Here is a 230,686-nt window from a genome sequence, read left to right on the forward strand (position 1 = left end):
CGGTGACCAGCTCGACCCGGGTGGCGTGCTCGGCGGCGCCCAGCTCACCGGCCTGGGCGAGCGGGCCGAGCAGGTCGAGCATGCCTCGGTAGTGCTGGGCGGCGAGCACCTCGGTCGGGGCGAGCAGCGCGGCCTGCCCGCCCGCGTCGACCACCTGGAGCATGGCGCGCAGCGCCACCACGGTCTTGCCGGAGCCGACCTCGCCCTGCAACAGCCGGTGCATCGGATGGCCGCGGGCCAGGTCGGCGGCGATCTCCGCACCCACGTCGCGCTGACCACCGGTCAGCTCGTACGGCAGCCGGGCGTCGAAGGCGTCGAGCAGGCCACCCGCACGAGCCGGCCGGGCCCTCGCGGGTGAGGCGGCGGCCTGGTGCTTACGCCGGACCAGGGTCAGCTGCACGGCGAACGCCTCGTCCCACTTCAACCGTCGACGGGCCCGGTACAGCTCCTCGCGGCTGGACGGCCGGTGGATCTCCCGCAGCGCGCCACCCAGCCCGACCAGGTTCCGGCTGGCCCGTACGCCCGCGGGCAGCGGGTCCTCCGGCGGTGCCACGGTGTCCAGCACCACCCGGACGCAGCGGGCGATCACCCAGGTCGGTACGGCAGCGGCAGCCGGGTAGACCGGGATGAGTGCCCCGGCGAACTCCTCGATCTGTTCGGTGGCCGCCGCCTCGCCGTCGGTCTGGTCGCCGAGCAGGACGTACTCCGGCCCGTTGAGCTGCCGTTTGCCCCGGAAGTCGGTGACCTTGCCGGCGAACAGTCCCCACCGGCCGGGCCGCAGTTCCCGCTCGCGCCACGCCTGGTTGCCGAAGAAGGTGAGGGTGAGGGTGCCACCCGAGCCGTCACCGACGGTGACCTCCAGCAGGTTGCCCCGGCGCTGCCGCATCGGGCGTACGGCGGTGCGCTGCACCTGAGCCAGCACGGTGACCTGCTCGCCGACGTCGAGCGCCCGGATGTCGGTGTGCTCGCCCCGCTCGTCGTAGCGGCGCGGGAAGTGGTAGATCAGGTCACCGGCGGTGTGCAGGTCGAGGTGGCCGGCGAGGGCCTTGGCGGTCTTCTCGCCGACCAGCTTCTTCAGCGGCGTGTCCAGGGTCGACGCCTCTGCGGTCATTCGACACCCACCAGCAACGGATAGCGTGGCTGCCCACCCGGATACGTCTGCACCTCGACGAACGGCCAGCGTCGCGTGATGTGCGTGCACACCGCGTCGGTCAGCCCGTCCGGCGCGTCCGCGCCGACGAGCAGGGTGACCATTTCACCGCCGCCACCCAGCATCCCGTCGACCAGGGCGACGCAGGTGTCGATCAGGTCGGTGCCGATCAGGTGCACCTCCCCCTCGACCAGGGCGAGCACGTCGCCGGTGCGGCAGGGGCCGGCGACCGTGAGCGCGTCCCGCCCGGCGTGACAGACCTCGGCGTACCGGCAGGCCCCGGCGGCCTCGGCCATCGCGATCACGTCGTCCTCGAAGTGGCGGCGTGGATCGCGTACGGCGAGGGCGGCCAACGCCTGCACCGGTGACCGGGTGGGCACCACGCTGACCTTGACGCCCGCCCGGTGCGCCTCCTCGGCGACCTGGTTCGCCACCGCCTGCGCGTCCGGATCGTTGGGCAGCACCACCACCTGGGCCGCCCCGGTGCCGAGCACCGCCTCCAGCAGTTCCCTCGTGGAGGGGTTGCCGGGCACCACGACCGCGCCCTCCCCGGCGAGCAGCTCGGCGATCCCGGCACCGGCGGCGACCACCACGGCGGCCCGGCCGTCGGACACCGGTGCGGGGGCGGGCGGGCGCTGGTCGGCGAAGCGGGTCACCGAGATCTGGTACGGGCGGCCGGCCACCACGCCCGCCTCGATCGCCGCCCCGACGTCGTTGACGTGCACGTGCACCTGCCAGGTGTCCTCGTCGCCGACCACCACCAGGGAGTCACCGAGGGCGTCAAGCGTGTCGCGCATCCGGCTGACCGCCTCGGGCTCGGCGTCGAGCAGGAACTGCACCTCGTAGGCGTACTCCGGGGAACCGGTCTCCCGGGCGGCGGTGGCCGGCGGCGGCGCGTTGCGGGCGGCGGTGGGCGCCGGCGCGGGTCGCTCCGGACTCTCCCCGGTGATCACCTCGACCAGGGCGTCCAGCAGCAGGCACAGCCCTCGCCCACCGGCGTCGACCACGCCGGCGCGGGCCAGCGCCGGCAACTGCTCGGGCGTACGGGCCAGCGCCTGCGCCGCGGCTCCGGCCGCCTCCCGGGCGACGACCCGCAACTGCTCGCTGTCGGCCTGCTCGGCCGCGCCGGCGGCGGCGGAGACCACGGTCAGCACGGTGCCCTCCACCGGGCGGGCCACCGCCGCGTAGGCCGCGCCGGTCGCGGCACGCAGCGCGGCGGCCAGCTCCGGGCCCCCGACCGTCGGGGTGGTGGCCAGCGCGTCGGCGAAGCCGCGCAGGATCTGCGACAGGATGACGCCGGAGTTGCCCCGGGCGCCGAGCAAGGCACCCCGGGCCATCAGCCGCAGCGCGTGCCCGTGCGGGGTGGCGGCGCCGTCGGCGACGGTGTCGAGGTCCATCGCCAGCGCCTGCTGCGCCGAGGTGAGGGTCAGCACCAGGTTGGTGCCGGTGTCGCCGTCGGGCACCGGATAGACGTTGAGCTCGTCGATCTCCCCCTGGTGCCGCTGCAACGCGGCCAGCCCGCTGGCGCACCAGCGGCGCACGGCGGCGGCATCGAGGGTGTCCAGCACGCTGGGAAGCCTACTGGCGTACGCTGACAGTCGCTGCAAGGCCGGGCGTGTCCGGCAGGCGCCGGGCATCGTCCGTTTTCTCGCCCCTGCCCGGTGGCGGTGACCCCCGCGGCGGGGCGTGACCGCTGATGCCGAGCCCGGTTGGGCGGGGCCTTCCACCATCGGGTAACCTGGCCAGGTTGCCCGGGCTGCGCCTGGCGGCGACCTCATGAACGTTTCAATCCCAGGAGTATCCCGTGGCTAGCGTGTGCGACGTCTGTGGCAAGGGACCGGGCTTCGGCCACAACGTGTCCCACTCGCACCGGCGGACCAACCGCCGCTGGAACCCGAACATCCAGTCGGTGCGTACCCCGGCCGGTGGCGGCACGACCAAGAAGCTCAAGGTCTGCACGTCCTGCATCAAGGCGGGCAAGGTCACCCGCGCCTGACGCGGTAACACCCACGATCTGTGATGCCGGCGGGCCCTCGGTGGCCCGCCGGCATCGTCGTGTCCGCATGTCCGCCGCCGCCCGCCGGAGCGGCTGTTAACAAGGGGCCCTTCCTCTACCGCAGGCGTTAAGAAGGTGCCCTTCCTTTCACCTCAGAGGGTGCGGCCGAAGGAGAGGCAGCCGGGCTCGTCGGCGTAGTAGCCGAAGTTGGGGATGCGCTCGTAGCCGGCCGAGGTGTACATCGCGATCGCCTCGGGCTGCCGGTCGCCGCACTCCAGGATGAGCCGCTTGCGGCCCTGCTCGCGGGCGGAGCGTTCGACGGCCGCGAGCACCGTGCGGGCCACGCCGCGGCCACGGGCCTGCGGTGCGGTGTACATCCGCTTCAACTCGGCGGTCTCGCCGTCGGTGCCGTGGCTGCGCCAGCCACCGCAGCCGACCGGCTGCCCGTCGAGGTGGGCGACGAGGAAGGTGCCGTGCGGCGGGGTGAACTCACGCGCGTCGACAGGCGTCTCGTCGCCGTCACCGCCGTACCGGGCGCCGAGGTCGGCAAGCGCGGAGGTGATCAGCCGCTGTGCCACCGGAGAGTCGAACGGCACCACGTGGATCTCGATTTCGTGCACCAGTGAAGCGTACGACCGCAGCGACCCGTCACCGCCGCCGACCTGGGCCGACAGCCTGCGGCAGTGACCGACCACTCACTCAGCCCGCTCACTCAGCGGAAATGGTCCCAGCCGGTCGGGCCGTCGAACGGCGCGCCGTCCACCGTCACGCCCCGGCCCTCGGCGACCCGGCCGACCTCGCGCCACCCGTCAGGCAGCACCGTCTGAGACGGGAAGGTCGCGACCAGCGCATGGTCGTCGCCACCGGCCAGCAGCCAGGCGTACGGGTCGACGCCGAGCGCCTGCGCCGCGTCGCGCATCTGCGGTGGCACCTCGAAGGCGTCCCGCCGCAGGTCGATGGCGACCCCGCTGGCCTTCGCCACGTGCCCCAGGTCGGCGAGCAACCCGTCCGAGACATCGATCATGGCGGTGGCGCCGAGCCGGGCGGCCGCCGGACCGGCGGCGTAGGGCACCTCCGGCCGCCGGTACGCCTCGACCAGCAGGCGGGGCGTCCGGAAGCCGCGGGACAGCACGGTGAACCCGGCCGCCGCGTAACCGGTGCGCCCGGCCAAGGCCACCAGGTCGCCCGGTCGGGCACCGGCCCGGGTGACCGGCGACCGGCCGGCCAGGTCGCCCAGCGCGGTGACCGCGATGGTCAAGGTGGGGCTGGCCGACATGTCGCCGCCGACCACGCTGGCGCCCACGCTCGCCGCCTCGGCACCGAGCCCGTCGGCGAGCTGCTCGACCCAGCCGGTCTCCACGTCAGCCGGCACGCAGAGCGCCACCAGCAGGGCCGTCGGCTCGGCACCCATGGCCACCACGTCGGCGAGGTTCGCCGCCGCCGCCCGACGGCCGATGTCGTGCGCCCCGGCCCAGTCCCGGCGGAAGTGCCGCCCGTCCACCAGCACGTCGGTCGAGGCGACCACCCGGGCGTCCGGCGCGGTGACCACCGCCGCGTCGTCGCCGGGGCCGAGCAGCACCGTCGATCCGTACGACAACCGGGCGGTGACCCGGTCGATCAGGCCGAACTCCCCGACCTGTGCGACGCCCACACCGCCGCTGTCGCCCCGCTCGCTCACCGCTTCTCCTTGACCACCGATAGGGATCACACCTGGTCCGTAAGGTACTTTCTCCCTTCAGGCCGTCTGGCAGGCGGCGACGGAGGGAGGTCGAGTCGTGGTACAGGCGTACATCCTCATCCAGACAGAGGTCGGCCGGGCGCGTGACGTGGCCGGTCTCATCGCGGATCTCCCCGGCGTGGTCCGGGTCGACGCGGTGACCGGGCCGTACGACGTGGTCGTGCTCACCGAGGCGAACACCGTCGACGAGCTCGGCAAACTCATCGTCAGCAACGTGCAGATGGTGCCCGGCATCACCCGCACCCTCACGTGTTCGGTGGTGCGGTTGTAAGTGTCCAGGATTTCCGAATCCCCCGGCGAGACCCGGCGTGCGAAGGACGCCGCACCGGCAGCCGACCGGACCAACCGCACCGCCGCGCTGGTCGCCACGGCCGTGGCGCTGCCGGTGGCTCTCCTGGTAGGCACCCTGGCCTTCGTCAACCTCGCCCCGGACAGCTCGACCGCCACCCCGGATCCCTCGCCGAGCGCGGCCCGACCGCAGTCCACCGCGCCGGTCGAGATGGCCGCCCCGGCACTGGCCGAGCGGCCGGCGACCGTCTGCCGCGCCCTGCTGTCGCAGCTGCCCGCCTCGATCCGCGACCTGCCGCAGCGGCCGGTAAGCGCCGGGCCGGAGCAGAACGCCGCGTACGGCGATCCGGCCCTGACGGTGGCCTGCGGCGGGACCGAGCCCGAGGTGGCGCCCACCGACCACATCTACCTGGTCAACGCGGTGTGCTGGCACGGGGTGGAGGAAGCGGACGCCACGGTGCTGACCACGCTCGACCGGGAAACCGCGGTGACCGTACGCGTGCCGCACTTCTACGGCGAGGCGTTGCAGTGGGCCGCCCCGATCGCCAGCACGGTCGTCGCCTCGGTCCCCTCGGCGGGCCCGGTCCCGTCCGGCTGCACCTCCTGACCCGGCCGCCCGCAGTCGGCGTCGGCCGGGCCAGGCCGGTCAGTAGTGGCCGGTGCCCCGGGTCAGGGCGGTACGGATGAGCCGGTCGACAAGCTTCGGGTACTCCAGCCCTGAGGCCGCCCACATCCGGGGGAACATCGACGTCGGGGTGAAGCCCGGCATCGTGTTGATCTCGTTGAGGTAGATGTCCAGTTCCGGGGTGACGAAGAAGTCGGCCCGGGCCAGTCCGGCGCAGTCCAGCGCGGTGAAGGCCCGTACGGCGTAGTCGCGCACCTGCCGGGCGACCCGCTCGGGCAGGTCGGCCGGGACGTCGTACTCGCAGGCCGACTCCGCGTCGATGTACTTGGCCTCGAAGTCGTAGAAGTCGTAGTCGCCGACCACCCGCACCTCGGCCAGCACGGACGCCTCGGGCGTGCCGCCGGCCTCGCCCTCCAGCACGCCGCACTCGATTTCCCGGCCGACGATCGCGCCCTCGACCAGCACCTTGCTGTCGATCTCCCGGGCGATGGCGATCGCGGCCTCCAGGTCGGCCCAGTCGCTGACCTTGCTGACGCCGAACGACGATCCGGCCCGCGAGGGCTTGACGAAGACCGGCAGGCCGAGGCGCTGCTTGTCCTCCTCGCTCAACGTCATGCCACTACGCAGCACGGCGTACGGGCCGATCGGGATGCCCTCGGCGGCGCAGATCTTCTTGGTGAATTCCTTGTCCATCGCGGCGGCCGAGGCGAACACCTTCGCCCCCACGTACGGGATGCCCGCCATCTCCAGCATGCCCTGGATGGTGCCGTCCTCGCCGTAGGCGCCGTGCAGCACCGGGAAGACCACGTCCACATTGGCCAGTGCCCGAGGCCCTTCGGTGGGGTCGAGCACCAGCAGGCCGCTGCCGGTCGGGTCGGCTCGCAGCACGATGTCGGCCCCCGACTCGGCGGTGATCTCCGGCAGCCGGCGCGAGTTGATCGCCAACTCGGTCGGGTCGCCGCTGGTCAGCACCCACTGACCCGCCCGGGTGATGCCGACCGGCACCACCTCGAACTCGTCGGGGTCGAGCGCGCCGAGCACGCTGCCGGCGCTCACACAGGAGATGCCATGTTCCGGGCTGCGGCCGCCGAAGACGATCGCCACGCGGGTCTTGCCTGGGGTGGTCACTGCGGTCACCTTTCCGGGACGCACTGCTGGCGCTCTCCCGGATGACCTTACTGTGCGTGGCGAGATCGGGAAGTCGATACCCCACGAGACCGCAAGGCAGGCGCAATCGGTCAAGGAGCCCTATACCGTACGTGACCAGACGGGTGCGTCAGCCGGCCAGTTCCCGCTCGCCGAAGGCGTGCCGCCGGCCGATCGCGATCACCTTGACGCGCTGCCGACCGGCTCGCACCATGCCCAGGGCCATGAACGCGCCCGCGATCCGCTCGGCCGCCTCACGGCTGCTCGCGCCGACCACCTGGCGGCGACGTTCCGGGGCGAGGCGCTCGTTGCGAGCACCGCCCTCGCAGGGGCGCACGTCGGTCAGCACCACCAGGAATCGGGTCATCGCCGCGCGCCGCCCACCGCCGGTCGGGCCCGTCGTAGCGGCCGCGAGATTGCCGGACAGTATCTGCGCACGTCGCTCTCCCTCCGGTGCCGCCTCAAAGGCTCGTGGCGCGGCACGCGGCGGCCGGGTACGGGGGAATAACCCGACCGCCGCGCGCCCCATCCCCTCCGGTCGCTCACCGCCACCGTCGCCACGACAACCGGCGGTGAGGACGTGATGACAGCCTGACACCTTCACCGCCGTGAATGCAACTCCCACTTACGTTTTCTCATGTACACGATCCCGAATACATGCGACCATCGATGCATGGCACCGAAGACCGCCCGCGCCCGACGACTCGGCATCGCCCTGCGCCAGCACCGTGAGGCCGCCGGCCTCACCCTGGAGGCCGCAGCCGACGAGATCAACAGCACCCGCAGCACGCTGTCCCGCTACGAGAACGCGCAGACGCTCGTCAGCCCGGCGACCGTACGCGCGCTGCTCACCCTCTACGGGGTCGGGGCGGACGACGTCGCGGCGGCTGTCGCGTTGGCCAAGGACGCACGCAAGCCCGGCTGGTGGGTGTCCTATTCGTACCTGCTCGACCGGCGCACCATCGACTTCATCGCGTTGGAGGCCGAGGCCACCGGCATCGCCAACTTCGAACCGTCGGTGGTGCCGGGGCTGTTGCAGACCGCCGACTACATCCGGGGCGTGATGCGGGGCGGCCCGCACACGCTCAGCGACAACGACGTCGAGGAGCGGGTCCACCTGCGACTGGACCGCCAGCAACGACTCACCGGTGACGATCCACCGATCTTCGACGCGATCCTCGACGAGGCCGCGCTCCTGCGCCCGGTCGGTGACGAGGCCGCGATGCAGGGCCAACTGCGGCACCTGCTCAAGATGAGCGAGCTGCCGAACATCACCGTGCAGCTGATCCCGTTGGCCGCCGGTTACCACCGGGGCACGCGGGGCTCGCTGCACATCCTCGAGTTCGCCGACCCGGAGGACCCGATCATCGCCTCGGTGGAGACGGTCGCCGGGCAGATGGTCCTCGACCGGCCCGGTGACCTGCGAACCTGCACCAAGATCATGGAACACCTGCGGACCGTCGCGCTCAGCCCGTCGGCCAGCCGCGACGCATTGATCAAGATCCTGAAGGGACGGTAGACGATGACACCGACGACCAACGCCACCCCGGCGGTGGCCGGATGGCGCAAGAGCAGCCACAGCGGCGACGAGGGCGCCTGCGTGGAGGTGGCGGTCGTACCCGGCACGGTGGCGGTACGCGATTCCAAGGACCCGGACGGCCCGCTGCTGTTCTTCGCGCCGTCGGCCTGGACCGCCTTCGCCGAGACACCGCCGCAGCGCTGATCCACGGGTGAACCCATAGCCGCTGACCGGGCCGGTAAGGGCACCGCCGGCCCGGTCAGCCCACCCGAGCGATCAGTGGCCGACCAGCGGCGGCGGCACCGGCAGTTCACGGGCCGCCGCCAGGGCGGCGAGGGCGGCTCCCCGAGCGCCGGCCATGTCCCGCTCCGGCACCAGCGCGAAGGTGGCCGACGCGGCCTGCTCGTCCCGCAGCACGGTGTGCTCGCGTACGGTCGCCAGGAACCAGTCACGGAACTCGGGGGCGGTTTCCACCACCCCACCGCCCACGAAGTAGGCGTGCGGATCGGTGAAGTTGGCCGCGATGGTGAACAACGCCCCGAGCGCCCTGGCCTGCTGGGCGAAGATTTCCCGGGCCATCTCGTCGCCCCGCTCGCCGTAACCGCGCACCAGCTTCGCCGCCAGGGCCGGCGGCTCACCGGCCAGCGGATGGTCCGGAAACCGGGTGAGCCAATACGGCAGCAGGTTGCGCTCGATCGCGGTCAGCGAGGCGATGGACTCCACGTCCCCGGCGAAGCCGCAGGCGCAGACCGGCACCGGCTGACCCGGTGCGAGCACATCGGTCAGCGGGACGTGCACGTGCCCCAGCTCGCCGGCCATCCCCGCCGCGCCGGCGATCACCCGTCCGTACTCGACCAGACCACCGCCCAGCCCGGTGCCGACGATCGCCGACACCGACGACCGGTGCATCGCGTCGACTCCGAAGTGGACGTGGTGGGCGTAGAGCGCGGCGGCGTTGCCGTCGTTGTGATAGATCACCGGCAGCCCGAGCCGGCGTTCCAGGGCACCCCGGATGTCGTGGCCGCGCCAGGCCGGTTGGGAGAAGTTCGTCGACCCCTTCGACGAGATCACCCCGGTGGCGCTGGCCGGACCGGGCGTGTCCAGCCCGACGGCGCGCACCTGGTCGCGGGACAGCCCGGTCAGGGCCAGCACACCGTCGAAGGAGCGGGCCATCGCCTCGACGGCGGCCTGCGGGCCGGCGCGTACCTCGCTGGGGGTCTCCACGAGCTGATCGACCAGGAAGCGTCCATCGAGCGTGAGCACCGTGGCGTTGTTGCTCGTACCGCCGTTGTCGATGCCCACGACCACAGTTGTGTCAGCCACCGGTCAACCGCCTCCCACCCGATTCGATCTGACGTGAGGCTAGTTCTCGCTCCCCTGCCCCGCCATGCCGACCGGCCGTCGGGCCGTCATCGCGGTGGCCGCCAGGGACTCGTCGCGGAACGTCGACGGCAGCAGCCCCGCCTCCGCCAGCACCGTCGCGAGCAGGTCGACCTGCGACTGGCCGACCTCCACCACCAGGTGCCCGCCGGGAGCGAGCCACCTCGTCGCGTCGGCGGCGAGCCGGCGCAGCACCGCCAACCCGTCCGGGCCGCCGTCGAGCGCCACCAACGCCTCGTACTGGCGCGACTCGGCCGGCAGCAGGTCCAACGCCGCCGTCGGCACGTACGGCGCGTTCGCCACCACCAGGTCCAGGGTGCCGCGCCAGGTCGCCGGCAGCGCGTCGAACAGGTCACCGGCGTAGACCGGCACGGCCAACTCGGCGAGATTGCCTCGGGCACAGGCCACCGCGGCCGGGTCCACGTCCACCGCGGCCAGCAGCCGTGGGGCGTGGAGTCGACGCGCCAGCGCCCGGGTGAGCGCACCCGAGCCGCAACACAGCTCGACCACCCTCGCCGCCGGCCCGGTCACCGCCTCGGCCGCCGCGACGAGCGCCGCGGTCCGCGCCCTCGGCACGAAGACACCGGGTACGACGGTGATCCGCTCGCCGCAGAACTCCGCCCAGCCGAGCAGGTACTCCAGCGGCTCCCCGGCCACCCGCCGGTCGACCAGGACCGCGAGCGACCGCGGGTCGTCGGCCGCCTCCACGAGCAGCCGCGCCTCGTCCTCGGCCCAGACACAACCGGCCCGGCGTAACCGGTGGACCGTGGCGGCCCGTACCGCCGAGGAGACGGCGATCATCTAGGCGCTGGCATCCAACGCGGCCGACACGTCGGCGATCAGGTCCACCGTGTCCTCCACGCCGCAGGAGAGCCGCACGAAGCCCGCCGTGGTGTCGTCACCCCACTGGGCCCGCCGGTCGGCGGTGGTGTGCAGGCCGCCGAAGGAGGTGGCCGCCGAGACCAGCCGGGTCGCGTCGAGGAACCGGGCGACCCGTTCGGCGTCGCCCAGATCGAAGGAGAGCACCCCCGGCATCCGGCGCAGCTGACGCGAGGCGACCGGGTACGCCGGATCGTCCGGCAGGCCCGGCCAGCGCAGCCCGGTCACGTCGGCACGGTCGGCCAGCAGCCGGGCGATGGCCTCGGCGTTGGCGCTCTGCCGAGCCAGGCGCAGGTCGAGGGTGGCCAGCGAGCGGTGCGCCAGCCAGGCGTCGAACGCCCCGGGCACCGCCCCGGTGTTCGTCCGCCAGGCGGTGAACCGCTCCACCAGCTCCGATGACCGGGTGGCCAGGTATCCCAGCAGCAGGTCGGAGTGCCCGGTCAGGGCCTTGGTGCCGGAGGCGACCACCAGATCCGCGCCAAGGTCCAACGGGCGCTGCCCGAGCGGGGTCGCGGTGGTGTTGTCGACCGCCAGCAGGGCACCGGCGGCGTGCACCCGCTCGGCCAGCGCCGGCAGGTCCACCACGTCGAGGCCCGGGTTGGCCGGCGTCTCCACAAGCACCAGGCGTACCCCGTCGAAGGACGGGTACGGCCCGGCGGTCGGCGCGAGCAGCACCCGTACCCCGTTGCCGGTGAGCGTGTCGGTGGCGAACGCCCGGACCGGGAAGTACCCGTCGGCGGGCAGCACCACCGCGTCACCGGCGCGCAGCAGCCCCAGCAGCAGCCCGGTGATGGCCGCCTGGCCGCTGGCGAAGACCCGGCACTCGCCGCCCTCCAGCTCGCCGATCGCCGCCTCCAGCAGTCGCCGGGTGGGGTTGTCCGGGCGTCCGTACCCGTTCGGCGCCGCCTCCGGACCGTGTCGGGGATCGAGATGGTACGGCGCGGCGAAGACCGGCCCCGGCAGGAAGGGCTGTCCCGGTTGCGGTGCGGGCAGGCCGGCGCGCACGCACCGGGTGCCGTCACCGTCGGCCGGAAGTCGCTGGGGTACCTCGTTCTCGCTCATCGGCTCATTCCGGTTTCGTGGTACGGCTCATCAGGGCGCGTACCGCGACCCGCGGGTCGACGCCCTCGTGACAGACCAGCTCGACCTGCTCGGTGATCGGCATCTCCACGCCGTGCGCGCGGGCCAGGTCGCGGATGGCCAGGGCACTCTTGACCCCCTCGGCGGTCTGCCGGGTGGCCACCCGCGCCTCCTCCAGGGTGGCGCCCCGGCCCAGGTGCTCACCGAAGGTGCGGTTGCGCGCCGACGGCGACGAACAGGAGGCGACCAGGTCACCCATGCCGGCCAGGCCGGCGAAGGTGAGCGGGTCCGCGCCGAGGGCCACCCCGAGCCGGGCGGTCTCGGCCAGCCCCCGGGTGACAAGCATGGCCCGGGTGTTGTGACCGAAGCCCATCGCGGTGGCGATGCCGTACGCGAGGGCGATCACGTTCTTCACGGCGCCGCCCAGCTCACAGCCGATCACGTCGTCGTTGGTGTACGGCCGGAAGTACGGCGTGGTGATGGAGCGCTGCACCAGGGTGGCCCGGTCGACGTCGGTGCAGGCGACCACCGTGGCGGCCGGCTGCTCGGCGGCGATCTCCGGCGCCAGGTTGGGGCCGGAGACGACCACCACCCGGTCCGCGGCCACCTGCGCCGTCTCGACGATCACCTCGCTCATCCGCTTGGTGGTGCCGAGCTCGATGCCCTTCATCAGTGAGACCAGCGTGGCGTCGGCGTGCAGGTGCGAGACCCACTCGGCGAGGTTGCCCCGCAGCGTCTGCGACGGCACCGCCAGCACCACCATCTCCGCGCCCTTGATCGCCTCGGCGGCGTCGCCGGTGCCGGTGACCCGATCCGGCAGCACCACGTCGGGCAGGTACTCCGGGTTGCGCCGTTCGGTGCGGATGACGTCGGCGATCGGCTGCCGCCGGGCCCAGATGGTGACGTCCCGCCCGGCGTCGGCGAGGATCTTCGCGAACGCCGTACCCCAGGAACCGGCGCCCAGCACCGCGACGTGCCCACTCACGCCGTCGCCTCCGGGCGCCGCTGCTCGATGTTGGTCCGACCGCCGCGCTGCCACAGCGGTGGTGGTGTGCCGCCCCGGATCTCGGCGAGCATGTCCCGCAGCCGCAGCATGATCACGTCGGTCATCTCCTCCAGCACCGCGCGGCTCGGGGCGGCACCGGCCCACTGGCTCAGGTCGATCGGTGGCCCGGCCACCACGGTCACCGGGATCCGGGGCCGCGGGTTGAGCCGGGAGCGGTGCGGGTCGAAGATGCGCTCCGGCCCCCACATCACCACCGGCACCACCGGGGCGCCGGTCGCCAACGCCAGTCGAGCCGCCCCGGTCTTGCCCTTCATCGGCCACAGGTCCGGTTCCCGGGTGATGGTGCCCTCCGGGTAGATGATCACGGCATCACCCTCGCCGAGCGCCTTGATCAGGGCGTCCAGCGACTTGGCCGCGTCGACCGTCCCCCGCTCGACCGGGATCTGCTTGCACCGGTGCAGGATCCAGCCGATCACCGGGACCTTGAACACGCTCGCCTTGCCCAGGAACTGCGGCCACCGGCCGGAGTCGTAGATGAAATGGGCGGCGACCAGCGGGTCGGCGTGCGACATGTGGTTCGCCACGATGATCATCGGGCCCTCGGTGCCGAGGTGCTCCATCCCCCGCCAGGTGCGCCGGGTCCAGATCGTCATCACCGGCTTGACCAGCACCACGGCCAACCATTGCCAGAACCCCAGCCTGCGCCGACCCACCGTGCCTCCTCGTGCCCGCCCCGTCCACCGGAGGAACCGGTGACACCCGCAGCCGAAATCATGCCTGCTCGCCCCTGGTACGGCCAGTGAGGGTACCGACGCGCGGCTGGCAGGATGACAGTGTGAGTCAGCCATGGACCGTGGTGGTACCGGTCAAGCGTCTGACCGCCGCGAAGACCCGGCTGCGCGGCGGGCTGCCCGGCGTGCCGCACGAGGAGTTGGCGCTGGCGCTGGCCGCCGACACGTTGGCCGCGGTGGGTGCCTGTTCGCCGCTGGTGCAGATCCGGGTGGTCACCGACGATCCCCGGGTGAGCGCGCTGGCCCGGCTGGCCGGCGCCCAGGTGCTGCCGGACGCCCCGGACGCCGGCCTCAACGCCGCGTTCCGGCACGGTGCGACCGGTGCCGCCGGGTGGGTGGCCGGGCTCACCGCCGATCTGCCCGCGCTGCGCCCGGCCGAACTGGCCGCCGCGCTGGCCGAGGCCCGCAGGACCCCGGCAGGCGTACGGTCCTTCGTCAGCGACGCCCCCGGCAGCGGCACGGTGCTGCTGGCGGCACCTCCCGGCGTACCCCTGGATCCCCGGTTCGGGCCCGACTCGGCCACGGCACACGCGGCCAGCGGTGCCCGCGCGTTGGCCGGTGACTGGCCCAGCCTGCGTCGGGATGTCGACACCGCCGACGACCTGCTGGCCGCGGCCCGGATCGGGCTCGGCCCGCGCACCGCGGCGCTGGCCGCCGGCTGCCCGACCGGCTGAACCCCGGCTGGACCGCCCGCTCGGCCGGTGGAGACCCGGCCGAGCCGCGTCCCGTGTACGGTGCTGGGCATGCAGGGCACGGTGGCGACCTTCGACGCGGCGACCCGCAGCGGCCTGCTGCTGCTCGACGACGGCACCGAGTTGCCCTTCCCCGCCCGTGCCTTCGACGCCTCCGGGCTGCGGCTGCTCCGGCTGGGGCAGCGGGTCCGGGTGGAGACCGACACCGGCGGTGACGTCGTTCGGGTGACGTTGCCGACGATGCCCTGACATCCCAGCTCAAGTTCAATTTGTGTTAACCCGCATCGGGTGATTATGGGCGGGTGAGCACCCCTCGCGAACGCCCGGACCACTCCGTCGGCACCGACCCGGCCGCCTCCTCCGCCGGGCTGGAGGAGGTGCTGGACCCGGTCTCCGGGGCTGGCCTGCCGGAACCCGCCGACCAGGAGACCTCGTTCGATCGGCCGCTGCCGGAGGACCGGTTCCTCAACCGGGAGCTGTCCTGGCTCGACTTCAACGCCCGGGTCCTGGCGCTGGCCGAGGACCACCGCACGCCGCTGCTGGAGCGGGCCAAGTTCCTCGCCATCTTCGCCAGCAACCTCGACGAGTTCTACATGGTGCGGGTCGCCGGGCTGAAACGACGGCTCACCGCGGGCCTGCCGGTGCGCGGCGGCGACGGGCTGCCCCTGCGTACCCAACTCGAACTGGTCGCCGCGAAGGCGGCCGACCTGGTCGCGCGGCACGCCGCCTGCTTCATCGACGACGTGTCGCCGAAGCTGGCGGCGGAGGGCATCCGGGTGCTGCGCTGGTCCGACCTCGGCGACAGCGAACGGGACCGGCTGCGCAGCTACTTCCGCGAGCAGATCTTCCCGGTGCTCACCCCACTGGCGGTCGACCCGGCCCACCCCTTTCCGTACATCTCGGGCCGGTCGCTGAACCTGGCCGTGTCGGTACGCGACCCGGACGGTGGGGCCGAACTGTTCGCCCGGGTCAAGGTGCCCAACAACGTGCCCCGGTTCGTCCGGGTCGACCGGGACCAGCCCGGCGTACGGATGCTGCCGGTGGAGGACCTCATCGCGGTCCACCTCGGTCAACTCTTCTCCGGCATGCAGGTGGTCGAGTGCCACCTGTTCCGGGTCACCCGCAACGCCGAGGTGGAGGTCGACGAGGACCGCGACGAGGACCTGCTCCAGGCCCTGGAACGGGAACTGGCCCGGCGACGGTTCGGTCCTCCGGTCCGGCTGGAGGTCGCCGCGTCGATCTCCGATCACATGCTGGAGTTGCTGGTCCGCGAACTGGACATGGACGCCCAGGACGTGCTGCGGGTCCGAGGACTGCTCGACCTGTCCGCGCTGTGGCAGCTCTACGGCGAGGCGGACCGGCCCGACCTGAAGGATCCGCCCTTCGTGCCGGCCACCCATCCCCGACTCGCCGAGGGCGAGGTGCCGCGCAGCGTCTTCGCCACCCTGCGCGACGGGGACGTCCTGGTGCACCACCCGTACCACTCGTTCGCCACAAGCGTGCAACGCTTCATCGAGCAGGCCGCCGCCGACCCGCACGTGCTGGCCATCAAGCAGACGCTGTACCGCACCAGCGGCGACTCCCCGATCGTGGACGCGCTGGTCGAGGCCGCCGCGGCCGGTAAGCAGGTGGTGGTGCTCGTCGAGCTGAAGGCCCGTTTCGACGAGGTGGCCAACATCGGCTGGGCCCGCACGCTGGAACGCGCCGGGTGCCACGTGGTCTACGGGCTGGTCGGTCTCAAGACCCACTGCAAGACCGCCCTGGTGGTACGCCAGGAGGGCAACCAGATCCGCCGCTACTGCCACATCGGCACCGGCAACTACCACCCCAAGACCGCCCGACTCTACGAGGACTTCGGCGTGCTCACCGCCGACCCGGAGATCGGCGCCGACCTGACCGACCTGTTCAACGTGCTCACCGGTTACAGCCGGCAGACCGCGTACCGGCGACTGCTGGTGGCGCCGCAGGGCATCCGGGGCGGCCTGATCGAGCGGATCGAACGGGAGATCACCCAGGTCCGGCTCGGCATGCCCGGCCTGGTGCAGTTCAAGGTCAACTCGCTGGTCGACGAGGCCGTCACCGACGCCCTGTACCGGGCCTCCCAGGCGGGCGTACACGTCGACCTGATCATCCGGGGGATGTGCACGCTGCGTCCCGGCGTACCCGGGCTCTCGGACAACATCCGGGTCCGTTCCATCCTCGGCCGCTTCCTGGAACACTCCCGGATCTTCCGCTTCGGCAACAACGGCGACGCCGAGTTCTGGATCGGGTCGGCCGACATGATGCACCGCAACCTGGACCGACGGGTCGAGGCACTGGTCCAGGTCAGCGACCCGGTGGCCCGCGCCGAACTGGACCACGTGCTCCAGGCCGCGATGAGCCCGGACGTCGACGCGTTCGAGTTGAGCGCCGACGGCAGTTGGACGCGGCGCAGCGGCACGCCGACGACACCGCTGGTCCACCTGCAGGATCTGCTGCTGCGTCGGGTCGGCAGCACCGCCGGGTGAGCGGTGCGGGCATAGGCTGAGCAGATGGTCAACGAGGAGGACCTGGCGGTCGCCGGCCGCCGGCAGGACCCGCACACCGGATCCGGCGTGGCCGTGATCCGGGCGGCCGGCGGGGTGGTGTGGCGGCCGGCGCCGGACGGCAGCGTCCAGGTGTGCCTGGTGCACCGCCCCCGGTACGGGGACTGGACGTTGCCGAAGGGCAAACTGGAGCCGGGCGAGCATCCGCTGCTCGCCGCCGCCCGGGAGGTCGCCGAGGAGGCCGACGCCCAGGCCGTACCGCAGGTGCGCCTGCCCAGCGTGCAGTACCGCAGCGAGGGCCTGCTCAAGACGGTCGACTACTGGTCGATGCGGGCGGTGGGCACCGGCGGTTTCCAGCCCGGCACCGAGGTCGACGACATGCGCTGGCTGGATGTGGACGATGCGGTGGCGCTGGTCAGCTACCCGCATGACGCCCAGGTGCTGGCCGCGTTCGCCGCGCTGCCCCAGGCCACCGCGGCGATCCTGTTGGTCCGGCACGGCCACGCCGGTGAGCGACTGGGCTGGTCCGGCCCGGACACCGGCCGCCCGTTGGACGCCCGAGGCTGGTCCCAGGCACACGCGTTGGCCCCACTGATCGCGCTGATCCGCCCGACCCGCCTGATCTCCGCCTCGCCCCGCCGGTGCGTACAGACCCTCGACCCGGCCGCCGCGTTGCTCGACCTGCCGATCGAGATCAGCGGTGACCTGGACGAGCCACGCGCCGGACAGCAGACCGACGAGTGCGCGCTGGCCGCCGCGGCAGCCCTCACCGCGCTGGCGGCACAGGGCGCGCCGGTGGCCGCCTGCAGCCAGGGCAAGGTCATCCCCGGTGCGCTGGAACGGCTCGTCGGCCAGCCCGGCGACTACGCCACCGGAAAGGGCGGCGGCTGGCTGCTCGCCTTCACCGGCGACCGACTACTCGCCGCCGACCGCCTCTGAGCAACCCCGCACCCCCGCCAGCGCCGCGCAGCCTCACTCCCCGCGCTGACTCTGAGCGCCCCCGCACCGAAGACGGAGATGTGTCCGGGGTCGTGCGACGACCGCCTGCCGTCACTGCGGTGTGCCGGGTGGCAGCTTGAGGGTCACCGCGACCGGCAGGTGGTCGCTGGCGGTGCTGGCGATCGCGACCGGATCGGTGGTCGGCAGGTCCGGGGAGACGAAGATGTGGTCGATCTGCGTGCGCGGATCGTCGGCCGGGCTGGTGGGCAGTGGGCGTACGGCCGCGAAGGCGTCGACCAGCCCGGCGTCGGTGAGCGCCGTGAACGCCGGATCGCCCGGCTCGGTGTTGAAGTCACCGGCCACCACCAGCGGCCTGCCGTCGGCGTACGCGGTGGCGAACTCGGCGACCGCTCGGGCCTGCACCACCGGATCCGTACCGGGTGGGGGTTGCAGGTGGGTGCTCACCACCGCCAGCCGCACACCGTCGCTGAAGTCGACGGTGACGCCGAGAGCCTGTGCACCGGTGGGTGCGCCCACCGCGGGTAGCGCGCGGGTCTGCGCCTGCCGGACCGGCCAGCGGCTCAGCACCGCATCGCCCCAGAGCGCCCCGGCGGCCGGCGCGAAGACGTACGGCATCTCCAGGCGGGTTGCCAGCAGGTGCAGGGTGTCGTGGCCGCCGTTGAGCAACCAGCCGCGGTCGACCTCGCTGAGCAGCACCACGTCGGCCCGCCCGATCGCCCGGTCGAGAGCGGCCAGGTCGAGGCGCCCGTCCAGACCGAAGCCCATCCGGATGTTGTACGCCACCAGCCGTATTTGCGTCGGCGGTCCGGGCCGGTTCGTCGCCGTCAACCACGGCCCGTGCATCACCGCGGCGACGAGGGCGACCAGGGCGGCCAGCAGGGCCGCCAGCAACGCCCGTACCGGCCGGGCAGCAGTCACCGGCCGCGTCAGCTCGGTGGTGGCGTCGACCGGAGCCACAGCGGCATCTGACGCCGATTGCCGCCCACCGTGCGCGACGGCACCCACCACCACCGCCACCACGACGGGCAGCCATCCGTTGGGGTAGCCGATGTCGTAGGCGGCGTAGAAGAGCACCGTCGCGACGGCGAAGACCAGCATGCCGCCGATCGCCGCGTACCCGCGCCGGGCGACGGTCGACGGACCCCGCTGGGCGGTCGTGAGGGCCAGGCAGCCACCGAGACCCGCTGCGGCGAGCAGCATCGCGACGCCGAGGGCCGAGGGTGGCCCGTACCCGAACAGTAGCGTTCCGGCCAGCAGCAGCACCGGGAACAGCGGACGCAGGCGGCCCTGCGGCGGCGGGTACAGCGCGCAGAACACGAACAGCGCCACCGCGCCGGTCAGCGGTGCCAGGGCGAACAGGGGCGGTTCGGCGGTGCCGGCGTGGCCGAACCAGAACGAATTCGCGGTGCCGGCGACCGCCGGTGACAGCGCGAGCATGCCGCCCAGCAGCAACGACGGCCCGGCGAGCAGCCAGCTTCGGGCCGGCGGCATTGTCGCCGCGTCGGCGTCCCGCTCGTCGACGTCTGGTCGCCGGGCGGACGCGACCGCCGCGACCAGCACCAGCGCCACCACGGCGACACTGGGCAGCCACGCCTGCCACCGCCCCCACCACACCGGGTCGTGGGTGGCGAACATCGCGTGGCCGAGTGCCCCGACGGTCAGCCCGTAGACCAGTCCGGGCACCGGATGCGTGACCTGACTCGCGGTCGCTGCCAGCCACACCAGCCCGGCCAGCAGGCCGGCGGTGGCCAGCCAGAGCTGCGTACGGCCGCCAGGAACCGCGGTGAGGGCCAGTCGGGCGGCGCCCAGTACGACCAGGGCCACCAGACCGACAGGACGGGCACCGACCCGCACGACGAGGGCCGGTGCGGCGAGGGCGAGCACGAACCAGCCGAGCGCGAACGCGCCGAGCAGCTCGGCGGGGGTCGACGCGGCCTGCCCGAAGATGGTGATGACCGACGGCAGGAAGACGCGGAGCACGTCGGTGAGGACGACGAGGCCCAGCGCCAGGGTGACGGTGGCGAGGTGACGGTGGCGCAGCACGGTTCTCATTTCGCCGAGGATGTGCGGCGATTCTGGTGCCGTACGGCGCGTCGGTCAACGCCTGCAAGGCGATCGGACCCGGACACGACGAAGGGCGCCCACCGGTGTGGTGGGCGCCCTCGTCGTACGACCGGCTCAGCGTCGGGTTGCCGCCTTCTTGGCCGGTGCCTTCTTCGCCGGAGCCTTCTTGGCGGCCGTGGTCTTGCTGGCCGCCGTGGTGCTCTTGGTCGCGGTCTTCTTCGCCGGAGTGGCCTTCTTGGTGGTGGTCTTCTTGGCCGCGGTGGTCTTCTTGGCCGCCGTGGTCTTGGCCGCGGTCGTCTTCTTGGCCGCTGCGGTCGTCTTCGTCGCGGTGGTCTTCTTGGCCGCCGTGGTCTTGGTGGCGGTGGCGGTCTTCTTCGCCCCGGTCGCCTTCGCCCCGGTCGCCTTCGCCCCGGCGGCCTTTGCGCCGGCCGCCTTCGCGCCGGTGGTCTTGGCGGTGGCTGCGGCTACCTTCTTCGCCGCCGCCGTGGCCTTCGGCACCTTGCCGCTGGCCACCATCTCCTTGAACCCAGCGCCGGGGCGGAAGGTCGGCACGGAGGTCTTCTTGACCTTCACCGCCTCGCCGGTACGCGGGTTGCGCGCTGTTCGAGCGCCCCGAACGCGCTTCTCGAACGCTCCGAATCCGGTGATCGCCACCTTCTCGCCCTTGGTGACCGCCGCCTGGACCTCAGCGAGGACCGCGTCTAGCGCGGCCGTCGCCGTTTTCCGGTCCCCCAGGCGAACGGCGAGCGCCTCGATGAGCTCGGCCTTGTTCACGACTTCCTCCTGATTGTGCAACTGACTCGACGCGAGCCATTCTGCGCGCACGGTATGCCCTGTGCTGCCGGGACACAAACATTCGGTGGAAAAAAGCCCTTGTGTCGTAACGGATTCGCCCCCACCGGTGGCACCGGTGGGGGCGAAATCGGCGATGGAACGCGGCGAACGGCTATGCGACCCGGGGCAGGAAGGACGGCCGGGTGGCCTCGAAGGTACTGATCTGCGCCTCGTGCCGGAGGGTGAGTCCAATGTCGTCCAAGCCCTCCATCAGCCGCCAGCGGCTGAAATCGTCGAGCGGGAACGACCACGTGGCGGCACCGGCCTGGACCTGGCGGGTGGCCAGATCCACGGTGATCGCGGTGGCGGGGTCGGACTCGACCAGACCCCAGATCTCCTCGACAGCTTTCAATTCCAGCTCTACCGGAAGCAACCCTTCCTTGAGCGCGTTGCCGCGGAAGATGTCACCGAAGCCGGGTGCGATCACGACCCGGAACCCGTAGTCGCGCAGCGCCCAGACGGCGTGCTCGCGCGAGGATCCGGTGCCGAACTCCGGGCCGGCGACGAGAATCGATGCTCCGGAATAAGATTGATCGTTGAGTACGAATCCCGGGTCCTCGCGCCACGCGCTGAACAACCCGTCCGCGAAACCGGTACGGGTCACCCGCTTCAGGTAGACGGCCGGGATGATCTGATCCGTGTCCACGTCGGAACGGCGCAGCGGCACCGCGGTGCCGGTGTGCACGGTGAACTTCTCCATCTGTCGCAAGCCCTTCTACAGATCGGCGGGAGCAGCCAGTCGGCCGGCCACTGCGGTCGCGGCGGCGACCGGCGGACTCACCAGGTGGGTACGCCCACCCCGACCCTGGCGACCCTCGAAGTTCCGGTTGGAGGTCGAGGCGGAGCGCTGCCCCGGGGAGAGCGTGTCCGGGTTCATGCCCAGGCACATCGAGCAGCCGGCGAAACGCCACTCGGCACCGGCGTCGGTGAAGACCTTGTCCAGCCCTTCGGCCTCGGCAGCCTCCCGCACGGCGGCGGAGCCGGGCACCACCAGCATGCGTACGCCCTCGGCGACCCGCTGACCGCGCAGCACGTCCGCGGCGGCCCGCAGGTCCTCCAGCCGGCCGTTGGTGCAGGAGCCGACGAAGACCACGTCGACGGCGAGGTCCCGCAGCGGCGTGCCGGGCCGCAGGTCCATGTACTCCAGCGCCCGACGGGCGGCGGCCCGCTCCGCGTCGGTGCCGAACTCCTCCGGGTCCGGCACGACCGCGCCCAGCGGGGCACCCTGCCCGGGGTTGGTGCCCCAGGTCACGAACGGGGTGATCTCGGCGGCGTCCAGGACCACCTCGGCGTCGAAGGTTGCGCCCTCGTCGGTGGGCAGCGTCCGCCAGTAGGCCAGCGCCGCGTCCCAGTCGGCGCCGGTAGGCGCGTTGGGCCGCCCCTTGAGGTACGCGAAGGTGGTCTCGTCCGGCGCGATCATGCCGGCCTTGGCACCCCACTCGATCGACATGTTGGCGATGGTCATCCGGCCTTCCATGGACAGCGCCCGGATGGCCTCGCCCCGGTACTCGACGATGTGCCCGCGCCCGCCACCGGTGCCGACCTTCGCGATCAGCGCGAGGACCAGGTCCTTCGCGGTGACGCCGGGGCCGAGCTGACCGTTGACGGTGACCGCCATGGTCTTCGGCCGGGCCTGCGGCAGCGTCTGGGTGGCCAGCACGTGCTCGACCTCACTGGTGCCGATGCCGAAGGCCAGTGCCCCGAAGGCGCCGTGGGTGGCGGTGTGCGAGTCGCCACAGACGATGGTCATGCCGGGCTGGGTGAGCCCGAGCTGCGGGCCGATGACGTGCACGATGCCCTGGTTCTCGTCGCCCAGCGGGTGCAGCTTGACGCCGAACTCGGCGCAGTTGCGGCGCAGCGTCTCGATCTGCGTGCGCGAGGTGGGGTCGGCGATGGTGAGCAGGTCACCACGGCGCTGCTGGAACGAGGGATCGGCGTACCCGGTCGGGGTGTTGTGGTCCTCGGTCGCGAGGGTGAGGTCGGTACGGCGCACCGGGCGCCCGGCGAGCCGCAGCCCGTCGAACGCCTGCGGGCTGGTCACCTCGTGCAGCAGGTGCAGGTCGATGAAGAGCAGATCGGGCTCTCCCGCGACAGACCGGACGACATGCGCGTCCCAGACCTTCTCGGCCAAGGTTCTCGGCTGAGTCGTGGCTCCCACCATCTGGACATCCTAAATTCTGGGAGGTAAATTTCGGCTTGTGGGACACAGTATGAGCGGTGTCGGCGTTCTCGACAAGGCGGTGGTCATCCTGGCCGCCTGTGTCGACGGCGCCAGCCTGGCCGAACTCGTTGAACGCACCAAGCTGCCCCGAGCCACCGCACATCGGCTGGCCCAGGCGCTGGAGATCCATCGGATGCTCGTCCGGGACACCCAGGGGCGGTGGCGCCCTGGCCCCCGCCTGGGTGAGCTGGCCAACGCCGCGCCGGACGTCCTGCTGACCGCGGCCGAGCCACTGCTGGCCGCATTGCGGGACGCCACCGGCGAAAGCGCCCAGCTCTACCTTCGCAGAGCGGACGAACGGATCTGCGTGGCCGCCGCCGAGCGAGCCAGCGGCCTACGGGACACCGTCCCGGTCGGCTCGGTGCTGCCGATGACCGCCGGGTCGGCGGCCCAGATCCTGCTCGCCTGGGAGCCGCCCGAGGCGGTGATGCCGCTGCTGCCCCGGTCCAAGTTCACCGGCCGCACCCTGGCCGAGGTACGCCGCCGCGGCTGGGCGCAGAGCGTCGCCGAACGCGAGCCGGGTGTGGCCAGTGTCTCAGCCCCGATCCGCGACCGTACCGGCCGGGTGATCGCCGCCATCAGCATCTCCGGCCCCATCGAACGCCTCGGCCGCCGCCCCGGCGAACGCCACGCCATGGCCGTGGTCCGAGCCGGCCAACGCCTCTCCGGCCTCTAACCCCGGCCTCCCCCTCCCCCACCCACCCTCGCCCCGTTGATCAAGAGGTTTGCGGCTACGAACAGCCGGTTCGAGACGCAAACCTCTTGATCAACTCAGCCAGGGAGGGGTGCCCGCGAGCGGGAGGGGGTGGGGGTATGGGAAAGCCCGCCTCGCCGGGGGCGAGACGGGCTTGATGTGGTAGCCCCGACCGGATTCGAACCGGCGCTACCGCCTTGAGAGGGCGGCGTCCTGGGCCGCTAGACGACGGGGCCAGAACTTTCCTGGTTCACCGCCGTCTCCGGCGGTGCGGCAGTAGTCTAGCGGCGTTTCCGCCCGCTGTATCAGCGGGGTGGGGTGGGATCGGCGTGCCGGCCGCGCGCTGGACCGGAGGCAGGCGTGAGCTGGTCTTCTACCTCCGTGCGGGGTCGGGACCGACTCGGGGGCGAGCACAGCGGGGCGCGGTCCGACGCTGGCGGGGACCTGGGCAGGGAGCACTGGAGAGGCGGAAAGCGAAACGGCTCGTCCCTAGGTGGGACGAGCCGTGACTTTCTACCTGTAGCCCCGACCGGATTCGAACCGGCGCTACCGCCTTGAGAGGGCGGCGTCCTGGGCCGCTAGACGACGGGGCCAGAACATAATGCGACACCACCCTAGCGGTGGTGCCGCCGAACTCTACCAGACCTCCCGGCCGAATCCCTTGCGGATCTTCGGCCGGATTCCTACCAGAATCCAGCGTCCTCGGTTCTTACGAACCTCGGCTGCGCTGGGGTACCAGGACTCGAACCTAGACTAACTGAACCAGAATCAGTCGGGCTGCCAATTACCCCATACCCCATCGGCCCCTTGCGGTGCCGGGATCAAACTTTACCCTCCCGGCACCGGCAGGCCAAATCGACTTCCCCAAACCGCACCTGACCTGCTGAAACGCCCCGGTCAGGTCGCGGATACCACCGGATTGGTCAGGTCGCCGATCCCCTCGATCCGGACGGTCACCGTATCCCCGTCCACGAGCGGGCTAACCCCCGCCGGGGTGCCGGTCAGCACGACGTCGCCCGGCAGCAGGGTCATCACGTGCGAGATGTACGACACCAGGGCGGGCACGTCGAAGACCATGTCCCGGGTACGGCCCAGCTGACGGACCTCCATCTCCTCCGGTTCGCGCCCCACCTCACACCGGATCTCCAGGTCGCGCACGTCGAGGCCGGTGGTGATCCAGGGCCCGATCGGGCAGAACGAGTCGAATCCCTTGGCGCGGGTCCACTGGCTGTCGGTGCGTTGCAGATCCCGGGCGGTGACGTCATTGGCGCAGGTGTAGCCGAAGATGGCCCGCTCGGCGGCGGCCCGATCGGCGCGGCGGGCACCGGGTGCGCCGATCACCACCGCCAGTTCCGCCTCGTGCTCGACCTGCTTGCTGAACTCGGGCAGCCGGATGGCGTCGCGGGGACCGATGACGGAGGTGGACGGTTTGAGGAACAGCAGCGGCTCACTCGGCACCTCGCTGCCGTGCTCGGCGGCGTGCTCGGCGTAGTTGCGGCCGACGCAGACCACCTTGCTGGGCAGGATCGGTGAGAGCAGGCGGACGTCGGACAGCGCCCACCGGGGGCCGCTGAACGTTATCTGGCCGAACGGGTGCCCGGAGATCTCGGCGATGGTGAGCCCTTCCGGACCCGCCCCCGGCTCCCCCTCGACGACCCCGAACGACATTCCCTTGGCATGAGCGAAACGAGCGATACGCACCCCGCCAATCTAGCCCCGCCCCCGGACCAGCTGCGGCAGCTTACCCCCGACGATCACCCTCGGTGCCGGATTCACCGCTTCGTACCCGCCCGACGACACCGCCCACCTAGCGTCGGCGGCGGAGGTTCGTTCGTATGCCTGCATCGACACGACACCACAGGGCCCTCGCGGCGATCGTGCACTGCGTGGGGTTTCTCACCGCCGCCGTACCGGCGTTGCCGGCGCTCACCACCGCGGACGCCGCGGCGGCGGGGCGTCCGCACCCGGCAGCGGCGACGGCGGAACCCACGATGCCCTCGGCGCCGCCGGCCGTACCCACTCCGACAAGGGTCGCCTCGCCAGTTCCGAAGCCGAAGGTCAGCGTGATGGTCGCACCGGCGAGCACCCCGCAACCCGGCTACCGGATCGAGGTGCGCAACGCCGGCAACGCCCCGGTGGACACCACCGTGCGCCAGGAATTACCCCAGGGGGTGTCGGCAACCGCGATCAGCGACGGCGGTCGGCAGGTACGCCCCGGCGGGTCGACGGCGACCGAGGTGACCTGGCGGGTGAAGTTGCCGCCGCGCAGCACCACCACGCTGGACACCACGCTGACCGGTACCGCGGCCCAACAACCGGTGACCGCCCCGGCGTGCGCCTTCGCCGTCGACGGTCGTCAGCCGTACGACTGTGCGACCGCCACCTGGACGGCACCCGGCGCTACCGCGGCGGCCCCCTCGACGCAGACCTCGGGGTGGCGCGGTCAGGTCCCCGCGCTGCTGGCCGGCGCGGCCGTGCTGCTGGCCCTCGCCGTGGTGGGGTTCGTCACCTGGCGGCGTCGGCGGCCCCCGGTCGCGGCCGCGCTGGCCTCGGACGGGCCGGGGCGGATCTATCCGCGACCGGCCGCGCCCCGACCCGCCACACGTCGGCGTACCCCACCGGTCTGGTTGATCGTGCCGGTGGCCGCGACGGTGCTGGCGGCCACGCTCGGCACCGCCGCGTGGACCGCCACCCGTCGGGTCGCCGCGATCGACACCGACAGCCAGCCGACCAACGGGGCGTGGAAGGGCAGCGGGGTCAGCGGTGGACTGGGCGTACCGCTGCGCGAGGACGCGTTCGAGTTCACCGTCTACCGGATGACCTGCGATCCGGGTCAGGGCGCCCGGCAGTGCCAGGCCACGGTCGGGGTCCGGAACCTGGCCCCGGAGCACCACAGCTGGCACGGCAAGCTGCAACGGGCGTACCTGGCGAACGGCAACTGGGTCACCACCGACGAGCAGGCCACCCGGCGGGCCAACCAGGGGCGGGACGTCTTCGCCGAGCCGATGGCGGCGGGCAGCCGGCTGGTGCTGCCGCTGGTCTTCACCGTCAACGGCGACGAGGCGCCACAGCGACTGGAGCTGCGCAGCGGGGTCTTCTCCGCCGGAGTGCGGGTGGACGTGCCCTGATCAGCGGTCCGGCGGCGGTCGTACCCTGGGACGGTGACCGCCGCCTGCGCCCCCGCCGGCTCCGACCGCCTGCCGGCCGCCGTCTGGCTGCCTCGCGCATGGGCGCACGAGGAGCGTGCCGACGCCCTCACCGCCGGGCACCGCCGGCGTCGGGCCGCGCGGCAACGCCACGCGATCGACGACTTCCTGTACGAGTACTACGGCACCAGGCCATCGGTGCTGCGGCGCTGGCATCCCGGGGTGGGTGTACGGCTGGAGCCGGGACCGGACGGCCCGGCACCGAACGGGCAGTGGCGGTGGTACGTCACCGACTCCGACGGCCTGGTGGGTTTCGACGCGGCGGCGTTCCTCGCCGACCGCGCCGAATCGGTACGCTTCATCAGCCGCCTGCTCTCCGCGATCGCCACCCGCCCGGCCTTCACCGGCTGCTTCGGGTTGCACGAGTGGGCGATGGTCTACCGCCAACGCGAGCACCGGCACCCGCTCCCGCTGCGACTCGGCCAGGACGGCACCGACGCGGTGGTCGAGGCGCACCAGATCAGGTGCTCACACTTCGACGCGTTCCGGTTCTTCACCCCCGAGGCCGTCGGCCTCAACCGGCTGCGGCCCACCCGCGCCAGCCAGGTCGACCTCGACCAGCCGGGTTGCCTGCACGCCGCGATGGACTGTCACAAGTGGGCGACCAAGCTCGGCCCCGCCGTCCCCGGCGAGCTGGCGTTGGACTGCTTCGAGCTGGCTCGGGACATCCGGCTGCTGGACATGCAGGCGTCGCCGTACGACCTGTCGTCCTACGGGGAACCGGCGGTGGCCATCGAGACACCGGAGGGCAAGGCCGAGTACGTGGCGCGGCAACGCGAGTTCGCGGAGCGCGCCGGTCGACTCCGGGCTCGGCTGATCGAGGTCTGCGCGACGCTGTTGGAGACAGTCGAGCAACCGGCACCGGCCTGACGCCCACGCCGAGCCGGACCGGGGATGGGGGCCAAGCCGAGCCGGACCACCGCTGCGGGGCTACCTGGTCGGTAGCCCCGCAGCGGTGGTCATGACCGGGAGCAGTGGGCCGTCGGCGTGGTGTTGGTGCTGCCGGCGGAGGCCAGGAAGCCGAAGGTGGTCTGCGCACCGGGCGACAGGGTGCCGTTCCAGGCGGCGTTGCGCGCGGTGACCACTGCGCCGGTCTGGGTCACCTCGGCGCTCCACGCCTGGTTGATCCGCTGACCGTCGGTGTAGTCGAGCCGTACCACCCAACCGGTGAGCGGGGTCGCACCGTTGTTGCTGACCGTCACCTCCGCCTGGAATCCGCCCTGCCACTGGCCGACGAGACGGTAACTCGCCACGCAACCGCCCGGCGGCGGGGTCGCCGGCCCCGTCGGCGTGACCGTGGGAGTGGGCGTGACCGTCGGCGTCGGCGTGGGAGTCGGCGTCGGGATGCCGGTCAGGGCCGACACCAGGGCCGGATACCAACGGTCGGACATCTTCTGGTCGCCGGCGGCATTGGGATGCACCCCGTCGTAGGTGTCGGTGGCCGTGTTGAAACCGGTCCACTGGTCCACCACGACGATCGGCGACTGCGTGGTGGTCTTGCCCGCCGCCCAGCCGTCGATGGCGTTGTTGAGGGCCACCGCCCGCTGGCCGCACTCGGGGCAGCTGCTCGGCGCCATCGGGATGATCTTCGCGACCAGGATGCGCATGGTGGGGTTGCTGGCGCGCATCTGATCCACCAGCCTGCTGTAGGCGGCGAGGATCGTGGTCGGGGCGATGTTGCTCCACACGTCGTTGGTGCCGAAGTGCATGAGCACGATGTCCGGGCGGGTGGCCGACAGCCAACCCGGCAGCAGGTTCTGGTTGGCCACGGTGGTGGCCAGGTAACCGCCGTGGCCCTCGTTGTCCCCGTCGTACGGCTGACCGCAGCCCTGCGGGCCGAGGGTGCCGACGAAGTCGATGGCGGTGTGCCCGGTGGACTGGAGGCGGTTCCAGAGCAGTGCACGCCAGCAGCCTGGTGAGCCGGTGATGGAGTCGCCGAGCGGCATGATCCGTACCGGATCGGCGAGCGCTGCCGTCGCGGCGACCGGCGAGGCGTACTGGCTGGGGAGGGTGGTCGAGGAGGGTGGCGCGGACCAGGCGGTGACGGTGAGGACGACGGCCGCGAAGCCGGCGGCGGCGTTGCGCAGAGACCTACGGAGCATGGTGGTGGAACTCCTGTCACGTGTCGTTGGTGGTGTGACAGCCCGGTCGCTCCCGCGCGCATTCAATCAACAAAAACGAAAATCATCAATGTTTGCGCTGCCATGTCACCACGTGACTAGTCGCCGTCCACCCGGCGGTCGCGCTTGCGCTGGGAACGGCGCTTCTTGTCGGCCAGCCGCCGCTCCTTGGCCCCCCGCGACGGCCTGGTCGGCCGACGCGGCGGTGGTGGTGGCGCGACCGCCTCACGCAGCAGCGCCACCAACCGCTCCCGGGCCGCCTCTCGGTTGGCCAACTGGGCCCGGTGCTCGCTGGCGGCGATGGTCAGCACGCCGTTGACCAACCGCCCGGCGAGCCGGTCCAGCGCCCGGGCCCGCAGCGACTCCGGCAGGCTGGGCGAGCCGGCCAGGTCGAAGCTCAACTCCACCCGGGAGTCGGCGGTGTTGACGCCCTGCCCGCCCGGCCCGGATGACCGGGAGAAGCGCTCCCGCAACTCGGTGGCGGGCACGACCCACCGATCGGTCACCCGCAGTCCGTCGTCCACGCCCTGAGGCTAGCGCCCCGGCCGCTCGTCGGGAGTACTGCTCGGGTTCGGTGGCGCAGGCTCCGACCCGTCCTCGCCACCGGCCGCGGCATAGGCGACCGCCCCGATCAACAGCAACAGGATCACCCCGATCTTCGTGGTGACCACTTTGATCAGCAACCAGGCGGCACGGCGAGCGCCGGGCACGGTCTTCTTGGCGGCCTGGTAGTCGTTCCACCCCCGCCGGGCGCGGGCGTACGACGAACCCACGCCAGTTCCGATGATGAGGCCCACCAGCAGGAGGACCGCGATGAGAGGACGCTCCACCCACGCCAGTATCCATACTCAGCGTAATATTTCCATTCTCCGATCATCGATCGCCGGAATCCGACAGTTCGCCCGATCACCCCGTAATCGGACAGTCGCTCTCCGTGATTTCAGCCGCCCTTGCCGATGATCGTGTCGGCGGTCTGCTGCACCTGTTCGATGGGGATGGCGAAGCCGATGCCGATCGAACCGTTGCCGTCGATGGTGGCGATGGCGGTGTTCACCCCGACCACCTCGCCTCGGGCGTTGACCAGCGGGCCACCGGAGTTTCCCGGGTTGATCGACGCATCGGTCTGCACCGCCCGGTGCCGGTTGTCCCCGAGGCGCACCTGACGGTCGAGCGCGCTGACGATCCCGGCGGTGACCGTGCCGGACAGCCCGAGCGGCGACCCGACGGCCAGCACCGGCTCACCGACCCGGGTCGAGCCCGGCTTGGCCAGCGGCAGCGACGCCAGCCCGGCGGACGCCGGCACCTTCAACACCGCGAGATCGCTGCCCGGCTCCCGGCCGACCACCTCGGCGCCGAACCGGCGGCCGTCCGGCAACTCCACCGTCACCGGACCACCGCGCCCCTTGGCCAGGATGTGGTCGTTGGTGATGATGTGCTGCTCGGAGTCGACAGCGAAGCCGGAACCGGTGGCCCCACCCACCAGCACCGACACCACCCCGGGCACGGTCTTCTCGGCGGCGGTGACCAGTTCGGCCGGCACCGGCGCGGCCGACGCCGCAGCCGGTTCGGGAATTCCCCGACTGGCCACCCAACCGCCGGCCACCGCCCCCGAGCCGGTCGACAGGGCCAGCACCGCCAGCCCGGCCATCAGCCGACGACGCCAACCCCACGCCGCCCCGTCGCGCGTCCCGGCGGCCTGCCCCGTCCCGTCCCCGCCGTACGGGTCGAATTCCGGCGAAACGAACCACGGCCCCCGGGGCTCGCCCAGTCCGGTCTGCACTGCCATACCTACGCTCCTCACGTCTGCGGCCGCTGCCGCCCCGGGCCGACACCGGTCCCGCCGACCGATGCCGGTCGAGCCGGGTCAGGGCAGGCGGGAAAACCAGCGCATCGAGCCGAACGCCGCGCCCATCGCGAACACCAACCCGAGCCCGATGAAGCGGGCCGAGATGTCCTGCCGTTCCTTGCGCCAACCCACCGAACTGCCGATGTCGTCGTAGACGGCATGCAACTCGTCGCTCGTGTCGGCCTGGTGGAAGGCGCCCCCGGTCTGCTCGGCCACGGCCTGCAACGTCTCCCCGTCCACCGGCACCTGGATCGGCCGCCCGCCCCGGTCCACGAAGCCACCCGGCGTACCGAACGAGATGGTGTGCACCGGCACCTCGAAGGCGACCGCCTCGGCGGCGGCCTCCATCGGATCCATGCCGGAGGTGTTCGCGCCGTCGGAGAGCACGATGATCCGGGCCGGCGGTGGTTGCGTGGTGGCCTGCTCGTCCAGCGCCTTGACCGCGCCCAGCGAGGTGCTGATCGCCTCCCCGATCGCCGTGCCCTGCACCCCGGTGATGCCTTCGGCGAGGCGTCGGATCCCGTCGTGCAGCGCCTCCCGGTCGGTGCTCGGCGGGACCAGCACGGCGGCGCTGCCGGCGAAGGCCACCAGCCCGACGTTGAACTCCCTGGGCAGCCCGTCGACGAAGTCCCGGGCGGCGCTCTTGGCCGCGCTGAGCCGATCCGGGTCGACGTCGGTGGCGAGCATCGAGGTGGAGACGTCCACGGCGACCATCACGGTGGCGCGTTCCCGGGGCACCCGTACCTCGGCCGTCGGCCGGGCGAAGCCGACCACGAGCAACGCCAGCATGGCCAGGAAGAGGCCGGCCGGCAGGTGACGACGCCAGGTCGGGCGCTGGGGCGCCACCCGGTCGAGCAGGCGCAGGTTGGTGAAGCGGACGGCGTACCGGCTGCGGCGGCGCTGCGCCACCAGGTACGCCACGGCCAGGGCGGCCACCCCGAGCAGCAGCCAGAGCCGGATGGGCGACTCCCAGATCATGCCGCGCCTCCCCGCCTCGGAGCGGCCGGTGCCAGGGCCAGCCGGCGCTGGGTGTGCACGTGCCGCACGATGTCCGCCGCCCAGTCCCGGTCGGTACGCAACGCGAGGTGGGTCGCCCCGGCCCGGCGCAGTGCCTGCCGGAGTTGGTCCCGCTGCGCGGCGGCGGCTGCCGCGTACCGTTCGCGCAGCCCCGGGTCGCCGGTCCAGACCTCGCGTCGCCGGCCGGTCTCGGGGTCGGCGAGCGTGATCAGCCCGACGTCCGGCAGCTCCAGTTCGCGGGGATCGACGACCTCCACCGCGAGCACCTGATGCCGGACGGACAACCGACGCAGCGGACGTTCCCAGCTGGCCGGTGAGCGTGGATCGTCGGGCAGCCCGTCCAGGAAGTCCGAGATCACCACCACCAGACCGCGCCGGTGGGCCGTCCGGTGCACCGCCGCCAACGCCGCGGACAGGTCGATCTCGTCGGCCGTCCGGTGGCCGTCCGGCTCGCCGGTCTGCCGGGGCGCGGCCAGCAGCCCGCGCAGCAGCCCGATCAGGTGGCTGCGCCCGCCCCGGGCCGGCACCCGGTGCAGCCCGTACGGGGTGAGCACCTGTGCGCCGAGCCGGTTTCCCGCCCCGGCGGTCAGGAAGCCGATGGCGGCGACCGCTGCCACGGCCAGTTCCCGCTTGTCCAGTTCGGCGGTGCCGTACTCCATGCTGGGGCTGGCGTCGACCAGCAGCCAGGTGGTCAGCTCCCGGTCGGCGTCGACCTCCCGCACGTGCGGGACGGTGGTCCGGGCGGTCACCGACCAGTCCATCCGGCGTACCTCGTCCTCACCGGGCCGGTACTCGCGGCTGCCGGCGGGTTCACTGCCCGGTCCGGGCAACAGCCCGCGACGCTCGCCGTGCAGCAGGCCGTCGAGGCGGCGGGTGACGGTGAGTTCGAGCCGACGCAGCCGCTGGTTCGGGGTGAGGTCGGTGAGCGTCGGGTCCGCCGCTACGGGCACCGGGAAGCGCCCGCGTCTCATCACGCGGCCGCCAGATCGGCGACGTACTCCGGCTGGCCGTTGGCCACCCTCGGCAGCGGCACCACGTCGACCAGTCGGTGCACCACCGACTCGGCGCTGATCCCGTCGGCGACCGCGTCGAAGGAGAGCACCAGCCGGTGGGCCAGCACGTCCACGGCCAGGTCCCGGACGTCGTCCGGCAGCACGTACTCCCGACCGCGGAGCAGGGCCTGAGCCCGCGCGGCGGCAACCAGGCCGAGGGTGGCGCGCGGGCTGGCACCGTACGCGAGCAGGGGGGCGATCTCCGGCATGCCGTACCGGGCCGGGTCGCGGGTGGCCAGGATGAGCCGGACGATGTACTCGGCGATGGCGTGGTGCACGAAGACCTGCCGGGCGCGCAGCTGGAGTTCCCGCAACCGGTCCGGCCGCAGCACCTGGTGCGGCCGGGGACGGTCGGCGCTCATCCGGTAGAGGATGGCCAACTCGTCGGCGCCGTCCGGATAGTCGACGACGATCTTCATGAGGAAGCGGTCCCGCTGCGCCTCGGGCAGCTGGTAGACCCCCTCCGACTCGATCGGGTTCTGGGTGGCCAGCACGAGGAAGGGCTCCGGCACCGGGTAGCTGCGCCCGCCGATCGAGACCTGACGTTCGGCCATCGCCTCCAGCAGCGCCGACTGCACCTTCGCCGGAGCTCGGTTGATCTCGTCGGCCAGCACCAGGTTGGCCATGATCGGTCCGAGCTCGACGTCGAAGCTCTCCTTCGAGGCCCGGTAGATGCGGGTGCCGACGATGTCCGAGGGCACCAGGTCGGGGGTGAACTGGATCCGGGAGAAGGTGCCGCCGACGACCGTCGCGAGGGTCTGCGCGGCAAGTGTCTTGGCCACCCCGGGAACGCCTTCCAGCAGGCAGTGCCCGTCGGCGAGCAGGGCGATGAGCAGGCGTTCGACGAGCTGATCCTGCCCGACGATCACCCGTCTGACCTCGTTGAGCGTCTGCTCCAGGTCGGCCGCGGTCGCGTCCGGATCGGCCGGGCTGGGCAGGCTGGCCATGGTGTCCGAGATGTCCGTCACGGTGCTTGCTTCCCGAGCCGACCGTCGGACAAACGTCGGAATTTCCGGCCTTCGCCCACCCAGACCGCGCGGCAACGCCGTTACGACCTGGACCGGTCGGGAGCACGCAGACCCGGCCGGGCGGCACCGTCGAGGAGCTAACCGGGCACGGCACGCACCGTCGCCGGCCCCCACGAGAGGGACCGGCGACGGTACGGGTACGACCTGCGGATCAGCGGTGCACGAGGAGGTGGAACGGCAGGTCGGCGGGGCTGCCGGTGGAGTTGCGGGTCTGGATGAAGACGCCGTTGGGGGTTTGCAGGCGAGCGGCCACCACGGCCTCCCCACCCGCCGGGATGCAGCACGCGTCCGGTCGGCCGATCGTGGCGACGTAGACGCCGCGGGTGACATTGGAGCCGAACTGCACCTCGTACTGCCCGACACCGTACTTGATGACCACGCCGTCACCGCGCGCCTTGGTGCCGTTGCCGTTGACCACCGTGGCGTAGAAGCCGACCGCCTGGGTGCCGATCGAGTCGCCCTTGGCCAACGTGGCCTTGGCGCTCTTCAGCGACGCTGCGGTGACCGCCGGCTGCTGGCCACCACGAGCGGCCGTCTCGACTGCACCGGTCGTGGGCTTCGCCGCAGCGATCCCGCCACCGGCCAGGGCCAGCGCCAGGGCTGCGATCGCCACCGCAGCCGCCTTACGTCGGAAAAAACCGGTCATGACAAATCTCCTTGTGACCGTGGGGATGCGGCCGACCCGCCAGGTGGGGATCGGATATTGCCTGACTCCAGGCGGGCGACAATGAGCGGAAACCCCGGCGGGATCACGCCTTCAGAGGACCGACCAAATAGTGGCTAACATGGGGCCTGACCTGGGGTTTCCACCCTCGGCATACCGCCCGACCAGCAGAAACGTAACACCGGAAAACACCAATGGTCAACGTTCGATCATGGACAGAATCAACCGGAAGCAATCCCCGCGGCAATAGTGAAAAGCGAAGCATCGCTCATTCATGAAATTGCTTTGATCGTGTACGACCGCCTGCTGCCGTTCTTTCGTCGGTGCCATGCGCGGCACCGACCCAGTAGCCTCTCGCTGTGAAGATCACCGACGCGGGACGCCGACGGATCGGCACCGCGATCTGCTGGTTCGCCGTGGCGCCGGGCGCCGGCTGGGCCCTCGCCCGAGTGGCGGGCCTGGACCGCGGACCACTTGTGCAGTTGCTGGCGTTCACGCCGTACGCGCTGCTCGGGACTCTGGTGCCGCTGTTGCTCGCGCTCGCCCTGCGGCGCCGCTGGCCGGCGGTGGTCGCGGCGGTGGTCACCACGACGCTTGTCGCGGTGGTGGCGCCCCGGGCGCTGCCGTCGACGCAGCCGGCGGTCACCGGTCCGACGGTACGGCTGCTCACCGCCAACCTGCTGGCCGGCGCCGCCGACCCGGCCACGGTGGTCGACCTGGTCCGCACCGAGCGGGTCGACGTGCTGGTCGTGCAGGAGTTCACCCCATCGGCGCAGGCCGAACTGGACCGGCTCGGCCTCGACCGGCTGCTGCCGTACCGGCACCTCAACCCGGTGGTGGGCACGCCCGGATCGGGTCTGTACGCCCGGCACCCGATCAGCGGCGGCGGCATCCGCACGCTGCGCGGTGGCTGGGGTTTCACCCAGGCGTACGCGACGGTCGCCGTCCCGGGCGCACCCGAGGTACGCGTCGAGTCGGCGCACCCGGCGGCACCGTACGCGCTGGACCAGACCGGTCACTGGCGCACCGACCTGGCCGCCCAACCACCGGCCACCCCGCAGGGGGCGCTGAGCGTCCTCGCCGGAGACTTCAACGCCACCCTCGACCACGGGCCGCTACGTGCGCTGCTGCGTACCGGCTACGTCGACGCCGCCGCGGCGGTCGGAGCGGGGCTCGTCGGGACCTGGGGGCCGTACGACGGCGACCGCATCCCGCCCGTCACGATCGACCACGTGCTTGTCGACCGGCGCATCGCGGTACGCGACGTGAGCGTCCGCCCGCTGCCCGGCAGCGACCACCGCATGATCCTGGCCGAACTGGCCCTTCCTCACGCCCTGCCGAGGCCGTAGGTGAGGGCGTCGACAAGCGCGTGCCAGCTCGCCTCGACCACGTTGGGGTGCACGCCTACCGTGGTCCAGCCGCCGCCACGGCCGTTCGCCGTCTCGACAAGCACCCGGGTCACCGCGCCGGTGCCGTGGCTGCCCTCCAGGATGCGCACCTTGTAGTCGGCCAGCTCGAAGTCCCGCAACTCCGGGTAGTGGCGGCCCAGGCCGACCCGCAGCGCCTCGTCGAGGGCGTTGACCGGGCCGTTGCCCTCCGCCGTGGCGATCACCCGCTCACCGCGTACCCGGATCTTCACCGTCGCCTCGGAGACCACCGCGCCGTCCTCGCGGTGCTCGACCAGCACCCGGTACGACTCCAGCGCGAACGGCCGTACCGGCGCGGCGTCCGGCAGTTCGGAGCGGACCAGCAGCTCGAACGAGGCGTCCGCCGCCTCGAACGACCAGCCGCCGGCCTCCAGCTCCTTGACCCGGTTGGTGACCCGGGACAGCGCCTCCGGATGGCCGGCCAGATCCAGCCCGAGCTCGCGACTCTTGAGCTCGATGCTGGCCCGGCCGGCCATCTCGGTGACCAGGATCCGCATGTCGTTGCCCACCACCTCGGGTTCGACGTGGTTGTAGAGCAGCGGATCCACCTTGATCGCACTCGCGTGCAGTCCCGCCTTGTGAGCGAAGGCTGCGGCCCCGGCGTACGCCTGGTGGGTGTCGGGGGCGATGTTGGCGATCTCAGCGATGGCGTGGGAGACCCGCACCATCTGCTCCAGGCAGCCCTCCGGTAGGACCGGCAGCCCGAGCTTGAGTTGAAGGTTCGCGACGACCGCGAAGATGTCGGCGTTGCCCGGCCGCTCGCCGTACCCGTTGGCGGTGCCCTGCACGTGGCGTACGCCCGCCTCGACGGCGGCGATGGTGTTGGCCACCGCGCACGCGGTGTCGTTCTGGGCGTGCATGCCGAGCAGTTCGGGGGCCACCCCGATGCGGTCGGTCAGGTCGGTGATGGCCGCCGTGACCTGCGAGGGCAGCATTCCGCCGTTGGTGTCGCAGAGCACGAACCGCTCGGCGCCCGCGGCAAGGGCGGTCTCCACCACCGACGCCGTGTACGCCGGGTCGTGGCGGTAGCCGTCGTAGAAGTGCTCCCCGTCGACGAAGACCCGACGGCCCTCGGCGACCAGGTGGGTGACCGTGTCGTGGATCATCGCCAGGTTCTCCTTGGCGGTGGTCCGCAGCGCCCGCTCGACGTGTCGCAGGTCGGCCTTGGCGACCAGCGCGATCGCCGGGGTCTGCGCGTCCAGCAGGCCACGCACCTGGGGATCGTCGGCGGCGACCGTGTTGGCCCGGCGGGTCGCACCGAAGGCGACAAGCACCGCGTGCCGCAGCTCCAGCTCGGTGCGCGCCCGGCGGAAGAACTCGGTGTCCTTGGGCACCGCGCCCGGCCAACCACCCTCGATGAACCCGACGCCGAACTCGTCGAGCAGTCGCGCCACGGCGAGCTTGTCGACCACCGAGTAGCTGACCCCCTCGCGCTGGGCACCGTCGCGCAGGGTCGTGTCGTAGACCTGGAACGTCATGGGGATCCCTTCATCTGGCACCGGCCGGCGCAACAAAAAGACCCCCCGCGGGTGCGGGAGGTCTGCGCGCTCGGCGGAGGGAAGGCCGGCGCGCTAGTTGCCAATAATGCGGGCGGTGCTGTTCACGCTCTGCACTCTGCCACCCGGAAGCGGATCTGGGAGGCAGAATCCACATCTCGGGACGATGAGTTGGGTCTCATTCTGGGTCACGGGTGTAGGCCGAGTCGTACGGGGTAGGAGTTTTCGGGACAACGGAACACGTACCTCCGAGACGACTGATCAAGTCGAGGCAGGAGAGATCCCATGGACAGGCTCGACCCGAACACCACGAACGCCACGCCGGACCCCGCTCTGCGCGCCGTTGACCGGGACGTGGTCACCACCGGCGGCGCCACCAACGCCTTCGACCCGTGGAGCTACCGCGACGAGGCCGGGGTCGCCGGCACCAACCTGATCGGCTACAAGGTCGAGGCCACGGACGGCTCGATCGGCAAGATCGACAGCGACAGCAGCGAGGTCAACGCCAGCTACCTGGTGGTCGACACCGGGCCGTGGATCTTCGGCAAGAAGGTCATGCTGCCGGCCGGGACGGTCAACCACGTCGACCACGACGAGCAGAAGGTCTACGTCGACCGCAGCAAGGACCAGATCAAGGCCGCGCCGGAGTACGACGACACGATCAACGACCCGTCGTACCGGGACAAGCTCGGCGGGTACTACAACGACACCTACGCCGCGACCCCGCCCGGCGGGCTTCGCTGAGCCACCCTGACGCACTGAATCGGTGTAACGGCCGGTGGGAATGGTTCTCACCGGCCGTTACCGTGTCCGGATGGACGCGATCGAAGACAGACGCAGAATCCCCTTCACCGCGATGTTCAACTTCCGCGACGTGGGCGGCCATCGCGGCCTGGACGGGCGCACGGTGCCCTTCGGCCGGCTGTACCGCTCCGACTCGCTGCACCGGATGGACGGTGCGGACCGGGACGCGTTCAGCGCCCTCGGCGTACGCACGGTCGTCGACCTGCGTCGCCCGCAGGAGGTCGAACGCGACGGGCGGGTCCCCGACCTCGACGGTCTGACCTACCGCCACATCCACCCCGAGCACGCGGACTGGTCCACGCAGCCGTACCAGCCGGAGCAGGACCTCGCCCGCTACCTCGCCGACCGGTACGCCGACCTGGCCCGTACCGGCACCGCCGGGCTCGCCCAGGCGATCGGCCTGATCGCCGACAGCGCCAACGCGCCGGTGGTGGTGCACTGCGTCGCGGGCAAGGACCGCACCGGCATCGTCTGCGGTCTCACCCTCTCGGCGCTCGGTGTCGACGACGCCGAGATCGCTGCGGACTACGCGCTGAGCAGCGAGGCGTCGCAGCGCTTCGCCGCCTGGATCGCCACCGCCTACCCCAACCTGTCCCGGCTGCCCGCCGCCTACCTGGCCTCACCGGCCGAGACGATGCTGCTGTTCCTGGCCGAGATCCGCCAAGGGTACGGGTCGGTCGACGACTACCTGCGCCACGCCGGGGTCACCGACGAGCAACTCGCCGCGCTCCGCACCCACCTGCTCAGTTGAGCCGACGCTCGGCGTCCACGCCAGGTCCTGTTAAGAAGGGGCCCCTGCACTACCTCAGGCGTTAACAAGGGGCCCTTCCTTACCGCTCAGACCGGCTAGAAGACGCGGTGCACCCAGTTGTGGGGGTCGGCGGCCTTGCCCCGCTGGAGGTCGACCAGTTGCTGACGCAGCGCCATGGTGACCGTGCCGGGCTCGCCACCGCCCATGGTGAACTCCCCGTCCGGGAAACGGACCCGACCGATGGGCGTGATGACCGCGGCGGTGCCGCAGGCGAAGACCTCGCGCAGCCGACCGCTTGCCGCGTCCGCCTGCCAGTCGGCGAAGCTCACCGGCCGCTCCTGCACGGTGTGTCCGGCCGCCGAGGCCAGGGTGAGCACCGACTCCCGGGTGATGCCGGGCAGGATCGTGCCGGTCAGCGGTGGCGTCACCACCGAGCCGTCGTCGTAGACGAAGAAGACGTTCATGCCACCCAGCTCGTCGACGTACCGGCGCTCCACCGCGTCGAGGAAGACCACCTGCTCACAGCCGTGCTCGGCGGCCTCGGCCTGGGCGGCCAGCGAGGCCGCGTAGTTGCCGCCGCACTTCGCCGCGCCGGTGCCGCCGGGGGCGGCGCGGGTGTAGTCGGGCGACACCCAGACCGTCACCGGCTTGACCCCGCCGGAGAAGTACGCGCCCACCGGCGAGGCGATCACCGCGTAGAGGTACTCGTTGGCCGGGCGGACGCCGAGGAAGACCTCGCTGGCGAACATGAACGGCCGCAGGTAGAGGCTGCCGTCCTCGCCCTCCGGAATCCACTCGCGGTCGATCTCGATCAGCCGGTGCAGCGAGTCGACGAAGGTCTGCTCGGGCAGCGTCGGCATGGCCATCCGGGTGGCCGAGGTGTTGAACCGGGCCGCGTTGGCGTACGGCCGGAACATCGTCACCCCGCCGTCGGCCGTGCGGTACGCCTTCATCCCCTCGAAGATCTCCTGCGCGTAGTGCAGCACCGCGCTGGCGGGATCCATCGGGATCGGCCCTCGCGCCTCGACCCGGGCGTCGTACCAGCCCTTGCCGTCGGCGTAGCGGATGGTGACCATGTGGTCGGTGAAGACCCGGCCGAACCCGGGGTTGGCCAGCAGCGCGTCCCGGTCGGCGGCGGATACCGGCGCGGGATTCGGACGGATCTCGAAGTCGAGCTTGTCACCACCGCTCATCGCGCTGACCTCCCTGGGGGATGACGGCATGCGCCGACCGCACGCCGCAAAGATATGTGCCAGAAACTTACCCCGAACGGTCGTTCAGCGGGTAGGCGCACCGGTCGGTGGCACCGTCGGGTTCCCGCTTCGAGGCGACCGTTCGACAGGTCGCGATCCACTACCGCCGGTTACGACGGTCGGTCGGAGTCAGGCCGCTACCTGGGCGGCGATCCGATCGCCCACCTCGGCGGTGCGTACCGCCTCGCCCGGGGTACGGGCGGCCAGTTCCGCGCCGACCGCGGCGGTGATCCGGGCCGCGGCGTCGGCGTGCCCGAGCTGGTCGAGCAGCAACGCGGCGGAGAGTACGGCGGCGACCGGGTCGGCCAGCCCACGCCCGGCGATGTCCGGCGCGGAGCCGTGCACCGGCTCGAACATCGACGGGTAGCTGCCGTCGGGGTTGATACTGCCGCTGGCGGCCAGGCCGATCCCGCCGGTGACCGCGGCGGCGATGTCGGTGAGGATGTCACCGAAGAGGTTGTCGGTGACCACCACGTCGTAGCGCTGGGGCTGGGTCACCAGGAACATCGCGGCGGCGTCGACGTGCTGGTACTCGGTGCTCACGTCCGGGTACTCGGCGGCGACCGCCTCGAAGGCACGAGCCCACAGCGAGCCGGCGTGGGTGAGCACGTTGGTCTTGTGCACCAGGGTCACCTTGCGCCGTTCGCGGCGGCTGGCCCGGGCGAAGGCGTCGCGGACCACCCGCTCCACCCCGTGTCGGGTGTTCAGGCTCTCCTCGGTGGCCACCTCGGCCGGGGTGTCGCGGTGCAGCGTGCCACCGGCACCGGCGTACAGCCCCTCGGTGCCCTCGCGGACGACCACCAGGTCGACCTCGCCGGGCTTGACCGTGGCCAGCGGGCTGGTCACGCCGGGCCAGAGCCGCGACGGCCGGAGGTTTACGTACTGGTCGAAGGAGAAGCGCAGCTTGAGCAGCAGGCCCCGCTCCAGCACGCCGGGCGGGACGGTGGGGTCGCCGACCGCGCCGAGCAGGATGGCGTCGTGCCCGGCCAGCTCGGTCAACACCGAGTCCGGCAGCACCTCGCCGGTGCGGTGGTAACGTGCCGCACCGAGGTCGTACTCGGTTGCCTCGACCCCGGGCAGGGCCGCATCGATGACCTTGCGGGCCTCCGCGACCACCTCGGGTCCGATCCCGTCCCCGGCCACCACCGCGATGCGTGCCACGTCCGTCAGCTCCTTCGCTCGTATCGGCTAGACGGTACGCCGCCGTCCCGCCCCCCGGTACGAGTGTTCCACTTTTCGGGATACGAGACACACACAGCAGCTTCTCAGCGTTCGCTCACGCTGCCGTCATCTGCGGTCCCTAACGTGAGCCCGACGGGCTGGGCAGGCCCGGACGACCACCACGAGGGGGTGGCCGGTCGTCGAGGAAGGGGCGGACGCGATGTGGACCGACGAGCAGCCACGTACCCGCTGGGTCGACCCGGCGGCGTTTCGGTACCGCCGGCCCGACCTGCGCCTGGGCGCCCGCGAACCGCGTCCTGACCGCGCCGGCCCGGCCGTCGACGACCGACTCACCGTGCGTCACACGGTTCGCACCTCGACCGCCGACTACACCCTGCTGCTCAACGCACCGGCCTGGCTCGGTCGCCGCGGCGTCGGCGACGCGCTCCGCGACGCGGTGGCCGAACTACGGGCGATCGACCTCACCTACGGTCCGAACCGTCCGGAGAGTCTGGTGTCCCGACTGCGCCGGGGCGAGATCAGCCCCGAGTCCTACCCGCCGTTGGCGGACCTGGTGGACCGGTGCAGCGCCATGCGGGCCGCCACCGACGGCTGGTTCGACGCCTGGGCGGTGCCCGGCGGGTTCGACCCCGGTGGCCTGCTCGGCGGGTGGGCGGTCGAGCGGGCCGCGGCCCGGCTCCGCGCCGCCGGCGTCCAGGACTACGCCGTGCTGACCGGTGCCGACCTGGTGGTACGCGGTCACGCCGGGCACGGCGGCCCGTGGCGGGTGGCCGTGCACCATCCGACCGACCGCCGCCGGCCGCCACTGATGCTGGAGATGACGGCGGGCGCGATCGGCACATCCGGGGTCACCGGCCGGCGCGGGCACGTGGTGGACCCGCACACCGGCGAACCGGCCGACCAGATGGTGGCCGCCACCGTGGTCGGCCCGAATCTCGCGGTCGCCGATGCCTACGCCACCGCGCTGTACGCCGCCGGCCCGAGCGGGTTGAACTGGTTCCGCTCCGGATCGGACTACCGCGCCCTGATCGCCAACCACCACTGAGCTCTTACCGGTGCCGCCGGTCCCCCCGGCGTCGTCGCTGGGGCGTCCATCGTGGAGAGCAGCGATCGGCCTCCACGGCCGCGGCAACGGCTGTGGAGGCCGGTCGACGACGAATGCGCATGGCTCACGCAATCGAGGGGTGCGGGCTGGCCGGCCGGGACATCGACCTCGCCACCCGAAGACGGGCCGCGTCGCGAGCTGCCAGAAACCGCATCGGTACGCTAGCGAATCCGCGCGTTTCCCGGCAAGGGTTCCACAGGGGACCATCCACCCAGTCCGGTCGACTCGCCGGACGCCTTGTGGTAGGGGCGTTTTCGACAAGGTGAATCGCGGATGGCACGCTGTCGGCCGTGAGTTTCGATCTGAGCGTGTGGGCCCTGGCCGACGGGGCGACGCCTGAGGACGTGCGAGCGGCGGTGCAGCGGTGCCGGGAGGGCCAGCACGGCCAGCGCCAACCGGATCCACGGGTGGTCGCCTTCTACCGGGCGATCACCGCCAGCTATCCGGACCGGCCGGCGGTGCCGGGTAGCCCCTGGGCGGTGGCACCACTGCACGCGGCAGCCGACCATGTCGAGTTGAATCTCGACCCGGCCTGCGCGGACCAGGTGCTGCTCGACATCGAACGGCTGGCCGGAGAGCACCGGCTGATGCTGTTCGACGCCCAGGACGGCTCGGTCTATCCGCCGCCGGCCGCCCGGCTGCCCGGCTGACCAGCCCGCCCCGCACAACTGAGACGGATACGACCAGGGGCCCGGCCGAAACCGGGCCCCTGGTCGCCATGTGCGTGAAACGGCTACTCGTCGCGCAGGTCCGCCGCGCTGGCCGAGGCCGCACCGATCGAGTCGGCCGCCGAGGTGAGCAGGTCGGCGCCGAGCGCCTGGTCGACGGTGAGGGTCATCAGCGTCTCGCCGCCGGCCTCCCGACGGGCCACCTGCATCGCCGCGATGTTGATGCCGGCCTCGCCGAGCAGCGTGCCGACGGTGCCGACCACGCCCGGACGGTCGGCGTAGCGGAGGAAGAGCAGGATGCCCTCCGCCCCGATCTCCACGTCGAAGCCGTCCACCTCGGTCAGCTTGATGATGTCCCGGGTGCCGGCGTGGGTCACCGTGCCGGAGACGCTGACCGTACGACCGTCGGGCAGGGCGCCGCGCACGGTGACCAGGACCGGGTGCTCCACGGTCTCGGCCTGGGTGGTCAGCGCCACCTCCACGCCACGCTGGGCGGCCAGGTGCGGCGCGTTGACGTAGGTCACCTGCTCCTCCACCACGGAGCTGAACAGGCCCTTGGTGGCGGCGAGCTTGAGCACCGACACGTCGTGGTTGACGATCTCGCCGCGTACCTCGACGGTGACGCTGGCGGCGACGCCGCCGGCGACCGCGGTGAAGGCCCGGCCGAGCTTCTCGGCCAGCGGCAGCAGCGGACGTACGTCCTCGGCGACCACGCCACCGGCCTGCACGTTCACCGCGTCCGGCACGAACTCGCCCTGCAACGCCAGCTTCACGCTCTTGGCCACGGCCAGACCGGCCTTGTCCTGCGCCTCGGCGGTGGAGGCGCCCAGGTGCGGGGTGGCCACCACGTTGTCGAAGGCGAACAGCGGCGACGAGGTGCACGGCTCCTTGGCGTAGACGTCCACCCCGGCACCGGCGACCCGGCCCTCGGCCAGCGCGTCGGCGAGCGCCTGCTCGTCGACCAGCCCACCGCGGGCGGCGTTGATGATCCGTACGCCCGGCTTGACGATCGACAGCTCCTTCTCACCGATCAGGCCCACGGTCTCCGGGGTCTTCGGCAGGTGGATGGAGATGAAGTCGCTCTCCCGCAGCAACTCCTCCAGGCCGACCAGGCGTACGCCGAGCTGCGCGGCCCGGGCGGGCTGGATGTACGGGTCGTACGCGATCAGCCGGGTGCCGAACGCGGCGATGCGGGACGCGAAGAGCACGCCGATGCGGCCCAGGCCGACGACGCCCACGGTCTTGCCCTGCAACTCCACGCCTGTGTACTTCGACCGCTTCCACTCCCCCGCCTTGAGGGCGGCGCTGGCGGAGGCGGTGTTGCGGGCGACCGCGAGCAGCAGCGCGACGGCCTGCTCGGCCGCGGAGACGATGTTGGAGGTGGGGGCGTTGACGACCATGACGCCCCGCGCGGTGGCGGCCGGCACCTCGACGTTGTCCAGACCCACGCCGGCCCGGGCCACGACCTTCAGCCGGGGTGCGGCGGCGATCGCCTCGGCGTCAATCTGGGTGGCGCTGCGGACGATGACGGCGTCGGCCTCGGCGAGTGCGGAGAGCAGAGCCGGACGGTCGGTGCCGTCGACGTGCCGGACGTCGAAGTCGTGGGCGAGCACCTCGATTGCGGCAGGAGCGAGTTCTTCGGCGATCAGTACGACAGGAGTCATTGGTCCTCGTAGATGTCGTCAGAGCGGTCGGCCAGCGCTGGACGCTGCGCTGCGCCCGGCGTGGGCTGGGCCATGGCCGTCAGGTGCAGCGGCCTGGAACACCTACCCGCGATCGTAGGGGCCCGGCCGCCCCACATACCCCGCAGTACGGGGTGAGTGCCCTCACAAACCGGACGTGACGTGCGTGTTAACGACCGTTGTCCGGCCGCTCACAGCACGGCACCCGCACCCGGCGTCGGGGAGAACGCCGGGTGCGGGTGCCGTTGGGGTGAGACTGCTCTCAGTGCGCCGACGAGACCTCAGGCGGTCTCGGTGATCGGACGGTCCACCCAGCTCATCATGCCGCGCAGCTTGGCGCCGGTCTCCTCGATCGGGTGAGCCGCGCCCTCGGCCTGCCACTTGCTGAAGTTCGGTCGGCCGGCCTCGTCCTCGGCCACCCACTCGCGAGCGAACTCGCCGTTCTGGATCTCACCGAGGATCTTGCGCATCTCGTCCTTGACCCGGCTGTCGATGACCCGCGGGCCCCGGGACAGGTCGCCGTACTCGGCGGTGTCGGAGACGCTGTACCGCATCCGGGCGATGCCGCCCTCGTACATCAGGTCCACGATCAGCTTCAGCTCGTGCAGGCACTCGAAGTAGGCCACCTCGGGGGCGTAGCCGGCCTCGGTGAGCACCTCGAAGCCGGTCTGCACCAGCGCCGCCGCACCACCGCAGAGCACCGCCTGCTCGCCGAAGAGGTCGGTCTCGGTCTCCTCGGTGAAGGTGGTCTTGATGGCGCCCGCCCGGGTGCCGCCGATGCCCTTGGCGTACGACAGGGCCAGCGCGAGGGCGGTGCCGCTGGCGTCCTGCTCGACGGCGACCAGGCAGGGCACGCCCTTGCCGTCGACGTACTGCCGGCGGACCAGGTGGCCGGGGCCCTTCGGGGCGACCATCGCCACGTCCACGTCGGCCGGCGGCTTGATCAGGCCGTAGCGGATGTTGAACCCGTGCCCGAAGAACAGCGCCTTGCCCGCGCTGAGGTTAGGCGCGATCGACTCGGCGTAGATGTGGCGCTGCGCGGTGTCCGGGGCGAGGATCATGATCACGTCGGCCTCGGCCGCCGCGTCGGCCGGGGTGAGCACCCGCAGGCCCTGCTCCTCGGCCTTCGGCCGGCTCTTCGAACCCTCGGGCAGACCGATCACCACGTCGACACCCGAGTCGCGCAGCGACAGCGCGTGGGCGTGGCCCTGGCTGCCGTACCCGATCACGGCGACCTTCTTCGCCTGGATCAGGCCCAGGTCGGCGTCGTCGTCGTAGTACACCTCAACGCTCATGACTTCCCTTTCGTACGGCGGCCGATGCGGCCCGTCGTGGCTGTGGTTACGCCCGGCCCGCAGGCCGACCGGTGGTGATCAGGCGGCCCGCAGGGCCGGGCCGGCGGTGATCGCACGCGGACCGCGCCCGATCGCGACCAGGCCCGACTGGACCATTTCCTTGATGCCGAACGGCTCAAGGTCGCGCAGCAGCGCGTCGAGTTTGTCGGGGGTGCCGGTCGCCTCGATGGTGAGCGTGTCCGCGGCCACGTCGACCACCCGGGCACGGAACAGGCTTACCGTCTCCAGGACCTGCCCCCGGGCGTTACGGTCGGCACGCACCTTCACCAGCAGCAACTCACGGGCAACCGAGGTCGACGGGTCCAGCTCGACGATCTTGAGTACGTTGACCAGCTTGTTGAGCTGCTTGGTGACCTGCTCCAGCGGCGAGGAGTCGGCGTTGACCACGATGGTGATCCGCGAGACGTCCGGGTTCTCGGTCTCGCCGACCGCGAGACTGTCGATGTTGAAGCCGCGCCGGGAGAACAGCCCGGAGACCCGGGCCAGCACACCCGGCTTGTTCTCCACCAACACAGAGAGCGTGTGCATCGTCATTAGATATCGTCCTCGTCGAAGGTCGGGCGGACGCCGCGGGCGAACATGATCTCGTCGTTGCTGGTACCGGCGGCGACCATCGGCCAGACCATCGCGTCCTTGCCGACCACGAAGTCGATGACCACCGGTGCGTCGTTGATGGACATCGCCGCCTCGATCGTCTTGTCGACGTCCTCGGCGGTCTCGCACCGCAGTCCGACGCAGCCGAGCGCCTCGGCCAGCTTGACGAAGTCCGGAATGCGGTGCTTGTGGGTGCCCAGGTCGGTGTTGGAGTAGCGCTCACCGTAGAACAGGGTCTGCCACTGGCGGACCATGCCGAGGTTGCCGTTGTTGATCACGGCGATCTTGACCGGGATGCCCTCCAGCGCGCAGGTGGCCAGCTCCTGGTTGGTCATCTGGAAGCAGCCGTCACCGTCGATGCCCCAGACCACCGTGTCGGGCCTGCCGACCTTGGCGCCCATCGCCGCCGGCACCGCGTACCCCATGGTGCCGAGGCCGCCGGAGTTCAGCCAGGTCTGCGGCTTCTCGTACGAGATGAACTGGGAGGCCCACATCTGGTGCTGGCCGACCCCGGCGACGTAGATCGCGTCCGGGCCGGCGATCTCGCCCAGCCGCTTGATCACGTACTGCGGGGAGAGGGTGCCGTCGGAGGGCTCCTCGTAGCCCAGCGGGTAACGCGCGCGCAGGTCGTCCAGCTGCGTCCACCAGTCGCCGAGCTCGGCGACCCGTCCGGCCGCCCGCTCGGCGGTGACCGCCGCGAGCAGCTCGTCGATGACGTACCGGGCGTCACCGACGATCGGCACGTCGGCGTGCCGGTTCTTGCCGATCTCGGCCGGGTCGATGTCGGCGTGGACCACCGTGGCGTCCGGCGCGAACGAGTCCAGCTTGCCGGTGACCCGGTCGTCGAACCGGGCGCCGAGCGCCACGATCAGGTCGGCCTTCTGCAGTCCGTAGACCGCGGCGACCGTGCCGTGCATGCCGGGCATGCCCAGGTGCTGCCGGTGGGAGTCGGGGAACGCGCCGAGCGCCATCAGGGTGGTCACCACCGGGATGCCGGTCAGCTCGGCCAGCCGGCGCAGCCCCTCGGTGGCCCCGGCCTTGAGCACGCCACCGCCGACGTAGAGCACCGGGCGGCGGGCGGTGGTCATCAGCCGGGCCGCCTCGCGGATCTGCTTGCCGTGCGGGTGCATGGTCGGCCGGTAGCCGGGCAGATCCAGGGTGGGCGGCCAGGCGAAGGTGGTCTCCGCCTGCAGGACGTCCTTGGGGATGTCCACCAGGACCGGGCCGGGTCGACCGGTCGAGGCCAGGTGGAACGCCTCGGCCAGGATGCGGGGGATCTCACTCGCGTTCTGCACCAGGAAGTTGTGCTTGGTGATCGGCAGCGTGATGCCCTGGATGTCCGCCTCCTGGAAGGCGTCCGTGCCGATGGCGGGCCGGGCCACCTGGCCGGTGATCGCCACCAGCGGCACCGAGTCCATGTACGCGTCGGCGATCGGGGTGACCAGGTTGGTCGCGCCCGGGCCGGAGGTCGCGATGCAGACACCGACCCGGCCGGTGGCCTGCGCGTAGCCGGTCGCCGCGTGGCCGGCGCCCTGCTCGTGCCGGACCAGGATGTGCCGGACGGTCGAGTCGTACAGCGGGTCGTACGCCGGCAGGATCGCGCCGCCGGGGATACCGAAGACGACGTCGACGCCGAGCGCCTCCAGGGAGCGCACCAGCGAGCCGGCTCCGGAGACCTGAGCGGGGCGTACCGCCGGGGCCGTGGCGGCGGCGCGGGTGTGGTCGTTGTCACCCGTGGTCTCGGCGGAGCCACGGGCGCGCCGGACGGAGTGGGCGAGCGTCTCTGGTGTGGGTCTCGTCATGGCGATTGCCTTCGGCTGGAGTTGGTTGGGCTGCTCACACTGTGCTCGCGGGCGGGCCGCGGGCGATGGGTCGACGGCAACAAAAAAGCCCTCGTGCCAGATGCACGGGGCCAGCGCACTCTCAGACAGGGAGAGTGCGCTCAGATAAGTACTCGCAGCGACCGGTACGACATGGCTCAAGACTGACGCATCTCATGCGATGAGTCAACTGATCCCACATTTTGGTTCACGGACTTGGCGTGCCACCCCCCGACAGGCCCCCTGCACCCGGCTTGACGTGCTCTGATGTGCCGTTTCCGACCCTCGGCGCCGGCGTCGGCCCGGATGCCGGATTCCCCGGCCGTGCCGGTCGGGCCCCCGGCGAGGTGGCCGCCTCCAGCATCGCCTCCAGGTGCTCGGCCGGTACGCCCCAACCGAACAACGCGCCCTGCCCGAAGCGGCAGCCGGCGGCCACCACGGCGGCCAGCTCGGTGGGCGTGGTGACCCCCTCGGCGATGACCTCCAGGCCGAACTGGTGACCCAGCCGCATGACGATGTCGACCATGGGCGCGAAGGCCGGGCCGTCGCGCCCGACCGGCCGGACCGGCTCGTGCTCGGCCACCAACCCGTGGTCGATCTTGAGAATGTCGATCGGGAGTCGGCGCAGCTGCCCCAGCGAGGAGTAGCCGGCACCGAAGTCGTCCAGGGCGATCCGCACACCGGTGCGCCGCAGCGCCGTCAGCCGACGGATCAGCTCGTCCAGATCGGTGGCGACCGCGTGCTCGGTGACCTCCAGCACCAGCCGCTGCGGCGGGACGTGGTGGGTACGCAGCGCCTCGGTCACCTGGGCCACGTAGGCGGGGGCGTGCAGTTCGCGCGGTGAGACGTTCACCGACACCCAGACGTCGTGTCCCTCGGCGAGCCACCGGGACAGTTGACGACAGGCCTCGTGCAGCACCCAGGCACCGAGTTCGGCGATGATCCCGGACTCCTCGGCCAGCGGGATGAACTCGTCCGGCCGGACGTTGCCGAGTTCCGGGTGGTGCCAACGCAGCAGCGCCTCCGCGCCGACCGGGCGCACCGACGGCAGGGAGGCCACCGGCTGGAAGACCAGCCGCAGCTCGTTGCGGCCGATCGCGCCGCGCAACTCGTGCTCCAGCGTGGTCCGCCGACGCAGCAGCCGGTCGTACGCGCCGTCGTAGCGCTCGATCCGGTTCTTGCCCCGCTGCTTGGCGTAGCGCAGCGCCAGATCGGCGTGCCGCAGCAGCAGTTCGACGTCCGGCGTGTCCGCCCAGGTCGCCAGACCGATGCTGACCGAGCAGAAGACCGGCCCCTCGGGCTGCGGGTAGGCCCCGCCGAGCACCTTCAGCAGCCGCTCGGCGACCGCCCCCGCCTCGGCCGGCCCACCGTGCATCAGCACCGCGAACTCGTCCCCGCCGAGGCGGGCGGCGAGGTCGCCGGGGCGCAGGTTTGCCCGCAGCCGCTGGCCGACCTCGACCAGCACCGCGTCACCGACGTCGTGGCCGCGCATGTCGTTGACGTTCTTGAAGCCGTCCAGGTCCAGGCTGAGCAGCATGCAGGGGGTGTCCGCCGCCGCGCACCCGTGCAGCGCCCGCAGCAGCCCGCGCCGGTTGGCCAACCCGGTCAACGCATCGGTGTGCGCGAGCTGCCGGAAGTGCGCCTCCCGCTCGGCGAGCCGCCGGGCGTACGCCCGGACCTGGTGCAGCGTGAGGTGTTGCCGGGCGACCAGGGCGAAACCCTCCACGCTGCCGGCGACGATGCCCAGTGCGTCGAACCGGCCGTCCTGGAGGAGGTGGTACATCGCCGAGCCGGCCATCGCGGCCATCGGGACGAAGGCGTACTCGCCGTCGTGGCGGATCACGTCGGTGGTGAGCTGCCCGGCCGGGTCGATGCGGCTCATCGCCACCGCGGCGGTCAGCAGGCCCACGGCGAGCACCACCAGGCTCATCGAGGTCATCGCGGGACCGACCTGACAGAGCCCGGTCGCCACGCCGAGGCCACCGCTGGTCGCCACGGAGATGCCGGCGCCCAGCACGGCGAGGCCACGGCGCGGCGGTCGGGCCCGCAGCACCAGGATGATGGCGAGGCCACTGCACAGCGCCGCGCTGATCGAGGCGAGCAGGATCGCCGGGCAGGCCATCGGGGTGGCGTCGCCGAGGACTCTGGTCGGCTCGGAGAGCAGCACCCAGCCGACGAACCACAGCGCGGCGCCCACCACGACGCTGTCCAGCGCGAGTCGGGCGGCCGCGCCGACCGAACCGGCCACCCCGGGCATCCGGAGCAGGCCGGCACAGAACAGCAGGCCGCTCACCGCGGTGCCCACGGCGACCGCACTCGCCCAACTGGTGCGTTGCGGCTGCTCGTGCGCCCAGTGTTCACTCGCGCTCAGCGCACCCGCGGTGGCCAGCAGCAGGGTGACCAGGGACACCGCCGCCGCGCCGGTGAACAGCACGTACGCCTGCCGATGGGGGCCACTACGACGCCGGGCGGCGGCGGCCAGCAACACACCGGCCACGATGGCGACCAACGCGCTCAGCACCGCGGCGCCGATCATGCCCGGGGGTGTGTGCACGGTCTCAACTTTGCCGGATCACCGCCGTCCGTGGGGATCTGGTGTGCATCTGTTGGGACACAGTGCGCTCGCCTGTCCGTTGCCGGTTCGCCGGTGTCAGACTGGTACACATGCCTGAGCTGCGGTCGAAGACCTCCACGCACGGTCGGACGATGGCCGGTGCCCGGGCCCTGTGGCGGGCCACCGGGATGACCGACGACGATTTCGGCAAGCCGATCGTCGCCATCGCGAACAGTTTCACCCAGTTCGTCCCGGGTCACGTACACCTCAAGGACATGGGCGGCCTGGTGGCCGACGCGGTGGCCGAGGCCGGCGGGGTGGGTCGGGAGTTCAACACGATCGCGGTCGACGACGGCATCGCCATGGGCCACGGCGGCATGCTCTACTCCCTGCCCAGCCGGGAGTTGATCGCCGACGCGGTGGAGTACATGGTCAACGCGCACTGCGCCGACGCCCTGGTCTGCATCTCCAACTGCGACAAGATCACCCCCGGCATGCTGCTGGCCGCGCTGCGGCTCAACATTCCGACCGTCTTCGTCTCCGGCGGCCCGATGGAGGCCGGCAAGACGGTGGCCATCGAGGGCATCGTCCACTCCAAGATCGACCTGATCGACGCAATGATCGCCTCCTCCAACGAGGCGGTCACCGACGACCAGCTCGGCGAGATCGAGCGTTCCGCCTGCCCGACCTGCGGCTCCTGCTCGGGCATGTTCACCGCGAACTCGATGAACTGCCTCACCGAGGCGATCGGGCTGGCGCTGCCCGGCAACGGCTCGACGCTGGCCACCCACGCCGCGCGGCGGTCGCTGTTCGTCGAGGCCGGCCGCACCGTCGTGGACATCGCCAAGCGGTGGTACGACCACGACGACGACTCGGTGCTGCCCCGGGTGGTGGCCTCCCGGGCCGCGTTCGAGAACGCCGTCGCCCTGGACGTGGCGATGGGCGGCTCGACAAACACGATCCTGCACCTGCTGGCCGCCGCCCGCGAGGCCGAACTGGACTTCACCGTCGCCGACATCGACGCGATCTCCCGCCGGGTGCCCTGCCTGGCCAAGGTCGCCCCGAACTCCCCGCAGTACCACATGGAGGACGTGCACCGGGCCGGTGGCATCCCGGCCATCCTCGGCGAGCTGAACCGCGCCGGCCTGCTGCGCCGGGACGTGCACGCGGTGCACTCCCCCACTCTGGAGCGCTGGCTGGCCGACTGGGACGTGCGCGGCGGCTCGGCCACCCCCGAGGCGATCGAACTGTTCCACGCCGCGCCGGGCGGGGTGCGCACCACCGAGCCGTTCTCCACCACCAACCGCTGGTCCACCCTGGACACCGACGCCGCCGAGGGCTGCATCCGGGACCTGGAGCACGCGTACAGCGCCGACGGCGGGTTGGCCATCCTCTACGGCAACCTGGCACCGGACGGCTGCGTGGTGAAGACCGCCGGGGTGCCCGAGGAGTGCCTGACCTTCCGCGGCCCGGCGAAGGTGTACGAGTCGCAGGACGACGCGGTGACCGCCATCCTGGCCAAGGAGATCGTCGCCGGGGACGTGGTGGTGATCCGCTACGAGGGCCCCAAGGGCGGCCCCGGCATGCAGGAGATGCTCTACCCCACCTCGTTCCTCAAGGGCCGAGGGCTGGGCCGGGCCTGCGCGCTGCTCACCGACGGCCGGTTCTCCGGTGGCACCTCGGGCCTGTCCATCGGCCACGCCTCCCCCGAGGCCGCCGCAGGTGGGCTGATCGCGCTCGTGGAGCCGGGCGACGAGATCGTCATCGACATCCCGAACCGGTCGATCGAGCTGAACGTGCCGGCCGACGTGCTGGACGCCCGACGGGTCGCCCAGGAGAAGCGGGATCGCCCGTACACCCCGGTCGACAGGCAACGCCCGGTCTCCGCGGCGCTGCGCGCGTACGCCTCGATGGCCACCTCGGCCAGCGACGGCGCGTACCGGCGCGTCCCCGAGTGAGCTGGACACCAGGGATGGGCGCACCGACGTTCATCCCTGGTCTGTCTCTCACGGGCGACACCCACCACGACTGAGGACCCGCGCGGTCACCGACGCGCTGTACGGACCGCGCGCACGCTGAGCCCGGCAGCACGATCGTCGATCACGGTTCACCCTGCCGCCATGCCGTTTTCGGTAGCGTGGCGATCGTGAATCGTGAATGGGGAGGTACCTCGATGGGTGCGAGGCGGAGGGTCGGTGCCGGTGTCACGGCGACGCTTATCGCGGTGACGGCGACGCTCACGGTGCCGGCACCGGCGGGTGCCGGTGGACGGCACCCCGCACCGGTACGGGTGGCCACGTTCAACGCCTCGCTGAACCGGGACACCGCCGGTGGGCTGGTCGCCGACCTGTCCCGCCGGGACAACGCCCAGGCCGCCAACGTCGCCGAGGTGATCCAGCGGGTACGCCCCGACGTACTGCTGATCAACGAGTTCGACCACGACCCGGTCGGCCGGGCGTTGGCGCTGTTCCAGGACAACTACCTCTCCGTGCCCCGCAACGGCAGCCGGGCCATCCGCTACCCGTATCGGTACGCCGCCCCGTCGAACACCGGCGTCCCCTCCGGCCACGACCTCAACAACGACGGCACCGTCGGCGGGCCCGACGACGCGTACGGCTTCGGTCTCTTCCCCGGCCAGTACGGCATGGCGGTCTACTCGGCGTACCCGATCGACGTGGCGAAGGTCCGTACGTTCCAGACGTTCCGCTGGCGGGACATGCCCGGCGCCCTGCTGCCCGACGACCCGTCCACCCCCGAGCCGGCCGACTGGTACTCCCCGGCGGAACTGGCCGACCTGCGGCTGTCCTCGAAGAGCCACTGGGACCTGCCGATCCGGTTGCCGGGCCGTACCGTGCACGTGCTGGCCAGCCACCCGACGCCGCCGGTCTTCGACGGGCCGGAGGACCGCAACGGCCGCCGCAACCACGACGAGATCCGCTTCTGGGCCGACTACGTCTCCCCCGGTCGGGGCGGCTACATCTACGACGACGCCGGGCGGCGCGGCGGGCTGCGGCCCGGCGCGGCCTTCGTGATCGCCGGGGACCTCAACGCCGACCCGTACGACGGGGACAGCGTGCCGGGCGCGGCGCAGCAACTGCTCGACCACCCCCGCGTCGACGATCGGGTCGTGCCGGCCAGCGCGGGTGGCCCGGCCGCCGCCCAGCGGCAGGGTGGCGCGAACCTAGACCACCGCGGCGACCCGCGCTTCGACACCGGCGACTTCGCCGACACCAGCCCCGGCAACCTGCGGGTCGACTACCTGCTGCCGAGCCGGGGTCTGCCGGTCCGTGCCGCCGGGGTCTTCTGGCCGGTGCCGGGTGACCCGCTGTTCCGGCTGGTCGGCGACTACTCCCCCGCCCTGCCGGGCGGCTTCCCCACCTCCGACCACCGACTGGTCTGGCTCGACCTGCGCTGAGGTGAGGCTGCCCGCGGAACGGCGTCCGGTCCTCGTTCGCTGGTCAGGCGGGGGCGGGCAGGGCGAGGACGCGGGCGTACGCGATGGCCGCCGGGGTGTCGGGGAAGATCAGGTTGTCGCGACGGAGTTGGTCGGCCACGCCGAGGGTGTCCAACACCTGGTCGTGACCGGGATCGATGCCGGAGAGCAGCACGGTGATGCCGCGCCCCTGAAGCCGGCGGATGGCGTCGCCCAGCACCTGGGCACCTGTGGCGTCGATGGTGGTGACCCGGGCCATCCGGAGGATGACCACCCGGACGTCGGCCACGTCGGAGAGCTGGAGCAGGAAGTTGTGTGCGGCGGCAAAGAAGAGCGGCCCGTCGAGCCGGTAGGCCACGATGTGCTCGGCGAGCAGGGCCTGCTCCTCGGCGGTGTGGTCGTCGGCGTCCAGGGGGACCTGTTCCATCTTGGCGCTGCGGGCCACGGCACGCAGCGCCACCACGATGGCGACGGCGACGCCGACCGCCACGGCGGTGACCAGGTCCCAGATGACGGTGACGGCGAAGGTGAGCACGAGCACCAGCGCGTCGCCCCGGGTGGCGCGGGCCAGCGCCCACAGCGAGGCGGCTTCCACCATCCGTACCGTGGTGGCCAGCAGGACCCCGGCGAGCGCCGCGAGGGGGATCCGACCGACAAGCGGCGCGGCGGCCAGCACGATGCCGGCCAGGGCGACGGCGTGGGTGAGCGCGGCGAGCCTGGACACCGCGCCGGCCCGGACGTTCACCGCGGTACGTGCGATCGCCGCGGTGGCCGGGATGCCGCCGAACAGCGGAGACGCCAGGTTGGCCAGCCCCTGCCCGAACAGTTCCCGATCCGGGTCGTGCCGCTGGTCGACAGTCATGCCGTCGGCGACGGTGGCCGAGAGCAGGCTCTCCAACGCGGCAAGCGCCGCCACCGCGAATGCGGCGGGCAGCAGGACCCCCACCGCGCCGAGGTCGAGGAAGTCCAGCGACGGCGCGGGCAACGTCTGCGGCAGGGCGCCGATGCGGATCAGGTCGACCGGTACGAGTTCCGCGATGATCGTGGCGGCAGCCACGGCCAGCAGCGAGAACGGCACGCCGGGACGCCACCGGGCACCGACAAGCATCACCACCGCGACACCGAGGGCCACCGCGATCGCGGCCGGGTGCGGGTGTACGACGAAACGGGCGACCGCGTCGGCGGCCACCGCCCAGACCCGCTCGCCCTGCGCATCGGTGACGCCGAGCGCGGCCGGCACCTGCTGCAGGGCGATGACCACGGCGATGCCGGCGGTGAAGCCCTCGATCACCGGAACGGGAAGATACCTGACAAATCGCCCGAAGCGCGCGAAAGCCAGGACCAACAGGATCACCCCGGCCATCGCGCCGACCAGCAGCACGCCGTTCGCGCCGAACTGCGCCACGATCGGCACCAGCACCACAGTCATCGCGCCGGTGGGCCCGGAGACCTGGAGGTTGGAGCCGCCGAAGACGGCGGCCACGGCACCGGCGACCACGGCGGTGATCAGCCCGGCCTCCGCGCCCAGCCCGGAGGTGACCCCGAAGGCGAGGGCCAGGGGCAGCGCGACGATGGCGACGGTGAGCCCGGCGAGCAGGTCGCGGCGGGGCGCTCGGCGTACCGCCTGAAGGTCGGCCTGGCCGGGCAGCAGGGCACGGACCCGCCCCCACGCGGCGGCCAGGGCAGGACGCGGCGTGGCGGGAGTCGCCGCCTCGGTGCCGTTCACTGGCTCGCCCCGCCGGCCCGCAACTCGTCGAGCAGGCCGTCCCGGTCGGCGAGCACCGCGCCGAGGATCCGCCGGCCGGCGGCCAGCAGGTCGGCCACGTCGGGGGTGCTCAACGCGTACATCACCAGGGCGCCGTCCCGGTAGGTGGTGACCATGCCGGCGCGGCGCAGCACGGCGAGCTGCTGGGAGAGGTTCGACGCCTCGACGTCGATGGCGGCGAGCAGGTCACGCACCGGCTTGGGGCCGTCCTGCAGCAACTCCAGCACCCGGATGCGGACGGGATGCCCGAGGGTGCGGAACAACTCCGCCTTCGCCTGGTACAGCGGCACCGACACGCCTCAGCCTCCTTCGCCGCACCCGGACGGGCACACTGAAGACTTTAGCACTTGAAGGATTCTTCAAGTCAGTAGGTCGTCCGCTACCGGGCCGGGCGGTCCGGCCTCACCTCAGATGCCGGGCGAAGAACCGGTTCGCGTCGTCTCCCTCGAACTGCGGGACGCCGGTGTGCCCGCCCATGTTGGCGTGCAGTGTCTTCTCCGTTGAGCCGAAGGCGTCGAACAGCTCCAGGGCCTGCTGCCGGTCGTTTCCTTCCTCGTCCCACTGCAGCAGAACCTGTAGCGGAATGCTGACCTTCCGGGCCTCCTCGAACATGGCGCGGGGCACGAAACTACCGGCGAACAGCAGGGCGGCCACGATGCGCGGCTCGACCACCGCCAGCCGGACGCCAATGGCGATGATCCCGCCCGAGTACCCGACCGGGCCGCCGATCTCGGGCAGCGAGAGCAGGGCGTCCAGGGCGGCCCGCCATTCCGGGACCGCCTGGTCGACAAGTGGCAGAACAAGCCGGTCGACGACCTCGTCGCCGACTGGCTCGCCGGCCTGCAGTGCCCGGCGCAGCTCGGTGCGGGCCTCCTCGACGGCGACGAGACGGGGCCGGTTACCGCCACCGGGAAGCTCGATGGTGGCCGCGGCGAAGCCCTCCGCTGCGCAATGCTGGGCCCGGGCCGCCAATCGGGGATACATCGTCGGCAGTCCGCCGGGGTGGCCGATCAGGATCACCGGCGCCGGAGCGGATACGGATGCGGGCGTCCACAGAATGCCGGGAATCTCGCCGAGGGTGAATTCGCGCTCGAGGACGCCGTCGTTGAGGCGCTGTTCGGAAGTGAACTCCATGGTCGTGCCTTTCGGGAGTGCTCGTGAACGGCGCTCCCGGACGACCTATCGCCCGACCGTGACAACTGAGTGGAGCACCCATGTCGACCCATTCACGGATACCACCTCCTCGCTCTCCCCACGGACTCCGCGAAACCTAACAGCGCCCCCCACCCCCCGCCACCGCATTACTACGCACCCACCTCTCCCAGTAAACGTTGATCAAGAGGTTTGCGTCAGATCCGGCCGGATTCCAGACGCAAAACTCCTTGATCAACCAGTGCCAGTGCCAGTGCCGTGCGGTTGGAAGTCGTTGACGCAGCGGAGGGTGGGGTGGGTGGTGAGGGCGGTGGGGTCGAGCGGTGGGGTCGAGTGGACGGTGAAGGTCGTCGACTCGCCGGGAAGCAGGGTGATCAGGGCGTCGTCGACCTGGGCGGACGGGTCGAGTCGGTCGGGGAAGAGGGTGAGGTCGCGCAGGATGGTGCGGGCGGTTACCCGGACCAGTTGGCCGCTGTCGGTCGGCTCGACCGTGGCGTCGTACTCGGCCGGCGGGTAGTCGATCTCGCGGTCCTCGGCGAAGAACCAGAGCGCACGGCCAACGGGATCACCCGCATCGGCGATCAGCAGTTCGCGCCGGGCCTCGTCGGGCCGGGTCAGCTCCGCCGGCAACGCCAGGTTGACCGTGTCGTACGCGGGGACGTCGAGTTCCAACGTGGTCTTCGCCTGTGGGTCCCCGGCGACGGTCAGCCGGCTGATCGTCACCGACGCCCGCCAGGGTTGGCCACCGTCGTTGACCGCGACCAGCACCAGCCCACCGGCGTCGGTTCGGAAGCCGTCGCCGGACCGGCCATCGGTGCCGGACTGACCGCCGTCGCGGGGCTGCACGGTGAGCAGCCGGTCGGCGTACGCCCGGCGCAGCGCGTACCACAGGGGTTTGCGTCGGCCGTCGCCGTCGATGGCCGACCAGGAGGTGACCGGCCAGCAGTCGTTGAGCTGCCAGACGATGGTGCCCATGCACCGCCCCCGGTGGGAGCGGAAGTGCTCCACCCCGAGTTGGATGGCACGGGCCTGGTTGAGCTGGGTGAAGTAGTGCCAGTCGTCGAAGTCGCGCGGCGCGGGCAGGTGGGCGTCCAGCCCTCGGCGCAGTTTCGCGTCGCCGTCGGTGGCCTTCTGGTGGTGCGCCATGCCGGGCGAGTCCGGGGCGAGCGGCTCGTCGGAAAGCGCCCGGCGCAGCGTCGCGTACGCCGGTGGGCCCTGGTAGCCGAACTCCGCGACGAACCGGGGCAGATAGTCGCGGTACTTCACGTAGTCGTCGGTGTTCCACACGTCCCAGATGTGCGTAGTGCCGTACGCCGGGTCGTTGGGGTGAGTCTGCTCGCTGCCCGACCAGGGACTGCCGGGCCAGTACGGGCGCGTCGGGTCCAGCTCGGCGACGATGCGGGGCAGCAGGTCCAGGTAGTAGCCGCGCCCCCAGGTGCGCCCGGCCAACTGCTCCTGCCACCCCCAGTCGTGCCAGCCCCAGATGTTCTCGTTGTTGCCGGTCCACAGCACCAGCGACGGGTACGCCGCCAGCCGGGTCACCTGCTCGGCGGCCTCGGCGGCAACCTCACCGGCGTACGGCTCCTCCTCGGGGTAGGCCGCGCAGGCGAAGAGGAAGTCCTGCTGCACCAGCAGGCCACGTTCGTCGGCCAGGTCGTAGAAGTCGTCCGACTCGTACCGGCCGCCGCCCCAGACCCGCAGCAGGTTGATGTTGGCGTCGACGGCCTGGTCGAAGCGGTGGGCCAGCCGCTCGCGGGTGACCCGGGTCGGGAAGACGTCGTCGGGGATCCAGTTCACCCCCCGGACGAAGACCGGCACCCCGTTGACGTGCAGGGTGAACGGCGCGCCGTGGGCGTCCGGGGTGGTGTCGAGGCGTACCGAGCGGAAGCCGATCCGCCGGTGCCAGGCGTCGAGGGTGGCGCCGTCCGGCCCGTGCAGGGTGACGTCCAGGTCGTGACGGGGCTGGTCGCCGTGACCGCGCGGCCACCACAGGGCGGGCCGCGGCACGTCGAGGGTCAGCGTGGCGCTGCGCTGTCCCGCCGCGACCGTCGTCTCGGCGGTCACCCCGGCCACCTGGGCCCGCACGGTGAGCGGCAGGTCGGCCAGCCGGTCCACCTCGACCTGCACCGCCACCCGCCCGTCGACGCCGTCGAGGGTGACCAGCGGGCGTACGGTGGCCAGCCGGGCGACCGACCAGCCGTGCAGGCCGATCTCCTGCCAGATGCCGGCGGTGACCAGGGTCGGTCCCCAGTCCCAGCCGAAGTTGCAGGCCATCTTGCGGATGAACTGGAACGGCTCCGGGTAGGCGTTGGGCCGGTCACCGAGGCGGTCGCGGTGCGCGTGGGCGTACCGGTAGGCGGAGTCGAAGCGTACGGCCAGGGTGTTGTTCCTGGGTTGCAGCAGCGAGGTGACGTCGAAGCGGTAGCCGCGATGCATGTTCTCGGTGCGGCCGACCTCGACGCCGTTGACGGTGACCGTGGCGACCGTGTCGAGCCCGGCACAGACCAGGTCGAGCCGCTGGTGGCTACCGCTCGGGCGGTCGAAGGTCGTCTCGTACGCCCAGTCGGTGTGCCCGATCCAGGCCAGCGCTGTCTCGTTGTCGTCGAGGTACGGGTCGGGGATCAACCCGGCGGCGAGCAGATCGGTGTGCACGCAGCCGGGCACGGTGGCCGGCACCGTCACACCGTCGACCTCGGGTGGCACCTGCGGGCCGGACATCGCCCGCAGGGTCCAGCCGTCGTGCAGCGCCTGCCGTAGCGGACCGGTCCCCCGCGCGTCGCTCACGATTTCACCGCGCCTTCCATGATTCCGCGGACGATCTGCCGACCGCCGATGACGAGCATGATCAACAGTGGCACCGTTGCCACGAACGCACCGGCCAGCACCCGCCGGTAGATGACGTAGTTGCCGCTGGCCAGGTCGGAGACGGCCACCATCGAGGTGGGGTAGTCGCTGCCGTTGAGGGTGATCAGCGGCCATTGGAAATCGTTCCAGGTGGCGACGAAGGTGAGCAGACCGAGCACCGCGAGGGCGGGACGCACCGCGGGCAGCGCGACGGTCCACCAGATCCGCATGGTGCTGGCGCCGTCGATCCGAGCCGCCTCGATCAGCTCGTCGGGCACCGCGTTGACGATGAACTGTCGCATGTAGAACACCCCGAACGCGGTGACCATGCCGGGCACGATCACCGCCAGCAGGGTGCCGTTCCACCCCAGCTTGCCCATCACGATGTAGAGCGCGACGATGCCGAGTTGGTTGGGCACGGTCAGGGTCAGGATCACGAAGAGCATCAGCGCCCGACTGCCCTTGAAGCGCAGCTTGGCGAAGGCGAAACCGGCAAGCGAACAGAAGAAGAGCACCGAGGCGGTCACCGCGGTGGCGACGATGACGCTGTTCACCAGGGAGGCGGCGAAGTAGACGTCCTGGAGCGAGAAGACCTCGTCCAGGTTCGCCAGGAACCGGTCACCGGGGATCACCACCGGCGGCAGCTGCGAGGTGGCCTCGTCGGTGCTGGTGGCGATGACGAACATCCAGTACAACGGGAACGCCGCGAACAGCGCGGTCACCGCCAGGAACAGGTAGGTGCCGATGCCGGCCGGGGTGTCCTGCGGGGCTCGGCCTCGGGTGGCGGGCCGTTTACGCGGTGCCTGCCGGGGTCGCTCAAGAAGGCTCATCCACGTCCCCCCGAGATGCGACTGGTAAGCGCGGTGTTCAGCGCGGCGACCACCAGGATGACGAGGAAGAGCGTCCAGGACATCGCGGCGGCGTAGCCGAGGTTGAGGTCCTTCCAGCCCACCTTGTAGATCAGCTGGGCGACGGTCTGCCACTCCCCGCCCGCGCCACCCCGGGCGGCCTGGGCGTTGAGGTCGAACAGCATCGGCTCGGTGAACAGTTGCAGGCCGCCGATGGTGGAGAGCGCCACCGTGAAGATGACCACCGGTCGGATCATCGGCACGGTGATCCGCCAGAGCTGCCGCCACGGCCCGGCGCCGTCGAGCGCCGAAGCCTCGTAGACGTCCCGGGGGATGGACTGCATCGCGGCCAGGTAGAGCAGGGCGTTGTAGCCGACCCACTTCCAGTTGACCATCGTGGCGATGGCGATCCAGGAGTGCAGCTTGTCGGCCCGCCAGTCGATCGGATTCTCGGTGCCGATGCCGACCAGCCCGAGCGCCCAGTTCGCCATCCCGAGGTCACGGGCGAAGAAGACGTTGAACACCAGCGTGGAGGCGGTGATCGGGGTGATGTACGGCAGCAGCACGCTGACCCGCCACCAGGTCTGCGCCCGCAGCCGGCGGTTCAGCATCGACGCGATGACCAGCGCCAGCAGCAGTTGCGGAACGGTGGAGAGCAGGAAGATGCCGAAGGTGTTGTAGAGGGCGTTGCCGAAGTCGCCGTCGGTGAACAGTCGACGGAAGTTCTCCGTACCGGCCCAGCCGGTGCGGTCCGGCTCGTCGAGACGCCAGTGGCGCAGCGCCACCACCGCGTTGAAGACCATCGGAAAGAGCCCGAAGACCACGAAGAGCAGGAAGAACGGCGCGATCAACAGGTACGGCACGTACCGCACGTCGAAGCAGTGCAGCCGATCCCGCCAGGTCGTCGACCGGCCGGTGGGCGGTTGCCGGGCGGCCGGTCGACGGGTGGCCGGTTCGGGAGCCGTGGCTCGGCTCACCTGCCGGCCTTCTCGGCTTCCTTGATCGCCTCGGCCCAGGCCGCGTCCGATGCGAGCGTGCCGTTCTGCACCCGGTTGATCACGTTCTCCACCGCCACCCGGGTCGGCCCGTTCTTCCGGCCCAGGTACTGCGGCGTCAGGCCCTCGGCCATCTTCGGGAAGATCTGGCCGACCGGGGCCGAGTTGAAGAACTCGTTCTTGAAGTCGGCGATCGCCGGATCGCGGTAGAGGCCGGGCTGCGAGGGCAGGTTGCCGACCGTCTTGAAGACCTCGATCTGCTGCTCCGGCTGGACCAGCCACTCCAGGAACTTGTACGCCTCGTCGACGTTTCTCCCCTGCTTGGGGATGGTTAGGAAGGAGCCGCCCCAGTTGCCACCGCCACCCGGCACCGCGGCGATGTCCCACTTGCCCGAGGTGGCGGGCGCGGTGTTCTGGATGTGGCCGAGCATCCACGCCGGGCAGGCCAGCACGGCGAACGAGCCGTTGGTGAAGCCCTTGTCCCAGTCGGCCTGGAAGCTGGTCAGGTTGGCCGACAGGCCGGCCTCGACGGCCTTGACCGCGTAGTCGAAGGCGACCTTCGGGCCGCCCTGCATCTGCAGCTGCTCGCTCGGGTCGTAGAAGCCGACCGGCTGCTGGCCGAGGATCGGGTTGAACAGGTTGGTGGCGTTGTCGAGGAACTTCTTGTCCGTCTCGGCGACGTAGCGCTGGCCGACGGAGATGAAGTCGTCCCAGGTCGGCCAGAGCGCGGAGACCTGGTCGCGTTCGGTGGGCAGGCCGGCGGCGGCGAACAGGTCGGTGCGGTAGCACATCGCCAGGCCGCCCACGTCGGTGCCGAGGGCGATCTGGGTCTTGCCGTCGGCCGACAGCGACTGCTTCCACTTCCACGGCAGGTAGTTGCTCTCGTACCGGCCCGCGCCCTTGTCGAGCAGGTTGACGAACTGGTCGGCCTGGCTGCGGAATTGGACCATGAAGCCCTCGTCGATGGCGGCGATGTCGGGCGCACCGGAACCGGCGATCAGTTTCTTCTGCAGGTCCTCGTGCTGGGCGTTGTACTCACCCGAGTTGAGGGCGATCTTGACGTTGGTGTGCTCCGCCTCGTACCTGGTCTTGAGCTCCTGGAGGCCGAAGTCGCCCCAGAAATTGATGGTCAAGGTGACCTGACCGGCACCGCTGCCACCACCGGTGGTGCTGCGTCCACTGCAGGCGACGACGAGTGAACCGACCGCCAGTGCCACGGCTGCGACGCGCAGCCAACGAGGCGAAGACCGTTTCATGACCCATCCTCCAAAGACGAGTGGGGACCGCCCCCATAGATCGAGACACGTCGACTGAACCGGATAAGTGACGCCACCGTACGGGGGCACTTCCCGAGTGTCAACGACGAGTTAACGCCGCGGTCAGAACGTGATCTCCGGAGCGCAAAGCCCTGCACTGATCACCACTTCAGGCCGAACACCTTCTCGTCGAGCAGCCCGAGGCGGACGCCGTTCCTCGGACTGAACCGAACAAGTAGCGCCGTTCAGGCCCACACCTGGTCGATGGCGGTCGACGGGTAGCCTGTCCAGCGGACAACGGACTGGCTCAGGGGGGCGTACGCCGGTGAAGCGGCCCACGATCGCGGATGTCGCCCGCCGGGCGGGGGTTTCCAAGGGCGCGGTGTCGTACGCGCTCAACGGCCAGCCCGGCGTCTCCGAGGCGACCCGACAACGCATCCTCGCCATCGCCGCCGAAATCGGCTTCAGTCCGAGCAGCGCGGCCCGGGCCTTGTCCGGCGCGACCGCCCGGGCGATCGGCCTGATCCTCGCTCGACCCGCCCAGACGCTCGGCATCGAACCGTTCTTCATGGAGTTGATCAGCGGCGTCGAGGCGGAACTGTCCGCCCGGTCGTACGCGCTGACCCTGCAGGTGGTCGCCGACGCCGACGCCGAGATCGCGGTCTACCGCCGGTGGTGGGGTGAGCGGCGGGTCGACGGGGTGCTCGTCTGCGACCTGCGCACCGACGACCAGCGGGTGCCGGTGCTGGAGGAGTTGCGGCTGCCCGCCGTGGTGATCGGCGGGCCGACCGGCACCGGCCGGCTGGCCAGCGTCTGGTCGAACGACGCGGCGGCCCTGGTGGAGACCGTGGAATACCTGTACGCCCTGGGGCATCGCCGGGTGGCCCGCGTCGCCGGCCTGCCCGACCTGCTGCACACCACCATCCGCACGCAGGCCTTCACCGAGGTGTGCCAGCGCCTCGGTCTCGCCGAGGCGGTCGTCGCCTCCACGGATTACACCGGCGAGGAGGGCGCGCGGGCGACCCGGCGGCTGCTCAGCTCCCGGATCCGCCCCACCGCGGTCATCTACGACAACGACGTGATGGCCATCGCCGGCCTGTCGGTGGCCCAGGAGATGGGGCTTGCCGTCCCCACCGATCTGTCCATCGTGGCCTGGGACGACTCGCCGCTGTGTCGGCTGGTGCATCCGCCACTGACCGCAGTGGGACGCGACATCCCCGCCTACGGCGCACATGCGGCCCGGCAGCTCCTGCAGCTGATCGAGGGCGCCCCGGCGACGGACCTGGAGGACGAGCAGGCACACCTGACGCCTCGCGGCAGCACCGGCCCGCCCGGCGTGGGGGCGTGAACCGGTTAAGCATTCACCGCGAGGTGGACGGAAACTCCTCGAAGTACGCCTCGACCCGCTCGGCCGTGGCGGGGCGCGCCAACTCGTACCCCTGGCCGTAGCGGCACCCCGCGCGACAGGCCGCCTCCACCTGATGGGCGGACTCCAGCCCCTCGGCCACCAGTTCCGCGCCCAACCGGTCGGCAATGGTGACCACCACGTCCAGCAGCGGGCGGTCCCGGCTCGCCTCGGTCACCTCGGGACCCACCTTGAGCAGGTCGATCGGCAGTCGCCGGAGCTGGGCGAGGGAGGCCTGCTCGGCCCGGAAGTCGTCAAGCGCGGTGCGGATGCCCATCGACCGCAGCCCGGCCAGCCGCGCCACGACGGTCGGCAGCTCGGTGCAGACCCGCGGCTCGGCCACCTCGATCACCAACTGGTCCGGTGTCACCCCGTGTGCGGCAAGCACCGCCGCCGTCCGGGGTACGAAGTCCGGTGAGATCAGTTCGCGGGTGGTGACGTTGACCGCCATCCACAGCCGCCGCCCGCCCACGGACCACTCCGCCACCTGCCGGCAGGCCCGGTCCAGCACCCAGACGCCCAGTTCACCGACGATGTCGAGATCCTCCGCCACCGGCAGCAGTTCGGCCGGAAACACCGTGCCGAGGACCGGGCTGCGCCAGCGCAGCAGCGCCTCCGTACCGACCGGCAGCCGGTCGGCGAGCCCGATCACCGGTTGGTAGACCAGATCCAGCTCGCCTCGGGCGACCGCGCCGGGCAGTTCCCGCTCCAGATCCAGCCGCCGGACCAGTTGCTCCTCCAGGTACGCGTCGTACCACTCGATTCGGTCCCGACCGAGTTGCACCGCGCGTCGGCGGGCCAGGTCGGCTTGGCGCAACACGTCCTCCGGGCGGCCGTGAGCCAGTTCGGCCAACCCGACGCTGGCCCGCGAGCGCAGCACTGCGCCGGACACCTCGTACGGCCGGTCCAACGCCTCGAGCAGCCGAGCGCCCAACGCGTAGGCCAGCAGCGCTCCGGCACCGGTGACCACCGCGAAACCGCTGCCGGCCAGGTCGATCACCTCGTCGTCGGCGGCCGTCACGGCCCTTGCCCGACGGACGGCCTCGGCGGCCACGTCGTCCCGCGCGGACACCCCGGGCACCTCGGTGAGGTGCAGGTCCACCACCAGCAGGGTGCCGCCCGCCGCCTCCGACCGCGCCGTCAGCGCCCGCAGCAGCGCGGCGCGTCCGACCGGTACAGGTTCCCCGACGACCGCCCCGCTCCCGGCCCCGGCCCTGCTCCGGACCTCGGTCCCGGTCTCGGCGGTCTGAGCCGGCGTGATCTGAGCCGGAGCGGTCTGCGGAGCGACGGTGAGCAGTTCACGGGCCACCAGGGCGGGTACCGCAGCGAGGGCGAGCACGACTGTGGTGTGGTCGGGTAGTTGCCCGGACTGCAACTGGTGCACGATGGCCAGTACCACCCCGACCGCCGGAACCACCACGCGCGGCCAGACCACCGGGGCGGTCGGTGGCGGTTCCCCGGCCGCCTCCACCACGCGCCGCACCCCGGCGGCGGTCAGCAGCACGCCGGTCACCAGCGGCGCGACCGCCAGCAGGGCCGTGCGCCCGGTGCCGGTACCGGTCGGCAGCGCAGCCAGCAGCGTCAACGCGAGCAGGGTCAGTCCCGCGCCGGCTCGGCAGCGGGTGATGCCGGACGCCCGGTCCGGCCCGGTCAGCAGGGCGAGCACGGTGCCGGTCAGCAGACCGGTGGCCATCGCGGCGACCAGGCGCACCGGGGTCGGCACGCCCGCGTACGGCAGCAGCAGCCAGGCGGTGAGCACCAAACAGGCACCGGCCACGGCACCGTCGAGCAGTCGACGCCACCACAGCCGGGCCGGCGTCGCCGCTCGACGCGGCAGGCTGAACAGGCCGCCGCCGAGCAGCGCGGCGGTGCCGGCGAGCCCGGCGACGGCGGCGGTCGAGCGGCCACCGACGGCGACCAGCGGCAGCACCGCCGCGGTCAGACCGGCACTCACCACCGCGGCGTGCAGCAGGGCAGCGGCCCGACGCGGCCGGGCGGCCCGACGGCGGGCGAGCCGCCCACCGGGCGTACCGAGGGTCGGGGCATCGGGGCCGGCGGCGAGCCGGGACAGCCGTACGCCGGCCAGCGTCGAGCCGGCCGCACCGGCGAGCGCCACCACCGCCAGCTCCGGCATCGACCCGGCCGCACCGACGACGACGAGTACGGACACCACCGCGAGTACGCACGTCTCCGGCAGGGCGGAGCGTCGGACGATGGCGCGGAACACGGACGCGACAGGCACGACATTCGCCTTCGTGAGGGGGCACTGGGGCGGTGCGGCGGTGCGAGGGCGGACAATTGGTCGGCTACTCATCCCCGGAAACGAGCAAGCACGCAACCAGTGACGCCCATTGAGCCAGATCACTGTACGCGGTCGGATGACCACACAGAATCAGGCCCCCCGGACAACCCGGTTCGCAGCCCGGTGCCGTCCGGGCCGGTGATGGTGGGATCATCGAGGGGTGAGCCGCACCGATACCACCCGATTCCGACACCACCAGGCCATCCTGGTCGGGGCGATCATCGCCACCATCGGCGCCCTGCCGCTGGCCGACGCCCGCGCGTACCTGCTGCCGGTGCTGCTGGTGCCCCTGGCGGTGGCCGTCTGGGCCTGGCGGGCCGGCACCGACGCGAATCCGCACGGGCTGCGGCTACGGGCGCTGCTCGGCGACCGCCTGATCCGCTGGGACCAGATCGTCGAGCTGGGCGGCGACACCCGCGGCCGGGCGGTCGCCCTCCTCACCGACGGCCGGCGACTCGTCCTGCCCGCGGTACGCCACGTCGACCTGCCGCTGCTGGTGGCGGCGGCCGAGCGCGGCGAGCCGGTGGCCGACCGCGACGACGTCCCGGTGGCTCAGTAGCCGTCCACCACCACGTTGTCGGGCTGCTCTCCGGCGACGAACCGCCGGATCTGCTGGCCCACCAGGCGGTACGCCCGGGGCAACAGGCCCCGTACCGAGCCGGCCACGTGCGGGGTGATCAGCACGTTCGGCAACTCCCAGAGCGGATGATCGGCCGGCAGCGGCTCCGGGTCGGTGACGTCCAGGGCCGCCCGGAGCCGACCACCGGCCACCTCGGCGACCAGCGCCTCGGTGACGACCACCGGTCCTCGGGCGGCGTTGACGAGCAACGCGCCGTCGCGCATGGCGGCCAGGAACGACTTGTCGACCAGGCCCCGGGTCTGCTCGGTCAGCGGCACCAGCAGCACCACGACGTCGACCTGCGGCAGCAGGGTGGGCAGCGCGTCGACCCCGTGCACGCCCTGCTCGGGGCGAGCGGTGCGGGCGACCAGGTCGAACTGCACCTCGAACGGGGCCAGCCGGTCGCGCACGGCGGTACCGATCGAGCCGGCGCCGACGATCAGAATCCGCTTCCCGGCCAGCTCGTCGGTCGGCGCCACCTCGTCGTACACCCACCGCCGCTGCGCCTGGGCGCGGACCATCGCCGGGAAACCGCGCAGCTGGGACAGGATGGCGGTGACCACCCACTCGGCGGTCGACGGGTCGTGCACGCCCCGGGCGTCGCAGAGCACGACTCCCGGCGGAATCCGCCCGACCCAGGTGTCCGCCCCCGCCGAGAGCAACTGGACCACCGCCAGGTCGGGCAGTTCACTCAGCAGGGCGGTGGCCGCCGCCGGGGCGAGGAAGGGTGGCACCCAGAAACGCACGCCGGACGTCGACGACGGCAGCCGGGCCGGATCACTCATCGTCTCGACGACGACCTCCGGCGGCAGCTCACCCAGCAGGTCGTGGCCGGTCTCGTGCGGAATCCATACCTTCACGCCCGCTGACGATAGCCCTCGCGACGGTTACCGCCGCCGAGGGGCCGCGTACGCGCACACCGACGCCCGCGTCCGCAGCGGGCTACCCTGGGCCGGGTGAGCGCCAGTCCCCCAGTCTCCCGCGCCCGTAAGCTCCGTACGCTTCTCGCCGCGTCCGGCGCGACACTCCTGCTGGCTGCCGGTTGCAGCCTCGGCGAACCGGAGCCGGACCCGGCCGGTAAGCCCCCGAACCTGCCCAGCCCCTCGGCCAGCGCGGGCGACGGCGGCCAGGAGGTCGTCGCCACCGTGCTCGCCAAGGGGTTGCGGGTGCCGTGGGGCATCGCCTTCCTGCCCGACGGCGGTGCCCTGGTCACCGAACGCGACACCGGCCGGATCGTCCAGGTCGGCCCCGAGTCGTCCCCGGACGGCCTGCGGGTCACCGAGGTGCAGACCATCGACGACGTGGTCGCCTCGGGCGAGGGTGGCCTGCTGGGCATCGCCGTGTCACCGAAGTTCGCGCAGGACCGGACGGTCTTCGTCTACTACACCGCCGAACAGGACAATCGGATCGCCCGGCTGCGGCTCGGTGAGGAACCCACCCCGATCCTGACCGGCATCCCCAAGGCGGGCATCCACAACGGCGGCGGGCTGGCCTTCGGCCCCGACGGGCAGCTCTACGCCAGCACCGGCGACGCCGGGGACACCGACCAGTCACAGGACGTCAAGCAGCTCGGCGGCAAGATCCTGCGGATCACCCCGGAGGGCAAGCCGGCACCCGGCAACCCCTACCCCGACTCGCCCGTCTGGTCGCTGGGCCACCGCAACGTGCAGGGCATCGCCTGGGACGGCGACCGGATGTACGCGGTGGAATTCGGTCAGAACACCTGGGACGAGATCAACCAGATCACCAAGGGCAAGAACTACGGCTGGCCCGAGGTCGAGGGCAAGGGCGACGACGAGAAGTACGTCGACCCCATCGTGCAGTGGCCGACCGACGAGGCGTCCTGCTCCGGGCTGGCCGCCGTCGAGCGGACGTTGGCCACCGCGTGCCTGCGCGGCCAGCGGCTCTGGCTGGTCGAGCTGACCGACACCGGTACGGTGCTCGGGCAGCCCCAGGCGCTGCTGACCGAGCAGTACGGGCGACTGCGTGCCGTGGCCGCCGCCCCGGACGGCTCGATCTGGGTGAGTACCTCCAACCATGACGGCCGGGGTCGACCCGCCCCCGAGGACGACCGACTGTTGCGACTTGTTTTCGCAGGTGGCGGAGCTGGGCGAAGCTGAGGCACCCTCGAAGCACCACACCTCAGGTTTGTCAAGATCCTTCGGCGGGCAGGTCAGAATCTCACCATGGGCGATCAGGAACACGAGCAGCCGGAGCACGGCCGACAGGCCGAGACGCCGGCCCGCCGTCAGCGCCGGTTTTCGTCACTACGACGGACCGGTGCCGCGCCGCGCCGCCCCGGGCGGCTCACCGGCGTACGCCGGGTCGGGGTCGCCCTGGCCGTGCTGGTCGTCACCCTGGCCGGTGTGCTGCTCGGCACCCTGGCCGGCGGGCAGGTCGGCACGGACATCGGCCCGTTCCGGGCCAAACTGTCCCTTTCGCCGGCCGTCGACGGTGGTACCACCGTCAAGATCCCGCCGCTGGGGGCGCTCCTGCTCAACAGCCACGACGGGCCGACCCAGCTGACCGTCGAGCTGGGCGCGCTGGACCAGAGTCGGGTCGAGGCGCTGTTGGACGACCCGGCGAGCCTGAACCGGGCCACCCAGTCGGCGGTCGACGAGGTCCATGAAGGGGTGCTGCGGCTCGGGCTGCGTACGCTCGGTGCCACCGTGCTGGCCACCGTGCTGCTGGCCCTGCTGGTCTTCCGCAACACCCGCCGGGCCGCCTGGGCCGGCACACTGGCGCTGCTGATCACCGCGGGCAGCCTGGGCACCGCGGCGACGACGATCCGACCACAGGCGATCGAGGAGCCGACGTACGAAGGGCTGCTGGTCAACGCACCCGCGATCGTCGGTGACGTACGCAAGATCGCCAACGACTACACCCGGTACGCCGAGCAGCTCCAGCGCCTCATCGGCAACGTCACCCAGCTCTACACCACCGTGTCGGCGCTGCCCGTGTACGAGCAGGAGCCGGGTACCACCCGCGTGCTGCACATCTCCGACATGCACCTCAACCCGACCGCCTGGCAGCTCATCCGTACCGTGGTGGAGCAGTTCGGCATCGACGTGGTCATCGACACCGGCGACATCACCGACTGGGGCAGCGAACCGGAGGCGTCCTACGTCGGCTCGATCAGCCTGCTCCGCAAGCCGTACGTCTACATCCGGGGCAACCACGACTCGGGGCGTACGTCCGCGGCGGTGGCCCGCCAGCCGAACGCGATCGTGCTGGACAACGCGACCACCACGGTCGCCGGGCTCACCATCGCCGGCATCGGCGACCCCCGCTTCACCCCGGACAAGAGCACCTCACCGGCCGCCGGCGGCCCCATCCCGCCGACCGCCGACGAGCTGACCGCCACGGGTGAGAAACTCGCCGCCACGATCCGCAGCGCGCCCACGCCGGTGAACATCGCCCTGGTGCACGACCCGGTCATCGCCACCCCGCTGTCCGGCACCACCCCGCTCGTGCTCGCCGGCCACATCCACCGCCGGCAGATCGACCAACTGCCGGAGGTCCCCGGCCAGCAGCCCACCACCCTGATGGTGCAGGGCTCCACCGGCGGTGCCGGCCTGCGCGGCCTCGAAGGCGAGGAGCCCACCCCGCTGACCATGACGGTGCTCTACTTCGACCAGGAGAAGCAGCTCCAGGCGTACGACACCATCACCGTCGGCGGCACCGGCCAGGCCCAGGTCAACCTCGAACGCACCGTCATCAACCCCCCACCCACTCCCCTAACCACCCCCACCCCCACCACCCCAACCCCCACCCCCACCCGCTAACCCACCCCCCTCCCCCCCTCCCCGCCCCACCTGCCCCGACCTCCCCGCCCCTGCCTCCGCGATCTTGCACTTTTGGTCGCCGAAATGCCTGGTTCGGCATGATTTGCAGCGACTAGAAGTGCAAGATCGACGCGGTAAGGGTGCGCGACGCAGCGAGGGTGCGCGGTGAGGGCGTGCGACGGGGTGAGGCAGGCGCGGTGAGGGGCGCGGGTGGAGGTGTGGCGTGGGGTGGGTGGCTAGTGGAGGGAGAGGGCGGCCAGGGCGGCGTTGACGATGCTGCCGGGGAGTAGGTCGTGCAGGTCGTAGAGCTCCTCGACGCTGCCGGACTGGCCGAACTCGTCCACCCCGAGTGGCACCGCCGGGGCGGCGAGGGCCGAGCCGAGCCAGGCCATCGCGTGCGAGGCGGCGTCGTGCACGGTGACCACCGGCACCCGGTCGGCGAAGGCCGACCGCAGGGCGCCGGGCACGCTGGGCACGGTCGCCGTGCGTACGCCCTGGCGTAGGGTGCGCTGCCAGGCCCGGTAGAGCCGGTCGAGGCTGGTGACGTCCACGACGTGAGCGGCGACGCCCTCCTCGGCCAGTTCCGCCGCGGCGGTCAGCACCTCGGGCAGTACCGCACCCGAGGCGGCCAGCTGCACCGTCGGGGCCCCGGCCAGGTGCGGGTACGCCTGGTGGGCGTCGACCAGCCGGTACGCCCCGGCGAGCACCTGCCGCCGCAGCACCGCGTCGCCGAGCCGGGCTCGGGCCGTCTCGAAGGGCGCCTGGTCCACCGGCCGGGTGCTCAGCCGGAAGTAGTACGCCCCGTCCTCGGCCGGTGCCGCGGTCGCCGCAGGCTGGTCCGGGCCGGCGATCTGCCCGAGCGCGTCGCAGAGCAACCAGTCCAGGCTTGTCGCGTACGCCGGTTCGATGAAGGTCACCCCGGGCAGTTCCAGGCCGACGCTCGCGGTGATCGTGGACTGGTGGGCGCCGCCCTCGGGAGCGAGGGTGATGCCCGACGGGGTGCCGGCGACGACGAACCGGGAGCCGGAGTAGGTGCCGTAGAGGAAGGCGTCCAGACCACGCAGCACGAACGGGTCGTACACGGTGCCGACCGGCAGCAGCGGCTGCCCGGACAGGTCCCACGCCAGGCCGAGCTGTCCGAGCAGCAGGAACAGGTTCATCTCGGAGATGCCCAGTTCGATGTGCTGCCCGTCGGGGCTCTCCGTCCAACGCAGCATCCGGTCTTCCGACCAGGACCGCTGGGCGGTCGGCGCGAACACCCCGGTCTTGTTGATGAACCCGGCCAGGTTCGTCGACGTCGCCACGTCCGGCGCGGTGGTGACCAGATACCTGCCCACCTGCGGATCCCGGGCCAGGTCGACAAGCACCCGCCCGAAGACCTCCTGGGTGGAGATCGGCTTCGTGGCGCGTACCTTCGTGGCCTGTGGGACGGTGACCCCCAGCGCCCGCTCGCGGGGCGCGCGGGACAGCGACTCCCGACGCTGCCCGGCCCGGATGCCCGCGGGCGAGGCCGGGTCGAGACGGTCCCACTCGGTGTCCGGGGTCAGGCCGAGCGCCGCCCGCAGGGCGTCGACCTGCTCGCCGGAGAGCAGCGCGGAATGGTTGCGCGGATTGCCGGCGATCGGCAGACCCCAACCCTTGACCGTGTACGCGAACACCACGCTCGGCCGGTCGGTCACCGCGTCGCACTGGGCGTACGCGTCGAGCAGCGCCGCCAGGTCGTGCCCGCCCAGGTCGGTGACGAGCGGGCCCAACCGGTCGTCGGGGATGTCCGCGACGAACGTGGCCACCGCGTCCGGCGCGCCGTCGAGGAACTGCTTGCGCAGCGCCGGCCCGGTCAGCCCGAACAGCGACTGGTACTGCTCGTTGGGCATCGCGTCGATCCAGTCGCGCAGCGCCTCGCCACCGGGCTGGGCGTACGCCTCGGCCAGCTTGCGGCCGTACTTGACCTCGACCACGTGCCAGCCGGCCGCTTCGAACTGCCCGCGCCACTGGTCGATGCGTACGCCCGGCACCACCCGGTCCAGCGACTGCCGGTTGAAGTCGACCACCCACATCACGTTGCCGAGCCCGGTGGTGGCCGGGTCGGCGACCGCCTCCCAGATGTTGCCCTCGTCCAGTTCGGCGTCACCGATCAACGCCACGAACCGCGAGTGGGGGCGGGTGCCGAAGTGCGCGTCGACGTACCGACGGGTCACCGCGGCGAACAGCGGCGCGGCGGCACCCAGGCCGACCGACCCGGTGGAGAAGTCCACCCCGTCCGGGTCCTTCGTCCGCGACGGGTACGACTGCAGGCCACCCCGGGCCCGCAGCCGGGTCAGGTAGGACCGGTCCAGGTTGCCCAGCAGGTACTGGATGGCGTGGAACACCGGCGAGGCGTGCGGCTTCACCGCGACCCGGTCCTCGGCGTCCAGATGCGCGAACCACAACGCCGTCATCGCACTGACCAGCGACGCACTGGACGCCTGGTGCCCGCCGACCTTCACCCCGTCTCCGGTCATCCGCTCCCGGTTGGCGGCATCCACGATCCGGGTGGCCAGCCACAGCACCCGCCGCTGGATTTCGTCGAGGACATCGATGTCGTGCTGGTTCACGGTGGGCTCCAGGGGCATCGCCGTTGACGCCCGGTCGGGGACAGGGGTGGTGGTGCCGTGACGTGCCGACGTCAGGGTCTGTGACGCGCCGCCAGAGCGCCGAGGTTGGTCGCCGGCTCGGCTATCGAGTCGAATGTTAAGAAGGGGCCCCTCCTCTACGCCAGGCGTTAAGAAGGGGCCCTTCCTTACACCTCAGACGCCGAGGCGGGAGAGGATCAGCTCGCGGACGGTCTTCGCGTCTGCCTGGCCACGGGTGGTCTTCATGACCGCACCGACCAGGGCGCCGGCGGCGGCCACCTTGCCGCTGCGGATCTTGTCGGCGATGTCCGGGTTGGCGGCGATCGCCTCGTCCACGGCAGCGGTGAGCGCGCCCGTGTCGGAGACGACCTCCAGACCCCGGGCAGTCATGATCTCGGTGGGCGAACCCTCGCCGGCGACCACACCCTCCAGCACCGTACGGGCCAGCTTGTCGTTGAGCTTGCCGGCGTCGACCAGGCTCTGCAGCTCGGCGACCTGCGCCGGGGTGGCCCCGATGTCGGCCAGCTCCACACCCGTCTCGTTGGCCCGCCGGGACAGCTCGCCCAGCCACCACTTGCGGGCGGCGGCCGGCGAGGCACCGGCGGCGACCGTCTGCTCGATCAGCTCGACGGCACCGGCGTTGAGCACCGACTGCATGTCCGCATCCGACAGACCCCACGCCTCCTGGAGGCGACGGCGGTGCAGCCGGGGCAGCTCCGGCAGGGCGGCCTTCAGCTCGGCCACCCAGGCCGGGTCGGGCGCGATGGGCACCAGATCCGGCTCCGGGAAGTAGCGGTAGTCGGTGGCGGTCTCCTTGGACCGGCCCGGGGTGGTGTCCCCGGTGTCCTCGTGGAAGTGCCGGGTCTCCTGGGTGATCCGACCGCCGGCCTCCAGTACGGACGCCTGGCGCAGCATCTCCGAGCGGACGGCCCGCTCGACCGAACGGAGCGAGTTGACGTTCTTGGTCTCGGTGCGGGTGCCCCACTCCTCGCCGGGCCGGTTCAGCGACGTGTTGACGTCACACCGCAGCGAACCTTCCTCCATGCGGACGTCGGAGACGCCCAGCGAGCGGATCACGTCACGCAGCTCGGTGACGTACGCGCGGGCCACCTCGGGGGCGAGCGCACCGGTGCCGGGGATCGGCTTGGTGACGATCTCGACAAGCGGAATGCCGGCCCGGTTGTAGTCGACGAGCGACTCGGTGGCGCCGTGGATGCGACCGGTGGCGCCGCCGACGTGCAGCGTCTTGCCGGTGTCCTCCTCCAGGTGCACCCGCTCGATGCCGATGCGCACCAGCTCCCCGTTGACCTCGACGTCCAGGTAGCCGTCGAAGCAGAGCGGCTCGTCGTACTGGCTGATCTGGAAGTTCTTCGGCATGTCCGGGTAGAAGTAGTTCTTCCGGGCGAACCGGCACCACTCGGCGATAGAGCAGTTCAGCGCCAGGCCGATCCGGATGGTCGCCTCGATGGCGGCCTTGTTCGCCACCGGCAGCGAGCCGGGCAGACCGAGGCAGACCGGGCAGACCCGGGTGTTCGGCTCGCCGCCGAAGTCGGTCGGGCAGCCGCACCACATCTTGGTGTTCGTGCCCAGCTCGACGTGGGTCTCCAGGCCGATCACCGGCTCGAATCGCGCGACGACCTCGTCGTACGCGGGCAGCGTCGTGGTCATGAGAACTCCAGCTTTGCAGGCGGTAGCCGGCCCACGGCGGCATCCGGACACAACGCCGCCAAGCCTAACCGCTCGACCCGGCCCGCCTCGGCGGGGCGTCACCCAGGTGTCGGACCGCGTGTCACTCGGGGGCGCGGAAGCGCCGATGACGGTTGACGGTCAGCACGAGCAGGATCCCGCCGATGGAGAACGCCAGGACGCTCAGCAACAGCAGCACAAGTGTCGAGTTCGAGCCGGTGACCGGCAGCCACGCCCCGCTCGTCTTCGACGGCGACGGGACCGGCGCGGCAGGGCTCTCCGACGGCGTCGGGGTCGGCTCGACCGCTGTCGGCGTGGCCGTGGGCGCGGTCGGTGTGGCGCTCGGAGCGGTCGGGGTCGACGTGGGGGTCGACGTCGCGGTGGCGGCGACGACCAACTCCACCTCGGCGGTGGCGCTGGTCTTGGCACCTGCCGCCCGGACCATGAAGTCGAACGTGCCGGCGCTGCTCGGGGTGCCGCTGAGTCGGCCGTCCGTGGCGAGGGTGAGCCCGGTCGGCAGAGTTCCGGCGGCCAGGGCGAAGGTGATGTCGTCGTCACCGGTGGCGGTGAACCGGAACGAGTACGGCTGCCCGACCCTGCCGGAAGGCGGGTTGCCCGAGGTGAAGGCGGTCGCGGCCTCGGCGACCACGATGGTGATCTCCTGCTCGCCGAAGAAGTCGTTCTTGTCGGTCATCCGCAGCGTGGCGGGGTAGGTGCCGGCCGTGGTCGGCGAACCACCGAGCGAGTTACCGACCACCAGCATGCCCGGCGGCAGGCTCCCCGTACTCACCGACAACCGGTACGGCTCGGTGCCACCGGTCGCCTCGACCGTGTGGATCGCGTACACCTGACCCAGGTACATCGGCGTGCGGGGCGCGCCCGAGGCGATCTCGATCGTGGGTTCGCGCACCTCGATCGTGGCTGTCTGCTCGGCGAACTGGTCGGCCGCGTCGGTCATCCGCAGGGTGAAGGTGTAGGTGCCCGCCGTGGTCGGCGAACCACCGAGCGAATTGCCGACCACCAGCATGCCCGGCGGCAGGCTCCCCGCACTCACCGACAACCGGTACGGCTCGGTGCCACCCGTCGCCTCGACCGTGTGGATCGCGTACACCTGACCCAGGTACATCGGCGACCGGGGCGCGCCCGAGGTGATGGTGACGGCCGCCGCTGCGGCCGGGGGTGCGATGCCCAGCAGCAACGCGAGCACCATCGTCAGGGCCATGACCGGGCGCAGTGTCTTCATCGCACATCCAGGTCTGATCAGAACGGCTCGCGTTCGCCAGCGACCAGCCGGTCCAGCCGACTCGCAGTCATCCAATCAGGAAGCTTGATGACGGACAATTACCCGAACGGTGACCAGCGTGTCGCGGTGGCGGTGCGGGCCGGGCCGATGGCCGCGCACGGCGACCGCGCCGACGCCCCTCGGGTGACCGCAGCGGGCGCGCGACGGTGCCGTGCGCAGGCGGCGGTCGGCCGCCTGCGCACGATCGATCACAGCGTCGGTGGGGTGAGCGTGCCGACGGCGCTCTCCAGGGCGGCGGCGACGCGGTACATCCGGTCGTCGGCCATGGTCGGGGCCATCACCTGCAGGCCGACCGGCAGCCCGTCGGCCAGACCGCACGGCACCGAGATGCCCGGACCGCCGTACAGGTTGGTCGGGATGGTGAACAGGTCGGCCAGGTACATCTGGTACGGGTCGGAGGTGCGCGCCCCGAGCGGGAACGCCACGAACGGGGTGGTCGGCGAGATCAGCGCGTCGACCTGCTCGAACGCGGCGGTGAAGTCGCGGGTGATCAGCGTACGGACCTTCTGGGCCTGCCCGTAGTAGGCGTCGTAGTAGCCCGAGGAGAGCGCGTACGTGCCGATCATGATGCGTCGCTTGACCTCGGGGCCGAAGCCGGCCTCCCGGGTCAGCGACATGACCTCCTCCAGCGACCGGTTGCCGTCGTCGCCGACCCGCAGCCCGAACCGGACCCCGTCGAAGCGGGCCAGGTTGGAGGAGCATTCGCTCGGCGCGATCAGGTAGTACGCCGGCAGCGCGTACTTGAAGTGCGGGCAGGAGACCTCGACGATCTCCGCGCCCAGCTTGGTCAGCGTGTCGACGGCCTCGTGGAAGGCGGCCATCACACCCGGCTCGGCCCCCTCACCGGCGAACTCGGTGACGATGCCCAGCCGCACCCCGCTCAGGTCGCCGGTGGCGCCGAGTTTCGCCGCCGCCACCACGTCCGGCACCGGCGCGGCGATCGAGGTCGAGTCGCGCGGGTCGTGCCCGCCGATGGCCTCGTGCAGCAGCGCGGCGTCGAGCACCGTACGCGCGCAGGGGCCGGGGGTGTCCAGCGAGGAGGAGAACGCCACCAGGCCGTAGCGGGAGGTGCCGCCGTAGGTCGGCTTGGCACCGACGGTGCCGGTGACCGCGCCCGGCTGACGGATCGAGCCACCGGTGTCCGAGCCGATCGCCAGCGGCGCCTCGTACGCGGCCAGCGCGGCGGCGCTACCACCACCGGAGCCACCCGGGATGCGGTCGGTGTCCCACGGGTTGCGGGTCGGCCCGTACGCGGAGTACTCCGTGGAGGAGCCCATCGCGAACTCGTCCATGTTCGTCTTGCCGAGCATCACCGTGCCGGCGGCCTGCAGCCGCTGCACGATCGTCGAGTCGTACGGCGGACGCCAACCCTCCAGGATCTTCGACCCGACGGTGGTCGGCACACCCTTGGTGGTCAGCACGTCCTTGACCGCGACCGGCACCCCGGCCAGCGGGCCCAGCTGCGCACCGGCGGCCCGCTGGGCGTCCACCTCACGGGCGGCGGCCAGCGCGCCCTCGCTGTCGACGTGCAGGAAGGCGTTGATCTGCCCGTCGACGGCGGCGATCCGATCGAGGTGCGCCTGGGTCACCTCGACGGCGGAGGTCTGCCCCGAGGCGACCAGGCCGGCGATCTCGACGGCGCTCAACTTCGTCAGGTCACTCATGCCGCCACTCCGCTTCGCCCCGTGCCGTCACCGAGCACGATGATCCGCTCGCTCACGATGCCACATCCTCGTCCAGGATCCGCGGTACGCGGAACCGCTGCTCCTCCGCGTCGGGTGCACCCGACAGCGCCTCCTGCGGGGTCAGGCACGGCGTCACGACGTCCTCGCGGAACACGTTGGTCAGCGGCACCGAGTGCGAGGTCGGTGGGATGTCGGCGGCGGCGACCTCACCGACCTGGGCTACCGCCTGGAGGATGACGTCGAGCTGGCCGGCGAAGGTGTCGAGTTCCTCCTCCGTGACGGCGAGCCGCGACAGTCGCGCCAGGTGCGCGACCTCCTCGCGGGAGATGGCGGCCATCGGTGCCCCCTTCATGGCTGTCCTGCGTCTGCCTGCGCCCACCGGAGTCGCTACGACCCGTGGTGACGCCCAGCGAGTCTATTGTTCCGTGCCCGACCGGGCGCTGGCGGCTCCCCGGACGCCGATCCGCACCCCCGGATCGGCTCCCGCGGATCAACGGCGCTGTCTGCGGGTCAGCGAGGGTGTCGGCGGGGCAGTTCCGCTTCGTCGGAGGTGGCGAGCGGGCGCACCGGGCGGTAGCGGGCCAGCCAGGCGACCAGTTCCTCGGCCGGCATCGGCCGGGCGTAGAACCAGCCCTGGGCGGCGTCACAGCCCGCCGCGTGCAGCATCCGCCAGGTCCGCTCGTCCTCCACCCCCTCGGCCACCACCCGCAGCCCCAGCGCCTTGGCCAGCTCGATGGTCGACCGTACGATCGCCGCGTCGTCGCTGTCGTCGACCATGCCGAGGACGAAGGACCTGTCGACCTTCACCTCCGACAGCGGCAGCCGACGCAGATGTTGCAGGGACGAGTAGCCGGTGCCGAAGTCGTCCAACGCGATGCCCACGCCGATGCGGTGCAGCTGGGTGATGGTGGCCAGCACCCGACGCGGATCGGCCATCAAGGCGCCTTCGGTGATCTCCAGCTGCAGCCGCTCGGGGGCCACGCCGTAACGGGTCAGCCGGTCGGCGATCTGCTCGGCGATCTCGCCGGTGTGCAGGTCCCGCACGCTGACGTTGAGGGCCGCCCGCAGGCTGACGCCGGCCGCCGACCACTTCGCGAGCTGCTCCACCACGTCGTCGACGACCCGGCGGGTGAGCAGCCGCATCACCGCGCTCTGCTCGGCGACCCGGATCAGCTCCTCCGGGTCGACCATCCCCCGACGGGGATGACGCCAGCGCAGCAACGCCTCCACGCCGACCACCTCGCCGGTGGCGATCTCGACCTGCGGCTGGTAGTAGAGCATGATCTCGCCCGCGTCCGGGGCCGACTCGGCGGAGTCGTCGGGATCCGTGGGTCGGGCCCACACCTCGCCGTCGTGAGGTGCCGGCGGGGTGGGCTGGATGCTGCGGCGCAGGATCGGGTCCGCGGCGGTCACGATCTGGTTGATCAGCTCGTCGTCGTGCACCCCGGTCGGCAGCCGGCGGCGACGTCGACTCCACCAGCTCTGGCCGGTACGCCCGTCCACCGGTGCGGCAACGGTCATGCTCGCGCCGTCCCCGCCGCGTACCGGGGGCGTGGCCTCCGCTGCGTGCGGCTGGCCCGTCGGTCCCCCCTCCAGCACCCGACGCAGGTCGGCCAGCAGGCCGAGTCGCTCGGCGGAGTTGTGGTCGGACTCGGCCGTGTAGACGGCGACGGTGTCGTTGCGGTGCTTCGCGTCGTACATCGCCACGTCGGCGTGGCGCATCAGGGTGGCGAAGTCCTCGCCGTGATCGGGATAGAGGGCGATCCCGATGGAGCCGCCGACATCAAGCGGCAGCCCGTCCAGCGGCACCGGCTCGGCCAGCACCCGCACCACCTGATCGGCGAAGGCGCGGGCCTGCCCGACCTCGGTCAGGCCGGTCATCACGATGGCGAACTCGTCGCCGCCGAGCCGGGCGACCAGGTCCGGCGGTTCGACCACGCCGGTCAGCCGGGCGCTCACCTCGACCAGCAGCCGATCGCCCACCGCGTGCCCCAGGGCGTCGTTGACGTTCTTGAACCGGTCCAGGTCGATCAGGAGCAGAGCCAGGTGGGCGTCCGGCTCACCCCGTGCGGCGCGCTCGGCGTGCCGGTGCACCTGCTCGTTCACCTCGGCCAGCAGCGCCTTGCGGTTGGGCAGACCGGTGAGCGGGTCGAGCGCGGCGAGTTGACGCTGCTCGACGGTGAGCCGCGCCATCCGGTACACCGCGAACAGCGGCACCAGCACCAGCGGGACCAGGGCCGCGCTGGCCCGGGCAGCGGTCATCAGGATCGGGGCGAGCAGCAGCAGGGAGCCGGTGGAGAGCAACTCGAACGGCAGGCCCCGCCAGGCGTTCGGCCACCACCGCTCGCCGAACCGCAGCCGTACGGCGGCGGTGACCAGGCCGTAGTTGACCAGGAACCAGGCGACCCCGGCACCACCGATCGCCGCGACGTCCGCCCAGCTCAGTGGCCCGCCGTCGAACGCGGCACCGGGCCCGAGCCGACTGACCGCGTACGCGGCGCCCAGGGAACAGGCGTACTGGGCCGCGTTGAAGGCGGTACGCCACGGCGCGTGGCCCATCCGGACCCCGGACACCAGCACGGCCACCGCCTGCACGGCGACGGCGGGGCCGAGCCCCCAACCGAGCAGGATCGCGAAGGTGAAGCAGCTCGACGGGTAGACCGCCGAGGTCTGTCGCTGGCCGGGTGCCACGAACGGGCGCGCGTCGCAGGCCACCGCGAGCACCGCCATCGTCCAGAACGCCACCGGCAGCGCGTCCAGCGTCGTGGCCAGGGACGCCAGCGCGCCGGCCGAGACCAGCACGGCCACCGCGAGCACACCGGCCACGAAGGCGGTGAACTGCGCCGCCCGTCCGGGCGGGACCAGGTTGCGCGGGTCGGGCGGCTCCATCACACCTCCCGGTACGGGACTCGGCACGTGCTTTCACGTGCCGTGACCCAATGAAACGCCCCTGGCAGGGGTTTTCCCTCCGCGACAGTCACGAATCGGTCGTAGTCGTGACTAAGTTGGTATCCGCCGCGGGTGCGATGAGGGCCTACTCGTCGACGCGGGCCACCTCGCGGGCCGCCTCGACCCCCGCGTCGAGCAACACCTGGAACCCTTCCTCGTCGAGGATGGGCACCTTCAGGGTGGCGGCCTTGTCCGCCTTGGACCCCGGGTTGTCACCGACCACCACGAAGCCGGTCTTCTTCGACACCGAGCCGGAGACCTTGCCGCCGCGCGACTGGATCGCCTCGGCGGCCTGGTCGCGGGAGTATCCACTGAGGGTGCCGGTGACCACCACGGTGAGGCCTTCCAGCGGGCGCGGGCCCTCGGCCACCGCCTCCTCGGCCATCCGTACGCCCGCCTCGGCCCACTTGCGGACCACCTCGCGGTGCCAGTCGACGGCGAACCACTCGCGGATGCTGGCGGCGATGGTCGGGCCGACTCCGTCGACGGACGACAGCTCCTCCTCGGAGGCGTTGTCGATCGCTTCGATCGAGCGGAAGTGCCGGGCCAGGGCCTGCGCGGCGGTCGGCCCGACGTGCCGGATGGAGAGCGCCACCAGCACCCGCCACAGGTCACGTTCCCTGGCCACGGCGAGGTTGTCGAGCAGCTTGGTCGCGTTGCTGCCGAGGCTGCCGTCCTTGTTGACGAAGAACGGCGACCGGGCCAACTGCTCGGCGTCGAGCGAGAACAGGTCGCCCTCGTCGGTGATGATCTGCGCGTCGAGCAGGGCGGCGCCACTCTTGTAGCCGAGCGCCTCGATGTCGAACGCGCCGCGCCCGGCCAGGTGGAACACCCGCTCGCGCAACTGCGCGGGGCAGCTGCGCGAATTCGGGCAGCGGATGTCGACGTCGCCCTCCTTGGCCGGGGCCAGCGGGGTGCCGCAGGCCGGGCAGGTGGTGGGCATGACGAACGGTCGGGCGTCCGGCGGGCGCAGATCGACCACCGGGCCGAGCACCTCGGGAATGACGTCGCCGGCCTTGCGGATCACCACCGTGTCGCCGATCAGCACCCCCTTGCGCTCCACCTCGCGGGCGTTGTGCAGGGTCGCGTACGCCACCGTGGAGCCGGCCACCTTCACCGGTTCGAGCAGGGCGCGGGGGGTGACCCGACCGGTGCGGCCGACCTCGACCTCGATGTCGAGGAGCTTGGTGTTGACCTCTTCCGGGGGGTACTTGAAGGCGATCGCCCAACGGGGTGCCCGGCTGGTCGAGCCGAGTCGTCCCTGGATCGGCACCGGGTCGACCTTGACAACCACACCGTCGATCTCGTGCTCGACGTCGTGCCGGTGCGCGGCGTAGTGGGCGATGTAGTCGCGGACGCCGGTCAGATCCGGCAGCACCCGCCAGCGGTCGCTTGTCGGCAGACCCCACGCCTTCAGCGCCGAGTACGACTCGGACTGGGTGCTCGGCTGGAAGCCCTTGCGGGCCCCGATGCCGTGCACCACCAGGCGCAACGGTCGGGACGCGGTGATCCGGGGATCCTTCTGCCGCAGGCTGCCCGCGGCCGCGTTACGCGGATTCGCGAACGGCGCCTTGCCCTGCTCGACCAGACCGGCGTTGAGGTCGGCGAACGCCTCGACCGGGAAGTAGATCTCGCCGCGCACCTCGATGAACTCGGGGACCGGGCCGTACTCGGCCGAGTCGGTCAGCCGGCTGGGCACATCCCGGATGCTGCGCACGTTGGCCGTGACGTCCTCGCCGGTGCGCCCGTCACCTCGGGTCGCCGCCCGGATCAGCCGCCCGCCCTGGTAGGTCAGGTTGATCGCCAGCCCGTCGACCTTCAGCTCGCACAGGTAGGGCACCGGCCCACCGGCGTCCCGCTCGACCCGTTCCGCCCAGGCCGCCAACTCCTCGTCGGCGAAGGCATTGTCCAGCGACATCATCCGTTCGGCGTGCGCGACCGGGGTGAAGTCGGTGGAGAAGGTGCCGCCGACGCGTTGGGTAGGTGAGTCCGGCGTCCGCAGGGCGGGGAACTCCTCCTCCAGCGCGGTCAGCTCGCGCAGCTGCCTGTCGAACTCGGCGTCGGAGACGGTCGGCGCGTCGAGCACGTAGTAGCGGTACTGATGCTCGGTCAGCTCCTGACTGAGGGTGGCGTGGCGTTCCCGCGCCTGCGGGGTCGGCTCGGCGCCCGCCGCCGCCTCCTGCTCCGCGCTGAGCGGCTGACCGCTCGCCTCTTCGGACACGCTGCCGCCTCCGGCCACCGGACCTCCCGTGATCGTGCTACCCCCGCACGGTAGCGCCCGGGTGGGACAACCCGGCCGACCAGGGCAGCAACGAGCCGCTGCCGAGGCCGTGCCGGTCAGTCTCGCCCCGCCGACAGGGCGGTGAGTTGGTCGGCGTACTCGATCCGCTCGGCCCACCCGGCCGGCCAGGCGACCATGCCCTGGGCCGCACCGACGAACGCGCCGGCGAGCGCGGCGATGGAGTCGGAGTCACCGCAGGTGCGGGCACCCCGGACGAGGGCGCCGACCGGGTCGTCGGCGTGCCGCACGGCGCAGTAGAGGGCGGTGGCCAGGGCCTCCTCGGCGATCCAGCTCTCGCCGGTGAGGCGGCACGGGTCGCCGCCGTCGTCAGGTGCGGACAGCGCCGCGTCGAGCCGACGCAGCGCCGCAGCGCACTCGTCCCAACCGGCGGCGATGAACGCCTCGGGCGTAGCGGCGTTCGCGCGCCGCCACAGGTCACCGAGCCAGTCGGCCCGGTAGACGGTCCGTTGCGCGGCCACCCGTTCGCCGAGCAGGCCGGGCAGCTCGGCCAGGCCGACGCCGGTCCGCAGCAACCAGACGGCGTACGCGGTCAGCTCGCTGGCGGCCAGACCGGTCGGGTGACCGTGGGTGAGGCCGGCCTGAAGGTGGGCCAGCCCGGCGAGGGTGTCCAGGTCGACGTCGAGCAACCCGACCGGGGTGACCCGCATGTTGGCCCCGCAGCCCTTCGAGTCGATCACCGTGGCCTGCTGCCACGGCAGGCCCCGGGACAGCTCGGCGCAGGCACGTAGACAGGTCATCCCCGGTGCCCGGTTGTTGTCCGGGCTGGCTGCCCAGGCCAGGAAGCGTTGCCTCAGCAAGGGCTCCACCGCCTCGGGCGTGAGTTGCGGGGCGTCGTGCAGCGCCCAGGCCACCGCCAGCGCCATCTGGGTGTCGTCGGTGACCAGCACCGGGTCGCCGACCAGGTCCCGAGGGCCGGCCGGCCCGTACTGCTCGTCGATCTCGGCGACGCTGAGGAACTCGGTGGGCTTGCCCAGGGCGTCACCGAAGGCGAGCCCGAAGATCGAACCGGCGACTCGACCCGGCGCAGGAGTGGTCATGGAGGCGATCATGCCGTTCACCGGCAAGCCCGGGCCACCACCCCCAGGTGGCCCGGGCTTGCATGGTCGTCGAGCCGGGTCGCCGGGTGCGTCAGTCCCAGCAGAGGCAGAACGGGTGACCCACCGGGTCGGCGTAGACCCGGAAGCCGTCGCCCTCGCCGGGCAGTCGCCGCGCGCCCAGCGCCAGCACCGCCCGCTCCGCCGCCTCGACATCGTCGACCGTCACGTCGAGGTGCAACTGTTGCGGCCGTTCCGGATCGGGCCAGTCGGGAGGACGCAGGTCCGGTGCCCGCTGGAAGGCCAACCGGGGCTGATGGCCGGGTGGGCCCCCGAGCACCACCCACCCGTTGCCCTCGGAGTCCTCCTCCATCAGCGGCAGGCCGAGCAGCTCGGCGTAGAAGCCCGCCAGGGCCCGGGGGTCAGGACAGTCGATGACAGTGGAACGGAGTCGTCCAATCATGTCCGTCATCCTGCCCACCGGGTACGACGGGAAACGTCACACCTCGGCGAGCCGACGACCCGCGTCCCGGCAGGCGGCCAGGACGGCCCGGGCGTACGCCGGAGTTGCCCCGGCCAGCCCGCAGGCAGGAGTGACCACCACCTGCTCGGCGAGTTGGGCGCGGGGGAAGCCCAGCCGGTCCCAGAGCCCGCGTACCCGATCGGCGACCTGCGCCGACGTCGGCGCGCCACCGGCCGGCGGTGCTGTTCCCGGGCGGCCGCGAGGCGTCGGCTGGCCACCAGGCGTCGGTTCGCCGCCGGGTGGTGGTGACGTCGGCACGGCACCGGCCAGCAGGCCCAGGCCGGCGTCCAGCGCCTCGCCCAACGGATCCAGCTCGGTCACCCGGCTCAGGTCGAGCGCCACCCCGACCGCACCGGCCGACCGGATCAGCTCCAGCGGCACGTCCGAGGCGCAGCAGTGCACCACGGTCGGTACGCCCGCCGCCTCGATCACCCCGCGCAGCAGCGCCCGGGCCGTTTCCGATTCCACGGCCCGGTACGTGCCGAGGCCGCTCTCGGTCGGCACCCGACCGGCCAGCACCGTCGGCAGCGAAGGCTCGTCCAACTGGAGCAGCACACTGGCCCGGGGCAGCCGGCGGGCCACCGCCTCGACGTGGCCGCGCAGCCCTTCGGCGAGGGAGCCGGCCAGGTCGCGTACGGCGCCGGGATCGCGCAGCATCCGGCCGCCGATCGGCAACTCCAGCGAGGCGGCCAGGGTGAGCGGGCCACCCGCCTGGATCTTGATGGTGCCGGCGTACTCCTCGGCCTGCTCGGCGAGCTGGTCGAGGTCGCGTTCCATCAGGTCACGTGCGCGACGCAGATCCTTGCCGGGCCGCGGCGCGACCCGCCAGCGCGCGGCGTACAACTCCACCGGCAACTCGACGAGCAGGCCGGCGGTACGCCCGATCAGGTCCGCGCCCGGCCCCCGGGCCGGCAACTCGGGCACATGTGGCAGGGCGGGAAGTTCGCCGAGCACGATCCGCTGTGCCTCGGCGATGTCGCTGCCGGGCAGCGACCCGATCCCGGTCGCCGCGCCCACCGGCCAAGGCCAATCCCGATCACTCACGGCAGCACCCTACCGCTGCCGTGACCCACCCGGCCGCCACCACCGGCAGACCGGCCACCCGGCACCGTTGGCACGACCGGCACCACCAGCACCGCCGCCAGCCGGGGTGGGAAGAGGCGGGGACGGTCAGTCGGTGATGGTGGCGGAGCCGAGGACGATGTCGCCGGCCGGGTCGGGGCGGTAGGCCACGATCGCCTGGCCGGCCGCCACCCCGCGAACCGGCCGACGCAGGTCGGCGTGCAGCCGGTCACCGTCGACGGTGACGACGGCGGGCACGACGACACCGTGCGCCCGCAGCTGCACCTCGCACTCGATCGGCTGCTCGGGGCGCGCGCCGCCGGTCCAGACCGGACGGGTGGCGGAGACGGTGGACACCTCCAACGCCTCGGCCGGGCCGACGGTCACCGTGTTGGTCTTGGGCGTGATGGACAGCACGTACCGGGGTCGCCCGTCCGGGGCGGGCCGGTCCAGGTGCAGGCCACGTCGCTGCCCGATGGTGTACGCGTACGCCCCGGCGTGCTGGCCCACCACGGCGCCGGTGGTCGCGTCGACCACGTCGCCGGGCGACTCGCCGAGCCGCTGGGCGAGGAAACCTCGGGTGTCGCCGTCGGCGATGAAGCAGATGTCGTGCGAGTCAGGCTTGTCGGCCACGGCCAGGCCACGCTCGGCGGCCTCCTGCCGCACCTGGGCCTTTGTCGAGTCGCCGAGCGGGAACATCGACCGGTCCAACTGCTCGCGGGTGAGCACGGCCAGCACGTACGACTGGTCCTTGGCCTCGTCGACGCTGCGGCGCAGCAGGCCGTCCGGGCCCAGCCGGGCGTGATGGCCGGTGACCACCGCGTCGAAGCCGAGAGCCACCGCCCGGTCCAGCACCGCGGCAAACTTGATCTTCTCGTTGCAGCGCAGGCACGGGTTGGGGGTACGCCCGGCCGCGTACTCGGCGACGAAGTCGTCGACCACGTCGGCGTGGAACCGGTCGGCCATGTCCCAGACGTAGAAGGGGATGCCGAGCACGTCGGCCGCGCGCCGCGCGTCGCGGGAGTCCTCAAGCGTGCAGCAGCCCCGCGCGCCGGTGCGATAGGTCTGCGGGTTGCGCGCCAGAGCCAGGTGTACGCCTGTGACGTCGTGACCGGCCTGCACCGCCCGCGCCGCCGCCACGGCGGAATCCACGCCGCCGGACATCGCCGCCAACACCCTCACCCGGACCACTCTCCCTTCCCGTCGAGCCTATCCCCCGCGCCGGCACTTGCCGGTGACCGGTACGGCCGGTGTTAACAAGGGCCCCCTGCTCTACCGGAGGCGTTAACAGGGGGCCCTTCCTTCGCTGTCAGCGAGGGCTGCGTTGGGCGGCGCGACGGGCTCGTTCGACCGCCCCCGGGAGGGCCGCGATCAGGGCGTCGACGTCGGCGGAGGTGCTGGTGTGGCCGAGGGAGAACCGCAGCGACGAGCGGGCCCGGTCGTCATCGGCACCCATCGCGAGCAGCACGTGCGAGGGCTGCGCCACCCCCGCCGAGCAGGCCGAACCGGTCGAGCAGTAGATGCCCTGGGCGTCCAGCAACAGCAACAGGGCGTCGCCCTCGCAGCCGGGGAAGGAGAAGTGCGCGTTACCGGGCAGCCGGTCGTCGGGGTCGCCGTTGTAGACGACCTCCGGTACCGCCTGCCGTACCCGCTGGACGAGGTCGTCGCGGAGCGCGGCCACCCGGGCCGCGTACTCCTGCTGGCCTTTCACGGCGGTCTCGACGGCGACGGCGAAGGCGACGATGCCGGCGGCGTCCAGGGTGCCGGAGCGCACGTCGCGTTCCTGCCCGCCGCCGTGCAGCAGTGGGACGGCGGCCACGTCCCGGGCCAGCACCAGCGCACCCACCCCGACCGGGCCACCGAGCTTGTGCCCGGTCACGGTCAGGGCGGCGACGCCGCTGGCGGCGAAGTCGACAGGTACCTGGCCGACCGCCTGGATGGCGTCGGTGTGGAACGGCACGCCGTACTCCACCGCGACGGCGGCCAGATCGGCGATCCGCTGCACGGTGCCGACCTCGTTGTTCGCCCACATCGCGGTGATCAACGCCACCTGATCGCCGTGCTCGGCGAGTTCGGCGCGCAGCGCGTCGGGGTGCAGCCGGCCGACCTCGTCGACCGGCAGCCAGCCCACCTCGGCGTTCTCGTGCCGCTCCAACCAGTCCACCGCGTCGAGTACGGCGTGGTGCTCGATGGCGCTGGAGACCACCCGGCGACGTCGGGAATCGGCGTCCCGGCGGGCCCAGAAGATGCCCTTGACCGCGAGGTTGTCGCTCTCCGTACCGCCACCCGTGAAGATCACTTCGGAGGGCCGGGCACCGAGGGCGGCGGCCACCCGTTCCCGTGACTCCTCCACCCGCCGACGGGCACGTCGACCGGACGCGTGCAGGGAAGACGCGTTGCCGACCTCGCGGGCGGCCACGACGTACGCCTCGAGTGCCTCGTCGAGCACCGGGGTCGTCGCAGCATGATCCAGGTAAGCCATCACGACTCAGCCTAACGACCGCTAGCGCCCCGACCGCAGGCTGGATAACCCGACGTCGACATCAGAGCGGCACCGCGGTCACCACGATGTTGTCGCGGTACCGGCGGGCCTCGGCGTCGAAGGGCCCGCCGCAGGTGATCAGAGTGAGTCGCGGCCGGCCGTCACGGGCGAAGTAGCGCGCCAACGGGATCTTCGTCTTGTCGTACTCCTCGCGCGCCACCACCCGGTAGGTCCGCTCGATCCCGTCGTCACCGGTGGCCGTCAGCGTGTCGCCCGGCGCGAGGTCCCGCAGCCGGTAGAAGGCGCCCCGGCCCTGCTCGGCGCTGTCGACGTGGCCGGCGATCACCACCGAGCCGGTCTCGGCGGCGAGGCCGGGGCCGTAGCGGTACCAGCCGACCTGGTCGACGCTGGGCGGTACGTCGAACTCGCCGGTGCGCCTGTCCACGCCGACCGGGTCGACCCGGGCGGTGACGTCGATCGCGGGGATCCGGAGCCGGACCGGCGGCACTGTTCCGGTGTCGCCGGGCAGCGCCCCCGGGGCGACCGGCACCGGGGTTGACCCCGCCGACGACGCACCGAGCGACGACGCACCGGCCGACGGACTCGGTTCGGCGAGCGCGGCGGCCTGGTCGGCGCCGACGCTCCCGTCCGGCCGGGACACCACGGCCAGCACGGCCGCCACGGCGAGCGCGGTGGCGCCGGCGGCGACCGCCGCCAGCGCCCCACGGTTGACCTTGCTCACCGGCGGCCCGACCGGACGACTACCGCCCGCGCCCCACCGGCGACCAGCAGCAGGACTCCGGTGCCCGCCAGCGCGTACCACCAGAGACCCAGGCCGGTGTCGGCCTGGCCACCGGTGCCGCTCGGCACTCCGGAGGGCGCCGAGTGCAGGCCGTCGATGGTCTGCGCCACCACGGTCAGGTTCTCCGCCTCGGCGGAGCCGGTGGCGTAGACGATCGTGGCGGTGCCCTCGCGCAGGTTCAGGTCGGCCGGCCCGATCACCACCGTGTCGGTGCCCGCGAGCACCACGTCCGCCGAGACGCTGCCCGCGTCCACGTCGGCCTTTGCCTCGTTCGGGTTGGTCAAGCCTTCGAAGACCGGGCTGCCGCCGGCCCGTACGTCCACCGCCGGCGCGGCGGCGGTGTGCCGGACGATCAGCCGGGCCTTGCCGGCGTCGACCTTGGCGGTGTCGTTGACGAACGGGGTGATCGTCGGCTCACCCTCGGCGTCGAGGTGGGCGGCGATGCTGATGTTCGCCCCGCCCGGCACCTCGGCGTCGTCCGCGGTCAGGATCGCCTGTCCGATGGGCTCGCCGGGCTTGGTCAGGGCGATGTCGTACGACCCCTCCGGCAGGTCCAGCGGGCCGGCCACGTCGCCGGGCTTGAAGTTCTCCAGCGTCTTCTCCCCGTTGACGTAGACGTCGACGGGGGTGTCCGGAATGCCGTGGACGACGGAGACCTTCGAGGTGGCGGCGTACGCCGGGGTGGCCGTCGCGATGCCGGCACCGACGAAGGTCAGCGCGGCGACCGCGCCACCTGCGGCGGCCCGGCGAAGGTACGCGAACTGCATGTCTGCCTCCTGCTGTTTCGTGCTGGTTCGTCAGGCTTGCTGTGCACCCCGAGTTACGCCGGCACCTCGCCGCCCGGATGCGGTTGGAGGCGACTTTCTTTTTTCGTCCGAGAGCGCATCCAACGGGCACCCGGCGGACGAAAAGCAGTGGAGGAGCCATCGGGCTGACGGACGGGTCGCGGAGCCACGCCGGGCGACAGAGGGGACGGCACTGGTGCGAGCTACAGTCGGGCATGCCTCCAACCAGGCGAGCCGTCTCGTGACAGAGATCCGGCAGCAGCCGGACACTCCCGAGGACGAGTTGGCCCGACGCTTCCGCGCCGGTGACGAACGGGCGCTGCGCGAGGCGTACGAGCGTTACGGGCGGGCCGTCCTGCACCTGGCCACCAGCACACTTGTCAACCGCAGCGACGCGGAGGACGCGACCCAGGCCACCTTCGTCGCCGCCTGGCTCGGTCGGGACACCTTCGATCCGACGAAGGGCTCGCTGGTCGGCTGGCTGCTCGGAATCGGCCGGCGCAAGGTCATCGACCGCCTGCGCTCCTCCGCGCGGGAGAGCCGGGTGGTCGAGACCGTACGCCAACTGCCCGAGCCGGTGCCTCCCGGCAACGACCCGGACACCGTGGTCGACCGGTTGGTGGTGGCCGACGAGTTGGCACGGCTGCCGGACGAGCAGCGACGCATGTTGGAATTGGCGTTCTTCGACGATCTGACCCACCAGCAGATCGCGGCGGTCACCGGGGTGCCGCTGGGCACGGTGAAGAGTCACATCCGGCGGGGCATGGCGAGCCTCAAGCGCAGATGGGAGGTGGACGGTGCAGCATCTGGAGCACGACCGGCTGATATTTCTGGCGCTCGGTGAGGGTAAGGCGGACAACGCCGACCGCACCCATCTCGACGCCTGCTCGCACTGCCGCGCCGAGTTGGCGGGTCTGCGTGAGGTCGCCGGTCTCGGTCGGTCCACCCAGTCCCTGCGTGACCTGCCCGACCCGCCGGAGCACCTCTGGCAGGGCATCACCGCCGAGATCAGGACGGCTGAGCAACTGCCCACGCTGACCACCGCTCGGCCGCAGCCGGCCGATCAGCGGGACGGTCCGGTCGCGCCGCGGTCGCGCCGACCTCGACGGTGGGTCCGGTACGCGGTCACCGCGGTCGCCGCCGCCGCGGTCGGCATCGCCGGCACCGCCGCCGTGCTGCGCGAGGGCACGCCACCGCCACCGCCGGTGACGGCCAGTGCCCAACTGGCCGCGTACGGTTCGACCCCGCCACAGGCCCGGGGCGACGCCCGCGTGCTCGGCACCGGAGAACTGCACCTGCACGTGGCGAATCTCCCGCCCGTGTCGGGGTATTACGAGGTGTGGCTGATCAACCCGCAGAACATGGAGATGTTCTCGATCGGCGTTCTCGGTGGCGGCTCTGACGTACTCTTACCGCTGCCGCCGAACGTGGATCTCGGGCAATATTCTGTCGTCGACGTCTCCGCCGAGCAGTTCGACAACAACACCGCCCACTCCGGCGACAGCCTGTTGAGGGGCTCCCTGACGGGCTGATCGGCGGGCCGGTTCAGCTCCCCGGCCCGCCGATCAGCTCCCATACGGCGCGGCCGCCGCCCGGTTGAACCGGACGGCGGCCGCGACTGTCTCGGGCGGATGCCCTACTTGCGCTTGCGGATCTCCTCGGCGGCCTGCGGGACCACCTTGAACAGGTCACCGACCACGCCGAAGTCGGCCAGCTCGAAGATCGGCGCCTCACCGTCCTTGTTGACCGCGACGATGGTCTTCGAGGTCTGCATGCCGGCCCGGTGCTGGATCGCGCCGGAGATGCCGAGCGCGACGTACAGCTGCGGGGAGACGGTCTTACCGGTCTGCCCGACCTGGAACTGGTGCGGGTAGAAGCCGGAGTCGACCGCCGCGCGGGACGCGCCGACGGCGCCGCCGAGCAGGTCGGCCAGCTCCTCGACCAGCTTGAAGTTGTCCGCGTTGCCGACCCCACGGCCGCCGGCGACGACTACACCGGCCTCGGTGAGCTCGGGGCGGGAGCCCTTCTGCTCGGCCACCCGGTCGACGACCCTGGCCAGCTTGTCGGTGTCGCTGACGGTCACGGTGAGCTGCTCGACCGCCGGGGTGGCGGCGGCCGGGGCCGGGGTGACCGAGTTCGGCCGGACGGTGACCAGCGGCAGGCCCCGGGTCACCTTGGAGGTGACGATGGTCGAGCCGGCGAAGGCCACCTGGGTGGCGGTGCCGTCGGCGGCCAGGGCAACCACGTCGGTCAGGATGCCGTTGTCCAGCTTGACCGCCAGCCGGGCGGCGATCTCCTTGCCCTCCTGCGAGGAGGCGAGCAGGACGGCGGCCGGCTGCACCCGCTTGACCAGGTCGGCGACCACGGTGGCCTTCGGCGCGACCAGGTAGCCGTCGATCTGCTCACCCTCGGCGGCGTAGATCTTCTCCGCGCCGTACTCACCCAGTTTGGCCGACAACGCGTCGGCGGCACCGGCCCCGCCGAGCACCACGGCCGACGGGGTGCCCAGCTCACGGGCCAGGGTGAGCATCTCAAGAGTGACCTTCTTGACGCCGAACTCGCGAGTGGCCTCGACGACGACGAGAACCTCAGACATGTCCCACACCCCTCACACGAACTTCTCGGTGGCGAGGAACTCGACAAGCTGCACGCCGCCGGAACCCTCGTCGGTGACCTTCGCGCCACCGGAGCGCGGTGGACGCTTGCTGTGCTCCACGACCGCGCTTGTCGCCCCGGCGAAGCCGACCTCGTCCGCGGCCACGCCCAGGTCGGCCAGGGACAGCGTCTGCACGGGCTTCTTCTTGGCGGCCATGATGCCCTTGAAGGACGGGTACCGGGGCTCGTTGATGGTGTCCCACACCGAGACGATGGCCGGCGTGGTGGCGGTGACCACCTCGTAGCCCTCCTCGGTCTGCCGCTCCACGGTCAACGTGCTGCCGTCGACGGTGAGTTTGCGGGCACCGGTCAGCGCCGCGACACCGAGCCGCTCGGCGAGCATGTGCGGCATCACCTGCACCCGGCCGTCGGTCGACTCCGACCCGCAGAGCACCAGGTCGGCGTTGAGCTGCCCGAGGGCGGCGGCGAGCACCTTGGAGGTGGCCACCGCGCACGAGCCGTGCAGGGCGTCGTCCACCACGTGCACCGCCTTGTCCGGACCCATCGACAGCGCCTTGCGGATCGACTCGGTCGCCCGGTCCGGACCCATGGTCAGGATGGTCACCTCGCCGCCGTGCGCTTCCTTGATCTTCAACGCCTCTTCGATGGCGTATTCGTCCATCTCGTTGATGACGTTGTTCGCCGAACCGCGGTCGACTGTGTTGTCGTCACTGCGCAGGTTGCGGTCCGCGCCCGAATCGGGCACCTGCTTGACGAGTACGACGATATTCATCGCGCTTCGACGACCCTCCTGCTGTGGTGGTGTGATCACTTGCCCGGGTATCGGGCGCAGCCTCGCTCCTTAATGACCGTTAGGTCAACCGGAAGCCGCTGTGCGGTTGCCCACGACGCAATGTTACCTGTCAGTAGCTTTGCCTTCCGGGCACACCCCGAGTGACTCAGCTCACCGACATTCTGCCGTCCCTGGGCACCGTCGCCGAACCGGCACGCGCCGACCGCCTCGGGCCGCCGGCCCGCTTCAGGCCGCCGGATCGCCCAACGCCGCCGCGATCCGCTCGATGACCTGCGCCTCTGCCGCACTGATCCCGTTGTGGGCCCGCGCCGTACGATCGGCGGCGGCCAGCACCACCGAGCGGTAGATCGCGACGTCCTCCGGCGCCTTCTCGGTCAGGGTCCTGACCGCCTGCCGCAGCGCGGGCAGCACCACCGACTCGACCTGCGACTGCGAATCACGCGGCAGCTTCGGCAGCGGGCCACTGCTCAGCGCCGCCTTGACCACACCACTGGCGTCGGCGATCGCGCCGGCGGCGGCGAAGCTCTCGCGGAACATGGCCAGCACCCCCGGGTCGGCGTTCGACACCAGGAACACGGCGCCGAAAGCCCCCGTCTTGAGGATCAGCATCTCCTCGTCCGTCAGCGACTGCGCCATGATCACGGAGTGTAGACGTAGGGCGTGGTGCTGGTGACCGGGACGAGCCCGAGCCGCCCCAGCAGTGGACGACTCTCGTCGGCGGCGTCCACCTGCAACAGGGTCCGGTCGCGCTGGCCGGCGAGCCGCGCCCGGTAGGTGACGAGCGCCCGGTAGACGCCCTGCCGACGCCACTGCGGATGCGTCGACCCGCCCCAGAGGGTGGCGAAGGTGGTGTCCGGCGGGTAGCGGACCCAGCCGGCGCTGATGACCGTCTCCCCCGCCTCGGCCACCACGACCGTGATCGCCTGCGGATCGGCGGCGATCTCCCGTTGCAGCCCGTCGGCGAGGCCGGACACATCGTGTCCCCACAGCTCGGTCTCCAGCGCCGCGATCCGGTCCAGGTCCGCGCGGGTGGTGACCTCCCGCAGGCGTACGCCCTCGGGCACCACCGGCAGCGCGGAGGCCAGCGGGGCGACCGGGCCGACCATGACGGTCTCCTGGGCCTGCGGCACGAAGCCGGCCGCGCGCAGCCGCTGCGGCAGGTCCGCCGGCTCGTCGTGGCCGTGCAACTTCCACTCGACCGGCTCGCCCCGCTCCCGGGCCACCGCCGTCTGGCGGGCGATCAACGCGTCGAGTTCGGCGTCGACCGCCCCGCCGAGGTCCCGGTAGGTCACCAGGCCGACGTCATCGAGGCCGAACACCCGGAACAACGGTCCGTCCTGCTCCACCCGTGCGCCCTGCGGTACCGGGTCAGGCAGGCCCGGCCGAAGCTGGGCGTCGTACGCCGCACGCAAAGTGGTCACATCAAGATCCGTCATGTTTCCAGGCTATGCCCAGTTCGCACCGGATAATCACCACCGTGTGGCAAAGGATCAGGAATTGGTTCGACCCTGATGAGCTTCGGTCGGTGGGCACCACCCCCGACTACCGCTTCTCGCTGGCCAACGAGCGGACCTTCCTGGCCTGGCTGCGTACCGGGCTGGCCCTGGTGGGTGGTGGACTCGCGGCCGCGCAGTTCCTCCCGGCCCTGCCGCTGCGGCACCTGCGCGAGGCGATCTCCATCGCGTTGCTGCTGCTCGGCGGCGCGGTCGCGGTCCGCGCCATCGACCACTGGGCACGCGTCGAACGGGCCATCCGGCTCGACCAGCAACTGCCCGCGTCCCGCTTCCCGGCCGTACTCGCCGTGGTGGTGGGGCTCGGCGCGCTGCTGCTGGTGGTGGCGGTTCTGGCCGGGGCGCTGGGCGGATGACCGCTGTACGCGACCCCGGTCTCCAGCCCGAACGGACCCGGCTGGCCTGGCGTCGCACCATGCTGGCGGTGACCGTGGTGACGATCCTCGCCGTCCGGCTCGGGCTCACCGGCGGCCGGGTCGGTGCGCTGCTGACCGCGCTCGCCATCCTCGGCTGGGGAGCCACGATCACGCTCTGCTGGCGACGGGCGGTCGGCAGCGGCGTACCCGACACCAGCGTCCGTACGCTCTCCGCCGTGGGCCTCTGCGTCGCCGGTCTCGCCCTGATCGGCGTCGTACTGGTCGTGTGCGGGGTGTGAGCATCGACGGGGAGTAGGACATGATGGGTACATGGCCCGGCTCTACATCCTCTTTTTCCTGGTGCAGGTCGTCCTCGCCGTCTGCGCTCTGATCAGTTGCCTCTCGGCCGAGGAGGAGGACGTTCGTCACCTGCCCCGGATCGCCTGGGTGCTGATGATCCTGTTCTTCCCGGTGATCGGCTCGATCGCCTGGTTCCTCGCCGGCCGCAAGCGCAACCCCGCCGGTGGTGGGGTGTTCTCCGGCGGAGCTCAGCCCGCCGTACGCCGGCCGGCCCGGCCGCTCGCGCCGGACGACGACCCCGAGTTCCTGCGCTCGATCGAGGAGCGCTCGCGCCAGGAGGACCAGGAACTCTTCCGCCGCTGGGAGGAGGACCTGCGCAAGCGCGAGGACGACCTGCGCCGCCGCGAGGGCGACCCGCCCCGCGAGGAGCCCCGCCCCGAGGTGTGACCACCCGGGGCAGGTCGCCCCTTGCTCAGGCCAGGTTGGACGAGCGCGGGTAGGCGTCGGCCGGGTCGGTGATGACGTTGACCAGGTAGGGCACCCCGGCATCGAAGGCCCGCTGCAGGGCCGGGCCCAGGTCGGCCGCCTTGGCGACCGTCTCCCCCGCCCCGCCCAGGGCGGTGACCACCTGGTCGTAGCGCAGCTCGGGCTGCAGGTCGGCGGCGACGTCGTAGCCGTACATGGCCCGCATCGGGTGCTTCTCCAGACCCCAGATGCCGTTGTTGCCGACCACCATGACCACCGGCAGCTTCTGCCGGACCAGGGACTCCACGTCCATCAGCGAGAAACCGGCCGCGCCGTCGCCCATCAGCACACAGATCTGCCGGTCCGGGTGGGTGACCCGGGCGCCCATCGCGTAGCCCATGCCGGTGCCGAGGCAGCCGTACGGGCCCGGGTCGAGCCAGGTGCCCGGCTGGGCCGGCTCCAGGTAGCGACCGGCGTACGAGACGAAGTCCCCGCCGTCGCCGATGGTGATCGCGTCGCGGGCGAGGACCTTGCGCAGCTCGCCGTAGACGCGGGCCGGGCGGATCGGGTCCGTCTCGGCGGCCATCTCCTCGGCGTCGCGGGCCTTCGCGGCGTCCTCGGCGGTACGCAGCTGCGCCACCCAGTCGGTGTGGTCGGCCCGGTCGCCGGTGTATCCGGCCAGGGTGGTGAGGATGGCACGCAGGTCACCGGCGGGCGCGACGGCCGGCTGCACGTGCGTGGCCCGCTGGCTGGGCGCGTCGACGATGTGCACCACGGTGGCGTCGCCGAAGTCGCCGAAGGAGAGCCGGAAGTCCAGCGGGGTGCCCACCACCACGACCACGTCGGCACCCTTGAGCGCCACCCGCCGGGCCTTGGCGAAGGCCAGCGGGTGCTCCGGCGGCAGCGCGCCGCGGCCCATCCCGTTGGTGAAGACCGGCACGTCGAGGGCCTCTGCGGCGGCGCGCAGGGCCGCCACGGCGTCACCGGCGTAGACGTCGGAGCCGGCAATGACGACCGGCCGCTGCGCCCCGGCGATCAGGCCGGCGGCCTTCGCCACCTCGTCGGGGTCGGCCTCGACCGGGTCGAGGGCCGGCCCGGCCGGCAGGTCGGCGTCGCCGGTGGAGAAGATCGCCTCCAACGGGAAGTCGAGGAAGACCGGGCCCCGGTGCGGGGTGAGCGCGGTGGTCAGCGCCGCGGCGACGGCCCGGGGGATGTCGTCGGCGCTGAACACCGTCTCGGCGTGCTTGGTGACCGGGGCGACAAGCGGCAGGTGGTCCATCTCCTGGAGGCTGCCGGAACCCCACCGGAACTGCGGTGCCCGCCCGCCCATCACCAGCACCGGCGAGGCGTTGAAGTAGGCGCTGGTCAGACCGGAGATGCCGTTTGTCACGCCGGGGCCGGCGGTGAGCACGGCCAGGCCGGGGCGGCGCTGCAACTTCGCCACCGCCTCGGCGGCGAAGACGGCGGACTGCTCGTGCCGCACGTCGTAGAGCGGGAAGCCGGTCTTGTGCGCGGCGTCGTAGAGCGGAAACACGTGCCCGCCGGAGAGGGTGAACATCTCGCGTACCCCGTACGCGCGCAGCGCCGCGAGGGCGAGCTCTCCGCCGTGGCCTTCGATCCGCTCCGTCATCGCCGCTCCCTCTCGTCGCCTGACCGGAGTCACACGCTACTGGCCGGTAGGAGAAATGTGAACCATTCTCAGCGACCGGTGAAGTCCGGTTTGCGCTTCTCCACGAAGGCGACCATCCCCTCGCGCCGGTCCTCGGTGGCGAACAGCGCCGCGAAGAGTTGACTCTCCCAGGCCAGACCCGAGTTCAGGTCCATGTCCAGGCCGCCGTCGACCGCGAGCTTGGCCGCGCGCAGCGCCTGCACCGGCCCGTTGAGGTACGGCTTCACCAGCGCCACCGCCGCGTCGTAGACCTCGGCGGCCGGGACCACCCGGTCGGCCAGGCCGATGCGCAGCGCCTCCTGGGCGTCCACCATCCGGCCCGACATGATCAGATCCTTGGCGCGGGCCGGGCCGATCAGCCGGGCCAGCCGCTGGGTGCCACCGGCACCGGGGATGATGCCCAGCTTGATCTCGGGCTGGCCGAGCTTGGCGTCCTCGGCCACCACCCGCCAGTCGCAGGCCAGCGCCAGCTCGCAGCCGCCACCGAGGGCGTACCCGGTGATCGCGGCGACCACCGGCTTGGGGATCCGGGCGATCGCGCCGAGCGCGCTGGACAGGTCGGCGGCCCGAGCAGCCATGTCCACGTAGGACATGTCGGCCATCTCCTTGATGTCCGCGCCGGCCGCGAAGACCTTCTCGCCGCCGTACACGATGACCGCGCGCACCTGCGGGTCGGCGGTGGCCGCCGTCGCGGCGGCGCGCAACTCCTCCTGGACCTGAGTGTTGAGCGCGTTCATCGGTGGCCGCTCCAGCCGAATGGTGCCGATGCCGTCCCCGGTCTCCAGCCGCACGAACTCGCCCACGCTGAGCCTCACTTCCTCGTCGAAGTCGCCTGCCAACCTTACGACCAGCCGCCGTCGGCACGTAGTCTGGCTGCCAGTCCCGCGCCCCGGAGTTCCCATGGTCACGTACTACGACGACAAGTCGGTCCAGGTCACCTCCACCGCCGTCACGGTCGACGGCGACGCCTACCCGCTGGCCGAGATCACCGAGGTCTGGCACCACCAGGGCAGCCGGTCGTGGCGGGTGCTGATCGGCCGGGGTGCGCTCGGCGCGGCGATGATCGGCCCGCTGGTGGCCGCCGTTCTCGGCATCGCGTTCGCCGTCTGGCTCGACGGCTCGGCCACCGTCACGGTCGCCGTCGTCGGCGTCTCCATCCTGATCGGACTGGCCGCCGGGCCGATCGCCGACCAGCTCTTCGAGTACTTCGACAGGTCGTACGCCCGGGGCAGCCGCCCTCGCGAGGTCTGGATCCGCTGGCGGGGCCACCCGGTACGCCTGCTGTGCACCCCGGACGCGCTGCGCTTCGGGCAGATCTACCGGGCCGTACAACGCGCCATGGAAGCCCAGGTGCAGGGCCGGGCCGCCCGCTAGCCGACGTGTTCAGGACAGCAGGGCCGGCCTCAACTCGCCACCGAGATTGATCGCGCCGACCACCCCGTGACCGGCCGGGTCGTACACGTTCGTGGTGTTGTTGCGGCGCATCAGTTCCCGCACCGGCTGCGGCAGCGGCGGCGGATCCGACAACGCGGCGTTGATCTGCCGAGCCGCCGAGATCAGCCGGAGGACCAGCTCGGCACCGTCGGTGTCCGGCCGCACCCGGCCGTACTCCCAACCGGTGGTGGTGAGGTCGAACAGCTCGAAGACCGCGGACAGCACCGGGGCGGGGTCGGTGGCCTTCACGACCCGGGACGCACGGTCGCCGAGCACCGTGGCCGCCGCGGCCACCTGCACGTACGGATGCAGGCCGCCCGGCGGATCGAACAGCGGCCACCGCAGCGCCGAGGCGGCCTCCCGCCACAGCACCCGATAGTTGCGACGATCGACCACGAGCCGGTAGCCGGTACGTCGGTGCAGGTCGGCGGCTTGCGCCAGCAGATCCGTGTGGGCCGCGTCGGCGACCTCGCGCACGATCCGGGTCGCCACGACCAGACCGTCCTCATCGTCCAGCAGCCGCGTGATCTCCTCGATCTGATCACGGGCACGGACCTGGCTGCGGCTGCCGAAACCGTGCCGGACCTGCTGTAACAGCGCCTCCTGCCGGCCGGGATCGTGCTCGACCTGCCGCCCACCCAGCACACGCTGGAGCCACCCCATAGAGCCTCGTCTCCGCAGTCACCTCAAGACGCGGCGATGTTAGCGTGCCGCCCGCACCGGCGAGCATCGTCGGGGCCGGTGCCGACGATCCGGCGTGGATTTCACAGGTGCCGCCGGGCGCACCGAGGGCAGCCGATCGCCACAGGGTGACGACGCCATCGCCATGGGTTGCCGGAAGATGGTTAGGCTTAGTGATGGCGCTCTATTACCAGGACGACACGGTGCAGGTTTCCTCGGAGTCGATCCGGGCCGGAGGACACGTCATCCCGATCTCCGAGGTCACCTACGTCTGGCATCAGAAGGGACGCACCACCCTCGCGGTGCGGGGGCGGGTGCTCGGCCGGGGCGTACTGGTGCTGCTGCTGTCCCTGCCCCCGCTGGTCGGGCTGGTCTGCGTACTGTCGCTGGTCTGGTCGGCACCGGACCGGGGTTGGGTGCCGGCGCTCGTGGTGCTGGTGGCCTGCCTGGTCATCGCGCTGGCGCTGGTGCCGTTCCTGGAGATCCCGCTCGGCTGGCTGGACCGCTCGTACGAGCGCGGCAACCGGGTCCAGGAGTTGTGGGTGCAGTACCGGGGGCAGGAGGTCATGATGTTGCGCACCCCGGACGCGCTGCGCTTCGGGCAGATCTACCGGGCGGTGCAGCGGGCCGTGGAGCAGCAGGGCGACCACTGGTGAGCGGCCCTCGCCCGCCCGAGGAACACTGGAGCCCATGGTGATCCCCCTTCCCCGGCCGACCGCGGTCGTCGGCCTCACCCGTTCCGCCCTCGACTCGGCCGCGTCCTTCGCCGCGATCCCGGCCCGCGCCTTCGCGGTGCTCGACGGGGTGGAGGCGTTGCTGACCCGGATCAACGGGGTGGTGGATCGGATCGAGCAGACCCTCGACCGGACCGACCAGGTGCTCGCCGACGCCGAGGTCGCCGTCCGGGAGGTCGCGGTGATCAGCGCCGCCGCGACCGTCGCCGTCGACAACGCCGGCACGGTCGCCGCCGCCGCAGCCGACGTGGTGGCGCGGGCGGAGAAGGTGTCCGGCCAAGCCGCCGAGACGGTCGGCGCGGCGGCCGAGGCGACGGCCACCGCCGCCGAACTGCTGGCCGCGTACGAGCCGGCGTTGCGCCGGGCCGCACCGATGGCCACCCACTTCATCGAGCAGCTCAGCCACGAGGAGGTGGCTGCGGCGGTACGGCTGGTCGACGAGTTGCCGAAGCTGCGCCAGCACCTCACCGCCGACGTGATGCCGATCCTGGCCACCCTGGACCGGGTCGGCCCCGACCTGCACGACCTGCTCGACGTCACCCGGGACCTCAAGCTCGCCGTGGCGGGCATCCCCGGCCTGGCGATGCTGCGCCGACGCGGCGAGAAGCTCAACGACGACGGGAGCTGACCGCGGGCGGAGCCGTTGGTCAGCAGTCGCAGCCGACGGCCGCGCGGGGCGCGGTCAGGTCGTCCACCGGTCGACGGATCGACCCGGTCGCGGTGACCACCGGCAGGCCCTCGCGGACCCAGTACTCGTAGCCGCCGCGCATCCGCTTGACCGGGTAGCCGAGCCGGGCGAAGGCCAACGCGGCCCGGGTGGCACCGTCGCAGCCGGGACCCCAGCAGTAGGTGACCACTCGCGTGCCGGCCGGGACCACCCGTGCGGCCTGCTCGGCGATCCGGGCGGTGGGCAGGTGCACCGCGTCGGGCAGGTGACCCTGGGCCCAGGCGGCCTCGCCCCGGGAATCCACCACGACCAGGTCGGGCACCCCGGCGGTGAGGTCGGCGTGCACGTCGGCGACGTCGGTGGTGACGCTCAACTCGGCCAGGAAGTGGGCGATGGCGGTGGCGGGCTCGGCGGCCGGTACGGCGAAAGCGCGGGTCATGGGAACGATCCTGGCCGCCGCCCGGGCACGCGGACGAGTGGCAGGGACGACGTACTGCGCTAACATCCCGCCATGGCTCCGGTCGCCCGCACCGTCGCCGTGCTGGCGTACCCGGGAATGTCGGTCTTCGAGACCGGCATCGTCACCGAGGTCTTCGGACTCCCCCGCCCCGAACTCGGCGTGCCCTGGTACGACCTGCGGCTGTGCGCCGAGCGGCCCGGCCCGGTGCCGGTGATCGGTGGCGCCACCCTGCACAGCCCGTACGGCCTGGACGTGCTGGCCGAGGCCGCAACGGTGATCGTGCCCGGGGTCTGCGACGTGCACGCGACACCGTCTGCGCAACTGGTGGCGGCGCTGCGTCACGCGCACCGGGCCGGCGCCCGGCTCATGTCCATCTGCTCGGGCGCGTTCGCGCTGGCCGCCGCCGGTCTGCTCGACGGTCGCCGGGCCACCACCCACTGGCGGTACGCCGATCTGCTGGCCCGCCGCTATCCGGCGGTGACCGTGGATCCCGACGTGCTCTACGTGGACGACGGTGACGTGCTGACAAGCGCCGGCAGCGCGGCCGGTCTGGACCTGTGCGTGCACGTGGTACGGCGCGACCATGGCGCGGCCGTGGCCAACGCGGTGGCCCGCCGGTTGGTGACCGCGCCGCACCGCGACGGTGGGCAGGCACAGTTCATCGAGGCGCCGGTGCCGGCGGGGGCGGACGACGACCGGGTCGCCGGCAGCATCGCCTGGGCGCTGGCGCACCTCGCCGAGCCGGTGACGGTGGCCCGGCTGGCCCGGCAGGCGCACATGTCACCGCGCACCTACCTGCGGCACTTCGCCCGGGCCACCGGCACCAGCCCGATCCGCTGGCTTGTCGACCAGCGGATCCGGGCCAGCCTGGCGCTGCTGGAGACGACGGATGCGCCGGTCGCGCAGATCGCCGCGGCGGTCGGGTTCGAGACCGCGGTGACGTACCGCCACCACTTCACCCGGGCGATGCGGACCTCACCCTCGGCGTACCGGCGGGCCTTCCGCGCCCATGACGGGGCGGCGACGGCCTCCGTCGACCGGTGAGGCCGGGTCAGGTGGCGGGGAGGTAGAGCTGATCGATCTCGGCGCGGTGCGGCAGCGACACGCTCGCGCCGAGCCGGCGTACGCAGGCCGCGCCGGCCGCCGCCGCCCAGCGGACCGCGTCGACCAGGTCGCGGCCCTCACCCCAGGCCACCGCGAGCGCGCCGGTGAACGCGTCCCCGGCGGCGGTCGAGTCGACGGTGTCCACTGTGGTCGCGGGCACGTGCACGGCGGTGCCGTCCCGGTCGCCGTACCAGGCGCCCTGCGCGCCGAGGGTCAGCACCGCCCGGGGCACCAGGTCGAGCAGAGCCTGGGGCTCCTCCCGCCCCCGACCGGTGTACGCCTGCGCCTCGTTCTCGTTGACCACCAGCAGGTCCACCACGGCCAGCAGCTCGGGCGGGAGCGGCAGCGCCGGTGCGGCGTTGAGCACCACCCGGGTCCCGGCAGCGCGGGCCGCGACCGCCGCCTCGGTCACCGTCTCGACCGGAATCTCCAGCTGCGCGACAAGCACGTCGGCATCGCGTACGGCGGCGAGTTCGCTCTCGGTGAGCGCCCTCAGCGAGTCGTTGGCCCCCGGCGTGACCAGGATGGCGTTCTCACCCTCGGCGTTGACCATGACCAGGGCCACCCCGGAGGCGCCGTAGGTGGTGCGCAGCTGGCTGGTGTCCACCCCGGCGGCGGTGATCCGGGCCCGCAGGGTCACCCCGAACGAGTCGGAGCCGATCGCGCCGAGGAAGGTGCAGGCGGCACCGGCACGGGCGGCGGCGATCGCCTGGTTGGCACCCTTGCCACCGGGCACGGTGACGAAGTCGGTGCCGAGGGTGGTCTCCCCCGGGCGGGGCAGGTTCGGCGCGGTGGCGACCAGGTCCATGTTCGCGCTGCCCACCACGACGACTCGGGTCTGTGGCACCGGAGCCTCCTGCGTCTTGTTAACAGGGGCCCCCTGCTCTACCGGAGACGTTAAGCAGGTGCCCTTCCTTACACCGCCTCAGGCGGCGCGGGCGGTGAAGCGGTCGCCGGTGCGGTCGACGAGCAGCGGCAGGCCGAAGGTCTTGGTGAGGTTGTCGGCGGTGAGGGTCACCTCCAGCGGGCCCTGCGCCATCACCGCGCCGTCGCGCAGCAGCATCGCGTGGGTGAAGCCGGGCGGGATCTCCTCGACGTGGTGGGTGACAAGCACCAGCGCGGGGGCGTCCGGATCCTGTGCCAGCATGGCCAGGCGGGCCACCAGGTCCTCCCGGCCGCCCAGGTCGAGCCCGGCCGCCGGTTCGTCGAGCAGCAGCAGCTCCGGGTCGGTCATCAGGGCCCGGGCGATCTGCACCCGCTTACGCTCCCCGTCGGACAGGGTGCCGTAGTCGCGGTCGGCCAGTGCGCCGGCACCGAGCTGGTCGAGCAGGGCCAGGGCGCGGGCCTCGTCGGCCGGGTCGTACTCCTCCCGCCAACGGCCGACCACCGACCAGGCGGCGGTCATCACCACGTCGCGGACCTTCTCGTCGGCGGGCAGCCGCTCGGCCAGCGCCGCCGTGGTCAACCCGATGCGGGTACGCAGCTCGTTGAGGTCGGTACGGCCGATCCGCTCGCCCAGCACGTGTGCGACGCCCTTGGTCGGGTGCAGCCGGCCGGCGGCGAGGTTGAGCAGGGTGGTCTTGCCGGCGCCGTTGGGGCCCAGCACCACCCAGCGTTCGTCCGCCTCCACCCGCCATTCGACATCGTGCAGCAGGGCGGTGCCGGACCGGCGTACGCCGACGCCGTCGAGGCTGACCACCAGATCCGCGTCCATGGATGCAGGGGCGGGTGTGGCGCCACCGGCGCCAGCGATCAGGTCACCAGTCACCCGCCCATCCAACCACGCATCGCGTGCCGCCCCCACGGGCGGGCGCTGCCACCGTAGGGTGAGCGCCGTGTCGTTGCTCACCTGATCCGGAGGGGCCGTTCATGCCCAGTCGTCGTCGGGGCCCCTCCGCGTGAGCGGGGTCATCGAAATCGAGGGTCTGCGGAAGACTTTCCGCAGCGTACGTAAGGGCCACCGGGTCGCCGTCGCCGGCTTCGACCTGCTGGTCGAGGCCGGTCAGGTGCACGGCTTCCTGGGCCCCAACGGGTCGGGCAAGACGACCACCCTGCGGGCGTTGCTCGGGCTGGTCCGCGCCGATGCGGGACAGATGCGGGTGTTCGGCGCCGACGCACCGCAGTCGCTGCCCCAGGTGGCCCACCGGGTCGGCGCGATCGTGGAGAGCCCGCAGTTCTTCGGCAACTTCACCGGCCACCGCACCCTGCGGCTGCTCGCCCTGGCTGGTGGCGTACCGGTCAGCCGGGTCGACGAGGTGCTGGAGCAGGTCGGCCTGCGCGATCGTGGCCACGATCGGGTAAAGGGTTACTCGCTGGGCATGAAGCAGCGACTGGCCGTGGCCTCGGCCCTGCTCAAAGGGCCTGAACTGCTGATTCTCGACGAACCGGCCAACGGGCTGGATCCGGCGGGCATCCGGGAGATGCGGGACCTGATGCGCACGCTGGCCGGCAATGGGGTGACCGTGCTGGTCTCCAGCCACATCCTGGCCGAGATCCAACTGATCTGCGACCACGTCACGATCATTTCGCGGGGGCGGCGGGTGACGGCCGGCCCGGTGACCGAGGTGCTGGCCGGATTCGACCGCAACGAGTGTCTGGTCCGCGCCGACGACCTGATCCGGGCCGAGCAACTGCTGCAGGCCGCCGGGCTGACCGTCACCGCCCACGCCGACCACCTGGTGGTCGGTGGGGTACCGGACCCGACGCTGATCAGCCGGACGCTGGGCGAGCAGGATGTCTGGGTACGCGAGCTGACCCCGGTACGGCCGGATCTGGAGAGCGTCTTCCTGGAGTTGACCGGTGCCGGGCAGCAGCCGACGCTCCCTCGGCAGACCGACGGTGGATCCGCACCCGGCCCGTCCGGCGCACCGTCGATCGACCTCGACGAGTTCCGGGGGGTGCAGGCGTGAACCTGATCCGCGCCGAGGCGGAGCGGCTGGCCGCCCGCCGATTCGTGCAGCTGATGGTGCTCCTGCTGATGTTGGCGTTCGTGGTGACGGCGGGGACCACCCTGGCCAGCTCACACACACCCACGAGCGCCGAAGTGGCCGCGGCCGAGCAGCAGGCCGCCGCCGAGCGCAGCGTGATGGAGCGGGAGCACGCCCGCTGCCTGGCCCGGGACCGCGGTGAGGCGTGGGCCCACGACGGCAACCACTACCTGCCCGCCGATTGCCGCGAGATCGATCCGGTGGTGCAGGGTTGGTCGCCGACGGCTGCCAACTACCTCACCGACGTGTTCACCTTCACCCAGCAGGCCGAGGCGCTGCTGTACTTCCTGGTGGCCTTCCTGGTGCTGTTCGGCTTCCTGGTCGGTGCCTCCTACATCGGCGCCGACCTGAACTCCGGCGGGGTGGTCAACCTGCTGCTGTGGCGACCCCAGCGGCTGACCGTGCTCGGCACCAAACTGGGCACCCTGCTCGGCGCGGTCCTGGTGTTGTCGGTGCTCGCCTCGGTGGCGTACCTGGTCACCTTCTGGGTCATCGCCCAGGTCGCCGGCTATCCGGGGCCGACCGATGCGACCTTCTGGGCCGACCTGGCCGCCCGGTGGGGCCGGGGCGTCGGGTTGGTGGTGTTCGCCACGGCGATCGGCTTCGCCCTCGCCACCATGGGTCGGCACACCGCGGCGGCGGTCGGCGCGGTGCTTGCCTACCTGGTGGTGTGGGAGATGGGCGGGCGGATCATGATGCAGATCCTGGACGTCTCCCGGCCGGACCAGCTGCTGCTCAGCAACTACGTGGGCGCGTGGCTGGCCGGCGAGCTGCGGTTCTGGGACGCCACGCCCTGCGCCGACGCCTTCACCGGGTACTGCAATGGCACGTACCCGCTGACCTGGCAACTGGCGCTCGTGGTCCTGCTGCTGTGCACCGCCGGGCTCACCACCACCGCGTTCGCCGTGTTCCGCCGCCGCGACCTGATCTGACGCCTGCGTCGGCGCTCAGCCGACCGTGGAGCCGAAGACCTCGTCGCGGACGGCGTCGAGGGCGGTGCGCAGTGCGCCGCGCAGGATCGGCTCCTCGGGCAGGCCGGTGGGCACCACCCGGGGGCGGACCAGCGTGATGGCGGCGACCTCGTGCTGCACCCGCTCGGCCAGCGCGGCCCCGCCGGCCTGGCCGACCTCCCCGGCGAGCACGACCAGCGGCGGGTCCAGCACCACGCAGGTGCTCGCCACACCGAGGGCGAGTCGGCGGGCCACCTCGTCGAGCATCGGTCCGCCGGCCGTACCGGCGGCGATGGCGGCCTTCACCGCCTCGGCGGCGCCACCGTCGGGGTAGCCGTGTTCGCGCGCCAGGGCAAGGATCGCGTCCGCCCCGGCGACCTGCTGGAAGGCCGGCTTGGCGCGGCGGGACACGTCGCGTGGGATCGGTGCGCCGGGCACCGGCAGGTAGCCGATCTCGCCGGCCGCGCCGCTGCTGCCGTGGTGCAGCCGCCCGCCCAGCATGATCGCCAGACCGACGCCGGCACCGATCCAGACCAGCACGAAGTCGGACATGCCCTGGGCCGCGCCGGACTGCGCCTCGGCCACCGCGGCGAGGTTGACGTCGTTCTCGAAGACGACAGGGGTGTCCAGGTCGTCGCGGAGCGCGGCGAGCAGGCCGCGGTGCCAGCGGGGCAGGTTGAACGCGAAGGTGATGTCGCCGGTGCCCGGATCGACCAGGCCGGGGGTGCCGAGCACGATCCGCCGTACGCTCGACAGTTGGGCGCCGGCGCTGCTGGCCGCCTGGACCACGGCGTTGTGCACCACGCCCACCGGATCGTCGGTGTCCTTCGTGGACTGTTCCACCCGGCCGGCGACCGTGCCGGTGATGTCGGCGCAGGCGGCGACCACCCGCTCCGGACCGACGTCCACCCCGACCACGTACGCGCTGCCCGGTCGCACGGCGTAGAGCTGGGCGTTCGGCCCGCGCCCGCCGGCCTGTTCACCGACCCGGGTGACCAGACCGCGTTCCTCCAACCGTTCCACCAGTTGGGACGCGGTGACCTTGGACAGGCCGGTCAGCTCACCGATCCGGGCCCGGGTCAGTGGCCCCTGCTCCAGCAGCAGTTCCAGCGCCGCACGGTCGTTGAGAGCCCGCAACAGCCGTGGGGTGCCGGGGAGCCGGGTCGCACTCATGCCATGTCCTCGAATTTGGTGAGCTTTGCAAACTATGACTTTGCTACGAACGGGTAGCCGTAGCGTATCGGCAGGGTGGAAACGGATCGCTCAGCCGATCCGGCACCACGATCAGCGCCGCCGGCACCGGAAGGAGAAACCGTGCGGCTGGATCCCGGACTTCGCCGGCTCGCCCTGGGCACTCTGCTGGCCGCGTACCCGGGGTCGACCCCACCCGACTGGGCGGTCGAGTTGGTCGCCGACGGACTGGCCGGGCACACCCTGTTCGGCCGCAACATCGACGAACCGGCACGGGTGGCGGCGAGCACTGCCGCGTTGCGCACCGCTCGGGCCGACGTCCTCGTGGGCATCGACGAGGAGGGCGGCGACGTGACCCGGTTGGCGCACGCCACCGGCAGCCCGTATCCGGGCAACGCGGCGCTCGGCGCGATCGACGACGAGGCGTTGACCCGGGACATCCACCGGGCCATCGGCGGGGAGTTGGCGGCGCTCGGCATCACCGTGAACCTGGCGCCCACCGTCGACGTCAACAGCACCGACGACAACCCGGTGATCGGCACCCGGTCGTTCGGCGCCGATCCGGCACGGGTCGCCGCACACTCCGCCGCCGCGGTCGCCGGCCTCCAGGCCGCCGGGGTGGCCGCCTGCGCCAAGCACTTCCCCGGGCACGGCGCGACGGTGACCGACTCCCACCACGAACTGCCCACCGTGGACGTGCCGCCGGAGGTGCTGCGTCGCCGAGACCTGCCGCCGTTCGCCGCGGTGATCGCGGCCGGAACCAGGGCGGTGATGACCGCCCACATCCGGGTACCGGCCCTGACCGGCGCGGCGCCGGCCACGTTCAGCCGGGCCGTCCTGGTCGACCTGCTCCGCCAGGAGTACGGCTTCACCGGGGCGGTGATCACCGACGCGTTGGAGATGAAGGGTGCCGCGCTCGCGGCCGGCGGGATCGCTCCCGGCGCGGTACGCGCCCTGGCCGCCGGCGCGGACCTGCTCTGCATCGGCGCCAAGGTGGACGCCGGCCTGGTCGAACGGGTGGCCACCGAGATCGTCACGGCGGTGGGCGACGGCCGGCTGGCGCGGGACCGGGTCGAGCAGGCCGCCGGACGTGCCGCGGAACTGGCCGCGTGGACCCGCGACACCGGCCCGACCACCGTCGCCGCCGCCGACCTGGGGTACGCGGCGGCCCGCCGTGCCGTCCGGGTGGAGGGCTCACTGGCCGGGTTGGACCATCCGCTGGTGGTACAGGTGCACGCGCGGTCGACGGTCGTGCAGGGGCGGGTGCCGTGGGGTCTCGGCCCGCACCTGCACGGCACCGAGCTGATCGAGGTGGTGGCCACCGAGGCCGACCCGGAGGAGCTTCGGCGGCGGGCCGGCAACCGGCCGATCGTGCTTGTCGGCCGGCGGCTGCACCAGTTGCCCGGCGGGCCGGAGCTGGTCGCCGCGCTGGCCGGTACGCATCCGGTGGCGGTGGTCGAGATGGGCTGGCCGGCCAGGTGGCGGCCGACCGGCACGCGGGCCTTCGTCATCACCTACGGCGCCAGCCACGCCAACGGTCTAGCCGCCGCCGAGGTGCTGGGTCTGGCCGGCTGAGGCGTACGCCACTCTCGACCGTCGCTCTTGAACGTGTTCAAGTTCCACCCTACGCTGGCTCGTGTCGATACTTGAACACGTTCAAATTGGAGCGCGGTGGCATGGACATCAAAGTCTGGATGTACCTGGTCTACCTGGCGGTCAGCATCGGTCTGACCGTCTGGGTGGCCCGGACGCTGGCCCGCAACGGGCTGGTCTTCCTGGAGGAGGTGTTCTCCGACGAGCGGCTCGCCCGCGCCGTGAACAACCTCCTGGTGGTCGGGTTCTACCTGCTCAACCTCGGCTACGTGACGGTGGCGATGCGCCACTCCGAACCGATCGAGTCGACAAGCGAGGCCATGGAGGAACTCTCCTGGAAGATCGGCCTGGTGCTGCTGGTGCTCGGCGCTCTGCACTTCTTCAACGTCTTCACCCTCAACCGCTACCGGAAGAGCCGGCTACGTCAACTGGCCACCGCACCGCCGCTGCCGCCGGCCGGCTTCCTGCCGATGCAGCAGCCCCACCCGGCCGCCGCGCCCGGCCAGCGCCCGGCACACCCGGCCGCATACCCACCGGTGCACCCGGCCGCACGTCCGCCGGCGAACCCTCCGGCGAATCCGCCCACGAACCCGCCGGCGCCGCCCCGATGAGCACCCACGGCCCGGACCGGGCTGGTGGGATGCCGGATGCCACCACGCACGGGGGTGGTGGCATCCGGTACTTCACAGTCCTCTACGACGCGCACTGCCCGATGTGCCGGGCGGCACGTGGCTGGCTGGCGTCGCGGGCGCAACTCGTACCCCTGGAGTTCGTGCCGGCCGGCTCGGCCGAGGCCCGGCAGCGCTTCCCCGGCCTGGACCATGCCGCGACCCTGCGCGACATCACGGTGGTGGCCGACACCGGGGCGGTGTACGTCGGCGACGGCGCCTGGTTCGCCTGCCTGTGGGCGCTTGCCGAGTACCGGGCGACGGCCGAGCGCCTGGCCGCACCGCACCTGCTGCCGTTGGCTCGACGGGTGGTGGCCGCCGCCTCGGCGCTTCGCGAACGTGTCCGCGAAGCGGGGCCGCCGTCGCTCGACGGTCCGGCGGGATACGGTGGCCCGGATGACCGACCAGTCTGTGCCGACGACCGCTGCGGGTGAGGCGACGACCGCCCGGGGCGAGCAGACCCGGCAGTTGATCCTGGAAACCGCGATGCGGCTGTTCCGCGAGCGCGGGTACGCCCGCACCACCATGCGCGCCATCGCCCAGGAGGCCGGGGTGGCGGTCGGCAACGCCTACTACTACTTCGACTCCAAGGAACGCCTGATCCAGGAGTTCTACACCCGGACCGAGGAGGAGCACCGGGCCGCGGCACGACCGGTGTTGGAGCGGGAGACGACCTTCGCCGGCCGACTGGCCGGGGTGCTGCACGCGGCCATCGACGTGTCGACCCCCTCGCACGACTTCGCAGCCAGCGTCTTCAAGGTCGCCGCGGAGCCCACTTCACCACTGAGCCCCTTTTCGCCCGAGTCGAGCGGCCCGCGCCAGGCCTCCATCGCACTGTTCGACGAGGTGTTGAGCGGCTCCACCACCAAGGTCGACCCGGAACTGCGTCCCCACCTGCCCGAACTGCTCTGGCTGGCGTACATGGGGATAGTGCTCTACTGGGTCTACGACCGCTCGCCGGGGCAGGCCCGTACCCGGGCGCTGATCGACGGCGCGGTGCCGTTGATCGACCGGCTGGTCTCGCTCTCCCGGCTGCGGGTGCTGCGGCCAGTCACCCGGCAGATCGTCGAACTGCTTCGCACCCTGCGCCACTGACCCGTTTGCGCTGGTCAAGTCCACTATTGGACAGCAGTGAATCGACGTTGGATGCTTGCCGTGGAAGCAATCGGATACGTAGCGTGATCGGCAGCGAGCCGCACGCGGACCTGGGGGGAGGCTGCGGACCGTGGATCCGGCCCGGGATCCACGGTCCGCGCCCTGCCGTCGCAGGTCAACTGGGGTAGACCCCGTACGACCGCCAGCCCCGGTCCGGGAAGCCGGCCGCCTCGGCGACCCTTGCCGAGGCAGCGTTGGCCCGGTCGTGCAGATAGGTCGGCACGGCACCCTCGTCGAGCACCCGCCGGGCCGCCTGGGCGACCAGCCGCCGTGCCAGTCCGCGCCCGCGGGCTGAGGGCACCGTGCCCACCGCCAGCTCGTGACCGAAGTGGTCGTGCCGCTTGATCCCGACACCGGCCAGGTAGCGGCCCTGATCGTCGCGGACCACCAGCACGGGCCGGTCGAACAGCCGCAGCCAGGACGGCAGGCCGAGGATGGTGGGGGCGACCCACTCGCCGACCTCGGGCAGTGGCGCGGGTGCCATGGTCCAGCGGAACACGTCGTCGTGCACCGCCCAGCCCGGCTCGCCGACCGCCGCCGGCAGGGTGGGCAGCAGCGTGTCGGGCCGGCGGGCCAGGTCGCGTACCGCGGCGACCCGGTCGGTCGGTACGGACAGCACGGTGCTGGCGCCGGCGGTGACCGCGATCGCCGGTCGCAGTCGACCGTCCCAGGCCGGCTGACTGCGTCGCCAGGAACCGACCACGTGCAGTCCCGCGGGTGCCGGCCACCGCCCCAGCCAGGTGGCCAGGTGCAACTGGAGCCGCCGGTCACGCACCGTCCACCTCCTGCGCCGTCGCTGCCGCCCGCCCACCGTACGACGGATCGGGGCTGCGACGCCGACCGTCCGGCCGGAACGCGTCGGCGCGAGACCTCGGCACGAGTGACCTCGGCGTGATCTTCGCTGGGCACCGGAACCCCGGTCAGCGGTCTACCGTCATACCCAATTCCATACATGTACAACTTTCTCTGGAACGGTGGGCTCATGCCGATGCAACCGCACGACCGTCACCAGCAGGACCTCACCCGGATCTGGCCGGACGGCCGCGCCGCGCGACGATTCCCCGACCAACCGCCACACCGCAGCCGCCGTACCGGCCCGCTGTCCTGGGAGGCGCTGAACCGACTTCCGGTGGGCAGTTCGGCCCGCCATCTCAACACGCACTGACCCGGCGGCGACCGCCGTTTTCTCCCCGCCGCAGCCCGAGTGGCCGCGCCGACTCCGACGGCGAGCCAGCACCGCCGTTCGCACACCTGTCGGGTAACGTCTGCTGGTCCTCCGACCGGTTACGACAGGAGCTAGCGCACCCATGGGCAAGAAGACGATCCGCGTCTCCGACTTCAGCGGCACGGTGCTGGGCCCCGACGACGAGGCCGTCCGCGTCGTCGTCCTCGAGCACCCTGACCTGGTGGCCGGGCCCGTGCAGCTGGACGCGACACCGGCGGAGGTGGAGAGCCTCGACGACGCCGCGCTGGACGTGGCGGTGATCGAGATCCATGACCGGCACGGCCACGGCGAGCCGCGCCGGGTGGTGCTGACCGCGAGCGAGTTCGACGCGATGGCCACCGACATGCCGATGGCCCAACTGCTCAAGACCGCCGAGCGGGTACGCCCGCCCAAGGCGCGGCGGGCCACCGAGAAGATCGACTACGGCACCATCGAGCACGCGGGCAAGCCGCACCGGGGGCGGGTCACCGAGGAGGAGGCCCGGCTGGTGCGCGAGCACCTCGACGAGGTGAACAAGCGCCTCGCCGACACCGGCCTGCGCCAGATCGACCCGGCCGACCCGGAGCACGCCGCCCGGTACGGCTTCCCCACCGCCGACTGATCGCCTATTCGAACACCCGGAGCTTGTCCAGGGTCGCCACGATGTTCGCCTCCGTGGCGGCCTTGGTCACCCCGAGCCCGGTCAGCACTCCGTCGCCGTCCTCCTGCTCCAGCAGCGCCAGCAGGATGTGCTCGGTGCCGATGTAGTTGTGCCCGAGCCGCAGCGCCTCCCGGAAGGTCAGCTCCAGCGCCTTCTTGCCCGCCGCGTCGTACGGGATCAGGTCGGGCGCCTCGTCGGCCGCCGGTGGCAGCGCGGCGGTGGCGGCCTCCCGTACCGCCTCGGCCGACACACCGGCGGCGGCCAGCGCCTTCGCCGCCAAGGCCTCCGGCTCGGCGAGCAGCCCGAGCACCAGGTGCGCCGGGGTGGTGTGGGCGCTGCCGGCGGCCTTCGCCTCGTTGTGCGCGGCAGCCACCACGTTGCGGGCGCGCGGGGTGAACCGCTGGAAGCCCTCCTGCGGGTCCATCGTCCCGGCGACGAAGCGCTTCTGCGCGGCCTGCTTGCTCACCCCCATGCTGCGGCCGATCTCGGTCCACGACGCGCCGGAGCGTCGGGCCTGGTCGACGAAGTGGCCGATCAGATGGTCGGCCACTTCGCCGATGTGGTCGGCGACCAGGACCGCGCCGGCGAGTTGGTCGAGGGCGTCGGTGTGGGTCTGCTTGATGGTCTGGATCAGGTCGTCGAGCCGGACCGTGCTGGTCATCTGGACAGGATTCGTCATGCGTCAACCGTAGGTTGACGCATCACTCCCGTCAACCCCAGGTTGACGCCGCGCGCCCGGACAAGATCGTTGTTAACAACCTTGACTATATTCATTCATATCGACAGACTGCGATAAGGAGAGCGCTCTCCCTCCCTCGCCGGGCGTCCGCTCAGTCCGTCCACCTCAAGGAGATCAGCCATGTCCGTCATCTCCCGCAGGCTCCGACGGCCGGCCGCCGTCCTGGTCGCGGCCCTCGTCGCCAGCACCCTCGTCGTACCCGTGAACGCCACCCCGGCCGCCGCCGCCATCGGCGGGCTCACCTGGCAGGACGAGTTCAACGCCCCGGCCGGCACCCCGGTCGACCAGTCCAAGTGGCGCTTCGACATCGGCGGCCACGGCTGGGGCAACAACGAACGGCAGTACTACACCAACAGCACCAGCAACGCTGTGCACGACGGCCAGGGCAACCTGGTCATCACCGCCCGGCGGGAGAACCCGGCCAACTACCAGTGCCACTACGGCCGGTGCGAGTACACCTCGGCGCGGCTGCTGACCGCGGCCACCTTCAACCAGGCGTACGGCCGGTTCGAGGCCCGTATCAAGATCCCCCGGGGGCAGGGCATCTGGCCCGCGTTCTGGATGCTCGGCAGCGACTTCGGCAACGTCGGCTGGCCGGCCTCGGGCGAGATCGACATCATGGAGAACGTCGGCCGGGAACCCAACACCGTGCACGGCACCATCCACGGGCCTGGCTACTCCGGCGGCGGCGGGATCACCGGCAGCCGCACCATCGGGCAGCCGCTGGCCGACGCCTTCCACACCTACCGGGTCGACTGGGAACCGAACATCATCCGCTGGTACCTCGACGGCCAGGAGTTCTTCCGGGTCGACCCGAGCCGCCTCGGCGGCAACCGCTGGGTCTACGACCACCCCTTCTTCATGATCCTCAACGTGGCGGTGGGCGGTAACTGGCCCGGCTACCCGGACGGCAGCACCCAGTTCCCGCAGCAGATGCTCGTCGACTACGTCCGCGTCCACGGCTACGTCCCGGACGGCAACACCGGCACCACCCGCATCCGCGGCCAGCAGAGCGGTCGCTGCATCGACATCCCCAGCGCCAACCCGTACGACGGCGCGCCGCTGCAGATCTGGGACTGCAACACCACCGCCGCGCAGGCGTGGACCTTCGCCGCCGACGGCACCATCCGCGCCATGGGCAAGTGCATGGACCCGGCCTGGGCCGGCACCGCCAACGGCACCGAGGTCAACCTGGTCACCTGCAACGGCAACCCGGCCCAACGCTTCACCCTCAACGCCGCCGGAGACCTGGTCAACCTCAACGCGAACCGCTGCGTCGACGTCCGGGACAACAACCCCGCCAACGGCGGCCGACTGCAACTGTGGGACTGCACCGGTGCCGCCAACCAGAAGTGGTCGCGGGCCTGAGCAGACACCATCGCCGGGGCGCATCGTCGTCGAACGATGGTGCGCCCCGGTACGTAAGCGTCGGTGACGGGCGCGGTGGGTAGTAGCCCGCAACAGTCACCGAGGTGCGGGAGGCGAGATGGACGACGCGCGGACGAGCGGCGGGCGACAGCTCTGGTGGTGGCTCGGCGGCGTGCTGGTGCTCGTGGTGGTGGTGCTGGTCGCCAGCTGGACCTGGGTGACGGTACGCGGCGACGGGCGAGCCGGGCACGTCGTCACCGGCGCCGCCGACGATCTCCAGGAGGCCACCTTCGTCCTGCTCGACGGCGCGGACGTGATCCGGGTGCGCACCGCCGACCTGGGCGAGGACGCCTACCGGGTGTCCACCCCGCGCGACGCCAGCGTCCGGCCGGCCGTCTCGCGCACCGACGACACCCTGATGACCAGCCTGCGCGGCACCGGTAAGGACGGTCCGGCGATCGTCGAGGTGGTGCTGCGCGAGTCGGTACGCTGGCACATCCGGCTCGACGGCGGAGCCAAGGAGCAGCACCTGGACCTGAGCAACGGCCAGGTCAACGGGGTCGAATTCACCGCGGGCGCGAACCGGATCGAGCTGACGCTGCCCGCACCCACCGGCACCCAACGCGTCGTGCTCGGCGGCGGCGCCAGCCAGGTCGTCGTACGCCTCGGCACCGATGCGCCGGTCCAGGTGCGCGCGGGCGGTGGCGCCGGCTCGGTCACCATCGACGGCACCACCCACTCCGGGGTAGCCGGCGGCAGCACGTTCACCGCCCCGCAGTGGGAGACGGCCACCGACCGCTACGACATCGACGCGACCTCCGGGGTATCGCACCTCTCCGTCGAACGCGCCGACGCCGGTCGCTGAGCACCGGCGAAGAGTCGGTCGAGCTGGTAGTCCAGCAGGGCGAGGGCCGCCTCGGGCGTCCGCATCGCCGCCATCACCCCGTCGGCCAGGCCGGTCGCCAGGGCCAGCAGGTTGACCGCCTCCGCCTCGACGTCGCACTCGTCGGAGACCTCGCCGGCTCGTTGCGCCGCGCGGAGCAGGTCGCCGAGCAACGCCTCCAGATCGCGGGAGTACCGGCTGTAGGAGAGCTCGGCCAGCGCCGGGTCGGTCAGTGCGAGCGCGTGGTAGGCGGCGAAGACGGTGTACGCGGCGCGCTGCTCGGCGTCGACGGGGATGATCTGGACCAACCAGGCGCGTACGCCGTCCCGGCCGGCACCGGTCGGCATGCTGCCGGCGACCCGCCGGCCGACCATCTCGGCCTGGTGTCGCAGGCCGGCGAAGAGCAGCTGCTCCTTGCTGTGGAAGTAGTACTGCACGGTGCTGACCGAGACGCCCGCCTCGGCGGCCACCGTCCGCATGCTCGCGGCGTGCAGCCCACGACTGGCCGCGATGCGCAGGAGCGCGGCGAGGATCTGCCCTCGACGCTCGTCGTGGTCGGACAGTTTCGGCACCGTCACCCTCCCTGGTCACCTTTGGTAGTACGAGTGTATAGTACGGCCGTACCACCAAGACGGGGAGGTTCGCATGGCGAAGACCAGGCAGACGAAGGTCGGCCGATTCACCAGCGACGCGACGCGGGAACGCTTCCTGCAGGCGTACGACGTGGCGATGCAGGCCTGGCCGCAGCCCCGGCAGGAGTTCGACGTGCAGACCCGGTTCGGCACGGTCCGCGCCTACCGCCACGGCGCTGGTCAGGGCCAACCCCTCGTGCTGCTGCACGGGGCACAGGGCAACTCCGCCAACTGGTACCGGCACGTCGCCACGCTCGGCGAGCACCACCCCGTCTACGCGCTGGACTCCGTCGACGACCCGGGCCGCAGCGTGCAGTCCGCACCGGTACAGGACAGCGCCGACGACGCCGCCTGGATCGAGGAGACCCTCGCCGGCCTCGGACTTGACGGCGTACACCTGGTCGGCATGTCCTACGGCGGCTACCTGGCCCTGGCTCACGCGGTGCACCAGCCCGCCCGGCTGGCGTCGGTCACCCTGCTCGACCCCGGCGGGCTGCAGAAGGTGCCGGTCAAGTTCTACGCCAACCTGATCGCGGGTGCCCTGGCGACGTTGGCACCCCGCAGCACCCGGGCCTGGTTCGCCGACCGGCTGGCCAACGCCGCGCTCGTGGAGCCCGCCGAGCAACTCGCGCCCGTCATGATCGCCGCCCGGTACTGGCGCTCCGGTCGGGCCGCTGCCGCCCGGCCGTTCACCGACGACGAACTGCGCTCCATCGGCGTACCTGTGCAGTTGGTGGTGGCCGAACGTAGTTCGCTGCTGCATCCCGCGCAGGCGGTGGCCCGGGCGGAGGCGTTGATTGCGTCGGTGCGCGCCGAGATCGTGCCCGGGGCCGGCCACGGCCTGCCGTTGGAACGTCCCGAGTTCGTGAGCCGGCGCATCCTCGACTTCGTCGCCTCGGTGGGTAGGCTCGCCGGCGAGTGAGGGGAGGTCGCCGGAGATGCGGCTGCACGTCGGCTGTGCCATGTGGACACACAAGGCGTGGCAGGGCCGGCTGCTGGCGCATCCGCTGCCGGCCGAGGAACGCCTGCGGCACTACGCCGGCTGGTGCGACGCCGTCGAGGGCAACACCACCTTCTACGCGACCCCGGCGCGGGACACCGTGGCCTCCTGGGCACGACAGACCGACGCGAGCTTCCGATTCGTGCCGAAGCTGCCGAAGGTGGTGACGCACGACCATCGGCTCACCGACGTCACCGAGCCGATGCGGGCCTTCCTGGACGCGATCGAGCCGCTGGGCCCCCGCGCCCACGCGCTCTGGGTGCAACTCCCCCAGTCGTTCGCGCCGACGGACGTACCCACTCTGGCCCGCTTCCTGCGCCGGATGCCGAGCAGTCACCGGTGCGCCGTCGAGGTACGCCATCCCGAGTTCTTCACCGACGCCCGGGCGGCGCGAGAGCTGACGGAGGTGCTCACCCGGGCCGGTGCCGAGTGGGTGCCGTTCGACACCACCGCGTTCTTCGCCAGCCCGCCGACCAGCGACGCCGAGCGGGACGCCTGGGTGAAGAAGCCCCGCACCCCACTGCGTACGGAGGCGCTGACCGACCAGCCGATCGTCCGCTATCTCGGCCGTGACGACCCGGACCGCACGGTCGACGGATGGCAGCGCTGGGTCGACATCACCGTCGGCTGGCTGCGCGAGGGACGTTCACCTACCGTCTTCATCCACACCCCGGACAACGCGCAGGCGCCGACGCTCGCCCGCCGCTTCCACGACGAGGTACGCGCCCGCCTGCCCGAACTGGCGCCCCTACCGAGGCCGATCCCGGTCGAGCCCACAACCCTCTTCTGAACGCTCCGTGCGCCCGGTGACCGCCGGCGGCGGCACCGGCAGCGACCGGCCACCCGGCGAAGCGTCGCCGGAGGGCCGCCCCGGACCGCCACCGGAGCGGCGGGTCACCCGGTAGGCGCGGGCGAGCTGGCCCGGCCAGCCCAGGAAGCGATCGAACATGTCGACGGCGCTGCCGGTGACGCTGGGGCTGAGCCGGTGCAGGTCGTCGATGGCGTCGCACAGGCAGCCGGCCAGGTAGAGGCGCAGGCTGACCGGGTTGCCGGCATAGTCGGCGAGCAGGGCGAGCTTGGCCTGCGTGCACGGCCACGGTTGACCGCACCGGCGACACAACCACAGCGGGCGCATCGGTGGATGTTCCGCGGGTTCGGTGGCCGGCAGCGGCGGGGGCGGCTGCTCGATGTGCTCAGCCACGACCACCCCACCCCCGGAGTTCGTTTCCCGGGGAACGAAACTGACACGTCCACTCCGGGACGTCCACGCGTGACCGACGGCACCTCACACAGTGGGAGACTGCGTGACCGACCCATGGATAACGGAAATCGGGTCAGGCCCAGGGATCCCGTACGACGAACGCGCTGTCGGCCGCGAAGGCCGAGCTGCCGTCGGGAACGTCCAGCCAGAAACCCCCGTCGCGGTGGTGCACCACGTGCGACGGGTAGTTGTACGACCGCAGGGTCACCGATCCGCTGCTTGCTCCCGGCTCAGGGCAGAAGGTCGCGTCCTCGCGGAAGATCGTCGAGTTCTCCTCGGGGCTGAGCTGCACCTGCATCCCCCAGTGCCGCAGGTAGCGACCGTCGGTGGCGAGCAGGGTGACGCAGTTCGGGTCGGCCAGCCCGCGTTGGACGGCGAAGGTGGCTCGCTGCCGGGCCGATTTCGGGCTGGACCCGTCGACCGTGCCGAGGGTGGCGTACTTGCCGTCGTGGCTGAGGTATCGGCCGGCCTTCCTGGCCGACTCCAGTGACCAGACGCCCACACCGATGGTGCCCGGTGCGATGGCCGGCCGGCTCGACGGCGGCGTGGCCGACGACGGCGGTGGCGCGGGTGGCGCCGGTGGTGGTGCGACCGGCGGCGACGGGACCGGGGACCGCCGGGCCAGGGACGGCTGGGCCGGGGAGGTGGTGGGCGACGGCGCGATGCGCCCCGCTGCGGGCGCCACCGAGGTGGGTGCCGCGATGGCCGGTGGGGTCGGCGTCGCCCCGGACTGCACCACGACCGCCACCGCACCGGCGAGCAGGACCGCACCGGCAGCCAGGCCCGCCATCGGGTGGGCACCGACCACCTGGGAGATCTTGCCGAACAGCAGAGCGGGCGTACCTCCGTTGGTGGTCGCCGCGGTGGAGGCCGCCACCAGCGTCGGCGTGGCCACGGTGGTCGTGGTGGTCGTGGTCAGCAGGCCCTTGGCGGCGAGCGCGGCGACGAGCCCGGCCGGCACCGCCAGCGGCGCGATGCCCAGCAGCAACCGCTCGGTCGGCACCTGGCCCCCGGTGCACGTCGAGCAGGTCGAGCAGGCGCGGGTGTGCCGGGCGATCCGCTTGCGCCACACCGGAGTGGGCGCGCCGTCCCAGCCGTCGACGGCGGTGGCCAGCCCGGCGCAGCGCGGCTGCGCGGCGAGTGCCGCGACGATGCCACGGCTCAGTTCGAGTTGTTCGCGCATCCGTTGCAGGCGTACGCCGACGTGCGCGACCCGGGTGTCACAGGCGGCGGCCACCTCCCGGCGGGTCAACTGGCCGGCGCACTCCTGCCACCACAGGGCCAGCATCGGGCGGTGCGCGGGGTCGAGCCAGCGGCTCGCTTCGACGACCTGACGGCGCTGGTCGGTCAGGTGCAGCCGCAGAATCGCCTCGTCCGCGACGTCGCCACCGGCGGCCAGCAGGTCGGCAGGGTCGACGGCGCTGGCCCGGTGGGTGGCGGTGCGCACCCGCTGGCGGTGGCTGGCGATCTGCCGTACCGCGATCGCGACCAGCCAGGACCGGAAGCTCTCCGGGGCACGCAACGCGGGCAGGTCACGGATCACCCGGACCAGGGTCTCCTGCACCACATCGTCGATGTCGGCGTGACCGTGCAGGGCCCGACCGACGATGTTGTAGAGCAGCGGCAGATGCGCGGCGATGAGCTGCTCACGCGCCGACCTGTCGCCCGACCGCGCCGCGGTGACGAGTTCCACGTCATTCGCAGTGATCGTCATCCAGCACCCGCCCCAATGTGGAGTCTTCCGCCGAGCACGACGTCACACCCTAACCAGAACCGCCCCGATGATCGAGTCATCCTCGGCTTTCATTCAGTGAAAGCTGTGGTCCCGATCACGCGTGGGTCACGGGATGATCCGGCTGGTTCGTCTCAGGAGGAGGTCCCCATGGCGTTCGCACGTGACCAGTGGTACGTGGCGGCCTACGGCAGCGAGGTCGGGCGGGAGTTGCTGGCCCGTACGGTGCTGGGTGAGCCGTTGGTGCTGTACCGCACGGGTGCCGGGGAGGCGGTGGCACTTGCCGACCGGTGTGTGCACCGGCGCTACCCGTTGTCGGAGAGCCGGCTCGATGGCGACACCATCGTCTGTGGATACCACGGCTTCACCTACGACCGGACCGGCTCCTGCGTCTTCGTGCCGGGTCAGCAGCGCATTCCGCGTACCGCCCGGGTGGCGGCGTACCCGGTGGTGGAGCAGGACTCGTTCGTCTGGGTGTTCATCGGTGACCGGGACCGGGCCGATCCGGCCACCATCCCCCGCGCTCCCTGGCTGACCGACCCACGCTACGCGGTGGTGCGCGGGATGGCACCGCTGAACGCGCGGTACGGCCTGCTGGTGGACAACCTGATGGACCTGTCCCACGAGACCTATCTGCACGGTGGCTACATCGGCACGCCCGAGGTGGCGAACACCCCGATCACCACGGAGGTGGACGACGAACGCGGCATCGTCTACGTCAGCCGGCACATGGACGACGCCGAGTGCCCGCCCTTCTACGCGCGTTCCACAGGCATCCAGGGCCGGATCACCCGCTGGCAGGACATCGAGTACCACCCGCCGTGCCTGTACCTGCTGCACAGCCGGATCGCGCCGCAGGGCGTCTACCCGCCGGCGCAGGGCGAGGACAACGAGGCGTTCCACGCCGAGATCGTGTACGCCATCACCCCGTCGACCGAGCACACCACGTACGACTTCTGGGCGGTGGCCCGGGACTTCGCCATCGACGACGAGTCGGTGAGTGAGTACCTGCACCAGAGCAACCACACGGTGGTCATGCAGGACGTGACCGCGCTGAACATCCTGGAGCAGGTGATCGCCGCCGAACCGGAGAAGTACCAGGAACTGAGCATCAACATCGACACCGGCGGCCTGGCGGCCCGGCGGCTGCTGGCCCGCCTGGTCGATGCGGGGAGGGTGGAGGCGACCCGGTGAGCGGGCCGACCGGCATGCTCACCGGTGACCGGGTCTACCGGATCCACTGGATGCCGGGCACCGACATCCTGCGCGGAGTCTGCCACTGCGGGGCCGAACGGGTCGCCGAGGAACCGGTGGAGCTGTGGGAGTGGCTGCTCGCCCACCCGCAGGGCCACCGCTCCCCCGCCCCGCCCGCGCCCGAGCTGCCGACCCGGACGGCGGTGCCGGCGTGACCGAGTGGGACCTGGTGGTGACCGCCCGGGAGCAGGTGGCCCGCGACGTCGTCGCACTCACCCTGGGCCGCCCCGACGGGGGTGACCTTCCGCAGTGGACTCCGGGCGCACACCTGGATCTGCTGCTCGGCCCGGACCTGGTTCGCCAGTACTCGCTCTGCGGCGACCCGGCGGACCGGTCCGGGCTGCGGATCGCGGTGCAGCGCGAGCCGGACGGGCGCGGCGGCTCGCGGCAGGTGCACGACCGGCTGACGCCCGGCGCCACCGTCACGGTGCGCGGTCCCCGGAACAACTTCGCGCTGGTCGCGGCAGCGCGATACCTCTTCATCGCCGGGGGCATCGGCATCACCCCGATCGGCCCGATGGTCGCCGCTGCCGACGCCGCCGGTGCCGACTGGCGACTGGTGTACGGCGGACGCAGCCGCGCCACCATGGCCTTCGCCGACGCGCTGCGGGAGAAGTACGGCGACCGGGTGACCCTGTGCCCGCAGGACGAGACCGGCCTGCTCGACCTGCCGGGACTGCTCGGCCGCCCGGAGGCCGGGATGCTGGTCTACTGCTGTGGCCCGGAGGCGCTGATCACGGCGGTGGAGCAGCACTGTCTCGGCTGGCCGCCCGGCTGCCTGCACGTCGAGCGGTTCACCCCGGCATCCGGCGTCGACGGCGTCGACACGACAGTCGAGGTGGAACTCTCCATCTCCGGCCAGACGCTGACGGTGCCGCCCGGTACGCCGATCCTCCAGGCGGTCGAGGAGGCCGGCGTGCAGGTGCTCTCCTCCTGCCGGGAGGGCACCTGCGGCACCTGCGAGACCACCGTGCTGGCCGGGGTGCCGGACCACCGGGACAGCCTGCTCACCGAGGAGGAACGGGCGGCCGGGGACACCATGATGATCTGCGTGTCCCGGGCCCGTACGCCCCGGCTCGTGCTGGAGCTGTGACGCGCCCGGCGCAGGCGGGATGATGGCGGGGTGGACGCGCAGCCCGGCCGATCGGTCACCAGCAAGGTGCTGGCGCTGCTGGACGCGTTCACCCCCGCCACCCCGGCGTTGACCCTGACCGAGCTGGCCCGCCGCGCCGGGCTGCCGCTGCCCACCGCCCACCGCCGCGCGGCGGAACTGGTCGCCTGGGGCGCGCTGGAGCGTGGCGACGACGGGCGGTACCGCATCGGCCTGCGGCTGTGGGAGGTGGGTTCCCTCGCACCCCGGGGTCTGGGGCTGCGGGAGCTGGCCCTACCGATCATGGAAGACCTCTACGAGGTCACCCACGAGAACGTCCAGCTCGCCGTCCGGCAGGGCCTGGAACTCGTCTTCATCGAGCGGATCGCCGGGCGGCACGCGGTGCCGGTGCTCACCCGGGTCGGGGGGCGGTTCGCGCTGCACGCCACCGGGGTCGGGCTGGTCCTGCTCGCCTACGCGCCGGCCGAGGTCCAGGAGCAGGTGCTGGCCGCACCGCTGGAGCGCTACACCGAGCTGACCATCACCGACCCGAGACGGTTGCGTCGGTGCCTGGCCGAGGTACGTCGGGTCGGGTACGCGGTCAGCGACCGCCAGGTCACCATGGACGCGCTCTCGGTCGCCGCGCCCATCCGGGGATCAGACGGTGTGGTGGCCGCCATCTCGCTGGTGGTGGCCCACGACCGCGCGGACCCGTTGGCGCTGGCGCCGCTGGTGCAGGCGGCAGGCCGGGTGCTGTCCCGGGCGCTGGGCACCTCGTACCGCCGGCCGCCCGGTCGGGTGCCGTCGCCGACGCGTTCTGAGACGCAGTAATTTATCCGGATGTCCGACCTCCATCACGCGCTGGAGCCGCCCACGGACGGCGCGGCGGCGGTCGGGCGGGCGCGGGCGCAACGGCTGCTTGTGACGTTGCTCGGGGACTACTGGCGCGCCGGGCACGCGCCGCTGCCCTCCGGCGGCCTGGTCGCGGTGCTTGCCGAATTCGACATCGCGCCGGCCAACGCCCGCGCGACGCTCAGCCGGCTGACCCAGCGCGGGGTGCTGGAGCGGACCAAGGAGGGCCGCCGGACCAGCTACCGGTTGACCGAGTCGGCGGCGCAGATCCTGCGGCGCGGGGGCCGGCGCATCTTCGCCAGCACCGACGAGAGCAGCTGGGACGGCAGGTGGACCCTTATCGCGTTCACCCTGCCGCTTGACGACGCGAACCAGCGTCGGCTGCTGCGGGCCCGGCTGCGCTGGTTGACCTTCTCGCCGTTGTACGACGGCACCTGGGTCACCCCGCACGACCGTTTCGACGAGGTACGCGAGCAGTTGAGCGAGCTCGGCGTCAGTGATGCGGTGGTGTTGCGCGCCACCGACCTGGATCTGCTGCCCGGTGGCCGGGCCCGGCTCGAGGCGGCGTGGCGGATCGACGAGTTGGCTGCCGGCTACCAGTCCTTTCTGGAGCGTTACCGGGATCTGGTCTGGCCGGCCGCCGCGGGCGAGGTGTCACCCGCGCAGGCGCTCGTGCGGCGTACCGAGATGGTCAACGACTGGCGGGCGCTGGTGGGCGAGGATCCCGACCTGCCGGCCATGTTCCTGCCCGCCTCCTTCCCCCGCGCCCAGGCGCGGGCGATGTTCCTGGAGACCTCCGCGGCGTTGGCCCGGCCGGCGCAGCAGCGTTTCGAGGAGCTCGTCCAGACTCCCGACCATGCGGCAGACGGCGCGAAGTCGCGTCTGAAGTAGATACATTGCAGATTCGTTGACGCGCGATCAGAATTCGCATTAGGTTCCCCGTGCACATGTGACCAGGAGGTCCAGCCGCCCGTTCCCGGCTGAAAGGGGCCCTGCTATGCACTCACGTCGATCCCGGGAGAAATCTCCGCAACGAACCTGGAAACTCGCCCTGACCGCGATCGTCGCCAGCACACTTGTCGGCGGCCCAGCGGTGCCCGCCCTGGCCGCACCGCCGCCCCAGGCAGGCGTCGACCGCACCTTCGACGTGGAGGTCGTCTCCACCCGCGCCGACCTGGTCAGCGGCGGGGACGCCCTGGTCCGCATCGGCGTGCCCCGCAACGTTCCGCCGCACCAGGTGAAGGTCCACCTCGACGGCCGCAACCTGACCAGCCAGTTCCGCCCGATCGGCGACGGTCGTACGCTGCTCGGCCTGGTCGACGACCTGGCGCTGGGCGACAACACCCTCCAGATCCGGTCCAACGGCAACGGGCAGGGCCGCCCGACGGCCGACGTGACGCTTGTCAACCACCCCGCGCAGGGCCCGGTCTTCTCCGGCCCGCACATCCCGCTGTTCTGCACCGCCTCCGGCAGCCCCTGGAACCTCGGGCCGGTCGACGAGAACTGCCACGTGGCGGCACCCCGGGTGACGTACCAGTACCGCACCACCGCCGGCAGCTTCACCGCCCTGCCCGACGGCCCGCTGCCCGGCAACGTGGCCACGACCACCACGATCGACGGCCGCACCGTGCCGTACGTCGTACGCATCGAGCGGGGCACCATCAACCGGGCGGTCTACGAGATCGCGCTGCTGCACCAGCCGGGCACCGCCCTGCCCGACCCGTGGACGGCCACCGACGGCTGGAACGAGCGGCTGGTCTACACCTTCGGCGGCGCCTGCGGCATCGGCTACACCCAGGCCACCAGCACCGGCGGGGTGCTGGACCACGGCCTGCTCAGCCGGGGTTACGCGGTGGCCAGTTCCACGTTCAACGTGTTCGCCAACAACTGCAACGACGTGACCTCCGCCGAGACCGCGATGATGGTCAAGGAGCACTTCATCGAGACGTACGGGGTGCCCGCCTTCACCATGGGCTGGGGTGGCTCGGCCGGCACCATGCAGCAGTTGCTGATCTCCAACGCGTACCCCGGCATCATCGACGGCGTGATCGGCCAGATCGGCTACCCGGACGAGCGCTCCACGACCGTCAGTGGTCACGAGTGCCGCTTCATCAGCCAGGCCGCCTCCGCCGCCGGTCTGTCCACCGCGCAGCACACCGCGGTGACCGGCTTCGCCAGCCCGAACACCTGCTTCGGCTACCAGTTCTTCGACGGTGTCGACTGGCCGGCCAACTGCCCGAGCCACGTCCCGGCGGCGCAGCGGTACCACCCGGTCACCAACCCGACCGGCATCCGCTGCGCGATGGCCGACTTCATCTCCAACGTGTACGGCGTCGACCCGGCCACCGGCTTCGGCCGGCCGATCATTCCGGACACGGTCGGCGTGCAGTACGGCCTGCAGACCCTCCAGGCGGGCACGATCAGCCCGGAGCAGTTCGTCCGGCTCAACGAGGGCATCGGCGGCCTCGACGTCCAGGGCAACCGCACCCCGCAGCGCACCTCGGCGGACGTCGACGCGATCAAGGTGGCGTACGAGACCGGCCGGGTCAACCAGTTCGACGGCGGTCTGCGCTGGACGCCGATCATCGAGACCCGGGGCTACACCGACCCGTCCGGCGACTTCCACGACCGGTTCCGGTCCTGGACGATGCGGGAGCGGATCGTCGCGGCCAACGGCAACGCCGACAACCACATCAGCATCACCGCCGCGCCGGGCGCTGCCGCCAACACCGCCTCGACCCTCGCCCTGGAGGGCATGGAGACCTGGCTGACCGCCCGGACCGCGCTGGCCGCGGCGCAGCCGAAGCTGGACGACGTGACGTTGACCCGGCTGTCCCGGCCCGAGGGCCTGGCCGACGGCTGCATCGCGGCCAACGGCGACCGGATCACCGAGGCGCTGACCCTGGACCCGGCGGCCCAGTGCAACCAGCTGTTCCCGTTGCACCGCAACCCGCGTGTGGTCGCCGGCGGACCGACCACCTCCGCCGTGCTCAAGTGCCAGCTCACGCCCCTGAACCGGGAGTCGTACGGGGTGAGCTTCACCGACGAGCAGTGGCAGCGCCTGCAGGCGGTCTTCCCCGGCGGCGTCTGTGACTGGTCGAAGCCCGGCGTGGGTCAGGTGCCGCTTGCCGACACCTGGATCCGCTGGTCTCCCGAGCCCCAGGTGCGACCGGTGCTGCCGGTCACGGTGACCGTGCAGGCCCGGTGCATCGCCGGCCGGGCGTACGTGGCGGTGCAGGTGCGCAACGACCACGTCGCGCCGGTGGAGATCGCGCTGGAGACCGCGTACGGCGAGCGGTCGTTCGCGGGCGTGGCACCGGGCGGCAACGCCTTCCAGCAGTTCGCCACGCGGGTGGCGGCCCTGCCGACCGGCACGGCGACGGTACGTGTCACCGGGTCACTCGACGGTGAGGCGGTGACGACCGCGGTGATCCGCGGACACGCGGCCGTCGACTGCGCCGCGTAGCGGTCGCACGGGTGCAGACCGGGACCGGGCGGTGCCATCGCAGGTGCCGCCCGGTCACGGCGTCAGTCGGGGAAGGCCAGCAGCCGCAGCAGTTGGGCCAGCCGCTCATGGTCCTGCGGCGTGACGGCGGCCAGCAGGCCCAGCTCCACGGCCCGCGCGGATTCCTGGGCCTGAGCGAACAGGGCCCGACCGGCGTCGGTGGCGACGAGGACGTTGGCGCGACGGTCGGCGGGGTCGGTCTGGCGCTCGACGAGCTGGCGTTTCTCCAGCCCGTCGACGAGCGCCACGACCTGACTCGGATCCAGCCGCAGGAACTCGGCAAGTTCCCGCTGGGTGGGACGGACGTCGTCGGCGGCGAGCGCGAGCACCGAGTAGGAGCGGGCCTTGAGCCCGTGTTCGGCCAACGCCGCGTTGGCCGCGGCGAGGGTGAGGGCGTTGGCGCGGGCCAGCAGAAAGCTCAGGTCCCCGGCGAGCACGCTGTCCCGCAGCCGGTCGCGTCCGGTCGGCCGGGTCTTTCCGATAGGGGACATGACGACGATGGTAGCAAGCTTCACAAATAATTGACTTTTTCAACGGTTCGTGCTCAGATCGGCGTGGACGCAAAGGAGCACCTCTATGTCACCACTGGACGGCAAAGTCGCGATCGTCACCGGATCCGGTCGAGGTCTCGGCCTCGCCTACGCCAAGGAGCTGGCCCGCCGGGGGGCGTCCGTCGTGGTCAACGACGTCGATGCCGGTGTCACAGCCGACGCGGTCGCGGCGATCCAGGCGTCCGGTGGGCGGGCCGTCGCGGTGACCGCACCGGTCGGCCCCACCGAGACGGCGAAGCAACTGGTCACCGCCGCGGTCGAGGAGTTCGGGCGACTCGACATCCTGGTCACCAACGCGGGCGTGCTGCGCGACACGGTGCTGTGGAAGATGAGCGACGACGACTTCGACACGGTGATCAACGTGCACCTGCGCGGCACCTTCACCACCGTGCGCGAGGCGGTGCTGCACATGCGGCAGGCCGGCGAGGGCGGCCGGATCATCTGCATCGGCTCGCCCACCGGGCAGCGGGGCACCTTCGGCCAGACCAACTACGCGGCCGCCAAGGCGGGCATCGTGGGCATGGTCCGCACCTGGGCGCTGGAGCTCAAGCGGGCCGGCATCACCGCAAACACCGTCGTACCGGTGGCAGCGACCGCGATGACCGCGACCGTGCCCTACTTCGCCGCCGCCGTGCAGGCCGAGGCGAACGGCGAGCCGATGCCCGCGTTCTTCCGCCACGACCTCGGCTTCGGCACCGCCGACGACGTGGCCGGGCTGATCGCCTTCCTCGGCTCCGACGCGGCGGCCGGGGTGACCGGCCAGGTGATCGGCGTCGGCGGCGACCGCCTGCAGATCTGGACCCACCCGGAGGCGGCGCTGACCGCCTACCACGAGGGCGGCTGGAGCTACGAGGCGCTGGTGCAGGCCTGGCCGACCGAGTTCGCCGCCGCCCTGCAGAGCGTCGGCGAACGCTTCCCCGAGCTCCCCGAGGAGTTCCAGCCCGCGGCCTCCTGACCGCCCCTGACGCCACCCCGCCCGACGAAGGTGCCCCTCATGTACCAGCCCGCGATCGACCTCGACGCCGTCACGGCGATCGACATGCACGTCCACATCGAGGTCGACGACCACGGTCACGCCTCGCTGCCCGAGCCACTGGTGGCGGCGGTGTCGAAGTACTTCCGCACCGACGGGCCGCGACCGGCCGTCGACGCGGTGGCGCAGTACTACCGCGAGCGCAACATGGCCGCCGTCGTCTTCACCGTCGACGCCCGTACGCAGCTCAAGCATCCGCCGTTGTCCAGCGCCGACATCGCCCGCGCCGCGGCCGAGCACGCCGACGTGCTGATCCCCTTCGGCTCGGTCGATCCGCGCACCGGTGAAGCGGCCCTCGAACTCGCCGCCCGCTTGATCTCCGACGAGGGCGTACGCGGCTTCAAGTTCCACCCCACCGTGCAGGGTTTCGACCCGAGCCACGAGAAGTACGCGCCGCTGTGGGCGCTGATCGAGCGCGCGGGCCTGCCCGCCATCTTCCACACCGGACAGACCGGCATCGGCGCGGGCACATCGGGCGGCTACGGGCTGCGGCTGGGGCTGTCCAACCCGATGCTGCTCGACCCGATCGCCGCCGACTTCCCGGACCTGCAGATCATCATGGCCCACCCGTCGGTGCCGTGGCAGGACGAAGCGCTGTCGGTGGCCACCCACAAGCACAACACCTGGATCGACCTGTCCGGCTGGAGCCCGAAGTACTTCCCGGCCGAGTTGGTGCGCTACGCCAACTCGATGCTCAAGCACCGGGTGCTCTTCGGCACCGACTATCCACTGATCACCCCCGACCGCTGGCTGCGCGATGTGGCGGCCACCGACCTCAAGCCCGACGTGCTTCCGGGCATCCTCAAGGACAACGCGGCCCGACTGCTGCGCCTTGCCCGGTGACGACGAGAGGAACCGCCATGACGACCACCATCGCCTACGACCAGCTCGCCGACCTCGCCGGCACCGACCTCGGTTACACCGAGTACCGGACGGTCACCCAGGACCAGGTGAACCTCTTCGCCGACGCCACCGACGACCACCAGTGGATCCACGTCGACCCGGAGCGGGCGAAGACCGGCCCGTTCGGCGCGCCGATCGCGCACGGCTTCCTCACCCTCTCGCTGGCCGTCCCCTTCTGGACCGAGCTGCTGGAGGTCAAGGGGGTGACCACGAAGGTGAACTACGGCCTGGACAAGGTCCGCTTCCCGGCGCCGGTCACTGTCGGTTCCCGGGTGCGCATGCGGGCCACCATCGCCGAGGTCACCGAGGTCCGGGGTGGCTACCAGATCGCCGTCGACCAGACCATCGAGATCGAAGGCGGCGCCAAGCCGGCGGTCGTCGCCCGTGGGCTGTACCGCTTCTACGCCTGAGCCGGCGCTGACAGGCTTCACGCCCGAGCGGGGGGTCAGCCGGGCCGGGTGAGCACACCACCTCCACCACCAGGAGACTGATGATGCACCAGCACGGAATCGGCGTCTGGATGGCCAAGCGTCGACTCAAGTCCCCCGACAAGGTCGCCCTCGTCCACGGCGAGGGCTCGACGTTGACGTACGCCCAACTTGCCGACGCCACCGACCGGGTCGCCGCCGTGCTGCGCGACCAGGGCGTCGGCAAGGGCGACGCGGTCGCGTACCTGGGTGAGAACAGCCCCGAGTTCCTCCAGGTGATGTTCGGCGCGGCGCAGCTGGGGGCCGTCTTCGTCCCGGTCAACACCCGGCTCGCGGCACCGGAGATCGCCCACGTCCTGGACGACTCCGGTGCCCGGGTGCTCATCCACGACCCCGAGTTCGCGTCCCGGGTGGCCGCAGCCGTGCCGGCCGCGCGGACGCCGCACGTGGTGGTCACCGGCGACGGCGACGCGGACCGACCGGGGCTGGCGCGACTGGCCCGCACCGCAGCCACCGATGCCGCAGGTCCCGTCGCCACCGATCACGGGGACCCGGCGGCGATCGTCTACACCTCCGGCACCACCGGTCGTGCCAAGGGCGCGGTGCTGACCCACGGCAACCTGACCTGGGTCGCCATCAACTGCGTGGTCGACTACGACGTCGTCTCGACCGACGTGGCACTGATGATCTCGCCGCTGTTCCACGTCGCCTCGCTGGGCATGGGCGCCCTGCCGGTCATCCTCAAGGGCGCCACGATGGTGCTGGAGAAGGGCTTCGAGCCGGGACGCGCGCTGGCCCAGATCGAACGGCACGGCGTCACCATGCTCAGCGGAGTGCCCACCACGTATCAGCTGATGGCCGACCATCCCGACTGGGCCTCGACCGACCTGTCCACGCTGGCGAAGCTGACCTGCGGGGGTTCGGCGGTGCCGCCGCGCATCCTCAACGCGTACGAGGCACGGGGGTTGTCGTTCTCCCAGGGTTACGGGATGACCGAGGCGTCACCGGGCGCCACCTCGCTGCCGCCGCACATGACCCGCGCCAAGCAGGGCAGCGTCGGGCTGCCGCACTTCTTCACCGAGGTACGGATCACCGACGTGAGCGGGGAGCCGGCGCCCACCGGCAGCGTCGGCGAGATCGAGATCGCCGGGCCGAACGTCTTCCCCGGCTACCACGGGCTGCCCGAGGCGACCGCCGACGCGTTCACCCCGGACGGGTGGTTCCGTTCGGGCGACCTCGGCTACCTGGACTCCGACGGCTACCTGCACATCTCCGGCCGCCTGAAAGACATGATCATCTCCGGTGGGGAGAACATCTACCCCGCCGAGATCGAGCAACTGCTCGGCGAGTTGGAGGGGGTGACCGCGGCGGCGGTCATCGGCGTGCCCGACGAACGGTGGGGCGAGGTGCCGTGGGCGATCGTGACGGTACGCGACGGCGCGGCGGTGGACGTCGAGGCCGTACGGGCGTACCTCGACGGCCGGCTCGCGCGCTACAAGCTGCCGAAGAACGTCATCATCGTGGACGAGTTGCCGCGGACGGCGTCGGGGAAGGTGCGGAAGGCGGACCTGCGCGCCCGTTTCGGCGTCTGACCGAGGTGCGGGCGGCGACGAGTTCGGCGAACTCCGCGGCGGACGCCTCGGCCAGCTTCTCGTGCATCCGGCGGTAGGTCTCCGCCGACCGGGTGGCCGGCCACTGCTCGTCCATGAACTCGGCCGGCAGCCGGGGATCGGCGCGCAGCAGCGCCAGCCAGTCCGCCACCAGCATCGTGCGTACGGTCAGCGCGCTCGGTGCCAGCGCCACGGCGGCCGGGTCGTCCCACACCTCGATGAAGGCCAGATGTTCACGCCGGATCGCCTCGATGTCCCAGGCGGCGCGCACGCTCTCAGCGATCGGAAAGCCGTCCAGCTCCCGGGCGTGGAACGCCATGACGGTGTGCGGTGGCAGATCCTGCCGTAACGGCTCCAACGAGCCGGCGAGGTCGACCTCGCCGGGCGCGAGCCACAGGCCGTCCCGGATCGGCGCGAACCCCTCCCAGGTAAGGGTCGAGCGCAGCCGGTGCCGCAGCATCCGCTGGCCCTCGGGAATGGAGAAGGTGACAAGGGTCCACCCGTTGCCCTGCGGGTCGAACGGCCGAGGGCCACGGACCCGGTCCGTTGCCTCGCGCAGCACTGCCGCACCGTGCTCGGTCAGCGAGAACAGCGTCTCCCGACCGTTCCTGGTGCGGGCGAGGATGCCGCTGCCGACCAGGCGGTCGAGGGTCGCGCGGGTGGCCGGCGCGGCGACGCCGGCCGGTTCCAGCACGCTGATCAGGGCACTGGCCCGGATCGGCCCGGTTGCGGCGTCGACCACATGCTCACCGAAGAAGGCGAGCAGCAGTTGCTTCGGCTGACGGCTACGCACAGCCCTCCCTTTCGGCGAATCCGTCGTGGCGGCCGCAGCGGTCACCGCGCCGGTTGCGCGTCGACAGTCTTGCCACGCTTGGCCCGCTGGATCTGGTCGTAGACGTGGGTCCGCAGCTCGGTGAACCGGGGCAGGGCGCGGGTGGTGATCTGATCACGCGTAGGCGGCAGATCGATCGCGAGGTCCTCTTGAACCCAGGTCGGCGACTTGGACAATACTAGAACCCGTTCTCCCAGGTAAACCGACTCGTCGATGTCGTGGGTGACGAAGAGGATCGACATGTTGCGGCTGGTGTGCAGCTCGCGGACGAGGTCCTCCAGGTCCGCCCGGGTCTGCGCGTCGACCGCCGCGAACGGCTCATCCATGATCATGACTTCGGGCTGGTACGCGATGGCCCGCGCGATCGCCACCCGTTGCTGCATGCCCCCGGAGAGCTGCCACGGATGGCTGCGGGCGGCATGGTCCAGCCCCACCGCGACGAGCGCGTCGGTGACCAACTTCTCCCGCTGGGCGCGGCTGAGCTTCTTGTGCCGCAGCGGCAGCTCGACGTTGCCGCGTACGGTCAGCCACGGGTAGAGACTGCGGCCGTACTCCTGGAACACCACAGCCATGGCCGGGCTCGGCCCGGTCACCGGCGCACCGTCCATCTCGACCACGCCGCTGGTCGGGCGCAGCAGACCGGCCAGGCACTTCAGCAGCGTGGTCTTGCCACAACCGGACGGCCCGACGATGCAGACCAGTTCACCGGCGTTCATCGTGAAGCTGATGTCCCCGATCGCCTCGACGTTGCCGGTGGCCGATTCGTAGACCTTGCGCAGATGCTCCACCCGCAGCAGGGTGCTCCGGTCAGGCACGGTTGACCTCCCTGAGTCCGTGGTACCAGCGCAGCACGCGCCGCTCGACGATTCCGAAGACGACGGCGAGGAAGACGCCGACGAGACCGAGCAGGAGGATTCCGCTCCACATCTCGGCGATGAGGTAGTTGCGCTGGAAGTAGGCGATGCGGTAGCCGAGCCCGGCGGACGAGGCGAACATCTCCGAGATCACCATCAGGATGAGCGCGACCGACAGGCCCTGCCGGACCCCGGCCATGATGCGCGGGCTGGCCGCCGGCAGCACCAGGAACCAGAGCCGCTCCCACCAGGTGACCTGGAACGAGTCGGCGGTCTCGGTCATCACGCTGTCGGTGGCCCGTACGCCCTCGATGGTGTTCAGCAGGATCGGCCAGACCGCGCCGGAGACGATGACCACGACCTTCATGGTGTCGGTGATGCCGAGCAGCAGCATCGCCACCGGGATCAGCACCGGCGGTGGGATGGCCCGGAAGAACTCCAGCAGCGGTTCGAGCAGTTCGCGCAGCCACTGCATCAGGCCGATGATGGTGCCGGCGGCGATGCCGACCACGATCGAGGCGGTGATGCCGAGGCCGAGGCGGTACAGGCTGGGCAGTACGTCCTCGACGAACGCGGGCCCGACCCAGGTGTCCACGAAGGCTTCGAAGATCGTCAGCGGGTCGGGGAAGAACCGGTTCGTCGACCTCGTCGCGAGCAGCCCCCAGACCACCAGCAGCAGCATGGGCAGCCCGAGCGAATAGCCGAGACTCGCCGCGATCCGGGAGCCGACCCCGGGCCGACGCGCGACGTCGGGCCCGGCCGTGCGCTCGGCGACGGCGATCCGGTCAGGGTGCTTGGTCACCGGGCCTGCTCCCCTCGGATCGACTCGTGCCAGGACAACGTGCGCCGCTCGACGAACCGGAAGACCAGGTTGACCGCGAGCCCGAGCAGGCCGGTGACCACCACGAAGGCGTACAGGCCGACGGAGTCCCCGGCGGAGCGGGACAGCTCGATCATCCGCCCGAGGCCGGGGTTGCCGATCACCATCTCCGCGGTGATGGCCAGGATGAGTGCGACCGCCGCGGCGAGCCGCACCCCGGTCATCAGGTACGGCAGGGCGGTCGGCAACACCAGGTGGGTCAACTGTTCGCGGCGGGTCAGCCCGAAGCTGCGGGCGGTGTCCCGGGCGACCGCGTCGACGTCGGCCACGCCGTAGATCACCTGCACGAACACCTGCCAGAACGATGCGTAGATGATGATGACCAGGGCGGCCTGCATCTGGATGCCGAACATCAGCACGGCCAGCGGGATCAACGCCACCGACGGGATCGGCCGCAGGAACTCGATCATCGTGTGCGTGGCGCGTCGGAGGAACGGCACCAGGCCGACGACCGTGCCGAGGACCACGGCGGCGAACGTGGCCACCGTCAGTCCGATCGCCCAGGACTTCATGGTGGACCCCAGCCGCCGCCAGAACGCGAGGTCGACGGATTCCTCGGCCAGCCGCGCGAACACGTCCGTCACGTACGGCAGGTACTGCGAGTTGATCAGGCCCAGCGTCGGGATCAGCTGCCAGACGACGAGGAATCCGGCCAGGCCGGTGAGGCCCAGCAGCGCCTTGCGCAACCCACGCAGGCGTCGGGTGGATGGGACAGCCATGTCACTCCCGTGAACAAGCGGCGGCGACGCCCTCCCCGGTCTCCGGCACCGGGGAGGGCGGGCAATCGCGGGCTACTTCTGCTGGATGAGCCGGTCGAGGTTCGGCTGCTTGTCGAGCACGCGGTACTTCTGGGCGAGTTCCGCGAGCGTCTGCAGGCTCGTCCGGTCAAGGTCCCACCCGAACTCGGGCAGCTTCACCGAATCCGCCACCGGCTCCGGCAGTTGCAGGTTGTCCTTGATGGCCTGCCGGACCGCCGTCTCGTTGGCGGAGTCCTGGGCCCACTGGAGCGTCTCCTTCATCGCCGCCGCGAAGTCGTCGACGAGCTTGGCGTCTTTCTCCGTACGCTCCTTGGTGGTGATCGTGGTCAGCGTGGTCAGACCCGGCACGACCGCCTGGTAGGGCGCCACGATGAAGGTGTCGCCACGGCTGCGCAGCTGCGTGACGAACGGCTCCGGCACCCAGGCCGCGTCGATGTTGCCGGCCTCCAACTGCGCCGGGGCGTCCGGGAAGGCGACCTCGACGAACTTGATGGTGGACGGGTCCCCGCCGTCCTTCTCGACCGCCGCCATGATCGTCACGTCGCCCGCCGCGCCCAGGCTGTTCACCGCGACCCGGCGACCCGCCAGCTCGGCCGGCCGGGTGATGCCGGACTTCGCCGAGGCCACCACGGCGTTGATGTCGTCACCCTCGGCGTACGAGGAGGCGTAGTTGCCGATCATGACCACGCCGAGGTCCTGGAGGTCGGCCCGGAACGGGCCGAAGGGCTGGCCGATCGCGAAGTCGATGTCGCCGTTGAGCAGTGCCGGAATCGCCTGCGCACCACCCTGGGCGGGCAGCACCTCCACGCTGAGGCCGCGCTTGGCGAAGATGCCCGCCTTGATGCCGCCCCACAGCGCGGCGGTCTCGGTGATGGGCAACGCCGCGACCCGGACCTGGCGCAGGTCGCCGTCGGCCGGGTCGGACGGGGAGGACGCATCGGAATCAGTACATGCGGTGAGGGCGATCGCGGTGGCGGCGATCAGCCCGAGTGCGATGACCTTCTTCATTGACGAGGCCCTTCCTGGGCGGGGGTGGTGGGGTGCGTCAGAAATCGGCGGATGCCACGGATCTGCAGGTGACCTACCACTGTGTGAGAGGTCACGTCGCTGTGTTGGCCATGGTCAGTCACCCGGCACCGGAAGTCAAGAAATTCTGACGCCCGTCATGAATAAGTTGAACAACGACGCAACGCCACCCACCGCAGCCCGGCCCTGGTAGCAGATACGGGGAAAGTGCTGTCTCGCCGACTGACGAGGCAGCACTTTCCCCGAAGTTGTCCGGACTTCCCGGTGCATCCCGGCGGGCACCGCGCCGCGCCTCGCGTCAGCGGGTCCTGGGCGGGGGGAGGGTTTCAGAGGTTCACGGTCGGCTGTGTGCCCTTCAGGCTCGCAGGTCGCGCAGGGCCTTGAGTTCCGCCTCGGTCAGCGGGCCACGCGCCTCGGCGGCGAGGCACTCGGCCAACTCGGCGCGGTTCTTCACGCCCAGCACCACGGTCGCCACACCGGGCACGCTGAGGGCGTACCGGTGGGCCAGGGAAGCCGGCGACTCACCGAACTCGGCGGCGAGCGCACGGAACGGCTCGGCTCGGGCGAAGTCGACCGCGACCGGCGAGTCGTCGTCCACGGCCCGGTCGATGCCCTCGGTGAGCGCTCCCGCCGCCACCGCGCGGATCGCGATCACCGAGACGCCGTCGTCGACCGCGGCCTGACGAATCTCGTCGTTGCGAGGTTCGGCCGACGACCCGAGCAGCCACATGTCGCCGCTGAGGTCGAGGGCGTTCACCACCGCCTGGACCGCGTCCGGACGCGGCTGCCGGCGCATCGCCTCGATCACGGTCTGCGGGTGGCCGACCCCGGTCAGCCCCCAGGCCCGGATCTTCCCTTCGGCGCGCAGCCGTTCGAAGGTCGGCACCACCTGGTCGAGGTAGAGGTCCCAGCCCAGCGTCCGGGGGGTGGGGCCGGTCCAACCGTGCGGGTGCAGTTGAGAGTGGAGCAGGAAGAGATCCAGGTGCTCGCGACCGATGCGGTCCAGGGTCGCGTGCAGGCTGCGGATCATCTTCTCCGGAAGGTCACCACCATCCTGCTCGGGAAGCTCGATCTTGCTGGTGACCAGGACGTCGGCGGCCGGCATGGCGCGTAACGCGGCACCGGCGACGTTCTCGGCCGCGTAGCCGTCACCGTAGGTCGGCGCCAGATCGAGCATCGTGACACCACCGTCGATGGCCGCCTGGACGGTCGCCACCGCCTCGGCGTGGTCGGTCGCTCCCCAGACGTTACCGATCCCGCCCCCGCCCAGGGTGAGCGCGCTGACGCTGCCGAGACGACCGAAATCCCTGCTCTGCATGCCTACCTCCGCGACTGATTCCCGCCACACTCCGGACGGGACGATGAATCACATCAATGCGCTGGCCCGTGCACCCTGAGCCCGGAACAGCGTCGCATACCGGTCCAGACAACCCTGGACGCTGAACTCCTCGATGGCCCGCTTCGCACCCTCACGCCGGGTTGCGGCGTCCCAGCCGAGCACGTCCAGCAGCGCCGCGCGCAGCCCGACCGGGTCGCGCGGTTGGACGATCCGGCCCATCCCGGTGGCCAGCACCGGATACCGTCCGCCGGGCAGGTCGGTGGTGACCGACGGGATGCCGCACATCATCGCCTCGGCCTGCGCGATGCCGAAGGACTCCGCGATGGAGGGCAGGGCGAACGCGTCGATCGAGGCGTAGAAGTCGTTGATCTGCTGGCCGCGCAGCAGACCGAGGATCCGGATCCGGGGATCGCGTTGCGCGGCGGCCCGGATCCGGTCGATCACGCTGCCGCCGGCGACGGTCAGGTAGTCGCCACCGAGCAGCAGCCGCGCCTGCGGGTCGGTGATCTCGGCGAACGCGGCCACCAGGTAGTCCAGGCCCTTGTCCGGCACGATCCGGCCGAGGAAGCCGATGTGCGGGCCGTCGGTCTCCCGGAAGGTCGGCTCGCCGCCACGGCGGTCCAGGCAGGGCGCCGGAATCGCCGAGCGCTGGCTGGACCGCAGGATCGGCCAGAGTTCGGAGTACTGCGCCTGGTCGTCGCTGTTGACGACGACGGCGTCCGAGCGGCGCAGGGTGATCCGCGACGACACCCGTACGGCCGCCATCGCCGCCCGGGTCACCAGGGTGGGCGGCAACCAGAGATCGATGTGGTACGTGCTGACCACCGGCACCCCCAGCGGCAGGGCGGTGATCAGCGCCCCCTCCAGCATCGGCAGGTGCAGGTTGACCACCTGCGAACGGCGGGCGATCCGGCGTACCAGGGCAGGGAAGCCCGGGCTGACCGGGCCTCGGCTGATGGAGGCGACCACCGGGCTGCGGTAGACGTCGACGCCGTTGCGGCTCTCCCGCAGCGGCAGCGCCGGGTCGTGCCGGACGGCGACCACCGCCACCCGCCAGCCCCGCTCGACGAGGCCCTCGGCGAGCACCCTGGCCACCTCGGTCAGCCCGCTGACGTACGGCGAGTAGTAGTTGACCGCGACGCAGAGGTCGTATTCACGGGAGTTCTTGCTGCTCACGGGTTTCTCCAGGGTGTCGTTCGGTTACCGGAGCTGCCAGATGCTGGTCAGCATCGCCTGGGCCAGCACCGCAGCCCAGAGACCGACGTTCACCAACATGGCGCGGTCCCGGAAGAGGTCCTCGACCGGATCGCCGCCGGAGCCGCCCATGGCGATCATCTGCAGGTAGCGGTGCACCGCGAAGGCGGCGAACGGGAAGGTCAGCCCGGCGGTGACCGGCCCGTACGGCGGCGTCTGCGCCCAGATGAACGCGACGTAGCCGACCAGCGCCGCCACCAGGTTCACCAGCACGACCTGATCCAGGAACGGGACCGAGTACGCCCGCAGCGCCGGCCGGTGCTCCCCCGCTTCGCCACCGGCGGCGGACAGGGCGGCGAGTTCGTGGCGTCGCTTGCCGAGGGAGAGCGCGAGGCAGGCGCAGTAGACCCCGATCAGCAGCGCCGGTTGGACGGCGATGCCGACGGCGATCGTGCCGGCCAGCACCCGCAGCACGAACCCGACGGAGACGACCGACACGTCGACCAGCGGCTGGTGCTTGAGCGCCAGGCAGTACCAGAGGTTGATGGCCAGATAGCCGGCGACGATGACGCCGACCAGGACGGGCAGCAGCATCAGCAGGGCGGCGGTGCCGGCGAGCAGGACGACCAGCAGCGTCACCGCGGCACCGGCGCTCACCCGCCCGCTCGCCAGGGGACGGTTGCGCTTGACCGGGTGCAGCCGGTCGCGCTCACGGTCGCGCAGGTCGTTGAAGATGTAGACGGCCGAGGAGGCGGCCAGGAAGCTCAGCAGGGTGCCGAGCAGCGGCACGACCTGGGTCACCGCGGTGGCCGGGGAGGCCACGAGCGGCGCCAGCAACACCAGGCTGCCCTTGATCCACTGGCGAGGTCGGAGCAGGATGAACAGCCCGCCGACGCGGGCCAGGGGTCTCAGCGCCTGTACCGCGACCACCGGGTCGACGGAGACCACAGGCAACTCGGGTGACGAGGAGCTCGGCGCTTCCAGGGCGTGCTTCATGGCGGACCTCTCCTTGCTCCGTGGAGTGTCAGAACAGCGCCTTCGCCAGGCTCAGGGCGCCCTGCTTCCAGGGGTCGCGGTGGGTGCGTCCGGCGCTGCGCCGCGTCCCGGCGGCGTTCGCCCGCCACCAGTCGTACGTCTTCAGCAGGGCCTGTTCGTTGCTGAACCGGGGACTGAATCCGAGCTGCTGCACGGCCCGGTCGATCGAGACGTACGAGTCGCGGGTCAGCTTGTGCACGAGTCGCTTGTAGACCGGGGAAAGCCGCGTGGCCGCGAGAACACGTAGCACGGCGACGGCCGGCCCCACCGGCATGGCCAGCACCCGCTTGCCGTGGCCGGCGGCGTCGAGCACCGCCTGGAAGTCCTCCCGCAGAGTGCGGAACTCCCGTGCGCCGATGTTGAACGTGTCGTTCGCCGTGTCGTCGGGTGCCTCGCAGATCAACTGGATCGCCGCGCAGAGATCCTCGACGTCGAGCATCTGGGTGGCGACGTCGCCACCACCGATCAGCGGAAAGTGGCGGCCTTCGTCGGCCCACTCGAAGAGCATGGCGAACAGACCGAGACGCTCCTCGCCGAGGAAGGTCTTGGGCCGCACGATCGGTGCGCAGAGCCCTTGTGCACGATGCCGGAGCACGGCGTTCTCGGCGCCGAGCTTGGCGGCCGAGTACGGGTCGACCGGCTCGCAGGGGTAGTCCTCCGGAGTGGGGCAGTCCCGGGGAAGTCCGTAGACCGCCGTGGAGGAGATGTGCACGAAGCGGTCCACACCTGCCCGTCGGGCCGCCTCCAACGCCGACACGGTGCCGTCCACGTCGACGGATCGGATGTCCGCGGAGCGGTGGCTCGGCAGGGCGGCGGCGGAGTGGATGACCACGTCGGCACGGCGGAAGGCGCGGGTCATGGCGTCGGCGTCGCGCACGTCGGCCTGGATGAAGCCGGCCCGATCCCGCACCCTCGGCGCGAGAGGTCGGATGTCCACTCCGGTCCAGGTCACACCCGGCCAGTCTCTGGCCAACAACGCGGTGCCCAACATGCCCGCGGCCCCGGTCACCACTGCGTGCACTTCCACCTCCCGTGTCGAAAAAATGCCGCTTTCTTGACGGCGACGTCACGTCACAACGACGGCCGTGTTTCCGGCATTCGTCGCTATCAACTATTCACCTGCGGATCATCCACGGCGGGCTTCGCCGACCGATCCGACCGGCCCACCGCATTCCGCGCAATTCGCACACCGACCGGCCGGTAGCGCGTCTTCGACGCCCCACCCGGTGAGCGCCGATAAGCTGCATGTACGCCCATCTCCGCTCCTTCCAGGGTCGACAGAATCCGGTATTGGCACTCGTGACGCTAGCGATCGGCGATTGCCCCCTCCTTGGCATGCGGAACAAGCTTCGAACAAGGTTCCGGTCGATACCTTTTCCGAGGCCGGTACCGGCAGGAACCGGGGTGACGTAAAGGAGTTGCCATGGCGGAAGCGGCGGCAGGGACGACCACAATAATGGACGAAAAGGAACCAGCGCCGTCGCCGGAACCCCGTACCCCTTCGCGTCGCCGACGGTGGGGACTGCGCCTCGCGGCGGTGGCCTGCCTCGGCTGGCTGGCGGTCGTCGCGCTGCACCACCTGCTCAGCGCCCGGACGTACGTGTGGGGGCCGATCGACCTGCTCCCGCCGATCACCTGGGCGGCGGTCCCGGTGCTGCTGCTGCCCGTGGCCTGGCTGGCCCGCTCGATGCGCTGGCAGCTGGTCGGGGCGTCACTGCTGGCCCTGGTGCTCGGGGTCGGCTACAGCGGGATCAACTTCGCGACGATCTTCCACACTCCGCCGCCGGCGCCCGCAGACGCCGTCAAGGTGGTGACCTGGAATACCGAATACTGGGACCAGGATCGGCGTAACGGCGGCGAGCAGCGCACCACCACCGAAGAGTTCTACGACTTCCTGCGGGACATGGACGCCGACGTCTACATGCTGCACGAGTACGCCAACGTCGACGACTCGCTCGTCGACATCTTCGCGCAGGCGTACGAGATCGACCAGACGGCGGAACTACAGGCGGCCTTTCCCGGCTACACCGTGGTCCGCGAGGGCCGGAACATGACGATCACCCGGTTGCCGGTGGTCGGGCATTCCTGGCTGGACTCGACGCCGTACCTGCCGGACGACCTGAAGCCCGTGCCGCCGGCCCTCGTCGACCGGCCGCTCTTCTACACCTCCCAGGCGCTGCGCACCGACATCCAGGTCAACGGCCAGGTCGTCTCGTTCTACAACACGCACATCTTCCAGCCGCCGGTGCGGATCCTGCTGCTGCGCAGCGACGACGACCGGAACATGTTCGAGATCGACCGGTTCAACTTCGAGATCCGCCAGGCCAGCTACCAGGCTGTCGCGGCGGATCTGGCGACCAACCCGAATCGGGCGGTGATGGCCGGCGACCTCAACACCTCACCGTCGATGAACCTTCTCGACATGGTCTCCGACCGGCTGGTCGACCAGACCAAGGTGCTCTCCTCGCTCTACCCGGTCACCTGGCCGGTGGGCGACAAGCCACGGATGTGGCGAATCGACTGGCTCTTCACCACCCCGGACATCACGGTGCACAGCTACGACCTGACCATGCCCCGGGGCCTGTCCGACCACAAGGCACAGCAGTTCGTCATCTCGGCACCCTCATCGAGATGAGGGTCACATTGACGCCGAGCAGGCGAACGGGACCAATCCCGGCCTTTTAACGCCCACCAGCTTGATCAACGAGTGTCTACGGATGTCGGACGTGTACTAGGGTGGTCGACGGATCTTCTCGACGATGAGAAAACCGATGAGCGGACGCGTCGTCCACCTCCCAGCGCAGCCGAAATCCTGCCCGAGGAGCATCAATGAAGCCCGAGAAAACGCCGCTGGTCTCGGTGGTTATACCCTGCCACAACAGCGCGAAGACCATCACTCTGAGCGTGCTCTCCGCATTGCATCAGACCTATCCCTCGGTCGAGGTCATAGTCGTTGACGACGCAAGCACGGACGACACCCCGGAGATTGTCAGAAAACTCGATTGCACCCTCATCGAACTGACCGAGAATGTGGGTGCCGGCCCGGCTCGCAACCGCGGCATAGCGGCAAGTCGGGGCGACATCCTCTTCTTCCTCGACTCCGACGTCGCCCTCGCACCCGAGGCGGTCGCCAACGCCGTGAAGATCTTCGAGGAGAACCCCTCCTACGGCGCCGTCTGGGGGGTGTACGGCGACCGTCCCCTGGTCGACGACGGCGTGGTGGAGTGGGTGCAGGTGCTGTACGGCCACTACCGCGCCACCCGCAAGCTGGGGGCGGCGCGCACCGGCCACTTCGCCAGCGGTGCCATCCCGCGCGCGGTCATCGACAAGATCGGAGCTTTCGACGAGCGGCTGCTGGGCCAGTACGCCAACGAGGACCACGAGTTCAGCCTCCGCATCGCGGAGCACTATCCCGTCATCCGCACCCTGTCCGTGGTCGGGTACCACGACGACGACGATCAACTTTCTTCGATCCTGCGTAAGCTCTACCGGCGGTCCGGTTCGCTGGTCCCGCTCGTACTCAAGCAACGTGAGTTGAAACCCGAGCGGGAGGCCACCCACCGGCCCGCCGAGGTGGCAGCCGCCACCCTGACCACCGCCAGCCTCCCCCTGGTGCTGGTCTCGCCCTACCTGGCGGTCGTACCCCTCCTCTTCCTGGCCTGGTTCATCAGCGTCGATCTGCCGCTCTTCAACTACGTGCGACGCACTGCGGGCTGGCGGATGGTTCCGCCCAGCGTGTTTCTCAGTTTTCTGTACAGTCTCGCGATTTCCGCGGGCGCGTTGAGTGGTGGCCTGCGCTACGTGCTCGACGCGCGCTTTCGACAGAGGTACCGGACGCCGGCCGGAGTCCATTGAGAACTCCGGTCGGGTCCGACGTGATCAGGGGGAGAGCGTGTGAGGATCCGACTACTGGGGCCTGTCGAGGTGGAGTCGGCTGACGGCCCGCTGGACGTGGGACCACGTCAGCGACGGGCGGTCCTGGCGGCCCTGGCCGTGGACGCCGGTACGCCGGTGTCGATCGACACTCTGACCGAGCGAGTGTGGGGCCCGGCGGCTCCGGAGGCGCCCCGTAGCGCTCTCTACGCGCACGTCGCGCGGCTCCGCCGGGCCCTGGCGCAGGTCGACGACGACTCGGGCACGCCGATCAGCCTGAGCCGCCACGGAGACGGATACGTACTCAACGTCGACCGCCAGCAGGTCGACCTGCATCGACTGAACCAGCTCATCGACACCGGCCGCGCGGGGACGCAGACCAGCGACGTCGAGCGGATCGCCGCCCTGCGGGAGGCGATGGAGCTGTGGCGGGGGGACCCACTGGCCACGCTCGCCGGCGACTGGGCCAACCGGGTCCGGCGCAGCGTGGCATCGCAGTTGATCAGCCTGGCCGGCGCCTGGAGCAACGAGGAGCTGCGGCTGGGCAACCCGGAGGCGGTGGCCGATCGACTGGCGCGGATCCTCGGCTCGTACCCGCTCGCCGAGCCGCTGGTGGCGCTGCAGATGCGGGCGCTCTGCTCGATGGGGCGTACCCCCGAGGCGTTGCAGTACTACGTCGACACCCGGGCACAGATCGTCGAGCAGTTCGGCGCCGAGCCCGGGCCCGAGCTACGGAACCTGCACGTGGCCATCCTTCGCGGCGAACTCGACGAGCCGTACGCGGGCAACGTCGGCCCGGTCGCCGCGCCGGTCCGGCACGTACCGCGGCAACTGCCCGCCGACATCGCCCGGTTCTCCGGCCGACACGACGACCTCGCGCCGCTGCTGAAATGGCTGAACCCCGCCGGCACGGCGGACTCGGCCCCGGTCGTGTCGATCTACGGGGCCGCCGGGGTGGGCAAGTCGGCCCTGGCCATCCACGCCGCGCACCGGCTCGCCGGCCGGTACCCGGACGGCCAGTTGTACATCGACCTGCGCGGCACCAGCGTGGACGCCGAGCCGCTGACCCCGGTCGACGCGCTCGCCCGGCTGCTGCGCACGCTCGGCGTCAGCAGCATGAGCTCCGACCCGGAGCAGGTCGACGAGGCCGCCGCCCTGTTCCGGTCGGTCGTCGCCGGGCGGCGGCTGCTGCTGGTGCTGGACAACGCCGTCGACGCCGCCCAGGTGCGACCGCTGCTGCCCAGCGGCGCCGGCTGCGGGACGCTGGTGACCAGCCGACAGCCGCTGGCGGGGCTCGGCGACGTCAGCCAGTTGCGGGTCGGGCCGCTCACCGTCGCCGACGCCATCGCGTTGCTCAGTCACTGGGTCGGCGCCCAACGGGTGGCCGCGGAGCCGGAAGCCGCGACCGCGATCGCCGAGTGGTGCGAATGCCTGCCACTGGCGCTGCGCATCGTCGGTGCCCGGCTCGTGGCCCGTCCCGGGTGGCCGCTGGCCGAGCTGCGCGACCGGCTCGCCGACGAGCGCCGCCGGCTGGACAACCTGGAGTTCGACGGTGTCGGGCTGCGCGCCAGCATGGCCGGTTCCTACGACCGTCTCTCCGGCAGCCCCGATCTCTCCGAGCGGGCCATCGCCGAGGCGTTCAAGCTGCTCGGCACGTCGACGATGACGGAACTCAGTCGGTCGACCGCCGCCCGGCTGCTCGCCCGATCGGAGGCACACACCGAACGCATCCTGGAGCGTCTCGTCGACGTGCAACTGCTGGAAACCTCGACACCGGGCAGTTACCGGATGGGCGAACTCCTGCGACTGTACGCCCGGGAGCGCTTCGCCGGCCTTCCGGAGAAATGACCGGCAGCCGGTCGGACAAGGAAGAAGCAAGCGGTTCACCGTTAGCGTTGGTCACCCAGGTCGAATCCTTTCCATGATCGGAGAAGGTGGCCAGTGTCGACAAAAGAACTGGACGCAGAGCAGGCCTTCCCGGAAATCGCCGAAACAATAACCGCGGCACCTCGGAAGCGGTGGCGGACGGTTGCCCAGAAGGTCGTCATGGGCCTTCTGCTGGCGGTGACCGCGATCTTCATAGTGATCACGCTGCGTGGTCAGGACTGGTCCACGGTCGCTGCCACGTTACGCGGCCAACGGCCCGGTTTCGTCGCGACGATGGTGGTGTTGGCCGTGCTGGCCAACGCCGCCGGGCTGGTCGCGACGATGATCTCGTGGCGGGCGATGCTCGCCGGTGTCGGCGAACGGGTCGCCGCCGTGGACGCGGCACGGATCTTCTACTTCGGCCAGTTCGTCAAGTACGTGCCCGGCAAGGTGATGGGCTTCCTGGTCAGCGTCGAGATGGGCCGGCGCATCGGCGTACCGGCGGCGCGGATGGGTACGGCCTGGCTGCTGGCCCTCGTGGTCAGCCTGCTCACCGGCGCCACCGTGGGGCTGGCGGCCGGCCCGGAGGTCTTCGGCGCGTCCGCCGCCTGGCTTCTGCTGGCCGTCGCGCCGGTGGCGGTGGTCCTGGTCCGCCCCGAACTCGTCGGCCGGGCCGCGACCCTCCTCGCCCGGGTGCGCCGTCGCCCGGAGCCGTCGACGGCGATGTCCGGCACCGGCATCCGGCAGGCGGTCGTCGCGCAGCTGCTGGCCTGGCTGATCGGCGGAGCCCACCTGTGGCTGCTGGCCGTGGCGATGGGCGCGCCGCCGCTGCGCGCGCTGCCGCTGTGTCTCGGCGCCTTCGGGCTCGGCGCGGTGGCGGGCGTGATCGCCGTCTTCGCCCCCGACGGCATCGGCGTACGGGAGGTGGTGGTGACCGCCGCGCTCAGTGTCATCCTGCCGGTGCCGGTGGCTTCGGTGGTGGCGTTGGTGAGCCGAGTAGTCGTCACGGTGAGTGAGCTTGTTACTGCCGGCATCGGCCTGGGTGTCACCGAGGCGATCCTGCGTCGTCGCGCCCGGACGTCGCCTGCCGCAGCGGCGGAGGCGGTGCCCGTGAATGCCGCCTCACCGGCTTCCAAGAAATCGCCAAGCTGCCTGCCGCAGGCAGACCGCTAATGTGCTCAGGGATCAGGGAATTCTGCCGTAGACCTATCTCAGAGAATGCGGTACTGATGCCGGACAGGAATTACGATCTGACGATTGCGTCGCCCTTCTACGAGCCGTACGTCAGTGGCTTGACGCAGACGGCGCGCAGCATCGCCGAGGGCATGGCCAATCGGGGTTGGCGGGTCGCGGTGGTCACCGCCCAGCACGAGGTCGATCTGCCCCTGCGCGATGCCGTCGGCGGCGTGGACGTCTACCGCTCCCCGATGCTGACACGGTCGAGCCGGACCGCCATCGTCCCCCGCTACCCGATGCTGGTCGGGCAGTTGGCGCGCCAGTCGTCGGTGCTGCACCTCAACCTGCCGATGCCGGCAGCGGCGCTGCTGATGCCGCTGGCCCCTCGCGTGCCGGTGGTGAGCATGCTGCACAGTGATCCGCACCTGCCGCCGAGCTGGTTCGGCCGGGCCGTCGCGTACGCCTCGGACGCCGCCGCCCGATCGGCCATCCGCCGTTCCGCCGCCGTCGTGGCGGCCAGCCGCGACCAGGCGTACGCCTCGCGGTTCTGGCCGGTCATCCGGGACCGCACCTTCACCCCGATCGCGCCGCCCTGTCTGGACCGGCGGGGCGGCGAGCCGAGGTACCGGGAAACCCGGGGCCTGCACGTCGGATTCCTCGGCCGGATCGTGGCGGACAAGGGCATCGCCTACCTGGTACGGGCCTTCCACCGGATCGCCGACCCGGACGCCCGGCTGCTGATCGCGGGCAACTACCACACCGTCGCCGGGGGCAGCAATCTCGCCGCCGTCCAGGCGGAGATCGACCGGGACAGCCGGGTCCGGATCCTCGGCGAGCTACGCGGCCGTGAGGTCAACGACTTCTATGCCTCGGTGGACGTGTTCGCGCTACCGGCGGTCGCCGGATCGTTCGGCACTGTGCTGGCCGAGGCGATGATGAGCGGCATTCCGTCGGTGACCACCGATCTGCCCGGCAACCGGTACCCGGTCACCGCGACCGGATTCGGTCGGGTGGTGCCCCCTCGGGATCCACGAGCCCTGGAACAGGCCATCTCCGAGCTCGCGACCGTGCCGCGGGACTGGAGGGAACGCAAGGCCCGGGCGGCCCGGGCGCGCTTCTCCGTGGCCACCTCGTTGGACGCGCACGAGGTTCTCTTCAGCACCCTTCGCGGACGCACCGCGGCACGGCAACACCGATGAAACAAGGGAAAGGTTGGAGTCCGATGAACGAGCAACCGCTGGTCTCAGTGATCATTCCGAACTACAACTACGCCAGCACCATCGGCGAGTGCATCAAGGCGGCGAAGAACCAGACCTACCCGGCCGTCGAGGTCATCGTGGCCGACGACGCGAGCACGGACGACTCGGTGGCGATCGCCCGCGCGCTCGACGTCACGGTCCTGCAGGTGCCGGTCAACAGCGGCGTCTCCACCGCGCGGAACCTGGGTGCCCGGCACGCCAACGGTGAGGTGCTCTTCTTCGTCGACTCCGACGTCGCGCTCGACCCGGACGCGGTCGAGCGGGCGGTCGAATACCTGCGGACCGAGCCGGGACTCGGCGCGATCTGCGGCATGTACCGGGCCGAGCCGATGTTCCCCGACAGCCTGGTCAAGCGCTACCGCGCGATCCAGCAGTACGTCTGGTTCTGCGAGGTCGAGGGCGCCATCCCGGGTCTGCACTCGGCGCTGTTCGCGATGAAGAAGGAGACCTTCCTGGAGATCGGCGAGTTCAACGACCGGCTCCGGTGGACCGAGGAGCAGGACTACGGCTTCCGGCTCAACGCCCGCTACGAGGTCAAGGCCGTCCCGACCATCCGGGGACGCCACGACCACGACGGCACCCTGCGGGTGATGCTGACCAAGGTTTTCAACCGTACCCGGCTCGGCGCACCGAACTGGCTGCGGCTGAACAAGCTGCCCGGCGGTGCCGGTACCGGCTACCGGGCGTTGGGCAGCGCATTCGTCCTCGCCGCGGTCCTCGCACTGATCTCGGCAGTGCTGCTCGGCCCCTGGGCGCTGCTGGCCGCCGCGGTGCTGACCGCGATCGGCGTGCTCCTCGACAAGCGCACCTACGCGTACGCCTACCGTCACCACGGAGTCACCTTTGGACTACAATTCACGGTGCTCCATCTCTTGGTGACGCTCACGTCGGCGGTGGCAGCCAGCATCGGCATCCTGCAGGGCCTGCTGTATCCGAGCATGACCCAGCGGCTCTACCGCGTCGAGACGCCCGCCTGACCTCCCTTCGCGCCAGCAGCAGTGGTGCCCGACCGGAAAGTGGAAAATGACTGTTTCTGACCAGCACGACGACCTGAGCTTCGGTATCGACAGCACCGCGACAGAGGTGCTCGCCGGCATCGACCTCTCCGGCAAGGTCGCCATCGTCACCGGCGGCTATTCGGGCCTGGGTCTGGCAACCACCCGTGCGCTCGCCGCCGGCGGCGCCCGGGTCATCGTCCCGGCCCGGCGTACGGACGTCGCGCGGGAGGCGGTCGCGGGGATCGACGGGGTGGAGGTCGACGAGCTCGACCTGGCCGATCTGGACAGTGTGCGGGCGTTCGCCGAGCGGTTCCTCGCCTCCGGCCGCAGCATCGACATCCTGATCAACAACGCGGGGATCATGGCCACCCCGCTGACCCGGGTCGGTCCGGGCTGGGAGGCCCAGTTCGCCACCAACCACCTGGGGCACTACGCCCTGGTCAACCGGCTCTGGCCGGCCCTGGCCGCCGACGGCGGGGCGCGTGTCGTCGTGCTCTCCTCCGGCGCCGGGGAGAACCCCCGCATCAACTGGGACGATGTGCACTTCGTCGACGGCTACGACAAGTGGGCGGCGTACAGCCAGTCGAAGTCGGCGAACATCCTCTTCGCCGCCGAGCTGGACCGGTTGGGCCGGCCGGCCGGGGTGCGGGCGTTCTCGGTGAACCCCGGCTACATCCTCACGCCGTTGCAGCGCCACCTCTCCAAGGAGGAGATGGTCGGTGCCGGCTGGATCGACGAGGAGGGCAACGCCCTGCTGCCCGAGTTCCGGGCCCCCGAGCAGGGTGCCGCGACCCAGGTCTGGGCCGCCACGTCACCGGCGCTGGTCGGTGACGGCGGCGCCTACCTGCAGGCGTGCAAGGTCGCCAAGACCTTCGACGGCCCCGAGGACCGCGAGGCGGCCGAACGGCTCTGGGCACTCTCGGCCGAGTTGACAGGCGTGGACGCCTTCGGCAAGTCGGAGTGATCTGATCCGGTGCGGCGCACCGGACCGGTTGAGCGAGGGCCCGGGGGCCAGGCGGGATGCCTGGCCCCCGGGTCGGTTTTCAGCTACGTCGACTCCACTGCTGGTTCGTGCCGCCGTTGCACGACCAAAGAATGATCTTCGTGCCGTTGGCGGTGGCGGCACCGTTGGCATCGACACAGAGTCCGGACTGGACGCTGGTGATGGTGCCGTTGGCGTTGACGTTCCACTGCTGGTTGAGCCCGCCATGGCAGTCCCAGATGATGACTGCCGTGCCGTTGGTCGTGCCGTTGCCGAAGGCGTCCAGGCACTTGTTGCCGTACACGGTCAACTGCTTGCCCGCGGTGTAGGTCCACCGCTGGTGGGTGCCGGCGCCGCAGTCCCAGAGTTGCACCTGGGTGCCGTTGGCGGTGGCCGCGCCGGGCACCTCGATGCAACGACCCGACTGACCGCCCACGAGCTGGACGCTCTGCCCGCTGCTGGTGCCCTGCCGCCGCACGATCGACACGGATTCGGCCGACCGGTTGCCCTGGGCGTCGAGGACGAAGAGCCGGTAATCGCCCGAGGTCGTGGGCACCGCGATGCTTGTGGCGTTGCCGTCCGCCCTGGTCATCGTCGGGCCGGCCGCGAAGCTGGTGGTGCCGGAGGGTGCCAGCCAGAGGGTTCTGGCCGGGTCCCCGGTGCTACGGATCGGGATCGAGGTCACGCCGCTGGCGGCGGTCGTGCTGGCCGGCAGGACGTGGTCCTGCATCGACACCCCACGGGCCTGGACGACGTCGCGGTACGAGTCCTCCGGCCCGGAGCTCACCGCGATCTGGTACGCCGCCGCCGGCCACACGTAGTCGGAGGAGACGATGATGTCGTCGATGATGCTGTTGGGCAGGTTCTTCTCGGAGACCTTGTTGATCGGGCCGTACGTCCGGGTGATGGTCAGGTCGTGCTTGCGCCCGAAGTTGTCCGAGTTGATCATCCAGGTGATGTTCTTGTCGACGCTCAGGACGTTGTCCCGGAAGGTCATGTACGCCGAGCCCTCGTCCGGGTGGAGCCCGTACTTGTGGCCGGCGGGAACGCCCTGGAGGTAGTTGTTGCTGACGACGGTGCCCGGCTGGCTGCCCAACGTGTAGATGGGTGCTGTGTCGCTGAGCCGCTGCACGGTGTCGATGATGTGGTTGTGGCTGATGGTGTTGTTCTTCGCCGTCGTGGTGGGCCGGTTGGGCACGATCGATCCCGATGAGCCGTCGAAGTTCCACCACCCCCAGCCCATGGTGATGCCCGCCCAGGGGGCCTTCTCGATGCGGTTGTACTGCACGGTGAGGGCATCGACGAAGTAGGCCGCGACCGCGCCGTGCCCGTTGAACAACACCGCACTGTCATGGATGTAGTTGTTCTTGATCTCGATGTTCCGCGGTGCCCCCTCGACCTGGGGCGAGTACTTCTCCCGGTTGCTCGACGTGTGGTCCCCGATGTAGACGTGCTGCGGATGGCCCACGCTGACCGCGGTCCCCGCGACGTCGTTCGTGTAGTTCCCGATCAACCGGGTGTTGATCACGTCGTTGACCATGTTGATCCCGTCGGCACCGGTGTGCTGGACGCGGTTGCGTTCCAACAGGATCCCGTCGGCGTTCTGCAGGTGGACGATGCCGGGCGTGACGTCGACGTTGCGGTAGTGGTAGACGTGGAAGTTGCCCCGGGCGTACGCGAAGGCGCTGAGGTTGCCCTGCTGCGCCTGCTTGAACACCGAACCGGCGACGTTTACCAGGTTCCAGTCGGAGTGCTCCACGGTGAGCCCGGAGAACGTGATGTTCCGCGCCCGGTTGCTTGTCGACGTGCCGGCGATCCGCAGCACGGTGGCCACGTTGTTCGGCGCGAAGACCGAGGCGGTCGCCATGTTCTCGCTGCTGGCCTTGTAGTAGTAGACCGTCCGGCTGGACTTGTCGAAATAGAACTCCCCCGGCGCGTCCAGGAACTCGTACGCGTTCATGACCTTGTGGCTGCCGTTGATCTGGGCGTTGCCGTTGAAGGCACCCTGGGCGATGGCGGCACCCGGCTGCTGGAACAGGGCCACCCGGTTGGACCCGTCGGTGATCACCTGGCGGACTCCCACGATGGCGGTGGTCCAGGTGGTCGCCGTCTCGATCTCGATGTCCTCCTGGTTTGCGGCCACGGCCGGGAAATCCGCCTGGCTGTATCGCGCGCCCGCGCACTGCGAGCCGGATTCCCAGGCCCAGTCGGCCTGTCCCGCGGTGATGGCGTACGACCCGTGGCAGCCGGCCGAGTTGATGGTCTTGGCCGCCATGAAGGCCCGCTTGCCGTTGACGTAGAGCGACCGCAGCTTGTTGGCCCGGTCGAGCGGGGCCTTCCAGATGTTGCCGCTGTGCTGGGTCCAGCCGGCGACCTGCACACCGCCCTGAAGCACCGGCGTCTCGCCCGGGTAGGCGGCATAGCTGACCCGGTACCCGTTGGTGCCGGAGTCGCTCGCCCCGAACTCGATCGTGCTGCTGACCGGATAGGTTCCGCCGCGCAGGTAGACCTGGATGTCGCCGGTCATGTTCGCATTTATCGCGCGAACGGCGTCCCGGGCGCGCTGCACGGTGCGAAATGGTGCGGCGAGCGTGCCCGCGTTGCTGTCGTTGCCCCCCGGAGCGACGTAGTACGTCGCCTGGGTCGCCGCCGAAGCCGGCGCCTGGTCGGCGACCACGGCAGGCAGTACCGCGGAGACGAGCACTCCCACCGCCAGCAGCAGACCTCTTCCGGCCCGAACGAATGATCCCATTGCTGCCCTTCCCACCTTCGTCGACCGGCCGTCGCCTGAGCGATCCATGCGAACCGGGGGTGTTGGTCAGATGTTTTCTGTCTGCCACTTCTGGTTGTCGCCGCCCCAACAGGCCCAGAGCTGGACCTTCAGGGTGGTGGTGTTCACGTCCAGGCAGAGGCCGGACTGTGCGCTGCGGATCGAGCCGTCGCCGCCGATCGTCCACCGTTGGTTGTCGCCGCCGTTGCACACGTACGTCCCGACGACGGTGCCGTTTGCCGTCCCCCGGTTGTACGCGTCCAGGCACCGCTGGCCGGCGAGCGCCGTCAGTTGTCCGCCGGCCGTCACGGTCCAGCGTTGGGCTGTGCTGGTGTTGCAGGCGTACACCTGGACCTGGATGTTGGCGGTGGTGCCGCCGGGGATGTCCAGGCACTGCCCGGTGCCGACGTTGCGGAGCCGGCTCACCCGGTCTCCGACGCCGCCGTCGGTCAGGCCCCAGGCGTACCGGAGGCGATCGAGGCCGCTGGCGTTGGGGGTGCTCAGGGTGAGGTTGGTGCCGGTGCCGTGCAGCTTCTGCATGGCGTACCAGTCGTCGCCCTGCCCGGCGGTCACCTTGCCGCCCAGGCCCGGCCAGTAGATCGAGCCGATCCGCAGCTCCCGCAGCACGTCGGTGGTGGCGCGGAAGTAGCGCACGAAGTTGTCGCTGCTGGCGGCGTCGTGGTAGTTGATCCCGGTGTCCATGGGCGCGCCGAACTCGTCCATGACGGTACGCCCGGCGCAGGGACCGATCGCGTCCCGCAGGAACGTCACCCACTGGTCATAGTTCTTCGCGCCGCTGAAGAAGGTGTAGTGGTGCAGCGAGACGATCGTCCCGTCGAGCCGGCGGTCGGCACACATCGACTTGATGTCGGTGTTCAGGCCGGCGCCGCTGACGAAGACGCGGTCACGGGGAATCGCCGGGCGGGCGTTGAGCCAGTTGACGACCACGTTGGCCCAGTCCGCGGCGGTGTGCCCGCCCGGCTCGTTCATCGGCTCGAAGTAGACCAGGTCGTTGCCGCCGTACCGGGCGACCACGGTGTTCCACATGGTGTTGAAGGCGCTCGTGTTGACGATCCGGCCGCCGCTGGCAGCGACTCCGTCGTCCCAGTAGGAGAGGACGACCTTGAAACCCTTCGCCGTCGCGGCGTCGATCGCACCGGTGTACGAGTTCCACCAGCTCGTACCGACGGTGTAGGTGTTGATCGGCAGCCGGACCGTGTTGGCGCCCAGGTTGTTCTGGAATCCGGTGTAGACGGCGTTGGCCTTGGCCTGGACCGTGGCGTAGCTGTCGGAGCTGTTCAGCCCGTGCAGGACCAGCGGTCCGCCGTGGAAGTTGTCGCCCAGCCGGGCCCAGTTGACGCCGCGGAACGCGGTGGTGTCCGCGGCGGCAGGCGAGGCGTCGGCGAGCACGGCGGTCGGCACCGCGCCGAGCGCGACCATGGCGCAGGCGAGTACCCGGGTCAGGTAGCGACTCGAACGGGATCTGGCCATTGTCGTTCCCTTCTTCTCGGTGCCGACCGTCGTGCCCACTGGTCAGCTCAGGCCCGCGCCCAGCGCTGGTTGCCGCCGCCGTGGCAGCTCCACACGATCACCGCGCTGCCGTTGGCGGTGGCGGCGCCGTTGACGTCCAGGCACAACCCGGTCTGCGCGCTGCTGATCGTGCCGTTGCTGTTGAAGACCCACTGCTGGTTCGCCGCGCCGCTGCAGTCCCAGATCTGCACCCGGGTCCCGGTGCCGGCGTTGCTCGGCACGTCCAGGCACTTGCCCATCACCTGCAACGCCCGCCCGTTCTGGGTGAACTGCTGGTTGGCGTTGCTGTGGCAGTCCCAGATGATCATTTGTGACCCGTTGGTCGAGCTTGCCCCGTTGACGTCCAGGCATCGACCGGAAGCCTCGTTGCGCAGCCGGTTGCCGGTCGGGTTCGGGTTCGGGTTCGAGCCGCTGTTGAGGGCGTCGAGGACGGCGTTGTACGCGGCCTTCTTGTTGCCCGCGCAGTCGAAGAGCAGGGCGTTGTCGCCGCCACGCCAGGAGTCGCAGTCCCGTACGCCCCAGACGGTGATGCCGGTGCAGCGCGAGATCGCCAGGCAGGCGCGGGTGACGGCGCCGTACATGTTGGCCTGGTTGCCGCCCTGGGTGATGTCCAGTTCGGTGATCTCCACGTCCACGCCCAGGTCGGCGAAGCGCTGGAGGTTGGCCTGGTAGTCACCGGGGAGCGTGGTGCCCAGGTGGGACTGGAAGCCCACGCAGTCGATCGGCACGCCGCGCGACTTGAAGTCGCGCACCATGTTGTAGATGCCCGTGGACTTCGCGTTGATCCCGTCGGTGTTGTAGTCGTTGTAGCAGAGCTTGGCGTTCGGGTCGGCCGCCCGGGCGGCACGGAATGCCGCCTCGATCCAGTCGTTGCCGGTGCGCTGCAGGTTCGAGTCCCGTCGGGCGCCACTGCCACCGTCGGCGAACGCCTCGTTCACCACGTCCCAGGAGTAGATCTGCCCCCGGAAGTGGCTGGCCACCTGGGTGACGTGGTTGATGGCGGCGTTGCGCAGGTCTCCGCCGGACAGGCCCTGGGCCCAACCGGGCTGCTGGGCGTGCCACAACAGGGTGTGCCCGCGTACCTTCATGCCCCGCGACCGGGCGTGGTTGACGATGCGGTCACCGGCGCTGTAGTTGAACACCCCGCGCTGCGGCTCGGTCGCGTCCCACTTCATCTCGTTCTCGGCGACCAGGCTGTTGAACTCGCGGTTCAGCACGGTCATGTACGTGTTGTCGTTGAACTTGTACGTCCCGACCGCCGCGCCGAAGTAGCGGCCCTTCTCTGCCGCCGAGGCGCCAAGTGTGGAGGCCGCGCTGGCGGCCGTGACCGGCGCCAGGACCATGCCGCCCGCCAGTGCGGCGGCAGCCAGCGTGCGTAGCGTCGCGGTGATGAACCGCTTGCGTCGTGGAGAACCACTCTGATGTACGAGATTCATGTGCCAGCACCCTCTCGGAGTCGACTCGTTCCGACGGGTTAGCGCTAACATCACCAGCCGGCTCAGACCGTCAACCGGGGCGACACAGGAGACGAGAGAACGCTAAGCGTCGATGAAGCTGAGATTGCCACAAAGTTTCGGTGCGCTCAAGAAGCCCTGCATAATCGACTCAACTTAATCATGATCATCGACGTCTGCTGAATTTCGTCGACCCCTCGCGACACCCGACGAGCACGGCCGCGCCGGTCCAGGTGAGCGATAACGCAGTGATCCCGATCAACGCCCCGACCAGGCACGCTGCGCATGATCTACAACACTTCCGCGCCGGCCGATGAGATCCCGACCGGACCGGTCGTCGTCCAGGGTGGAACGAGTTCCTGGTGCTGCTCGACGCGCAGTGGCGGGGCACCCCGGTGGCCTGGTGCCCGTTCATCTGGGTGGACGACGACTCGTCGCTGGCCGGGCCCCGGCCGACCTCCGGCCTCGCGGTTGAGGTGCTTTCCGGTACTACCCGGTCTCGGCCGGAGGGTCTGCGGCTGTCGACGCCGCCGCTGCGGACTCGTTGAACTGGATCAGGAAGTCGGGTACGCCGACGAGTTCGGTCACCTCGATGCTGGGCTTGCCCCGGCCGCTGATGACCACGGTCCCGTAGTCCCCCGGCGTGAACGGCCCGCCGGAGTCGAGCGCGGCCCGGACATCCTCGATCTGCTGCTCCGACACCCGCAGATAGCTGTATATCTCCTCACCGGCCATGTTCCGGCCCACGATCAGCATCAGCGCCGCCCTGGACGCTGCGCTGCTCTCGGCCGCGGCTTCCGCCAGGCGTCCCTGCCCCCGCTTCCCGGTCGCTGGCGACGCCACGGATCCGCGACCCGGACCATCGGCAGCCGACGGCACCAGGGCGACCAGCGGCACCTTGGCGCCGGCAGCGGCAGCGGTCACCGCACCGAGTCGCTGGGTCAGCGCGGCCGGCAGCTCGATGTTCTCGGTCTGCTGGAGATAGTCGATCTGGTAGCGGACCGGCTCGTCGATCGGCACCTCGCCGGTGAGCCGCAGCGTGACCGGCTCCCCGTTGACACCCTCGGCCGGAAGCACCACACCGGCGTGGACGGCCTCCGACTCACGCAACCGCCGGTCCGACTCGATCCAGCCGATGGCCTGCCGGCAGGCATCCGCCAAGGTGCCCAGGCTGCTGATCCGGCCGTCGCGTTCGAGCAGGACGTGCCGGGTGGCGTCCGGACGACGGATCGCGCCGGCCACCGCGGCCAACGCCGTCCGCTGCTCGTCCGGCCCGAACACACCCTGCCTTGCGAGCGCGGCGAGCATCTGCACGGCGAAGTAGGCCCGGGCGACGAACGGGTCGGCGGTGGCCCGGACGAGTTCCGCCAGGCCCTGCTCGGTGACCCGGTCCAGCCACCGGAACGACCCCAGCACCCGTTCCCCGACCGCGTCGGTGTCCCAGGCCATGTCCAACAGCGTCCGTAGCGACGGCGCGTCGCCGTCGCCGAGGATGGCCAGCAACGCGCCGGCGACACTACGGGTCGCCCACCCGGGCTCGTGCCCCAGCAACGTCAGCAGCAGGGCGGGCAGATCACGGGGTTCACCGGCGACCGCCTCCCGCAGCGCTGCCGGTTGTTGCACGGCCACGGCGTACAGCACGGACAGGTAGTCGGCACCGGCATCCCAGCGTGACCTGTCGGGCGCCTCGGCCTGCTTCACGAGCTGCGCGACGACCTGATCCAGCAGCAGCGCGAGCAACGGGTTCGGGTCGGTGCCCTCCCCCACCGGGGCACCGTGCAGCACGAAACGCGCGGCCCGCCGCAGATCGGCCAGCCACTGGTCACCGACCACGAACGGGTCCACCGCCCCGACAAGGCCGCGCAGGACGAGGTCCGGCGCGATGGAGACGTCGTCCTCGATGGTCACCCCGGCGCGGGCCAACGCGGTCAGCGCGGCGACCGCGATCGGCTCGTGCGGATCACGGGCGAGCAGCCACAGCTCCGTGACCGCCTCCGCGGCATCCAGCTCCGGCGCCTCCCACCGGGCCCGGTGCAACAGGAACCCGAGGCCGTCACAGGCGGCTTCGGCCAACCCGTCACCGGAAAGCGCCTCGCCGAGCAGCGCGTCGACGGAGAGCCCGGTCACCGGCAGGATCAGCCCGAGCAGGCGCAACGCCTGTGCCGCCGGTCCGTCGCCGCTCTCGTTGACGCACCGTCGGGCCGCGCCGGCCGCCCGACGCAGCCGGGTGGCCTCCATCCCGAAGCGGCTCGGCGTCCAGGCCACAGTCTGCAACGCCCACAGGACCTCCATCTGCTCCTCGTCGGGCAGCCGCGGCAACTCGGCGAGCAGCATGTCCAGGACCGGCAGGCGAAGGTGATGGAGCGCGACGAGGAGCCGCCGCCGGGCAGCCGGTTCCCCGGCGAGCAGGTCCAGCGCCGACCGCAGTACGCCGGGTGCGTCGTGCACGATGTCGGCCAGCGCCCACGACAGGTCGCCGTGCAGGTGCGGGTGACGATCGCGTGCCGCGCAGACCAGCCGTACGAGTTCGACGATCGACTCCGCGCCGAGGGCGCCGGCCCGCAGCCTCGGTGGCCCCTGCCCGCCTCGGGACACCGAGGCGATGGCGGTTCGGGTGCGCAGCCGGATCCGGTCGTCTTCGCTGCGGAGCAGGTCCGCCAGGCGGGCCACGGCAGGTGGATCCAGTTCGCCGGACTCGATCGCCAGCAACGTCGCCACCCCGGCCAGGTCCGCGCGGGGATGCTCGCGCCACCGACGCAGGCGCGACACCGCACTGGTGGCCCGGCCGGCGGCCAACAGCTCCACGGCGTCGTCGACCTGCTCCGCGGCGAGCAGCGCGTCGATGCCGGCCACCGCCTCCTTCTCCAGTCGAAGGGCTGTCACACCGGCTGCTGCCCGCGCACGGAGGGCGGCGAGCGCGGCGGGTCGTCGCTCGAGGTCGGACAGGGCGGACCAGGCGGCGCGTTCCGAGGTGAACCGGCCCGCCGTGTCCCGGAGCAGGTCCAGGCCGCGTCGGCACAGCATCGCCGTGGTGAGCGCGGCCCAGGCCTGCACCGTGTCCGCGTCCCGGTCGAGCCGATCGTGGCTGAGCAGCGCACCCGCCGCGTCGCCGCGGGCGATGCTGCGTTGGCGACGGAAGGTCAACACCGCCTCGCACCGTCGGCGCAGGGCCCGCGTCTCGTCGCTCGTCGGCGGCGGCAGGACCGACAGCACGCGGGCAACCTCGTCGGGCGGCGCATGCCGCAGCGCGACGAGCGCCTCGCGCAGCAGTCCCTCTTCGGTGTCCAGGTCGGTCCACCGGGCGGTCCGGGCCAGGGCACTGGCCCGGGCGGCGGGGTCGTCGACCTGCCGGGCCGCGGCCACCGCCCGCTCCAGAAGCTCGGGGCCCGGTACGACCAGCCGCTCGCCCACCGCGAGTTCGATGGCCCGCAGCCGCTGATGCGCGTCGGTCAGGCCGCCGAGCGCCTCGTCGAGGACACGCACCGTCCATCGGTCGCCGAGCAACGCCGCGAGCCGGATCCGCCCGCGAAGCTCGGCGTACGCGGATCCGGACCGTCCGCTCGACCGGTCGAGGCGGGACAGCGCCACCGGGTCACCCGGTAGCCCACTGCCGGCGAACGGGGCGTCGCCCGGCTGCGCTTCGACGTCACCGGTCTCCTCGTGCTGGTCGCTGTGCTCCGCCGCCCCGCCGGTCGGAGCGCCGGCCGCCGTGCCGAGGCGGTCGAGGGTGCGCCGGGCGCTGGTCGGGTCGGTGACCAGCACCTCCAGTGCCAGGCAGGCCGCCTCGGTGCGGAATCCCTCCGCGATGATCTGCTCGGCGAGCCGGTCCAGGCACCAGCAGCGCAGGAACCCCCAGCGGGGATGCAGACCCGCGAGCACCGTCAACGCCTCCGCGAGGTCACCGGTGGGAGGCGAGAGCGGGTCGAGCCGCCAGTCGTCGGTGCCGGCAGCGGCGACCGACTCGGTCCGCGCCACGTCGGCCAGCGCCGAGGCCAGGCCGCCCGCGACGTTGACCATGTCCCGCCCCTTGACGTCGAGGGTCACGGCGACGGCGTACTCCTTGTCGTCGTTCGCACCGCAGACCGCCAGCGCCAACTCCTCCGACAAGGGCCGGCTCGTCGAGTCGCCGTCGGGCCGAGGCGTGCCGACGCTCCACAGCGCACGGACCACGTCGGTGAAGGCGTCCCGGAACAGGTCGGTCGCGGCGTCACCGGTGAGCCCGGCACCGGCCGCCAGCGGGTTCAGACCGGCGAGCGCGTCGCTGAGCAGCATGTCGGTACGGCCCAGCCGCCACCGGGCCCGCCGCCGGACCGCCTCCACGGTGGCGATGTCTTCCTCGCTCACCAGCTCGACGAACGGCGCCGTGGCGCCGGCCTGAGCCTCACCGGTGTCCAGCACCAGCCAGGCGGCCAGGGCGTCCCCGCGTACCTGCGGATCTGCTCGCCGATCGGTGAGGACGCCGGCGAGCAGATCCGGCAGGTCGTGACCGGGCACGCCCGCCCGCAACCAGGTCAGCAGGTGATCCGTCAGTGGGCTGTCGATCGCGATCTGTTCCGGGCGGAACGCCACCGGACGCGGGCCACGGGCGGCGATCGCCGGTCGGATGAGGGTGTCGAGCAGGACCGCCGCCCGGTAGCGTTCCGCCGGTTCGCTGGTGGGCGCGGCGAACACCGACACCGCCTCGTCCTGGCGACGCAGCCAGTGGATCATGTCAAGGAAGGGGATGCCGCCGTAGAGGCAGAGCAGCACCCGCAGCCAACCGAGGTCACTGCCGACCCGCTCGCGCAGCACCGCTTCGGTCGTCAGGGCCGTCCGCATCTGGTTGCGTACACCGAGCGTGGTGGCGGCACGGATGCCGGCCCGGCGTCGGCCGCTGCCCGCGGCGGTCGTCGGTGGCGCGGCCCTGACCATCGTGTCGACCAGGGCCCGTTGGTCCGCATCCAGCCCGGCCCGGACGGTCTCAGGATCACCGCCACCGATCGCGGTCATCCGCCGATGCAGCACGGTGAGCAGTGCCCGGGTCACCTGCCAGCCGTGGTCCGCGCTGTCGCGGTACTGCGCCTCCAGCAGCGCCTGCACCACCGAGCGGTCGTCGAGGCGCAACGCGTCGATCAGCCGAGCGGCGGCCGCCGCCATCGCCGGGGCCGGGTCACGCAGGTGCTCGCAGAGGGCTTCGCAGAGCAGTCGAGGCGCCGTGTCGCCCTGCACGCTGACGGTCCAGCGCAGCAGCGGCTCCAGCATCCGCGCGCCGTCCGGGTGCAGCGTGACGACGGTGCCGGTCAGCTCGGCCTCGGTCTGCACCGCCACCTGGACCAGGGCCCGCAGGTGCTGCGGGCGCAGCCCGGCGATGTCGGCCAGGCTGTGACTGAGCATCTCGGCAGCCAGCCGTCTGCCGGGCCCGGCGAGCAGCTTGTCGACCACCGCCGCGAAGACGGGTTCGGAGACCCGACTGAGCTGACCGAGGGCGAGCCGGACCGCTTCCAGCCAACGCGGATCGCCGAGGCGGTCGCCGACGGCGGTGACGATCGCGTCCACCGTCCCGGCATCGATCAGCCAACGGCCGGCGAAGTACTCCTGCACGGTCAGGTGCCGAAACCCGTACAGCTCCTGCCCGCGGGCGGTGAGCAGGTCGATGCCGGCGATCACCGGATCCACCTGCTCGGCCGCGACCGGCGGGGCCGGCTCACCGAGCAGTTCCCGCGCCCGCCGGCACAGCTGGGTGAGCGTGGCGCGGTCGACGAGCCCACTTCGCGACACGTCATGCATCTGGTACGCGACCGCAGCCTGAAGCCGGATCAGGGTGTCGACCGGCACGTCGGGAAACCGCAGCCCACCCCGTCGCACCGCATGCTCGACCATCGCGGTGTACAGATCCACCCGCAACCAGCGGTCGCCGCGCACACCGGGACGTCCGGAAAGCCCGGACAACACCACCGAAACCAACGACACCAGCAGGTACGGGTTGGCGGCGAGCTGCCGCACGGCGGCACCCCCGCCGGTGATCAGCTGTTCGATCTCGGTCCGACGCTGCACCTGGGTCAGCTCGGGCACCCGAGCCAGGGCGAAGTAGCCGCTGAGCCAGTAGTCGACGACAGCGGCGGCCCCGTCGCCGTCGAGCGGGCCGATCAGGAACTGCTCGAACCGGTCGCCGAGCGCGGCGGCGTAGTAGCCCGCGATCCGGCTGGTGATGATCGTCTGATTCCCGGGGGCCCGGGCGGGATGGTCCAGCCGGACACCCCCGGAGGCGGCGAAGACGTCCAGCGCGGCGGCGACGGACCGGCGATCGGCCAGCGAGGGCACTTCGTCGAGACCGTCGACGATCAGGACCAGTCGTCGGCTACGCAACGCGACCCGAGCGAGCCTGGCCAGTTCGTCAGGCGGCAACCGGTCGCCGCTGGCCGGGTCGGTCGGGAGCGCACCGGCCCAGCCGAGCTGGATGGCGAGGGCGGCCAGTCCCTCCGCCGACTCCTCGGCACCGGCCAGCCCGACGGCGAGGTCGGCGGCCCGGCAGAGCACCGGCAACCGCCGTACCTCGTCGCGCTCACCGTCGTCGGCGAGCCGCCGGGCGGCGGTGTCGTACGCGAGCCGACGCACCATGCTGCTCTTGCCACTGCCCGGCTCGCCGAGCACGATCGCCCGCCACACGGTGCCGGCCAGTCGGCCCGGGGACAGTTCCGGCAGCCCGGAAAGATCGAGCCGGTCGATCGACCGGGTCGGTGACAGGTACGTCGGCAGCGGCCGGTCGGCGAGCACCGAGAACTCGGCCCCGCTGTCCGGCGTCGTACCGCCGCCCCCGGCCACCTGACGGGCCCGGCTGCGCAGATGGTCGAGTTCGGTGCTCCGGGTCCGGCCGGACGAACCGTCACGGACCAGCGGACCCGGTGGCGGACACTCGGCCAACGGCATCGTCACCGACACCCCGGCGACGACGGTGTCGATGACACTGTGCGTCCGACACACCCACCGCAGGTACGCGTCACGTACCGGCCCGAGCGCGTCCTCGTCGACCACCCGGTCCCGGGTGGCGACCGGCTCGGCACGCGGCGTCAAGCGGATGGCCCGGACCAGCCGGTCGGCGGCGGCGGCCCGGGACGCCGCGGTCACCTCGCCGACCGGCATCGCGACCATCGGCAGGCCGGCGAGCCGATGGTCGATCGCCTCGGGCCGGCTGTCCGGCTGGCCGACCAGCACCACCCCACTGCGGTCCGGATGGTTGTCGAGCCAGTAGGCGACCTGGTCGCGCACCCGACGGTCACGCACCACCGAACCGTCCCGACCCACCACAATGAGCAGCGACGCCTTGTCCATGACGGCGTACACCATCTCCCAGTCATCGGGTTGACTCAGGTGGCCGCCGGAGTAGAAGAGTTGCATCGGCAACGGATCGAGCGCCGCCAACAGCGACTGCTCCACCCAGTCCCGGTCACTCTCCGGGTAACTGACGAAGGCGGTGGTCGATGGTTGCGGAGGTGCGGCCGACAACGCCACCGTGAGACGTTCGATGACACCGCTGTTGGCGATGTTCGTACCGCCCGTGTTGGCCTGCCCGGTAGCGCCGGTGGTGCCGCCGGACAGGTGGCGAAGCACCCCGGCGAGAGCGTCGGCGGGCGGCTGCTGCGGTTGGCTCACGGATGGCACATCATCCTGCGGCGGTGTCACCGCTTCAGAAAACCCGGCGCGCCAAGACCGCACAACCATACGTGGCGCGACCATTACTGGCCGAACGGCTTACCGAACCGGTGAAGTGACAGGCCACGATGGAGACATGTGGGGTAGTCGACGAGCCGCCGGTTGGGTCACGGTCTATGTGCTGGCGGGTGCTGTTCTGCTGGCCATCGGCGTGATCTTCCTGGTCGACGAGGGGCTCGAACGCGCAAGCTGGTGGGCCGGCCTGGGAGCGTTCGTGATCACCGTGGTCAGCGCCGCGATCGCCGTGACGCGTACCCGACAGCAGACACCCGTCGACCCGAAACCAGCACCTCCCGCCGAACCGGATGCGCCTTTGCGCACCGATGAGTCCGATGCGCCACTCCCGCAGACCGGCACGATCGAGCAGCACAACACCGGCGGCATCAACATCGCGAACACCGGCACCATCGGCGAGGTCGACGTCCGAGCGGACGGAGGGTCAGCCCGGTGAGATCCTTCATGATCGACTGCCAGTTCGGGACGGCACGCGCGTCATTTCCCCTCTACGTCGGCGAGCCGGCAGTCGGCACCCACCCGATGGAACAACAATCCGCCTGGCTGCAACGCGTACGCGGCGGATCGGTACCGACAGAGGTGATGGACGCGTTCGCGACGCTGTTCACGATCGCGCTGGAGAACAACGTCTCCTTCGAGGAACTGTGCGCGTACGCGATGGAACAGGCCACCGACAACTCGGAAACGACGGGCGAGAACGACGCCGCCCCGACCGCGACTGGCAACGACTCCGCCGACACCTGAACAGGCGAAGGACGGGGCGCACCAACGCAGTTCTTCTCACTCCTACCCAAGCCCTGCGCCCTGCAGTCAGTCGACGACCTCGGCCCGTCCATCACCATGCGTCCCGACGCGATTTGGCCCCCACGGCCGCCGCTCGTCAGCACCACCGAGGCCGTGATCAGCTTCTCGCAAATCGATCAACAAGATCACCTCTCAGCCCGGCCTGGAACGAGGCCCTGGACTCCTCGCCGGACTGCTCGGACCTTCGCGGCGAGCACCTGCGCCGTCAGCCGACAGCGCATCCTACTCACCAACAAGACAGTGCAAACTGCCCTTTCCGTCGCATCGGGCGGACGAAAGGAGGCCCTAGTTGGCCTCCTTTGCGGCTTCGCGTTTGACGATCCATCGGTAGCATCCGATCATCGCCTTGGATCTCGAACAGTCGCCAGAAGCAGCCTGCCAACTGATCACGGCGCATTTTCCACCCAGCGCAAGAAGTAGGAGTCGCTCCATGGATTTCAATGAACGGGTCGCCGCGCTTGCCACAAAAGTCAGGAATCAGCGGGACGCGATTCAGACGGAGGAGGCCGCCAAGAATGCCTTCGTCATGCCGTTCATCTCAATGATCCTGGGCTACGACGTCTTCGATCCGCTGGAGGTTATACCGGAGTTCACCGCCGACGTCGGGACCAAGAGAGGAGAAAAAGTAGACTACGCGATCATGCGTGGCGGCGAGGTGCAGATTCTGATCGAATGCAAGCAGCCGGGCGACGCCCTCAAGATCGAACACGCGTCCCAGCTCTATCGATACTTCTCCGTCACGAATGCACGGATCGCGGTCCTCACCAATGGGCAGGTGTACCACTTCTACACCGATCTCGACGCCCCCAACAAGATGGACACCAAGCCCTTCCTCGTGCTCGACCTGGAGGATATCGATGAGACCCTCCTGCCCGAGCTTCGCAAGCTCTCGAAGGACGTCTTCGATCTCGAATCAATCATCAGTGCAGCCGAAGAGCTGAAGTACCTCGGCCAGATCAAGCGCTGGATGGCGGCGCAGTTCAAGGAGCCCGAGGACGAGTGGGTCAGGTTCTTCGCGACGAAGGTGTACGAAGGTTCGCTTACCCAGAAGAGGCGCGAACAGTTCAGACTCCTTGTGGCCAAAGCCGCCTCGCAGTTCATCAGAGACCAAGTCAACGATCGCCTGAAGGGCGCTCTCTACACAAATCTTCCCAAGCAGGCCGTCGAAGCTCCCTCCGAAGTGCTCGAAAGTGAGGAGGTCGCCCTCAGCGACGTCGAACGCGGTACGGAGGTGGAGACCACGCTCGAAGAACTCACGGGCTATCAGATTGTCAAGGCGATCGCGTGCAGCGAGGTCAAACCTCAACGTATTGTTGGTCGCGACGCCAAGTCCTACTTCGCAGTCATTCTCGACGACAACAACCGCAAACCCATCGCGCGGCTGCACTTCAACGGAAAATCGCGGAAGTACATTGGAACGTTCGACGCCAACAAGACAGAGACTCGCCACTTGATCGACTCTATCGATGACATCTATCTCCACGCTGAGGCCATACGAAGCGCGGTCAGGACTTTCATGGGCTAGACGGCCACGGGGATTGGTCGACCCTCGGTGCTGAAGTAGCTGCTGGGTAGCTGCGGGCGGGCCAGCCAAGGAATCGGCCGAACAACTCCGGCCCGCTACCTGTCACGCTCGGGTTGAGCAGGTGCAGGTCATCAATGGCGTCGTGCAGACGACTGGCCAGATAGAGGAAGAGGCTCACCGGCATCTCCCGGTACTGGGTCACGAGAGCCAACTTTGCCGCCCCGCACGGCCACGGCTGCCCACATCGGCGACAGAGCCACAGCGGGCGCATCGGCAGATGCCCGACCTCAATTGTAAGGTCGCGCTGCGCCGACCGGCGGTGGGAGTGACCGGTCACCGCCGACCACCGACAAGCGCGTTGCGTGGGACGTACATCGTCATGCTGGCAGATCCTTTGCAGACGGTCGGCGGTGGGCTCGCCGGGGGAATGGCGAGCCCACCGCCGCCGCACGGCGGCTTGGGGTATGCCGCCGATCACCCACCCACGCAGCCCCGATGGCGGTACGCAGATGGGGAGTCATCCGTACGTGAGCGGAAGGGCCAGGTCGTAGCAGCCGACGCTCCAGACCTGCCCTTCCAACCAGTCCTCACGTCGATCTCGCTTCGGACAGGTCACCGCGCGCTCCCCCGGCTGAGTAGGTCGCGCTTGATCGCCCGTCTTCCAGCCAATCGCTGTTCGCCGGCAGATCCCAGTGCAGCAATGGCGCAGAACCGATGCATTCCCATTGCCATGAATGCCGTGAGCTGGATAAATGGATCTGTGATGGGCGATGGCGGAAATGGGCGGCGCGTACCGGGCTCGCGGCGGTATCGACTGGCGCAGCGACGCAAGGTGATCGGCCTCAGCCAGGAACGTCTCGCCGAGGTCCTCGGAGTTGATCGTTCCACTGTTGTGCGGTGGGAGCGGGCAGAAACCGATCCGCAGCCCTGGCACCGTCCACACCTCGCCACGGCACTCAACGTGTCCGTAGAGGAACTGTCCGACCTGTTGGCCGACACCCGTCGGCCGTCCGCCACGCTCGACGGACGCCTCGACCACGCGCTGCGGCAGCCTGGTCGCGTCGACCTGGTCGCCGTTGCACACCTGCGGGAGCGCGTACGACAGCTTGACGAGCGCTACGACCAAACTCCTTCAACCCTCTTGCTCGCCGAAGCGGCACAGTTGCACGGCCAGGCGGTCTTCCTGCGCCAGTACGCTGGGGCCGGCTCAGTTCAGCGCGAGCTGGCTTCAGCGATCGCCGAAGCGGCCACACTGATGGGCCAACTGGTGTGGGACGCCACCCAGCGACACGACCACGCCGCCAGCGCCGCCTACTTCGACCAGGCGATCAAGGCCGCGCGAGAAGCCCGCGACACCGCTGCCGAGGCCAACGCCATACTTCGCAAGAGTTACCTCGCGCTCTACGGCACCAGGCAGCCAACTGCCGCCGTCGCCCTGACCGCGCAGGCCGCTGCGGTGAGCCGCCCCGACAGCCGCGTGCTCGCTGGCCTCGCCCAACTACACCGCGCCGAGGCACACGCGATGCTCGGCCAGGTTCGAGAATGCGCTGAGGCCCTTGGAGCCGCCGAGGATCACTTCGCTGCGGTGAGTCCGCAGGATCCGGCCTCAGCGCTCTACTGTCCCAGCCATCACGCGCGACTCGCGGGCTCCTGCTGGTTGTCGTTGAACAAGCCGACCGAGGCGATCAGAGCGTTGGAGGAGGCTCATCAACTCGTCGCCGCACGCCGCAAGTCGGCCGCCGTCATCCTCGGCAATCTCGCCCTCGCCAACATCCGCCACCGCGACATCGACACCGCCGTCTCCCACCTGCATCTGAGCATCGATGTCATCGAGCGGACCCGCGCCGGCGGTGGCCTCACCCTGGCCTTCGCGGCCGCCCGCCAGCTGCGTCCCTGGGGCGATCAACCGTCGGTTCAAGATGTCAACGACCGACTCCTCACCCTCATGACCCCGTAGGAGCATCAGCGTGACAAGCACCGACGATGCCAAGCAGTCTGTCCGGCGACGTGTCTGGGATCTCCTCGAACGCGAGGGTGCCGCACCACCCGGGGTGCACGGCCACATCCCCGACTTCGTCGGCAAGGAAGATGCAGCAGCTCGGCTCGCAGAACTGGAAGCTTGGAAGCAGGCACGTGTCATCAAGTGCAATCCCGACCGGGCCCAACTGCCGGTCCGGGTGCGCGCCCTTCAGGAGGGCAAGCTGCTTTACATGGCAGTCCCGCGACTCGCCACACCGAAGCCCTTCTACCTACTCGACCCGGCTGTCTTGGAGAGCTCCTTCGAGACTGCGGCCACGAGCAAGGGTGCGCCCGATCACGCCCCCACGGTCGGCCCCGAGGACATGCAACCGGTGGAGATGATCGTGTGCGGCAGCGTCGCGATCAGCCGGCGTAATGGCGTACGGGTCGGCAAGGGAGCCGGCTACTCCGACTTGGAAATCGCGCTCCTGACCGAGGCCGGGCTCGTGACCATGGAGACCGTCATTGCCACCACGATCCACCAGAGCCAACTCCTCGACGAGGAACTACCTGACGCTGATCACGACTTCAGCGTGGACTACGCGATCACTCCCGACGAGGTCGTTGCATGCGCACCTGAGCGGGAGCGCCCGTCCGGCATCCTCAGAAAGCACCTTCGTCCGGATCAGCTCGACAACATCCCAGTTCTGCGCTGATCATCGTTGTGGTGGGAGTCTCGGTGACAGCAACGTCGAATTGTGGAGTGGTGCCGGTGCACGATTCGCTTGCCGTCTATCCCGGTACGTTCGATCCGTTCACCCCGGGACACCTCGATCTACTGGCCCGCGCCCGGGTGATGTTCGACCAGATCATCGTGCTGCTGGCGGTGAACGCCGACAAGCAGCCCACCGCCGAGGCCACGACCAGGGCCGCACAGGTGCGTGAGGCCATGCCGTCAGCGTGGGGCAACGTCGAGGTGGACACCTGGACCGGCCTGACCACCGCCTACTGCCTGCGCCGCGGCGCGACGGTCATCGTCCGCGGCTTACGTACGGCCGCAGACTTCCACCATGAGTACCAGCTCGCAGCGATGAACGAGACACTCGGCGTTCGTACCGTCTGGTTGCCGGCCCGTCCTGAGTTGGCCGCCACGTCGTCCACGACCGCACGCGCATACCGCGCGGCTCTGTCGGACCGTCCTCCTCTGAACGCCGAAGAGTGACCAGAACGGTGCCAACGCCTCCATGGGGAATGCGCTTCCCGGCTGGATCCGCACGGCTTGAGGGGGCACCGAAACGGGTCAGGGCCGGTCTCATCGACCGGCCCTGAGTGTTACTGCTGGTGCGCCGCCAGGGACTCGAACCCCGAACCCGCGGATTAAGAGTCCGCTGCTCTGCCAGTTGAGCTAGCGGCGCTCGTTGGCAACGGGGAGAAACGATAGCAGGCCGCTGGTCGGGCCCGCCGCCAGGAGGCGTAATCCGCTCGGGGACGTTCACGCAGTGATCACGGCGCGCCGTCCGCGCAGCTCGCCCTGCTCGATCATGCGGTGCGCCTCGGCGACCTGGGACAGCGGCAGCGGCACCACTGCGCGCGGAGCGAGCCGCCCGGCGGCGAGCATCCGGTTGACCGCGTCGGCGGCCTCGGCCAGCTCGGCGGTGCTGGCGTGGGAGATGACGAAGCCGATCACGCTGCGGTCGTTCATGTAGAGCGCCCCGGCCGGCAGCACCGGCCGGGACCGGGCGCCGGCGAGCAGCACGATCCGCCCCCGCAGCCGTGAGCTGGTGATGTCGGTGGCGTCGATGACGAGCAGTCGGTCGTTCGGGTGGTACTCGACGTGGGCGCCGAGGAGCCGGGCGAGGTCGACCGCGCGCTAGACGTCGGTGATCGCGGGGACGTTGCGTAGCACCGTCTGACCGCGTCGGGCGAGCAGCGCGGCGCCGATCATGGGCAGGGCGGCGTTCTTCGCGCCTTGGACGACGGCGGTGCCGTTGAGCGGCCCGGCCGGGCGGACACGGTAGCGAACTTCGGTCATGTGACGCTCCTCCAACAGTGATCAGATGGGCCATACCTCTACCTTCCGGCGCACGTAGGACCCACAGGATGTGACCTCTGGCCCGCTGGCTCAACGAAGCATCACGGGTCGGGCTGACGTCTTCACCTCTCGCCCTTCTACGAACGACTCGGCCCGGATCCGACGCCCTGCCGCGAGGAAGTTCCAACCCGCGTACGCGAAAAGGCCCGACCGGTGGTAACCACCAGGTCAGGCCTTGCTCATTGCCCTGGTGATCAGCGATACGCGGCCGCCTGCAGGCTGAAGAACTCGGCGTACATCCCGTTGAGCGCCAGAAGCTCTTCGTGGCTGCCGGACTCTGCGATCCGCCCGTCCGACACGACCAAGATCAAGTCCGCCATCCGGACGGTCGAGAACCGGTGTGACACGAAGACGGTGACGCCGCCGGTACGGATCCCCACGTCACGCGCCGCGTCGGAGTACCGGTCGAACAAGGCGTGCTCGGTCAGCGGGTCCAAGGCGGCGGCGGGCTCGTCGAGCAACAGCAGCAGCGGATCGTCGCGCATCATCGACCGGCTCAACGCGATGCGCTGCCACTGCCCGCCCGACAGTTCAGCGCCGTTGTCGTAGGACTTGCCAAGGTAGGTCTCCAGGCCGATCGGCAGCCGGTCGATCACCTCCTCAGCATCTGCACGCCGGATTGCCCGCTCCACCGTGCCCGGTGCATCGAGTCGCGGCAGGTCACCGAGGCCGATACTGCTTCTGGCCCGCAGTTCCAGCCGGAGGTAGTCCTGGAAGCTGGCGGAGATCCGCTGGCGCCATTCCAGCGGGTCGAGCCGCCGCAGGTCGGCGCCATCGATGGTGATCTCACCCGCGGTGGGCCGGTAGAACTGGCAGAGCAACTTGACCAGGGTGGACTTGCCGGAGCCGTTGTCGCCGACGATGGCGACGATCGTGCCGGAAGGGATGCGCAGGCTGAGGCCTTGCAGCACGTCGGTATCGGTGCCCGGGTAGCGGAACGCGACGTCACGCAGCTCGATGCCGTCGGCGAGGACGGCGGGCGGCGCCTGGTCAGCCGGCGGACCGGGTTCCGACGGCGTGGCGTCGCGGATCCAGCTCAACCAGCCGATGGCGCGGGCGTTGCGTTGCAGCGCCTGGGCGAGCGCGACGGCTCCGGCGGCCTGCGCGTTGGTTTGCACGGCCAGCGTGATGGCGAGGACAACGTCGCCGACGGTGCGCTCGCCGCTGATGGCGGCGCGGACGACCAGGACGATGGAGCCGATGTATCCGAGCGCGAAGATCAGCTGACCGGTGAACCGCAGGGCCGCGCCAGCACATTCAGCCCGGCGCAATCGGCTGTCCACCTCGCGGCGGACCGTCCCATGGCGGCGGCGGAGCTCTCCGCCGAGCCCGAAGAGCCGAATCTCCTTGGCGGCGATCGAGCTGAGGGCCAGATCGAACAGGTGCCAGCTCATGCGGGTCGACTCGGCGGTCACGAGTTCGGCACGTTCCAGCCGCTTCTCGGCCAGCCGCCCGGCGATCAACGGGGGGACACCGAAGATCGGCAACAGGAGCAGCCACGGCTCGATGCGGGCGAGGAGCACGGCGGTCAGGGTGAACTGGGTGACCAGCACCCCGATCGTCAGGACGGTCTGCACGCTCTGACCCAGCGTCCACGACTGCTGTCGGAGCAGCTCGAAGCGATCCGCGGCGTCCCCCCGTTCGTGCAGCGCCAGTCCGACCGGCCCGTGCGCCAGGTCGCCGAGTTGGCGTTCGGTGTCCTGCTTGTGCAGATCACCGAGCTCGAAGAAGAAGATGTGGGCGAAGTGCTCCATCGTCAAGCTGAGCAGGATACTCACGGCGGCGGCCGTCGCCGTCCAGACCGCGACATCGGTCCGCCGGTCGAGGGCCGCATCGACCGCCACACCCAGAAAGAGCGCCAGCAGGGGTCCACTCACCGCGCCGAGCATCATCAACAGGGCGGCGGTGATCAGCCTTCCCGGGCTGAGCCGCCACGCCGACGCCAACGTCGCGCGGACACTGCGCAGGACTCTATGCACAGCCTTCCACCTCTTCCTCGGTGAACCGCGCGGCCTGCAGCCGAAACAGCTCCGCATAGCGGCCGTCGAGGGCGAGCAGCTCTTCGTGGGTGCCCTCCTCGACGACGCGACCGTGTTCCAACACGACGATCCGGTCGGCACGGCGCACCGTGGAGAACCGGTGCGAGATGACCACGCTGGTGACTCCTCGGGTGAGGTCGAGGAACCGCTCGAAGAACGCCACCTCCGACCGCACGTCCAGGTTGGCGGTCGGCTCGTCGAGGACGAGAATGCTCGCGCCACCCTCGACGGCGACCAGAGCACGGGCGATCGCGATGCGCTGCCACTGCCCACCGGACAGTTCGGCGCCGCCGGCGTATCGCCGTGACAGTGGAGTCTCCAGGCCGCGGGGGAGCTGGTTGACGAAATCCGCCGCGCCGGCCTTTTCCAGGGCGGCCCGGACCACCTTGTCGGCACGCTCCGGCTCGGCGAGCAACTCGATCGCGCCGAAAGCGACGTTGTCGCGCACCGGCAGCTCGAAGTGGGTGAAGTCCTGGAAGATGGCGGCAACCCGGCGCTGCCACGCCGTGGCCGGGAAGGTCCGAATGTCGACGCCGTCAGCGGTGATCGTCCCGGCCGTCGGTTCGTAGAGCCGGGCCAGCAGTTTCACCAGGGTCGTCTTGCCTGCGCCGTTAAGGCCGACGATCGCCAGCGACCGGCCCGCCTCGATGGTGAGGTCGAGGTCGTTCAGCACCGGTAGCCCGCCCGGGTAGGCGAAGGACACCTTGTCGAATCGCAACAGCGTCCTGGGCAGTCCCGCCGGATCGCCCCTGCCGTTCTCGGTGGTGCGGGCGTCGGCTTCGCTCATCCTCTCGATCCGCTCCACCGACCGGTAGGCATTGAGGCCCTGCTCGGTCGCCACATCGGACTCGGCGATGAAACCGCCGATCCTCATGGCGGCCAGGGACGCCTGGAATACGAGTATCAACCCGCCCAAGCCGAGCAGTCCGGACGCCGTTGCCTGAGCCGCTCCCGTCAGCAGCGCGCCCAGCAGCACGAAGGCGACAAGAACATAGAGTATGTAGGGGCCGTAGAACAGCCTGCGTCGGGCCCGCCAGACCGGGAGCACGGCGTCCATGGCGGCCGTCGTGTACTCCTGCTTCAACCAAGGTAGAAGGCCGAAGACCCGCAACTCCTTCGCCGCAGCGGGCTGGAGCAGCATGGTGCGGAGATATTCGCTGCGGCGCCGCAGCGGGGCGGTGCTGCGAAAGACCTCGGTGAACACCGACAGGCCGAGCCGGTAGCCGAAGCGGATCGTCAGGGCCGCGAGGAGCAGAGCCGGCCCCGCCCACCACACGAAGGCAACCGACGTGACCCCGGCAGCGAGAACGGTCTGCAGGTACCGCGAGATCAGCGCGATCTGACCGGCACCCGCGGCACCAGGCGACCACATCTCGGTCCGCAGCCGGTCCTTGGCGTCGGCGACGTGATCGAGCAGCTCCGGATCCTCCATCACGGCCACGCCGCCGCTCGCTTGGGAGGCCGCCATCAACCGGTCACGGACGAGATCGTCGAGGCGACGGCGGATCAGGTTGCCGAGCAGTTCCTGTACCGGCAGCAGCAGCTGCACTCCGAAGAACGCGGCCGCCGCGAGGATCAAGTTGGTCCGAAGATCGCTCCAGGCCGCCGACCCGAGCCCGCCGGCTACCGCGTCCGGCACTCGGGCGACCACGGCTGAGGTGGCGAGGATGAACGCGACCGGCAGGATCCCCGCGGCGATCTGGATCATCACGGCGGACGAAACCAGCGACCAGCCGGCGTTGGGCACCAGGTGCAGGATTCTCATTCGCCCGTCGAGGCGCGATCTGTGGCCGCGAACAAGTTCCGCCCACACAGACCTTTCGTGCGTCGTCACCACCAGGCGCCTCCCGTGCGGCCGTGAATGAGGTAGGGAGATATGGGCGTGCCGTCCCCCAACTCTGCCTACGCGGCAGGAACGGAAAATCCGCTTTCCTCAACCTCGGCAGGTGACCCAGGAGAGGCCGTGGGGGTGGACCTTGCGCACATTTCGAACTGCTCGTAGAGAGCGACCCAGTTGGCGCCGACCGCAGGGTTGAATATCGGCGCAAGCATGGCCTGCAGGATCACCTCGGGAGCTCCCTCGTGTAGCGCGATGAATAGGCTCAGGTTCTTCAGCCAGCCCTCGTAGACAGTCTTGTTGGGGCTCAGCGGCGGCCCTTGATGATAGGCGAAGCTATCTTCGTCGAAGACGAGCTGCGTGCCGGAGCGCTCCAGTCTGTACCCCAACTCGGAATCCTCCAGGCCCCATCCCCGGAATTCCTCGTTGAATCCACCGACGCGCGTGAAGTCGACGCGCGGAACAGAGACGTTGCAGGTGAAAAATAGATGCCACGATGTCTTCACATCACCGCCGATATCGCTCAGGCGACTCAGCAGGTCCAGCCTGATGTCGCTCTTGATCACGCCGCCGAGGAATTCCTCGCCGCCGTACTCCATGAAGCGGTCGTCGAACGCCTCCGGAGTCCGCAGATATTTTCTGAAGCCGATGACGGCCTTCTTCGCGGAAATGCCTTGGTAGCGCCGAAGATGCCGTTCGACAAAAGTGGGCGGAACCAGTTGATCACCATCGACGAAGATCAGGATGTCGCCGGTCGCTTCTTCTGCACCGCGATTTCTTGCGGCGCTTCTGGACGACGTTGCAGACCGAGGCAGATGCAGGTAGCGGAACCGGGAGTCCGCCAACACGTGACGCCGCACGGTCTCTGCTGTCGGGTCGGTCGATCCATCATCGACGACGAGCACTTCGAGAGAATCGGAGACAGCCAGATTCTGTGCACGGAACGTGCGAAGGCATCTGTCCAGCAACACGAACGAGTTGAATGTCGGCACAACCACTGATGCCTTCATCGACGGACGGTCTCCGTTCCAGAGCAGAAACCGGGTTCCCGACGTGGGAAGCCCCGCATCACGTTCTTGCAAGTTCGATGTCGAACCGACAGCCGACGACCGACGCCCCACTGTTGGTTAATCTACGGTTCCGCCGCGGTCAGGCGGCCCGGCCGCATCGCCCTCTGAGGCGTGACGGGACTCCGCGCGCCAGGTGCATCCGTCGCCTGCCTGTTCGCACGACACCGTGACGTCCGATTCGACGTAGCGGGCGGCGATGGCCGTGTTGAGTTCCTGACAGTACGGGCATGGTGACGCGTAAGTCAGTTTGACGCCGGCACCGGCGGCCTGTTTGCGGTACCGCAGGATCCCGCACTCCGCGTTGCGCAGGACGGTGCCAGAAGGCTGGGGCTCGCTGGTCACCGCCGAGTCGTAAAGCAGCAGTTGGCGCTGCAGCCGATTCATGAAGTGCACGGTGGCCGACTCTCCGGCGGGTCGCTGCGACTGCAGCAGGTCCGCGGTGATGCGTGAGTTCGCCTGGATCCACGCGGACACGCCCTCATCGCCGTGCACGCCCAGAATGAACTCTTCGGCCGCCGCCTGGGCCTCGAAGAACCGCTGGCGCCAGAGATCGACCTTGACGGCGGGGTCGAGGGCAGCAGGGTCATTGGTCATGGTCGGCGTCCTTGCCGGTGGCGAGCTCGGCGAATACCTCCTGGGCGATGCGCAGCCCGTTGTTGGCGACCGGCCATCCCCCGTAGTAGGCGAGCTGGATGATGATTTCGACGATCTTCTCTTGTGACATCCCCAGGTGCAGGGCGGCGCCGATGTGGCCACGCAGCTCCCAGTCGGTCCGGGCCAGGGTGACCGCGGTCAGCGCGATCAATTCGCGCTCCTCGACGCTCAGGTGCGGGCGGGTCCAGATCTCACCGAACAAGTGGTCGATGGTGAGCTGGAGGAAATCGGGGTAGGAGCCTGGGCGGGGTTCGCGGCCGAAGACGCGCTTGAACATGGCCTCACCCCGCTCATGTCGGGCAAGCGGCTGGTTCATCGATCACTCCTTCGTGTTGCCAGGTGGCCTGCCGGACAGTGGTGAATTCCTACGACGCCACGAAGGCGGCGAGCAGCGGCGCGGGGCAGCCTGAACCAGACCCACCCCTGCACCGGAGCTGTGCGGAGGGCCGTGTCTCGGTCAGATCTCAGAGGATGATGCTGAGCTTTCCGTGTTCGCGAAGACTCTCGTGGTCGAGCACCACGAGACGTCTCCGGACCCGGAACGACTCGCCCTCGACGGCGAGTTCGAGCCGATATTTTCCGACGTATGAGTCAGAGCGCCCGTGTCCGAACCGGTACACGACGACATTCGCCGCCACCTCGATGTGCGTGCCCCGATCAGCCAGGATCTCCACGTTGGTGATCATCCGATTCGTTCGCGACAGGGGATTCTCGCACCACACCTCGCCGTTGAGGAGTTGCTCGATCCGCTGGCGCAGCCGGGCGGCGTTGTCGTCGATCAGCCCGAGCGCGGTGGCCGACTCGCCCCGGACGTCGGTGGCCGGCACCAGGTAGCGGATGTCGTCGGTCAGCATCTCGTCGTACCACTCGCGCAGGCGCCACTCGTCGAGCAGTCGCGCCTCACGGAAGAGGAACTGGCTCACCCGGTGCCACAACCGCAGCTGGGCCGTCTCGTCGACCGCCGGATCGGTGTTTATCGTGTCGGTGGTCATCGCCGTTGCGCCCCTTGCCTCTCGGCCCGCTGAGTGACGTCTTGAGCTTCCTCGTGGTCGTCGTCGCCGTCGTGCATCAGCCGGTCCCACTGCCGCCAGAACTCGCGGGCGGGTAGCTCGTCGGTGGTCTCGGGGACCTCTTTGGCCATTCCGCGTGACAGGTCCGAGAAGCGGAGCGTGCGATTGAGGTAGCCCCGTTGACAGGACTCGACGATCTCGATGTCGTCGGGGGTGGCGAAACCGGCGGGACCGAGGAAGGTTAGGTAGTGACTCTTACGCAGTTCCCGGATGTCCGGATCCTCGTCCTTGGGGGCCAGCGCGACCGAGGTGATGGACATCTGGCCGGCGCTGACCGGGTCGATCTTGCGGATGGTGATCCCGATCGCGTCGATGATCATCAGGTTGGGGAAGATCATCAACGCCCGATTGGCACCGGTGATCCGTTGGGCGCGTTCGGCGCCGAACCGTTCGACGAACCGTGCGGCCGTCGCCTCCATCCGTGACCTGACCTCGGGGGGGAACATCGGCGTCCAGTAGGCGAGCGGTCGGGCTGCCGCCGGTACCAGCTCGTTGGCGCCATGCCCCCGCCCGAGAGCGCGGGCGAAGCCGCCTCGTCGTCGCGGTGCCATTGTGCCGAGCGACTCGATGTAGCTGACGTAACGCTTGTGCAGGGCGCGGAAGTGGTAGATGTCGACGCTGTTCTCCATCATGAGCTTCCAGTTGGCCCGGGCCCCGTGCAATTGCGCACCTTGGATCACCTCCATTCCCACTTCGGACTGGTCGGCGATCAGATCGAGGTACTCCGTCGCGCCCGCCAGATACTCGGTCAAGGTGCGTGGCTGCTCAGGATCGAAGGTCGCGAACACGAAACCCCGGTAACTGTCGCTGCGGTGCCGCGCCAGGCCGAAGTCGGATTTGCGGAAGCCTGGACCGTACCCGTCCGGGAGCGGAACTCCGACCAGGTCACCCTGGTTGGAGAATGTCCAGTCGTGGTACGGGCACCGGAACGATCTGGCCTGCCCGGCTGGCTGCGAGCAGATCAGGGCCCCCCGGTGCGGGCAGCTGTTGGCGAACACTCGAATCACCCCGTCGGAGCCGCGCGCCATGACCACCGGGCGCCCTCCGACGTCTCGTGACACGTAGGAGCCCGGCGCGGGCACCTCCGACTCGTGCCCGACGTACAACCAGCAGCGATCGAAGATCTTGGTCATCTCCTGTGCGGCCACGTCCTCGTCGGTGTAGGCCCGGTGGTCGACCCGGAATGAGAAATTCTCAAGATCATCGAACACGATCCGGTCGCCCACCGGCCGCTGTAGTTCTATCGTCACTGCTCCCCCTTTCGCGGTAGCTTCTCGCCCATGCTGAGAACCAATTCCGCCGTGCGCGCGGCGGAATCGCCGCACTCGGGCTGCGCCGCGCGCAGCCGCGCCCGGTAGTCCCGCCCGGGATCAAGCAGATCGGTGACCGCGTCAGCGACCGCCCGTTCTGTGACGTCGGCCGGCTCAATTGCCGTCCCGAAGCCCGCGGTTTCCACGAAGTACGCCTGGATAGGCTGATCCACCGCCAGCGGGATCACCAGCATCGGTGTCGCCGCCCGGATCGACTCCGCCACCGAGTTGTAGCCGCCATGGGTGATGAACACATCGGCGCGCGCAAGGACCTCACGTTGTGGCACGTACGGGGCGGTGAGCACGTCGGCGGGCAGCGCGAGTTCCTCAGCGAGATCTCCCACCGCGGCGATCACCTGTGCACCGGTCTTCACCGCCCCCATGATCACCGTGCGGAGGAGGTCGGGCCGCCGGAAGAAGATCGTGCCGAAGGAGACGAACACCAGCGGACGACCGGGGTCGATCTCCTCCAGGCCGGGAAAGGCGACCTCGTCGCCGCGCTTTCCGGCCGCTCCCGGCAACCCGACCAGTTGCACACCGTCGTCGGTGACCGCTTCATCCCCGACGAGCGAGGGAATCGTCGGCATCAGATTGAGAATCGGCGAACGCGCCGAATGAGTCCGGGTCGACCACAACACCCCGTGTCTGGTCAGATAGTCGCCAACCTGTTCGTCGTACAGCCAGCGACCTCGCCGACGTTCCTTTGGGCATACTCCGCCTAGGTTTGCCCAGATCATCCCGTACGGCACACCGGACGCCTGCGCCCCGGCCATCGCCGCCGCCAATACCGGCAGCGAATCGAGCAGCGCGAAGTCCGGCGCCGTCGCCCGCAGCGCATCAGCCACCTGGTCCGCCAGCGGTGACGATTCGAGCATCGGACCGATCTTTGCCGGATCGTCGCTCCACGGCGCCATCTGGACCTGCCCGACCATGTGGACCTCCGCCGGACCCAGGGCCTGGCGACGCTGTTCGCCGAGCGCGCCACCGTCCGCTGACAACAACAGCAGCACAACCTCATTGCCGGTGGCTTGGAGCGCATTGACCACCGGAATGTACGGGTTGAGGTGACCATGCTGAGTGGTGGTGAGAAAGGCGATGCGCACTAGGTCTCCGATCCATGGGAAAACGAACAAGCCGACTCAGATCTGGGCCGGGATCGACCGTATTGGGCACGATTACCACACCCGGCCTTCGAAGACGAGTCGGCACCGCGACGTACGAGCGGCATAAATCCGCCCGCAGGCACGCGAGAACCCCGGCAGTGCGACGGAACCATCGACGTCCCAAAACTGTTACGAGGATCTACGCAATCCCCTCCATCATTGAGGGGACGCGGACCCGTCTACGTTTGCTACTCGGAAACAAACTTGCAACAAGGGGTCCAGCGCCTGCACCGAGGCGACTGCGGAAAGTTTGCCGGACAGCGTGATCAATGTCAATGCCTCAACGCTGTCGGCGCACCCGCAACACCGCCACTTTGACCGAACTCCGCCTCGACCCGCAGCAGGCGGGGCAGGTTCCTCGGCAGCGAAGGCGGGAAGGCTGCGGGTTCACAACCCTTCCGGCGGAATCGCCAGATTTCATGCAATGGTGTCAATGAAGTTTGAAATGTCACCCTGGGCGGAGCTGCGAGCCATGGTCACCGGCTATCCGTTCCGACTCACAGACGAGGCCCCTACCCCGGGTCCCCGTTGTTCGACAGGGGGCCTTTCCCTGCCTTATTCCCGATAAGGCGACGCGATCGGCCCGCAGAGCACACGCTCTGCGGGCCGATTTCGGTGCTCCGCCGGACAAAGGAGGCTGACTATGAACACCACTGTCACGCGCAGCGCGGGCCGCCCACGATGTCGAGCCCCGGACGGCGTAGCGTCAGCTGTTGTACCAGCGCCGTTATCGACGGCGGCGAGGATCAGGTCGTGTCGCAGCGGTCGGAGGTCTTCCACCCGACGATCCGCGCTGGTGGGGTCCCATCCGGGCCCCACTCATGATCAAGGCCGCATAGCCAGTTGGCTATGCGGCCTGATCAGAGGTGGTGCGCCGCCAGGGACTCGAACCCCGAACCCGCGGATTAAGAGTCCGCTGCTCTGCCAGTTGAGCTAGCGGCGCTCGTTGGCAACGGGGAGGACATTAGCACGGTCCGCGATCCGGGTTCCAATCCGATACCCGGGTCATCCCTTCGGCCAACCTTGTGCGGACATTCGGCACCAAGCACGCACAAGACTTGGGACGGGCTGATGCCGGATGGCTCTGGTACGGCACGATGTCCGCCAGGTGCGTGAGACAGGGGTGGGGATGGGCAGGTTCGCGCGGACCGGGACGTTACTGGGCGTTCTGGGCCTGGTGGCGTCGCTGGCGTTGTCGGGTTGCAGCAGCGATTCGAGTGGGGCCCAGTTCGTGGAGGGTACGCAGCCGGCGGCGACCGGTTCGTCGGCTCCGGGCACCCCGGAGGCGACAACTGGGCCGCCGTTGACGGTGAGCCCGGCCGACGGTGCGAAGGACCGTCCGGTCAGCGCGGAGATCGGGGCCAAGTTGCCGGACGGGGGCAAGGTCACGCAGGTGACGTTGACCACCGACAACGGCAAGAAGGTCAAGGGCAAGTTGCGGACGGACGGCTCCTCGTGGGTGCCGTCGGCGCCGTTGAAGTGGTCCACCACCTACACCGCCACGGTCACCGCCACCCAGCCGGACGGCTCGGTCAGCGAGGGCACCAGCACCTTCACCACGATGACCAAGCCTGCCTCGGTGATCAATTCCGGGTTGTACCTGTTCGACGACCGGACGTACGGGGTGGCGATGCCGGTGGTGGCGGAGTTCCACCCGGGCATCGCCAAGAAGGACCGGGCGAAGGTGCAGAAGCGGATGTTCGTGCAGACTGATCCGCCGCAGCCGGGTGCCTGGCACTGGGTGGGCAACGGCACCCAGGCGTACTACCGGGCACCCGAGTTCTGGAAGCCGGGCACGAAGATCTCCGTACGCATCGCGCTGGCCGGTATCCCGCTGAGCAACGGCCGGTACGGAAACGTCGACCGGACCGCCACCGCCAAGATCGGCTCCGCCTTCGAGATGAAGGTGACGAACTCCGACAAGCAGATGCGGGTGTACGAGAACGGCAAGCTGATCAAGACGCTGCCGGTGAGCCTCGGCAAGACGAAGACGCCCTCCTCCAGTGGCACCCTGGTGGTGATGGAGAAGAAGGAGGCGACGGTCTTCGACACGATGGACGATCCCGACCCGGAGAACCGGTACGTCACCGACATCCAGTTCGCCCAGCGGTTGACCTGGGGTGGCGAGTACATCCACGCCGCGCCCTGGTCGGAGCACGTGCAGGGGCGGCAGAATGTCTCCCACGGCTGCGTGAACGTCTCCATGGCGAACGCCAGGTGGCTCTTCGAGCGTACGAAGATCGGCGACCCGATCACCATCACCGGCACCGAGCGTAAGTTGGCAGCCGGGAACGGGTGGACGGCGTGGGATCTGAGCTGGGCGGAGTTCGTCAAGGGCAGCGCGCTGCCGGTGCCGGACGGTGGTGCCGGTCCGGCTTTGTGACCGGGCCGAATATGTCACTATCCGGACATCCGATTTCAGGTGTTTCGGTTCACCCTCTGCAACGGGTACGTGAGCTGATGCGTCTGTGATGTGGATGGGCAGCGGACCACGACTGTGAGGACACCATGCGAGTTCGGGACCAGCGCAACCGGCGGCGGGGGGTGCTCGCCGCGGGGATGCTCGCCGTGGCGTTGGCGCTGACCTCCGCCTGCACGGGCAGCGGCGGTAAGGGCGACGGCAATGCGCCGGGCTGGCAGGGCGGTGCCGATCAGCCGGCCGCCAAGGCGTCGGTGACCATCAGCGAGCCTGCTGCGGACGCGAAGAACGTGCCGGCGGCCACGGCCATCACCTTCGCCGCTCAGGAGGCCGAGAAGACCTCGGTCGAGTTGACCGACTCCGCCGGGAAGAAGGTCAAGGGCACCCTGGCCAAGGACGGCAAGAGTTGGCTGCCGGCGAAGGCGTTGTCGTACGGCGAGTCGTACACCGCCACCGTCACCGCGACCGGGGACGACGGCCTTCCGGTGACCGCCACCAGCGCGTTCACCGTGATGAAGCAGCCGAGCAAGCAGGTCCGGATCACCAGCTTCCTCGGTGACGACCAGACCGTCGGGGTGGCCATGCCCCTGATCGTGAAGTTCGGTCGGGCCATTCCGGAGAAGTACCGGCCCGAGGTGCAGCGGCGGATGACGGTGACCTCGTCGCCGGCCCAGGAGGGCATCTGGCACTGGGTCAGCCCCACCGAGGTCCGCTACCGGCCCAAGGAGTTCTGGAAGGCCGGGAGCAAGGTGTCGTACCGGGTGCAGGCCGGTGGGCTGCCGCTGGGCGACGGCTGGTACGGCCGGGCGGACCTGACCGTCGACATCAAGATCGGCCCGAAGCTGGTCATGACCGTGGACAACAGCACCAAGCGGATGGTGGTCACCCGCGACGGCGAGACGATCAAGACGATCCCGGTGAGCCTGGGCAAGAAGAGCACCCCGTCGTCCAGCGGCACCATGGTGGTGATGGAGAAGCTGCGCAAGACGGTCTTCGACACGTACGACGAGTTGGGCCCGGAGGACGGGTACCGCACGAAGATCGACTACGCCCAGCGGCTGACCTGGGGTGGCGAGTTCATCCACGCCGCGCCCTGGTCGGAGGGGCAGCAGGGCACCACGAACGTCTCGCACGGCTGCGTGAACGTCTCGATGGCCAACGGTGCCTGGCTGTTCAACAACACGAAGGTCGGCGACCCGATCGTGGTGAAGGGCACCGAGCGCAAGCTGCAGCTCGGCAACGGCTGGACGGACTGGAACGTCAGCTGGGAGCAGTACGTCAAGGGCAGCGCCCTGCCGTACGAGCCGGCCGAGGACGAAGCCGCAGACGACGAGACCGCCGACGACGGGACGACCGAGGACGAGTCGGCCGACCCGGACGTCTCGGCCAGCGCCGCCCCCTGAGCCTGCCGCGCTGAACCAGCCGCTGCGCCCCATCGAGCCGACGCCCGGGGTACCGGTCAATCACCGGTATTCCGGGCGTCGGGCCGTTTGTCGGAGCAGCATGCTCACCGGGTGGGCTGGGGATCCCCGCCTCGGCTGAGCTTCAGGGTCAGCACGTCGGTGCGTACCGTGAAATGCCCGTGGAAGAGGGCGGCGCCGTTGCTGCCGTACCCGATCTGGGTTGCGGTGATCAACGGATGCCCGAGCGCCACGCCGAGCCGGGCCGTCGACTCCTCGTCGGCGAGGACGGCGGCGAGTTCGATCTCGGCCCGGCACACCGGCATGCCGGTGGCGCTGGCCAGGAACTCGAACATGTCCAGGTCGATGCTGACCAGCCCGGACGGGTCGAGGTCACGGCCGTCGAAGCTCAGCGGCAGGTGGTCACGGATCCAGGCGGCGGGGACGCCGTCCACGGCGAAGAGACGGTCGACCCGCCACACCGGCGCCTCCGGTGCCAACCCCAGGACCTTCGCGCAGTCAGGCGGGCAGGTGGCCCGGCTGACTGCGGCGTCCTGAAGGGTCGGCCGGTGGCCGGAGGCGGTGATCCGGTCCCGCAGCGCGGTGACGTCGCTGATCGACACCGGCACCCGCTCGGCGCCGTCGTGCACGAAGGTGCCGATCCCCCAGGTACGGGTCACCACTCCCTCGGCCGCGAGCTGACCGAGCACCTCGCGTACGGTGGCCCGGCTGACCTCCAGCCGCTCGGCCAGGTCCCGCTCGTTGGGCAGCTTGTCGCCCGAGCGGAACTCACTGCCGATCAGCTCCCGGAGTCGGCCGTGCGCCGCTTGTAGCGCGGTTTCGCGCCGAGCCATCCGCCCTCACCTCATCGTTCCCGCCGTCGACGGCCTAGGGAGTTTAGTTCGTCGGTGCCCCACTGGCCGATCGGCCGGAAGGTCACCAGACCTGCTCAAGCACCCTGATCGTGTTGCCGCCGATCACCTTGGCGATCTCGTCGTCGGAGTAGTCGTGCTTGACCAGCCAGCCGACGATGTTGCCGAATGCCTCGCCCGGGTTCTCCACGCCGGACACGTACTCCACCCGCGGGTGTTCCGGCCGGTTGCCGGCATCGTGGGCGTAGTTACCGGCGTAGGTGTTGTGCACCCCGACGTGGTCACCGAACATCGTGTCCGGACCGAACGTGACGTGGTCGATGCCGACCAGGTCGACGCAGTACGTGAAGTGGTCCATCACCGACTCGATCGAGTGGTGCTTGTGCGCCTCGGAGAGCGTGGTGTGCGGGGCGGCCTCGATGCCGATCACGCCACCGCGCTCGGCGCAGGCCCGGATCACCTCGTCCGGCTTCATCCGGGAGGTGTCCCACACCGCACGGGCACCGGCGTGGGTGATGAACACCGGCACCCGACTGGCCTCGATGACGTCCAGACAGGTCTGGTCGCCGGAGTGCGAGATGTCGATGGCGATACCGAGCTTGTTCATCCGGTCCACCGCGCGCCGCCCGAAGTGGGTCAGCCCGCCGTCGTGCTTCTCGGACAGCCCACCGCCGAGCATGTTCGCCTGGCTGTAGGCGATGCCGAGCTGGCGTACGCCGAAGCCGTACAGGATGTCGATGCGGTCCAGTTCGTTCTCGATCGGGCTGCTGCACTCCAGGCCGGCGACCAGCGCCAGCCGACCGTCCCGCTTGGCCGCGTGGATGTCGGCCAGCGAGGTGGCCAGGAAGACGTGGTCCTGCTTGTAGAGGTCACTCATCCGCATCCCGAGGGCGTAGATGAGGTCGTTCCACTTCCAACCGTTCTCGCTTGTCACGCAGGAGGCGCCGGCCATGAAGTTGTCGAAGACGGCGGTCAGGCCGGAGCGGGCCAGGCCCTCGTAGCCGGTGCGCTGGCGCGCGGTCCGGTTGTAGGCACGCAGCTCACGGACGTCCTCGGGCAGGATCACCGGGTGCTCGTGCAGCGAGATGGCGGTGTGCTCGGTGAGCAGCCGGGTCACCCGCGCACGCTGGGCGTCGGTCAGTCCGAGGTCGTGCTCCGGCACCCGACCGACTTCCTTGGCCAGCGTGAACACCCGGTAGTCCGAGTGCGGCTCCAGGTACGAGTACGACCTGTGGCCCTGGTACCGGGGGGCGGGATCTAGCAGCAAGACACCTTCTCCTTGTCAGGACGGGTAGCCGGCCGTCACGCGGCCAGCGGATAGTGGCAGGCGACCGGATGTGCACCGGCGGCCAGCGGGGGTTCGGTCGTGGCGCAGGTGTCGGTGGCCTGCCAGCAGCGGGTCCGGAACCGGCAACCCGACGGCGGGTTGACCGGGCTGGGCGGGTCACCGGCCAGCAGGATCCGCTGCCGTTGTCGGCGGCCGGCCGGGTCGGGCACCGGCACCGCGGAGAGCAGCGCGCTGGTGTACGGGTGCTTGGGCGACTCGTACAGGTCGATCTCCGGACCGGTCTCCACCAGCTTGCCGAGGTACATCACGGCGACCCGGTCGGAGATGTGCCGCACCACCGACAGGTCGTGGGCGATGAAGACGTACGCCACGCCCAGCTCGTCCTGCAGGCGTTCCAGCAGGTTGACCACCTGGGCCTGGACGGAGACGTCAAGTGCGGAGACCGGCTCGTCGCAGACGATCACGTCGGGGTTCAACGCCAGCGCCCGGGCGATGCCGATGCGTTGCCGCTGCCCGCCGGAGAACTGGTGCGGGTAGCGGTCCAGGTGCAGGCTGGCGTCGAGGCCGACCAGGTCCAGCAGTTCCTTGATCCGCTCGACCCGGCGTCGACGGTCCAGCACGTCCGGGTGGATCTCGAAGGGCTGGAGCAGGATCTCCCGGATCGTCCGGCGCGGGTTCAGCGAGGTGTACGGGTCCTGGAGCACGATCTGGATCCGGCGGCGCAGCGCCCGCAGCTCCCGCCCCTTGGCCTGGTGCACCACCGACTTGCCGAAGCGCACCGCGCCGGAGGTGGGCTGTTCCAACCCGACGAGCATCCGCGCCAGGGTGCTCTTGCCGCAGCCGGACTCCCCCACCACGCCGAGGGTCTCGCCGCGGCGCAGGTCGAAGGAGACCCCGTCGACGGCCTTGACGACCCCGCCGGAGACGAACGGGATGCGTCCCTTGACGGGGAAGTGCTTGACCAGGTTCTCGACCCGTAGCACCACGTCATCGCTGGGTGGCACCGAGCACCTCCTCGTGGTGGTGGCAGGCGCTGGCCCGGTCGGCCGGCAGCGCGTGCAGCGGCGGCAGGGTCACCAGGCATTCGTCGGTGGCCCGGGGGCAGCGCAGGTGGAACGGGCATCCGGTGGGCAGCCGGGCAGGGTTCGGCGGGGCGCCGGGAATCGCGTAGAGCTGCTCGTCGCGCCGGTCCACCCGGGGCATCGAGGCGAGCAACCCTTCGGTGTACGGGTGCGCCGGCCCGGCGAAGATCTGCTCGACCGTGCCGCGCTCGACGATCCGGCCGGCGTACATCACCGCCACCTCGTCGGCGACCTCGGCCACCACGCCCAGGTCGTGAGTGATCAGCAGCAGACCCATGCCGCTGTCCCGCTGGATCTCCGCCAGCAGCTCCATCACCTGGGCCTGCACGGTCACGTCCAGGGCGGTGGTGGGTTCGTCGGCGATCAGCAGGTCCGGTTCCAGGGAGATGGCCAGCGCGATCATGATGCGTTGGCGCATGCCACCGGAGAACTGGTGCGGGTAGTCGCGCAGCCGGTCCCTGGCCGCCGGAATGCGTACCCGGTCGACAAGTTCGATGGCCCGGCGGCGGGCGTCGGCGCGGGACATGCCCCGGCGTACCCGCAGCACCTCCATGATCTGGTGGCCGATGGTGAAGACCGGGTTGAGGGCGGCCATGGCGTCCTGGAACACCATGCCGATCTCCTCGCCGCTGATCCGCTCCCGCTGCTTGCGGGGCAGGTTGAGCAGCTCCCGGCCCTGCAACCGGACCGATCCGCTGACCGTGGCGGGCGGTACGTCGAGGATGCCCATCACCGCCTGCGCGGTGACGCTCTTGCCGGAACCGGATTCGCCGAGGATGGCCAGGGTCCGTCCGGAGTCGACTTCGAGCGACACCCCGTTTACCGCGTTGACCGGCCCGTTCGGGCTGGGAAACGCGACCCGCAGGTCGTCGATCTCCAACAGGCTCATCGCAGCACTCCGGCTCGGTGCAGGAAGTCCCGCACCACCTGCTGGAACAGCTCGGGCTCCTCCAACTGCGGGGAGTGGCCGGAGTTCTCGAAGACCACAAGCTCACCGTGGGGCACCAGGTCGGCGATGACCTGCGAGGCCTCCACCGGCGTACGCCAGTCGTGCCGGCCCACGGTGACCAGGGTCGGGCAAGTGATCGAGGGCAGCTTCGGCTTGAGGTCGTACCGGGGCATGTTCTGCCCGAAGGCGGCGTTGTGGGTCCGGTAGTGGAAGCGGGTGGCGGCCAGCCGCGCCTCGTCCTTGGCCGGATCGTGCTGGTGGTCGTAGAGCGGCAGGATGGCCCGCCAGTACTCGCGCAGCTGCTCGTTGCTCTCGAACCGGCCGGTGCCGATCCGGTCGATGACCCACTCCGGGATCACCGAACGGTCGGTGTTGCGGGCCCGCTCCACCGCCAGGTGGTCGTGCGCGGTGTCCGCTGCGGTGTCCCGCAGCACCAGCGCGGAGACCCGGTCGGGGTGCGCGATGGCGTACTCCATGGCGATGAAACCGCCGTACGAGCCGCCGGCCATGACGATCTTCTCGTAGCCGAAGTGCTCCCGGATCGCGTCCACGTCGGCCACCCACTGTTCGTGGGTGAACGGCTCGTCGTCACTGGACTCGCCGGAGCCCCGCGCGTCGAAGACGATGACCCGCAACCGGTCGGAGAAGGGGCCGAAGGACCGCTTCGGTTCGCTGCGCGAGCCCAGCCCCGGCGCGCCGTGGTGCACGATCATCGCCGGGCCGTCCTCGGGGCCGAACGCCTCGACGACAAGTTCCGCTCCGTTGATTTTCACCGGACCCCCTCGATGATGTTGGACGCCAGGTCGCGCGGGTAGCCGGTGAGCCGGCGCGGACCGTCCTGCTGCACCAGGACCGTGTCGGAGATGCGGTAACCCGCGTGCCCGGGCACGTAGACACCGGGCTCGCTGGAGAGCAGCATCCCGGGGGCGAGCACGGTGTGATCGCCGGCCTCGACCCACGGCGCCTCGTGGTTCTGCAGCCCGATGCCGTGCCCCTGCCGGTGCCGGATGTAGTCCCCCAGCCCCTGGTCCCGCAGCACGTCCAGGCAGGTCTTGTTGACCTCGGCGCAGGTCCGGCCGGCGATCATCGCCTGGGTGCCGACCTCCTGCGCCTGCCGGTCGGCCTCGTAGTAGCGCACCTGTTCGGCGGTGGGCTCGCCGATGATGAATGTCCGTTCGCTCTCCACGAAACGGCTGGCCACCGCCGCGCCGAGGGAGAGGATCAGGGTGTCGCCCGGTCGTACCCGCCGACGGGTCGGCAGGCCGTGCGGCAGCGCCGAGTTCGGCCCGGCGTAGACGAGTCCCCCGGCCAGCTTGGTGGTGTAGACGACCAGGTCGTAGTGGGCGTACATCTGATCGGTGCCGTAACCGATCACGTGCCGGGCGATCTCGTCCTCGCGGGGCAGCGGGCCACCGGAGGCCAGCGCCTCCTCGATCAGCCCGCGCCCGGCGGCGAGCATCTCGTCGCAGATCCGGGCGGCGGCCTCGTGGAACGGGATCTCCTCGGGGAACTTGCACAGCCGCAGCTTCGCCACCGCGTCGGTGGTGACCAGTTCCGCACCGCCGATGGCCCCGGACAACGCCCGGAACGCGGCCACCGACACCCCGGCGCTCACGCCGATGCGGCGTCCCGCCCCACCTGGCCGTGACAGCGCGGCGGCCAGGGTCTCCTCGGCGCTGACCACACCCGGGTACTCGAAGTAGCTGACCATCGGCATGGTGACGCCCTGCTGCGCGGCGTACTCCTCGTCGAGGCGGGGAATGACCAGCAGTGGCTCACCCTCGCGGGGCATCCACAGGTAGACCGGTCGTTCGGTGGCGATGTAGAAGAAGCCGCTGAGGAAGGCGACCTCCGGCGGCGAGGTGGCCAGGTAGCCGTCCAGGCCACGCTCGTCGAGCGCCTCGCTGAGTCGGGTACGGACGCTTGTGTAGAAGCTGTCGGGAAGTCGCACTTGTCAGCCTCCGTTGCGGCGGGGGTCACGGGAGTCGTTGAACCGCATTCCGGCGAGGGTCGCGGCGAGCACCAGCAGCAGGATCGCCAGGGACGGGAAGAGGGTCTGCCACCAGGCGATCGCGATCGTGCCGCTGCGCTGGGCGTTGAGCAGGATCCGCCCCCAGGACCAGGCGTCCGGGTCGCCGAGGCCGAGGAAGCTCAGGCCGGCCTCGGAGATCACCGCCCGGGAGGCGGTGAGCAGCACGCTGACGATCATCAGCGAGACGACGGCGGGCAGGATCTCGCGGGTGACGATCCGCCAGCCGGTGGCGCCGAGCACCCGGGCCCCGTCGATGTAGGGCATCGCGCTGATCACCAGCCCCTGCGAGCGGATCAGCCGGGCCACCTCGGGCCAGGCGAAGAACCCGATGATCAGGGTCAGGGTCACCACGCTTGGGCTGACCACCGCGGCCAGCATGATCATCAGGGGCAGGGTGGGCAGCGCCAGCATCACATCGGTGATCACCGTGGCGACCGCGTCGATCGGCCGGAAGTACGCCGCCGCCAGTCCGATCGTGGTGCCCAGCACGATCGCGATCAGCGAGGCGGCCAGACCGATCACCAGACTGGTCCGGGTGCCCCAGACCACCTGGGCGAAGACGTCCTGCCCGAGGTCGTCGGTGCCGAACCAGTGCGCGCCCGACGGCGACTGCAACACATCCGGGCCGGCGCCGCTGGGCTCGTCGGCGATCAACGGTGCGAAGACCGCCATCAGCACCATCACCAGCAGCACCAGCACCGACAGCGCCACGGTGGGCTGCCGCAGGTAACCCAGCAAGGAGGACCGCTTGGAGGCCGTCGGCGCCGACGGCGGTGCCGGCTCGGTCAGCACAGGGGCACTCACGGCACCCTCCCTTCGTTCACGGTGGTGGGGACGCGCACGGGTCCGCTTTCGTTCGCGACTGCGGGGCTCCGCTGCGCTGCACTCCTCGCGCTCACAGCTGCGGCGCTCACAGGCGGATCCGGGGGTTGAGGACCGCGTAGAGCATGTCGGTCAGGGCGTTGGCGAACACGACGGTGACGGCGAGCATGATGAACGCCCCCTGGATCACCGGGTAGTCCTGCTGACCCACCGCCTCGTAGATCAGGCGGCCGACCCCGGGATAGGCGAAGACCGTCTCGGTCAGCACCGCGCCGCCGACCAGGGTGCCCAGTTGCAGGCCCATCAGGGTCAGTGCCGGCAGGATCGCGTTGCGCAGACCGTGCTTCCAGACTCGCCGGCGGGCCGACAGGCCCCGGGCCTGGGCGGCCCGGATGTAGTCCTCACCGAGGACCTCGATCATGTTGGTCCGCAGCGTCAGCGCGTACGGGCCGAGTTGCACCAGGACCAGGGAGAGCACCGGCAGCACCAGGTGGTGGGCCAGGCTCAGGTAGGCGCCCAGTCCCCGGGTGTCCGGGTCGATCGCCCCACCGATCGGGAACCAGCCGAGCTGGGCACCGAAGAAGACCAGCAGCAGGATCGCGACGCTGGGCACGAAGAGCGCGTTGGCGCTGATGCCGAAGCCCTGCAGCGCCCGGTCGAGCCACTTGCCCCGGTTGACCGCGGCGGTCACGCCGATCGGGATGCCGACCGCGACGGTCAGTACGAACGCGCTGCCGGCCAGCAGCAACGTCCAGGGCAGACGGTCGAGGATGATGTCGGTGACCGGTTGGATCTGCCGGAACGAGATGCCCAGGTTGCCCTGGACCAGCTCGCGCAGGTACGACACGTACTGCTCCCACAACGGACGGTCCAGGCCGTACGTCTTGAGCAGTGCCGCCTGCATCTCCGGCGTCATGTCGCCCTCGACCATGAGGGTCGTGGGGTCCCCCGGCAGCAGCCGGAGCAGGAAGAACGTCGAGGTGATCGCGATCCACACGGTCAGGACGGCCTTCAATGCCCGGCTGAGCACGAAACGCACCACGGGGGACCCCTCCTTTCCCTCTGGTTGGGGGTTACTTGACCGGAGTGACCTGGGCCAGCGAGTACGCGGTGACCATGCCGAGCAGGTCCGACGGCGACGCGACGAAGCCGGTGAACTTGCTGGCGTTGTAGGCGAACTGGAAGTTCTCCACGTACAGCGGGGTCAGGTACGCCTGCTCGTGCACGACCTTGTCAATGTTCTTGATCTTGGTCTTGAACTCTTCGGGGTCGGTGGTGCCGGCCGCGTCGTTGATCAGCGCGTCCATCTCGGCCGACTCGAGCAGGTTGTAGTTGATGCCACCCGGGTTGCTGGACAGGTAGGTGCTGCGCAGCTGGTCCATCGGGTTGTCGAACACGCCCCACTGCGAGGCGTCGATGTCGTACTCACCGTTCTTGGTGCGGGTGAGGAAGGTGTTGCGCTCGACGCACTCGTTCTCCAGCTTGATGCCGGCCTTGGCCGCGCTCTCGCGGAAGAGCTGCACCACCCGGGTGATGTTGGCGTTGGACTGGTCGCAGGCCACGCCGAAGGAGAGCTCATCGAAGAAGCCGTCGTTGTTGGCGTCCTTGTAACCAGCCGCGCTGAGCTTGGCCTTCGCGCCCTCGGGGTCGAACGGGTACGGCTGGAGCTCGGTGTTGTCGTACTCCGAGAAGATCGGCGAGATCGGCCCGGCCATCTGCTGGCCGTCACCCTGGAGCACCGCGGAGATGATCGCCTTGGTGTCCACCGCCATCGACAGCGCCTGCCGGACCTGCTGGTCGGCGAGGTACTTGTTCTTCATGTTGTAGGTCAGGTGGGCGAAGCCGAGCGCGCCGACCTTCTGCAGCTTGATCTTGTCGTCGCCCTCGAAGGTCTTCGCCGCCGAGACCGGCACCGGGGTACCCATCAGGTCGATGTCGCCGTTGCGCAGCGCCAGCATCATCGTGTTCACGTCCGGGTAGACCCGGTACTCGACCTGGCTGACCGCGGCCTTGCCACCCGGCGCGAGCGGGTAGTGCTCGTTGCGCTTCATCACGTAGCGCTGGCCCTTGGTCACGCTGTCCAGGACGAACGGTCCGGCACCGACCCAGTTCGAGTCGTTGGCGAACTTGGAGAGGTCGCCGGCCGGCTCGAAGATGTGCTTCGGCACGACGGCCATCCAGAAGCCGACGCCCTCGGCGAACGGCGCGTACGGCTGGGAGAGCTTGAACTTGACGGTGGTCGCGTCCGGGGCCTCGATCGACTCGACCCAGGTCAGCTTGGCGGCGACGTTGCCGAGCTTGTACTCCATGATCTTCTCGGCGCTGAACTTCACGTCGTCGGCGACCACCGGCTTGCCGTCGGACCACTTGAAGTCGTCGCGCAGCACGAAGACGGCGGTCTTGCCGTCGTCCTCGTAGCGGTACTCCTTGGCCAGCTCCGGGGACTTCTTCGCGTTCTCGTCGATCCGCAGCAGGTGCGGGTACATCGCGTTGAGAATCCACGAGTCGGTCTTGCTGAGCGACTGGAGCGGGTTGAAGTTGCTCACGTCGGTGGTGGTGCCGATCCGCAGCACCGTGTCCGACGACGAGTTGCTGGAGGACGAGTTGTTGTCCTCGTTCAGGCCACAGCCAGACACACCCAGCGTGGCCACCACGCCGAGCGCGACAGCGAGCCGCCAACGACCCTTCACTGCCATTTTCACCAAACCTCCTGAAGAACCCGGATGATGTTGCCGCCGATGACCTTGGCGATCTCGTCGTCGGAGTAACCGTGCGTGACCAACCACCCGACGATGTTGCTGAAGCACTCCGCCGGGTTCTCCATGCCGCTCACGTACGGAACCCGCGGGTGGTCCACCACCCCGTGGGCCTTACCGATCGCCAGGTGCTGGGTAAAGCTGTCGTGCAGCCCGACGTGGTCACCGAAGTTGGTGTCCGGGCCGAACGCGACGTGGTCGATGCCGACCAACTCCACGCAGTACGTGAAGTGGTCCATCACCGACTCGATCGAATGGTGTGGGTGGCCCGCCGAGAGGGTGGTGTGCGGAGCGGCCTCGATGCCGATCACGCCACCACGCTCGGCGCAGGCCCGGATCACCTCGTCCGGCTTCATCCGAGGGGTGTTCCAGACCGAACGGGCACCGGCGTGGGTGATGAACACCGGCACCCGACTGGCCTCGATCACATCCAGCGAGGTCTGGTCGCCGGAGTGCGAGATGTCGATGGCGATACCGAGCTTGTTCATCCGATCCACCGCGCGCCGCCCGAAGTGGGTCAACCCGCCGTCGCGGTCCTCGGAGAGGCCGGATCCGAGCATGTTCGCCTGGCTGTAGGCGATGCCCATCTGGCGTACGCCGAAGCCGTAGAGGATGTCGATCCGGTCCAGCTCGTTCTCGATCATCGTGGCCGCTTCCAGACCCGCCACCAGGGCGATCTGGCCGTTGCGCTTGGCCTCGAAGATCTGTTCCAACGTGGTCGCCACCACCACGTGGTCCTGCTTGGCGATGTCGGCGAAGCGCAGACCGATGTCGTAGATGACGTCGTCCCACTTCCAGGCGTGCTCACTTGTCACGCAGCCGGTGCCGTTCATGAAGTTGTCGAACACCGCGGTCAGACCGGAGCGGGCCAGGCCCTCGAAGCCGAAGGAGTTGCGGCCGGTGCGGTTGTAGTCGCGCAGCTGAGACACGTCGGCCGGCAGGATCTTCGGGTGCTCGTGCAGCGAGATGGCCATGTGCTCCCGGAGCAGCCGGGCCACCCGGGCGTACTGCTCGGCGTTGAGACCCAGATCGTGCTCCGGCACGCGGCCGAGCTGCGGAGCCAGCTCGAAGACCTTGTAGTCCACGTGCGGCGTCAAGTAGTCGAAGGACTGGTATCCGGCGTACCGGGGGGCGGGTTCCTGCACTCGTCAACTCACCTCGTCAGCTAAGAGGCACGAGGAATGAGGTCCGACCTCATGCCTTGCTGCAACCTACCGAGGAAAGTTCAGGTCAGGTAAGACTCCGTGACGCGTTCGTTATCCGCAACCGCCAAAGTTCCCGCAGGTCAGGACGGATATTCGGGCGGCTGATGCGGCGGACACCGAACACCTGAGACCAGCCGACCGAACAGCGGATCACGACCGACCAGATCGCCGATGATTGGTAGGTGGTCAGACCATTAGCACTGGAACAGGCGGAGGACTGGGCGGACCACACTGCTGAGATGGTCTGACCTTGGTACGGCAGCACCGCTCGGCCTGGACACTCGGCCCGCACGTGCTGCACCGGGTCGGCGAGGTGGCACAAAAAGCTCAGGCCCCCTACGAGAGGGGGCCTGAGCTTGTGGATCTGATCCACTGACTGGGTGACTGATGGGAATTGAACCCACGACAACCGGGACCACAACCCGGTGCTCTGCCAACTGAGCTACAGCCACCATGCCGCCACGCCCGGTCTGCGCCCGAGCGGTGCGAAGAAATCATACCCCCACCACTGTCGAGCGCGTCCAGCGGGTTGCGGGGTGGTTCAGAGGCCGGCTGCGATGCCCTTGGCGGTGTCCACGTCCGGCCCGGGCAGCGGCACGAAGATGGTGCGCCGGTAGTACTCCAACTCCCGGATGCTCTCCCGGATGTCGGCCAGGGCCCGGTGCGCCAGGCCCTTCTGCGGCTGACCGAAGTACACCCGCGGATACCAGCGCCGGCACAGCTCCTTGATCGAGGACACGTCGATCATGCGGTAGTGCAGGTGGGCGTCGAGGCGGGGCATGTCCCGGGCGATGAACCCCCGGTCGGTGGCAATGGAGTTGCCGCACAACGGGGCGGTACGGGGATCCTTGACGTGCCGGCTGACGTAGTCGAGCACCATGTCCTCGGCCTCGGCCAGGGTGACCGTGGAGCGGCGTACCTCCTCGGTGAGCCCGGACTTGCCGTGCATCGTCCGGACGATCTCCGGCATGGCGTCCAGCGCCGCGTCGTCCGCATGGATCACCACGTCCACGCCGTCACCGAGCACGTTGAGATCAGGATCGGTGACCAACGCGGCGACTTCGATCAGCTTGTCGCTGCCGAGGTCCAGCCCGGTCATCTCACAGTCGATCCAGACAAGAAGATCAGCCACCGGGACAGCCTACGCGCAGCCCAAGCCTCGTGGCTGCACGCCGCCGGGCCGAGCGACCGCTAGGGTTTTCCCGTGCCCGCCGATCCCGCCACACCCCGCACCGTCGATGTAGCGGACCCTGGTGCCCGCCGGGACCGCCGGATACTCAGCGTGTTGGTTGTCGCAGCGGCACTACCGGCCCTCTACCTGCCCGGCAGGGTGCACAACTTCTTCGATCTGAAGATCTACATGTCGGCGATGGACTGGTGGTCCGCCGGCAATCCGCTCTACGACTACGTGCAGCCCGATCGGGTGCAGGGCGAGTTGTACTTCACCTATCCTCCGTTCGCCGCCCTTCTGCTGCTGCCCTTCGGCCACCTCACACTCGGGGTCACGGTGGCGATCTTCACCGGGTTGACCCTGTTGGGCGTACTGGTCACCACGAAATGGCTGCTCGACCCGGTGATCCGCCGACACCGGCTGCCGTACCTGTTCACCCTGGCGGTGGGGGCGCTGTTCGTCCTGGGGGTGGAGAGCACCCGGGAGACCATCACCTTCGGCCAGATCAACATGCTGCTGGTGGTGCTGATCCTGGCCGACCTGTTGTTCGCCGTACCCCGGGACAGCCGGTGGGCCGGCGTGGGCATCGGGTTGGCGGCGGCGCTCAAGCTGTTCCCCGGCATCTTCGTGGTCTACCTGCTGGCGACCCGGCGGTGGCGGGCCGCGGCCGTGGCAGCCGCGACCGCCGCCGGAGCGACCCTGCTCGCCGCCGCGGTCGCGCCCGGAGACTCGTGGCGCTTCTGGACGCACGAATTGTGGGCCACCGACCGCGTCGGCCGCACCGACTACACCGGCAACCAGTCACTGTTCGGGCTGCTGAGCCGACTCTCCGCCCCGGAAGATCCGAGCCGCCTGATCTGGCTGCCGCTGGTCGCGGCGATCGTCGGGTACGGACTGTGGCGCGCCGTACGCGCCTCGCAGGCCGGTGACGCGCTCACCGGCCTGACCCTGACCGGCCTGGTGGCGGCGTTGATCAGCCCGATCACCTGGACCCACCACATCTACTGGTTCATTCCGGCGGTGGTGATCCTGATCGACGCGACCCTGAGCACCGACCCACGCACCGCCGAGGGAGCACGCCGTCGTCGTCGACTGGCCGCCGTCGCCGTCGGCACCAGCGCCATCATCGTGTACGGGGTGGTCTCCTTCTACGACTGGGGAATCGCCCCGACACCGACCGACACCCCCTGGGAGTTCGTCGGACGCAACGCGTACGTGCTGCTGTGCCTGCTCCTCCTCGCCGTCCTCCCCATCCGCACCCGCACCGGCACCAAGCCCACAAAATCCCCCCACCCCACCACCCACCCCAAAACCCCCATCCCCCGATAACCCACCCTCAACCACCCCACCCCCCACCTACCTACCCCCGCCCCACTCACCCCACTCACCCCGCTCCCGCCCGATCCCAACCCCGCTCGACCAGCCCTCCCCGGACGGAGAGCCCCCTTCGTTGCGCCCCGCTCGTCTCACCCCGTCGATCTTGCACTCCTGGTCGCCGATAAGCGCCTTACGCCCTCTTTGCCCCGACGAAAAGTGCATGATCGCGGAGACAAGGGCGGGCGGAGGCAAGGGCGGCGCCCGCCACGCCCGCGCCCGACTCGCCCCGTCGATCTTGCACTTTCAGTCGCCGAGGCGCGGCTTATGTCGCGTTCGCCCCGACGGAAAGTGCAAGATCGCGGGGGCGAGGGGGTGCTGCGAGGGCTGGGGCGGGCGTCGAGCGGGGCGGGGCATGCCCGGGGAAGGTGTTAGTGGGGTGGGGCTGGTGGGCGTAGGGGGTGGTGGGGGGCGGGGAGGTCGGCGAGGGTCTGGGGGCGGGGTACGGGGGCTATTGCTCGGGTGGCGGGCAGGGTGCTGCCCACCGCGACGAGTTGCCGCTCGGCGAAACGGTTCGGGGGCGGGGTGCCGAGGCCGCTGAGCGAGCTGATTCCGAGGCGGCCGGCGAGGATCGGTACCTGGTCCGGCTCGACCACGATGATCACCTCGCGGGGGCGTACCGGGCGTAGCAGGAGCAGCGCGGCGACAATCACCAGCAGCATGCCGGCGGTCAGCGAGCCCCAGGTGGCCGGGGCCAGCCAGCCGGGTCGCAGCTCGGCTCGCAGTTCCAGGGTCAGGTCGGCGCGACCGTCGGTGCGCATCAACACCAGGCTGAGGCGCTGCCCGGCCAGTTCGTCGGGGGTCCATTCCAGGGTTCCGTTGCCGGCGCGGGTCCAGAAGGTCTGCGCACCGGGTCCGGCCGGTAGGGTCGGACGCTCGTCGGCGGACGGGGTGACCGGTGTCAGGCGGACCGGCAGCGGGCCCCGGGCCAGCGCCATCCGCTCGACGACGGCGTACGGCGCGCCGGCCAGCCAGCGTCGTACCTCGTCGGCGGGGGCCAGGCCGACGAAGGCCGGGCCGTCATGGGTGCGGGCGTCCAGTCGCATCCGGGCCTCACCGACGCCGGCGAGCGGCACCTCCTGGCGTACCAGCTCGTCGAGGTCGGTCACCACCACCGCGTGCCCGGTGGTCTGCACGGTCTCGAAGCGAGCCGCGTAGGTGCCGCCCGGGTCGGCGTGACCGGTCAGCAGGCCGAGCGCGGCGGCACCGACCAGCGCGGTGATGCCGACGGCCAGCAGCAACATTCCGGCCAGCGTCCACACGAAACGCATCCGCCACATCCCTCTCCGTAGTCAACTACCCGGCCGACCTTACCTACGACGAACGGCTGGTCAGTGGATATCGGGCAGGCACGCGGAGAAGACCTGTCGGACCACCAGCCACAGAGCCAGCGGAGACCGCAGGACCGCAGGAGACGGCAGGACGGGGGACGGCAGGAGACGGCGGGACGGCGGGACGGCGGGACGGCGACGACAGCAGGAACGAAGAGGGCGGCGGAGACGGCGAGACCCGCCGGAGGATGCCGGCGGGTCTCGTGGTGGGCGGGGTGGGGGTCAGGAGGCCGCCGTCGCCTCGCCGCCCTGGCCGGGACCGCCGGCCCGTCGGGTACGCGCGAATGCCAGGCCGCCCAGCACCAGCCCGGCGAGCCCGGCCACCAGCCCGGCGACGCCGAGACCGACCGCGAGCCCGTTGCCGTCCTCGTCGTCCTCGGCCGCCTGGGCGGGTGCGCCGGGCGATGCGGTGGGCGCGTCGGTCGGCTCCGCCGTGGAGGTCGCGGCGGTGAGGGTGAGCACCGGCGCCGGGGTGGCCGGCTCCTCGCCACCGGGCTGCGGCTCGTCGATCCAGCGCACCACGCCGCCGTCGGAGTAGGTCTGCAGCGCCTTGAAGACCATCTGGGTTACGTCGGGCAGCGGGCCCATGGAGACCGGGAACTCCTGGAAGGTGCCCGGGGCGATGGCCGCCGCAGCGCCCTCAGCCGTCCAGGTGATCTTGGAGATCACCTCGGAGATCTCGGCGCCGTGCACCTGCACCGGCGGGTCGACCCGGCGCTTCTCCACCGCGACGGTCCAGCCCGGTACCGGCATGGTCGACACCGAGCCGACCGGGGCGTTCTCCGGCAGGAAGATCTCCAGCTTGGTGGTCGAGGCCTCGTCACTCTCGTTCGGCACCCGGAACGCGAAGCGGCCGTAACCGCCCTGTTTCGCCTCGCTCGGGCTGATCGACACGTGCGCCGACGCGGGCGCCGCGAAACCGAACACGGCCGTGGCGACGGTGCCGAGTGTCAGGGCGACGATGGCACCCACGGTACGCCGGTGACGGATCATCGATGGAACCCTCTCTATCGGATGGACACGGTGGCGGTCACCGTGGCCTGGTCGATCTCGGTGGTACGAGCGGTCACCCGCAGTTCCCACTCGCCTGCCGACGGCAGGTTGATCTCGCCGGTGGCGTGGTTGTCGGTCAGCGGCAGCAGCGGTACGTCGATCGCCTCGATACCTGCCGACGGCAGTGCGACGGTGGCCTTCCACTCCTTGATCGGCAGCGGCTGGTTGTCCAGCGTGTAGGCGTAGAAGTGCACCGAGTTGTTGCCCCGCTGGGCGGGTGCCATCTCGATCTGCATCGAGTAGAGGCTGCTCTGCACGGTGGTGGTGAAGTAGCCGCTCTCGGCACCGGCCACGTCGGCGCCGGCGGTACGGGCCGGTGGGGTCTGCACCAGCACCGAGGTCACCGCGAGCACGACCGCGGTGACGGCCAGCTCGATCCAGACCGCCCGGCGCATCGGTGCCGGGCGGCTGGCCGCGATCCGCTTGCGGACCAGGTGCCGTGAGTACGCGGCGACCGCGATCACCAGTGCGAACAGCCCGACCTTGGCCAGCACCAGCCGGCCGTACGTGGTGTTCACCAGGGCTGTCGGGGTGGCCACCTCGATCAGGGCCTGGACGATGCCGGCGAGCAGCAGCGCCGACACCGCCAGGGCGGCCCACCGGGACCAGATCGGCAGGATCGCGCCCAACTCCCGTTCGTCGGCCCGGGGCAGCAGGAACACCACGAGCATCACCAGGCCGCCCAGCCAGACGGCCATGCTGCCCAGGTGCACGGCGTCGACGAGCACCGACACCGCCGGGGCGGGCGAGGCGGCCGGGTGGCCGGCCAGCGGCCAGGTGAGCAGTGCCGCCCCGCCGAGCACCCCGAGGATGATCAGGTCGGTACGGCCCACCGAGCCGGCGAACAGCGGCCGGAGCAGGACCGCCGCAGCGGCCAGCAGACCCAACCGGACCAGGTGGGCGGCACCGAACGTGCTGCCGAGCACCAGGCCCAGGCCGGCACCGGTGATGTCGAACGGGCCGCCACCGTTGGTGTAGGGCACCTGCAACAGGGTCGTCGCGACGGTGGCCAGGGCGACCAGCCCGAGGCCGATCCAGGCCAGCCGGGCCGGCGCGGTCCGGGGCAGCCGACGCGGCCAGAGCAGGGCGAGCACAAGCGTCGCGCCGACCAGCAGGAGCAGTCCGGCGTACCCGACGAACTTGCTGACCTTGACCGCGTTGCTGACCACCGGGTCGGCCCGACTGTCGTTACCGGCGTCCACCGGCGGCTCGGACGGCGCGCCGACGGAGAAGGTGAACGCCCCGGAGACCGGGTGGCTGTCGGCGGAGATGACCCGGTAGGTGACCAGGTAGGTACCGTTGCCGGCGGAGTTGTCGACGGGGATGCTCACCACACTGTCGGCGAAGGTGGGCTCACCCCGGTCGACCCGAGATCCGTCCGGCGCGATCACTCGGATCTTGTCCGGCACCTTGCGGACCGGCTCACTGAAGGTGAGCACCACCTCGGTCGGCGCGTTCGGCACCACGGACGAGGCGGCGGGGCTGCTACTGGAGAGCACGGCGTGCGCCGCGGCCGGGCTCGCCGGAGCAAGCAGCAGGGCCACGACGGTCACCAGCAGACCGGCGGCGGCGGTCAGCCGGGCGAATCGGCGGCGAGGGGCGGCAGTCATGCTGGCCATGCTCGCCGATTCAGGGCCGGGAGTCATGCTCGGGTAGTCGGACGCTGAGGGAAAAAAGTTCCCGGCGTGGCGCATTGCATGGGAAGGGCCGAAGGACCCTGCTGCTCAACGCGCTGCCGCGTAACCTGGGTTGTCGTGATCCCCGCCCCACGCGACAGCGCCGCTGCCGACTCCGACGCGGCCGACCGCCGCGCCCAGGAGTGCCCGGAGACGGCCGACCTCGCCACCGTCGCCGCGCTGGCCGCACGCGACGGCGATCCGGCCGCCCAGGCCGACTTCGTCCGAGCCACCCAGGCCGAGGTGTGGCGCTTCGCGGCGGCCCTGGTCGATCCGGACAGCGCCGACGATCTGACCCAGGAGACGTACCTGCGGGCGTTCCGCGCCCTGCCGGCCTTCGAGGGACGTTCCACGGCCCGTACCTGGCTGCTCGGCATCGCCCGGCGGACCTGCGCCGACCACCTGCGCACGGTGGTCCGCCGACGCCGGCTGGCCCAGCGGCTCACCGCCGACGCGTACACCGATGTGCCGCACCCCGACCCGGCCGGGCAGTTCGGTGCGGCCGACCTGGTCCGGCGGCTGCCGACCGAACGGCGGGGCGCATTCGTGCTCACCCAGCTGCTGGGTCTGTCGTACGCGGAGGCCGCCGCCGTGGAGGGGGTGCCGGTGGGCACGATCCGGTCCCGGGTCGCCCGCGCGCGCAGCGAACTGGTGAACGCCGTCGGTGAGGCGTTGGCCGGGTGAACAGGAAGCTGCTGCCCTGGCTCGGGCTGGTCGTCCGCCTCGGGCTGGCCGCCGTCTGGCTGTACGCGGGCGCGACGAAGGTCGGTGACCTGGCCGCCTCCGGCCGGGCGGTGCACGCCTACCAGGTGCTGCCGTACGACGTGTCGGTGGTGGTCGGGGCGGTGCTGCCCTTCGTCGAGCTGGCGCTCGGCGTACTGCTGCTGCTCGGGCTGGCCACCCGACTGGTCGCCGGGGTCTCCGCGGCGCTGCTGGTGGTCTTCATCGCGGGCATCATCTCGGCCTGGTCGCGCGGGCTGGCGATCGACTGTGGCTGCTTCGGCACCGGCGGCGCGCTGCCGCCCGGGCAGACCCCGAGCTATCTCCCGGAGATCCTCCGGGATCTGGGTTTCCTGGCATTGGCCGGGTTCCTGCTGATCTGGCCCCGCACGGCCGTCTCGGTGGACGGCGCGCTGACGGGCGAACCGGTGGAGGACGAGGATGAGTAGTCGCAAGGGGCGCAAGGACGCGGCCCGCGTGGTCCGGGAGCAGTTGGCCCGGGAACGGCGGCGCAAGCGGACGCTGTGGGTCTCGATCGGGGCGGTTGCGGTGCTGGTGGTCGCCGGCCTGATCGGCTGGAGCGTCTGGTCCAGTCAGAGTTCCGGAACCTTCGTCGCGCCGCCGGGGGCGACCGAGGACGGCACCGGCATCGTGGTCGGCAGCGGACCGGTGACCATCGACGTGTACGAGGACTACCTCTGCCCGGCCTGCAAGCAGTTCGAGCAGACCAGTGGCGCGACCATCGAGCAGCTGGTCAGCGACGGCAAGGCCCGGGTGGTGTACCACCCGGTGGCCTACCTGAACCGCTTCTCCAGCACCCAGTACTCGACCCGCGCGTCGGCCGCGTCCGGTTGTGCCGCCGAGGGCGGCAAGTTCACCGAGTTCAGCAAGGCGCTGTTCGACAAGCAGCCGCCGGAGAACGGCGCGCAGCTCAGCGACAACGAGTTGATCGACATCGGGGCCGAGGTCGGGTTGAACCGCGACAGCTTCGGCAGCTGCGTGCGCGACGGCAAGTACAAGCCGTGGACCTCGCACGTCAGCGAGGAGGCGACCAGGGCCAACGTCACCGGCACCCCGACCGTCCTGGTCAACGGTGAGCAGGTGCGGGAGTGGACGCCGGAGAACATCACCGCCGCGGTGGAGGCGGCCGGGCGGTGAGCCGTGCCCTGCTGACCCGGGCCGGGCTGCTGCTCGCCGGCCTGGTCACCACGCTGATCGCCACCGCCGCTCCGGCGGTGGCGCACGGCGCCGATGCCCCGAACGGGACCGACTACCGGGTCGAGATCGGCGCCGTGGCCCCGGACCGCCCGCACCTTTCGGTACGGGTGATCGAGGCGGGTGCCCGGCTGGAGCTGACAAACACCGGTGACCAGCCGGTGGAGGTGATCGGCTACTCGGGTGAGCCGTACCTGCGGGTGGGACCGGACGGGGTGTACGAGAACCTCCGCTCCCCCGCCACGTACCTGAACCGCACCATCGCCGGGGAGACCGTCCTGCCGCCGGAGGTGGATCCGGCGGCCGCACCGCAGTGGCGTCGGGTCGAGTCGGGTTCGACCGCCCGCTGGCACGACCAGCGGGCACTGTGGCGGGAGGCCGGACCGCCCGCCCAGGTCCGCGCCGCACCCGACCGGGAGCACCGGGTACGCGACTGGGTGGTGCCGCTGCGTGACCCGGACGGGCCGGCCGAGATCCGGGGCAGCCTGCACTGGGTGCCGCCGCCGGACGCGTACCCGTGGTGGGTGGTGGCGGTCGTCGGCGCGCTCGCGGCGGGTGCGCTCGGCCTGCTGCCGGCGGCTTCGGTCCCGGGCCGGCGAGCGCTGGCCGGCCTCGGCGGTCTGCTGGCCGTCGGCGGAGTGGCGGCCGTGCTGCTCGCGGTCGGCCGGGTGCTGGACGCCGGGGCGACCGGGGTCGGCGCGATGCTGCTCGGGTTACTGACCGGGCCGGTGTGGACGCTGCTGTCCGGGCTCGGCGCGCTCGCCGCCGGCGGGTGGGCGGTGCGCCGTCGGACCGGTGCCGACTTTCCGCTGGCGTTGGCCGGGGCCTGCCTGGCGTTGTTCGCCGGGGTGACGAACGCGGCCCTGCTCGCCCGGTCCGTCGTGCCGGTGCCCTGGCCACCGACGCTCGCCCGGGTGCTTGTGGTCCTGGCCGTCGGGGCCGGGGCGGGGGCGCTGGCCGCCGCAGTCCTGCGGCTGCACGCCGCCGGCCACGCGGCCACCAGGTCGGTCCCGGTGCCCGTGGCGACGGTCAGTTCCGAGCGGGACTGAACGGGTACGGCAGTTCGAGGCGGTGCCGGGCGAGCAGGTCGGTGTCGCCCAACAGGTCGGCGGTGGGCCCGTCGGCCACGATCCGGCCGCCGTCGAGGATCACCGACCGGTCGCAGAGTTCGAACGCGTACGGCAGGTCATGGGTGACCATCAACAGGGTCACCGGCAGAGCGCGCAGGATGGTGGCGAGTTCCCGCCGGGCCGCCGGGTCGAGGTTCGACGACGGCTCGTCGAGCACCAGGATCTCCGGATGCATCGCCAGCACGGTGGCCACCGCCACCCGGCGGCGCTGGCCGAAGGACAGATGGTGCGGGGCCCGGTCACGATGCTCGGACATGCCCACCGCGGCCAGCGCCTCGTCCACCCGGGCGGCCAGTTCCGCCCCGCGCAGCCCCAGGTTGGCCGGCCCGAACGCCACGTCCTCGGCGACGGTGGGCAGGAAGAGCTGGTCGTCGGGGTCCTGGAAGACGATGCCGACCCGCCGCCGGATCTCGGCCAGCCGCGCCCGGTCGCCTGTCACCGGCAGCCCACCGACGCTGACGCTGCCCTCGGTGGCGCTCAGGATGCCGTTGAGGTGCAGCACCAGGGTGGTCTTGCCGGCACCGTTGGGCCCGAGCAGAGCCACCCGCTCGCCCCGGGCCACCGTCAGGTCCACGCCGTGCAGGGCGACGTGCCCGTCCGGATAGGCGTACCGGACGCCTCGGACGTCGAGGCTGGGTGCGGTCGATGCCACACCGTGAATCATGTCAGTACGGCGGCGGTGGCGGCGACGGTGCCGGCCAGCAGCGGCACGGTCGCCGCGACCAGCCACTGCCCGGTGGTGGCCGCCCCGGCGCCCTGCCACACCGCCGGCATCCGCCCGGTGTAGCCGCGCGACAGCATGGCCAGGTAGACCCGTTCCCCGCGTTCGAAGGCACGCAGGAACAGCGCGCCGATGCCGGCGGCGAAGCCGCGCAGCTGCCACAGGAAGCGCGGGTCGTCGCCCCGGGAGATCCGCGCGACCCGCATCCGGCGGGCCTCGCCGACCAGCACGTCGAGGTAGCGCAGCATGAAGGTGGCGATCTGGGTGATGATCTGCGGGCAGCGCAGCCGGTCCAGCCCGACGATCAGGTCACGGGTGGTGGTGGTCGCGGCCAGCAGCAGCGACGCCCAGACGCCGAGCGTGCCCTTGGCGAGGATGTTCCACGCGCCGTAGAGGCCCTCGGTGGAGAGGCTGAGGCCGAGCACGTCGATCCGTTCGCCCGCGCCGATGATCGGCAACGCGAACGCGAACAGCACGAACGGCACCTCGATCGCCGACCGGGTGAGCAGCCATCGAGGGCTCACCCGGGCCAGCGCCGCCACCACCGCGACCAGCAGGGCGTACGCGCCGAAGGCCCAGAACGCCGCCCGGGGGGTGGCGACCACGGCGACGGTGAACGCCACCATCGCCGCGATCTTCACCTCCGGTGGCAGCCGGTGCACCGGCGAGTCGGCGTCCCGGTAGAGCACGTGGGCGTGCCCGGCTCCCACCGGCGCTACCCCTGGCTCGACGCGGGTGTGCCCGCGTCGAGCGGTTCCTGAGTCGGGCCGACCGGTTGCGGGGTCGGGTCGGTGCCGCGCCGGCGGACCAGCCAGAACGCGCCGCCGGCCAGTGCGAAGGTCAGCAGGACGCCCAGTACGCCGGACAGCCCGGTGGAGAGGAGCTCGTTGTCGATACCGGCGATGCCGTAGTCGGCGAGCGGCCCACCGATCTCGTGCTCCTTCTCCTGCTGGGCCGGGCAACTGCCGCCAGTGATCTCACCGTCGGCGTCGACGGTGCAGCCCTCGCGCAGCGAGGAGTCCAGCCCGTCCGGGTGCGGCGAGGCGAAGTTGCTGACCACGCCGGCCAGCAGCAGGGCCACCAGCAGCCCGCCTGCGAGGAAACCCCAGAAACGCTTCACCGGACACCTCCGACGGCGGGGACGGACGCCGGTCCGACCGGCTTACGGGCGGCACGCAGCGCGTACACCAGATCGGGTCGGACCTTCGCCACGGTGACCACCGTGGTGGCGGTGATCAGGCCCTCGCCGATGCCGATGAACAGGTGGGACACGGCCATCGTCCCGGCCAGCCCGGCCAGGTTGCCGCCGAGGTCGGCGGTGCCGCCGAGCCAGTACTGAAGGACGAAGCCCATCGCCGCGACCACCACGCTGACCAGCGCGGCGACGAAGGCGGTGACGGCCAACCCGGCAGGGGTACGCGGCAGCACCCGCAGCAGCAGCGCGATCAGCAGGTACGCCACCGCGACCGCGATCACCCCCATGTTGGTGATGCTGAGCCCGAGCATGGCCACTCCGCCGTCGCCGAACACGAGGGCCTGCACCACAAGCACCACGGCGATGCAGAGCGCGCCGACCCAGGGGCCGACAAGCATGGCGGCGAGCGCGCCACCGAGCAGGTGGCCGCTGACCCCGGCGGTGAAGATCGGGAAATTGAGCATCTGCACGGCGAAGATGAAGGCGGCGACCAGGCCCGCCATCGGGGCCAGCCGGTCGTCCAGGTCCTGCCGTCCACGGTGGACGGCGACCGCCATCGCGACCAGGGCGATCACCGCGAAGAGCGCGGCGACAGGACCGTTGATGATGCCGTTCGAGATGTGCATGGCCAGGTTTTCCACGTGACCTCCCACGGGACGGCGGGCCCGCGCTCGCCGGCAGACCGAGCCTATTTCCCACCCGAGCTTGTTGCCAATAGCTTGCAAAAACACAGTTGTGTTAATTCCGGTGGAATGGCGTGCGTCCACCGGAGCCTGCGGTCGGCCCGGTTGAGCCTCGGCCGGACTGTGCCCTCGGCCCGGTCGGCCTGGTCGGCCCGGCGGTCGGCGGGGTCGGCTCGGGCCGGCGGTATGGTCGGGCCATGACCGCACCCGCTCGCCTCTCCCCCGGTGACCCGGCGCCCGAGTTCACCCTCCCCACCGACACCGGCGACCAGGTCACCCTGGCCGACCTGCGCGGCCGCAAAGTCATCCTGTACGCCTACCCGGCGGCGATGACCCCCGGCTGCACCAAGCAGGCCTGCGACTTCCGTGACTCGCTCGCCTCGCTGCAGGCCGCCGGCTACGAGGTGATCGGCATCTCGCCGGACAAGCCGGAGAAGCTCGCCAAGTTCCGCGAGCGCGACGCGATCACCTTCCCGCTGGTCGCCGACACCGACAAGACGGTGCTGACCGCCTACGGGGCGTACGGCGAGAAGCAGTCGTACGGCCGTACCGTCACCGGCGTGATCCGCTCCACGTTCGTGATCGACGAGGACGGCAAGATCGAGCGGGCGCTGTACAACGTCAAGGCCACCGGCCACGTCGCCAAGCTGCGCCGCGACCTCGGTCTGGACTGAGCTGGCGTGATCGACACCGTTACGGCGCAGTGGTGGTATCGGCCCGACCGGGACACTGCCACTTCGCCGCAACGGTGTCGATCACACCCTCGGAGGCCTCGACAGCGGGCCGGTGCGACGCCCTAGACTCTCCAGTGCCGGCGGGAGTGGCGTAACGGCAGCCGCGGTAGGTTTAGGTCCTATTGTCCGAAAGGACGTGGGGGTTCGAATCCCCCCTCCCGCACCAACACCCTCTGCCCTGTCGGGCGCATCACGATCACGGGCGTCGGGCCGGCGACTTGGCGAGGATGTGCGGGTGACCCTGCGTTTCGTCCTCGACCCCGAACTCACCCCGCAACTGCGCGCCGACATCGTCGCGCTCTGGGTGGACGTCACAAACGCGGGCGGCGCGGTCGGCTTCGTGGCACCGGTCACCGCCGACAAGGTGCGGACGATCGCCGACCCGACCCTCGCGGGCATCGCCGACGGCCCGGACCGACTGCTGCTCGGTTACGACGACGACCGACTGGTCGCCATGGCGATCTTCACCGACCCACGGTTCCACCTGAAGCAGCACCTGCGGGTCCTCACCCGGGTGATGGTCCACCCGGACACCCAGGGACGCGGCGTCGGCGACGCGCTGATGCGTAAGGCCGCGCAGGTCGGGCGGGACCTCGGGCTGACGGCACTGCACGTGACGGTGCGCGACGGGCTGGGGCTGGACCGGTTCTACCGGCGACTCGGCTACCGCGAGGTGGGCCGGTGGCCCGGCGCGATCCGGGTCGCCCCCGGCGACGACCGGGACGAGATCCTGATGTGGCTCGGCCTGAGCGAGGACTCCGCCAAGCAGACCACCTCAGGCCCGACCTTCTGACCTGGGCAACCCGCCAGGTCGGTCCTGACCACAAACGGGCACGCCGCCGCAGCTTCGGGCAGTCGACCGCAGATCCAGACGGGCGTCGCCGCGGATACGGGGGCGGTCAGGCGCAACCTCGGGGTCCCGCGTCGGGCTGTGTCGACGCGAGCGCCACCGCCTCCCCGTCCGGAGCACCGACCACCGCCGGTGAGGCAGACACGTCAACCGGGGCCAGAGTGGACGGGGACGGACTCGGGCGTGCCGACGCGCGGGCGGTCGGCTTCGGGCTGGACGAGGGCGTCCTGGGGGCCGCGCTCGCAGTGGGCGCGGGGGTGGACCCGCCCGAGGTGCCGCCGTACATCCGGACCGTGCTGCGCTGGACCTGGCCGGGGGTCATCCGGATGCCGGCGGCGGTGACCCGGTGGCCCCGGGTGTCGGTGACCCGGATCTGGAACGGGCCGGGGCCGGCCCCGGAATCGATCAGCCAGTAGTTGTAGCTCTGCCGGCTGGCCGCCCGCCAGTTGCCCGAACTGCCGTGGCGTACCTCGACGGCACGCAGCGGATTGCCGTGCCCGGCGACCAGGACCGCGAACCACCACTGCGACGCGCCCTCCTTGATTCGGAAGGTGAGCGGGCCGGTCAGCGGCGGGTCGACGACCAGGCGGTAGCTGACGTCGACGACGCCGCGCACCGGGTCGGCGATCCGGGTGAACGCCTCCCTGGACAGGTCGAGGTGTCCGGGTGCGCACTCCGGGCACTGGTCGGCGACCATGACCCGTACGGTGCCCTTGGGCCCGGTGACGTCGAGATATCCGCCGCAGGCCGCGCCGTCGGCGTACTCGTCGGGGCCGAGCGCGACGTAGAGCCGGGCGGCGGGGGCGGTCGGATAGGAGCAGTTGCCGTCCGTACCCGTCGAGTCGTAGAAGGTCGCTTTGCCCTTGCCGACGGTGCCGGCAGCCGGCGGAGCCAGCAAAGCAGCCGGGGCCAGCGGCGCGGCGGCGTGCTGCGGGGGGATCGGCGCGGCGCAGGCGGGTGCGGCACCGGAGCGCAGCGCCAGGGTGAGGCCGAGGAGCGTGGCGACGACGACCACGGCCCCGCCTGCCAGCCAGCGGCCCGTGCGGGGACGGCTGACTGTTGTCCGTGCGGCGGGGCCGTCGGTTCCGTCGGTCACGTGCACCGATGCTGCCCGACGACGGCCATACCGGACAAGCGACCTAAGCGAAAGCTAAGACGGGGTCGCCGACCCTGATCCGGCCGGATTCCAGCGGCACGAGGTTCAGCCCGAACAGCAGCTGACGGTCGATGTTGCGGTGCCGCGCGAGGGTGCGCAGCGGCTCCCGGCCGCGTACCCCCGTCTCCTGGTCGGTGGTGGTGACCAGGCAGCGGGCCGACGGGCCGGCGGCCCGGAACGCGACGTCGCCGATCCGCAGTTCCCGCCCTTCCCAGCCGTCCTCCGTCCAGGCGGGTGCCCCGTCGACGACCAGGTTGGGCCGGAACCGGGCCATCGGGACCGGGTCCGCGCCGGCCTCGGTGAGCCAGTCGCCCAGGGCGGCCAGCGACGCGGTGCTGGTCAGCAGCACCGGATACGCGTCGGCGAAGCTGACCCGGTCGCCCGGGTCGTGCTTCTTTCGGCCCGGTTCGATGTGCCGGGCCGGCTCGGCGAGCCAGACCAGGCGGACCGGCCGGTCGAGCACCTGGCCGAGCCAGGCGTCGGCGGTCGGGCCGGCGGGCAACGCGTCGACCAGCAGCACCCGGCGGCGGAAGGTGCGCACCTGCACCGGCGGGACGCCGACCGGCTCCGGGACCAGCAGGTCCGGGTGACCGGCGGCGCTCAGCCGCAGGCCGCCGGCTTCGGGGTGGGCGTGCACCCGGACCAGCGCGGTGGTGTCCCGCTGGGTCACTCCGACACCGTCGGCGTCGACGAGCATCCACCGCCGGTCGCCGTCGAGCCCCCACGGCCGCACCTCGGACTCGTCGTGGGCCAGGCCGCGACAACCCTTGACCGGGTATGTGTTGATCTCACTGAGCCGCACCCGGTCACCATGCCACGCCGATGCCGTCCCCGGGGTACCAGTGGTTCGCCGGGGTCTCCCGGTAGGCGAGGAACTTCCGGCCGGTGCGCTCGGCGTGCCGGGCCAGCACGTTGGTGTGGGTGACGTTGTCGGTGAGCAGCATCGCCCCGGGGGCCAGTTTCGGCTCGACGGCCTCGAACTCGCGCTTCTCGTACGCCCGGCTGTGGTCGCTGTCGTGCAGGAACAGGTCGACCGGCTGGTCCAACGCGCTTATCGACTCGACCGAGTCACCGATGACCAGGTCGATCACCTCGGACCAGGGCGCGACGCGGGCGAGATAGCCGGCCTCGGGGTTGATGTCGATGGAACTGACCCGACCGGGGTGGCCCTCGGCGGCGTTGCGCAACAGGGCCGCGGCCAGGACGCAACTGCCCAACCCCTTGTCCACACCGGTCTCCACGATGTGCGCGGGTCGGCGGGCGCGCACGATGGCGTACCACCCGATGCGCCGGGCGTACCGGACCTGCTTGTCGGCCAGGCCACGGCGCGCGGCGCTGCCGATGGTGGAGGCGATGTGCTGGCGCAGCGCGTCGTCCGACTCGATCTCGTCCAGGTACCCGCGGACCTGCGCGACCGGCAGGTCACACACCACGCTCACGAACCAGGCCAGGTGACTGCGGCTGAGCTTGGTCAGCTCGTACGTGTAGTTGTGGTGTTCGCGGGAGGCGAGCAGCCATCGGGCCGAGGTGCGCAGCACCTTGGCGTCGTGACGGGCCACCGTGACCAGCCGCTTCGGAAAGGCGGCAACGGGGGCGAGACGGGTCCGGGCGATGGCCCGACGCAGCTTGACAGCATCCACTTGTGGGTTGTACCAGACGGACCGAAACATCGGGGTAACACGATGACCGACGCTCGGCGCTATTCCCGACCCGCCGGGGCAGCCCGCATACGTCAGGTTCAGTAGCATCGCGCCCATGTCGAGTGGAGAGCAGGCCGGGACGGTCGTCCCGGAGCAGACACTGCCGGCGGGGGACACCGACGGGTCGGAGAATGCGGCAGACCCCACGGCGAGGAAGCCGCGCCGACGGTGGCTGCGGATCACGCTGATCAGCGTGCTGGTGTTGGCACTGGTCGGGGTCGGCGCAGTGGTGGCCGCCGGTTTCTATCTCAAGTCGGTCGAGTCGGACATCGAGCGGCTCGACGCGTTCGACGGCATACCCGAGGAGACCCGGCCCGAGGTCGTCGAAGCGGGCGCCTTGAACATGCTGATCCTCGGTAGCGACTCGCGCGATCCGGAGAGCACCGGTGGTTCCCGCGCGGACACCATCATCCTGGCCCACGTGCCGAAGGACCGTTCCGGGGCGCAACTCGTCTCCATTCCCCGGGACACCTGGGTTTCGATCCCGCGCACCAAGGAGGGGCGTGGCGGTCGCGACGCGAAGATCAACGCCGCGTACGCCTGGGGTGGCCTGCCGCTGATGGTGCAGACCGTGGAGCAGTACACAAAGGTTCGGATCGACCATGTGCTGATGGTCGACTTCGCCGGATTCACCGAGATCATCGACGCTCTCGGCGGCATCGAGGTCAACTCGGAGAAGAAGTTCACCTCGATCCACCCACCCTTCCGCACCTTCGAGCAGGGCAGACAGCGAATGGACGGGGCGACCGCGCTGGATTTCTCCCGCCAACGCAAGCAGTTCGCCGACGGTGACTTCACCCGGATCAAGCATCAGCAGCAGGTCATCAAGGCAATTCTGGACAAAGCCGCATCAGGTGGGATTTTGACAAATCCCAGCAATCTCAATTCCTTCGTCCGCGCCACCTCCAGCGCCGTATCCGTCGACAAGGACATGTCCCTTGTCGACATGGCAATGGACCTGCGAGGCCTGCGCGGCAACGATCTGACCTTCATGACCAATCCGACAAAGGGCACCGGACGGGTCGGCAGCGAGAGCGTGGTATTCGACGATTCGGACAAAGCGGCGGACTTCTACGACGCAGTTCGGCGGGACTCGGTCAAAGAAATTCTCAACCTAGGCAAATAGGGCATGAATTGTTCCGGCGGCTCTGGCGGCTGTCGCCGGAGCCGCCGTATCCTGCGTTCGCTCCGGTGGCTTCTCAGGCGTCAACGGATGTCACTCCACGGGGGAGGATCCACACATGTCGAGGCAACCTGTCATGGGTTTCCCGGCCACCATCGCACCCGGTGAGGAGGGGTCACCCCGCCTGGGGCACCGATCGGAGTCGACGGAAACGGACGACGACGGGGACCCTCCGCACGAGGGCACCGCGGCCGATGCGGGATCGACACCGGCGGAGAACGGCGACACCGCGCGCCCCGGCCTGGACGCGACGGCGGTACTTCCCTACCCCGGCTCCCGCACCTCGACCCGCACCCGGGGCCTGCGTGCCTGGATGTTGACCGCACCGGTCGACGTCGCCGCGCTGTTGTCGCCACTGCTGATCGACCAGCAGTACTGGCGCGGCACCCTGGTCATGACCGCCCTGACCGTGGCCATCTTCGCCGCCGGCGGGCTCTACCAGGCCCGCCGGCACGTGAGCATCCTCGATGAGATCCCGAGCCTCTGCGGCCGGTTGCTGGCCGCCGCGGCGATCGTCGTCATCATCGCCGCGCTGCGCCACGACTCCCCGGAATACCTCGTCGAGTTCATCCGCGGCATAGCGGTGGCCGCCGTCCTGGTGCTCGCCGGTCGCCTGCTCACCCGGGAGATCGCCACGCTGGCCCGCCGGCAGCGGTGGGTGGAACACAACGCCATCGTCATCGGCAGCGGCCCGACCGCCGTAGAGCTGGCCCGACTCCTGCGCCGCTATCCCCGGTACGGGCTGCGGTTCGTCGGCCACGTCGACAGCCCCTCGGCGACGGCCACGTCCACCACGCCCCTGATCGGGACGCTCGACCAACTCGAATACCTGGTCCGGCTGACCGAGTGCGACGTGCTGATCATCGCCGATCCGGAGTGCCCCGAACTGGTGCTGATGGAGATCCTCCGCCACCCGAAGGTCGCCACCTGCGACCTGTGGGCGGCACCCCGGCTCTGGGGGTCCCGGTCGCACGGTGACCACATCGGCGCCATCCCGATCGTCAAGGTCGGTGACACGACGCTGTCGGGGCCGCACTGGGCACTCAAACGCACCTCGGACGTGATCTTCGCTGCGACGGCGTTGCTGCTGCTCAGCCCGATTCTGCTGCTCTGCGCGGGGCTGGCGTTCCTCGACGGTGGCCGGGGGATCTTCTTCCGCCAGGAACGCATCGGTCGGCACGGCAAGCCCTTCGACATCATCAAGTTCCGCACCATGCGGCCGCTCAACGAGCACGAATCCCAGACGAACTGGTCGATCGCGCACGACCGGCGGGTCTCGCCCATCGGTCGTTTCCTGCGGCGCACCTCCCTGGACGAGCTGCCGCAGCTGTGGAACATCCTCAAGGGCGACATGAGCGTCGTCGGGCCGCGGCCCGAGCGGCCGTACTTCGTCGAGAAGTTCTCCGCCGAGTACCCGAGCTACGCCATGCGTCACCGGGTGCCGGTCGGGCTCACCGGGTTGGCCCAGGTCAGTGGCTTGCGCGGGGACACCCCGATCTCCGACCGGGCCCGGTTCGACAACTACTACATCGAGAACTGGTCACTGTGGCTGGACGCCAAGGTGCTGCTGCGAACCGTGGCCGAGGTGTTCCGCGGTGGTGGCCGCTGATCGACCGGTCAGCGCCCGGATTCGGGTGGGCGGTAGGCTCCGCTCCGATCGGCTTCGGGACATGCGCATCGACGGTCCTCGCCGTACGCGCCGCCACTCGGCATGGTGGCGCCCAGCCCAATTCTTGGAGAATCCGATGCCGGACGTTTCGGTGGTCATCCCGACGACGGGTCGCCCCAGTCTCGCGGAGGCGGTCGCCACGGCCCGCGCCCAGCAGGGTGTGTCCGTACATCTGGTGGTGGTCTGCGACCTGGCCGAGGTGCCGACCGGCGTGACAGACCTGCGCGACCAGATCGACGAGATCGTCTGCACCGGCGGCGGCCGGCGGGGCTCGTACGCGCGCAACCTCGGGGTCCGGCACGCCGCGCCCGGCAGCCACATCGCCTTCCTGGACGACGACGACGCCTGGCTGCCGCACAAGCTCGCGGCCCAACTGCCGGTGCTGGAACGGCTGGCCGGCGAGGGCTGGCTGCCCGTGGTGTCCTCCCGCACGCTGCAACGCAAGGCGGGGAGCAGCCCGCTACCGACCGCCGTACCGACCACACTGATCGCCGACGGCGCGCTGCCGGAGGACTATCTCTTCCGTCGCCGGCACCTCGGGGTCGGTCGCCAGTCGCTGCCCACCTCGACGCTGCTGACCACCGCCGACCTGGCGCGACAGTGCCCGTGGGACGAGACGCTGCCCCGGCACCAGGACTGGGACTGGCTCGTCCGGGCCGCCCGGATCCCGCGAGCGAAGATCGTGCAGATCGAGGAGGCCACCGCCATCTACACGGTGGGCAGCCCGGGATCGATCTCGGCCAGCGCGGACTGGCGTACCTCCTGGGACTGGGCGCAACGCTGGGAGGGGGTGTGGGCACCGGAGACGTTCTCCGACTTCATCGCCGCCCAGACCCTGCGCTACGCGGTGCAGGCCCGCGACGGCGAGGGCGTACGCGAGATGGTGCGCGCCATCCGCCGCAACCGTCCCCCGTCGGCCCGCAACGCCGTCCTCGCGGCGCTCGGGCTGGTGCCCCGGTCGGCGCTGGAGCGGGTGGCGATGCGCGGCTCGCGGACCACGGGTGGCGGCGACCCACTCCAGGCCGACGGGACCCGTTGATGCGCGTGCACTTCGTGCTGGCCCAGCTGGAGCCGCTCTACGGCATGGAACGTGCCGCCGTGCTGCTCATGCGGGCCTTGCAGGAGCAGGGCGTCGAGGTCTCGGCGACCGTGCTGTCCCGCTCGATCCCGCCCGGCCTGGACGATCTGACAGTCGACACCCTCGGGCTGGGTACCCGGATCACCCGCCTGCTGGAGGCGGTCCCGCCGTTGCGGCGTCGGCTGCGGAACCTGCCGGCGGACGTCCGGATCGTGGCGAGCGGCCTGTGGGCCAGCCTGCCGGCCGGTGCCGCCCTGGCCGGTTCCGGTCGCCGCTTCGTCGGCTGGGAACATTCGCTGCTGCCGGAACGGTTGCGCTTCGATCGCCGGGTCCGCACGCTCGCCCGGCTGGCCCGGACCAACGGACTACGGCCGCAGCTGGTGGTCGCCGTCTCCGACGGGGTGGCGCGCACCGTACGGCAACTCGCCCCGGGGCAGTCGGTGCTGACCATTCCGAACGTGCTGCCGCCCAAGCCGTTCGTGCCGCCCCGCGAGGTCGCCGACCGCGAGCGGATCACGCTCGTCACCGCCGGTGCGTTCCGCCCGATCAAGAACCACGTCGGCGCGCTCGAAGCCCTGGCGCTGCTACCCGCGCACTACCACCTGACCCTCGCCGGCGACGGCGCGGAGCGTGAACTCCTGCACGAGCGGGCGTCCGCGCTCGGGTTGGCCGGGCGCACCACCTTCCTGGGTCGGGTGCCGCAGGTGGCGGGGCTGCTCGCGGAGGCGGACGTGCTGCTGCACCCGTCCCGGGCCGAGACGTTCGGGTTCAGCCTCCTGGAGGCCGCCGAGGCCGGGCTGCCCGTTGCCGCCCTGCCGGTGCCGGCCGTGGACGAGATGATCCCGACGTTCGTGCCGGGCATCCTGGCCCGGGACACCTCACCGGCCGCGCTCGCCGACGCGGTCGTACGCCTGACCCGCGACCAGCGGCCCACCGTCACGGACTTCGAGAAGGCGTGGCACAACCGGCGCACGGCACTGGATCCGGCCGAGGTGGGCCGCCGATGGGTGGAGGCCCTGAGGTGACGGCCGTGGCAGGACAAGCGGACGGGTCCACGCCCGGCGAGCGTACGCAGGGGTCGGGCCCGCGCCGGTCGGCCGGTCACGGCGACAGCTTCCTGCGCAAGTTCGGCAAGTTCTTCACCGGCAACCTGCTGCGTACCCTCGCCCAGGGCGTGCTGTTCGTGTTGCTGGCCCGGGAAATGCCGATCGACACCTACGGCCTGTTCGTCGGTGTCACGGCCCTCATCGCGGTGGTGTCGCCCTTCGCGTCGGCCGGCGCGCCGAGCCTGATCATTCAGAACTACGCCGACTCGCCGGCCGACTGGCCCCGCCACCTGTGCCGTGGCCTGTTCCTGTCGACGGTCTTCGGCGGGGCGGCCACCGTGTTGGTAAGCGCCGCCGGCCTGGCGATCTGGGGCGCGCAGATCGGCCTGGTCGACCTGCTCTGTCTCGCCTTCGGGGACCTGGTCGCCTGGCGGCTCATCGAAGCCGTGGCCGCCTCGTTCCATGTCCGTGGCCGGATCATGCTGGCTGCCCTCATTCCCGCCCTGCTGCATGTCTGTCGGCTGGCCGGAGCAGCGGTGCTGGCCCTCTCGGACGAGCCGGTCACGCTGCGCGGCTGGGCCACCACGTCCGTGGTGATCTCCGTGGTCGTGTGCCTGCCGGTGCTCCTGGCCGGGCTCAGTGGCGCCGCCGTCGCGTCCCTGGGCGTCGGCGGTGCGTTGCGGCAGGCCCGCACCGGGATGTTGTTCGCGGTCGGTCTCTCGGCCCAGTCGGTGTACAACGACAGCGACAAGGTCATGCTGTCCCGCCTGGGCACCCCGGAGAGCGCCGCGATCTACGCCGCCGCCTACCGGGTGGTCGATCTCGCGTACACCCCCGCCCGGACCATGGGCGCGGTGGCCTACCCCGGGTTCTTCGAGGCAGGGCGCAACGGCCCCCGGGAAGCGCTGCGGATGGCCCGTCGGCTGGTGCCGCGCTTCCTGGCCTTCAGCGTGCCGGTGAGTCTGCTGCTCGTCGCGTTCGCCTGGATGATGCCGCTGGTCTTCGGGCCCGACTTCGAGGCGGCCATTCCGGCACTCCAGGGGCTGAGCGCACTGCTGGTGCTGAAGTCGCTGCACTACCTTGCCGCCGACGCGCTCTCCGGGGCGCGGATGCAGGGCCGGCGGACGATCTGTCAGATCGGCATCGGCGTGCTCAACGCGCTGCTGAACCTGTGGCTCATCCCGGTCTACGGGTGGCAGGGCGCGGTGGTGTCCAGCCTGGTCTGCGACGCGCTGCTCGCCGTACTGCTCTGGGGTTGTCTCGCCGCCGCCGTCCGCCGCGACCGGGCCGGCGCACCTCCTTCGCCGCATTCCATGGAAAGGGTCTGAGGTGACCACACTTTTCGCCGTCCTGCTCAGCGCGGGTGGCCTCGTGGCGGCCGGTTGGCTGGTCCACGCGCGTCGGGCCGTCGTGGCCGCCTTCGGCAGCGGCGCGAACGCCGTCGCGTTCCTCGGGTTCGTGGTGCTGGCGAACGCCGCGCCCGCGATCGCCGGTGAGCACTCGTCGGCGCTCATCGGCCTGCTGGTGCTCGCGCTTGTCGGCTGGCTGGTGGCCGTCGGCCGGCGGCGGCTGTGGGCGCCGCCCGAGTTCTGGCGGCGGATCTGCCTGGGGCTGGCCGCGGCACTGCTCGTCTGGTGCCTGGGCGTGGATCTCCTCTCCGGTGACGGCGTGTACGGGTCGAGGATGCCGGCGTACGCCACCGCAGGGCTGCTCCTGGTCGCGGCCTGGCTGATGGCGGCCGGCACCACGGTGAGCCTGCGCGCGATGGCGTACGCCGGGCTGGCCGTCCTGTCGGTGCTGACCATCCCGACCGCCGTCTACGGGCAGGCGTGGCGGGCCTGCACCGGCGGGCAGTTGGAGAAGTGCTCGGTCGCGGGGGCATTGTTCAAGAGCTTCTACAACTCCGAGAACTACGTCGCCCTGATCGCCTCGTTCACCGTGGTCGCCGCCGCCTGCGCGCTACGTGGGGCGGAGCGGGTGGCGGTGCTGGCGTTCGGTCTGCTGATCATCGTCGCCACCGGGTCCCGGACCAGCTATCTCGCGCTCGCCGCGGCGGGCGTGTGGGTGCTGGGTGCCGTGCTGCTGCAACGGCGGCGGCCGTACCCGCACATCAACCTCGCCCTCTGCACGGCGCTTGTCGTCGGGGCCGCCGCAACGGCGACGTATCTGACCTGGAGCGCGTCCCGCACCACCCTGAGCAACCGGGGCAACATCTGGGTCCACGTGCGGGAGTACATCGCCGGGTCGGAGGCCACCGGCGTCGGCGTCTCGAAGTGGTACTACCTGCGGGACATCGGCGAAGCGCCGTACCACTTCTTCCACTCCGGTTACGTACTGGCGATCTTCTCCGGTGGTTTCGTCGGCCTGGCGCTGTTGACCTTCCTGCTGGCCGCCCTGCTGCGCGCGCCGGTCGCCGACGGCCGGGCGTTCACCGCCAAGGCCCCGGTGGCGCTCTTCGTCGTCTACTCGTTCACCGAGGTGGTCTGGAACCCGCTCTCCGTCGACGGACTGACCTGGATCTTCGTCGTGATGGTCCTGATCACGTCCACGTCAGGGGCGACGGATTCCGCTCCGGTTGCCGCCTCGGCAGCCGGTGCCGACCGGCCGGGACCGCTGGCCCGGCTGCGCCGGACCGCCGCTCGACCGCCCATCGGCCATGCCACATCCGATGCGCGAGACTGACCGGGCCACGTCCTTGCGTACGGTGCCGGGCGAACCTTTCGTCGCCCGGCAACCCACCGCTGCACGGCCCCGGTTCCGTCCGGACATTCAGGGGTTACGGGCCTTCGCGGTAGTGGTGGTGATCCTCGAACACGTCCTCGGCCGGCCCGCCGGCGGGTTCGTCGGCGTCGACGTCTTCTTCGTGATCTCCGGCTTCCTGATCACCAGCCTCCTGCTCGACGAGCACGACCGCGTCGGTCGGATCTCCTTCGCGAACTTCTACCGTCGACGGGCACGCCGCATCCTGCCGCTGGCGATGCTGGTTCTCGGGTGCACCTTCCTCGCCTCGTCGCTGCTGTTCATCGGCGACCGGGTCAGGTCGACGGCCTGGGACACCATCTGGTCCGCCCTGTTCGCCGCCAACTGGCGGTTCGCCTCCACCGGCACGGACTACTGGCAGAGCGACGGGCCGGTCTCGCCGCTGCGGCACTACTGGTCGCTGGCGGTCGAGGAGCAGTTCTACCTCGTCTGGCCGGTGCTGCTGGTGGTGGTGCTGGGCCTGGCCGCCCGCCGGGGCCGGTACGGCAGCAGTGCCCGGTGGGTGACGGGTCCGGTGCTCGGTGCGGTCGTGCTGGGCTCGGTGCTGTTCGCGCTCTGGGAGGTCGAGCATCGCCCGACGGTGGCGTACTTCTCGACCTTCTCCCGGGCCTGGGAACTGGGCGTCGGCGCGCTGCTCGCGGTGCTGGCGCCGCTGTTGGCCCGGATACCGGCGCCGGCCCGTCCGGCGTACCAGTGGCTGGGGCTGGCCGGTCTGGTCGTCTCGGTGCTCGCCATCACCGCCGAGTCGCCCTTCCCGGTGCCCGGTGCCCTGCTGGCGGTGATCTCGACCGGGCTGGTCATCGCCGGGGGTGTCGGCGGGCAGCGGCTGATGTTCCCGCTGACCAACCGGGTGGTCCGGTACGTCGGCGACATCTCCTACTCGCTCTACCTGTGGCACTTCCCGCTGCTCATCCTGATCGGCGCGGTGATCCCCGCAGGCCCGACGGCCGTCGCGGTCCTCACGCTCGGCGGCACGGTCCTGCTCTCGGTGCTCTCGTACCACTTCGTGGAGGATCCGGTTCGTCGGTCGGCCTGGCTGGAGCGGCGGCAGCCGGGGACGCCCACCCGGCGGACCAGGGCGACGGTGGTTCGTCGGTGGGCCGCGCCGGTGGCGGTGCTCAGCTTGGTGGCCGCGGTCGTGGTGACGGCGACCCGCCCGCCTGCGCCGCAGCCGCCGGAGACCGTGGCGATCACCTCTCAGGACGAGCTGACGGCGCAGATCGCCACCGCGTTGGCCGCCGACGACTGGCCGGTGCTGACTCCTCCCCCGGGTGAACTGGGCAGCCTGCGCTTCACCGACGGGGACGGGCAGGGCTGCCGGCCGGCGATCCGGGACGGCAACGACTGTGCGGTCACGGGCCCGCGCCCGCGCCGGCTGGCAGTGGTCGTCGGCGACTCCATCGCCAGCGCCTGGCTGCCGCTGGTGCGCCGGTCCCTGGAGCCGGCGGGGTGGATGGTCCAGGATCTGACGTACGCCGGTTGCCCGTTCCTCGCCGCCGACACCGTCTCGCCGATCGAGCGCATCACCCGAGCCTGTCCGGGGCATCGGCGGACGGTACGGGCGTTCATCGAGGACCGGCGGCCGGATCTGGTGGTGGTGAGCAACGCCTACCACCAACGGTTCGCCGACGTCGGCGGCCGCCCGTCGCTGCCGGACTGGGAACGGGCCGCCCACCTCGCCCGGGAGCAGTGGCTCGCCAGCGCGGCGAAGGTCATCGCCCTGCAACCGCCACCGTCGGGTAAGGATCCGAAGAGCTGCATCACCCGGGTCTCCACCCCCGAGGACTGCGTGTCGCGGCTCGACGCCGAATACCGGTCGTACGCCGAGGCCGACCGGCGGGTCTGGGGCGGGCAGGGCACCTGGCACATCGCCACCACGGACTGGTTCTGTCAGGCCGGTCGCTGCCCGATCTTCGTCGGCGGCGTCGTCGTGCGACGCGACGGCAACCACGTCACGGCCGAGTACGCCCGCAAGTTGACTCCGCTGTTCGACGAGGCACTGGCACCGATTCTCGGCAAACCCGAGGACTAGAACGAGGCGACCGCCCGCGCCCGCACCATCGACGGCGCTGCGGCAGAATCCCCGCCATGAGAATCGCTGTGTCCGCCGTCGAGGGACGCGCCGACGACGTCCACACCTGGTCGGGGATCCCGGCCAACGTGGTCCGGACGATGCGCGACCTGGACGTCGATCATGTGGTGCTCGATGAACCGTCGCCCCTGCTCGTACGCTCCGGCAAGCTCGTCGCGGCGGCCTCCAAGCGGGCGGGACACAAGCTGAACTGGGAGGTGGAGCCCCGACTGGTGCGCCATCTGACCCGGCAGATCCAGGCGCAGGCCCGCCAGGCGAACGCCGATCTGCTGCTGCTGCTCGGTTGGCACACCCTCGGTGTCGAGCCCGGTGACGTCCCGGCGGTGATCTGGACCGACGCCACCTACGCCCAGCGGGTGGAGCGGGCACCCCACTGGCAGCACCTCTCCGGCCGCACCCGGGGCCAGGTCGAACCGGTCGAGGGTGAGTCGCTGCGCCAGATGGCGGCAGTGGTCATGTCGTCGACAGTCGCGTACGAGGACGCCGCCGCCCGGTACCGGGTCGACCCGTCCCGGCTGCACCGCATCGGCTTCGGCGCCAACCTGACCGCGACCCAGGCGGGACCGCGCTCGCGCATCGGCGACCCACCACGGCTGCTGACCGTGGGGGTGAAGTGGGAACGCAAGGGTGTGGACCGCTCGGTGCTGATCGCCGACGAGTTGCACCGACGGGGAATCCCGGTGCATCTCGACGTGGTCGGCGTACAGCCACCGGACGACTCGTGGCGACGTGACCATGTCACCTACCACGGTTTCCTGCACCAGGACCGCGAGGCGGACCGGAACCGGCTGCAACGGCTCTACGCGGATGCCGACCTGTTCCTGCTACCGACCCGCAACGAGCCGTTCGGCATCGTGTTCGCCGAGGCCGCCGCGTACGCTCTGCCGTCGCTGGGCAGTGCGGTCGACGGCGTACCGGACGTCGTGCAGCATGACCGCAGCGGGATCCTCCTGCCGGTCGACGCCACCGCGCAGCAGTACGCCGACGAGATCGCCGCCCTGCTCGCCACGCCGGATCGCTACGCCGACCTCAGCCTCGGTGCGCTCACCCACTACCGGTCGTCGCTGACCTGGGACAGCGCCGTGCGTCGGGTACTCGACGTGTGCGAGATCGCGGTCAAGCAGGACTGACCGGATCGCCGACGGCCGGGCCGCCTACCGGTTCGGCCGTCGACGGGACCAGATCAGCACCCCGAGCCCGGCCAGGAAGGCGACGACAGCGACGACGAGTACCGGCACCGCCCAACCGGGCCGCCGCTCGGCGGTGTCGCCCCCGGCGGCGACGGCCGCCTCGCGGTACGCCGCCGCCAACGCGTTGGTCGGGGACTGCTCCGCGGCCTCGGCGAACTGCCGGGCCGCCTTCGCCTCGTCACCGCCGAAGTAGGTCTCCAGAGCGCTGCGGTAGGTCTGGTCCGGCTCGCCGAGCTGGTTCGCCACACCGGCCGCATCGAGCAGCCTGGTCATCCGCGACACCGGCACCACGAGGCGGTTCGGCCGTTCGGGCGCCAGCAGGTCGTTGTCCAACATCCCGACCACCCGCCCCTGCGCGTCGATCGCGATCCCGCCACGTGAGTACCCCCCGATGTCCGCGTTGATCCGGTAGACCGAGGACTCGATGTCCACCTCGGTCACCTCGACCGGCGCGGAACGCACGGTGTAGGTGGCGGAGCGGTATTCCGCGTCGGTGGTGGCGTAGCCGAGAACGTGCAGCGCCGTCCCCGCGGCGATGGTGGCGGAGGTGTTCAGTTCGGCGACCGGAAGGTCGGCCCGGTCGAGCTTGACCAGCGCGAGGTTGCCCTCCTCCAGGGTGAACGTCCGCAGCACGGTGCCCGGGATCGCCGGGTCGTCCTTGAGGTCGCCCTGGGACACGTTCAGCTGTCCGTGCAGGATGACCGCCGGCTCGGTGCCCGCATCCGGGCCGGTGAAGGCGCTGCTCGCCTGACGACCCCGCACATATCCGCCGACCTCGCCGGCCTTCAGCTTGCCGTCGGCGACCAGGGTGTCGGCCAGCGAGCCGAGCGCGTGTTCGAGCAGGATGTCCACAGTGGGCGCCACGCACTGGCCGTTGGTGAGCAGATGCCCGTCGCGGTTGATCACGACGCCGGTGCAGCGACGGCTGAAGGTGAAGGGCTCGGGATGCAGCAGGGCGTTGTCCTGCTTGTTCCGGACGTAGCCGGTGAAGATGGCCTCAAGGAACACCACGGCCGGCGCGGCGGTGGCGAGGGCGTGCTCGGCAGGGCTGCGGGGCGTGGCCTCCGCCCAGGGCTTGAGCCCGGGCTGGGGTGGGGTTTCGGTCGGTGCGGTGGCCACCGGCGGGGTGTCGGTGTCGCCCGCCGAGATGGCCCAGATGCCGGCGCCTCCGCCGATGGCGGCCACCAGCAGCAGGGCGGCGATGGCGATCCAGAGGCCGCCCTGACGCTTGCGGGAGGTCGACGGTTGGATCCGGCGGGCCGGCGAGCTGAACGGGTCGTGCCGCAGCGGATCGTCGACGGTGGGGCCGAAGCCGGGCGAGGCCGGTGCGCCCGAGACCGGATCCGAGTAGACCGGCTGCGCGGATACCGGCCCGGCCGGCTGTGGCGCCGCGAACACCGGCTGCGGCGGACCGGACACCGCTTGCGGCGGACCGGACGGATACTGCGGCGGGCCGGACGCGGGCTGCGCAGCACCGGAGACGGGCTGCGGCACACCGGATACCGGCTGCGGCGGGCCAGAGACCGACTGCGGCACACCGGATGCCGGCTGCGGCACACCGGGGACGGGTTGCGGGACGCCGGAAACCGGGTGGGGGACGCCGGAGACGGGCGGGGACACCGCCGGTGGGGCGGAGGGGGGCACGGGTTGGTACGCGACACCGAGCGCCTGGAACAGCTTCTCCGCCGCCGGGCCGGCCTCCGGGCCGTACGCGACCCACGGGGCGGCCGCCGAGAAGTCGGCGTACACGAAGGGGGTTCCGCCGGGGGTCTGGGCGAGGTGGTTGACGATCCCGGCGAACGCTTCCCGCCAGCCGGGGGCGGCGGCCACAGTGGCGTCCAGGACGGCGACGGTCACGAACCGGCCCTGCTGGTCGAGGGCCGCCCATGCTTTGCCGACCGGCGAGCCACCCAGCAGATGGGTGTACCGGTAGGGACCGTCCGGCTGCATGGCAACTCCTCTGCTCAATCGCCGTGCGGATCCTACCGAGCCACCGCACCTCAGCCGCCCCGCCGGTGACCGCACGCCGGGCCATCGCGGCGAAGTCGCAGCTCAACGACGAGCCATGAGATCGACCACTTGCCCGGTGAAAGTTTTTATGCACACAATCTTGGAATGAATGAAGGGGCTGCCATCGCGCCGACCGAACGGGTCGTCGGCCTGTTCGACGGCGTCCGACTCACCCCGACCCAGCGACGCATCGCGCACTGCCTGGTGCAGCACGCCCCCGCCGTCGGCTACCTCTCCGCCGCCGAGGTCGCCGAGCTGGCCGGCGTCAGCCAGCCGTCGGTCACCCGCTTCGCCGTCGCGCTGGGCCATGACGGCTATCCCGCACTGCGTCGACGGCTGCGCGAACTCACCGCCGCCGCCCCCGGCCCGGCCACCGCCGGCAACGAACTCCAACAGGCGGTACGCGCCGAGATCGGCAACCTGGACCGGCTCGCCGAGCAGCTCACCGACCGGGAGCGGTTGGCCGAGACAGGTCGACTCCTGGCCGCCAGTCGACCCCTGCCGGTGCTGGGGCTGCGAGCCGCCGCCCCGCTGGCCGCCTACTTCGCGTATTTCGCCGCGAAGGTGCACCCGGACGTGCGGGTGCTCGACGACGGGGGCAGCCTGCTGACCGACCGCATCGAACAGGCCGCCGAGGCCGGGGCGAGCGCCCTGCTGGCCCTCGTGCTGCCCCGCTATCCCCGGGAGACCCTGGACGCGCTGCGCGAGGCGCGCGTCGCCGGGCTCACCGTGGTCGCGATCACCGACTCGCCGGTCAGCCCGGCGGCCGAACTCGCCGATGTGGTGCTGCCCGCCGCGGTCGGCACCCAGCTCGTGTTCGACCTGCACACCGCCCCGATGACCCTGGCCATGGTGCTGCTCCAGGCGATCTGCGACGCCGCCCCGGCCGAGACCCAGCGGCGGTTGGAGGCGTTCGAAGCCTCCGCCGCCCGTCGCCAGTTGTTCCTCGGTTAGGAGGAGACACACCATGACCCACACAGCCCCCGGCCCCATCCGGGCCGCCCGAGGCCCGGAACGCACCGCCCGTGGTTGGCCGCAGGAGGCGGCCCTGCGGATGCTGATGAACAACCTCGACCCGCAGGTCGCCGAGCGCCCCGACGACCTGGTCGTCTACGGCGGCACCGGGAAGGCGGCGCGGGACTGGCCGTCCTACCACGCCCTGGTGCGTACGCTTACCGACCTGCGGGACGACGAGACCATGCTTGTGCAGTCGGGCCGGCCGGTCGGGGTGATGCGGACCCACGAGTGGGCGCCCCGGGTGCTGCTGGCCAACTCGAACCTGGTCGGTGACTGGGCCACCTGGCCGGAGTTCCGCCGACTGGAGCAACTCGGGCTGACCATGTACGGCCAGATGACCGCCGGATCGTGGATCTACATCGGCACCCAGGGCATCCTCCAGGGCACCTACGAGACGTTCGCGGCGGTGGCCGCCAAGCGCTTCAACGACACCCTGGCCGGCACGTTGACCCTGACCGGCGGCTGCGGCGGGATGGGCGGTGCGCAGCCGCTGGCGGTGACCATGAACGGCGGTGTGTGCCTGATCGTGGACGTCGACCGCAGCCGGCTGGACCGCCGGGTGCACGACCGCTACCTGGACGAGGTCGCCGACGACCTGGACGACGCGGTGCAGCGGGTGCTCGCGGCGAAACGGGACCGTCGGGCGCTCAGCGTCGGCGTGGTCGGCAACGCCGCCACCGTCTTCCCCGAGCTGCTGCGTCGGGGCGTACCGATCGACATCGTCACCGACCAGACAAGCGCCCACGACCCGCTGTCGTACCTGCCGGTGGGGGTGGAGCTGGACGACGCGCGGGACTACGCGGCGGCCAAGCCGGCCGAGTTCACCGACCGGGCCCGGGAGTCGATGGCCCGGCACGTCGAGGCGATGGTGGGCTTCCTCGACGCCGGCGCGGAGGTCTTCGACTACGGCAACTCGATCCGGGGCGAGGCCCGCCTCGGCGGGTACGAGCGGGCCTTCGACTTCCCCGGCTTCGTGCCGGCGTACATCCGGCCGTTGTTCTGCGAGGGCAAGGGCCCGTTCCGGTGGGCGGCGCTCTCCGGCGACCCGGCCGACATCGCGGCCACCGACCGGGCCATCCTCGACCTGTTCCCGGAGAACGAGTCCCTCGCGCGGTGGATCCGGTTGGCCGGCGAGCGGGTGGCCTTCCAGGGTCTGCCGGCCCGGATCTGCTGGCTCGGCTACGGCGAACGCGACAAGGCGGGCGTACGGTTCAACGAGATGGTCGCCTCGGGTGAGCTGAGCGCACCCGTGGTGATCGGCCGGGACCACCTGGACTGCGGCAGCGTCGCCAGCCCCTACCGGGAGACCGAGGCGATGGCCGACGGCTCGGACGCGATCGCCGACTGGCCGCTGCTCAACGCGCTTGTCAACACCGCCAGCGGCGCGTCCTGGGTGTCCATCCACCACGGTGGTGGGGTGGGCATCGGCCGGTCCATCCACGCCGGTCAGGTCTGCGTGGCCGACGGCAGCGCGCTGGCCGGGCAGAAGATCGAGCGGGTGCTCACCAACGACCCGGCGATGGGAGTGATCCGGCACGTCGACGCCGGCTACCCCACCCCGCACACCGACGTCCGCATCCCGATGGCGGAGTAAGGAAGGGCCCCTTGTTAACGCATACGGTAGAGGAAGGGCCCCTTCTTAACAGGTTCCGCAGGCTGTGGGACGAGATCGCGCCGATCGGCCGCGACGCGCGCAGCGGCGGCTACCTGCGCTACGCCCTCACCGAGCCGGAGCTGCGGCTACGGGAGTGGTTCCGGACGCGGGCCGACGAGCGGGGCATGCCGGTCACCGAGGACGGCAACGGCAACCTGTTCGCCTGGTGGGGTGACCCGGACGCCGGTGACGCCGTGTTGACCGGCAGCCACTTCGACTCGGTGCCGCACGGCGGGGCGTACGACGGGCCGCTCGGCATCGTCAGCGCCTGGCTGGCCGTGGACGAACTGCGTGCGGCCGGAGTCACCCCGAGCCGGCCGCTTGTCGTCGCCGCGTTCGTCGAGGAGGAGGGGGCTCGCTTCGGCGTACCCTGCCTGGGGTCGCGGCTGCTCACCGGGCAGATCGACGTCGAGCGGGCGGGCGCGTTGCGCGACGCGGCCGGGGTGAGCTTTGCCGAGGCGTTGGGCGCCCGACCGGCGGGCGGCGTCCCGGTGCTGCTGGGCCGCTTCGGCGCCTTCGTGGAACTGCACGTGGAGCAGGGCCGCGCGCTTGTCGAGCAGGACGCGCCGGTCGCGGTGGCCACCGCGATCTGGCCGCACGGCCGCTGGCGCTTCGACGTCACCGGCGAGGGCAACCACGCCGGTACGACCCGGATGGCCGACCGCCGCGACCCCATGCTCACGTACGCCTTCACGGTGCTCGCCGCCAACAAGGAGGCCCGGCTGCGCGACGCCCACGCCACCGTCGGCCGGGTGGCCGTCGAACCGAACGCCACAAACGCCATCCCGTCGCGGGTGACCGGCTGGCTGGACGCCCGCGCCGCCGAACCGGAGACGCTCACCGGCCTGGTCGAGGCGGTCCGCACCAAGGCCGTCGAGCGGGCCCGCCGCGACGGCACCGAGATCACCCTGACCGAGGAGTCGGCGACCCCGCTGGTGGCTTTCGACAACGGGCTGACCGACCGGCTGGCCCGACTGCTGGACGCCTCGGTGCTGCCCACCGGCGCGGGCCACGACGCGGGGGTGCTGGCGGCGCACGTACCGACGGCGATGCTCTTCGTCCGTAACCCGACCGGGGTGTCGCACTCCCCCGCCGAGTCGGCCGACGACGTCGACTGCGCCGCCGGGGTGATCGCCCTGGCCCGGGTGCTGGAGGAGCTGGCATGTCGCTGAGCACGGTGACCGAACCGGCGCGGGCGACCGCCCGGTCGGGTCATGATCGGTTGATGGCGCACACGGTTCCGCTCGACAGGGGGCAGCCCCGATGACGTCGACCCGCTGGCTCGCTGAGTACGCCTGGTTGCCCGAACGGGCCGCGCCGACCCCGGAAGTGCTGATCGAGACGGTCAACGGCCGGATCACCGCAGTCACGCCGCTGTCGCCGGGCGGCCCACCGGACGCCGGGGTCGACGTGCTGGCCGACGCGGTCCGGCTGCCGGGGCTGACCCTGCCCGGCCTGGCCAACGCCCACTCGCACGCTTTCCACCGGGCGCTGCGCGGGCACACCCACGGTGGGCGCGGTGACTTCTGGAGCTGGCGTGACCAGATGTACGCGGTGACCGCCCGCCTGAACCCGGACTCCTACCTGGCGTTGGCGCGGGCGGTCTACGCCGAGATGGCCCTGGCCGGGATCACCTGCGTCGGCGAGTTCCACTACCTGCACCACGGTGCCGGCGGCACCCCGTACGACGACCCGAACGCGATGAGCGCGGCGCTGGTCGAGGCGGCGGCGCACGCCGGGATCCGGCTGACCCTGCTGGACACCTGTTACCTGACCGCCACAGTGGACGGTCAGCCGTTGACCGGTTCGCAGCTGCGCTTCGGTGACGGTGACGCGCTGCGCTGGGCCGACCGGGTCTCCGCGTTCACCCCCGACGGCAGGCACGCCCGGCTCGGCGCGGCGATCCACTCGGTGCGCGCGGTGCCCGCCGAGCAACTCGCCACGGTGGCCGGCTGGGCGCACCGGCGGGACGCGCCACTGCACGTGCACCTGTCGGAGCAGCCGGCCGAGAACGACGCCTGCCGGGCGGTGCACGGGCGGACCCCGACCGGGCTGCTGGCCGACCACGGCGTGCTCGGCCCGGCCACCACCGCGGTGCACGCCACCCATCCGACAAGCGGCGACATCGGCCTGCTCGGGGAGAGCCGGAGCGGGGTCTGCCTCTGCCCCACCACCGAACGGGACCTCGCCGACGGCATCGGCCCGGCCCGCCGGATGGCGGACGCCGGCATCCCGCTCAGCCTGGGCAGCGACAGCCACGCCGTGATCGACCCGTTCGAGGAGGCCCGCGCGGTCGAACTGGACGAGCGGCTGCGTACCCGCAAGCGGGGGCATTTCGCCCCGGCGGAGCTGTTGCACGCGGCGAGTGCGGCCGGACATGCCGCGCTGGGCTGGACCGACGCCGGGCGGATCGCCGTCGGTGGCCGCGCCGACCTGGTCACCGTGCGGCTGGACAGCGTACGAACCGCCGGGGTCGCCCCGGCCGGGGTCTGGTTCGCCGCCGGCGCCGCCGACGTCACCCAGGTGGTGGTGGACGGCCGGGTCCTGGTCCGCGACGGCCACCACCTCACCGTCGACGTACCGCAGGAACTGGCTGACGCCATCGCGGAGGTGACACCGTGAGCGCGAGGAGTGAGCTTGCGAGCCCCGCAGTCGCGAACATGGGAGGCACCGTGAGCGCGAGGAGTGAGCTTGCGAGCCCCGCAGTCGCGAACAAAAGAGGGCACAGCGTCGGTAGTCTGCTGATCCACAACATCGGTGAGTTGGTCACCAATGTGGCGGGCACGGGTGAGGGCGGGCCGCTGGGCATCCGGCGACGCGCGGCGGTGCTCGTCGAGCAGGGCGAGGTGGTCTGGGTAGGTCCGACCGGCGACGCCCCGGCCGCCGACCGGCGCATCGACGCCGAGGGCGCGGCGGTGCTGCCCGGCTTCGTGGACAGCCACGCCCATCTGGTCTTCGCCGGGGACCGGGCCGCCGAGTTCGCTGCCCGGATGGCCGGGCAGCCGTACACCGGCGGCGGCATCCGCACCACGGTCGGCGCCACCCGCGCCGCCTCCGACGACGAACTGCGCGCCACCGTGCGCCGGCTGCACGCCGAGGCGTTGCGGCAGGGCACCACCACGATCGAGATCAAGAGTGGGTACGGCCTGACTGTCGCCGACGAGGCCCGCTCGCTGCGCATCGCCGCCGAGGTCAGCGGGGAGACCACCTTCCTCGGCGCGCACGTGGTCCCCGCCGAGTACGCCGACCGCCCCGACGAGTACGTCGGGCTGGTGTGCGGGCCGATGCTGGCCGCCGCCGCACCGTACGCCCGCTGGATCGACGTGTTCTGCGAACGGGGCGCCTTCGACGCCGACCACGCCCGCGCGATCCTCGCCTGTGGCCAGGCTATGGGGCTCGGCGTGCGGGTGCACGCCAACCAACTCGGCCCCGGCCCGGGGGTGCAGCTCGGGGTGGAGTTGGACGCGGCCAGCGTGGACCACTGCACCCACCTGACCGACGCCGACATCGACGCGCTGG

205 protein-coding genes, 7 tRNA genes and 2 pseudogenes (2 of these 214 cut by a window edge) are annotated in these 230,686 nt (G+C 70.8%); 90 read left to right on the forward strand and 124 right to left on the reverse strand.

Features of this window, described 5'->3' with window-relative positions:
* Both recG and EG812_RS11300 read right to left on the reverse strand, forming a co-directional pair.
* On the reverse strand, window positions 1-1,111 hold the 5' portion of the coding sequence (gene recG / locus EG812_RS11295) for an ATP-dependent DNA helicase RecG (protein ID WP_126711532.1). 1,094 nt of this gene lie to the left of the window's left edge; only the first 1,111 of its 2,205 coding nucleotides appear in the window; its start codon is at window positions 1,109-1,111; the stop codon falls past the left edge of the window.
* Window positions 1,108-2,718 (reverse strand): DAK2 domain-containing protein, encoded by a 1,611-nt coding sequence (locus tag EG812_RS11300; RefSeq protein WP_126711533.1) that lies wholly within the window; start codon window positions 2,716-2,718, stop codon window positions 1,108-1,110. The genes recG and EG812_RS11300 overlap by 4 nt, the downstream gene beginning before the upstream one ends.
* 236 nt (window positions 2,719-2,954) lie before the next feature.
* Here EG812_RS11300 and rpmB point away from each other — a divergent pair, with 236 nt between their 5' ends.
* Window positions 2,955-3,146, forward strand: a complete 192-nt coding sequence (gene rpmB, locus EG812_RS11305) for a 50S ribosomal protein L28 (RefSeq protein WP_007075181.1) — start codon at window positions 2,955-2,957, stop codon at window positions 3,144-3,146.
* Window positions 3,147-3,298: 152 nt separating this feature from the next.
* On the opposite strand, the gene EG812_RS11310 is transcribed toward rpmB, so the two are convergent.
* Window positions 3,299-3,766 carry a GNAT family N-acetyltransferase gene (locus tag EG812_RS11310; RefSeq protein WP_043723278.1) on the reverse strand — a complete coding sequence of 156 codons (468 nt, stop codon included), beginning with the start codon at window positions 3,764-3,766 and terminating at the stop codon, window positions 3,299-3,301.
* 92 nt (window positions 3,767-3,858) lie between these two features.
* The gene (locus tag EG812_RS11315; RefSeq protein ID WP_013732069.1) at window positions 3,859-4,824 is read right to left on the reverse strand and encodes a thiamine-phosphate kinase; all 966 of its coding nucleotides are present in this window, start codon (window positions 4,822-4,824) and stop codon (window positions 3,859-3,861) included.
* Window positions 4,825-4,921: 97 nt separating this feature from the next.
* On the opposite strand from EG812_RS11315, the gene EG812_RS11320 reads away from it, so the two are divergent.
* The gene (locus EG812_RS11320; RefSeq protein ID WP_013732068.1) at window positions 4,922-5,155 is read left to right on the forward strand and encodes an Lrp/AsnC ligand binding domain-containing protein; all 234 of its coding nucleotides are present in this window, start codon (window positions 4,922-4,924) and stop codon (window positions 5,153-5,155) included.
* Window positions 5,156-5,164: 9 nt separating this feature from the next.
* On the forward strand, window positions 5,165-5,779 hold the full coding sequence (locus EG812_RS11325; protein ID WP_232510753.1) for a DUF3515 family protein: 615 nt from the start codon (window positions 5,165-5,167) through the stop codon (window positions 5,777-5,779).
* 39 nt (window positions 5,780-5,818) lie between these two features.
* Here the strand turns inward: EG812_RS11325 and EG812_RS11330 are convergent, their stop codons facing one another.
* Together EG812_RS11330 and EG812_RS11335 are read right to left on the reverse strand one after the other, a co-directional pair.
* Window positions 5,819-6,925, reverse strand: coding sequence for a D-alanine--D-alanine ligase family protein (locus EG812_RS11330; RefSeq protein ID WP_126711534.1), 1,107 nt, complete (start codon window positions 6,923-6,925; stop codon window positions 5,819-5,821).
* Between the two features lie 148 nt (window positions 6,926-7,073).
* Window positions 7,074-7,310: a hypothetical protein gene (locus tag EG812_RS11335; protein ID WP_013732065.1), complete on the reverse strand. Its 237-nt coding sequence runs from the start codon at window positions 7,308-7,310 to the stop codon at window positions 7,074-7,076.
* 306 nt (window positions 7,311-7,616) lie between these two features.
* Here EG812_RS11335 and EG812_RS11340 point away from each other — a divergent pair, with 306 nt between their 5' ends.
* Together EG812_RS11340 and EG812_RS11345 are read left to right on the forward strand one after the other, a co-directional pair.
* Window positions 7,617-8,462, forward strand: coding sequence for a helix-turn-helix domain-containing protein (locus EG812_RS11340; RefSeq protein ID WP_013732064.1), 846 nt, complete (start codon window positions 7,617-7,619; stop codon window positions 8,460-8,462).
* Between the two features lie 3 nt (window positions 8,463-8,465).
* Window positions 8,466-8,666: a DUF397 domain-containing protein gene (locus tag EG812_RS11345; protein ID WP_126711535.1), complete on the forward strand. Its 201-nt coding sequence runs from the start codon at window positions 8,466-8,468 to the stop codon at window positions 8,664-8,666.
* Between the two features lie 72 nt (window positions 8,667-8,738).
* Here EG812_RS11345 and EG812_RS11350 read toward each other — a convergent pair whose 3' ends face one another.
* Genes EG812_RS11350 through EG812_RS11370 form a run of 5 tightly spaced genes read right to left on the reverse strand, consistent with a single transcriptional unit; the run spans window position 8,739 to window position 13,520 of the window.
* Window positions 8,739-9,785: an ROK family protein gene (locus tag EG812_RS11350; RefSeq protein ID WP_126711536.1), complete on the reverse strand. Its 1,047-nt coding sequence runs from the start codon at window positions 9,783-9,785 to the stop codon at window positions 8,739-8,741.
* Window positions 9,786-9,824: 39 nt separating this feature from the next.
* The gene (locus EG812_RS11355) at window positions 9,825-10,643 is read right to left on the reverse strand and encodes a putative protein N(5)-glutamine methyltransferase (RefSeq protein WP_126711537.1); all 819 of its coding nucleotides are present in this window, start codon (window positions 10,641-10,643) and stop codon (window positions 9,825-9,827) included.
* Window positions 10,644-11,783: a cystathionine gamma-lyase gene (locus EG812_RS11360; protein ID WP_126711538.1), complete on the reverse strand. Its 1,140-nt coding sequence runs from the start codon at window positions 11,781-11,783 to the stop codon at window positions 10,644-10,646.
* Between the two features lie 4 nt (window positions 11,784-11,787).
* A complete protein-coding gene (locus tag EG812_RS11365) occupies window positions 11,788-12,786 on the reverse strand; it encodes an NAD(P)H-dependent glycerol-3-phosphate dehydrogenase (RefSeq protein ID WP_126711539.1) in 999 nt (332 codons plus the stop codon).
* Window positions 12,783-13,520: a lysophospholipid acyltransferase family protein gene (locus EG812_RS11370; protein ID WP_013732058.1), complete on the reverse strand. Its 738-nt coding sequence runs from the start codon at window positions 13,518-13,520 to the stop codon at window positions 12,783-12,785. Before EG812_RS11370 ends, EG812_RS11365 begins: the two co-directional genes overlap by 4 nt.
* Window positions 13,521-13,642: 122 nt before the next feature.
* Here EG812_RS11370 and cofC point away from each other — a divergent pair, with 122 nt between their 5' ends.
* The 4 genes from cofC (at window position 13,643) to EG812_RS11390 (ending at window position 17,754) form a co-directional block, all read left to right on the forward strand.
* A complete protein-coding gene (gene cofC, locus EG812_RS11375) occupies window positions 13,643-14,272 on the forward strand; it encodes a 2-phospho-L-lactate guanylyltransferase (RefSeq protein WP_043719893.1) in 630 nt (209 codons plus the stop codon).
* Window positions 14,273-14,341: 69 nt separating this feature from the next.
* Window positions 14,342-14,539, forward strand: a complete 198-nt coding sequence (locus tag EG812_RS11380) for a cold-shock protein (protein WP_043723268.1) — start codon at window positions 14,342-14,344, stop codon at window positions 14,537-14,539.
* 53 nt (window positions 14,540-14,592) lie between these two features.
* The gene (locus tag EG812_RS11385; RefSeq protein WP_126711540.1) at window positions 14,593-16,797 is read left to right on the forward strand and encodes an RNA degradosome polyphosphate kinase; all 2,205 of its coding nucleotides are present in this window, start codon (window positions 14,593-14,595) and stop codon (window positions 16,795-16,797) included.
* Between the two features lie 24 nt (window positions 16,798-16,821).
* Entirely contained in the window at window positions 16,822-17,754 is a 933-nt protein-coding gene (locus tag EG812_RS11390) for an NUDIX hydrolase (protein WP_233579452.1), read from the forward strand.
* A gap of 111 nt (window positions 17,755-17,865) precedes the next feature.
* On the opposite strand, the gene EG812_RS11395 is transcribed toward EG812_RS11390, so the two are convergent.
* The 4 genes from EG812_RS11395 to leuC all read right to left on the reverse strand — a co-directional run bounded on the left by EG812_RS11395 (window position 17,866) and on the right by leuC (window position 22,834).
* A complete protein-coding gene (locus EG812_RS11395) occupies window positions 17,866-19,827 on the reverse strand; it encodes an endonuclease/exonuclease/phosphatase family protein (RefSeq protein ID WP_233579453.1) in 1,962 nt (653 codons plus the stop codon).
* 126 nt (window positions 19,828-19,953) lie between these two features.
* Window positions 19,954-20,613 carry an HU family DNA-binding protein gene (locus EG812_RS11400; RefSeq protein ID WP_013732054.1) on the reverse strand — a complete coding sequence of 220 codons (660 nt, stop codon included), beginning with the start codon at window positions 20,611-20,613 and terminating at the stop codon, window positions 19,954-19,956.
* A gap of 172 nt (window positions 20,614-20,785) precedes the next feature.
* Entirely contained in the window at window positions 20,786-21,373 is a 588-nt protein-coding gene (leuD, locus tag EG812_RS11405; protein WP_013732053.1) for a 3-isopropylmalate dehydratase small subunit, read from the reverse strand.
* A 15-nt stretch (window positions 21,374-21,388) separates the two neighbouring features.
* Window positions 21,389-22,834 carry a 3-isopropylmalate dehydratase large subunit gene (leuC, locus tag EG812_RS11410; RefSeq protein WP_043719887.1) on the reverse strand — a complete coding sequence of 482 codons (1,446 nt, stop codon included), beginning with the start codon at window positions 22,832-22,834 and terminating at the stop codon, window positions 21,389-21,391.
* Between the two features lie 49 nt (window positions 22,835-22,883).
* Between leuC and EG812_RS11415 the strand changes: the two genes are divergently transcribed.
* The gene (locus tag EG812_RS11415; protein ID WP_013732051.1) at window positions 22,884-23,570 is read left to right on the forward strand and encodes an IclR family transcriptional regulator; all 687 of its coding nucleotides are present in this window, start codon (window positions 22,884-22,886) and stop codon (window positions 23,568-23,570) included.
* A 178-nt stretch (window positions 23,571-23,748) separates the two neighbouring features.
* On the opposite strand, the gene EG812_RS11420 is transcribed toward EG812_RS11415, so the two are convergent.
* The 4 genes from EG812_RS11420 to EG812_RS11435 all read right to left on the reverse strand — a co-directional run bounded on the left by EG812_RS11420 (window position 23,749) and on the right by EG812_RS11435 (window position 25,289).
* A tRNA-Glu gene (locus tag EG812_RS11420) sits at window positions 23,749-23,824 on the reverse strand.
* Between the two features lie 284 nt (window positions 23,825-24,108).
* Window positions 24,109-24,181: transfer RNA gene (locus EG812_RS11425), tRNA-Glu, on the reverse strand.
* 134 nt (window positions 24,182-24,315) lie between these two features.
* Window positions 24,316-24,387, reverse strand: a tRNA-Gln gene (locus tag EG812_RS11430).
* 98 nt (window positions 24,388-24,485) lie between these two features.
* Window positions 24,486-25,289 carry a fumarylacetoacetate hydrolase family protein gene (locus tag EG812_RS11435; RefSeq protein WP_126711541.1) on the reverse strand — a complete coding sequence of 268 codons (804 nt, stop codon included), beginning with the start codon at window positions 25,287-25,289 and terminating at the stop codon, window positions 24,486-24,488.
* A 134-nt stretch (window positions 25,290-25,423) separates the two neighbouring features.
* Between EG812_RS11435 and EG812_RS11440 the strand changes: the two genes are divergently transcribed.
* A complete protein-coding gene (locus EG812_RS11440; protein WP_126711542.1) occupies window positions 25,424-26,716 on the forward strand; it encodes a hypothetical protein in 1,293 nt (430 codons plus the stop codon).
* A gap of 33 nt (window positions 26,717-26,749) precedes the next feature.
* Window positions 26,750-27,664 carry a 3-methyladenine DNA glycosylase gene (locus EG812_RS11445; protein ID WP_126711543.1) on the forward strand — a complete coding sequence of 305 codons (915 nt, stop codon included), beginning with the start codon at window positions 26,750-26,752 and terminating at the stop codon, window positions 27,662-27,664.
* Window positions 27,665-27,753: 89 nt separating this feature from the next.
* Here the strand turns inward: EG812_RS11445 and EG812_RS11450 are convergent, their stop codons facing one another.
* The 8 genes from EG812_RS11450 to EG812_RS11485 form a co-directional block, all read right to left on the reverse strand.
* The gene (locus tag EG812_RS11450) at window positions 27,754-28,896 is read right to left on the reverse strand and encodes a cellulose binding domain-containing protein (protein WP_126711544.1); all 1,143 of its coding nucleotides are present in this window, start codon (window positions 28,894-28,896) and stop codon (window positions 27,754-27,756) included.
* A gap of 116 nt (window positions 28,897-29,012) precedes the next feature.
* Window positions 29,013-29,438: an alternative ribosome rescue aminoacyl-tRNA hydrolase ArfB gene (gene arfB, locus EG812_RS11455; RefSeq protein WP_126711545.1), complete on the reverse strand. Its 426-nt coding sequence runs from the start codon at window positions 29,436-29,438 to the stop codon at window positions 29,013-29,015.
* 9 nt (window positions 29,439-29,447) lie between these two features.
* Window positions 29,448-29,744: a hypothetical protein gene (locus EG812_RS11460; protein WP_126711546.1), complete on the reverse strand. Its 297-nt coding sequence runs from the start codon at window positions 29,742-29,744 to the stop codon at window positions 29,448-29,450.
* A gap of 110 nt (window positions 29,745-29,854) precedes the next feature.
* Complete coding sequence (locus EG812_RS11465; RefSeq protein ID WP_013732044.1) at window positions 29,855-30,700, reverse strand: S1C family serine protease; 846 nt, start codon at window positions 30,698-30,700, stop codon at window positions 29,855-29,857.
* A 78-nt stretch (window positions 30,701-30,778) separates the two neighbouring features.
* Window positions 30,779-31,738: a VWA domain-containing protein gene (locus tag EG812_RS11470; RefSeq protein ID WP_013732043.1), complete on the reverse strand. Its 960-nt coding sequence runs from the start codon at window positions 31,736-31,738 to the stop codon at window positions 30,779-30,781.
* Entirely contained in the window at window positions 31,735-32,748 is a 1,014-nt protein-coding gene (locus EG812_RS11475) for a DUF58 domain-containing protein (protein ID WP_043719876.1), read from the reverse strand. Before EG812_RS11475 ends, EG812_RS11470 begins: the two co-directional genes overlap by 4 nt.
* Window positions 32,748-33,797 (reverse strand): AAA family ATPase, encoded by a 1,050-nt coding sequence (locus EG812_RS11480; protein ID WP_013732041.1) that lies wholly within the window; start codon window positions 33,795-33,797, stop codon window positions 32,748-32,750. The genes EG812_RS11475 and EG812_RS11480 overlap by 1 nt, the downstream gene beginning before the upstream one ends.
* Before the next feature lie 211 nt (window positions 33,798-34,008).
* Window positions 34,009-34,503 (reverse strand): hypothetical protein, encoded by a 495-nt coding sequence (locus tag EG812_RS11485; RefSeq protein ID WP_013732040.1) that lies wholly within the window; start codon window positions 34,501-34,503, stop codon window positions 34,009-34,011.
* Between the two features lie 377 nt (window positions 34,504-34,880).
* Between EG812_RS11485 and EG812_RS11490 the strand changes: the two genes are divergently transcribed.
* Window positions 34,881-35,870 (forward strand): endonuclease/exonuclease/phosphatase family protein, encoded by a 990-nt coding sequence (locus EG812_RS11490; protein WP_013732039.1) that lies wholly within the window; start codon window positions 34,881-34,883, stop codon window positions 35,868-35,870.
* On the opposite strand, the gene cimA is transcribed toward EG812_RS11490, so the two are convergent.
* Entirely contained in the window at window positions 35,849-37,426 is a 1,578-nt protein-coding gene (cimA, locus tag EG812_RS11495) for a citramalate synthase (RefSeq protein ID WP_013732038.1), read from the reverse strand. The two genes, EG812_RS11490 and cimA, sit on opposite strands and share 22 nt — an antisense overlap.
* 303 nt (window positions 37,427-37,729) lie before the next feature.
* Between cimA and EG812_RS11500 the strand changes: the two genes are divergently transcribed.
* A complete protein-coding gene (locus EG812_RS11500; protein ID WP_013732037.1) occupies window positions 37,730-38,188 on the forward strand; it encodes a PRC-barrel domain-containing protein in 459 nt (152 codons plus the stop codon).
* A gap of 40 nt (window positions 38,189-38,228) precedes the next feature.
* Window positions 38,229-38,999, forward strand: coding sequence for a tyrosine-protein phosphatase (locus tag EG812_RS11505; protein WP_013732036.1), 771 nt, complete (start codon window positions 38,229-38,231; stop codon window positions 38,997-38,999).
* A 95-nt stretch (window positions 39,000-39,094) separates the two neighbouring features.
* Here the strand turns inward: EG812_RS11505 and EG812_RS11510 are convergent, their stop codons facing one another.
* Both EG812_RS11510 and EG812_RS11515 read right to left on the reverse strand, forming a co-directional pair.
* A complete protein-coding gene (locus EG812_RS11510; RefSeq protein ID WP_013732035.1) occupies window positions 39,095-40,192 on the reverse strand; it encodes a branched-chain amino acid aminotransferase in 1,098 nt (365 codons plus the stop codon).
* 189 nt (window positions 40,193-40,381) lie between these two features.
* Window positions 40,382-41,413 (reverse strand): 3-isopropylmalate dehydrogenase, encoded by a 1,032-nt coding sequence (locus tag EG812_RS11515; RefSeq protein ID WP_013732034.1) that lies wholly within the window; start codon window positions 41,411-41,413, stop codon window positions 40,382-40,384.
* Between the two features lie 220 nt (window positions 41,414-41,633).
* Between EG812_RS11515 and EG812_RS11520 the strand changes: the two genes are divergently transcribed.
* The gene (locus EG812_RS11520) at window positions 41,634-42,479 is read left to right on the forward strand and encodes an FAD:protein FMN transferase (RefSeq protein ID WP_013732033.1); all 846 of its coding nucleotides are present in this window, start codon (window positions 41,634-41,636) and stop codon (window positions 42,477-42,479) included.
* A 350-nt stretch (window positions 42,480-42,829) separates the two neighbouring features.
* Window positions 42,830-43,189 carry a hypothetical protein gene (locus tag EG812_RS11525; protein ID WP_013732032.1) on the forward strand — a complete coding sequence of 120 codons (360 nt, stop codon included), beginning with the start codon at window positions 42,830-42,832 and terminating at the stop codon, window positions 43,187-43,189.
* Window positions 43,190-43,272: 83 nt separating this feature from the next.
* On the opposite strand, the gene serA is transcribed toward EG812_RS11525, so the two are convergent.
* From serA to EG812_RS11550, 5 genes are all read right to left on the reverse strand, one after another.
* Window positions 43,273-44,871, reverse strand: a complete 1,599-nt coding sequence (gene serA, locus EG812_RS11530) for a phosphoglycerate dehydrogenase (protein ID WP_013732031.1) — start codon at window positions 44,869-44,871, stop codon at window positions 43,273-43,275.
* Between the two features lie 299 nt (window positions 44,872-45,170).
* On the reverse strand, window positions 45,171-46,184 hold the full coding sequence (gene ilvC, locus EG812_RS11535; RefSeq protein ID WP_013732030.1) for a ketol-acid reductoisomerase: 1,014 nt from the start codon (window positions 46,182-46,184) through the stop codon (window positions 45,171-45,173).
* Between the two features lie 78 nt (window positions 46,185-46,262).
* The gene (ilvN, locus tag EG812_RS11540; protein WP_013732029.1) at window positions 46,263-46,778 is read right to left on the reverse strand and encodes an acetolactate synthase small subunit; all 516 of its coding nucleotides are present in this window, start codon (window positions 46,776-46,778) and stop codon (window positions 46,263-46,265) included.
* Window positions 46,778-48,640, reverse strand: a complete 1,863-nt coding sequence (locus tag EG812_RS11545; RefSeq protein ID WP_013732028.1) for an acetolactate synthase large subunit — start codon at window positions 48,638-48,640, stop codon at window positions 46,778-46,780. The genes ilvN and EG812_RS11545 overlap by 1 nt, the downstream gene beginning before the upstream one ends.
* 226 nt (window positions 48,641-48,866) lie before the next feature.
* Window positions 48,867-51,212: a putative bifunctional diguanylate cyclase/phosphodiesterase gene (locus EG812_RS11550; RefSeq protein WP_081476044.1), complete on the reverse strand. Its 2,346-nt coding sequence runs from the start codon at window positions 51,210-51,212 to the stop codon at window positions 48,867-48,869.
* Between the two features lie 110 nt (window positions 51,213-51,322).
* Here EG812_RS11550 and ilvD point away from each other — a divergent pair, with 110 nt between their 5' ends.
* The gene (ilvD, locus tag EG812_RS11555; RefSeq protein WP_126711548.1) at window positions 51,323-53,170 is read left to right on the forward strand and encodes a dihydroxy-acid dehydratase; all 1,848 of its coding nucleotides are present in this window, start codon (window positions 51,323-51,325) and stop codon (window positions 53,168-53,170) included.
* A gap of 266 nt (window positions 53,171-53,436) precedes the next feature.
* Complete coding sequence (locus tag EG812_RS11560) at window positions 53,437-54,627, forward strand: endonuclease/exonuclease/phosphatase family protein (protein WP_233579454.1); 1,191 nt, start codon at window positions 53,437-53,439, stop codon at window positions 54,625-54,627.
* A gap of 43 nt (window positions 54,628-54,670) precedes the next feature.
* Here the strand turns inward: EG812_RS11560 and EG812_RS11565 are convergent, their stop codons facing one another.
* The 7 genes from EG812_RS11565 to EG812_RS11595 all read right to left on the reverse strand — a co-directional run bounded on the left by EG812_RS11565 (window position 54,671) and on the right by EG812_RS11595 (window position 63,505).
* On the reverse strand, window positions 54,671-56,371 hold the full coding sequence (locus EG812_RS11565; RefSeq protein WP_126711550.1) for a SulP family inorganic anion transporter: 1,701 nt from the start codon (window positions 56,369-56,371) through the stop codon (window positions 54,671-54,673).
* On the reverse strand, window positions 56,368-56,706 hold the full coding sequence (locus EG812_RS11570; protein WP_013732023.1) for an ArsR/SmtB family transcription factor: 339 nt from the start codon (window positions 56,704-56,706) through the stop codon (window positions 56,368-56,370). Before EG812_RS11570 ends, EG812_RS11565 begins: the two co-directional genes overlap by 4 nt.
* Before the next feature lie 106 nt (window positions 56,707-56,812).
* Window positions 56,813-57,544 carry an alpha/beta hydrolase family protein gene (locus EG812_RS11575; protein WP_126711551.1) on the reverse strand — a complete coding sequence of 244 codons (732 nt, stop codon included), beginning with the start codon at window positions 57,542-57,544 and terminating at the stop codon, window positions 56,813-56,815.
* Between the two features lie 252 nt (window positions 57,545-57,796).
* Window positions 57,797-60,280, reverse strand: a complete 2,484-nt coding sequence (locus tag EG812_RS11580; protein ID WP_126711710.1) for a glycoside hydrolase family 2 protein — start codon at window positions 60,278-60,280, stop codon at window positions 57,797-57,799.
* 62 nt (window positions 60,281-60,342) lie between these two features.
* The gene (locus EG812_RS11585; RefSeq protein ID WP_013732020.1) at window positions 60,343-61,236 is read right to left on the reverse strand and encodes a carbohydrate ABC transporter permease; all 894 of its coding nucleotides are present in this window, start codon (window positions 61,234-61,236) and stop codon (window positions 60,343-60,345) included.
* On the reverse strand, window positions 61,233-62,231 hold the full coding sequence (locus tag EG812_RS11590; protein ID WP_126711552.1) for a carbohydrate ABC transporter permease: 999 nt from the start codon (window positions 62,229-62,231) through the stop codon (window positions 61,233-61,235). The genes EG812_RS11585 and EG812_RS11590 overlap by 4 nt, the downstream gene beginning before the upstream one ends.
* Entirely contained in the window at window positions 62,228-63,505 is a 1,278-nt protein-coding gene (locus EG812_RS11595) for an ABC transporter substrate-binding protein (protein WP_013732018.1), read from the reverse strand. The genes EG812_RS11590 and EG812_RS11595 overlap by 4 nt, the downstream gene beginning before the upstream one ends.
* Before the next feature lie 325 nt (window positions 63,506-63,830).
* On the opposite strand from EG812_RS11595, the gene EG812_RS11600 reads away from it, so the two are divergent.
* Window positions 63,831-64,853: a LacI family DNA-binding transcriptional regulator gene (locus EG812_RS11600; RefSeq protein ID WP_043719858.1), complete on the forward strand. Its 1,023-nt coding sequence runs from the start codon at window positions 63,831-63,833 to the stop codon at window positions 64,851-64,853.
* A gap of 13 nt (window positions 64,854-64,866) precedes the next feature.
* Here EG812_RS11600 and EG812_RS11605 read toward each other — a convergent pair whose 3' ends face one another.
* Window positions 64,867-67,152, reverse strand: coding sequence for a bifunctional diguanylate cyclase/phosphodiesterase (locus tag EG812_RS11605; protein ID WP_126711553.1), 2,286 nt, complete (start codon window positions 67,150-67,152; stop codon window positions 64,867-64,869).
* Between the two features lie 220 nt (window positions 67,153-67,372).
* On the opposite strand from EG812_RS11605, the gene EG812_RS11610 reads away from it, so the two are divergent.
* The gene (locus EG812_RS11610; RefSeq protein WP_126711554.1) at window positions 67,373-67,771 is read left to right on the forward strand and encodes a PH domain-containing protein; all 399 of its coding nucleotides are present in this window, start codon (window positions 67,373-67,375) and stop codon (window positions 67,769-67,771) included.
* On the opposite strand, the gene EG812_RS11615 is transcribed toward EG812_RS11610, so the two are convergent.
* Complete coding sequence (locus tag EG812_RS11615) at window positions 67,765-68,691, reverse strand: 2-hydroxyacid dehydrogenase (RefSeq protein WP_013732014.1); 927 nt, start codon at window positions 68,689-68,691, stop codon at window positions 67,765-67,767. The genes EG812_RS11610 and EG812_RS11615 overlap by 7 nt on opposite strands.
* Window positions 68,692-68,778: 87 nt before the next feature.
* On the opposite strand from EG812_RS11615, the gene EG812_RS11620 reads away from it, so the two are divergent.
* A complete protein-coding gene (locus tag EG812_RS11620; RefSeq protein WP_502697186.1) occupies window positions 68,779-69,951 on the forward strand; it encodes a PQQ-dependent sugar dehydrogenase in 1,173 nt (390 codons plus the stop codon).
* 66 nt (window positions 69,952-70,017) lie between these two features.
* Complete coding sequence (locus EG812_RS11625; RefSeq protein WP_126711556.1) at window positions 70,018-71,616, forward strand: metallophosphoesterase family protein; 1,599 nt, start codon at window positions 70,018-70,020, stop codon at window positions 71,614-71,616.
* 236 nt (window positions 71,617-71,852) lie between these two features.
* Here EG812_RS11625 and EG812_RS11630 read toward each other — a convergent pair whose 3' ends face one another.
* From EG812_RS11630 to EG812_RS11695, 14 genes are all read right to left on the reverse strand, one after another.
* Complete coding sequence (locus EG812_RS11630; RefSeq protein ID WP_126711557.1) at window positions 71,853-74,210, reverse strand: thiamine pyrophosphate-binding protein; 2,358 nt, start codon at window positions 74,208-74,210, stop codon at window positions 71,853-71,855.
* A 192-nt stretch (window positions 74,211-74,402) separates the two neighbouring features.
* Window positions 74,403-75,896, reverse strand: coding sequence for an Asp-tRNA(Asn)/Glu-tRNA(Gln) amidotransferase subunit GatB (gene gatB / locus EG812_RS11635; protein ID WP_126711558.1), 1,494 nt, complete (start codon window positions 75,894-75,896; stop codon window positions 74,403-74,405).
* A 121-nt stretch (window positions 75,897-76,017) separates the two neighbouring features.
* Window positions 76,018-77,157 carry a putative Ig domain-containing protein gene (locus EG812_RS11640; RefSeq protein WP_013732009.1) on the reverse strand — a complete coding sequence of 380 codons (1,140 nt, stop codon included), beginning with the start codon at window positions 77,155-77,157 and terminating at the stop codon, window positions 76,018-76,020.
* A 248-nt stretch (window positions 77,158-77,405) separates the two neighbouring features.
* The gene (gatA, locus tag EG812_RS11645; RefSeq protein WP_013732008.1) at window positions 77,406-78,881 is read right to left on the reverse strand and encodes an Asp-tRNA(Asn)/Glu-tRNA(Gln) amidotransferase subunit GatA; all 1,476 of its coding nucleotides are present in this window, start codon (window positions 78,879-78,881) and stop codon (window positions 77,406-77,408) included.
* 52 nt (window positions 78,882-78,933) lie between these two features.
* On the reverse strand, window positions 78,934-79,239 hold the full coding sequence (gatC, locus tag EG812_RS11650; RefSeq protein WP_013732007.1) for an Asp-tRNA(Asn)/Glu-tRNA(Gln) amidotransferase subunit GatC: 306 nt from the start codon (window positions 79,237-79,239) through the stop codon (window positions 78,934-78,936).
* Window positions 79,240-79,412: 173 nt separating this feature from the next.
* Window positions 79,413-81,791: a putative bifunctional diguanylate cyclase/phosphodiesterase gene (locus tag EG812_RS11655; RefSeq protein ID WP_013732006.1), complete on the reverse strand. Its 2,379-nt coding sequence runs from the start codon at window positions 81,789-81,791 to the stop codon at window positions 79,413-79,415.
* 145 nt (window positions 81,792-81,936) lie between these two features.
* Window positions 81,937-84,072 (reverse strand): NAD-dependent DNA ligase LigA, encoded by a 2,136-nt coding sequence (gene ligA, locus EG812_RS11660; RefSeq protein ID WP_043723238.1) that lies wholly within the window; start codon window positions 84,070-84,072, stop codon window positions 81,937-81,939.
* A 116-nt stretch (window positions 84,073-84,188) separates the two neighbouring features.
* On the reverse strand, window positions 84,189-85,190 hold the full coding sequence (locus tag EG812_RS11665) for an ADP-ribosylglycohydrolase family protein (protein ID WP_043723236.1): 1,002 nt from the start codon (window positions 85,188-85,190) through the stop codon (window positions 84,189-84,191).
* 91 nt (window positions 85,191-85,281) lie between these two features.
* Window positions 85,282-85,650, reverse strand: coding sequence for a VOC family protein (locus EG812_RS11670; protein ID WP_013732003.1), 369 nt, complete (start codon window positions 85,648-85,650; stop codon window positions 85,282-85,284).
* 36 nt (window positions 85,651-85,686) lie between these two features.
* On the reverse strand, window positions 85,687-86,754 hold the full coding sequence (locus EG812_RS11675) for a uroporphyrinogen decarboxylase/cobalamine-independent methonine synthase family protein (protein ID WP_043719851.1): 1,068 nt from the start codon (window positions 86,752-86,754) through the stop codon (window positions 85,687-85,689).
* Between the two features lie 126 nt (window positions 86,755-86,880).
* On the reverse strand, window positions 86,881-87,954 hold the full coding sequence (mnmA, locus tag EG812_RS11680; protein ID WP_043723233.1) for a tRNA 2-thiouridine(34) synthase MnmA: 1,074 nt from the start codon (window positions 87,952-87,954) through the stop codon (window positions 86,881-86,883).
* Window positions 87,955-88,081: 127 nt separating this feature from the next.
* On the reverse strand, window positions 88,082-89,254 hold the full coding sequence (locus EG812_RS11685; protein ID WP_043719847.1) for a cysteine desulfurase family protein: 1,173 nt from the start codon (window positions 89,252-89,254) through the stop codon (window positions 88,082-88,084).
* A gap of 61 nt (window positions 89,255-89,315) precedes the next feature.
* Entirely contained in the window at window positions 89,316-89,996 is a 681-nt protein-coding gene (locus EG812_RS11690; protein ID WP_013731999.1) for a class F sortase, read from the reverse strand.
* The gene (locus EG812_RS11695; RefSeq protein ID WP_013731998.1) at window positions 89,993-90,823 is read right to left on the reverse strand and encodes a DUF4397 domain-containing protein; all 831 of its coding nucleotides are present in this window, start codon (window positions 90,821-90,823) and stop codon (window positions 89,993-89,995) included. The genes EG812_RS11690 and EG812_RS11695 overlap by 4 nt, the downstream gene beginning before the upstream one ends.
* Before the next feature lie 259 nt (window positions 90,824-91,082).
* Here EG812_RS11695 and EG812_RS11700 point away from each other — a divergent pair, with 259 nt between their 5' ends.
* Together EG812_RS11700 and EG812_RS11705 are read left to right on the forward strand one after the other, a co-directional pair.
* Entirely contained in the window at window positions 91,083-91,685 is a 603-nt protein-coding gene (locus EG812_RS11700; RefSeq protein WP_013731997.1) for an RNA polymerase sigma factor, read from the forward strand.
* Window positions 91,639-92,373: an anti-sigma factor gene (locus EG812_RS11705; protein WP_013731996.1), complete on the forward strand. Its 735-nt coding sequence runs from the start codon at window positions 91,639-91,641 to the stop codon at window positions 92,371-92,373. Before EG812_RS11700 ends, EG812_RS11705 begins: the two co-directional genes overlap by 47 nt.
* A 104-nt stretch (window positions 92,374-92,477) precedes the next feature.
* Here EG812_RS11705 and EG812_RS11710 read toward each other — a convergent pair whose 3' ends face one another.
* The 4 genes from EG812_RS11710 to EG812_RS11725 all read right to left on the reverse strand — a co-directional run bounded on the left by EG812_RS11710 (window position 92,478) and on the right by EG812_RS11725 (window position 95,686).
* The gene (locus EG812_RS11710; protein WP_013731995.1) at window positions 92,478-93,437 is read right to left on the reverse strand and encodes an electron transfer flavoprotein subunit alpha/FixB family protein; all 960 of its coding nucleotides are present in this window, start codon (window positions 93,435-93,437) and stop codon (window positions 92,478-92,480) included.
* 12 nt (window positions 93,438-93,449) lie between these two features.
* Window positions 93,450-94,229 (reverse strand): electron transfer flavoprotein subunit beta/FixA family protein, encoded by a 780-nt coding sequence (locus EG812_RS11715; protein WP_013731994.1) that lies wholly within the window; start codon window positions 94,227-94,229, stop codon window positions 93,450-93,452.
* A gap of 246 nt (window positions 94,230-94,475) precedes the next feature.
* Window positions 94,476-94,892 (reverse strand): hypothetical protein, encoded by a 417-nt coding sequence (locus EG812_RS11720; protein WP_013731993.1) that lies wholly within the window; start codon window positions 94,890-94,892, stop codon window positions 94,476-94,478.
* Window positions 94,889-95,686, reverse strand: a complete 798-nt coding sequence (locus EG812_RS11725; protein ID WP_043719841.1) for a GNAT family N-acetyltransferase — start codon at window positions 95,684-95,686, stop codon at window positions 94,889-94,891. The genes EG812_RS11720 and EG812_RS11725 overlap by 4 nt, the downstream gene beginning before the upstream one ends.
* 41 nt (window positions 95,687-95,727) lie before the next feature.
* Here EG812_RS11725 and EG812_RS11730 point away from each other — a divergent pair, with 41 nt between their 5' ends.
* The 3 genes from EG812_RS11730 to EG812_RS11740 are packed head-to-tail and all read left to right on the forward strand — an operon-like array spanning window position 95,728 to window position 96,864.
* Window positions 95,728-96,117: a YidH family protein gene (locus EG812_RS11730; protein WP_043719837.1), complete on the forward strand. Its 390-nt coding sequence runs from the start codon at window positions 95,728-95,730 to the stop codon at window positions 96,115-96,117.
* A complete protein-coding gene (locus tag EG812_RS11735; RefSeq protein ID WP_013731990.1) occupies window positions 96,114-96,416 on the forward strand; it encodes a DUF202 domain-containing protein in 303 nt (100 codons plus the stop codon). The genes EG812_RS11730 and EG812_RS11735 overlap by 4 nt, the downstream gene beginning before the upstream one ends.
* Window positions 96,417-96,447: 31 nt before the next feature.
* A complete protein-coding gene (locus tag EG812_RS11740; protein ID WP_013731989.1) occupies window positions 96,448-96,864 on the forward strand; it encodes a PLD nuclease N-terminal domain-containing protein in 417 nt (138 codons plus the stop codon).
* Window positions 96,865-96,889: 25 nt separating this feature from the next.
* On the opposite strand, the gene EG812_RS11745 is transcribed toward EG812_RS11740, so the two are convergent.
* Together EG812_RS11745 and EG812_RS11750 are read right to left on the reverse strand one after the other, a co-directional pair.
* The gene (locus EG812_RS11745; RefSeq protein ID WP_013731988.1) at window positions 96,890-98,512 is read right to left on the reverse strand and encodes an acetolactate synthase; all 1,623 of its coding nucleotides are present in this window, start codon (window positions 98,510-98,512) and stop codon (window positions 96,890-96,892) included.
* A gap of 68 nt (window positions 98,513-98,580) precedes the next feature.
* A complete protein-coding gene (locus EG812_RS11750) occupies window positions 98,581-99,354 on the reverse strand; it encodes an enoyl-CoA hydratase-related protein (protein ID WP_013731987.1) in 774 nt (257 codons plus the stop codon).
* A 97-nt stretch (window positions 99,355-99,451) separates the two neighbouring features.
* Between EG812_RS11750 and EG812_RS11755 the strand changes: the two genes are divergently transcribed.
* On the forward strand, window positions 99,452-99,925 hold the full coding sequence (locus tag EG812_RS11755; protein WP_013731986.1) for a DUF6232 family protein: 474 nt from the start codon (window positions 99,452-99,454) through the stop codon (window positions 99,923-99,925).
* Between the two features lie 9 nt (window positions 99,926-99,934).
* On the opposite strand, the gene EG812_RS11760 is transcribed toward EG812_RS11755, so the two are convergent.
* A complete protein-coding gene (locus EG812_RS11760) occupies window positions 99,935-100,648 on the reverse strand; it encodes a hypothetical protein (RefSeq protein WP_013731985.1) in 714 nt (237 codons plus the stop codon).
* A gap of 194 nt (window positions 100,649-100,842) precedes the next feature.
* Between EG812_RS11760 and EG812_RS11765 the strand changes: the two genes are divergently transcribed.
* Window positions 100,843-101,322 (forward strand): DUF6232 family protein, encoded by a 480-nt coding sequence (locus EG812_RS11765; RefSeq protein WP_013731984.1) that lies wholly within the window; start codon window positions 100,843-100,845, stop codon window positions 101,320-101,322.
* A 34-nt stretch (window positions 101,323-101,356) separates the two neighbouring features.
* On the forward strand, window positions 101,357-102,028 hold the full coding sequence (locus EG812_RS11770) for a hypothetical protein (protein ID WP_013731983.1): 672 nt from the start codon (window positions 101,357-101,359) through the stop codon (window positions 102,026-102,028).
* Between the two features lie 19 nt (window positions 102,029-102,047).
* Here the strand turns inward: EG812_RS11770 and EG812_RS11775 are convergent, their stop codons facing one another.
* Window positions 102,048-102,506: a rhodanese-like domain-containing protein gene (locus EG812_RS11775; protein ID WP_013731982.1), complete on the reverse strand. Its 459-nt coding sequence runs from the start codon at window positions 102,504-102,506 to the stop codon at window positions 102,048-102,050.
* 72 nt (window positions 102,507-102,578) lie between these two features.
* On the opposite strand from EG812_RS11775, the gene ftrA reads away from it, so the two are divergent.
* Window positions 102,579-103,571: a transcriptional regulator FtrA gene (gene ftrA, locus EG812_RS11780; RefSeq protein ID WP_013731981.1), complete on the forward strand. Its 993-nt coding sequence runs from the start codon at window positions 102,579-102,581 to the stop codon at window positions 103,569-103,571.
* 7 nt (window positions 103,572-103,578) lie between these two features.
* Here the strand turns inward: ftrA and EG812_RS11785 are convergent, their stop codons facing one another.
* Both EG812_RS11785 and EG812_RS11790 read right to left on the reverse strand, forming a co-directional pair.
* Complete coding sequence (locus EG812_RS11785; RefSeq protein WP_013731980.1) at window positions 103,579-104,478, reverse strand: ribokinase; 900 nt, start codon at window positions 104,476-104,478, stop codon at window positions 103,579-103,581.
* A gap of 78 nt (window positions 104,479-104,556) precedes the next feature.
* Complete coding sequence (locus EG812_RS11790; RefSeq protein ID WP_126711559.1) at window positions 104,557-105,399, reverse strand: ABC transporter ATP-binding protein; 843 nt, start codon at window positions 105,397-105,399, stop codon at window positions 104,557-104,559.
* 130 nt (window positions 105,400-105,529) lie between these two features.
* Here EG812_RS11790 and EG812_RS11795 point away from each other — a divergent pair, with 130 nt between their 5' ends.
* Window positions 105,530-106,540 carry an ABC transporter ATP-binding protein gene (locus EG812_RS11795; protein ID WP_013731978.1) on the forward strand — a complete coding sequence of 337 codons (1,011 nt, stop codon included), beginning with the start codon at window positions 105,530-105,532 and terminating at the stop codon, window positions 106,538-106,540.
* Window positions 106,537-107,550: an ABC transporter permease subunit gene (locus EG812_RS11800; RefSeq protein WP_013731977.1), complete on the forward strand. Its 1,014-nt coding sequence runs from the start codon at window positions 106,537-106,539 to the stop codon at window positions 107,548-107,550. Before EG812_RS11795 ends, EG812_RS11800 begins: the two co-directional genes overlap by 4 nt.
* A 15-nt stretch (window positions 107,551-107,565) precedes the next feature.
* Here EG812_RS11800 and EG812_RS11805 read toward each other — a convergent pair whose 3' ends face one another.
* Entirely contained in the window at window positions 107,566-108,741 is a 1,176-nt protein-coding gene (locus EG812_RS11805) for an ROK family transcriptional regulator (protein WP_013731976.1), read from the reverse strand.
* Window positions 108,742-108,882: 141 nt separating this feature from the next.
* Here EG812_RS11805 and EG812_RS11810 point away from each other — a divergent pair, with 141 nt between their 5' ends.
* The 4 genes from EG812_RS11810 to EG812_RS11825 all read left to right on the forward strand — a co-directional run bounded on the left by EG812_RS11810 (window position 108,883) and on the right by EG812_RS11825 (window position 112,115).
* A complete protein-coding gene (locus EG812_RS11810; RefSeq protein ID WP_013731975.1) occupies window positions 108,883-110,334 on the forward strand; it encodes a glycoside hydrolase family 3 N-terminal domain-containing protein in 1,452 nt (483 codons plus the stop codon).
* Window positions 110,335-110,435: 101 nt separating this feature from the next.
* A complete protein-coding gene (locus EG812_RS11815) occupies window positions 110,436-110,963 on the forward strand; it encodes a hypothetical protein (protein ID WP_126711711.1) in 528 nt (175 codons plus the stop codon).
* Window positions 110,960-111,454, forward strand: a complete 495-nt coding sequence (locus EG812_RS11820; RefSeq protein WP_013731973.1) for a thiol-disulfide oxidoreductase DCC family protein — start codon at window positions 110,960-110,962, stop codon at window positions 111,452-111,454. The genes EG812_RS11815 and EG812_RS11820 overlap by 4 nt, the downstream gene beginning before the upstream one ends.
* The gene (locus EG812_RS11825; RefSeq protein ID WP_043723225.1) at window positions 111,417-112,115 is read left to right on the forward strand and encodes a TetR/AcrR family transcriptional regulator; all 699 of its coding nucleotides are present in this window, start codon (window positions 111,417-111,419) and stop codon (window positions 112,113-112,115) included. Before EG812_RS11820 ends, EG812_RS11825 begins: the two co-directional genes overlap by 38 nt.
* A 175-nt stretch (window positions 112,116-112,290) precedes the next feature.
* On the opposite strand, the gene EG812_RS11830 is transcribed toward EG812_RS11825, so the two are convergent.
* The gene (locus EG812_RS11830) at window positions 112,291-112,950 is read right to left on the reverse strand and encodes a GNAT family N-acetyltransferase (protein ID WP_013731971.1); all 660 of its coding nucleotides are present in this window, start codon (window positions 112,948-112,950) and stop codon (window positions 112,291-112,293) included.
* A gap of 177 nt (window positions 112,951-113,127) precedes the next feature.
* On the opposite strand from EG812_RS11830, the gene EG812_RS11835 reads away from it, so the two are divergent.
* Window positions 113,128-113,340 carry a hypothetical protein gene (locus tag EG812_RS11835; RefSeq protein WP_233196670.1) on the forward strand — a complete coding sequence of 71 codons (213 nt, stop codon included), beginning with the start codon at window positions 113,128-113,130 and terminating at the stop codon, window positions 113,338-113,340.
* A 142-nt stretch (window positions 113,341-113,482) separates the two neighbouring features.
* Complete coding sequence (locus EG812_RS11840) at window positions 113,483-114,001, forward strand: hypothetical protein (RefSeq protein ID WP_126711560.1); 519 nt, start codon at window positions 113,483-113,485, stop codon at window positions 113,999-114,001.
* A gap of 4 nt (window positions 114,002-114,005) precedes the next feature.
* Here EG812_RS11840 and EG812_RS11845 read toward each other — a convergent pair whose 3' ends face one another.
* Window positions 114,006-114,719, reverse strand: coding sequence for a Clp protease N-terminal domain-containing protein (locus EG812_RS11845; RefSeq protein WP_126711561.1), 714 nt, complete (start codon window positions 114,717-114,719; stop codon window positions 114,006-114,008).
* Window positions 114,720-114,899: 180 nt separating this feature from the next.
* Between EG812_RS11845 and EG812_RS11850 the strand changes: the two genes are divergently transcribed.
* Together EG812_RS11850 and EG812_RS11855 are read left to right on the forward strand one after the other, a co-directional pair.
* Window positions 114,900-116,147 carry a ricin-type beta-trefoil lectin domain protein gene (locus tag EG812_RS11850; RefSeq protein ID WP_126711562.1) on the forward strand — a complete coding sequence of 416 codons (1,248 nt, stop codon included), beginning with the start codon at window positions 114,900-114,902 and terminating at the stop codon, window positions 116,145-116,147.
* A 118-nt stretch (window positions 116,148-116,265) separates the two neighbouring features.
* The gene (locus tag EG812_RS11855) at window positions 116,266-117,012 is read left to right on the forward strand and encodes a hypothetical protein (RefSeq protein ID WP_013731966.1); all 747 of its coding nucleotides are present in this window, start codon (window positions 116,266-116,268) and stop codon (window positions 117,010-117,012) included.
* Here EG812_RS11855 and EG812_RS11860 read toward each other — a convergent pair.
* Window positions 116,946-117,602, reverse strand: coding sequence for a TetR/AcrR family transcriptional regulator (locus EG812_RS11860; protein ID WP_158632500.1), 657 nt, complete (start codon window positions 117,600-117,602; stop codon window positions 116,946-116,948). The two genes, EG812_RS11855 and EG812_RS11860, sit on opposite strands and share 67 nt — an antisense overlap.
* Before the next feature lie 73 nt (window positions 117,603-117,675).
* Between EG812_RS11860 and EG812_RS11865 the strand changes: the two genes are divergently transcribed.
* Together EG812_RS11865 and EG812_RS11870 are read left to right on the forward strand one after the other, a co-directional pair.
* The gene (locus tag EG812_RS11865) at window positions 117,676-118,584 is read left to right on the forward strand and encodes an alpha/beta fold hydrolase (protein ID WP_013731964.1); all 909 of its coding nucleotides are present in this window, start codon (window positions 117,676-117,678) and stop codon (window positions 118,582-118,584) included.
* A 40-nt stretch (window positions 118,585-118,624) separates the two neighbouring features.
* Window positions 118,625-119,452: a DUF72 domain-containing protein gene (locus EG812_RS11870; RefSeq protein WP_198408950.1), complete on the forward strand. Its 828-nt coding sequence runs from the start codon at window positions 118,625-118,627 to the stop codon at window positions 119,450-119,452.
* A 102-nt stretch (window positions 119,453-119,554) separates the two neighbouring features.
* Here EG812_RS11870 and EG812_RS11875 read toward each other — a convergent pair.
* Together EG812_RS11875 and EG812_RS11880 are read right to left on the reverse strand one after the other, a co-directional pair.
* Window positions 119,555-119,797, reverse strand: a pseudogene (locus EG812_RS11875) (hypothetical protein); the annotation flags it as partial.
* A gap of 199 nt (window positions 119,798-119,996) precedes the next feature.
* The gene (locus EG812_RS11880; protein WP_233579455.1) at window positions 119,997-121,637 is read right to left on the reverse strand and encodes a sigma-70 family RNA polymerase sigma factor; all 1,641 of its coding nucleotides are present in this window, start codon (window positions 121,635-121,637) and stop codon (window positions 119,997-119,999) included.
* Window positions 121,638-121,805: 168 nt separating this feature from the next.
* On the opposite strand from EG812_RS11880, the gene EG812_RS11885 reads away from it, so the two are divergent.
* The 6 genes from EG812_RS11885 to EG812_RS11910 all read left to right on the forward strand — a co-directional run bounded on the left by EG812_RS11885 (window position 121,806) and on the right by EG812_RS11910 (window position 128,317).
* Window positions 121,806-122,849, forward strand: coding sequence for a Rieske 2Fe-2S domain-containing protein (locus tag EG812_RS11885; protein ID WP_013731960.1), 1,044 nt, complete (start codon window positions 121,806-121,808; stop codon window positions 122,847-122,849).
* The gene (locus tag EG812_RS11890; protein ID WP_013731959.1) at window positions 122,846-123,064 is read left to right on the forward strand and encodes a hypothetical protein; all 219 of its coding nucleotides are present in this window, start codon (window positions 122,846-122,848) and stop codon (window positions 123,062-123,064) included. Before EG812_RS11885 ends, EG812_RS11890 begins: the two co-directional genes overlap by 4 nt.
* A complete protein-coding gene (locus EG812_RS11895; protein WP_013731958.1) occupies window positions 123,061-124,002 on the forward strand; it encodes a PDR/VanB family oxidoreductase in 942 nt (313 codons plus the stop codon). The genes EG812_RS11890 and EG812_RS11895 overlap by 4 nt, the downstream gene beginning before the upstream one ends.
* 30 nt (window positions 124,003-124,032) lie before the next feature.
* A complete protein-coding gene (locus EG812_RS11900; RefSeq protein WP_013731957.1) occupies window positions 124,033-124,830 on the forward strand; it encodes an IclR family transcriptional regulator in 798 nt (265 codons plus the stop codon).
* Window positions 124,831-124,839: 9 nt separating this feature from the next.
* Entirely contained in the window at window positions 124,840-125,742 is a 903-nt protein-coding gene (locus EG812_RS11905) for a PaaX family transcriptional regulator (protein ID WP_013731956.1), read from the forward strand.
* A gap of 106 nt (window positions 125,743-125,848) precedes the next feature.
* The gene (locus tag EG812_RS11910) at window positions 125,849-128,317 is read left to right on the forward strand and encodes a DUF6351 family protein (protein WP_013731955.1); all 2,469 of its coding nucleotides are present in this window, start codon (window positions 125,849-125,851) and stop codon (window positions 128,315-128,317) included.
* Window positions 128,318-128,379: 62 nt separating this feature from the next.
* Here EG812_RS11910 and EG812_RS11915 read toward each other — a convergent pair whose 3' ends face one another.
* Window positions 128,380-128,847, reverse strand: coding sequence for a MarR family winged helix-turn-helix transcriptional regulator (locus EG812_RS11915; protein WP_013731954.1), 468 nt, complete (start codon window positions 128,845-128,847; stop codon window positions 128,380-128,382).
* An 85-nt stretch (window positions 128,848-128,932) separates the two neighbouring features.
* Here EG812_RS11915 and EG812_RS11920 point away from each other — a divergent pair, with 85 nt between their 5' ends.
* From EG812_RS11920 to EG812_RS11935, 4 genes are all read left to right on the forward strand, one after another.
* On the forward strand, window positions 128,933-129,862 hold the full coding sequence (locus EG812_RS11920; protein ID WP_013731953.1) for an SDR family NAD(P)-dependent oxidoreductase: 930 nt from the start codon (window positions 128,933-128,935) through the stop codon (window positions 129,860-129,862).
* Window positions 129,863-129,901: 39 nt separating this feature from the next.
* Window positions 129,902-130,783: an amidohydrolase family protein gene (locus EG812_RS11925; RefSeq protein WP_126711564.1), complete on the forward strand. Its 882-nt coding sequence runs from the start codon at window positions 129,902-129,904 to the stop codon at window positions 130,781-130,783.
* Window positions 130,784-130,800: 17 nt separating this feature from the next.
* The gene (locus EG812_RS11930; RefSeq protein ID WP_126711565.1) at window positions 130,801-131,253 is read left to right on the forward strand and encodes a MaoC family dehydratase; all 453 of its coding nucleotides are present in this window, start codon (window positions 130,801-130,803) and stop codon (window positions 131,251-131,253) included.
* A gap of 83 nt (window positions 131,254-131,336) precedes the next feature.
* Window positions 131,337-132,863, forward strand: a complete 1,527-nt coding sequence (locus EG812_RS11935; protein ID WP_233579456.1) for an acyl-CoA synthetase — start codon at window positions 131,337-131,339, stop codon at window positions 132,861-132,863.
* Here the strand turns inward: EG812_RS11935 and EG812_RS11940 are convergent.
* The 9 genes from EG812_RS11940 to EG812_RS11980 all read right to left on the reverse strand — a co-directional run bounded on the left by EG812_RS11940 (window position 132,787) and on the right by EG812_RS11980 (window position 141,820).
* Window positions 132,787-133,674 carry a PaaX family transcriptional regulator gene (locus tag EG812_RS11940; RefSeq protein WP_126711567.1) on the reverse strand — a complete coding sequence of 296 codons (888 nt, stop codon included), beginning with the start codon at window positions 133,672-133,674 and terminating at the stop codon, window positions 132,787-132,789. The two genes, EG812_RS11935 and EG812_RS11940, sit on opposite strands and share 77 nt — an antisense overlap.
* Before the next feature lie 41 nt (window positions 133,675-133,715).
* Window positions 133,716-134,528: an ABC transporter ATP-binding protein gene (locus EG812_RS11945; protein WP_013731948.1), complete on the reverse strand. Its 813-nt coding sequence runs from the start codon at window positions 134,526-134,528 to the stop codon at window positions 133,716-133,718.
* Window positions 134,521-135,369 (reverse strand): ABC transporter permease, encoded by an 849-nt coding sequence (locus EG812_RS11950; protein WP_013731947.1) that lies wholly within the window; start codon window positions 135,367-135,369, stop codon window positions 134,521-134,523. Before EG812_RS11950 ends, EG812_RS11945 begins: the two co-directional genes overlap by 8 nt.
* A complete protein-coding gene (locus tag EG812_RS11955; protein ID WP_050814555.1) occupies window positions 135,366-136,166 on the reverse strand; it encodes an ABC transporter permease in 801 nt (266 codons plus the stop codon). The genes EG812_RS11950 and EG812_RS11955 overlap by 4 nt, the downstream gene beginning before the upstream one ends.
* Window positions 136,167-136,238: 72 nt before the next feature.
* Complete coding sequence (locus EG812_RS11960; RefSeq protein ID WP_013731945.1) at window positions 136,239-137,213, reverse strand: ABC transporter substrate-binding protein; 975 nt, start codon at window positions 137,211-137,213, stop codon at window positions 136,239-136,241.
* 373 nt (window positions 137,214-137,586) lie between these two features.
* Window positions 137,587-138,549: an aldo/keto reductase gene (locus EG812_RS11965; protein WP_126711568.1), complete on the reverse strand. Its 963-nt coding sequence runs from the start codon at window positions 138,547-138,549 to the stop codon at window positions 137,587-137,589.
* A gap of 48 nt (window positions 138,550-138,597) precedes the next feature.
* Window positions 138,598-139,746, reverse strand: coding sequence for a glycosyltransferase family 4 protein (locus EG812_RS11970; RefSeq protein ID WP_126711569.1), 1,149 nt, complete (start codon window positions 139,744-139,746; stop codon window positions 138,598-138,600).
* A gap of 24 nt (window positions 139,747-139,770) precedes the next feature.
* Window positions 139,771-140,760 (reverse strand): UbiA prenyltransferase family protein, encoded by a 990-nt coding sequence (locus EG812_RS11975; RefSeq protein ID WP_013731942.1) that lies wholly within the window; start codon window positions 140,758-140,760, stop codon window positions 139,771-139,773.
* Window positions 140,761-140,788: 28 nt separating this feature from the next.
* Entirely contained in the window at window positions 140,789-141,820 is a 1,032-nt protein-coding gene (locus EG812_RS11980; RefSeq protein ID WP_086011273.1) for an NAD-dependent epimerase/dehydratase family protein, read from the reverse strand.
* Window positions 141,821-142,222: 402 nt separating this feature from the next.
* On the opposite strand from EG812_RS11980, the gene EG812_RS11985 reads away from it, so the two are divergent.
* The 7 genes from EG812_RS11985 (at window position 142,223) to EG812_RS12015 (ending at window position 150,935) form a co-directional block, all read left to right on the forward strand.
* Entirely contained in the window at window positions 142,223-143,434 is a 1,212-nt protein-coding gene (locus EG812_RS11985; protein ID WP_126711570.1) for an endonuclease/exonuclease/phosphatase family protein, read from the forward strand.
* 194 nt (window positions 143,435-143,628) lie between these two features.
* Window positions 143,629-144,654, forward strand: a complete 1,026-nt coding sequence (locus EG812_RS11990) for a glycosyltransferase family 2 protein (protein WP_013731939.1) — start codon at window positions 143,629-143,631, stop codon at window positions 144,652-144,654.
* A gap of 39 nt (window positions 144,655-144,693) precedes the next feature.
* A complete protein-coding gene (locus EG812_RS11995; protein ID WP_081476039.1) occupies window positions 144,694-146,520 on the forward strand; it encodes an AfsR/SARP family transcriptional regulator in 1,827 nt (608 codons plus the stop codon).
* A gap of 198 nt (window positions 146,521-146,718) precedes the next feature.
* The gene (locus tag EG812_RS12000) at window positions 146,719-147,711 is read left to right on the forward strand and encodes a lysylphosphatidylglycerol synthase domain-containing protein (protein ID WP_126711571.1); all 993 of its coding nucleotides are present in this window, start codon (window positions 146,719-146,721) and stop codon (window positions 147,709-147,711) included.
* A gap of 56 nt (window positions 147,712-147,767) precedes the next feature.
* Window positions 147,768-148,913: a glycosyltransferase family 4 protein gene (locus tag EG812_RS12005; RefSeq protein WP_126711572.1), complete on the forward strand. Its 1,146-nt coding sequence runs from the start codon at window positions 147,768-147,770 to the stop codon at window positions 148,911-148,913.
* 23 nt (window positions 148,914-148,936) lie between these two features.
* Window positions 148,937-149,950 carry a glycosyltransferase family 2 protein gene (locus EG812_RS12010; protein ID WP_013731935.1) on the forward strand — a complete coding sequence of 338 codons (1,014 nt, stop codon included), beginning with the start codon at window positions 148,937-148,939 and terminating at the stop codon, window positions 149,948-149,950.
* 46 nt (window positions 149,951-149,996) lie between these two features.
* A complete protein-coding gene (locus EG812_RS12015) occupies window positions 149,997-150,935 on the forward strand; it encodes an SDR family NAD(P)-dependent oxidoreductase (RefSeq protein WP_126711573.1) in 939 nt (312 codons plus the stop codon).
* Between the two features lie 79 nt (window positions 150,936-151,014).
* Here EG812_RS12015 and EG812_RS12020 read toward each other — a convergent pair whose 3' ends face one another.
* The 4 genes from EG812_RS12020 to EG812_RS12035 all read right to left on the reverse strand — a co-directional run bounded on the left by EG812_RS12020 (window position 151,015) and on the right by EG812_RS12035 (window position 164,336).
* The gene (locus EG812_RS12020) at window positions 151,015-153,705 is read right to left on the reverse strand and encodes an RICIN domain-containing protein (RefSeq protein ID WP_199743851.1); all 2,691 of its coding nucleotides are present in this window, start codon (window positions 153,703-153,705) and stop codon (window positions 151,015-151,017) included.
* Window positions 153,706-153,771: 66 nt separating this feature from the next.
* The gene (locus EG812_RS12025) at window positions 153,772-155,214 is read right to left on the reverse strand and encodes a ricin-type beta-trefoil lectin domain protein (protein WP_126711574.1); all 1,443 of its coding nucleotides are present in this window, start codon (window positions 155,212-155,214) and stop codon (window positions 153,772-153,774) included.
* A gap of 47 nt (window positions 155,215-155,261) precedes the next feature.
* A complete protein-coding gene (locus tag EG812_RS12030; RefSeq protein WP_126711575.1) occupies window positions 155,262-156,689 on the reverse strand; it encodes an endo-1,4-beta-xylanase in 1,428 nt (475 codons plus the stop codon).
* A gap of 507 nt (window positions 156,690-157,196) precedes the next feature.
* Complete coding sequence (locus EG812_RS12035) at window positions 157,197-164,336, reverse strand: NACHT domain-containing protein (RefSeq protein WP_158632501.1); 7,140 nt, start codon at window positions 164,334-164,336, stop codon at window positions 157,197-157,199.
* 136 nt (window positions 164,337-164,472) lie between these two features.
* Between EG812_RS12035 and EG812_RS12040 the strand changes: the two genes are divergently transcribed.
* The 3 genes from EG812_RS12040 to EG812_RS12050 all read left to right on the forward strand — a co-directional run bounded on the left by EG812_RS12040 (window position 164,473) and on the right by EG812_RS12050 (window position 166,740).
* Complete coding sequence (locus EG812_RS12040) at window positions 164,473-164,847, forward strand: hypothetical protein (protein WP_126711577.1); 375 nt, start codon at window positions 164,473-164,475, stop codon at window positions 164,845-164,847.
* Window positions 164,844-165,155, forward strand: coding sequence for a DUF2610 domain-containing protein (locus EG812_RS12045; protein WP_126711578.1), 312 nt, complete (start codon window positions 164,844-164,846; stop codon window positions 165,153-165,155). The genes EG812_RS12040 and EG812_RS12045 overlap by 4 nt, the downstream gene beginning before the upstream one ends.
* Window positions 165,156-165,645: 490 nt before the next feature.
* A complete protein-coding gene (locus EG812_RS12050) occupies window positions 165,646-166,740 on the forward strand; it encodes a type I restriction endonuclease (RefSeq protein WP_126711579.1) in 1,095 nt (364 codons plus the stop codon).
* Here the strand turns inward: EG812_RS12050 and EG812_RS12055 are convergent.
* Window positions 166,730-167,011 carry a hypothetical protein gene (locus EG812_RS12055; RefSeq protein ID WP_233579472.1) on the reverse strand — a complete coding sequence of 94 codons (282 nt, stop codon included), beginning with the start codon at window positions 167,009-167,011 and terminating at the stop codon, window positions 166,730-166,732. The genes EG812_RS12050 and EG812_RS12055 overlap by 11 nt on opposite strands.
* Window positions 167,012-167,440: 429 nt before the next feature.
* On the opposite strand from EG812_RS12055, the gene EG812_RS12060 reads away from it, so the two are divergent.
* Genes EG812_RS12060 through coaD form a run of 3 tightly spaced genes read left to right on the forward strand, consistent with a single transcriptional unit; the run spans window position 167,441 to window position 169,921 of the window.
* Window positions 167,441-168,697, forward strand: coding sequence for a helix-turn-helix transcriptional regulator (locus EG812_RS12060; protein ID WP_233579457.1), 1,257 nt, complete (start codon window positions 167,441-167,443; stop codon window positions 168,695-168,697).
* A gap of 10 nt (window positions 168,698-168,707) precedes the next feature.
* Window positions 168,708-169,415 (forward strand): 5-formyltetrahydrofolate cyclo-ligase, encoded by a 708-nt coding sequence (locus tag EG812_RS12065; protein ID WP_126711581.1) that lies wholly within the window; start codon window positions 168,708-168,710, stop codon window positions 169,413-169,415.
* Window positions 169,416-169,471: 56 nt separating this feature from the next.
* Complete coding sequence (gene coaD, locus EG812_RS12070) at window positions 169,472-169,921, forward strand: pantetheine-phosphate adenylyltransferase (RefSeq protein ID WP_233579458.1); 450 nt, start codon at window positions 169,472-169,474, stop codon at window positions 169,919-169,921.
* A gap of 117 nt (window positions 169,922-170,038) precedes the next feature.
* Here the strand turns inward: coaD and EG812_RS12075 are convergent.
* The 12 genes from EG812_RS12075 to EG812_RS12125 form a co-directional block, all read right to left on the reverse strand.
* Window positions 170,039-170,114, reverse strand: a tRNA-Lys gene (locus tag EG812_RS12075).
* Window positions 170,115-170,191: 77 nt separating this feature from the next.
* A complete protein-coding gene (locus tag EG812_RS12080; RefSeq protein ID WP_199743852.1) occupies window positions 170,192-170,455 on the reverse strand; it encodes an MDR/zinc-dependent alcohol dehydrogenase-like family protein in 264 nt (87 codons plus the stop codon).
* A gap of 114 nt (window positions 170,456-170,569) precedes the next feature.
* Complete coding sequence (locus EG812_RS29280; RefSeq protein WP_199743853.1) at window positions 170,570-170,731, reverse strand: hypothetical protein; 162 nt, start codon at window positions 170,729-170,731, stop codon at window positions 170,570-170,572.
* A gap of 254 nt (window positions 170,732-170,985) precedes the next feature.
* Entirely contained in the window at window positions 170,986-172,770 is a 1,785-nt protein-coding gene (locus EG812_RS12085; protein WP_126711583.1) for an ABC transporter ATP-binding protein, read from the reverse strand.
* Complete coding sequence (locus EG812_RS12090; protein WP_126711584.1) at window positions 172,763-174,595, reverse strand: ABC transporter ATP-binding protein; 1,833 nt, start codon at window positions 174,593-174,595, stop codon at window positions 172,763-172,765. Before EG812_RS12090 ends, EG812_RS12085 begins: the two co-directional genes overlap by 8 nt.
* 137 nt (window positions 174,596-174,732) lie before the next feature.
* Window positions 174,733-175,677: a glycosyltransferase family 2 protein gene (locus EG812_RS12095; protein WP_126711585.1), complete on the reverse strand. Its 945-nt coding sequence runs from the start codon at window positions 175,675-175,677 to the stop codon at window positions 174,733-174,735.
* Window positions 175,678-175,794: 117 nt separating this feature from the next.
* Window positions 175,795-176,331 (reverse strand): hypothetical protein, encoded by a 537-nt coding sequence (locus EG812_RS12100; protein ID WP_013731918.1) that lies wholly within the window; start codon window positions 176,329-176,331, stop codon window positions 175,795-175,797.
* Window positions 176,321-176,707, reverse strand: coding sequence for a carboxymuconolactone decarboxylase family protein (locus EG812_RS12105; protein WP_126711586.1), 387 nt, complete (start codon window positions 176,705-176,707; stop codon window positions 176,321-176,323). The genes EG812_RS12100 and EG812_RS12105 overlap by 11 nt, the downstream gene beginning before the upstream one ends.
* Before the next feature lie 148 nt (window positions 176,708-176,855).
* Window positions 176,856-177,383, reverse strand: coding sequence for an aromatic-ring-hydroxylating dioxygenase subunit beta (locus EG812_RS12110; RefSeq protein ID WP_013731916.1), 528 nt, complete (start codon window positions 177,381-177,383; stop codon window positions 176,856-176,858).
* The gene (locus tag EG812_RS12115) at window positions 177,380-178,711 is read right to left on the reverse strand and encodes an aromatic ring-hydroxylating oxygenase subunit alpha (protein ID WP_233579459.1); all 1,332 of its coding nucleotides are present in this window, start codon (window positions 178,709-178,711) and stop codon (window positions 177,380-177,382) included. The genes EG812_RS12110 and EG812_RS12115 overlap by 4 nt, the downstream gene beginning before the upstream one ends.
* Window positions 178,708-179,874, reverse strand: coding sequence for a nucleotide disphospho-sugar-binding domain-containing protein (locus EG812_RS12120; protein ID WP_126711588.1), 1,167 nt, complete (start codon window positions 179,872-179,874; stop codon window positions 178,708-178,710). Before EG812_RS12120 ends, EG812_RS12115 begins: the two co-directional genes overlap by 4 nt.
* A gap of 927 nt (window positions 179,875-180,801) precedes the next feature.
* Window positions 180,802-180,877 (reverse strand) — tRNA-Lys (locus EG812_RS12125).
* A gap of 186 nt (window positions 180,878-181,063) precedes the next feature.
* On the opposite strand from EG812_RS12125, the gene EG812_RS12130 reads away from it, so the two are divergent.
* The gene (locus tag EG812_RS12130; protein ID WP_043719807.1) at window positions 181,064-182,317 is read left to right on the forward strand and encodes a L,D-transpeptidase; all 1,254 of its coding nucleotides are present in this window, start codon (window positions 181,064-181,066) and stop codon (window positions 182,315-182,317) included.
* 125 nt (window positions 182,318-182,442) lie between these two features.
* Window positions 182,443-183,756: a L,D-transpeptidase gene (locus tag EG812_RS12135; RefSeq protein WP_126711589.1), complete on the forward strand. Its 1,314-nt coding sequence runs from the start codon at window positions 182,443-182,445 to the stop codon at window positions 183,754-183,756.
* Window positions 183,757-183,860: 104 nt separating this feature from the next.
* Here the strand turns inward: EG812_RS12135 and EG812_RS12140 are convergent, their stop codons facing one another.
* The 12 genes from EG812_RS12140 to orn all read right to left on the reverse strand — a co-directional run bounded on the left by EG812_RS12140 (window position 183,861) and on the right by orn (window position 195,891).
* Complete coding sequence (locus EG812_RS12140) at window positions 183,861-184,607, reverse strand: GntR family transcriptional regulator (RefSeq protein ID WP_013731911.1); 747 nt, start codon at window positions 184,605-184,607, stop codon at window positions 183,861-183,863.
* Window positions 184,608-184,689: 82 nt separating this feature from the next.
* Entirely contained in the window at window positions 184,690-185,892 is a 1,203-nt protein-coding gene (locus tag EG812_RS12145) for a dipeptidase (protein WP_013731910.1), read from the reverse strand.
* A gap of 35 nt (window positions 185,893-185,927) precedes the next feature.
* Window positions 185,928-186,917, reverse strand: coding sequence for an ABC transporter ATP-binding protein (locus tag EG812_RS12150; protein WP_013731909.1), 990 nt, complete (start codon window positions 186,915-186,917; stop codon window positions 185,928-185,930).
* Complete coding sequence (locus tag EG812_RS12155; protein WP_013731908.1) at window positions 186,901-187,884, reverse strand: ABC transporter ATP-binding protein; 984 nt, start codon at window positions 187,882-187,884, stop codon at window positions 186,901-186,903. Before EG812_RS12155 ends, EG812_RS12150 begins: the two co-directional genes overlap by 17 nt.
* Window positions 187,881-188,717, reverse strand: a complete 837-nt coding sequence (locus EG812_RS12160) for an alpha/beta fold hydrolase (protein ID WP_013731907.1) — start codon at window positions 188,715-188,717, stop codon at window positions 187,881-187,883. Before EG812_RS12160 ends, EG812_RS12155 begins: the two co-directional genes overlap by 4 nt.
* Window positions 188,714-189,895, reverse strand: a complete 1,182-nt coding sequence (locus tag EG812_RS12165) for a M24 family metallopeptidase (protein WP_126711590.1) — start codon at window positions 189,893-189,895, stop codon at window positions 188,714-188,716. Before EG812_RS12165 ends, EG812_RS12160 begins: the two co-directional genes overlap by 4 nt.
* Window positions 189,896-189,898: 3 nt before the next feature.
* The gene (locus EG812_RS12170) at window positions 189,899-190,780 is read right to left on the reverse strand and encodes an ABC transporter permease (protein WP_126711591.1); all 882 of its coding nucleotides are present in this window, start codon (window positions 190,778-190,780) and stop codon (window positions 189,899-189,901) included.
* A gap of 106 nt (window positions 190,781-190,886) precedes the next feature.
* The gene (locus tag EG812_RS12175) at window positions 190,887-191,840 is read right to left on the reverse strand and encodes an ABC transporter permease (protein WP_013731904.1); all 954 of its coding nucleotides are present in this window, start codon (window positions 191,838-191,840) and stop codon (window positions 190,887-190,889) included.
* A gap of 31 nt (window positions 191,841-191,871) precedes the next feature.
* Window positions 191,872-193,494 (reverse strand): ABC transporter substrate-binding protein, encoded by a 1,623-nt coding sequence (locus EG812_RS12180; protein ID WP_233579473.1) that lies wholly within the window; start codon window positions 193,492-193,494, stop codon window positions 191,872-191,874.
* Window positions 193,495-193,496: 2 nt separating this feature from the next.
* Window positions 193,497-194,699 (reverse strand): dipeptidase, encoded by a 1,203-nt coding sequence (locus EG812_RS12185; protein WP_126711592.1) that lies wholly within the window; start codon window positions 194,697-194,699, stop codon window positions 193,497-193,499.
* Window positions 194,700-195,138: 439 nt separating this feature from the next.
* Window positions 195,139-195,211 (reverse strand) — tRNA-His (locus tag EG812_RS12190).
* 89 nt (window positions 195,212-195,300) lie between these two features.
* Window positions 195,301-195,891: an oligoribonuclease gene (gene orn, locus EG812_RS12195; protein ID WP_081476034.1), complete on the reverse strand. Its 591-nt coding sequence runs from the start codon at window positions 195,889-195,891 to the stop codon at window positions 195,301-195,303.
* Window positions 195,892-195,963: 72 nt separating this feature from the next.
* Here orn and EG812_RS12200 point away from each other — a divergent pair, with 72 nt between their 5' ends.
* Complete coding sequence (locus tag EG812_RS12200) at window positions 195,964-197,259, forward strand: glycosyltransferase family 87 protein (RefSeq protein ID WP_043719803.1); 1,296 nt, start codon at window positions 195,964-195,966, stop codon at window positions 197,257-197,259.
* A gap of 416 nt (window positions 197,260-197,675) precedes the next feature.
* On the opposite strand, the pseudogene EG812_RS30055 reads toward EG812_RS12200, so the two are convergent.
* From EG812_RS30055 to EG812_RS12215, 3 genes and pseudogenes are all read right to left on the reverse strand, one after another.
* A pseudogene (locus tag EG812_RS30055) lies at window positions 197,676-198,047 on the reverse strand (hypothetical protein); the annotation flags it as partial.
* Window positions 198,048-198,857: 810 nt separating this feature from the next.
* A complete protein-coding gene (locus EG812_RS12210) occupies window positions 198,858-199,628 on the reverse strand; it encodes a YcnI family copper-binding membrane protein (RefSeq protein WP_126711594.1) in 771 nt (256 codons plus the stop codon).
* 14 nt (window positions 199,629-199,642) lie between these two features.
* Window positions 199,643-201,307: a copper resistance CopC/CopD family protein gene (locus EG812_RS12215; protein ID WP_126711595.1), complete on the reverse strand. Its 1,665-nt coding sequence runs from the start codon at window positions 201,305-201,307 to the stop codon at window positions 199,643-199,645.
* 135 nt (window positions 201,308-201,442) lie between these two features.
* Between EG812_RS12215 and EG812_RS12220 the strand changes: the two genes are divergently transcribed.
* From EG812_RS12220 to EG812_RS12235, 4 genes are read left to right on the forward strand one after another with little or no spacing between them, the layout of a single operon-like run.
* Entirely contained in the window at window positions 201,443-202,048 is a 606-nt protein-coding gene (locus EG812_RS12220) for a sigma-70 family RNA polymerase sigma factor (protein WP_013731896.1), read from the forward strand.
* Window positions 202,045-202,533, forward strand: coding sequence for a MauE/DoxX family redox-associated membrane protein (locus EG812_RS12225; RefSeq protein WP_013731895.1), 489 nt, complete (start codon window positions 202,045-202,047; stop codon window positions 202,531-202,533). Before EG812_RS12220 ends, EG812_RS12225 begins: the two co-directional genes overlap by 4 nt.
* The gene (locus tag EG812_RS12230) at window positions 202,526-203,242 is read left to right on the forward strand and encodes a DsbA family protein (RefSeq protein ID WP_013731894.1); all 717 of its coding nucleotides are present in this window, start codon (window positions 202,526-202,528) and stop codon (window positions 203,240-203,242) included. The genes EG812_RS12225 and EG812_RS12230 overlap by 8 nt, the downstream gene beginning before the upstream one ends.
* Complete coding sequence (locus tag EG812_RS12235; protein ID WP_233579460.1) at window positions 203,239-204,348, forward strand: hypothetical protein; 1,110 nt, start codon at window positions 203,239-203,241, stop codon at window positions 204,346-204,348. Before EG812_RS12230 ends, EG812_RS12235 begins: the two co-directional genes overlap by 4 nt.
* Here EG812_RS12235 and EG812_RS12240 read toward each other — a convergent pair.
* The 4 genes from EG812_RS12240 to EG812_RS12255 are packed head-to-tail and all read right to left on the reverse strand — an operon-like array spanning window position 204,329 to window position 206,986.
* A complete protein-coding gene (locus tag EG812_RS12240; protein ID WP_043719801.1) occupies window positions 204,329-205,093 on the reverse strand; it encodes an energy-coupling factor ABC transporter ATP-binding protein in 765 nt (254 codons plus the stop codon). The genes EG812_RS12235 and EG812_RS12240 overlap by 20 nt on opposite strands.
* Entirely contained in the window at window positions 205,090-205,860 is a 771-nt protein-coding gene (gene cbiQ / locus EG812_RS12245; protein ID WP_126711597.1) for a cobalt ECF transporter T component CbiQ, read from the reverse strand. Before cbiQ ends, EG812_RS12240 begins: the two co-directional genes overlap by 4 nt.
* Window positions 205,861-205,865: 5 nt before the next feature.
* Complete coding sequence (locus EG812_RS12250; protein WP_013731890.1) at window positions 205,866-206,270, reverse strand: PDGLE domain-containing protein; 405 nt, start codon at window positions 206,268-206,270, stop codon at window positions 205,866-205,868.
* Entirely contained in the window at window positions 206,267-206,986 is a 720-nt protein-coding gene (locus EG812_RS12255; protein WP_126711598.1) for an energy-coupling factor ABC transporter permease, read from the reverse strand. The genes EG812_RS12250 and EG812_RS12255 overlap by 4 nt, the downstream gene beginning before the upstream one ends.
* 239 nt (window positions 206,987-207,225) lie before the next feature.
* On the opposite strand from EG812_RS12255, the gene bcp reads away from it, so the two are divergent.
* From bcp to EG812_RS12270, 3 genes are all read left to right on the forward strand, one after another.
* The gene (gene bcp / locus EG812_RS12260) at window positions 207,226-207,702 is read left to right on the forward strand and encodes a thioredoxin-dependent thiol peroxidase (protein WP_126711599.1); all 477 of its coding nucleotides are present in this window, start codon (window positions 207,226-207,228) and stop codon (window positions 207,700-207,702) included.
* A gap of 140 nt (window positions 207,703-207,842) precedes the next feature.
* Window positions 207,843-207,928, forward strand: a tRNA-Leu gene (locus EG812_RS12265).
* A gap of 69 nt (window positions 207,929-207,997) precedes the next feature.
* Window positions 207,998-208,555, forward strand: coding sequence for a GNAT family N-acetyltransferase (locus tag EG812_RS12270; protein ID WP_126711600.1), 558 nt, complete (start codon window positions 207,998-208,000; stop codon window positions 208,553-208,555).
* A gap of 106 nt (window positions 208,556-208,661) precedes the next feature.
* On the opposite strand, the gene EG812_RS12275 is transcribed toward EG812_RS12270, so the two are convergent.
* From EG812_RS12275 to EG812_RS12285, 3 genes are read right to left on the reverse strand one after another with little or no spacing between them, the layout of a single operon-like run.
* Window positions 208,662-209,708: an expansin EXLX1 family cellulose-binding protein gene (locus EG812_RS12275; RefSeq protein ID WP_233579461.1), complete on the reverse strand. Its 1,047-nt coding sequence runs from the start codon at window positions 209,706-209,708 to the stop codon at window positions 208,662-208,664.
* A gap of 43 nt (window positions 209,709-209,751) precedes the next feature.
* On the reverse strand, window positions 209,752-210,570 hold the full coding sequence (locus EG812_RS12280) for an MOSC domain-containing protein (RefSeq protein ID WP_126711601.1): 819 nt from the start codon (window positions 210,568-210,570) through the stop codon (window positions 209,752-209,754).
* Window positions 210,571-210,574: 4 nt separating this feature from the next.
* Window positions 210,575-211,408, reverse strand: a complete 834-nt coding sequence (locus EG812_RS12285; protein WP_126711602.1) for an O-methyltransferase — start codon at window positions 211,406-211,408, stop codon at window positions 210,575-210,577.
* 253 nt (window positions 211,409-211,661) lie between these two features.
* Here EG812_RS12285 and EG812_RS12290 point away from each other — a divergent pair, with 253 nt between their 5' ends.
* The 8 genes from EG812_RS12290 (at window position 211,662) to EG812_RS12325 (ending at window position 222,426) form a co-directional block, all read left to right on the forward strand.
* Window positions 211,662-212,594 carry an LCP family protein gene (locus EG812_RS12290; RefSeq protein WP_233579462.1) on the forward strand — a complete coding sequence of 311 codons (933 nt, stop codon included), beginning with the start codon at window positions 211,662-211,664 and terminating at the stop codon, window positions 212,592-212,594.
* A gap of 115 nt (window positions 212,595-212,709) precedes the next feature.
* The gene (locus EG812_RS12295; RefSeq protein WP_233579463.1) at window positions 212,710-214,260 is read left to right on the forward strand and encodes a sugar transferase; all 1,551 of its coding nucleotides are present in this window, start codon (window positions 212,710-212,712) and stop codon (window positions 214,258-214,260) included.
* 136 nt (window positions 214,261-214,396) lie between these two features.
* On the forward strand, window positions 214,397-215,359 hold the full coding sequence (locus tag EG812_RS12300; protein ID WP_158632502.1) for a glycosyltransferase family 2 protein: 963 nt from the start codon (window positions 214,397-214,399) through the stop codon (window positions 215,357-215,359).
* A complete protein-coding gene (locus EG812_RS12305) occupies window positions 215,359-216,423 on the forward strand; it encodes a glycosyltransferase (protein ID WP_126711604.1) in 1,065 nt (354 codons plus the stop codon). Before EG812_RS12300 ends, EG812_RS12305 begins: the two co-directional genes overlap by 1 nt.
* A 5-nt stretch (window positions 216,424-216,428) precedes the next feature.
* Window positions 216,429-217,772, forward strand: coding sequence for a lipopolysaccharide biosynthesis protein (locus EG812_RS12310; RefSeq protein ID WP_158632503.1), 1,344 nt, complete (start codon window positions 216,429-216,431; stop codon window positions 217,770-217,772).
* A gap of 1 nt (window position 217,773) precedes the next feature.
* On the forward strand, window positions 217,774-219,126 hold the full coding sequence (locus tag EG812_RS12315; protein WP_126711606.1) for an O-antigen ligase family protein: 1,353 nt from the start codon (window positions 217,774-217,776) through the stop codon (window positions 219,124-219,126).
* The gene (locus tag EG812_RS12320) at window positions 219,113-221,236 is read left to right on the forward strand and encodes an acyltransferase family protein (RefSeq protein WP_158632504.1); all 2,124 of its coding nucleotides are present in this window, start codon (window positions 219,113-219,115) and stop codon (window positions 221,234-221,236) included. The genes EG812_RS12315 and EG812_RS12320 overlap by 14 nt, the downstream gene beginning before the upstream one ends.
* Before the next feature lie 56 nt (window positions 221,237-221,292).
* On the forward strand, window positions 221,293-222,426 hold the full coding sequence (locus tag EG812_RS12325) for a glycosyltransferase family 4 protein (RefSeq protein WP_126711608.1): 1,134 nt from the start codon (window positions 221,293-221,295) through the stop codon (window positions 222,424-222,426).
* Between the two features lie 24 nt (window positions 222,427-222,450).
* Here the strand turns inward: EG812_RS12325 and EG812_RS12330 are convergent, their stop codons facing one another.
* Window positions 222,451-224,436 carry a S1 family peptidase gene (locus EG812_RS12330; RefSeq protein WP_126711609.1) on the reverse strand — a complete coding sequence of 662 codons (1,986 nt, stop codon included), beginning with the start codon at window positions 224,434-224,436 and terminating at the stop codon, window positions 222,451-222,453.
* Between the two features lie 165 nt (window positions 224,437-224,601).
* Here EG812_RS12330 and EG812_RS12335 point away from each other — a divergent pair, with 165 nt between their 5' ends.
* From EG812_RS12335 to hutI, 5 genes are all read left to right on the forward strand, one after another.
* The gene (locus tag EG812_RS12335; RefSeq protein WP_013731874.1) at window positions 224,602-225,450 is read left to right on the forward strand and encodes a MurR/RpiR family transcriptional regulator; all 849 of its coding nucleotides are present in this window, start codon (window positions 224,602-224,604) and stop codon (window positions 225,448-225,450) included.
* Between the two features lie 13 nt (window positions 225,451-225,463).
* A complete protein-coding gene (gene hutU / locus EG812_RS12340) occupies window positions 225,464-227,107 on the forward strand; it encodes a urocanate hydratase (protein ID WP_126711610.1) in 1,644 nt (547 codons plus the stop codon).
* An 11-nt stretch (window positions 227,108-227,118) separates the two neighbouring features.
* Entirely contained in the window at window positions 227,119-228,339 is a 1,221-nt protein-coding gene (locus tag EG812_RS12345; RefSeq protein WP_126711611.1) for an allantoate amidohydrolase, read from the forward strand.
* A 91-nt stretch (window positions 228,340-228,430) separates the two neighbouring features.
* Window positions 228,431-229,789 carry a formimidoylglutamate deiminase gene (locus EG812_RS12350; RefSeq protein ID WP_126711612.1) on the forward strand — a complete coding sequence of 453 codons (1,359 nt, stop codon included), beginning with the start codon at window positions 228,431-228,433 and terminating at the stop codon, window positions 229,787-229,789.
* A gap of 116 nt (window positions 229,790-229,905) precedes the next feature.
* Window positions 229,906-230,686: the 5' portion of an imidazolonepropionase gene (gene hutI, locus EG812_RS12355; RefSeq protein ID WP_199743865.1), read on the forward strand. It continues 410 nt past the right edge of the window; only the first 781 of its 1,191 coding nucleotides appear in the window; it begins with the start codon at window positions 229,906-229,908; its stop codon lies off the right edge, out of view.

It is taken from the genome of Verrucosispora sp. FIM060022 (assembly GCF_003977705.1).
GTDB lineage: Bacteria > Actinomycetota > Actinomycetes > Mycobacteriales > Micromonosporaceae > Micromonospora > Micromonospora gifhornensis.

Coding starts and splice junctions, on each gene's coding strand:
- EG812_RS11905 (WP_013731956.1), top strand. CDS start 124,840: ATGTCCGACCTCCATCACGCGCTGGAGCCGCCCACGGACGGCGCGGCG.
- EG812_RS11865 (WP_013731964.1), top strand. CDS start 117,676: ATGGCGAAGACCAGGCAGACGAAGGTCGGCCGATTCACCAGCGACGCG.
- EG812_RS11670 (WP_013732003.1), bottom strand. CDS start 85,650: ATGATTGGACGACTCCGTTCCACTGTCATCGACTGTCCTGACCCCCGG.
- EG812_RS11775 (WP_013731982.1), bottom strand. CDS start 102,506: ATGACCCGCGCTTTCGCCGTACCGGCCGCCGAGCCCGCCACCGCCATC.
- leuD (WP_013732053.1), bottom strand. CDS start 21,373: ATGGAGAAGTTCACCGTGCACACCGGCACCGCGGTGCCGCTGCGCCGT.
- EG812_RS11740 (WP_013731989.1), top strand. CDS start 96,448: ATGGCCCGGCTCTACATCCTCTTTTTCCTGGTGCAGGTCGTCCTCGCC.
- EG812_RS11885 (WP_013731960.1), top strand. CDS start 121,806: ATGGCGTTCGCACGTGACCAGTGGTACGTGGCGGCCTACGGCAGCGAG.
- EG812_RS11990 (WP_013731939.1), top strand. CDS start 143,629: ATGAAGCCCGAGAAAACGCCGCTGGTCTCGGTGGTTATACCCTGCCAC.
- EG812_RS12215 (WP_126711595.1), bottom strand. CDS start 201,307: ATGGCCAGCATGACTGCCGCCCCTCGCCGCCGATTCGCCCGGCTGACC.
- EG812_RS11770 (WP_013731983.1), top strand. CDS start 101,357: ATGGTGATCCCCCTTCCCCGGCCGACCGCGGTCGTCGGCCTCACCCGT.
- EG812_RS11475 (WP_043719876.1), bottom strand. CDS start 32,748: ATGAGACGCGGGCGCTTCCCGGTGCCCGTAGCGGCGGACCCGACGCTC.
- EG812_RS12305 (WP_126711604.1), top strand. CDS start 215,359: ATGCGCGTGCACTTCGTGCTGGCCCAGCTGGAGCCGCTCTACGGCATG.
- EG812_RS11580 (WP_126711710.1), bottom strand. CDS start 60,280: ATGTCCGGCCCGCAGGTGCCACCCGAGGTCGACGGTGTGACGGTGCCG.
- EG812_RS11665 (WP_043723236.1), bottom strand. CDS start 85,190: ATGACCACTCCTGCGCCGGGTCGAGTCGCCGGTTCGATCTTCGGGCTC.
- EG812_RS11390 (WP_233579452.1), top strand. CDS start 16,822: ATGGTCAACGAGGAGGACCTGGCGGTCGCCGGCCGCCGGCAGGACCCG.
- EG812_RS12325 (WP_126711608.1), top strand. CDS start 221,293: ATGAGAATCGCTGTGTCCGCCGTCGAGGGACGCGCCGACGACGTCCAC.
- EG812_RS11715 (WP_013731994.1), bottom strand. CDS start 94,229: ATGAATATCGTCGTACTCGTCAAGCAGGTGCCCGATTCGGGCGCGGAC.
- EG812_RS12210 (WP_126711594.1), bottom strand. CDS start 199,628: ATGATCCGTCACCGGCGTACCGTGGGTGCCATCGTCGCCCTGACACTC.
- EG812_RS11595 (WP_013732018.1), bottom strand. CDS start 63,505: ATGAAACGGTCTTCGCCTCGTTGGCTGCGCGTCGCAGCCGTGGCACTG.
- EG812_RS11685 (WP_043719847.1), bottom strand. CDS start 89,254: ATGGCTTACCTGGATCATGCTGCGACGACCCCGGTGCTCGACGAGGCA.
- EG812_RS11520 (WP_013732033.1), top strand. CDS start 41,634: ATGTGGACCGACGAGCAGCCACGTACCCGCTGGGTCGACCCGGCGGCG.
- EG812_RS11960 (WP_013731945.1), bottom strand. CDS start 137,213: ATGAAGAAGGTCATCGCACTCGGGCTGATCGCCGCCACCGCGATCGCC.
- EG812_RS12330 (WP_126711609.1), bottom strand. CDS start 224,436: ATGCAGCCGGACGGTCCCTACCGGTACACCCATCTGCTGGGTGGCTCG.
- EG812_RS11840 (WP_126711560.1), top strand. CDS start 113,483: ATGGGCAAGAAGACGATCCGCGTCTCCGACTTCAGCGGCACGGTGCTG.
- EG812_RS12155 (WP_013731908.1), bottom strand. CDS start 187,884: ATGAGCCTGTTGGAGATCGACGACCTGCGGGTCGCGTTTCCCAGCCCG.
- bcp (WP_126711599.1), top strand. CDS start 207,226: ATGACCGCACCCGCTCGCCTCTCCCCCGGTGACCCGGCGCCCGAGTTC.
- ilvD (WP_126711548.1), top strand. CDS start 51,323: ATGCCTGAGCTGCGGTCGAAGACCTCCACGCACGGTCGGACGATGGCC.
- EG812_RS12090 (WP_126711584.1), bottom strand. CDS start 174,595: ATGAGAATCCTGCACCTGGTGCCCAACGCCGGCTGGTCGCTGGTTTCG.
- gatB (WP_126711558.1), bottom strand. CDS start 75,896: ATGACCACGACGCTGCCCGCGTACGACGAGGTCGTCGCGCGATTCGAG.
- EG812_RS11755 (WP_013731986.1), top strand. CDS start 99,452: ATGGTCACGTACTACGACGACAAGTCGGTCCAGGTCACCTCCACCGCC.
- hutU (WP_126711610.1), top strand. CDS start 225,464: ATGACCCACACAGCCCCCGGCCCCATCCGGGCCGCCCGAGGCCCGGAA.
- gatC (WP_013732007.1), bottom strand. CDS start 79,239: ATGGCCGCCATCTCCCGCGAGGAGGTCGCGCACCTGGCGCGACTGTCG.
- EG812_RS11355 (WP_126711537.1), bottom strand. CDS start 10,643: ATGATCGCCGTCTCCTCGGCGGTACGGGCCGCCACGGTCCACCGGTTA.
- EG812_RS11850 (WP_126711562.1), top strand. CDS start 114,900: ATGTCCGTCATCTCCCGCAGGCTCCGACGGCCGGCCGCCGTCCTGGTC.
- EG812_RS11925 (WP_126711564.1), top strand. CDS start 129,902: ATGTACCAGCCCGCGATCGACCTCGACGCCGTCACGGCGATCGACATG.
- EG812_RS11910 (WP_013731955.1), top strand. CDS start 125,849: ATGCACTCACGTCGATCCCGGGAGAAATCTCCGCAACGAACCTGGAAA.
- EG812_RS11395 (WP_233579453.1), bottom strand. CDS start 19,827: ATGAGAACCGTGCTGCGCCACCGTCACCTCGCCACCGTCACCCTGGCG.
- EG812_RS11760 (WP_013731985.1), bottom strand. CDS start 100,648: ATGGGGTGGCTCCAGCGTGTGCTGGGTGGGCGGCAGGTCGAGCACGAT.
- EG812_RS11380 (WP_043723268.1), top strand. CDS start 14,342: ATGCAGGGCACGGTGGCGACCTTCGACGCGGCGACCCGCAGCGGCCTG.
- EG812_RS11975 (WP_013731942.1), bottom strand. CDS start 140,760: ATGAAGCACGCCCTGGAAGCGCCGAGCTCCTCGTCACCCGAGTTGCCT.
- EG812_RS12055 (WP_233579472.1), bottom strand. CDS start 167,011: ATGCGCCCGCTGTGGCTCTGTCGCCGATGTGGGCAGCCGTGGCCGTGC.
- EG812_RS11825 (WP_043723225.1), top strand. CDS start 111,417: ATGACCGACCAGTCTGTGCCGACGACCGCTGCGGGTGAGGCGACGACC.
- cimA (WP_013732038.1), bottom strand. CDS start 37,426: ATGACGTTCCAGGTCTACGACACGACCCTGCGCGACGGTGCCCAGCGC.
- EG812_RS12040 (WP_126711577.1), top strand. CDS start 164,473: ATGTGGGGTAGTCGACGAGCCGCCGGTTGGGTCACGGTCTATGTGCTG.
- ilvC (WP_013732030.1), bottom strand. CDS start 46,184: ATGAGCGTTGAGGTGTACTACGACGACGACGCCGACCTGGGCCTGATC.
- EG812_RS11625 (WP_126711556.1), top strand. CDS start 70,018: ATGGGCGATCAGGAACACGAGCAGCCGGAGCACGGCCGACAGGCCGAG.
- leuC (WP_043719887.1), bottom strand. CDS start 22,834: ATGGTGGGAGCCACGACTCAGCCGAGAACCTTGGCCGAGAAGGTCTGG.
- EG812_RS11765 (WP_013731984.1), top strand. CDS start 100,843: ATGGCGCTCTATTACCAGGACGACACGGTGCAGGTTTCCTCGGAGTCG.
- EG812_RS11695 (WP_013731998.1), bottom strand. CDS start 90,823: ATGCAGTTCGCGTACCTTCGCCGGGCCGCCGCAGGTGGCGCGGTCGCC.
- EG812_RS11655 (WP_013732006.1), bottom strand. CDS start 81,791: ATGGAGCCGCCCGACCCGCGCAACCTGGTCCCGCCCGGACGGGCGGCG.
- EG812_RS11510 (WP_013732035.1), bottom strand. CDS start 40,192: ATGAGCGGTGGTGACAAGCTCGACTTCGAGATCCGTCCGAATCCCGCG.
- EG812_RS12350 (WP_126711612.1), top strand. CDS start 228,431: ATGACGTCGACCCGCTGGCTCGCTGAGTACGCCTGGTTGCCCGAACGG.
- EG812_RS12335 (WP_013731874.1), top strand. CDS start 224,602: ATGAATGAAGGGGCTGCCATCGCGCCGACCGAACGGGTCGTCGGCCTG.
- EG812_RS12100 (WP_013731918.1), bottom strand. CDS start 176,331: ATGACCAATGACCCTGCTGCCCTCGACCCCGCCGTCAAGGTCGATCTC.
- EG812_RS12060 (WP_233579457.1), top strand. CDS start 167,441: ATGGCGCAGAACCGATGCATTCCCATTGCCATGAATGCCGTGAGCTGG.
- EG812_RS11870 (WP_198408950.1), top strand. CDS start 118,625: ATGTGGACACACAAGGCGTGGCAGGGCCGGCTGCTGGCGCATCCGCTG.
- EG812_RS11545 (WP_013732028.1), bottom strand. CDS start 48,640: ATGACGAGACCCACACCAGAGACGCTCGCCCACTCCGTCCGGCGCGCC.
- EG812_RS11965 (WP_126711568.1), bottom strand. CDS start 138,549: ATGCAGAGCAGGGATTTCGGTCGTCTCGGCAGCGTCAGCGCGCTCACC.
- EG812_RS12095 (WP_126711585.1), bottom strand. CDS start 175,677: ATGAAGGCATCAGTGGTTGTGCCGACATTCAACTCGTTCGTGTTGCTG.
- EG812_RS12320 (WP_158632504.1), top strand. CDS start 219,113: ATGCGCGAGACTGACCGGGCCACGTCCTTGCGTACGGTGCCGGGCGAA.
- EG812_RS11725 (WP_043719841.1), bottom strand. CDS start 95,686: ATGACGGATCTTGATGTGACCACTTTGCGTGCGGCGTACGACGCCCAG.
- EG812_RS12015 (WP_126711573.1), top strand. CDS start 149,997: ATGACTGTTTCTGACCAGCACGACGACCTGAGCTTCGGTATCGACAGC.
- EG812_RS12300 (WP_158632502.1), top strand. CDS start 214,397: ATGCCGGACGTTTCGGTGGTCATCCCGACGACGGGTCGCCCCAGTCTC.
- EG812_RS11500 (WP_013732037.1), top strand. CDS start 37,730: ATGGACAGGCTCGACCCGAACACCACGAACGCCACGCCGGACCCCGCT.
- EG812_RS12005 (WP_126711572.1), top strand. CDS start 147,768: ATGCCGGACAGGAATTACGATCTGACGATTGCGTCGCCCTTCTACGAG.
- EG812_RS12135 (WP_126711589.1), top strand. CDS start 182,443: ATGCGAGTTCGGGACCAGCGCAACCGGCGGCGGGGGGTGCTCGCCGCG.
- EG812_RS12230 (WP_013731894.1), top strand. CDS start 202,526: ATGAGTAGTCGCAAGGGGCGCAAGGACGCGGCCCGCGTGGTCCGGGAG.
- EG812_RS11345 (WP_126711535.1), top strand. CDS start 8,466: ATGACACCGACGACCAACGCCACCCCGGCGGTGGCCGGATGGCGCAAG.
- EG812_RS11745 (WP_013731988.1), bottom strand. CDS start 98,512: ATGACGGAGCGGATCGAAGGCCACGGCGGAGAGCTCGCCCTCGCGGCG.
- EG812_RS11845 (WP_126711561.1), bottom strand. CDS start 114,719: ATGACGAATCCTGTCCAGATGACCAGCACGGTCCGGCTCGACGACCTG.
- EG812_RS11880 (WP_233579455.1), bottom strand. CDS start 121,637: ATGACGATCACTGCGAATGACGTGGAACTCGTCACCGCGGCGCGGTCG.
- EG812_RS11915 (WP_013731954.1), bottom strand. CDS start 128,847: ATGTCCCCTATCGGAAAGACCCGGCCGACCGGACGCGACCGGCTGCGG.
- EG812_RS11955 (WP_050814555.1), bottom strand. CDS start 136,166: ATGGCTGTCCCATCCACCCGACGCCTGCGTGGGTTGCGCAAGGCGCTG.
- EG812_RS11585 (WP_013732020.1), bottom strand. CDS start 61,236: ATGAGCCTTCTTGAGCGACCCCGGCAGGCACCGCGTAAACGGCCCGCC.
- EG812_RS11440 (WP_126711542.1), top strand. CDS start 25,424: ATGCCTGCATCGACACGACACCACAGGGCCCTCGCGGCGATCGTGCAC.
- EG812_RS11340 (WP_013732064.1), top strand. CDS start 7,617: ATGGCACCGAAGACCGCCCGCGCCCGACGACTCGGCATCGCCCTGCGC.
- EG812_RS11710 (WP_013731995.1), bottom strand. CDS start 93,437: ATGTCTGAGGTTCTCGTCGTCGTCGAGGCCACTCGCGAGTTCGGCGTC.
- EG812_RS11920 (WP_013731953.1), top strand. CDS start 128,933: ATGTCACCACTGGACGGCAAAGTCGCGATCGTCACCGGATCCGGTCGA.
- EG812_RS11360 (WP_126711538.1), bottom strand. CDS start 11,783: ATGAGCGAGAACGAGGTACCCCAGCGACTTCCGGCCGACGGTGACGGC.
- EG812_RS12105 (WP_126711586.1), bottom strand. CDS start 176,707: ATGAACCAGCCGCTTGCCCGACATGAGCGGGGTGAGGCCATGTTCAAG.
- EG812_RS11470 (WP_013732043.1), bottom strand. CDS start 31,738: ATGATCTGGGAGTCGCCCATCCGGCTCTGGCTGCTGCTCGGGGTGGCC.
- EG812_RS12140 (WP_013731911.1), bottom strand. CDS start 184,607: ATGGCTCGGCGCGAAACCGCGCTACAAGCGGCGCACGGCCGACTCCGG.
- EG812_RS12180 (WP_233579473.1), bottom strand. CDS start 193,494: ATGGCAGTGAAGGGTCGTTGGCGGCTCGCTGTCGCGCTCGGCGTGGTG.
- EG812_RS11735 (WP_013731990.1), top strand. CDS start 96,114: ATGACCGCTGTACGCGACCCCGGTCTCCAGCCCGAACGGACCCGGCTG.
- EG812_RS11575 (WP_126711551.1), bottom strand. CDS start 57,544: ATGGAGTTCACTTCCGAACAGCGCCTCAACGACGGCGTCCTCGAGCGC.
- EG812_RS11815 (WP_126711711.1), top strand. CDS start 110,436: ATGGACATCAAAGTCTGGATGTACCTGGTCTACCTGGCGGTCAGCATC.
- EG812_RS12010 (WP_013731935.1), top strand. CDS start 148,937: ATGAACGAGCAACCGCTGGTCTCAGTGATCATTCCGAACTACAACTAC.
- EG812_RS12130 (WP_043719807.1), top strand. CDS start 181,064: ATGGGCAGGTTCGCGCGGACCGGGACGTTACTGGGCGTTCTGGGCCTG.
- EG812_RS12110 (WP_013731916.1), bottom strand. CDS start 177,383: ATGACCACCGACACGATAAACACCGATCCGGCGGTCGACGAGACGGCC.
- EG812_RS11985 (WP_126711570.1), top strand. CDS start 142,223: ATGGCGGAAGCGGCGGCAGGGACGACCACAATAATGGACGAAAAGGAA.
- EG812_RS11335 (WP_013732065.1), bottom strand. CDS start 7,310: ATGACCCGATTCCTGGTGGTGCTGACCGACGTGCGCCCCTGCGAGGGC.
- gatA (WP_013732008.1), bottom strand. CDS start 78,881: ATGAGTGACCTGACGAAGTTGAGCGCCGTCGAGATCGCCGGCCTGGTC.
- ftrA (WP_013731981.1), top strand. CDS start 102,579: ATGGCTCCGGTCGCCCGCACCGTCGCCGTGCTGGCGTACCCGGGAATG.
- EG812_RS11935 (WP_233579456.1), top strand. CDS start 131,337: ATGCACCAGCACGGAATCGGCGTCTGGATGGCCAAGCGTCGACTCAAG.
- EG812_RS11450 (WP_126711544.1), bottom strand. CDS start 28,896: ATGCTCCGTAGGTCTCTGCGCAACGCCGCCGCCGGCTTCGCGGCCGTC.
- EG812_RS29280 (WP_199743853.1), bottom strand. CDS start 170,731: ATGACCGAAGTTCGCTACCGTGTCCGCCCGGCCGGGCCGCTCAACGGC.
- EG812_RS11415 (WP_013732051.1), top strand. CDS start 22,884: ATGAGCGGTGTCGGCGTTCTCGACAAGGCGGTGGTCATCCTGGCCGCC.
- EG812_RS11465 (WP_013732044.1), bottom strand. CDS start 30,700: ATGGCAGTGCAGACCGGACTGGGCGAGCCCCGGGGGCCGTGGTTCGTT.
- EG812_RS11855 (WP_013731966.1), top strand. CDS start 116,266: ATGGACGACGCGCGGACGAGCGGCGGGCGACAGCTCTGGTGGTGGCTC.
- EG812_RS11820 (WP_013731973.1), top strand. CDS start 110,960: ATGAGCACCCACGGCCCGGACCGGGCTGGTGGGATGCCGGATGCCACC.
- EG812_RS11930 (WP_126711565.1), top strand. CDS start 130,801: ATGACGACCACCATCGCCTACGACCAGCTCGCCGACCTCGCCGGCACC.
- ilvN (WP_013732029.1), bottom strand. CDS start 46,778: ATGACGATGCACACGCTCTCTGTGTTGGTGGAGAACAAGCCGGGTGTG.
- EG812_RS11505 (WP_013732036.1), top strand. CDS start 38,229: ATGGTTCTCACCGGCCGTTACCGTGTCCGGATGGACGCGATCGAAGAC.
- EG812_RS11805 (WP_013731976.1), bottom strand. CDS start 108,741: ATGAGTGCGACCCGGCTCCCCGGCACCCCACGGCTGTTGCGGGCTCTC.
- EG812_RS12240 (WP_043719801.1), bottom strand. CDS start 205,093: ATGATTCACGGTGTGGCATCGACCGCACCCAGCCTCGACGTCCGAGGC.
- EG812_RS11835 (WP_233196670.1), top strand. CDS start 113,128: ATGTACAACTTTCTCTGGAACGGTGGGCTCATGCCGATGCAACCGCAC.
- EG812_RS12050 (WP_126711579.1), top strand. CDS start 165,646: ATGGATTTCAATGAACGGGTCGCCGCGCTTGCCACAAAAGTCAGGAAT.
- EG812_RS11485 (WP_013732040.1), bottom strand. CDS start 34,503: ATGACCGGTTTTTTCCGACGTAAGGCGGCTGCGGTGGCGATCGCAGCC.
- EG812_RS12025 (WP_126711574.1), bottom strand. CDS start 155,214: ATGGCCAGATCCCGTTCGAGTCGCTACCTGACCCGGGTACTCGCCTGC.
- EG812_RS12030 (WP_126711575.1), bottom strand. CDS start 156,689: ATGAATCTCGTACATCAGAGTGGTTCTCCACGACGCAAGCGGTTCATC.
- EG812_RS12295 (WP_233579463.1), top strand. CDS start 212,710: ATGTCGAGGCAACCTGTCATGGGTTTCCCGGCCACCATCGCACCCGGT.
- serA (WP_013732031.1), bottom strand. CDS start 44,871: ATGACTCCTGTCGTACTGATCGCCGAAGAACTCGCTCCTGCCGCAATC.
- EG812_RS11640 (WP_013732009.1), bottom strand. CDS start 77,157: ATGAAGACACTGCGCCCGGTCATGGCCCTGACGATGGTGCTCGCGTTG.
- EG812_RS12000 (WP_126711571.1), top strand. CDS start 146,719: ATGGGCCTTCTGCTGGCGGTGACCGCGATCTTCATAGTGATCACGCTG.
- EG812_RS12020 (WP_199743851.1), bottom strand. CDS start 153,705: ATGGGATCATTCGTTCGGGCCGGAAGAGGTCTGCTGCTGGCGGTGGGA.